The organism is Marcopretia estuarina LEGE 06307 (assembly GCF_056633115.1).
Window position 1 is genome coordinate 473,160 of the sequence record NZ_JBSJOY010000002.1, and the last position, 191,411, is coordinate 664,570.

Below are 191,411 nucleotides of genomic sequence, written 5' to 3' on the forward strand. Positions count from 1 at the left end.
GCCGATCTGGTGGCGGAGGTGCTGCCGGTCCAGGGGCTGGGGGAACGGCCGGTGAAGGGGATGGAGGCGCTGCCGATCTACACCCTCGGCCCGGCGGTGCGGCCTGCGGAAGTCGGCGGCTGATCTGCGCGGCCCCCCGCAAAAGCCCGGTCCCAGCGGAAGGGGGCCAGCAGTTCCGGCACCGCGGTGGAGCCCAGCAGAAGCGGCACCAGCAGCTCGGCGGTGATCGCGGCCAGCAGCACGCCGTTGCGGTAGTGGCCGGTGGCCAGCCACACCCCCTCGATCGGGCCGGCCCCCAGCAAAGGCGCCTCGTCCGGGGTGCCGGGCCGGAACCCCCACCAGCGCTCCATCGGCGGCCAGCCGGCGGCGGCCGGCAGCAGGGCGGCCAGGTTGTCCTCAAGCTGGCGCTGCCCCTGGGGGGTGAGCCCGTCCGCGAAGCCGGCCTGCGGCTCGGCGGTGGCCCCCACCACCACCAGGCCGTCGTCACGCGGCACCAGGTAGGTCCCGGGGCCGAACACCACCCGCCGCAGCGCCTGGCGCGGTCCCTGCAGCGACAGCATCTGCCCCTTGACTGGATGGACCGGAAGCGCGGGCAGCAGGTCGGCGCTCCAGGCGCCGCAGGCCAGCACCGCCTGCTGGCAGGCCAGGCGCCGCTCCTCCCCGTCGGCGCCCCGCAGTCGCACGCCGGTGAGGCGGCGATCGTGCAGCAGTTCCAGCACCTCGGCACCCTCCTCGAAGGCCACACCCCGCTCCACGCAGGCGCGCTCCAGGGCCCGCATCAGCTGGCGGCGGTTGTCGATCTGGCCGTCCTGGGCGAACAACAGGCCGGCCTGGAAGCTGGGTCCGATGCCGGGCACCTCCGCCTCCAGCCGCGTGCGATCGAGCGCTTCCCCCAGCGCGGCCGTTGGGTAGGTGTCGCGCTCACCGACGGAACGGAAGGGCACCACGATGCCGCAGGCACGCAGGCCGCAGCGCAGGCCGCTGTCGGCTTCGATCTGGGCCACCCAGGTCGGAATTTGCTCCAGGCTGGCCTGGCCGAGGGCGAGCAGCGGGCCGCTGAGCCCCTCGGCATGGGGGGCGAGCATGCCGGCGGCCACGAAGCCGGCCGCCTCGCTGCGCCGGCGGCTGAGCACCTTCACCGCCAGACCCCGACGGGCACATTGATGGGCGACGGCCAGGCCGATCAGGCCACCGCCGAGGATCAGGAGTGGGTCGCTGGCCGCTGCCGGCATGGCTGGGCGGGGAGATCGCACAGCTCTCTAGTGTTCCAGCCGGCGGCACAGCCAGGGCAGGCTCAGGCCCTGCAGGCTGAGGTTGAGGAACACCACCACGAAGATCAGTCCCTCCACCAGATCCTCCAGCCGGGGCAGCTCGGCGGGGGGGATGCCGGGCAGGGAGGGCAGGGCCTGGGTCACGCTGTAGCCCAGGGCGATCGGCACCGCCCCGCGCAGTCCGCACCAGGCGATCAACACGCCTGCCTGCCAGTCGAAGGGCGACCAGGGCTGAAACACCCACACGCTCAATGGCCGGGCCAGCAGCATCAGTCCGAGGGCCACCAGCGCTCCGGGCAGGGCGGCGCCAGGGAGGCTGCTGGCATCGATCAGCACACCGAACAGCAGAAACACCGTGATCTGCATGGTGGTGTTGAAGGGCTCCAGGCTGTGCTCGAGCAGTTCCGGCGTGATCAGCTTGTTCTCGTAGATGTTGTTGGCCAGAAACAGACCCGTCACGTAGGTGGCGATGAAGCCGGAGCCCTCCAGCAGGGTGGCGAAGCCGTAGGAAGCCAGGGCGATGGAGATGCCCACCACCAGGATCTGGTCCTTGCTGGTGATCAGGTGATTCAGCGCGTACTGGGCCAGATAGGTGAGAATCAGGCCCACCAGGATGCCGCTGCCCACGCTCTTGATATAGCCCTGGAGCTGATCCAGCAGGGCTCCACCTTCGCTGCCCCCCTGGCCGGTGAGCCCCACGATCAGAAACAGGAACAGGATCGCCGCGGGATCGTTCACCGACGACTCGAACTCCAGCAGTGAGCGCACCCGCACCGGAATGCGGTCCTGCACCACCCGCAGCACGCTGAGGGTGGCGCCGGCGTCGGTGGAGCCGAGGCAGGCTGCCACCAGCAGCGCCACGCTCAGGGGCATGGGTTGGCCCAGACCATGGAACACCGCCCAGATCAGGCCTCCGAGCAGCAGCGACGACACGGCCACGCCGCCCACCGCCAGCAGCACGCCGTAGCCCAGGAAGCCCCGGATGTGCTGGGTGTCGGAGTTGAGCCCGGCCACGAACAGCAGCATGCTCAGGGTCACGGTGTGCAGGGCCTCCACCGCCTGCACCGTCAGCAGTCCGGCGCTGGGCTGGATGGCGACCCCCAGCACCAGGATGCCGAGGATGGCAGGCACCCGCAGCTGCAGGGCCAGCCGGCTGGCCACCAGGGTGGCCAGGTAGGTCACGGCGATGGCGGCGAGCAGGCCATGCAGCGGAATCTGCAGGCCGGTGGCTATGGGCCCGGTTGCGGTCATGGGTGGTGGCCAGGGGTGGGGGTTGGGGGCAGCGGCTTGGGCAGCGCGGCGAACCAGTGGAACAGGAACGGGGAGAGCAGCAGCAGGCAGAGCAGGTTGGGCAGCACCACCAGGGCCTCCAGCAGTTCGGCCACCTGCCACAGTCCATCGCCGCTGCCGGGGGCCAGCAGCACCAGGGCGCCGCACCAGCAGCCGCGGAACAGTGGCCGCCAGCGCAGGCCTGTAAGAAACACCAGACAGCGCTCCGCCACGACGCTGGCGGTGAGGATGGTGCTGAAGGCGAACAGCACCAGCGCCAGGTGGCTGATCCAGAGTGAGCCGGGTCGTGCCCAGGTCATGGCGGCGTTCACCACGCTGAACGGATCGCCGCCGCTGCGGTAGGCGCCGCTGGCGATCACCAGCAGGCCGATTGCGCTGCAGACGGCGGTGTCCACCAGGTTTCCCAGCATGGCCACCGTGCCCTGGCGGAGCGGATCGGCGGGCCAGGCGGTGGCCTGCACGATGGCGGCGCTGCCGGTGCCGGCCTCATTGGAGAACACCGCCAGGCGAACGGCGGCACTCACCGTCACCGCCACGCTGCCGCCGGCGATGGCGCTGGGGGCGAGGGCTCCGTCCAGCACCTGTACGAGCACCTGCTTCAGCTGGTCGAGGTGGTCCAGCAGCAGCACCGCCATGGCCAGGCCGTAGCCCAGCACCATCAGCGGCACCAGCACCACGGCCACGCGGGCGACGCGTTTCAGTCCGCCACTGATCACCGCCGCTGTGGCCAGGGCCACCACCAGGCCGGTGAGCAGGGGCGGACTGCCCAGGTCGAGGGCCATCACCCGGGCCAGCTGGCGCACCTGCAGGCCGTTGGAGGAACCGAAGGCGGAGACCACGGTCATCGCTGCGAACACCGTCGCCAGCCAGCGCCAGCGCCGGTGCAGGCCGCGGCGGATCGTGAGCATCGGCCCCGCCAGCACGCTGCCATCGGCCAGGGGGCGGCGGAACTGGACGGCCAGAACCGTCTCCGCAAACTTGAGGGCCATGCCCACCAGCGACACCGCCCACAGCCAGGCCAGCACCCCGGGCCCGTCCAGGCTGATCCCCAGGGCCACGCCGGTGATGTTGCCGATCCCCACGGTGCCGCCCAGGGTCACCAGAAAGGCGCTCCAGCTGTCCAGCTCGCCCTCTGCAGCCCCAGGGGCGGGGCCGGGGTGGCGCAGGGCCCGCCAGAGCTGGCGCAGGCCGAAGGGAATCAGTCGCCAGGGCGCGAAGTTGAGCCCCAGGCAGAGGAATACCGCCACGAAGCACACCCAGTCCACCAGGAGGTCCCAGACAAACTGGTGGATCGTTGCAACCAGTTCCATAGGATCGGCCCTGATTGGCAGGCGATGGGCTCATGGTGGCTGATGGGACGGCACACGCTGAAGCAACCGGACCCTGGGAGGCCGTGATCGGCCTGGAAACCCACGTGCAGCTCGGCACCGCCAGCAAGATCTTCACGGCCGCCTCCACCAGCTTCGGCGACGACCCCAACACCCACATCGACCCGGTGGTGCTGGGCCTGCCGGGTACGCTGCCGGTGCTCAATGAGAAAGTGCTGGAGTATGCGGTGAAGGCGTCCCTGGCGCTCAATCTGCAGGTGGCCGAGCACAGCAAGTTCGACCGCAAGCAGTATTTCTATCCCGATCTGCCGAAGAACTACCAGATCTCCCAGTTCGATCAGCCGATCGCCGAAAACGGCTGGATCGAGGTGGAAGTGGCAGAGAAGGGCAAGGACACCTACCTGAAGACGATCGGCATCGAACGGCTCCACATGGAGGAAGACGCCGGCAAGCTCGTGCACGCCGGCAGCGACCGTCTGGCGGGCAGCACCCACTCCTTGGTGGATTACAACCGCGCCGGTGTGGCGCTGGCCGAGATCGTCAGCAAGCCCGATCTGCGCACCGGCCGGGAGGCGGCGGAGTACGCCTCCGAGATCCGCCGGATCATGCGCTATCTAGGCGTCAGCGACGGCAACATGCAGGAAGGTTCGCTGCGCTGCGACGTCAACATCTCCGTGCGCCGCGGGCCCGATGAACCGTTCGGCGTGAAGGTGGAGATCAAGAACATGAACTCCTTCTCCGCCATCCAGAAAGCCTGCGATTACGAGATCGCGCGCCAGATCAAGGCGATCGAGGCTGGTGAGCCGATCCACCAGGAAACGCGGCTGTGGGATGAGAGCAAGCAGCTCACCAAGAGCATGCGCAGCAAGGAGGGCAGCAGCGACTACCGCTACTTCCCCGAGCCCGATCTCGGCCCGATCGAGGTCACTCCGGCGCGGCGCGAGGCCTGGCGGGCCGAACTGCCCGAGCTGCCGGCCGCCAAGCGTCACCGCTACGCCGAGCAGCTGGGGCTGTCGATCTACGACGCCCGCGTGCTGACCGAAGAGCGGGGGATGGCCGAATACTTCGAAGCGGCGGTGGCGGCCGGCGCCGATCCCAAAGGCGTGGCCAACTGGGTCACCGGTGACATCGCCGCCTATGTGAATGCCAATCGCCTCTCGCTGGCAGAGCTGCCGCTCAAGCCGGAGCAGCTGGCTGAGATGGTTCAGCTGATCGAATCCGGGGTGATCAGCGGCAAGATTGCCAAGGAACTGTTGCCGGAGCTGCTGGAGAAGGGCGGCTCCACCAAGGCGATCGTGGCCGAACGGGGCCTCGGCATGATCAGTGACCCGGCGGCGATCACGGCGATCGTGGAGGAGCTGCTGGCGGCCCATCCCGAGGAAGTGGCTGCCTTCCGTGGCGGCAAGAACAAACTGCAGGGCTTCTTTGTGGGGCAGCTGATGAAGCGCACCGGCGGCAAGGCCGACCCCAAGCTCGCCAACCAGATCCTGATCGCCAAGCTGAACGGCTGAGGTCCGAGCCTGAACACTCGCTGAGTGTTTCGGGCCTGGACACTCCCTGGGTCCACCGCCAGAGGGGAAGAGTCTGCTGGGTCGCTGGGGCTGCTTGGCGCTGAGCCTTGAGCCTCGCTGGGCCTGCTGTTGTCCTGCTGAGCCTCTGGAGTTGGGGCCCAACGGCTCTTCTCGCCGCACAGCCAGTCGCGTCGGCTGTTCCTTCAGCTGTGCTGAGCGCTGGTGACTCATGGAGTCGCCGGTCAGGTGCCGTGGCGTGCCACCTCCGGTAGGAGGCCCCCCGCCACGACGCTGCATCACAGCTCGCCTCCCCTCTTGCTGGCTCGCCGTGGCCCGGCCTGAAGCAAAGCCTGAGAAAAAGGTTTGCAAAACCTGAGAGCACCATGTATGTTTGGTGTCGATTGGCACAGTCTTCCGGCCATTGCCCGACGGCAGCCCTCCTCAGGCGGCCCATGTCCTGAAAAATCCATGAGAGCGGGTCTCTCAGTTCACGCCTGAAGGCCAGCCGTCGACTCCACGGCGTTTCCGCCCTCAGGCGTGCAGCACCCGCCGGCCCTTTCACGAAAAGCATCATCTGATTAGTCATGCCTGCAGCTTCCGACATTCGTGCCAGCCACGATCAGCATTTCAGTAACTGGATCACCAACCCCGACACGCTGACCACTGCTCGCCCATCAGGCAACAGCATTACCGCAGGCATCCCTTGGGTTCACGTCGATTTTGACGGCTACGTAACCGGGCCGACTGAAACCACAACTGTGTCTCGCTATCAGACAACAAACAGCAACTACACGCTGGATCAGCGTCGCCAGGTGCTTGAGGCCCTCGACAGCGCTTACGCTCCGTTCAACGTCAGGTTCACGACGGACCCCAATCCATTCCCCGGCGCCGGACCCTATGCCGGGAGGCTGCTGGTTGGGGGAACCATGACCAGAAACGGCCTTGGCCTTTTTGGCGTGCCTGGAATTGCCCGGTCAAACTCATTCAGAAGCGCAATCAGCAACCCTATCGCCGCCGTTCAGTGGAACACAAACCCACGGAGCACAAACCTGCCGCTGACTGTTAGCACAGTGGGTTATTTCGCTGTTCACGAAATCGGCCACACGCTTGACTTTCGGCACAAAGGCCTGCTGGCTTCCAGCACGCAAGCAGCCGAGGAGTATTACGACGGGCACCTAACGGCGGCTGGTAATCGCTGGGTTCCATACATGGGGAAAGCCCCAGTCGGCGTGAATGTGTTTCCGCAGTGGAGCCAGGGCAGCTATTTCAGGAACGGTCGCGCCGCTTCAAACTCTGTCGATGAAGTGGCAGCCCTGACGGCCCGACTCGGCGCAAGGCCTGACGATTTCGCGGACACGATCACCGGCGCATTGCCCACTCGCAGTGTGGGTGACGGTCGGTTTGTATCTGGCACCATCGGCACCAGAAATGACGTGGACATTTTTAGGTTCCAATGGAACGGCGGGCCGCTCAGTCTTCGGGTTGATCCCGCTGGTGCTGTCGCTTCTTCCCCTCAAACGCAGATTGCCTTCGGCGCGACCGACGACGTAAGCGGCCTCAACTTACAGATGGACATTCTCAGCAGCAACGGCACCGTGGCGTTCACGTCATCGCCAACCAACAGCAAAGGCGCAGCTTTTACTGATCTAAACCTATCGGCTGGTACGTATTTTGTCCGCGTGGATGGTGTGGGGGAGGGCAGCTTCACCGGCGTCAATAGCACCGGCTTCGATGACTACGGATCTCTCGGCGGCTACACGCTGAGCGGACTGCTGTAATGAACGCCCGCCTCGCCCTCCAGACCATCGCTCAGCGTGCCTTAGCGCAACGTGATGCCGACCGCCTGCGGGTTGCCCAGGAACTTGATGCTGCTGACGAACTCAACCACGATGGCCCAAAGCTCATCATCCTGATCGCCAAGCTGAACGGCTGAGGTCCGAGCCTGAAGCCTCGTTGGGCCTGCTGTCCTGCTGAGCCTCTGGCGTTGGGGTCCAACGGCTCTTCTAGCCGCACAGCCAGTTGCGTCGGCTGTTCCTTCAGGCGTGCTGAGCGCGGGTGGCTGATGGAGTCGCCGGTCAGGTGCCGTGGCGTCCCACCTCCGGTAGGAGGGCCTCCCCCGCCACCACGCTGCATCACAGCGCGCCTCCCCTCTGGCTGGCTCGCCATGGTCCGGCCTGAAGCAACGCATGATGAAAGGGTTTGTAAAATCTGAGAAAACCATGTATGTTTCCTGGCGATTGGCCCACTCTTCCGGCCATTGCCCGACTGCAGCCCTCCTCAGGCGGCCCATGTCCTGAAAGATCCATGAGAGTGGGTCTCTCAGTTCACACCTGAAGGCCGGCCGTCGACTCCACGGCGCTTCCGCCCTCAGGGGTGCAGCACCCGCCGGCCCTTTCACGAATCTCCGCAGCGAACCCCACGTGACCACCGCTCGCCCCGGCCTCCCCGCCCCGTTTTCCCGCCCAACGGGGCAGCCGGTTGCCGTCAGCGCCGTTCTGGATGGCGCCGCTTCGTGTCTATTTGTGGTGTTCGCGATCAGCGCCCTCACGCTGTTCCTGCCGCTCGATCCCACCAATCCCACCTGGCAGCTGCGAGTGGTCGGCGGTGTGATCCAGGCCGCTCCCCTGGCTCTGGTGGGCTTTCTGCTGCTGCATGGGGCGGCCCATCTCGATCCGGAGCGCTCCCGCTACACGGTGCGATTGGCCACGGCGCGGCAGCGGGCCCTAGTGGCGGCCTTGGGCTTCGTCCTGCTGGTCCCGCTGCAGGCCACCGCTCTGTGGACACTGTTCACCGCAGATGCTGATCAGCTCGCCCAACGCAGGGCTAGCACCGAAGCCACGTTCGTGGCCCTGCGCAGCGCCGTCGGTGAGGCCACCACGCCCCAGGAGCTGCAGCGAGAGATGCGGGTGCTGCGGGGCCCGGCCATCAACGATCAGCAGCTGGATCAGCCGATCGCGGCCCTACGCACCCAGACCCTGCGCAATCTTGACCGCACCCAGGCGGTGATGGACCAGAAATTGCGTGGCCCCGATCAGAAGGGGATCATCGAGCTGGTACAGAACGGCATCCGGATTGGCGTGTCCGGGCTGGCCTTTGCCTTTGCCTTCGCGCTAGGCGCGCTCCAGTGCCGTCCTGCGAGTGCACGGCGGTGCCGAAGCGTCATGGGCGTTTTTTCCCGCCCGCGTTCGCATGACCTCGTGCCGTCTCGCGTGCCGGCCTCCTCCGTCACCACCCGGCGTTAAGCGCTTCCAGCCTGCTGCGGCTCCAGCCAGTTTTCACAGGCGAGCAAGGGCTTAGCGCCTTTCGCCCGTCGCCTCCAGCCCGAGCGCCCGACCCAGCTGGCTCGCCAGGCTTTCGGCGCCTTGGCGGTTGTCGATCAGCACATCGGCAAGCGAGCGCTTGCGCTCCAGCGGCCACTGGGCAGCGATCCTGGCGTCGGCGTCGGCAGCCGTGGTGCCATCGCGCGCCAGCAGACGTGCCCGTTGTTCGGCTGGTTCACAGTCCACCAACCAGATTTCCGAGCAAAGCGACTCCAGGCCGGCCTCGAACAGGAGAGGGATCATCAGCACCACGGCCGGTTCCTCTGCAAGGCCCTCCAGCTCCTGGGTAAAGCGCTGGCGCACCAGCGGGTGCACCAATCCTTCCAGCCAACGGCGCTCCACTGGATCGCTGAACACCAGCCGACCGAGAGCCCGCCGATCGAGCGTCTCAGCGGGATCTGCTGCGGCACCTTCAGCACCTTCGGCACCGCCGTCTTCGCCCTGCCGCGGCACCAGCACCTGGGTGCCGAAGCGTGCCACCACGGCTTGGCTGCCGGCGGTTCCGGGAGCGAGCGCCTCCCTGGCGAAGAGGTCAGCATCAAGCACCGGCACTGCGAAGCGGGCCTGCAGCAACTGGGCCACGGTGCTCTTGCCCGTGGCGATGCCGCCGGTGAGGCCGATGCGGCGTTGGTGTGTGGCCATCAGGCTCGCCTCAAGTCGCAGGGTGACTGTGGAGCGCTGGTCTCACGCCGGCCCTCAACGGCTCGCTTCGGGGAACTCGAGCAGTCAGCTGACGCAGCATGTGCTTGAAGAGTTGAACGGTGAACCCACCGGCATCCTGTTGGCGGATAGCCATCGTTCCAGCGAGGCTGTAAACCAGCCAGCCCATCCTTACGCATTCGTGCCATCAGATTCATTGACTGTTTCGATCGTGAAATGCGCAGTGATGAGCTCAGTATTGAACTGCTCGATCGGACAATCCTTGATCGACGGCATTTTCTCTCCGGAAAGCACCCGGCACATCGCGCTTGAGTGCAGTTTCGACGGAATCACTCTAAAGCCAGCCACAATCAGGTGTCAACAGTTTTCGGTTTCGTTCAATCGCCACCTGAAAGCAATCTCAGGTCACCGGCTTTTTGTCGAAATAAATGACTATGGCTGAGGAGCAAGCTAGCGCCAAAGACCACTCAAGTTCATGCCAGTTCATGCCGGCCAGGGTGTGGCTGCATGCTTTTCTTCATGTGCTCAAGTGGTTTGACCAGGCCCCGCGCCCCCGGCTGGCCGCCTGCCGCCCCCGAAGATGGCAACAGCTCCAACAGGCGCCCCATGACCCGCATCCCCGCCCCCTGGCAGCCCGTGCCCGGCGGTCTCACCGCCCCCAGCGGGTTCCTGGCGGCCGGCAGCACGGCCGGGCTGAAGGCCTCCGGCAAGCCCGATCTCTCCCTGTTGCTGGCACCGGCAGGGGCGGTGTGCGCCGGCAGCTTCACCACCAACCGGGTGCGCGCTGCCTGCGTGGATCTCTGTGAGCAGCGGCTGGCGGCCAGCGGCGGCCGGGCCCGCGCCGTGCTCACCAATTCAGGCCAGGCCAACGCCTGCACCGGCGCGCGCGGCCTGGCCGACAGCCTCACCGCCACCGCCGCCCTCGCCGCCCGGCTGGAGCTGGCGCCGGAGCAGGTGCTGATCTGCTCCACCGGGGTGATCGGCGTGCCGATCCCGATGGACCCATTGATCGCGGGCCTCGATCCGCTGGTGGCGGCCCTCAGCCCCGAGGGGGGCGCCGCCGCCGCCACGGCGATCCTCACCACCGATCTGGTCGACAAGCAGATCGCCCTGGAGGCCAACCTGGGCGGGCGGCGCGTGCGCCTCGGCGGCATGGCCAAAGGCTCGGGGATGATCCACCCCGCCATGGCCACCATGCTGGGCTATCTCAGCTGCGATGCCGGCGTGCCGGCCGAGCTGTGGCGGGGCATGGTGCAGCGGGCGGTCGACCGCTCCTTCAACGCGATCACGGTGGATGGCGACACCAGCACCAACGACACGTACCTGGCCTTTGCCGCCGGTGAACCCCTGAGCCCCGAGCACTACGAGGCGCTGGAGGCCGGCCTCACGGCGGTGTCGCAGCACCTGGCCCGGGCGATCGCCCGCGACGGCGAAGGCGCCAGCTGCCTGATCGAGGTGCAGGTGGAAGGGGCCGCCAGCGAGGCCGGCGCCCGCGCCATCGCCCGCACCATCTGCGGCTCCTCGCTGGTGAAGTGCGCCATTCACGGCCGCGATCCGAACTGGGGCCGCATCGTGGCGGCGGCGGGCCGCGCCGACGTGCCCTTCGATCCCGAGTCCGTGGCGCTCTGGCTGGGGGCGCACCAACTGATGGCCGCTGGCCAGCCCCTGCCCTTCGATCGCCCGGCCGCCTCCCGCTACATGGCCGATCGCGCCGCCGGCGCCTATCTCGATGACGACACCGTGGCCATCCGGCTGGTGGTGGGCGACGGCCCCGGCCACGGCCTGGCCTGGGGCTGCGACCTTTCGGATCAATACGTGCGCATCAACGCCGACTACACCACCTGAATCCCGCTGGCACTAGCGGTTTGCGCGAATCTTGCCGGCATTAGATCGCTAAGGTCAGCGCACCGATTCCTGGCCCGATGGCGATTCAGCTGCGTGAATCCCGGATGCATGTCATCCGCTGGATTCTCACCACCGGCTGGCTGTTGATCATCGCCTCGCTGTTCTTCGACCCCTGGAGCGCCGCGCTCACCGATCCGGGCCACCCCTGGAGCCCGTTGCGTCTGAGTGAGGCCTGTGTGCCGGTGCAGGACCGCTGCCTGGGCGAGCAGCCTTATCCGCTCGGCACCACCCTCTTCTGGGGGGCGGTGGTGCCCTCGGGAATCTTCATCCTGCTGGTGTTCGGCCATGAGCTGTGGCGACGCATCTGCCCGCTCTCCTTCCTCTCCCAGATCCCTCGCGCCCTGGGCCTGCAGCGCCAGATCGCCAAGCTCAATCCCCGCACCGGCGAGCGGCGCCCCCAGCTGGCCAAGGTGCCCGCCGATTCCTGGCTGGCCCGCCACTACTCGAGCGTGCAGTTCGGCTGGCTGTTCGCGGGCCTCTGCGGCCGCATCCTTTTCTTCAATGCGGATCGCCTGGTGCTGGCCGCCTGGCTGCTGGGCACGATCGCAGTGGCGATGCTGGTGGGTTGGCTGTACGGCGGCAAGGCCTGGTGCCAGTACTTCTGCCCGATGGCGCCGGTGCAGAGCGTGTTCTCCGCCCCCTCCGGGCTGCTGGGCAGCAAGGCGCACCTGAGCGAGCAGCCGATCACCCAGTCGATGTGCCGCACCACGCTGCCCGATGGCAGCGAGCAGAGCGCCTGTGTGGCCTGCCAGCAACCCTGCATCGACATCGACGCCGAGCGCATGTACTGGGCGCGGATCACCACACCGGCCTTCGCCTTCGAGCGTTATGGCTATGTGGGGCTGGTGCTGGGCTACTTCCTCTATTACTACCTGTACGCCGGCAACTGGGAGTACTACTTCTCCGGGATCTGGGTCCGCCAGAGCGACCAGCTCGCCACCCTGCTCAGCCCCGGGCTGTTCCTGTTCGGCCAGGCCATCCCCATCCCCCGCCTGGTGGCGGTGCCCCTGGTGCTGGGGCTGTTCACCTGGCTGGGGGTGGTGGTGGGGCGCTGGATCGAAGCCGGTGCGCGCTCCCGCGAACGGCGCCTTGCCGCCCGCAGCGGTGCCATGCCACTGTCGCCGGAGCAGCTCCGCCACCGCATCTTTGTGGTGGCCACCTTTCTGGTGTTCAACTTCTTTTTTCTGTTTGCGGGTCGGCCGCTGCTGCGGCTGCTGCCGCCCTGGGTGCAATACCTCTTCGACGGCGCCCTGGTGGCCTTCAGCACGCTGTGGGTGTACAAGGCCTGGCGCCGCAACCCCGAGATCTACAGCCGCGAGAACCTGGCCAGCCGCTTCCGCAAGCAACTGGAGCGCCTCCAGCTCGATGTGGGCCGCTTCCTCGATGGCCGCACCCTCGGCGACCTCAACGCCCACGAGGTGTATGTGCTGGCCAAGGTGCTGCCGGGCTTCAGCAGCGAGAAACGCCACGAGGCCTACAAGGGCGTGGTGCGTGAGGCGCTTGAGGAGGGCTACGTGAGTGTGGCCACCAGCCTGGAGGTGCTGCAGCAGATGCGCCGCGAGCTCGGCATCTCCGATGAGGAGCACGAGCAGCTGCTCGAAGAGCTGGGGGTGGAGGATCCCACCCTGCTCGATCCCGCCAACCGCCGCAGCCTGGAGGATCAGGTGCGGCTCAGCGGCTACCGCAAGTCGCTCGATCGACTGATGCGGCTGCAGAGCCGTGCGCAGGAGCAGGGCGACACCAAGGCGATCCGCTCGCTGCGTCGCCGCTACGGCATCACCGCCGCGGAGGAGGAGGAGATTCTGGGCGGGCTGTCGCCGCAGGCCAGCGCCGCCCAGAAGGCTGAGGTGCTGCTGCAGCGCCTGCCGGAACTGATCGAGGCCTTCCGCGCCCTGCAGCAGCCGTCGCTGCCGGAGGCGCCGGTGGTGCGCGCCCTGCTCAGCGGGCACATCCGCCACCGGGAACAGCTGAGCCTGCGGGCGATCCTGTGGGCCCTGGCCACCCTGCAGCAGGATCCTGCCGTGCCCGCCCTGGTGGCAGATCTGCAGAAGCTCTCGCCATTGGTGCTGCTGGAGCTGCTGGAGCAGGAGCCGTGGCAGCAGCGCCTGCCGGCGGAGGTGCTGGCGGCACTCACCCAGCCGGGCACAGGCGCCAGCTGCTCGCTGGTGGTTCCCCTGCCGGTCACCCTGCACCACCTCGACACCCTGCTGCAGGACCGCAACCCGCTGATCCAGGCCTCCGCCCTGTTCCTGATCGCCCGGCTGGACGGCCCGAAGGGCCAGGCCCAGGCAGCGGCGCTGCGCGGTGGCGCGTCCGCCCCGCTGCTGGCAAACACGGCCGAGCGCCTGCTGGCCCAGGGCGATACGCCGTCCAGCCTCGAGGCCTGCCCTGAGCTCGAAAAGCGGGTGGTGCTGGCCACCTGCGAGGCGTTCCGCGGCCTCCACCTCGACACCATCAACGCCCTGGCGGAGGTCTCTGAGCTGCGCCGTTACAGCGCCGGCGCCCTGATCACCGAAACCGGCGACACCTGCCGCGAACTGCTGTTGCTGATCGAAGGCGAAGCCCTGGTGCACTACCGCGATGGCGACCCCAGCGCTGATGGCCCAGGCACCCGGCAGGAGCGCTTCCGGCCGGGCCAGATGCTCGATGAGCTCGAGGTGCTCACCCACAGCGCCACTGAGAACACGATCACGGCGGCGCAGGAGGGCACGCGCCTGCTGGCGGTGCCAGTGGATGGCTTCGATGCCCTGCTCGATCGCGATCAGGACTTCGCCAAGCGCGTGCTCGAACTCGAAACGCGTCAGCTGCAGCGCTTCATGGGCACCCTGCCTGCTGCGGTGGCCGGCTGAGCGCCGTCACCCCCCTGCAAGCACTGTGCCCACTGGATCAGCCGAACACATTCAGGAAGCGCTGGATGATCACCGCATTGCTGATGTCCACGAAGAAGCCCGATACCAGCGGCACCACGATGAACGCCCGCCGTGCGGCCCCATACTTCTGCGCCACCGCCGACATGTTCGCCATCGCCGTGGGTGTGGCCCCAAGTGAAATGCCGCCGAAACCGGCGCAGATCACGGCCGCTTCGTAATCGCGGCCCATCACACGGAACACCACGAACAGCGCGAACAGGAACGACACCACGAACTGGGCGGTGAGGATGGCGATGATCGGGCCCGCCAGCGAGGCGATGGTCCACAGCTGCAGGCTCATCAGCGACATTGTCAGGAAGATGCCCAGGGCGATGTCGGACACGATGGCCAGGGATCGTGCCGGCGCCAGCTCGCGCACCTTCACCAACCGCGGCACGGTGTTGGTGAGAAAGATCGCCGCGAACAGGCAGCACACGAACAGGGGCAGATTGCTGCCCACGGCCTGCAATCCCTCGAAGAGCAGTTCACCCAGGCCCAGGCTCATGTTGAGCCAGAAGAGGGTCCGCAGCAGCGTGAAGTAGGTGACCCGTTCGAGCGCGTTGCTCTCGGCGGCGGCGTCTTCCACCACGCAGGGAGTGGGCTGGAGCTTGTTGCGCTGGATCAGCAGCCGGGCGATCGGCCCGCCCATCAGCGAGGCGAGCACCAGGCCGAAGGTGGCGCAGGCCACGCCGATTTCCAACGCATTGCTGATGCCGTGCGTTTCCGCGAAGCGGGGAGCCCAGGCGATGGCGGTGCCGTGGCCGCCCAGCAGCGATACCGAGCCGCCCAGCACCCCCACCAGGGGATTCAGGCCCAGCACTGTGGCTACGCCGATGCCGGTGAGGTTCTGCAGCAGCATGAACACCACCGTGGTGGCGATCAGGATCAGCAGGGGTCGTCCGCCGGAGAGCAGGGTGCGGATGTCAGCGTTGAGGCCGATCGCCGCAAAGAAATAGAGCAGCAGAAAATCACGGGTGAGCAGGTTGAAACCGATCTCCAGCCCGGAAATCGCATGAACCACCGCCAGCAGCACACACACCAGCAGGCCACTGGTCACAGGCTCGGGAATGTTGAACTCCCTCAGAAAGGCCACCTTCCGGTTCAACCAGCGGCCGACCGCCAGCACCACGATGGCGATGTTGAACGTGGCGAAGCTCTCGAATTGCATGGCGGGTGGGGATCAGGGCAGGAGTGGCTCAGGCCGGCCGTCGCCTCAGTCGCATCCCTGCACGGAGATCCGGTAACTGAAACCCACGGCTGCGGGCCTGGTGCTGGAGCCCACCCGGAAGTTCATCAGGTTGGTGCGCTTGCCCGGCACCGCCTGAAACGGGCCGAACTTCCGGCCGGTACCCGGTTCAAAGGTGGGGGTTTCATTCACCACCTGCAGGCTGGTGCCATCGGTGAAGCGCATGAAGGCGGCCACCGGGAAGGTGGCCCGTTCGGTCGAGGCCGACGTGAAGAAGAACTGATAGCTACGGAAGGGCTGGTCCACGATGAAATCGGTGTTCCAGTTGGTGCGGCCCAGCAGCCGGTCGGGGCCGATCCGCTTGGACACCACCGGCTCGCCGCTGCCGCCGAGCGGCATCAGAAAGCGGCAGCGGGCCTCGGCGCTGGTGGTGCTGGCGGCGGCCACCATCAAGGCGGTGAGCAGGATCGGTGGGATCAGGCGCATCGAAACCATGGGAGAGCTCGCATCCAGGCAGCAGCATGGCAGTCTGCTGGAGATGCTCAGATCCCGGCACCTGAAGCGAGGAACCCGTGAACCGAGGGGAACCAGGAGCGAGGGCCACCTGCACAGGGGAACGCCTAGATCGTGGTGCTCGCTGCTCGTGACAGAGCCTGCGGCAAGACTCTTCAGCGAAGAGGCTCAGTGCAGACGTTCAGCGCGGAGCTTCAGTGCAGAGGCTCCACCCTTACTCGTCTCCGCCCCTACTCATCGCCTGCGGGTGTGAGAGCGATGGCCTCCTGCTGCTGGCGTTCCGTATGGAGCCAGAGGGCAATCATGCCCGCGATCGGGATGGCTAGAAACACCCCCAGCAGACCAGCGACCCGCTGACCGATGAAGAGCGAGAGAAAGAGCAGCACCGGATTGAGCTCCATCGCCCTGCCCATCACCCTGGGGCGCACGATGTTGTCCTGAATCTGGCCGAGCAGCAGCGAAGCGATCAAGGCCCGCAGGCCGATCTCTCCTCCCTGGGAGGCAAAGACCATCACCGAGACCAGCACGATGCCGAGGGTGGCCCCGATGCCGGGGATCACATCCAGAACCCCCACGATCACCGCCAGGATCAGGCTGTACTTCACACCCAGCAGGGGAAAAACCACAGCCGTCGAGACGGTCAGAAACACCATCAGCAGCAGCTGACCACGGATGAACCCCAGCACGCTCTGCAGAAAGGTGTGGGCAAAACGATCCCGGTGGGCTTCCGGAATCAGCCGCAGAAACCCTTTCCAGAGCTTCTCCCCATCGATCAACATGTAGAGGCTGATCACCGCACCGAAAATCCCGGTGAACACACCGGAGAACACGGTCTGCAGCAACCCCAGCCCCGTCAGCAATCCCTCCTGCAGCAGGGAGGTGATTCTGTCGAATCCATAGGCTTCGAGGTAGCCGTGCAGAGGCGTGAGATCCTGCTGCTTCATCCTGCTCTGCAGATCCAGCACCAGGCCCTGGCCCTGGTTCAGCACCTGCAGGCCAATGCCGGTGACGAAACCGATCAGGAGGAGCAGGGCGCTGAGAGAAACGATGGCAATCGCCCATCCCCGTGGCAGATAGCGGCTCAGCCAGGTCACCGGGATGTTGAGCAGCGCCGCCACGATGGCGGCAGCGGTGAACACCGCAATCGTGCCTGAGAAGTAGTCGAAGATCAGCACCGTGACGCCAACGCAGGCCACCAGCAGGAGATACCGCACGAGATTCGTGGTGCTGATCATTGGTGGCTCTCTGCCCTGGAGGCGAACAGGTTCAGGCCCAGGGCTTCCGAGAGAAAACGGGCCGTGAGCTGGCCGCGCACGCTGTTGCCCGCCTCATCGAGCGGTGGCGCGTAGGTGGCCAGGCCACCCTTGCCCGGTGCCACCGTGATCATGCCGCCGGCCACGCCGCTCTTGCCGGGCAGGCCGGTGGCGTAGAGCCAGTCGCCGGAGGTTTCGTAGAGCCCGGCGGTGACCATCACCGCCAGCACGTGCTGGCAATGGATGGCATCGATCACCTGCTCCCCTGTGATCGGCTGGCGCCCGCCGTTGGCCAGCGTGGCCGCCATCACGGCCAGGTCGGCACTGGTGACCCGCAGCGAGCATTGACGGGTGTAGAGATCGGTGGCCTCTTCCGGATCCCACCAGAGGCGCTGCTGAGCGCTCAGCAGGCTGGCGATGCCGGTATTGCGGCGGTTGGTGGCCAGCTCGGAGCTGTACACCTCTTCATCCACCTCCAGTGGCCGGCCGGCGAAGCGGGAGAAGCCGGCCTCGATGAAGGCCCACTTCTCCTCGGGCGTGGTGCCTGGCGCCAGGCTGGTGGCGGCGATGGCGCCGGCATTCACCATCGGATTGGAGAGCCCTTCGCTGCTCCGCTCCACCGCCAGCACCGAATTGAAGGGCAGCCCGGTGCTGTTCACCCCCAGTTTTTCGCGGGCTTCGTCTTCACCGATCGCCTGGCAGATGAGCGCGAACTGAAACGGCTTCGAGATGCTCTGGATGCTGAAGGAGGCGCGGGAATCGCCCGCTTCGATCAGCTGCCCGCCGCAGCCGGCCACGCAGATGCCGAACTGCTCGGCATCGGCGGCGGCCAGGGCGGGGATGTAATCGGCCACCTTGCCCTCTCGCACCGGCGCAAAGCGCTGATGCGCCTCCAGCACCAGTGCCTCCACCACCTCGGCGGAGGGCAGGTGGCCGGTGGAGATCCACTCGGAAACGGTGTGCATGGGTGAACGGCTGGTGGTGGGGCGGTGGCGACCGGCGCGTCAGGCCGCGTCCAGGTTCTGCTCCCAGACGAAGCTGGGCAGCCGGTGCAGGGCTTCCCGCTGGGCGCTGCTCCAGGTGTCGATCATGGCGGCCAGTTCCGGCGCCTCCGCCTCGAAGGTGACGCGATGGGCCACCGAGTGCTTGTTGCGGGGCACGATCGCCAGCTCAAACGGCGGGCCAACGGTGAGGTTGGAGCGGTGGGTGAGTACTTCCGAGATCAGGCAGAGCCGGGCGGCATCCTCCAGCGACAGATTGGTGGAGCCCACATTGTCGAGCGGCGGCTTGCCGTACTTCGATTCACCGATCTGGAGATAGGGGGTCTGCGGCGTGGCCATCACCGCATTCCCCTGGGGGTACACCATGAACAGGCCGTGGGGTTCGGTGCCGATCTGCCCGCCCAGGATGAAGGTGGCCTCGGCACTGGTGCCCGCCTGCTGCAGAGCGGCCCGGTGCTTCTCCTGCACCGCCACGCTCACCGCGCCGATGTAGTTGGCCGCTTCGAACAGGTAGTGGCAGGAACGCAGGTCCTCACCAGTGCTGGCTTGGCTAGCGATCTCCTGGTCAAGGTCGCGCTGGATGTGGTTCACCACCGCCTGAGTGGTGGCGAGATTGCCGGCGGCCAGCAGCACGAACAGCCGATCGGAGGCCGGCTGAAACACAACCATCTTGCTATAGCTGGAAATATAATCAACTCCGGCATTCGTGCGGGAATCAGAAGCAAAAACCAACCCTTTCTCCAGCCAGTAACCGATGCAATAGGTCACCTTGAATGGTCTGCAAGAGCAGCAAAACCCTAGCGTCGAGGGAGATGTGAGCCACAGGACATCGCCAAGATTCCGCCGCTGTGCTCAGCGATCCGCCCAGCCCACGGTCTGGCACCCAAACGGTCACCTGCCGGCCAGCCGTGGCGGCTCCGCACAGGCACGGGCAGGATGGGGGCCTTCCAACCGTGACCAATGACCCAGGCCGGTGCGCGTCGCAGGTCAAAGCGTCCCGCCAGGGGCGCCGACGCCGATTCCGCCGGCCGCTCCGGCGCACGAACTCCCGGCGCCCGCCCGCCGGCCCAGCCCCCTATTCCCGGCTGGACGCTGGCGCTGGTGGCGGGAGTTGCCTTCGGGCTCGGCTACGGCCTCACCGGGCGCCTGCTCGATCTCCGTCCCGATGGCACGGCCCGCCTCGGTGAGAGCTTTGAAGTGAGGCCCACCCCTGGCACCAGCCTGGAGAGCCTGCGCATGCGCTTCGGCACCCCCAGCGAGGGGGTCGAAGACCTGGGCCTGCTGGAGCAGGAGCAGCGCCGCCGCGAGGAACAGGAGAAGCGCGAGGCTGCGGCCCGGGCCACCCCGGCGCCCGCCGACCCGAAGGCCAGCACCCGCGAGGAGCCGGTGCCGGAAGCGCCGCTGTTGCCGGCCGAGCCGCCACCTCCTTCCGATTCGGTGATCACGCCCACTGAGCCGCCGGCGGCGGCGGATCCCAACGGCACAACGCCCTGATCTGCCACAGTTTCGCCAACCAACGGCCCCCGCATGAGCGCGCCCCAATCCATCGTTCAGGCCGCCATCAACAGGTTGGGTGCCCGGCTTGGCAGCAGCCTGGTGGAAACCGCCGCAGCCCTGGCTGTGCTTGCCCAGGAGGCGCCCGAGCGGCTGCGCCAGGAATGGAGCCTCTTCCTGGAAGAGGTGGAGGCGGAGGCGGAGCGGCTGGAAACCGATCCGGCGGCTGGGTCGGCGTCGGCATCAGGCGCTGCTTCCGGCGCCATGGACGCGCAGTCGGTGGCCACTGCCGCCTGGGGCACGCCCCAGGAGCAGATCGATGCCCTGCGGGCCCAGGTGGCGCGCCTGTCGCGCCGCCTTGAGGACCGGCCCTGATGGGGCGCCTGCTGCAAGGGTGGCGGGGCCTGTCCCGTTCGTTGCGCATCTGGCGCGGCGTGCTGCAGTTGTTGGCCGGGCTGTGGCTGGATGGCCGGGCCTGGTCGTACCGGGGTAAGGGGCCGCCGAGCGCGGAGCACCGGGCTGTGCGTCAGCGCCAGCGTGCCCGCTGGCTCACCAACGAGCTGCTCAGCCTGGGATCGGCCTTCATCAAGTTGGGCCAGCTGCTTTCGGCTCGCCCCGATGTGCTGCCCGCCGGCTGGGTGGAGGAGTTGGCGCACCTGCAAGACAGGGTGCCCGCTTTCCCCTTCGCCACCGTGCAGCGGCTGCTGGAGGAGGAACTGGGCGAGCGCTGCAACGAGATCATCGATCTGGCGGAGCTGCCGCTCGGCTCCGCCAGCCTGGCCCAGGTGCACCGCGCCAGCCTGCGCAGCGGTCGCCAGGTGGTGTTCAAGATCCAGCGGCCGGGGCTGGAGCGGCTGTTCCGGCTCGATCTGGAGGTGATGCAGCAGGTGGCGGCGGTGCTGCAGCGCCATCCCCGCTGGGGCCAGGGTCGCGATTGGGTCTCGATCGCTCAGGAATGCCGGCGCGTGTTACTGCGGGAACTCGACTTTCGCCTAGAAGCTGAACATGCCGCCCGCTTCCGCCAGCAGTTTCTGGATGATCCCGGCATCCGTATTCCGGCGGTGATCTGGGAACTGAGCACCCGCCGGGTGCTCTGCCTCGATTATCTCCCCGGCATCAAGATCAACGACCGCCCCGCCTTGGTGGAGGCGGGCATCGATCCTGCGGCGGTGGCGGAAAAGGGGGCGGCCAGTTATCTCCAGCAGCTGGTGCGTTTTGGCTTTTTCCACGCCGATCCCCATCCCGGCAACCTGGCGGTGGCCAGCGATGGCGCCCTCATCTATTACGACTTCGGCATGATGGGCCAGCTCTCCTCGCGCCTGCGCGGGCGGCTGGGCCGCATGGTGCGGGCCGCTGCCGCCCGCGACGCCGGCGCCCTCGTGGAAGAGATGCAGGGGGCGGGCGTCATCGCCGCCGGCATCGACGCCGGCCCGGTGCGGCGCCTGGTGCGGGTGATGCTCACCGAGGCGCTGACGCCGCCTTTCTCCGCCAATGTGCTGGAGAAGCTCTCCGGCGACCTCTACGACCTGGTGTATGGCCAGCCGTTCCGCCTGCCGGCGGAGCTGATCTTCGTGATGCGCGCCCTCTCCACCTTCGAAGGGGTCGGCCGCAGCCTCGACCCCACCTTTAGCCTGGTGGCCATTGCCCGCCCTTACCTCCTCCCCCTGATGACCTCCGGCGGCACTGGACCCAACGATTTCCTCGGCGAACTGGGCCGCCAGGCCGGCGAGCTCAGCAGCCGCGCGCTGGGTCTGCCCCGCCGCCTGGAAGACAGCCTTTCGCGTCTGGAGCAGGGAGATCTCCAGGTGCAGATGCGTGCCGGCGAAACCGACCGCATCTTGCGCCGCCTCGCCACCGCCCAGCAGGCGGCAGGTCAGTCGTTCTTGCTCGGAGGCCTGGCGGTGTCTGCGGCCTTGCTGGCCGCCAGCGCCAGGCCGGCCCTGGTGGCGGTGCCGTTGGTGGCGGCGTTGCCGGTCACGCTCAGTTGGCTGAAGCTGCAGGGCCGCCTGCGTCGCGATGGACGCCTGGAAAAACTTCCCGGCGCAGGCGGGTAGATGAACGGCGCAGCCGGTGATGCAGGTATCGGTGAAGATGCTTCAATCGGCACCCTGCTTTCTTGATCGTTCGGAAGGATTTGGGGCTCAGCGACAGAGCCGCTGCTCCTCTGTTCGAAGGGTCGATCTACGTTCCAGTTGGGGTTGAGCCTGTTTGCCGCACGTGGTGTTTGCCGCACTTGGTGGATGGGTTCATCTTTGGAGAAGGCCGGTTTCAAGTGAGTAACCATGAGTCGGAACGCTGTGTGTAGTTAGGCTCTTGCTTCCAGTCATGATGTTGTCAATTGCGCCTGGTGCATGGCCCGTTGACACTCAACATGACCATCGTGTTCACGTCTTGTGTCTTAGGCAAGGCATTGCAATCTCGATGTGTGGACCCTGTTGCTCCCAGCCGTTCTGCCGAATCCGATGAAGCGGAAGTCGTGACACAGCCAGGGCGAGGCCGAACATCCGGCTTGATCGTCCAGACGATTCAGACGCAGCTCCCTCTCTGTTCGCGCTCAGCCCCGGCCGCGCGGGCCCCGGTCTTCAGCGCCGGCGTAGATCGCCTGGCTGCCCAGTTCGTCTTCGATGCGCAGCAGGCGGTTGTATTTCGCCACGCGCTCGCTGCGGCTGAGTGAACCGGTCTTGATCTGGCCGGCACGGGTGGCCACCGCCAGGTCGGCGATGGTGGTGTCTTCGGTTTCGCCGCTGCGGTGGCTGATCACGCTGGTGTAACCCGCCCGACCCGCCAGGTCGATCGCCTGCAGGGTTTCGGTGAGCGAACCGATCTGGTTCACCTTGATCAGGATCGAATTGGCGATGCCCTGCTCAATGCCCCGCTGCAGGCGGGTGGTGTTGGTCACGAACAGGTCGTCGCCCACCAGCTGCACGCGCCCGCCCAGCCGTTGGGTGAGCAGGGCCCAGCCCTCCCAGTCGTCTTCGGCGAGGCCATCCTCGATCGACACGATCGGATAGCGGCTCACCAGTTTTTCGAGCTGATCCACCATCTCGGTGGCGCTGTAGCTGCCGCCGCCGAAGGCATAGAGCCCGTTCTTGTAGAACTCCGTGCTGGCCACATCCAGGGCCAGGGAAATCTGCTCACCCGGCTTGTAGCCGGCCTTCTCGATCGCCTGCACCAGCAGGGCGCCGGCGGCGTCGTTGCTTTCCAGATCCGGCGCGAAGCCACCTTCGTCGCCCACCGCCGTGGACAGCCCCTGGGCGCTCAGCAGGCCCTTGAGCGTGTGGAACACCTCAGCACCCATGCGCAGCGCCTCGCGGAAGCTGGGGGCACCGTGCGGCACCAGCATGAATTCCTGGAAATCCATGTTGTTGGCGGCGTGGGCACCGCCGTTGATCACGTTCATCAGCGGCACCGGCAGCAGCGTGGCCATCGGGCCACCCAGATAGCGGTAGAGCGGCAGGCCCACACCGTTGGCCGCCGCCCGTGCCACCGCCAGGCTCACGGCCAGCACCGCATTGGCCCCCAGGGCTGATTTGTTGTCACTGCCATCGAGTTCGGCCATGGCGCCATCCACCGTGACCTGCTCCAGGGCGCTCAACCCACAGAGCGCCGGTGCGATCTTCTCTTCGATGTTGGTGACGGCCTGCAGCACGCCCTTGCCGAAGTAGCGGCTGCCGCCATCACGCAGTTCATGGGCTTCATGGGCACCGGTGCTGGCCCCGCTGGGCACGATCGCGTGGCCCTCGGCGCCGCCTTCGAGCCGCACCTCCGCTTCCACGGTGGGGGTGCCGCGGGAATCGAGCACCTCACGGGCAACGATGGAGTCGATCACGAGGTCGAGGGTGTCGATCACGATGGCCTCGGGGCAAACGGGTACGCGTGCGGATCTTATGGGGCACCCCCTCCCCCCGCGGCGTGCTGGTTGGCACAGCACTGGCTCCTGGCTAGGTTCACCGCGCGGTGGCACACGGCCAGAATGGGGCGATCCCGCTCCCCGTTGATGCGTCTGCTGCACACCATGCTCCGGGTGGGCGATCTGGAGCGCTCCCTCGCCTTCTACACCGAGGTGCTGGGCATGCGACTGCTGCGCCGGCGTGAGTACCCCGCCGGCCGCTTCACCCTGGCCTTCGTGGGCTACGGCGACGAGAGCGACACCACGGCGCTCGAGCTCACCCACAACTGGGACACCAGCAGCTACGAGATCGGCACCGGCTACGGCCACATCGCCATCGGTGTCGAAGACATTTACGGCACCTGCGCCGCCATCGCCGGCAAAGGGGGCCGCGTTGTGCGCGAGCCGGGGCCGATGCAGCACGGCAGCACCGTGATCGCCTTCGTGGAGGACCCTGACGGCTACAAGGTGGAGCTGATCCAGCGGCCCGCTGCTGCGGGGGCCGATGCAGCCGCCTGAGCGTTACCCCGACACCGCTGCCGCCGCCGCCGCCTCGCCGCCGGCCAGCCTCACGGCCGACCCCGACCGCTTCAGCGAGGCGGCCTGGGAGCTGCTGCTGGCCGGCCAGGATCAGGCCCGCCGCTGGCGCCATAGCCAGCTGGATGTGGAACACCTGCTGCAGGTGCTCTTCCAGGACCCGCGCTATGCCCCCTGGATCGATCCGCTGCCGCTGGATGCCGATCGCCTGCTCGATCGCATCGAGGCTTTCTGCGCCGACCAGCCGGGTGCCGCCGGGGAGGAGCTGTTCGTCGGCGACGCCCTCGAGGATCTGCTGGAGGCGGCCGATCGACGCCGTGCCGGCTGGGGCTCCCGCCTGATCGACGTGCCCCATCTTCTGCTGGCCCTGCTGGATGAGCCCCGCATCGGCGGCAGCCTGCTGGCCGCTGAGGGCCTGAGCGAGGAACGCCTGCGGCGCCTCTTGCGGCCTGAAGCTGGCAGTGGAGCCCGCCGCCTGGCCGTCCCATCCGCAGGCGTGGCGGTCGCTGATGCCGCGTCTGCCCCCGCCGCAGCGGCTGAGGCAGAGCGGGAAGACGACGGGGAGGGAGAGGCTGACGACTGGATCGACGCCGCCCCCCCGGTGCCCTTCCCTTACCAGGGCGCCAGCCGCACTGGGGCTCAGGCTGCCCCTGCGGCCGCTCGCTCCGCTGCCCCCGCCGCTCCTCCGGCCACGCGCCCCATGGGCTCTGGCTCCGTCCGGGCGATCCCTGCGGCTGTCCCGGCCACCGGCCCGGCTCCCAGTGCAGCTCCCGAGGCCGACGGCGGTTCCGATGGCCTGCGGCTGGAGGTCGAGCCCTCTGCTCTCGAGCAGTACGGCCGCGACCTCACCGCCGCCGCCCGCGCCGGCCTGCTGGATCCGGTGATCGGCCGCGACACCGAAATCCGCCGCCTGATCCAGGTGCTCTCGCGCCGCGGCAAGAACAACCCGGTGCTGATCGGTGAGCCGGGCGTTGGCAAGACCGCCATCGCCGAGCTGCTGGCCCAGCGGATCGTGGCCGGCGAAGTGCCCGATTCGCTCAAGGGGATCCGCCTGATCGGCCTCGATCTCGGTGCCCTGATTGCCGGCGCCAAGTTCCGCGGGCAGTTCGAGGAACGGCTGCGCAGCGTGCTGGCGGAAGTGAGCGACCCCGATGCGGGCGTGGTGCTGTTCATCGACGAGCTGCACACCGTGGTGAGCACTGACCGCTCCAGCGCCGACGCCGGCAGCATCCTCAAACCAGCCCTCGCCCGCGGCGACCTGCGCTGCATCGGCGCCACCACTCCCGAGGACTACCGCCGCACGGTGGAGAAGGATCCGGCCCTCAACCGCCGCTTCCAGCAGGTGGTGATCCGGGAGCCCAACCTGGAAGTGAGCCTGCAGATCCTGCGCGGCCTGAAGGAGCGCTACGAGCTGCACCACGGCGTCACCATCACCGACGGCGCCCTGGTGGCGGCCACCCGTCTCGCCGATCGCTACATCGCCGATCGCTGCCTCCCGGACAAGGCGATCGACCTGATCGACGAGGCCGCCGCTCAGCTGCGCATGGAGGTCACCTCCAAGCCCCAGGTGGTGGAGATGGCCGAGGCTGAGCTGCGCCGCGTGGAGCTGGCCCTGCTTGCGGCCGAAGCCGCCCCGCTGGCCGAACGACTGCAGCGCCAGGAGGAGCGTCGCCTCGCCCTGGCCCGGCTGCAGGAGCTGCAGCACCGCTGGCAGGCGGAGCGGGAGCGGCTGGCCGAGCTGCGCGAGCTGCTCCAGCAGGACGAAGACCTGCGCCACGCCATCGCCGAAGCCGAGCGCGACGGTGATCTGGAGGAGGCGGCCCGTCTGCAGTACGACCAGCTCCACGGCGTGCAGCAGCGGCGCAACGCCCTCGAGGACGAGCTGCAGAGCGCCCAGCAGGGCGGGCTGGCTCTGCTGCGGGAGCAGGTGGAGGAGGGCGACATCGCCGATGTGGTGGCCCGCTGGACCGGCATCCCCATGCAGCGGCTGCTGGCCGGCGAACGCCAGAAGCTGCTGGAGCTGGAAGCACGGCTGGGGGAACGGGTGATCGGCCAGCCCGAGGCCGTCGCGGCCGTGGCGGCGGCGATCCGCCGTGCCCGGGCCGGCATGCAGGATCCGCGTCGGCCGGTGGGCTCCTTCCTGTTCCTCGGCCCCACCGGTGTCGGCAAGACGGAACTGGCCAAGGCGCTGGCGGCAGCGCTCTTCGATGAGGAGGAGGCGCTGGTGCGCCTCGATATGAGTGAGTTCATGGAGCGCAATGCCGTGGCTCGCCTGCTGGGGGCTCCGCCCGGCTATGTGGGCTACGAGGAGGGCGGCCAGCTCACCGAGGCGGTGCGGCGCCGGCCCTACGCCGTGTTGTTGCTGGATGAAGTGGAGAAGGCCCACCCTGAGGTGTTCAACCTGCTGCTGCAGGTGCTCGACGACGGGCGGCTCACCGATTCCCAGGGGCGCACCGTCGACTTCCGCAACACCGTGGTGGTGATGACCAGCAACCTGGCCAGCCGCGCCATCCTGGAGCGGGCCCGTGCCGGTGCCGCCGCTGGTGCCCCTGAGGCCTCGCCGCCGGATGTCCTGGCACTGGATGCCGCCCTCGATGCGGCTGTGGAGCGGGCGCTGGCCTCCCAGTTCCGGCCCGAATTCCTCAACCGCATCGATGAGGTGATCCGCTTCCGTCCGCTGGCTGCCACCGACCTGGAGCGCATCGTGCGCCTGCAGCTGGCTGATCTGGCCACCCTGCTGGCGGAGCAGCGCTTGCAGCTGCAGGTGGAGGACGGGGTGGTGGCCTGCCTGGCGCTCCAGGGCTATGAGCCGGAGTACGGCGCCCGGCCACTGCGGCGCCTGTTGCGGCGCAGCGTGGAGAATCCGCTGGCCACTGAGCTGCTGGCCGACCACTTCAGCGGCGCCTGGGGCGTGCGGGTGAGCCTGGCGGATGCGGCCGAGGGCGACCCGGCGGCCCGCTTTCGCTTCACGCCGCTGGATGGGGCCGGCAGTGACGTCCGGTAGGGTGTCTGTTTGCCGGTTCGTGCGATCGCACCGGTGCGCAGGCCACCGTGGAATCCCCTACCCGCTCCACCACCACCGAAACCTTGCCTGAGGCAGAGCCCACGCCGCCGGCAGGGGCGGCAGCCACGGGCTTTTTCCCCTCGCTGCTGGAAGAGCTGCGCAAGGTGGTCTGGCCCAGCCGCCAGCAACTGTTCAGCGAATCGGTGGCGGTGATCCTGATGGTGGGCCTGTCGGCTGCCTCGATCGCCGCGATCGATCGCCTCTTCGGCTGGCTGTCCTCCCAGATCTTCCGCTGATCCTCCCGCCCCGCATTCCCCACGCCGCCTCGTCGTCCTTTCCTCAACCTCGTGTCAGAAGCCGAACTCGCCCCTGCTGATCTCGCTGCCGTCGATCTCACCGACGCTGACGCCCTGAGCGCTGCGGCGGTCGACCTGGCAGCCGTCGACCCGGTAGCTGTCGATCCGGCAGCCGCCGCTGAAGCCGAGGCCAAGCCGCAGGTGGCCCGCTGGTACGCAGTGCAGGTGGCCTCCAGCTGCGAGAAGAAGGTCAAGGCCACCCTGGAGCAGCGGGCGATCACCCTGGGCGTCAGTAACCGCATCCTCGAGATCGAGATCCCGCAGACGCCTGCCATCAAGCTCAAGAAAGACGGCAGCCGTCAGTCCACCGAGGAGAAGGTGTTCCCCGGTTACGTGCTGGTGCGCATGGTGCTCGACGAAGACACGATGATGGCGGTGCGGAGCACCCCGAACGTGATCAACTTCGTGGGGGCCGAAGAGCGCCGCGCCACCGGCCGTGCCCGTGGCCACATCAAGCCCCGGCCCCTCACCCGGCCCGAGGTGGAGCGCATCTTCAAGCGCGCCGCTGAGAAGAAGCCACTGGTGAAGGTCGACATCACCGAGGGGGATCAGATCCTCGTGACCGCGGGTCCGTTCAAGGATTTCCAGGGCGAGGTGATCGAAGTGTCGGGAGAGCGCAGCAAGCTCAAGGCTCTGCTCTCGATCTTCGGCCGGGAAACCCCGGTGGAGCTCGAGTTCTCCCAGATCAGCAAGCAGAGCTGATCACCAGCGGCCGCCTCCCTGCGGAGGGTGGCCCTGGGTGTGTTCACCGCCTGCGGCGGACACACCACACCGCCGCTCCCCGCGAACGGCGATCCGCACACCTCCCCTCGGGGAGATCCTGTCCAGCCCACCGGGGCGTACGCCCCCATCTCCCGCGAGGGAGTTTCCGTTCCCCAGACCAGCCGATGGCCAAGAAAGTCGTAGCCGTGATCAAGCTGGCCCTCAATGCCGGCAAAGCCAACCCTGCTCCGCCCGTGGGCCCCGCCCTCGGTCAGCACGGCGTCAACATCATGGCGTTCTGCAAGGAGTACAACGCCCGCACCCAGGACAAAGCCGGGTATGTGATCCCGGTGGAGATCTCGGTCTTTGAAGACCGCAGCTTCACCTTCATCACCAAGACCCCGCCGGCGTCGGTGCTGATCTCCAAGGCTGCCGGGATTCCCAAAGGTGCCGCCACTTCCGCCAAGGGAGATGCCGGTGCCATCAGCCGCGCCCAGCTCGAGGAGATCGCCAAGACCAAGCTCCCCGACCTCAACACCAGCAGTGTCGAGGCGGCCATGCGCATCATCGAAGGCACCGCCCGCAACATGGGCGTCGCCGTCCGCGACTGAAGGCCCCCGGCCTGATGTCGCCACTGGCCGAGGCCCCTGCGCCGGATCCAGTTCCCTGCTCCTTTCCTTTTCACCCCACCCGGGGGAGACCCAGGGCCCGGGCCTCATGCGCCCGCCGGCTCCGTCGCCCGCACCCCAACTCCCACCATGCCGAACCCTTCCAAGCGTTACACCGCCCTGGCCGAAGCGGTCAAAGACCAGGCCTACGAGCCTCTCGAGGCCATCGAGCTCGTCAAGGCCAACGCCACCGCGAAATTCGACGAAACGATCGAGGCCCACGCCCGCCTCGGCATCGACCCCAAGTACACCGACCAGCAGCTCCGCACCACGGTCGCCCTGCCGAACGGCACGGGTCAGAGCATCCGCATTGCCGTGATCGCCCGTGGTGAGAAGGTCGCCGAAGCCAAGGCTGCCGGCGCCGACCTCGCCGGTGATGAGGATCTGGTCGAGTCGATCGCCGGCGGCCAGATCGACTTCGACCTGCTGATCGCCACCCCGGACATGATGCCCAAGGTGGCCAAGCTGGGCCGTGTGCTCGGTCCGCGCGGCTTGATGCCGAACCCCAAGGCCGGCACCGTGGCCACCGACCTCGCCGCCGCCATCAATGAATTCAAGGCCGGCAAACTGGAATTCCGTGCTGACCGCACCGGCATCGTGCACGTGCGCTTCGGCAAGGCCAGCTTCAGCACCGAGAAGCTGCTGGAGAACCTCAAGGCACTGCAGGAAGTGATCGACCGCCAGAAACCCAGCGGTGCCAAGGGTCGCTACTGGAAGAGCCTCTATCTCACCTCCACCATGGGTCCGTCGGTGCAGGTGGATGTCACCGTGCTGCAGGACATCAAGCGCGACAGCTGAGCTCCGACTGCTGAGCGCCGAGGGCCCGGAAGCGGGCAGGTCGCCGGTGTAGGGTGATCCACTGGCTTGTCCAGAGGGCACGCGCCCAACCCAAGACAGCAGGTGAGCGATCGAGCTTCCGGGAAACCTTCCGGGAGTCCGTTTGTTCATAAGTCCTGCCGAGGTGCTCGCGGAAGGTTTGGCACTCCGGTTCTCGGTGGTGCGAATCGTCAGGCGGCCTCGTCGCGCCCCCGTTTGAAACGGGAGCGGGTCCGTCACTCCAAACGCCCCAGCGGTGCTGGCCTTTGCGGGCCGCCACCTTCAAGGAGCGGCACTTTGAGTGAGGGGCTTCAGGGGCCGCGGGCCCGGCTTGTTCCCACCGATTCGTTCCACTCCTATGGGCCGCAAACTGGAGAGCAAGCAACAGATCGTCGAAGAGCTCAAAGGGCTCCTCGGTGCATCGGAAATGGCACTGGTCCTTGATTTCAAGGGCCTGTCGATCAAGGAGATGTCCGACCTGCGCACCCGCCTGCGGGCCAGCAACGGCATCTGCAAGGTGACCAAAAACACCTTGATGCGCCGAGCGATCGATGGAAACAGTGCCTGGTCGGAACTTGATTCCCTGCTCACCGGCACCAACGCGTTCGTCCTGATCAAGGGCGACGTCGGCACTGCCGTCAAGGCCGTTCAGTCCTTCCAGAAGGACACGAAGAAGTCGGAAGTGAAAGGAGGCCTTTTCGAAGGCAAGCTCCTTTCCCAGAACGACGTCAAGGCCATCGGTGAGCTGCCCTCCAAGGAGGTGCTGCTGGCGCAGATCGCAGGTGCGATCAACGCCGTGGCCACCAAGCTGGCTGTGGGCATCAACGAAGTTCCGTCCGGTCTTGCCCGAGCGCTCAAGCAGCACGCCGATTCCGGCGAAGGCTGACCGCCGACTGCGGCGATTCCTGGAGTCGTCGCTCCCCATTCACCCGATCTGTTGCTGAATCTCAACCATGTCCGCCACCACTGACTCCATCCTCGAGTCGCTCAAAACCCTCTCCCTGCTGGAAGCTTCCGAGCTCGTCAAGCAGATCGAAGAAGCCTTCGGCGTGTCCGCCGCCGCTTCCGCCGGCGCCGTGATGATGGCGGCTCCTGCTGCTGCCGCTGAGGCCGTCGAAGAGCAAACCGAATTCGATGCCGTGCTCGACGGCTTCGACGCTGCTTCCAAGATCAAGGTGCTCAAGGCCGTCCGTGAAGTCACGGGCCTCGGCCTCGGCGAAGCCAAGGCTCTCGTCGAAGCGGCTCCCAAGGCCATCAAGGAAGGCGTCTCCAAAGACGAAGCCGAAGCCATCAAGAAGGCCATCGAAGAAGTGGGCGGCAAGGTCACCGTCAAGTGATCTTCGGGGGTGGCCGTTCGGCTGCCCCACCCCGCTTGCTTCCGGCCTTTTCTCCCTGGCCCGATCGGCCTCAACGGCCCGGCTGGCCTTCGGGCTCCCTCCCGGGGTCCGCCTGCTTACCCATTTCATCTTGAAGCCAGCCCCCGAGGCTGGCTTTTTTGTGGCCGTGATCTGCTGGCCCCCTCGGCTGGAGCGGCTTGCTTGGCCTGCCGTCCTGAAGCAGCTTGGCCTCCCCAGCCGCCGCGGAACCGTCAAGACAAAAAAAAGCCCCGCCGAAGGCAGGGCTTTAGAGGTGGGACGTTTCAGGGAGTCTGTCCTTGTTTCGACCCTTGAAGGTCGTCCCTCACCCCTCACACCCCCGAACGTTAACGCTGCTGAAAAGGGGGGAGTGGGGGAATGGGTCGCTGGTTCAACTGTCACCGCGGCTGTTGCTGCTCCTTTCGTGGCCGCCCCATCCCCTCGGTGTTCACTCCTCGAACGGCACCACCTGCAGGGCGATCGGTCCCTCGGTTTCTTCGTAGGAGGGCCTGCTGTCGTCCCTGCGGCCCAGCAGTGGGCGTTGGCGGCCGGCCACGAGCGAGCCCCTTGCCTGAGCCGCCCGTGCCAGCAGGTCCTCCAGCGGCGTGCCGTTGGCGAAATACACGTGGCTGAGGGTCTGGTTGCCGAAGGCGCGGCGGTTGAGCTGCCAGTCGGGCTCCAGGGTGATGGCCACAAAGGCGTCCCGATCGCGCAGCGGCACGGTGCCGCGCCCCACGACCAGGGTGGTGGTTTCCGTGGGGCTCATCGCCTGCAGCTGAAGCTCCTGGCCCACCTGCCGCAGCCGCAGGCGGTAGCGGCTGGCCAGATCCTGATCGGCGACCCGCAGCGAGTAGCCGTTGCTGTCGAGATAACGGCTGCAGATGCCGGTGAAATCGAAGCGGTTCAGGGAGGGATCCACCAGGCCATCCGGCCGCTGTTCCCAGCACAGCGGCCGGGGTGCCAGTTGCTCGAGCACCAGCAGCGACCAGTCGGCCGAGCCCACCGGCTTGGCCAGCACCGCAAAGCGGGAGGCATCCACAGGCACGCTGTTGAACACGCCCTGGGCCAGGGCCACGGAACTGTTCACGGCAGGGGCGGCGGCCATCGCCAGACCGAGTCCCGCCAGGGCCAGGTAAGTTCGCTTCATGATCGTGTGCGTCCTGGCCCGAGGGGGATCCAATGTTTACCGAACTTTTCGCCTGACGCCCAGTGGGTGCTGAGCCGGTGCGGGTGGTGGCAGCGGCCTGTGATGGGGCCTGCAGTGGCAACCCGGGCCCAGGGGGCTGGGGGGCACTGCTGCGCTTCGAAGACGGCAGCATGATCGAACTGGGGGGCGCGGATCCGGCCACCACGAACAACCGCATGGAACTGACGGCGGCCCTGGCGGTGCTGGAGCGCCTGCGCGAGCTGCCACGCCACCCGGATCTGCGGCTGCGCACCGACAGCCGCTACCTCATCGATGGCCTGCAGCGCTGGATGGCTGGCTGGAAGCGCAAGGGCTGGCGCACCGCCTCGGGCAGCCCGGTGCTCAACAAAGACCTCTGGGAAGCGCTGGATCGGGCCCGGCTGTCGGATGTGCCGCTCGTGCACGTGCGCGGCCACAGCGGCGACCCCGACAACGACCGCTGCGACGTGATCGCCGTGGCCTTTTCCCGCGGCGGCAGACCTGCCCTGGCCGGGAGCGCTGCCGCAGGCGCCGCTCCTCTTGTTGCTTCTGTTCCTCCACCGGCCACCTCTGCAGCCGCGTCCGGTGACCCCCTTGCTGCCGGCACCCCTGCTGACGACCCTGCGCCACCGGCACTGACCGCCTTGCTCAGCCGCCTGGAACTGGCGGACCGGTTGGCGGACGGCGGGTTTACCCTCTCGGCAGCCGAGCTGGCCCAGCTGGTGGATCTTCCCCTCGCCCGTTTGGCCGAGCGTCCCGGCGACTGGGTCTGGCGCGATTGGCACGTCCGCTCGCTCGACCAATGTCGCTGGCGCCTGGAGCGTCGTTGATGGAACCCCCCATGGCATCGGCCCCGCCCCTGTCCAGCACCGAAGCGCTCTACCGGCGCTGGGTCGGTCCGTTGCTCGCCCGCGATGACGGGGCCGACGCCGAACAGCTCACCCAGCTCACTCTCACCGCCTTGGGGCTGGCCTCCAGACGCCGGCACTGGCCACTGGTGTCGGGCAGCCTGGCGGGCCTGGGGGCGGAATTGCAGCGGCCGGATCTCCGCCTCGAGCAGACCCTGTTCGGTTGCCGCTTCGCCAATCCGCTGGGCCTGGCGGCCGGCTTTGACAAGAACGCGGTGGCGGCTGGCATCTGGCACCTGTTCGGCTTCGGTTTCGCCGAGCTCGGCACGATCACCTGGCACGGCCAGCCCGGCAATCCGCGGCCCCGCCTGTTCCGCCTCTCGCAGGAGCGGGCCGCCCTCAACCGGATGGGTTTCAACAACAACGGCGCTGTGGCCGCCAAACGCACCCTGGAAGAGCAGCACCTGCCGCCGGCCGGGCAACGTCCGGCCGTGCTTGGCCTCAACCTGGGCAAATCCAGGATCACCTCGCTGGAGCGCGCCCCCGACGACTACGCCTCCACGCTGGAGCTGCTGGCCCCGCTGGCCGATTACGCGGTGATCAACGTGAGCTCTCCCAACACCCCGGGGCTGCGGGACCTGCAGGACGCCACCCAGCTGCGACGGCTGGTGGAGCGGTTGCGCCGCCTGCCAGGTTGCCCGCCCCTGCTGGTGAAGATCGCTCCTGATCTGGAAGACGACGCCATCGACACGATCGCGCGGTTGGCTTATCAGGAGGGGCTGGCTGGCGTGATCGCCGTGAACACCAGCTTGAACCGTCTGGGCCTGGAGAAGCGCCGCCTCGCGCAGACCGGACGCACCCTGGAGGAGGAGGCCGGTGGCCTGAGTGGCGCCCCGCTGCGTGGCCGTGCGCTGGAGGTGCTGCGCCGGCTGCGGGCCACGGCTGGACCAGCCTTGCCACTGGTGGGGGTGGGTGGCATCGACTCGCCTGAATCCGCCTGGGAGCGCATCACGGCGGGGGCGTCGTTGATTCAGCTGTACACCGGTTGGATCTACGCCGGGCCTGCACTTGTGCCAACCATCCTTGAAGGCCTCCAGCAGCAACTCGACCGCCACGGCTGCCGCCATATCGGCGAAGCGGTGGGCAGCGGTTTGCCTTACCTGAGCGCCTAGCGAGCGATTCGGTGCATCGGCGGAAGTCTGCCGATACGATTCGCGCATCTTTTCGTCGCCGATCTTGGTTCTCGCTGGCTTGCAAGAACGGCTGCGGCCTCTGACGGCCCGTCTGTTCCCTCCCCGCCTCCTGCTGGTGCTGGAAGACGAGCAAGTCACCTTGATGCTTTTGAAGGGAGCCACCTACCCGCCCACAGGCACTTTGCTGCGCACTGTGCCGTTGCCACGCGGCACCTGCAGCGGTGGCCAACCTCAGCAGAAAGCGGCCCTTGGGGACCTGATCGGTGATCTGGTGGTGGAGCTCAACTTGATGGGAGCGGAGGTGGTGGCGGCCTTGCCCGCCGCTGCCTGCACGCTCCGGGTGGTGGAGTGGCCCTATGACGACTGGCCTGAGCAGCCCGACCTGGCGCTGCGGGAGTTGAACCCGGATCTGGGGCTCCCATTCCCAATGAGCCAGACCTACATCACTCTTGGGCCTCTCCCCTTGCGGGATCCATCCCGCCCCCCCCACCTCGCTGGTGGCCATCGGCCAGCGCGCCATGATCCAGGCCTGGGTGGAGGTGTTCTCCATTGCCGCCTTGGATCTTGTGTGCCTTGAGCCCGCCCAGGTTGTGACGCTGCGGGCGTTGGATCCTCTGATTGCTGCGGCTCCTGCCGGCGAACTGATGGTGTTGCTCGAGCTCCGTGGGGACAGTGCCGATCTGTTGCTGGTTCGTGATGGCATCCCCGAATTCAGCCGGCGGGTCACGGCAGGCGCCATGTCGATCGAGAGGGAGCTGCGTACCTGCCTGGCGTTCTGGCAGCGCCGGGATCCGAGCATGACGTCCGTGCGGGTGCTGGTTTACGGCCCCGCTCAAGATTGCGCGAAGGTTTCCGATACGCTCTCGCCGACACCGTCGTGGAGCGTGGAAATCGTCGACCCCCTGCAGCAAAGGTGGCTGAGCATTGTCGGCACCGAGAACGATCCTGATCCTTCTGCTGCCGACGCGGTCGGTGGAGCGTCCCTGGTGCGGATGTGCGGCCTGGCTGCCGGAGACCTGTCCCGATGAGCGCCTCCTTACCCCCCGTTGACCTGCTGCGCGAACGCCGGGTTGAACTGGGCCTGCCAGCGGATGGGCCACCACCTCTTGACGCTCGGCGCCTACTGCTGATCGGCGCCGCCGTCGGTGGTGGCCTGGTGGTGGCGATGCTGGCCGTTTCGCTGCTGCTGCGGATTCAGCAGCAGATGATCTCTCAGGAATTGGAGCGTCTGGCACCGGTGCGGGGGCAGGTGGCCCAGCTGGAGCAGGAACTGGCCGCCGAGAAGGCCGCCAATGACAAAACCCGCGCCAGCAACGCGTCCCTGGCCGGCGGACTGATCACACTGCGCTCCGGTTCGGCGCTGATGACGGATGTGAGCCAGCGCACCCCTCGCGGCCTGCAGCTGACCCAACTCACGGTGGAGAAGCAGGCCCTCTTGATCAAAGGCCGCAGCGCTGATCCGGGTGCCTTTGAGCGCATCAATGCTCTGGTGCTCCAACTCCAGGGCTCACCCCTGCTGGATCCGAGCCAGATCACCCTGGCCAGAGCAAGCCGGCCCTCAGCTGGAGGGTCAGGGTCGAGCCCAGAGGCCAATCTGGTGGCCTTCGAAATTTCTGCGGGCTTCCGCGCTACGGCCGAATCACTCAACCAGCGCCTGGCCTTGCTGCAGAGCCTCGGCGCTGAAGGCCTCGCCTTGCGGCTGCAGAAGCTCCGCCGTGAGGGAGTGCTGCCATGACGAACCTCCAGGAAGGCATCAAACCGCCATCCCCTGCCTTGCGGATAGGACTGCTGGCGGGTCTCCCGATCGCCGCCGGTGCCGTGCTCTCAGGACTGGTGTTCTTCGGCGGGGTCTGGCAGCCCTGGAGCAGCCTGCGCCAAAACCAGGTCCAGCTTGATGAATTGCGCGAGATGGAGCGCCGTCTTCCCCTGCTGCGCGTTCAGCGGCTGCGCCAGATCGAGGACACCGAAAAAATCCGCAAGCAGCAGAGCAACCTGTTGCAGCTCATCGCCGGCAGCGGCGATTTCGATACCTTCATGGCGCAGCTCAACCGGGAAGCGAGTGCTTCCGGTATCCAGCTGGATGTGTTTGAACCCGTTGCCCCGCCTGCCGCACCGGCGGCTGCCGAGGGCGCCCCTCCCGCATCGGGCCAACCTGCCCAAGGAAAGGCTGCCGCCGACCAAAATGCTCCGCCGCCCCCGCCCCAGGACCCATTGGAAGCCAGTGGCCTGGTGAAAGCGACGACCCTGCTCAGTGCCCGCGGGCGTTATCCCAACCTGCTTGATTTCCTGCGCCGGTTGGAGCGTCTGGGGCTGCTGGTTGTGCAGAGCGATCTGAACGTGGCGCTTCGAGAGGCAAGTGCCCCTGCTGGCGCTAATTCACCTCCACTTGCTGATCTCAAGCTCAATCTCTCTCTCTATCGAGAGGGAGATCCAGCGCCCAAGCCGCCTAAGCCGCCCAAGCCCGCTCAGCCCACGACGCCCTGATTTCCCCATTCATGCCCATCGCGTCGCACACGTTCACTTCTACACATAAGATCCCCCAACGATGAAATTTGCGGAGAACCGGTCAGTGCGACGAGTTGGAAGTCTGGCTCTTTCGGCAGCCTTTCCAGTGCTGACCCTTTTGCCGGTTGCCGAAGCCATGGCAGCGCCCGCCCAGGTGGGCCCATTTCAGCCGGGGACTCCTGCCGCCGGAACGAACCCTCCCGCCAGCCAGTCCGGCTCAGTGGAGCTGAAGATCCGCCGCCTGCCCGATTCGGTGGAGTTTGTGATCGAAGGCACCGGTGCAGCTCCGCAGCTGCAGCAGTTCACCAACAACCGGGGCTGGGAGGGGCAAATCCTCCTCACCGGTCCAAACAGCCTGCGGCGTGGCCCCCAGAGGGTGAGCCTGCCGGATCTGGGCTTCGAGACGGTGAGCCTTGAAGGCGAAGGCACCCGCTTCTTCCTGCAGGTGTCTCCGAGTCGTGGGGGTTCCATGCCCCGCCCGGTGGTGAGCGCAGACGGCCGCAACCTGATCCTCACCTTCCCCGCTCCCCGCCAGAGTTCCACCCAGACCGGCCGGCTTGACCTCAATACACCGGGCCGGGTGGATCAGCCGCGCTTTGCGCCGCCGCTGCAACCCAGGGCGGTGGCACCGCCGGTGGGCGACATGGCCGTTGGCAGCATGCTCCTGCGCAACCGCAGCTTCGTGAATCTGCGGGGTCCGAGTGTGACCATGACGCTCCGCAATGCCCCGGCGAAAGACGCGCTGATGGCCGTGGCCCAAATGGGTGGTTATGGCTTCGTCTACGTTGACGACTCGCCTGCCCCTGGCGCGACCCCCGCTCCACCTGACACGGCCATCAACGCCAGGCGCGTGTCGATCGCCTTCCGTAATGAGGCCTATTCCAGAGCCGTTAACGCGATCCTGTTGGCCTCTGGTTTGCAGGGAAAGCTGGAAGGCAATCTGATCGTTGCTGGCCCCAGCGCGCTGAGCAAAACCTTCGGATCTCAGCTCTCCAAGGTCTACCGGCTGAATCAGGCGTCAGCCAACTCCGCTGCCGACTACCTGGCGAGCCTCGGGGCCACGATCAACAAGACGTTCACCACCACATCCACCTCCAGTGAGGTGGCTTCCACAGGCACACCGGCGAACAACACGGCCGCTTCCACCGCCACGACTGCCACCACCACGCAGATCAACTCCTTCGGCGCCAGCCAGGGGCCTTTGGTGGGGCTGATCGGCACCACCGACACCAGGCTCGGCACCATCACCCTGGTGGGGGAAAGCTCTCTGGTGGCGATCGCTGAGGCCTATCTCAAGCAGCTGGATCTGCGCCAGCGGCAGGTGGCCCTTGCGGTGCGCATCCTTGATATCAACCTGGAGAACTCCCAGGATATCGCCAACAGCTTTGCGTTCCGCTGGGGTAATAACTTCATCGTCAATGACAATGGCCAACTGCTGGGTGCATTCGGGTCGCGGCTCCCGCCCACGGCTGGTGATTTCCGGCGCGGTGTTCCTAGCGACCTGGCAGTTGAACTCACGCCTGCCCAAGGCACAACACCGGGACAAGTTCAGGTTGAGGGCAGTAACCTTCCAGGGCTGGTGGCCACTGGTGCGGCAGCATTGAATGGCGGTCGGTCGGTCGGCGCTGCCATAACCGATGGCTTCCGGCGGAATCCCGGCCAGAACTTCCCGCAAGACAACTTCTTCGACTTTATTCAGGCCCAGATCGTTTCGCGCAACACCAAGCTGATCGCAAGTCCCACGTTGATCCTGCAAGAAAATCCCTCCCGCCTGCGTGATGGCGGCCAAGGCGGGGGTGATAGCGGCAGCTCCAACCAGGGACTTGATGCCTACACGATCGATTCGCCCATTGCCCGCAGCCGTGCCAACGAATCAGTCGTGCGGGTGGGCACCAATGTGATCACCAATGTTGAGGTGGAGCAGCAGGAAAATGGTGGTACCCAATGCACGTTGGAACTCTCGACAGCTGGTCTGGTGCTGGGCGCCCGCGTCGAGAAAATCGATGACAACGGCTTTGTGACCTTCTCACTTTCCCCCAGTATTTCCGCCGTCACCGACTCGGTGCCGGGCCCACCCTCCTGCACCAGCGAAGTGAGCATTCTCAGCGTGCGGCGGCTGGACACCGGCGCTCTGCGGGTCCGCGACGGCCAGACCCTGATTCTCACCGGTGTGATTTCCGATGTGGACATCGCCGAGGTAACAAAATGGCCCATTCTTGGTGATCTTCCCTTGGTCGGTCAGTTCTTCCGCGGCTCCTCCAACCGACGAGAAAAGCGTGAGTTGGTGATTATGGTGACGCCGCGAATCATCTCCGACAATGACGGCGCCACCTTCGGCTATGGCTTCCAGCCCTCTACGCCGGAATCCCGCCAGTTCATGAGCAACCCGCAGTGAAACCGCAGCGGTGAGGGTTCAGAACGCCAGGGGGATGAACGCCTTGGCGGCCAACGGCAACAGGAACTGAACCACACCCATTGCCCCGCCCACAACCTGGCTGCCGAAGCCATTGCCTCCGTCTTTTCCTTGCCGCGGATCTTTTTTCAGCTTGGCGGAGGCCTCCAGCAACTGCTCGGACGTGGCCAGATCCCCGCTGGTGGCGTAGAGCTGAGCGGCATAGCTGAAATCGGCGGCGGCCTGCTCGGTCTTGGCTTGCTCTCCGCGCACGATTCCGCGTGCCACCCAGCTGATCGCCGCCTCCTGGTCGCGCTGAATGGCCGCGTCGAAGAAGCGTTCTGCCTCCGGCAGGCGCCCTGCTTTGGCCGCTGCGACGCCGGCATTGTGCAGCTCGGCGTGTCCCTGAAGGGCGGGATCGATGCCCCGGGCCCCCTGCCAGTGGGTGGTGGCCAGGCTGCCCGTGTCGACCTGGGCGCCACTGAGGTCGGCCTCCCGCAGGTCGGTGCCTTCCAGCGTGGCCCCCCGCAGATCGGCCCCCCTGAGCGAGGCCCCCTGGAGGCTGGTGAAGCTGAGATTCGCCCCGCCTAACTTGGCCCCATCCAGACGGGCACCACTCAGGTTGGCGCGCTGCAGCTGGGCGTTGCGCAGATCCGCGTCGCGCAGGTCTGCCCGCACCAGATCGGCGTCCTGCAGCTCGCAGCGCTTGCAGGAACGCGTGTCCAGCAGACGCACGACGGCATCAAATGAGGAGGCGCCGGCTGGGGGCATCAGCCCGAAGGCCGTCAGTGAACCCAGCAGCAGCACAGCCAGCCTTGGCTGGAGACCGCCCATCATCTGGTGCTTGCATGGATCCATGTGTTCTATCGAGCAGCACGGCTGACTGGACTGGAACGGGGCCGGATCCTGTCCCGGATGCTCATGCCTGTGAGCTCGAGGCGGCGGGCAAGGCTCCGAGCTGTTGCCGCAGCTGGCGCAGGCGCTTTCGGGAGGCCTGGCGCTGGTCTTGCGGCAGCGCTGGCCCGAACCGCTGCCGCAGGTAGGTGCAGGCCAGTTCATCGAGTGCGCAAGCGAGATCAGGACGCTGCTGTCCGGCTCGACGGCAGAAGCTGCCGAGGTCTTCACCGGGGCGTGGTTCGAGCCCCAGCAGCCGCAGACGCTGGAGACAGTGATCGAGCTCGCGTCGCAGGCCATCGGTGTCGCGCCGCCGCTGGCTCCAGTGCATCAAGGGCAGCACGAGGCCGAGGCAGAGGGCCAGTGCTGCCACCAGCAAGGCGCCCAGCCATTCATGCCGCTTGCCCAACAGCCGCTCAATCAGCGCCATCTGGTCCTGGCGATTGAAGCTCATCACCCACCCGGTCCAACGCAGATCGATGCCGCGCCACTGGAGCAGGGCCCAGCCCAGTGGGCTGAACTGGCGGGGGGTTTGCCCGGCAGAGATCGGCTGGCCGGCCGTGATTCGGAGCGGCGATACCCAGGCGGTGGGATCCACCAGGACCCAGCCCTGGTCTGCCAGCCAGACTTCGCTCCAGGCATGGGCATCGCTCTGACGCACATCCAGATAACCGCCGCCGCCCACCTGGGGCACCCAATCTCCCCCCTGGTAGCCGAGCACGATGCGGGCAGGCACGCCGGCGGCACGCATCAGGGCCGTGAAGCCGGAAGCGAAGTGCTCACAGAAGCCCGTCCGGGTGTCGAAGAGGAAGGCGTCCACCGGATCAGGGCCCGGCAGCAAGCCTGGCTGGGTGGTGTAGCGAAACGGCTGTGAGCGGAACCAGCGTTGGGCTACAGCGACCCGATCAGCAGGCGGAAGGGTGTCCTTCCACTCACGGCCGAGGGCCTGTAGGCGGGGGTTGATGCCGACCGGCAGCTCCAGGGCGGCTTCCCTGGGCGGCTGAAGCTTCCAGGCAGCGGGCGCACTCAGGTTGGTGAAGCCATAGGCGCGCCGTTCGATCGGTGGCCGGTTGTTGAGCAGCACGCCATCGGGGCTGATGCGCAGCTCCGGATCCAGCGGTTGGCCTTGGCCGCTCCAGGGGAGCACCGGCAGCAACATGGGCTCGGCTAGCCAGAACTGTTCGCGGCTGCCGGTGGGTGACTCGCCGGCAGTCTGTGGGAGCAAGGCATTGAGGTTGTCTTCGTTGGGCAGCCGTTGCCAGCGCTGGCCATCGAAGCTGTGCAGCGTGAGCACCCGCCAGTACCGGGACTCCGGTGGTGGCGGCTCTTCGTTCGTGAAGCTGATCCGGGCCGCTGGCGTGTCCACCGCCACCAGATCGGCGATGCTGCCGGTGTCGAGCTGATCGGAGAGGCCTGTGCGGGCGGTCTGTCCCATGGGCACCGTCCAGAGCGGCCCGACCCGCGGCACCAGCAGAAACAGCACCAGCACCAGCGGCAGGGCGGCGCCGAGCAGGCGCAGGCTGCGGGCCAGCAGGGTCCGCAGCTGCACAGCACTGCCGAGTTCCAGCGACAGCAGGCTGCTGAGCGCCAGCAGCGTGGTGAGCAGCTGGATCAGGCTGGGCCCCAGACCGGGCAGCAGGGCCGCCATCACCCCGGTGATCACCAGAATCAGCAGCGAGGCGCGGCGCAACTCGCTGCGGGAGTGCGCCTCGCGCAGCTTGAGGGCGGTGAGCGTGATCAGGCAGATCGCCCCCCAGCTCAGCGGCATGCCGGTGTCGATCGCTGGCAGCAAGGCGGCCAGTAGGCCGAGCGCCACCCATTGCAGCCGCCGTTGCCCGCTCACGGAAGCAGGGCCAGGGCCGCCAGGCACTGGTCGCGATGGCGGCTGCCGCTGCCCGGAGCGATCGTGGTGCCGCCCAGGATCAGGCCGTAGCTGTCACCGGCAGCACTGAGCGCCCAGATGCGGGCACTGAGGTGTTGGAGCGCCTGCTCCTTCGGCAAGTCCGGTTGGGGGCTAAGGAGGGGCTCCGACGGCGGGGAGCCGCCGAACACCTTGGAGTGGGCGCCCCGGCCCCGCGCCATGGATTTCCAGAACAGCCGGCTGACCCCTTCCTCGGCCCTGTGTGGCCGCAGATCGACCCAGTGGTCGTGGCCCAGGGCGCTGGGGCGGCCGCTTACGTTCAGCCGGTTCCCCTCTGCCTCAGCAAAGGTTTCGGCCACCGGCCCTTCGCGGCGGGCTGGGTAAACGAGCTGGGCGGTGGGCGGTTCCCACAGGCTCCAGCAGCGGAACAGACCGAGCGGAGCACTGGAGCTGATACGCAGTCGGCCGGGCCGTTGCAACCCCCGCTGCTGCGGTTGCCAGGGAATTGACAACTCGGACTGGCCCGGCTGGATCTCCTGATCGCGGCTCTGGGTGGTGCTGTCCTGCCGCAGCGCAGAGCCCAGGATGAAGCCGATGCGCAGCTGATCGCGATGACACTGGCTGCGCACGACCACCGGGTAGTTGATTGGGGCATCGGCGAATCCTGGCGGGGGATCGCTGCAGCTCAGTTCGAGGCCTTGCAGATTGAAGGCGGTGAGATGCATCGCCAGGAGGAAGAGTCCCAGCAGCAGATAAGACATCATCAGCGTGCCGTTGCTTTGCAGCTGGATGCCCACCACCTGCAGCAGCACGACGGCCATCAACCAAAGGGCGCCGAATCCAGTGGGCAGGATGTAGATGCTTCGGGCGCCAAGGCGCAGCTGGTGCCCGGCGTGAGGCCGGAACAGGCCATTGCGCTTCGCCTTGGGGACAGCTGGGTGGTCAGCGGAGACCATCGACGCCCGCCAGTAAGCGGTGGCTCCAACTGCCGGAGGCACAGGCACCGACACCGTTGGTGGCGATCGGCTCGCCGTTGTCCATGCGGTGTTCGCAGACGCTGGGAAGTACGGCCTGCACATCGGCGGGAATCACGAAATCGCGCCCCTCCAGCAACGACCACGCCCGGGCTGCCGCCAACAGCGACTGGGCGGCGCGCGGAGAGAGCGGCGAAGCACCGAAGCTGTCCTGGCGGCTGAGCTGCACCAGATCGAGCACATAAGCGAGCAGAGAAGGCTCGGCATGCTGGGCCGCCGCCTGCTGTTGCAGGGCGAGCAGATCGGCGGCGGTCAGCAGGGCCGGCAGCTGATCGGGCCGCATCGCCTGCCCGCTGAGCAGGGCCAACTCCGCTTCCCGCTCGGGGAATCCAAGGGTGAGCCGCATCAGGAAACGATCCAGCTGGGACTCCGGCAGCGGGGCGGTGCCGGTTTGATCGAGGCCGTTCTGGGTGGCGATCACGAAGAAGGGCGAGGGCAGCTCATGGCTGGTGCCATCAACGCTGACCCGGCCACTGGCCATTGCCTCCAACAGCGCACTCTGAGTGCGGGGGCTGGCCCGATTGATCTCATCGGCCAGTAGCACCTGGCTGAACAGGGGGCCAGGCTGGAAGCTGAAGTTGCCACTGCCCGTATCGAGCACACCGATGCCGGTGAGATCGGCAGGGAGCAGATCGCTGGTGAAGTGCACCCGCTTGAATTCCAGCCCAAGACAACGGGCAAGAGCTTCGGCGAGGGTGGTTTTGCCCATGCCGGGCAGATCTTCGATCAACAGGTGGCCGCGTGCCAGCAGGCAGGCCACGGCCAAGCGGATCTGCTGGTCTTTGCCGAGCAGGACCTTGCTGACATGCTGGACGACCCGTTGCGGCGACACAGACTGGACCGTCACCAGCAGTTCCACCTATCAGATTAAAGGATTCTGAGTCTGGGAGCAGGGGACGATGACCAGTACGCCGGGCAGCCACGAGCTGGAGCTCCGGCACGGCGGCAATCTCGAGGCGGCGGCCAGCCGCCTCGGTTGCCAGCCGCATCAGGTGCTCGATGCCAGCGCCTCACTGGTGCCGTTCGGCCCCCCCGCCTCCCTGCGGCGGGCGTTGCGGGTCTGCCTGCAGGGAGGTGCCGCCGGCACGGCCCTGCGGGACTACCCCGACCGCAGCTATTCCCGGCTGCGGTCGGCGATCGCTGCCCACCACGGCATCGACCCGGCGGCGGTGCTGCCTGGCAACGGGGCTGCTGAACTGTTCACCTGGGCGGCCCGGGAGGCGGCGGCGGCGGGCCCCAGCCTGCTGCCCGAGCCCGGCTTCGCCGATTACCGACGCGCCCTGGCTTGCTGGGACGGGGCCATCGAACCTCTGCCGCTACCGCCGCCATTCCCTTCAACGCAGCGACCGACAGGTCGCCGTGGCGCACAGCCGGCCTGGGCCTGTCCGGCTCCGTTCCCCGCCCCGGCCGGCCCCGGCGCGGCGCTGTGGATCACCAATCCCCACAACCCCTCGGGCCAGCTGTGGGACCGCCGTTCGCTCGAGCTGCTGCTTGACCGCTTCGCGCTGGTGATCGTGGATGAGGCCTTTCTGCCCTTGGTGCCCGATGGCGAGCGGCACTCGTTGGTGCCGCTGGTGGCAGACCATCCCCAGCTGGTTGTGATCCGCAGCCTCACCAAGCTGATGGCGATCGCCGGGCTTCGGCTCGGCTATGCGGTGGCAGCTCCAGCACGTTTACAGCGCTGGCAGGAGTGGCGGGATCCCTGGCCGGTGAACGGCCTGGCCGCTGCCGTCGGCCCGCTGGTGATCGCCGATCGGCGCTGGCAGCAACGCGTGCAGCGCTGGGTGGCACGGGAAGGCCCCTGGTTCCACCGTCAGCTGGACGGTCTGCCGGGCCTGAGCCCACAGGCCGCGGCGGCCAACTTCCTGCTGATCAGAAGCGACCGCCCCCTGCTGGAGCTGCGCGAGCGTCTGGAGAGCCGTCACCGCATTCTGCTGCGTGACTGCCGTTCGTTCGCGGGTCTGGGGGAGTGCTGGCTGCGCATCGGCCTGCAGGACCGCCGCGGTAACCGCCGCATCCTCAGGGCACTGCGTTGTGAGTGGCAGGAATGAGCGCCTCCAGCAGGTGGGCGAGTTGCCGGTCGGCATCGCGCACCGCCAGACGCTCCATGCCGCTGCGCAGCTCCAGGAGGGGATCGGCGGCCGGAGCACTGCCCCGCAGCCTTGGTCCGATCAGCCGCCAGAGCGTTCGGCCCAGGGCCGGATGCCCAGCAGCGTGCTGGTGCACGATCACGGCCGCGCCGGCGGCGGCGGCAGCTGCCGCATTGGCCTCCTGGTGCTGGTCGGCGGCCTGCGGGTAGGGCACCAGCAGGGCGGGTGTGCCGCAGACCGCCAGTTCGCTGAGGCTGCCAGCACCAGCCCGGCTGATGGCCAGGTCGGCGTGCTGCAGCAGCCCCGGCAGCTCATCGCTGAACGTGCGCTCCACCAGCGCTGGGTGCTGCAACACTCCCACCTCCGGGTCGTTGCTACCGGTGAGATGCACCACCCGACAACCGGCGTTGAGCAAGGACGGCAGCAGCGGTCGCACCATGCGATTCAGCCCCAGCGCCCCCTGGCTGCCTCCCATCACAAGCAGCAGCGGACCCTCCCCTGCCGGCACCCAGGGTGGTAGGGGCGTGGCCTCGAGAAAGGCGCGGCGCACGGGGGTGCCGGTGAGCAGCGGCGTGCTGCCAGGCAGGCGTTCCGCCGCCGCCGGCAGGCCGATCGCCACCCGGGTGCACCAGCGGCTGAGCAGACGGGTGACCCGCCCGGGGATCGCATTGGATTCGTGCAACACCACCGGAATGCCGCACCAACGGGCAGCCAGGATGGCGGGGGCGGCGATGTAGCCGCCAGTGCTGAACACCACCTGGGTGCGCTCGCGGCGGATCACCCGCCGCACCTCACGGCTGGAGGCGATCAAGCGCAGGAGCTGCCAAAGCTTGCAGAGCCCCCGCCCCTGCAGCCCACCGGCGTGCACGGTGTGCAGCGGATAGCGGCTTGGCACCAGATCCGTCTCCAGCCGATCGGGCACCCCGAGCCAACTCACGGTCCAGGAGGCCGGCAGGGCCTCAGCCACCGCCAGAGCAGGGAAGAGGTGTCCACCGGTGCCGCTGGCGGCGATCAACAGGTGGGTCATCAGCCTTCAAGGACGGGCGGGAGTGCCCTCTCCGGGCGCGCCTAACTTAAAAGCACCCCGACGACCGCCATATGCCCATGTCGTTGCACCGCCTGTCGCTGCCCTCTCTGTCGTTCACTCGCCGTTCGCTCCCGCGTCCGCACAGGTCACACGCCTTGCTCTCGGCCCTGATGTTGGCTGCCGCCTGCTGGGCGCCGACGGCGATGGCGGCCGCTCCCGGCACCGATCTGCTGCGCAGCTTGGAGACCGCCCTCAACAGCGGCTCCGCCGGCAGCGTGGCTGCCTTGCTCAAGGCCGGCGACGGCATCGATCCCGCTGATCTGGAAGCCCGTTACCGCAGCCTCCGCACGCGCTTCCCTGATGCCCGCTGGCAGATCACCCCGGGGGACAGCCTCAAGGACGGCCGCAGCACTGTGCGCATCAGTGTGAGCGGCACCAGCCAGGTGGGCGCCTTCCTCTATCGCCTGCAGGCGGAGCAGCTGCTGGCCCTCAGCATCCGGGATGGACGGCTCGATGGTCAGGAGCTGATTTCCGAGAACGCCACCCTGCGCAGCGGCAGCACTGACCTGCCAGTCAGTGTGCTGATCCCTGATGCGGTGCTCACCGGCCAGCGGTATGACGTGGACGTGGTGTTCGATGACCCGCTTGACGGGGCGGTGGCCGCCGGTGGCATTGCCGCCGTGAGCGAGGAGCAGATCCGCGCCTTCCAGAGCCCCGACCTTGAACTCACGGCGCTCGGTGGCGGTGGGGTATTCAAAGTGGTGCAGGCGCCCCAGCAGCCCGGCAGCCAGACCTGGGCCGTGCTGCTCGTGCATCCCGATGGCATCGTGAGCACCACCAAGCGGGTGCGGGTGGTGGGCAACCGGGACGCGCTCACGCCTTGAGCACGTCCGCCAGCCACATCCGGTCATCTTCGGTGGCTGCTGAGTGTGCGTTTAGACAGAGATCGGCGACAGCATGAGGGCGCCTGAGCACATGATCTTCCTGATGTCCTCCACCCGTTTGCAACGACTGTTGCTACCCCCCGTCGTCGCCACCCTGGCGGTGATCGTCCATCTGGCTGCCGGCCAGGCCCAGGCCGTTCCTGGCGACGGACCCGGCGCTGGTCGCAGGGCCTGGCTCGAGTCGGTCGAGAAGCTCACCCCTAGCCAGAAGCAGGAACTGTTCAGCTTCCAGCGCAGCCTGTCCCTGAAAACCCATGCCGAGCAGATTTCCATCCTGCAGAGCAGCGAGCGTTGCGTCAGCGCCGCGACCGACTTGGACGACTTGCAATCGTGCCGCCGCAAGGCGATGGCAAGCCGTCGCGCCCTGATGACCAAAAACCGCGATCAGGCGAAAGCCTTCAACCAAAAGCTCGGCCTTCCCATGCCGGAGCTGAACGGGGAAGACAAAGGCGGCCGCCGCGGCCGGGGCAGCAGGCAGGCGCTCTGATCTGAGCCAGCGTGGGGGCAGTAGCCGCCCCAGCCTTTCCTGCGTCGCCCCGGTGACCTGAGATCAGGCCTCGTCGAGGGCGGCCACGCCGGGCAGCACCTTGCCTTCCAGCAGTTCAAGGCTGGCGCCACCACCGGTGGAGATGTGGCTCATGCGCTCGGCCACGCCCACCTTCTCGACAGCCGCCACCGAATCACCGCCACCGATGATCGTGCAGCAGCCCTTGCCGCTCAGATCGGCCAGGGTGTGGGCGATGCCGTTGGTGCCGGCAGCGAACTTGTCGAACTCGAACACGCCCATGGGGCCATTCCAGATCACGGTCTTGCAGTCGGCCAGGGCCTCCTGGAAGGTCTTGATCGAATCGGGGCCGATGTCGAGGCCCATCCAGCCGTCGGGGATGGCGTCGATCGCGGTGGTCTGGCTGTTGGCGTCGGGGGAGAAGGCATCGGCCAGCACCACATCGGTGGGCAGCAGCAGCTGCACGCCCTTGGCGGCCGCCTTGGCCTCCAGCTCCTTGGCGAGCTCAAGTTTGTCGTCTTCCACCAGGCTCTTGCCCACCGCCAGGCCGCGTGCCTTGTAGAAGGTGAAGATCATGCCGCCGCCGATCAGCACCTTGTCGCACTTGTCGATCAGGGCTTCGAGCACGCCGATCTTGCTGCTCACCTTGGAGCCGCCCACGATCGCCGCCAGCGGCCGCTGAGGCTCATCGATGGCGCCCTGCAGGTACTGCAGTTCCTTCTCCATCAGGTGGCCGGCCACGCTGGGGCTCAGGTACTTGGTGACGCCTTCGGTGGAGGCGTGGGCCCTGTGGGCGGCGCCGAAGGCGTCGTTCACATAGACGTCTGCCAGGGCGGCCAGCTTTGCGGCGAAGGCGTCGTCGTTCTTCTCTTCCTCGGCGAAGAAACGCACGTTCTCCAGCAGCACCACATCGCCGTCGGCCATGGCGGCCACCTTGGCTTCGGCATCAGGGCCGATGCAGCTGTCGGTCTTGACCACCGGTTTGCCGAGCAGCTCGGCGAGGCGGGACGCCACCGGGGTGAGGCGCATCGTTTCGTTCACCTGGCCCTTGGGACGGCCGAAGTGGGCGGCCAGGATCACCCGGGCTCCCTTGGTGGTGAGGTCGTTGATCGTGGGCAGGGCGGCCCGGATGCGCGTGTCGTCGGTGATGGCGCCGTCACCGTCGAGTGGCACGTTGAAGTCGACCCTCACCAGAACGCGCTTGCCGCTCAGTTCATCGGCGGAGAGGCTGGCCAGGGAGCGCTTCGTCATGGATTCAAGATGTAAGGAAAGATGCGCGACATTAACCCGTGGCCCTGCCCGTGTTGAAGGGGGCGGTGGTCTCGGGCACAGCGGGCGCTAGGACAAGGTCAGCAACTTGCCTGCCCCTTCTGTCCCGTCGGGGATGTGACCGATGTTCTCCACCATCCTGTTCCCCATCGACCAGAGCCGTCAGACCATGGAGACGGCTGCCTTCACGCTGCGCCTGGCCCAGCAGCACAACGGGCGGCTGGTGGTGCTCTCTGTGGTGGAACCGGCGGGTGCCATGCACGATGCGGCCGCCGTTGCCAGCCTGCTGGAGCAGGCCCGCAGCCACTTCGAGCAGGCGGGGGTGGCCTGCGAAGTGATCGAGCGGGAAGGCAATCCCGCCTTCGTGATCGGCGACGTGGCCGATGAGATCAACGCCGATGTGATCGTGATGAGCACCCGGGGCCTCACGCTCGCAGCCGATGAGCCCAGCACCGCCGCCCGGGTGATCCAGTTGGCTCCCTGTCCGGTGCTGGTGGTGCCCTGATGCAGCCCGCCATTCAGTGGTATCCCGGCCACATCGCCAAGGCGGAGCGCCAGCTGAAGGCCCAGCTCGCCAAGGTGGATCTGGTGATCGAGGTGCGTGATGCCCGCATCCCCCGCGCTACCAGCCACCCGCGTCTGAAGCGCTGGATGGAGGGCAAGCACCGCCTGCTGGTGATCAACCGCCGCGACATGGTGAATGAAACGGCCCGCCTGTCGTGGGACCGCTGGCTGCGCGAGCAAGGCGAAGTGCCCTGGTGGTGTGACGCCAAGACCGGCACGGGCGTGAAGCAGCTGCAGGAGGCGGCGATCCGGGCGGGCGAGCAACTCAATGCCCGCCGCGCCGGCCGCGGCATGCGCCCGAGGCCGGTGCGGGCCCTGGTGCTCGGGTTCCCCAACGTGGGCAAGTCGGCGCTGATCAACCGGCTGGTGCGCCAGAAGGTGGTGGAGAGTGCCCGGCGGGCCGGGGTCACCCGCACGCTGCGCTGGGTGCGGCTGGGCCAGGCGCTGGATCTGCTCGATGCCCCCGGCGTGCTTCCTCCCCGCCTGGAAGACCAGCGCGCTGCCCTGCTGCTGGCCCTCTGCGACGACATCGGCCAGGCCGCCTACGACGGAGAGGGGGTGGCGGTGGCCTTCCTGCACCTGCTCGATGCGCTGGCCTCGGTGCCGGAGGCCGGGCTGCCGGCGCAGCTGCTGGAGAAGCGCTACGGCGTGGCACTGCCGCGGCGTCAGGGGCGGCGCCATGCCGATGGCGAGCACGACGACGCCTCGGACGGGGATCGCGAGCGTGATGGAGCTGGGGCCTTGGAGTCGTTGCCGGATGGGCTGGCCTGGTTGGAGGCCGCTGCCGCCCGCCACACCAGCGGCGACACCGCGCGCATGGCCCAGCGCCTGCTCGATGATTTCCGCCGCGCCGTGCTCGGCCCGATCGCCCTGGAGCGCCCGCCCCAGAAGCCCGCCGCCGCTGTGGAGGCATGAGCGCGTTCGGGGCAGGTGAAGGGGAGTTGATCACGCTCCACTACCCCCGGCCCCTGCCGATGCGGCTCGATCGCTGGCTGGTGGCCCAGCGGCCGGAGCAGAGCCGTGCCCGCATTCAGAAATTCATCGATGCCGGCCTGGTGCGGGTGAACGGCAGCCCGGGCCGCGCCAAGACACCGCTGCGGCCTGGAGATTGCGTGGAGCTGTGGATGCCGCCGCCGGAGCCGCTCCCCTACCTGATCCCGCAGCCGATCCCGCTCGACATCCTCTACGAGGACAGCCACCTGATCGTGCTCAACAAGCCTGCCGGGCTCACGGTGCACCCGGCGCCCGGCAACAAGGACGGCACCCTGGTGAACGGCCTGCTGCACCACTGCCCCGACCTGCCGGGCATCGGCGGCGAGCGGCGGCCAGGCATCGTGCACCGCCTCGACAAGGACACCACCGGCTGCATCGTGGTGGCGAAGAGTCAGCAGGCCCTGGTGAACCTGCAACGCCAGATCCAGCAGCGCGTGGCCTCCCGCGACTACCTGGGTGTGGTGCACGGGGCGCCCCAGGCGGAGTCCGGCACGATCGAGGCCGCCATCGGCCGCCACCCGATCGACCGCAAGAAGTACGCCGTGGTGGCCGACGACAAGGGCCGGCTGGCCCGCACCCACTGGCGCCTGATCGAGCGGCTGGGTGATTACTCCCTGCTGCGCTTCAAGCTCGACACCGGCCGCACCCACCAGATCCGTGTGCACGGCGCCCACATCGGCCACCCGATCGTGGGGGATGCCACCTACAGCCGCTGCCGGCGTCTGCCGATCGAGCTGCCGGGCCAGGCCCTGCATGCGGTGGCCCTGGGCCTCGACCACCCGATCAGCGGCGAGCGGCTGAGCTTCGAGGCGCCGCTGCCGCCCGCCTTCACGGCGCTGCTCGCGGTGCTGCGCCGCCGTCAGCCCGCGCACCAGGCCCAGCCGGCAGCCGCCGACGCCATCGGCACCGCCGCCTCCACCAGCCCCGCAGACCCGTTGCCCTAGCCGGGGTCTGTGCGGTCGTTGGCTGCCGCTGTCGCGTCAGCGGCACTCTGGCGCCGCCGCTCCCGCAGCGATTCGTCGCGCATCAGCTCGTACATGGTGTTGTGCTCAAACAGATCGGCCACGGCGATCGCCGTGCTCACGGCGAAGCCGATCGGCAGCAGCAGGGCGTAGTCCTTGCTGAGCTCGAAGGTGAGCAGGATCGCGGTGAGCGGCGTGCGGGTGAGGGCCCCCAGGAAGGCGCCGCCGCCGGCGAACAGCAGCGTGGACGGGGCGTAATCGAACAGCACCTGACACACCTGCTGCACCAATGTGCCCAGCGAGGCTCCCACCACCAGCGCCGGTGCCAGGAAGCCTCCGGGGGCGTCAGCCGCCACAGCCAGGGCAGTGCCGGCCGCCTGCACGATCAATGCCACCAGGGCATTCAGCGGCGTGCTCAGCCCGAGCAGGGCGCTGAAGCCGAGCCGATCGGGATTGTCGAAGCTGGGATTGAGCAGGGAGGAGGCCAGGCCGATCCCCAGGCCTACCAGACCCAGCTGCTGCCACAGCGACAGATGGAGGCGGAAGAACCCCCGACGCAGGCGCACGATGACCCGTTGGTAGAGCATCGCCAGCGCGCCGGCGGTCGCGCCCAGCAGCATCAGCAGGGGGATGTCCACCAGGCGGAAATCGGTGAGGCGCGAGGGGTCCTCGATCACCGGCAGCAGCTGCCGTAACCACAGCGGCCCGCTTTCATGGCCATCGAACAGCCGGGTCCAGGTGATCGTGGCGAAGATGGCGAAGGTGACGACGGCATTGCTGCGCACCGTGCTGCCTTTGAACATCTCCTCGAGCGTGTAGGCCAGGCCGCCGAGCGGCGCGTGAAAGATCGCCGCCAGGCCAGCGCCACTGCCGATCGCCACGGCCAGCCTGCGTTCCCGCGGTGGGGCCTGCAGGCCGTCGGCGGTGGCGCGGCCCACCACGGCGCCGATCTGGATAGAGGGGCCCTCCGGCCCCACCGGCAGGCCGCTGCCGATGGCGATGCCGCTGGCCAGCAGCTTGACGATCGCCAACCGCCAGGTCATCGGGATCGGCACCCCCTCCAGCCAGAGCATCACCTGAACGATTCCCGATCCCTTCGCCTCCGGCTCGAAGGCGCTGATCAGGCCACCGGCCACCGCGCCGCCCAGGCCGCCCATCAGCGGCAGCACGATCCAGCGGGGCAGCACGGCCGCCAGCTGCAGCCGCAGGCTGTTCAGCAGCTGGGTTTCGCCGCTGTACAACCGGATCGCCACGGCCACGCCGATGCCGATGGCGTTCACCAGCAGCAGCAGGCGCAGCAGGCGCCTGACGGCCTGGTGGCGCTCCGGGGCTGTCAGCGCCATCTCAGCTCAGGGCCGGCAGGCGTGGACTGGCCGCCACCAGCTGCCTGGTGATCGCCGCCTGGGGGGCTGCCAGCAGCTGATCGCCGGGCCCTTCCTCCACGATCCGGCCGCCGTCGAGCACGATCACCCGCTGGCAGAAGCCGCCGGCCAGGGCCAGGTCATGGGTGATGAAGATCAGCCCCAGCCCCAGCCGCTGCTGCAGGGCGCGCAGCAGGGCGAGCACCTCGGCCTGCACTTCTGCATCCAGCATGCTCACGCTCTCGTCGCAGAGCAGCACGCTCGGCTCCAGCACCAGCGCCCGGGCGATGGCCACGCGCTGCTGCTGGCCACCGGAGAGCTGCCGCGGCAGCCGGTTTTCGAAGGCCTCGGCCGGGCTCAGCCCCACCGCTTCCAGCCCTGCGCGGGCCCGGGCGCGTGCCTCCGGCCGGCTGGCCAGGCCATGGATGCGCAGCGGGTCGGCCACCGCTGCGCCCACCGTCATCACGGGGTTAAGGCAGGCCAAGGGATCCTGGAACACCATCTGCAGGCGCCGCCGCTGGCGGCGCAGCTCCGGCCCCCGCAGTTGCAGCAGGTCGCGGCCCTGCAGCCGCACGGCGCCGCCGCGCACGGGCGCCAACCCCATCAGGGCGCGGCAGAAGGTGCTCTTGCCGCAGCCTGAGGCCCCCACCACCCCCACCGTTTCGCCTTCACGCAGCTCCAGGCTCACCCCATCCACCGCCTTGAGCCAGCGCTGCCGGAAGGGGAGCGAGGGCAGCGGGTGCCAGGAGCGCAGTTCCTCCACCGCCAGCAGGGGTGGGCCGCTGGCCGGTGGGGGCGTGAGGCCGCCTTCGCGCCTTCGCGCCGCCGCCACCAGCCGCTGGGACAGGGGGGCCTGCGGCCGGGTGAGCAGGGTATGGGCGGGAGCCTCCTCCACCAGCCGCCCGGCTTCGAGCACGGCGATCCGGTCGCACCAGCGCCCGGCCATCGCCAGGTCGTGGCTGATCAGCAGCAGGGCGCTGCCGGTTTCGCGGCAGAGGCCCGTGAGTTCGGCCATCACCTGACCCGCCACCGCCACATCGAGGCTGGTGGTGGGTTCATCGGCGATCACCAGTGCCGGCTCCAGGGCCATCGCCAGCGCGATCGCCAGCCGCTGGCGCATGCCACCGCTGAATTCATGGGGATAGCTGCCGTAGCGCTCCGGGTTGATGCCCACCCGCTCCAGCAGCTCCTGGGCCCGGCGCCGCACCTGACGACGGCCCCAGAGCGGCCGGTGGGCGGTGAGCGTGTCGCCCAGGTGATCGCCGATGCGCAGCAGTGGGTTGAGCCGGGTCATCGGGTCCTGGAACACCAGGCCCACGGCTTCGCCCCGCAGGCGCTGCAGGGCGGCACGGCGCAGACGGCGCGGGTCCTGGCCGCACAGCAGCAGCTCGCCGCTGCATTGGCTTCCTGCCGGCAGCAGTTGCACCACGGCGCGGGCCACCGTGCTCTTGCCGCATCCGGAAGGCCCCACCAGCGCCAGACGGTCCCCAGGGTCGAGGCGCAGATCCAGGCCATCGAGGGTGGCAGGACCCTCCGGGGCGCCCGGGTAGCGCACCGTCAGCTGGTGGATCTGGAGCACTGGAGCGCTGGACCGGGAGCTGGCCATGGTGTGAGCGGATCGTGACCGGGCAGCGGGCCCAGCATGGGGGATCCGCGCCCGATCTGCTCATTCCGCGTGGCGCCTGCCTACGCTGAACGCCAGAGGAAACCTGTAGATGCTCGAAGCGGCGGCAGGAACCCGAATCGCCCCGATCGAGGTCAACGGACTCCCCGCTGTTCCTGACCGCTCGAAGGAGGCCGGGGCCGCTGGAGGCGCTCTTTCCCCTGCGGCCAGCACCACCCAGCGCCGCCTGCGCGACGCCGAGGCTTACGGCGTCGTCCTGCCCGACTGGCTGCGCACCTGCCTGGAGCGGGTGCGGACCAGCGACGACCAGCCCGGTGCCGCCGTGCCCCCCAGCCATGGCGAATCGCTGCTCGCCAACGCCTTCGATTTCGCCTTCCAGCTGCACGACGGCCAGGTGCGGGCCACCGGAGAGCCCTACATCATTCATCCGATCGCGGTGGCCGATCTGCTGCGCGACATCGGCGCCGGCCCCGGTGTGATTGCCGCCGGCTTCCTGCACGACGTGGTGGAGGACACGGAGGTGAGCCCGGAGGAGCTGGAAGCCCAGTTCGGCGCTGAGGTGCGGGCGCTGGTGGAAGGGGTCACCAAGCTGGGCGGCATTCATTTCACTGACCGCACCGAAGCCCAGGCGGAGAACCTGCGCCGCATGTTCCTGGCGATGGCCAGTGACATCCGGGTGGTGCTGGTGAAGCTGGCCGACCGGCTGCACAACATGCGCACGATCGGCGCCCTGCGGCCCGAGAAGCAGCAACGCATCGCCCGGGAAACCCGCGAGATCTATGCCCCGCTCGCCAATCGTCTCGGCATCGGGCGGTTCAAGTGGGAACTGGAAGATCTCGCCTTCAAGATCCTCGAACCTGCCGCCTATCAGGAGATCAAGGAGCAGGTGGCCAGCAAGCGCAGCGACCGCGAGGATCGCCTGGCGGTGACCGTGGCGCTGCTGCGCAAACGGCTGGCGGCGGTGGGGCTCACCAACTGCGATGTGAGTGGCCGGCCGAAGCATCTCTACGGCATCTGGAGCAAGATGCAGCTCCAGCAGAAGGCCTTCCACGAGATCTTCGACGTGGCGGCGCTGCGCATCCTCACGCCGAACCTGGAGAGCTGTTACCGCGCTCTGGCCGTGGTGCATGACACCTTCCGCCCGATTCCCGGCCGCTTCAAGGACTACATCGGCCTGCCCAAGCCCAATGGGTATCAGTCGTTGCACACGGCGGTGATCGGCCGGCACCGGCCCATTGAAGTGCAGATCCGCACCACAGAGATGCACCAGGTGGCGGAGTACGGCATCGCCGCCCACTGGAAATACAAGGAGGGCGGCTCACCTGCGGATGGCGGCACTACCGAACGCTTCAACTGGCTGCGGCAGCTCGTTGATTGGCAGCAGGACGGCGGCGGTGACGACAGCAGCGATTACCTCGCCTCGATCAAGGAGGACCTCTTCGATGAGGAGGTGTTCGTGTTCACACCGCATGGGGATGTGGTGGGGCTGCGCAAGGGCGCCACGGCGGTTGATTTTGCTTTCCGTATTCACTCGGAAGTGGGTAATCACTGCCAGGGCGTACGCATCAACGACCGCCTCTGCCCCCTCGCCACCCAGCTGAGAAATGGCGACTTCGTGCAGATCATCACGGCGAAATCTGCCCACCCGAGCCTCGACTGGCTCAACTTCGTGGCCACACCCACGGCCCGCAATCGCATCCGCCAGTGGTACAAGCGCAGCCACCGCGATGAGAACATCCTGCGCGGCCGCGATCTGCTGGAGCGGGAGCTGGGCCGCGACGGCTTCGAGGCGCTGCTGAGCGGCGAGGCGATGGCCAAGGTGGCTCGCCGCTGCAACCTGGTGGGCACTGAAGACCTGCTGGCGGCGCTCGGCTTCGGCGGCGTCACCCTGCATCAGGTGGTGAACCGCCTGCGCGAGGAGATTCGCCTCGCCACCGAAGCGGCGGCACCGGCGCTCACCAATGAGCAGGTGGCCGCCGCCGTTTCGGCTGGCCGGCCGGAAGCGCCCGTGGCGTCACCCGCCTCGGGCAGCCCGATTCTGGGGGTGGAAGGGCTGGAATACCGGCTTGGTGGCTGCTGCGGCCCACTGCCTGGGGAGCCGATCGTGGGTGCGGTGGCGCTGGGCAACCACGGCATCACGATTCACCGGCAGGACTGCGGCAATGTGGCCCAGGTGCCGGTGGAGCGGCGTCTGCCGGTGCGCTGGAACCCGATCGGTGAAGCGCAGCAGCGGCGCTATCCGGTGCGGCTGCGCATCGAGGTGCTCGATCGGGTCGGGGTGCTGAAGGACATCCTCACCCGCCTGGCTGATCACCGCATCAACGTGAGCGATGCGCGGGTACGCACCAGCGTGGGCAAACCGGCCACGATCGATCTGAAGGTGGAATTCGTGAGCGCCGCCCAGATGGGCACCACCATGGATCAGATCCGCTCGATGGCGGATGTGCTGGATCTCTGCCGCACCGGCAACGGCTGACCACACCTGCCAGTTGACGCAGTTTCTTTCTCAGGTCTTCAGCAGCGGCTTGACGGCATAAATCACCCGGTCGGCGTAGCCAAGATGGGCGTAGAGGCGGTGGGCTCGTTCGTTCTGTGCCAGCACGGCGATCCCCGACACTTCACAACCCTTCGCCTGGAAGTAGCTTTCGACCGCGGCCATCAGCTGCGTGGCCACCCCCTGGCCACGAAAATCTTCGGACACAAACAACTCAAGAACTTCGCCCTCCCGCTGCACCGTGTTGCCGATGGCTTCGTAATAGGGCGGGGCTTTCACGATTCCTGCCACCATTCCCGCTGGCTGATCACCACTCACGGCCACCAGGATCACACCGTCCCCGCCGGCAACGCGCTTCTGCAGATCCTGCGAATAGGCCTCTCCATAGCCATCCGGGCAGATGATCCGCTGCGTTGGATCGAGGGGCATGAGCGATTGCTGCAGCCCCGTGATGTAGTGGGCGATCAGGTGCAGTTCTTCGCTGCGGATGGGCCGGATTTCAAGGGGGGGCTTCATGGGGATCGGCGCAGCCGCGGCTTCGGGGATGGTGCGCCACACACGGTGAGGCTCTCTCCGGCTGCGCGATTCTGCAGCAGCTGTACCGGGCGTCCCGGCGGCAGACCACTCGTTGCGCTACGCGCAGTTTCGCCTGCTGCCCATGTCCGCCAGCCCCAATCCCCTGCTCGCCTTGCCCTTCGAGCCCTCGATCGAGGCGCTCGGTGAGGCCTACTGGGATGTGGTGGAGGCGGCCGCCTTCCCCCAGAGCCGCCTGCGCTTTCGCAACGATCCGCTGCTGCTGCAGCTCGGGGTGGATCCGGCCGCGGTGAGCGACGCGGATCTGGAGGCGGCCTACGGGCGCTTCGAAGGGCGCACGCCGCTGCTGGCCCTGCGCTACCACGGCTATCAGTTCGGCACCTACAACCCGTTTCTCGGCGATGGGCGCGGCTTCCTCTACGGCCAGCTGCGCGATCGCCACGGTGCCCTGCAGGACCTCGGCACCAAGGGGTCTGGCACCACGCCCTGGAGCCGTGGCGGGGATGGCCGCCTCACGCTCAAGGGCGGCGTGCGCGAGGTGATCGCCTCCGAAGCCCTGCACCGCCTCGGTGTCACCACCAGCCGCACACTCAGCCTGGTGGAAACGGGCGAGGGGCTGTGGCGCGGCGATGAGCCCTCCCCCACCCGCAGTGCGGTGATGGTGCGCGTGGCCCGCACCCACCTGCGCTTCGGCACCTGCGAGCGGCTGCTGCACCTGCGCCAGCCCGGCCAGCTCGAACGGTTGTTGCGTCATGTGGTGGCCGTGTGCTACCCCCACATCGCCGCCGCCCATCCCCCCGCTGCCGATGGCAGCGCCCTGGCGGCCCTGCTGGCGTTCTACGGCGAACTGGTGGAGCGGGTGGCGCGCCTGGCGGCCGAATGGATGGCGGCCGGCTTCATCCATGGCGTGCTCAACACCGACAACATGTCGTTGATGGGCGAAAGCTTCGATTACGGCCCCTTCGCTTTCCTGGAAACCTGGGATCCGGGCTTCACCGCCGCCTACTTCGACCACAGCGGCCTGTACGCCTACGGCCAGCAGCCGCTGATCTGCCACCAGAACCTGCGCCTGCTGCAGGAGCCCCTGGTGATGCTGCTGCCGCGCGCCGAGCTGGAAGCGCGGCTGGAGCGGTTCGTGCCCACCTACGACCACCACTACCTGATGCGCCGCCTTGGTTTTGATGCCGGCGCCGTGGCGGCGGTGGTCGATCGCGGCGGCGATCTGGTTGACCCGGTGCCGCTGGCCCTGCAGCTGCTGGCCGCCTGGCCGGTGGCCTACGGCAGCTTCTTCGCCGCCCTCGCCGACCGCATCGCCAGTGGCGGCCTGCCGGAAGAAGCCGAAGCCCTGGCGCCGTTCGTGCCTGGGGCCCCTGCGCCACCGCCCGATCGCTGGGCCGCCTGGCGGGAGGCCTGGTGGGGCTGGTCGTCAGCGCTGCCTCCGGAGCAGCAGCAGGGCATTGCCGCCACCCTGCGGCGCTGGAATCTGCCGGTCACGCCGGTGCGGGGCGAGATCGAGCGCCTCTGGCAGGCGATTGACACGGCGGACGACTGGGACCCCCTCCAGCAGTGGCTGGATGCCTGTGTGGCCTCTGCTGGCGTCCCCTGACCTCAGGCGTCTTCGGGTGTTTGGCGCTACAGCTGCCCCAGCGGGGCTCTGTCTGAATTCAGTCACCGGTTTCCGTCTCGATGCCTCGCCATGACCTCCGAACAGGCCGCCCAGCTGATCGACGACACCCTCGACCTCGTGCATCAACGGCTCCAGACGCTCGAAGCTGACCGCCAGGGCCGCGAACACAGGGCGCTGGCCGCCGAATTCCGTGAGTGGCGCCAGCCCAGTGGCGGCCACATCGACCTGATGCTCTGCCCCGGCTTCAGCCGCGGCTGACCGCCGGGCTCCGCCGCAGCCGAGACTGGAGCGTCCGTCGCCGCCGGGGCCGGTTGGATTGGGACGACACCATCGCTGCGATCGCCACGGCCGTGGCACCGGGCCTGGGGAGTGTGGCGATCGTCAGGATGTCCGGCCCGGCGGCGGAGTCGATCGGCCGCACCCTGTTCCGCGCCCCGGGGCAGCAGGTCTGGGACAGCCACCGCGTGCTCTATGGCCATGTGGTGGACCCGGCCAGCGGCGAACGGGTGGATGAGGCTCTGCTGCTGCTGATGAAGGCACCGCGCAGCTTCACCCGCGAGGACGTGGTGGAACTGCACTGCCACGGCGGCCTGATCGCCGTGCAGCGCGTGCTGGCGCTGGTGCTGGCCCACGGCTGCCGCCGTGCCTCCGCCGGTGAATTCAGCCAGCGGGCCTTTCTGAACGGTCGCCTCGATCTCACCCGCGCCGAGGCGATCGGCGACCTGATCGCCGCCCGCAGCCAACGGGCCGCCCAGCTGGCGATGGCGGGCCTCGATGGCGGCCTGCAGCGCCGCATCACCGCCTTGCGGGAGCAGCTGCTCGACCAGCTGGCCGAGCTGGAGGCACGGGTGGATTTCGAGGAGAACCTGCCGCCGCTCGATGCCGTCGCCGTGGTGGCGGCGCTCACGGAGGTGCGCCAGGCGCTCGAGGCTCTGGTGGCCGAGGCGCGCCAGGGGGAGTTGCTGCGTGACGGGCTGCGGGTGGCGATCGTGGGACGCCCCAACGTGGGCAAGTCGAGCCTGCTTAACCGGCTCAGCCGCCGGGAGCGCGCGATCGTGACCGACACCCCCGGCACCACCCGCGACCTGCTCGAAAGCGAGCTGGTGCTGGAGGGTGTGCCGCTCACCCTGCTCGACACGGCCGGCATTCGCCCCACCAGCGATGCGGTGGAACGCCTCGGCATCGCGCGCAGCCGTGCCGCCCTGGCCGCCGCCGATGCGGTGCTGCTGCTGTTCGATCTCACCACCGGCTGGAGCGACGACGACCAGGAGCTGCGCGACCTGGTGCCGGACGGTGCGGTGCTGCTGCTGGTGGGCAACAAGGCCGATGCCGCCGGCCTCGCCACCGGTGCGGTGGCCCCTACCGGCCCCGGCTGTCCGCTCGAGGTGGCGATCAGCGCCCGCACCGGCGAGGGCTGCGATGTGCTCGTGGAGACGCTGCTGCAGCGCTGTGGGGCCACCGAGCTGCAGGGCCTGCAGGTGGCGCTCAATGGCCGTCAGCGCGAGCTGGCCGCCGCCGCTGCCGCTGCCCTCGGCCGCAGCCTGGAGGCCGCCGCGGCCCAGCTGCCCTGGGATTTCTGGACGATCGATCTGCGCGCCGCCGTACGCAGCCTCGGTGAGATCACCGGCGAGGAGGTGAGCGAAGCCGTGCTCGATCGGGTGTTCGCGCGCTTCTGCATCGGCAAATGAAACGGGGCGGAGCACAGCAAAGAGGGCTGAGCACAATGGCCTCACGGCGTGGAGCTGTGCGGTGATCGATCCCAGGGCTCAGCTTCCGTTGGAGCAGCGCCAGGCCATCGGCGCCGCCGCTCTGGCGGCCCTGCTCACGGTGGCCCGCTGCAATGGCGCGCCCACGGCCAAGGCCCTTGCCGCCATCCGCGGCGTGCGTGATCACCTGCTGCAGATCGACTGCGACCTGGAGGCGCTGGCACCGATCAGCCCCGACCAGCTGGCCGAACGGGTGCAGGCCGTCACTGCCGATCCTCAGTGGCGCGAGCGCATCCTGCGTGGCATGACCCTGGTGGCCCTGCTCGACGGTGCCCCCTCCCCGGCGCAGCAGCAGCTGCTGGAGCAGGCGGCGGCAGCCCTGGCGGTGGACCCGGCGCCGGTGCGCACCTTCGGCCAGGTGATGGAGCAGCGGCTGGCCATGGTGCGTCTCGACATCGCCCGGCGCGGCTTCATCGCGTCGGCGGCGCGGGCCACCCTGGAGCAGGAGGGGCTGCGCGGTGCCCTGGGGGTGGCGCGGGTGTTGCTGCGGCAGGAGGACACCGCCATGGCGGAGCGTTACCGGGCCCTGCGCCACTACCCCGCCGGCAGCTTCGGCCTGGCCTATGCCGCCTTCATCGACCGCAACGGCTTCGGGTTCCCCGGAGAGCTGGGCGGCCCGCCGCCGCCGGTGATGCACCACGACTGCTGCCACGTGCTGGGCGGTTACGGCACCACCGCCGCCGAGGAGGGGGCTGTGCTCGGCTTCCAGGCGGGCTTCGAGCGGGTGGACCCGTTCTATGTGCTGATGTTCGGGCTGGCGGAATTCGAGCTGGGCATCGGCACGACCCCGTTCATCCCGGGTGAGCGTGATGCGCTCGATGTGGAGCGCCTGTTCGCCGGCATGGCACACGGCGCCCAGGTGTCGGTGGATCTGATCGCCGCCATCGACCCCTGGGACCACTTCGCCGACCCGCTGGAGCTGGTGCGCCAGCGCTTCAACGTGCTGCCCCGCGGCCGGGAGCCCGAATGGCCGGCGTCGATCACGCGCTGAGCTGTCCTGCCTGCCGCTGCCTGCGGCTCCCTTCCTCCGCCTCCCCCCGCCTTTCCCCGGTGACACAGCCGCCCCTACTGCCTTTCAGCCCTGCTCTTGAACAGCAGCTGCGTGGCTGGCTGTCGGAGGATCTCGGCCGCGGCGATCTCACCGCCCCGGCCCTGACCGGTGCCTGGGGCCGAGCCCACTGGATCGCCAAGGCCGATGGGGTGTTCTGCGGCGGTGTGCTGGTGGAGCCCCTGTTCCGGCTGCTGGATGCGGGGGTGGTGGTGCGCGATCGGCTGGCGGAGGGGACGCCGGTGCGGGCCGGGCAAGCGTTGCTGGAGCTGGAGGGGGCAGCGCCGGCCCTGGTGGCGGGGGAACGCACGGCCCTCAACCTGGCCATGCGCCTGAGCGGCATCGCCACCGCCACCGCCCGGCTGGTGGCTGCGCTGGCGGGCAGCGGCGTGGCCCTGGCCGACACCCGCAAGACCACGCCCGGCCTGCGGCTGCTGGAGAAGTACGCCGTGCGCTGCGGCGGCGGTTTGAACCACCGCTTCGGCCTCGATGACGCGGCCATGCTCAAGGAGAACCACCTGGCCTGGAGCGGCGGGGTGGGGCCGGCGATCGCGGCGGTGCGGGCGGCGGCGCCCTGGCCGGCGCGGGTGATCGTTGAGGCGGAAACCGCCGCCGAGGCCGAAGCCGCAGTGCGTGCCGGCGCCGATGCGGTGCTGCTCGATGAATTCGCCCCGCCGGCCCTGCAGGCGTTGGTGCCGCAGCTGCGGGCTCTGGCGGCAGCGCAGGGGCGGGCGGTGGTGCTGGAAGCGTCGGGGGTGCAACCTGAACAGCTGCGGGCCTATGCCGCCACCGGCATCGATCTGATCTCCACCAGTGCGCCGGTCACCCGCAGCCGCTGGCTGGATCTGAGCATGCGCTACCTCCCGAGCGACGGCTGAGCGTGGCCACCACCCGGGCCTGGCGTCATGGACCTGGCGTTGTGGATTTATGGCGTTGGTTCCAGGCTTATGGCGCGCCTGGCCCGGTGGCAGCAGAGTGATGCCGGGTTATCGATGCCGTGAGCCATGCCGTTCTGCCGCTTCTCGAGCCCGAGCCTTCGGCTCACCTCGGTGGTCCTTGCGTTGCTGGCGGCCGTGATGCCGGCCGCAGCGGCTCGTGCCGAGGGGGTGCTGCAGCGGGTGGCCGTCACCGGTGAGCTGGTGGTGGGGAGCGAACCCCTGTTACCCCCCCTCAGCTTCCGAGACAGCAGTGGCCAGCCCGTCGGCTATGGGGTGGAGGTGGTGCGCCGGGTCCAGGCAGAGCTGTCCGCGGCGCTGGGGCGGCCGATCACTGTGCGGTTTGAGCCGGTGAGCGATCCCGCCGAGCTGGTGCGCCGGGTGGGCAAGGGAGAACTGGCTCTCGCCTGCGGCGTGCCCTTCTCCTGGGCCCGCGATGCCCAGGTGGATTACACCCTGCCGATCGGGCTCTCCGGCATCCGCGTGCTGGCCCCGGCGGGCCGGATCGATGGCTCAGCAGCCTCACTGCTGGGCCGCCGCATCGGTGCCGTGCCGGGTTCCCTCGGTGAGGCGGTGTTGAAGGGCATCCAGCCCAAGGCACGCGCTGTTCCCTTCGCCGGGCTGGGGGAGGCGGTGGCCGCGCTGCAGGCCGGCCAGCTGGACGGCGTGATGGGGGACACCACCCTGCTGATCGGCAAGGTCAGCAGCCTCGGTGCCACCGGCCTGGTGGTCACGCCGGAGCTCCCTTATGAGCGCTACGCGGTGGGTTGCGTGGTGCCTGAAAACGATTCCGCCTTCCGCGACCTCACCAACCTGGCGATCGCCCGACTGCTGCAGGGCTATGTGGACGGCGATCCCGAGGCAGTGGCCAGCGTGGACCGCTGGGTGGGTCCGAAGGGGATGCTGGGGGTGCCGTCTGAGCGCATTCGCACCTATTTCGAAACGGTGTTGCTGAATTACGAGGCGATCCGTCCCCAGGGTCCAGCGGCAGCGTCTTCCGCCCCGTCTGCGCCCTGAGTCACCCCGCCCCACGCCCTCGCCCTCCGCTTCTTCCGTTCTCCAGGTTTCACTTCCGATGGCTTTCCTTCCGCGTCCCAGGCAGTTCGGCTTTCTGTTGTTCCTGGCGATCCTGCCGCTGATCCCGGCCGCCGAAGCGCTGGCGGCCGCTGGCGCCGCCAGCCCGAGCCACGACGGCCCTGAACCGGACAGCCTCAGCGTGGAGGCCCGACTGCGCCGCATCGCCGGGGCGGTTCGCGAGTTGGAAACCGGCCCGGACCATGGCCAGGATCAGGCTGTCGATGGCCAGGAGCCGGCAGCAACCAAGGCCATCCCCGACGACGTGCTGGCCTACGTGTTTGTGAACGGGCCGCGGGTCGGTTGGCGCAATGGCGGCTTCTCTAACGGTGGCTTCCGCAATGGCGGCTTCTGGAACGGCGGCTTCCGCAATGGAGGTGGCTGGCCTAACGGTGGCTTCGGCAATGGGGGGTTCCGCAATGGCGGCGGCTTCCGCAACTTCTGGTGAGCCGTTGACCTCCCCCGCGTTCGGTCCCCTGCGGCTGCTGGTGGTGCAGCCCACCCCGTTCTGCAACCTCGACTGCGACTACTGCTACCTGCCCAGCCGCGACGACCGCAGCCAGCTGCCGCTGGAGCTGCTGGAGCGCACGCTGGAGCGGGTGCTGGACAGCCCCTTAGCCACCGACGACTTCACCCTGCTGTGGCATGCCGGTGAGCCGCTCACCATGCCGATCGCCTTCTACGACGAGGCCACCGCGCTGATCCGCTCCGTACTGGCCCGCCGGGACGGTCCGCCGCTGCAGATCGCGCAGTCGTTGCAGACCAACGCCATGACGATCGACGCCGCCTGGTGCGATTGCTTCGAGCGCAATGACATCCACGTGGGCGTGAGCCTGGATGGCCCTGCCTTCCTGCACGACGCCCACCGCCGCACCCGCACCGGCCTGCCCAGCCATGCCGCCAGCCTGCGGGGCATCGGCTGGCTGCAGCGCCGCGGCATCCCCTTCCAGGTGATCGCCGTGCTCACCGACGACGCCCTCGATCACGCCGACACCCTGTTCGACTTCTTCCACGGCCAGGGCATCGACAACCTGGCCTTCAACATGGAGGAAACCGAGGGAGAGAATCTCAGCTCCACCCTGTCCCGCCCCCGCTCGGAGGCGCGCTACCAGGCGTTTCTTGAGCGTTTCTGGGAGCGGCTGCGGGCCGAGCCCGGCGCCCTGCGCCTGAGGGAGTTCGATGAGATCGCCGGCCTCGCCTGCGGCGATCAGCGGCTGGCGCGCACTGACATGAACCACCCGTTCGCGATCGTGAACGTGGATGCGCGCGGCAACTTCTCCACCTTTGACCCCGAGCTGCTGTCGGTGGCCACCGCCGCCTACGGCGATTTCGCCTTCGGCAACGTGATCACCGACAGCCTGGAATCCGTGGTGGAGAGCGTCAAGTTCCAGCAGGTGTACAGCGAGATCCGCTCCGGCGTGGAGCGCTGCCGGGCCGAGTGCGAGTACTTCGGCCTCTGCGGCGGCGGCGCCGGCAGCAACAAGTACTGGGAGCGCGGCACCTTCGACTGCAGCGAGACCCAGGCCTGCCGCTACCGCATCAAGCTCAGCGCCGATGTGGTGATGGCGGGCCTGGAGCGGGAACTGGAGCTCACCAGCTGAGCGGAGGCTTCAACCGCCCACCGGCGGAGCGGAGCCTTCAGCCCTCATAGGGCCAGAACTCCGGCTCGTCGAGCATGGGCCGCTCCAGCGGCAGCACGTGGAAGCGGCGACGGATCTCCAGCAGGGGCTCGCTGGCGAGGGCGAGGTGATCGAGCCGGCTGAAATCACCGCTGCAGGCGGCGCCCCGGCGCCAGGCTTCCGCCAGCAACTCGGGCGCGCCCGGCAGATCGAGGGCTCCCCGTTTGCCGTTGAGGCCGTTGTAGGGCTCGCCGTCGCCGCCGTAGGGCACGAACTGGCTGTCGTTGCCGTGCACGAACAGACCCACCTCATGGATGAGGAAGTTGGCGAGCGAGGCCATCCAGTTGGCGTCGTCGTTGCGGAGCGCCAGCTTGAAGGCGCCCAGGGCGATCTCGCCCGGCCCCGTCGGCTCGTAGCCGGTGATGACGTGGTTCATGTCATGACTCACGTAGTAGGCGGGGTTCGGGGTGTTCCGGGCCGGCAGGGGCAGGCCGTTGCGCGCGTAGAACTGCACGAAGGCCCAGCCGAGGCTGCCGTGGGGGCAGTCGCGCAGCCCCTGCACCTGGGCGAAGAAGGCGTCGCCGGGAGCGCCGCCCTGATCCTTGCCAGGCTGCTTGCTGGGATCCGCCATCAGGGCGCCGTGGCGGGCGGACAGCTCGGGCATGAAGGCGGCGTAGCAACGCACGAAGCTGGCGGTGGCTTCCGCGGCGGTGCGGTGGAAGAGGTCCTGCACGAGGCGCAGCTCAACGCCGTGGATGCCGATCGCATCGCTGAAGGCCTCCAGCCGCTGCAGCTGGGCGGCGCTGCGGGGATGGCGGCAAAGCTCCAGCATCAACGCCAGCTGCAGGAAGCGGCGGCGGCTGTCGTCGTCTGGCAGCCGGGCCGCCAGCTCCTCGGGCGGCAGTGGGGCGACGGCCGTGAGTTCGTCTGGGGTGAGCCCGAGCAGGTGCACCGCCAGGCTGCTGAGCAGCCGCGCCTGCTCGCTGGTGGCGCCGCCCTCCACGGCGACCAGATCGCGCAGCCCGCCCACCAAGGTGCGTGCCAGCGGGGGAGGGAAGGGTTGCAGCATCGACGGTGGGGCCGCACCCCGCCATTCAAGCGCTGCCCGCCGCTGACGGTCCGCCCTCCGCCGCCGTGATCCGCTCCAGTTGCAGGGCATCGGTGCAGCCGTCGTGGCCCTGGTCGTAGCGGCTGGAGCAGAAGGTGCCCCGCCAGCCCGGCGGCAGCTCGGCCAGCAGCGACACGGCGTAGGGATGGCGCCGTGCCACCCGTTCGATCGTGTGGGCGGGGTAGAGGCGCACCGCGTGGCGGCTGACGCGGCAGAGCTCGCTCAGGGCCAGGCGGTGCCAGGCCAGATCGAAGGCGTCACTGCTGGAGAGGCCGCCATCGCGCAGGGGGGCATAGGCGAAGAGCAGATGGCCGCTGAGCACCAGATCGAAGCTTTGGTCCGGGAAGGGCAGCTCCGGCAGGGAGGCGTTGCGGTAGTGCTGCGGATGATGGCGGCGATCCTCCAGAAAGGCCTGCAGCGCCTGCATGTGCTGCTCGCGGCAGGCCTCCAGATCGAAATCGGGCCGCAGCGCGGCACTGCTGCGCAGGCCTGCCATGGTGCGCTCCAGATCGGCCAGGGCCTGGCGTTCGAGCTCCTCTTCCGGCAGGGCGTAGAGGGGATCCACCGCCACCATCTCCCCCACCAGGCCCCTCAACCGCGCCGAGAGCGAACCGGGCCCGCCGGGGCAGTCGAGCACGCGGGCGTCGCGCCACTGCTCCAGGTCTCCTTCGAGGTTGAACATCGCCAGGGCCTGCTCACCCAGACGCCCGTAGAACACCACGGAGGCAAGTTGCATGCGGTTTTGAGGCGGTGGGGGGTTGTGGTGAACGGGGCGTTCACCTGCTCCGCCAGCGGGTTCCGCCATCCTGGCGGGCCACCCATGGCGTGGGCAGCCCCTTAGCGCTGCTCGCTCTATTTGTGCATGCTTCCAGAACCTGCCCGGCGGGTTGCCATCGGTCCAGAGGGGATGATCAGGGTGCCTCCCCCCTGCCGGGAGCGTCCTGCTTCCGTACCCGCTGCCCATGCTTCGCCTCGCCCAAGCCCTCGACAGCCAGCTGCGCGCGGCGATGCAGCGGGCCTTCCCCGTGGAAGCCATGGGCGAGGAGATCTCAACGATGTTCGGGGCAGGGGGCCTGCGGCTGGATCCGCAGCTGGCGCCGGCCACCAAGCCCGAATTCGGTGATTTTCAGGCAAACGGTGCTCTTTCCCTCGCCAAGCCGCTCCGCCAGGCGCCGCGGGCCATTGCCACGGCGATCGTTGAGCAGCTGGCGGCCGATCCGGCCTTCACCGCGCTCTGCCTGGAACCGCAGATCGCCGGCCCCGGCTTCATCAACCTGACCCTGCGGCCGGAGCGGCTGGCCGCGGAGGTGGCAGGGCGGCTGAGGGATCCGCGCCTGGGGGTGCCCACGGTGGCCGAGCAGAGCGGTAACGGGGCGCCGGCGCCGGTGGTGGTGGATTTCTCCAGCCCCAACATCGCCAAGGAGATGCACGTGGGGCACCTGCGCTCCACGATCATCGGCGACGCGTTGGCGCGGGTGCTGGAGTTTCGCGGCCATCCGGTGCTGCGGCTCAACCATGTGGGCGACTGGGGCACCCAGTTCGGCATGCTGATCACCCATCTCAAGCAGGAGGCGCCCGAGGCGCTTATCACCGCCGACGCGGTGGATCTGGGCGATCTGGTGGCCTTCTACCGCCAGGCCAAGGCCCGCTTCGACAGCGAAGAAGCCTTCCAGACCACCTCGCGTGAGGAGGTGGTGAAGCTGCAGAGCGGCGATCCGATCAGCCGCCGCGCCTGGCAGTTGCTGTGTGATCAGTCGCGCCGGGAATTCCAGCGCCTCTACGACGCCCTCGACATCCGCCTCGATGAGCGCGGCGAATCCTTCTACAACCCCTATCTGGAGGCGGTGGTGGCGGATCTGGCCACCACCGGACTGCTGGTGAGCGATGGCGGCGCCCAGTGCGTGTTCCTTGAAGCGGAGGACGGCAGCGCCAGCAAGGCTCCGCCGGTGATCGTGCGCAAGAGCGACGGTGGCTTCAACTACGCCACCACCGATCTGGCCGCCATCCGCTACCGCTTTGCCGCGCCCCCAGCAGGCGATGGGGCCCGGCGGGTGATCTACGTCACCGATGCGGGCCAGGCCAGCCATTTCGCCGGGGTGTTCCAGGTGGCCCGCCGCGCCGGTTGGATCCCCGAGGACGGGCGGCTGGAGCACGTGCCCTTCGGGTTGGTGCAGGGGGAAGACGGCAAGAAGCTCAAGACCCGCGCCGGTGACACGGTGCGACTCAAGGAGTTGCTGGAGGAGGCGGTGGAGCGCTGCGAGGCCGACCTGCGCCGTCGGCTGGCGGAGGAGGAACGCCAGGAAGAGGAGGACTTCATCACCGAGGTGGCCACCACCGTGGGCCTGGCGGCAGTGAAGTACGCCGACCTCAGCACCAACCGGATCACCAACTACCAGTTCAGCTTCGATCGCATGCTGGCCCTCAGCGGCAACACCGCCCCCTATCTGCTCTATGCGGTGGTGCGCATCGCCGGCATCGCCCGCAAGGGAGGCGCCGGGGCGGATGCGGCTGCCGGTGTCGCAGATTCACCGTTGCCGGAGATGCTCAGTTTCAGCGAGCCGCAGGAGTGGGCGCTGGTGCGGGAGCTGCTCAAGTTCGACGGCGTGATCGCCGAAGTGGAGGAGGAACTGCTGCCGAACCGGCTGTGCAGTTATCTGTTCGAACTGAGCCAGATGTTCAACCGCTTCTACGATCAGGTGCCGGTGCTCAAGGCCGAGGAACCGGCGCGGAGTTCGCGGCTGGCGCTCTGCCGCCTCACGGCGGCCACCTTGAAGCTGGGGCTTGGCCTGCTCGGTATTCCCACCCTGGAGCGGATGTGAACGGCTATTGGGCTCTGGCCAGGTAATCCTCCTGGAGGATGTACATGCGCTTCACATCGCGGTAGCGGCCTTCGATGAAAAACTCGCCCACCAGGTGGCCTTCCTCCGCGAAGCCGCAGTCTTGATAGAGGTGCAGGGCCTTGGCGTTGTCGACGGCCACGGAGAGGTAGATCTTGTGCAGATTCAAGATGGTGAAGGAATAATCAAGCGCTTTGTGAATGCAGAAGCGGGCGAAGCCTTTGCCTTGATGGTGTGGCGCGATGATGATCTGAAATTCAGCGCGCCGGTGGATGTAGTCGATCTCGATCAGTTCCACCAGCCCGATCAATTCCTTTTCCCTGGTTTCCACCACGAAGCGCCGCTCTGCGTTGTCGTGAATGTGCCGGCTGTAGAGCTCTTCGAGCTCATCAAAGGATTCATAGGGCTCCTCGAACCAGTAAGCCATCACGCTTCTGTTGTTCACCTGGTCGTGAATGAATCTCAGGTCGCCGCGTTCAAGGGCCCGCAGAACCAGATCGGTTGTTGTCACCAGAACCTCCTCCCTATCCAGGATTCGATTCTGCTTCAGAACGCCAGGTTGAGCCGGCTGTGTGTTCCATCGGCGGCAGGGTCATGCCTGGCCGCCGCTGCCTCAGGGGCGGCGTCTGGAGCCTCTTTAGGCTGCTGCTGGTGGATGCTCCCCGTCGCCGTGAGGCCGCTTCTGTGACCAGCCCCAGCCCCGGCGAGCGCCCGGCCGTTTCCACCTGCCCGTTGGCACGCCCGGAGGTGGAAACGCTCACGGCCTACAGCGCGCCGCTGGAGGGGCGCCGCGGTCTGCTGCGGCTGGATTTCAACGAGAACACCGTGGGGCCCAGCCCGAAAGTGGTGGCGGCGGTGCGCGCCATTCCGCCCGATCACTACGCGATCTACCCCGAATACGACGGCCTGCGGGAGGCGGTGATCACCGCGCTGGTCGACGAATCTGTCACCGGCCCCGGCCCCGGCCCCGGCTCAGACTCCGACACCGAAAGCCTTCCCGGCTCCGGCACCCTCACACCCGCCCATATCGGCCTGTTCAACGGGGTGGATGAGGCGTTGCACGCCGTGTTCCACGCCTACGGCGCCGCCGGCGAACGGCTGCTCACCACCAGCCCCACCTTCGGCTACTACACCCCCTGCGCCCGCATGCAGGGAATGGAGATCGAAGCGATCCCGTACCGGCTGCCCGGTTTCGCCTTCCCGTTCGAGGAGATCAAGGCGGCTCTCGCCGCCACAGCCCCGCGGCTGCTGCTGATCTGCAATCCCAACAACCCCACCGGCACCCGGCTGGCGCCGCAGCGGATCCTGGAGCTGGCGGCCGCTGCCCCCGGCACGTTGGTGGTGGTCGATGAGCTCTACGAGGCCTTCACCGGCGACAGCGTGCTGCCACTGCTGCTGAGCGGGAATGGAGCGCCCTCCCCAGGAGTGTCCACAGCAGCAGGCACCGACCCCTTCGCGGCCTACCCGAACCTGCTGGTGCTGCGCTCGCTGGCGAAAACGGCCGGGCTCGCCGGGCTGCGCTTTGGGTTTGCGGTGGGGGCACCGGCCCTGGTGGACCGGGTGAGCCGGGTCAGCGGCCCCTACGACGTCAACAGCTTTGCTGTGACCGCCGCCCATGCGGCGCTGGCTGATCAGGCCTACACCGACGCTTATGTGGCCGAGGTGCTGCGGGCGCGGGCCTGGTTGCTGGAGCAGCTGGTGGCCGCCGGGGTGCGCCATCACGCCGCCGGTGGCAACTACCTGTTGCTCTGGCCGCGGCGGCCAGCGGCCGTGGTGGAGTCCGAACTGCGAGCGGCGGGCATCCTGGTGCGCTCGATGGCCGGCAAGCCCCTGATCGATGGCGCGCTGCGGGTGAGCCTGGGCACCACCGAGCAGATGGAGCAGTTCTGGACGGCGTACCGGCGCATCGAAGGGCTGGCCTGAGGGCTGCCGGCGTGTGTCTGTGGGCTTGGGCCTGCCACGCCGGCCCGGCGTTCAGGGCGCCTTGGCGGCGGCCGGTTCAAGCACGGTGATCGGCTTGCCCTTCTCTCCCGCGTACACCATCACGATCTCGGCCGGTTCGCTGCCGTTGTTGGTGCCGTAGTGGGGCTGATTCACCATCTCGATGATCCCGTCCCCCGCCTTGAGCTGCAACCTGGCCCCCGCCTCGCTGATCACCAGCAACTGGCCGCGGATCAACATGCCGGCGTTGATCACCGGATGGTGGTGCATCGGCAGCTTCACCCCCGGCGGAATGGTGATGTGCAGCACGGTGATTTCCGGTTCGCCCTTGGGATAGGCGGGCAGCCGCGTGCCGTTCCAGGCTTCGCCGGCTTTCACCAGGGTGCGCACCTTCACGGCCGCCGGTTCCCCATCGGCGAGGGCGGGCGGCACGGGCAGCAGCAGGCTGCCGCCCAGCAGCAGCAGCGCCAGCCACGGCCGACAGCCGCTCAGCGGACGCTTGTTCTGAACCTGCAGGGCCATCGGGGCGGCGGGCATCTCTCGCTGGGCAGTCTGGGGGCTGGTTCGCTGGCGTGCAGGCCCGCCCATGCCCCGCCCATCCCCATAGCCTGCCCTTGCTCTGCTCCCGTTGCGGCCGCTGTGGATTTCACCGCCGATCTCCCCGTTGTGCAGATCCGGCGAACGGTGATGCGCCGGGCCCTGCTTTCCACGGCGATCCCGCCGCGGGTGGCCCTGGCGATGGGCCAGGAGCCGCTGTTGCTGCGCTACACGATCGGTCTGTTCGGCTATGGCCTGATCGGTTGTGCGGTGACCGATGCCGAGAGCTGCCTCCAGCGGCTGGCGCAGCAGCCACACGGGCTGCTGGTGTGCTCCGACAGCCTGGAGCGCGGTGACGTGCTCAGCCTCACCGCCACCGCCAAGGAGCGCTACCCCGCCTTGAAGGTGATCGTGATCAGCACGGGGCCCTGCCCCGAGCCGGCACTGGTGCGGGCTGCCTGGATCGATGGGCTGGTGGCGGAATGCGACATGACCTTCCACAGCGGGGCGCTGCAGGCGGCGGTGCTGGCGGCGCTGGGCGGCTGCCACTTCCGCAGCGCCTCGATGCGGAATCAACCGATGCCGGAGCCGATCAGCGAACTCAGCCCGCGGGATTACCAGATCCTGGAGGGCCTCGCCGATGGGCTCACCGACCGGGAGATCGCCGAGCGGCTGATGATCAGCCCGAACACGGCGAAGTCGTACACCAAGCGTCTGCTGCAGAACATGGGGGCGCGCAACCGTCTGCAGGCCCTGGTGATCGCGCTGCGGCAGGGGCTGATCCGGCTGCGCTGATCGCTGCAGCCCGCACGGTTGCCGTGGCGCCCACCCTCAGCGGAGCCGCCAACCACCCTCCGATGGGGGTCGCCCCGGCGGGGACATCCGGCGTAGGACCGTTGCAGCGATTTGTTTTGCGCGATGTCCAGCGTCGATCCACTCACAGGTATGGGCTTCAACTACGCCGAGGCGCTGCAGAAGAACTTCCTTTTTTATGAGGCGCAGCGCTCCGGCGACCTTGACGAAGCCAGAAAGCGGATCGACTGGCGCGGTGACTCCGGCCTGCGCGACGGCGCCGACGGGGTGTACTTCGGTGGGCAAACCGCCGCCAACCTCCAGGCCGGGCTGACGCTGAATCTCACCGGCGGGTATCACGATGCCGGCGATCACTCCAAGTTCAGCCTGCCGCTCGCTTCCACCCTGGCCACCCTCTCCTGGGGCGGGATCGAGTTCTCCGATGGCTATGCCCTCTCGGGGCAAACCGACGAACTGCTCGATGCGGTGCGTTGGGGCACGGATTACCTGCTCAAGGCCCACGCCGTTGATGCAGCGGGAGCCACGCGGTTCTTCGTGGCGCAGGTGGGCAATGTGGCGGCCGACCACGCCTTGTGGAGCTCGCCGGAGAGCCAGACCATTGCCCGTCCGGCCATGGCGGTGACACCGAGCAAGCCCGGCTCCGATGTGGCGGCCGGCTCGGCCGCAGCGCTGGCTTCCGCCTCGGTGCTGTTCCGCCAGAACGGCGAAGCCGCCTATGCGGATGTGCTGCTGACCCGCGCCATTTCGCTGTACGACTTCGCCGATCGTTACCGGGGCCGCTACTCCGATTCGATTCCGGAGGTGCGCAATTACTACAACTCCTGGAGTGGGTTCAACGATGAGCTGGCCTATGGCGCGGCCTGGCTGTCGCGGGCGGTCACGGCGGCGGGCGGCAGTGGCACGGCCTACCGCGACAAGGCCCTGTCGATCTACACCAGCAACATCGGCGGCCTCTCGCGGGGCTGGACCGGCAACTGGGACGACGCGTCTTATGCCACGGCGGTGATTCTGGCGGAGGACACGGGCTCGACCCGCGTGCAGCAGGACGTGGAGCTCTGGTTGAACAACTGGGTGAACGGCGGCAACGGCGTGACGATCAGTGCCGGCGGCCTGCGCCATATCAGCCAGTGGGGCTCGCTGCGCTATGCCGCCAACACGGCCTTCCTGGCGGATGTGTACGCCGACAACGTGCGCGACCCAGGTGGGGCCTTCAGCCGGCTGTCTCAGGGGACGGTGGATTACATCCTTGGTGCCAATCCGCGCCGGTCGAGCTATCTGGTGGGCTTTGGGGCCAATGCACCCCGGCAGCCCCACCACCGGGCCGCCTCGGGCGTGGGCTGGGATGGATTCCGCAACGGCCTGCCCAACGCCCACATTCTCTACGGCGCCCTGGTGGGTGGCCCTACCAGTTCCGACGACTTCTCCTATCAGGACCGCCGCGACGACTTCGTCGCCAATGAGGTGGCGATCGACTACAACGCTGGCCTGGCCGGTGCCTTCGCCCGCAGCGTGGAGCGTCGCGGCGGGCAGGCGCTCACCGATGCCCAGCTCGATGCTCTGCCGGGCATTTCCGTGCGAACCAGCGGCGGCGGAACGCCGGTGCCACCCACCCCAACACCCACACCAACCCCCACACCTACCCCGACGCCCACGCCCACGCCCACTCCCACTCCAACCCCAACTCCAACCCCGACACCCACTCCAACTCCAACTCCAACTCCAACTCCCACTCCAACTCCAACTCCAACTCCCACTCCAACGCCAACACCCACGCCCGTCCCCGGCGCTCCCTTGCCTCAGACCCTCAATGGCATTCCGCTCACCTCCAACCCGAACCTGGCGGTGTCCGTGGGCGGATCGATCTGGACGGGTGGCATGACGGTGCAACTCACGCTCACCAACACCGGCACGGTGCCGTTGAACAGCTGGAACTTCAGCTTCGAGAGCCCGCACCGTCCCACCAGCACACCCTGGGGGGTGCGGATCAGCAGCACGGCGCTGGCGGGCGGCCTGTTTCGCCACACCGTGACCGGTGATGCCTGGGCCAGCACGATTCAGCCGGGCCGCAGCGTGAACGTGGGCTTCAACGCCAGCCAGGGAAGGCCCCTGGGCAACAGTGGCGCGCTCACGGCGACGGCGCTGTTCGGTGATGGTGGCCGGCTTGGCTTCAGCAGTGTCAACCCCAGTTTCAAGACAGGCGGTGCCGCCGCCGATGTGATCAGCACCAGCGCCGCTGTTGATGCGCTCACCGGCCTGGCTGGCGCGGACACGTTCCGCCTCACCAGCCTGCGCGATTCGTTGCTGAACGCCAGTGATCAGATCACAGATCTGGCCATCGGCAGCGATCGCATCGATGGCCCCCGGGAGGTGTCGGCCGCCGATCTGCGTGAGCTTGGCAGCGTTGCTGACCTCAGCGCCACGGCACTGGCGGCGGTGCTGACCCCCACAGCGTTCGCCGCCAACGGAGCCGCCACCTTCAGCCTTGGCGCCAGCGGCGGCAGCCGCACCTTCCTGGCGCTCAATGATGGGCTGGCTGGCTTCCAATCCGCCAACGACGCCATCGTGGAGATCACCGGCTTCACCGGATCGCTCACGGCCCTGGCGATCGTGTGATCGGCGCGGTCAGAGGTGTCGTGGCGCCTTTGCGGCTGCTCGGCGTAGTTTGTGAAACACACACTTCACAGAACTTCTCCGGTGCCCCCAGCCGCCAAGACTGCTCTGATCACAGGCATCACCGGCCAGGATGGCTCGTACCTCACCGAGCTGCTGCTGGAGAAGGGCTACGCAGTGCACGGCATCAAGCGCCGCGCCAGCAGCTTCAATACGGCGCGCATCGATCATCTTTATCAGGATCCCCATGAAGAGAATCCGCGGCTCACGCTGCACTACGGCGATTTAACCGATAGCACGAATCTGATCCGGATCATCCAACAGGTGCAGCCGGATGAGATTTATAACCTTGGCGCCCAGAGCCATGTGGCGGTGAGCTTTGAGGCGCCGGAGTACACCGCCAACAGCGATGCCATGGGCACGCTGCGCATCCTGGAAGCGGTGCGGATGCTGGGGCTCACACCGAAAACCCGCATCTACCAGGCCAGCACCAGCGAGCTCTACGGGCTGGTGCAGGAGATACCGCAGAAGGAAACCACACCCTTCTATCCGCGCAGCCCCTATGGGGTGGCGAAGCTCTATGCCTATTGGATCACGGTGAACTACCGCGAGGCCTACGGCATGTATGCCTGCAATGGGATTCTGTTCAACCACGAGTCGCCACGGCGGGGTGAAACGTTTGTGACGCGCAAGATCACGCGCGGCCTGGCACGGATCAACGAAGGGCTGGAGGATTGCCTCTACATGGGCAACATCGATTCGCTGCGTGATTGGGGCCACGCCAGGGATTATGTGGAGATGCAATGGCGGATGCTGCAGCAGGAGGGCCCGCCGGAGGATTTCGTGATTGCCACGGGCCGGCAGGAAACGGTGCGGCACTTCATCGAGTTGGCGGCGTTGGAGCTGGGCTGGGGGGCGATTCAGTGGGAGGGCACGGGCACTGAGGAGATCGGCAAGCGCAGCAGCGGCGAAGTGGTGGTGCGGATCGACCCGCGCTATTTCCGGCCGGCGGAGGTGGAAACGCTGCTGGGGGATCCCACCAAGGCACGCGAGAAGCTGGGCTGGACGCCCACCACCACCTTGGAGCAACTGGTGGCCGAGATGGTGGCAGCCGATAAGGAGGAGGCGCGCAAGGAGGCGATCCTGCGGCTGAAGGGCTTCAAGGTGGTGGGCTCGATGGAGAACCCGCCCACCAACCCGGCGGCGACGGCGGCGGCCGGAGGCAAGGGGTGATGGCGCGCTTACCAGAGCAGGTTGCAGGGAAAGGCCCTGAGAGCTGGATCAACGCTCAACAGGGTGAGGGCCTCCAGCTCGGCCTGGGCGGCCAGCAAGCGATCAAAGGGATCGCGATGGGCCATCCCGTAGCTGCCCGCCCGCAGGCCATGGCGCAGCTCGATCGGCAACAGGTCGAACCCCTGGGCGGCCAACATGGCGGGCAGCTGCTCGAGCAGGGGAGTGGCGGCAGGAAGCTTGCCCAAGCGCACCTTGGTGGCGATCTCCCAGCCGGAAGCCGCACTCACCAGCACCCGTGCCGTGTCATCGGCAATGGCGGCATGGGCTGCTGGAGAGAGACGATCGGGTTCAGCCAGCCACCAGAGCAGGGCGTGGGTGTCGAGCAGCAAAGCAGTGCTCACAGGAGGGGGTCTTCCAGAGCGGCGAGCTCCTCCTCCGGCAGCGGTTCGAGCAGCACCTCCGGCGGAGGCAGGGTGATGATCCCGCGCAACACGCCGGGATTGCGCTTGGGTGTGGGCTGCTCCAGAGGCACAAGCCGCGCCCAGGGGCGTCCGCCTTTGGCCAGCACGATGGTTTCACCAGCATGGGCGGCATCGATCAGCCGGGAGAAGTGGGTTTTGGCCTCGTGCACGTTCACGATCCGCGTGAAAGGCGTGTGCATGGCGACAAGGGGCGGCTGCCAACCAATCAACCTTAGTCCACTGGTGGACCAAGTGGGAGGTCAAGCCCGTGGCCGCAGGCCTGGAGTGCAGCTCTTGAACAGGTTGTTCAAGCCATGACCACCACCTCCACCACACCCTTGATCACCCCAGCCGACCGCTTCTTCGTGGCGGGGCATCGGGGGATGGCGGGCGGCGCGATCGTGCGGGCACTGCAGCGCAGCGGCTATGGGGATGAAGCCCAGGGCGGCGCCCTGCTCACCGCCGGCCGCGAGGAGCTCGATCTGCTCGATGGCGCGGCGGTGGCGGCCTGGTTTGCGGCGCATCAGCCCACGGTGGTGGTGCTGGCGGCCGCAAAGGTGGGCGGCATTGCGGCGAACAGCAGCTATCCGGCTGATTTCCTGCTCGACAACCTCAAGATCCAGATCAATGTGATCGAAAACGCCTGGCGCAGCGGCGTGCGGCGGCTGCTGTTCCTGGGCAGCAGCTGCATCTACCCGAAGTTCGCCGCGCAGCCGATCCGGGAAGAGGCGCTGCTCACTGGAGCCCTGGAGCCCACCAATGCGTGGTATGCGATCGCCAAGATCGCCGGCATCAAGCTGTGTGCGGCGCTGCGGCTCCAGCACGGCTTCGATGCGATCAGCCTGATGCCCACCAATCTGTATGGGCCTGGCGACAACTACCACCCCACCCACAGCCATGTGCTGCCGGCCTTGATCCGGCGGTTTCATGAGGCGGCCCAGGCCAAGGCACCGAGCGTGACCTGCTGGGGGACCGGCACACCGCTGCGGGAATTCCTGCATGTGGATGATCTAGGCGAGGCGTGTGTGTTCGCGCTGGAGCGCTGGCAGCCGGGGCCTGAAGAGCTGCAGTTTCTGAATGTGGGCACGGGCGTGGATCTCACGATCCGCGAGCTGGCGGAAGCGGTGGCCGCGGCCACCGGCTTTGCCGGCAGCCTGGAGTGGGACAGCACCAGGCCCGACGGCACCCCGAAAAAGCAGCTGGATGTGAGCCGCCTGGCGGCCCTGGGCTGGCGTGCCCGCATCCCGTTGGCCGAGGGGCTGGCGGGCACGGTGGCCGACTTCGCCAGCAGTGGCAGCGCGAGGCTTTAGCTCCCATCCAGGTGACTGCGCCGGATGGGTGTGCCTTTATGGGGTGGAGCAGGTTCACTGGAGCCTGGTGGAGGCGGCCATGGCGATTGTGAGCATTACCACCGATAGGCCCACAATCGGCGCGCGTGTGTAAGGTGCGGCCAGGAGGATTGGATGTAATGATTCTGGATCTTTTCACTAGCAGAAATCAGATCTGCCACGTGATGAATGTGGAAACTGCAACCATGATCTGTTGCGAGTTCAGTGGTGTTTGGGTTGGCCGAAGCCGGGGTTGAATTCCTTTGATTTCATGCTTAGGCTGCGGCTGCGTGAGCTTGCTGGCCATGGCTTCAAGGGATGATGCGTAAAGGAATTATCTTGGCCGGTGGCAGCGGCACGCGTCTGCATCCGATCACCCAGGCGGTGAGCAAACAGTTGCTGCCGGTGTATGACAAGCCAATGGTGTATTACCCGTTGAGCACGTTAATGCTGGCGGGAATTCGCGATGTGCTGGTGATCACCACGCCGGTGGATCAGCCGTCGTTCGAGCGGTTGCTGGGCGATGGCAGCACCTGGGGGATGGCCATTCGTTATGCGGTGCAGCCGAGCCCGGATGGGTTGGCCCAGGCGTTTTTGATCGGTGCCAGATTTCTGGATGGGGCACCGGTGGCGCTGGTGCTGGGGGACAACCTGTTCCACGGTCACGACCTCAGCGTGCAGTTGCAGGCCTGTAGTGGCGGCGGTGTGGGGGCCACGGTGTTCGCCTACCCCGTGCGTGATCCAGAGCGCTACGGGGTGGTGGAGTTCGATGCGCAGGGCCGGGTGCTGAGCCTGGAGGAAAAGCCGAAGCGTGCGAAGTCGCGCTATGCGGTCACGGGGCTGTATTTCTATGACAACACCGTGGTGGAGCGGGCCGAGCGGGTGCAGCCCTCGGCGCGGGGTGAGCTGGAGATCACCGATCTGAACCGGCAGTATCTGGAGGAGGGGCTGCTGAGGGTGGAGCTGATGGGCCGTGGTATGGCCTGGCTGGATACGGGCACCTGCGATTCGTTGCACGAGGCCACCAGCTACATCCGCACCTTGGAGCACCGGCAGGGTTTGAAGGTGGGCTGTCCGGAGGAGGTGGCGTGGCGGCAGGGCTGGATCAGCGGCGAGCAGCTGGAGCGGCTGGCCCTGCCGCTGAAGAAAAGCGGCTACGGCAGCTACCTGCTGTCGCTGCTGCGGGAGGGAAGCGATGCAGGTTGAGCAGCTCAGCACGGCCAGCGGCGCGGTGATGCAGGGGCCGCTGCTGATCACGCCGCAGGTGTTTGGCGATGAGCGGGGCTTCTTTTTCGAGAGCTGGAACCAGCGCCGCTTTGATGCAGCGGTGGGTACGCCCACCACCTTTGTTCAGGACAACCACTCCCGCTCCAGCTGTGGCGTGCTCCGAGGGCTGCACTACCAGCTGGAACCTGAGCCCCAGGGGAAACTGGTGCGTTGCACCAGCGGCACCATCTTTGATGTGGCGGTCGACATGCGCCGCCCCTCGCCCACGTTCGGCCAGTGGGTGGCTGCCGAGCTGAGTGCCGGCAACCAGCAGCAGCTGTGGGTGCCGGTGGGTTTTGCCCACGGTTTCCTCACCCTCAGCGACACAGCCGAGGTGCTGTACAAGGCGAGCGGCTTCTGGAGCAAGGCCTGCGAGCGCTCGCTGCGCTGGGACGATCCAGAAGTGGCGATCGCTTGGCCGCTGGCGCCGCTGGGGACCAGCGAGCCGGTGCTGGCCGTGAAGGATGCCGTCGCTCCCACGCTGGTGCAGGCGCTGGCCGCCGGGGAGGTGTTCGCGTGAAAGTGCTGCTCACCGGCGCTGCCGGCCAGCTGGGCCAGGCCCTGCGCCAGCAGGTGCCCGAGGGGGTGGAGTTGATCGCCAGCAGCCGCAGTGGCGGCGAGGGCGTGATGGCGCTGGATCTCGCGGATGCCCAGGCCTGCCGCGCGGCGGTGCGGTCACACCGTCCCGACTGGGTGCTCAATGGCGGCGCCTACACGGCGGTGGACAAGGCCGAAAGCGAGCCGGAGCTGGCCCTGGCCGTGAACGGCGCCGCGCCGCGCGCCTTTGCCGAGGCGCTGCTGGAAAGCGGCGGATGCTTGTTGCAGGTGAGCACTGATTTTGTGTTCAACGGCCAGCAGGGCAGTCCGTATCGCACGGAGCAGCAGCGTGCGCCGCTGGGGGTCTACGGCTGCAGCAAGGCCGCCGGCGAGGAGGCGGTGGAAGACGTGCTGGGCGGTAGCGGCAAGGGCGTGATCCTGCGCACCAGTTGGGTGATGGGGCCGGTGGGCAGGAACTTTGCGCTCACGATGCTGCGGCTGCACCGGGAGAAGCAGCAGATCGGTGTGGTGGCGGATCAGGTGGGCTGCCCCACCAGCACGCTCACCCTGGCGGCGGCATGCTGGCGGCTGATGGAGCAGGCCGGCTCATCACCAGCCAGGCCTTTGCCGCTGATCCTGCACTGGAGCGAGGCCGGTGCCGCCAGCTGGTACGACGTGGCCGTGGCGGTGGGCGAGCTGGGCGTGGAGCTGGGGCTCCTGGAGCGAATGGCCGCTGTGAACCCGCTCACCACAGCCGATTACCCCACCCCGGCGCAACGCCCCAGCTATTCGCTGCTGGAAACCTCCAGCACCCGCCAGGTGCTTGCCCTGCCTGCGCTGCACTGGCGTCAGGCGCTGCGTCAGCTGCTGGAGGCCGTGGCGTGATCGCCACCATTAGGCTAGCTGGATCAGCTAGCCACCACCGCTATGGATGCCATCTGGACCCTCCAGGACGCCAAGAACCGCTTCAGCGCGGTGGTGGATGCGGCCGCCCTGGGCCAACCACAAAAGGTGACGCGCCGTGGCAAGTGGGTGTGTGTGGTGCTGTCGGCCGACGACTACCAGCGGCTGCAGCGCCTCGACGTGGCCAACGCGCCATCGCTGTCCGAACTGTTGCTGCAGATGCCGCAAGACGACGAAGGCTTCGAGCGGATGCCCCTGACGCCGAGGGACTTCCCGTGTTCTTGATCGACACGATGGTGCTCTCCGAGCTGCGGCTGCGCCAGCGTGATCCGGGTGTGGTGGCCTGGATCGGCAGGCAGCGGCAGGAGGATTGTTTTCTGAGTGTGGTGAGCATCGGCGAGATCGAACGGAGCATTGCCCGCAGGCGCACAACCGATGCCGGATTTGCGCTGCAGTTGGCGGGATGGCTAGACCAGTTGCTGCGGCTGTATGGCGATCGGCTGTTGCCTGTGGACGTGGGGGTGGCGCGTCGCTGGGGGCAGCTCTCCGCCGAGATCGGCCACGACGGCGCCGACCTGCTGATCGCTGCAACGGCGCTGGAGCGGGGCCTCACGGTGGTGACACGCAATCTGCGGCACTTCACAGCAACCGGGGTGGCGACCCTCAATCCCTGGCAAGCGGAGCTGGAATCGTGACCAGTGCAGCAAACCCTGGCCTTCACCAGGGCGGCGCTGGATCCGGATAACGAGCCACTCTGTACACCCTGAGCAGTGCAGCCCCAATCCGATAGCCACCAGTTTTGTACATCTGTACTACATCATCACTTGACCGCTTCGCCCATGTCTGCAACCAGCCCACCCGACGTTCCCGCCCTGCTCGCCGGCCGCCGCCGCATCCTGGTAACCGGCGGCGCCGGCTTTATCGGCGGGGCGGTGGTGCGCCGGCTGCTGCGCGAAAGCGAGGCGCTGGTGTTCAACCTCGACAAATGCGGCTACGCCAGCGATCTCACCAGCATCGAGGGGGTACTGGCGGAGCTCGGCCCTCGGGCCCTCAGCCCCGATGGGCAGAGCCGCCACCAGTTGCTGCGGGTGGATCTCACCAATGCGGCGGCCACGGAGGCGGCGGTGCGCCAGTCCGATCCCGATCTGGTGATGCATCTGGCGGCCGAGAGCCATGTCGACCGCTCGATCGAGGGCCCGGCGGCCTTCATCGAGAGCAATGTGACGGGCACGTTCAACCTGCTGCAGGCGGTGCGCGCCCACTGGGAAGGCCTGCCGGCCGAGCGGCAGGCGGCCTTCCGCTTCCATCACATCAGCACCGATGAGGTGTTCGGCTCGCTGGGGCCCACGGGGCGCTTCTCGGAAACCACCCCCTACGACCCGCGCAGCCCCTACTCGGCCAGCAAAGCGGCCAGCGACCACCTGGTGAACGCCTGGCACCACACCTACGGCCTGCCGGTGGTGCTCACCAACTGCTCCAACAACTACGGCCCCTGGCAGTTCCCCGAGAAGCTCATCCCGGTGGTGATCCTCAAGGCGGCGGCCGGTGAGCCGATCCCGCTCTATGGCGACGGCCAGAACGTGCGCGATTGGCTGTATGTGGAGGATCACGTGGATGCCCTGCTGCTGGCGGCCTGCGGGGGCGAGCTTGGCCGCAGCTACTGCGTGGGAGGCCATGGAGAGCGCACCAACAAGATGGTGGTGGAGGCCATCTGCTCCGCCCTCGATGGGCTCCTGCCCGCCGGCGCACCCCACAGCCGCCTGATCACTCCGGTCACAGACCGCCCCGGCCACGACCGCCGCTACGCCATCGATCCGGGCCGTATCAGCAACGCGCTGGGCTGGCAGCCGCGCCACAGCTTTGAGGAGGGGCTGGCTGCGACGGTGCGCTGGTACTTGGAGCACCAGGGCTGGTGTACGCAGGTGCGGAAGCAGGGCGGCTATGGCGGCGGCCGGTTGGGGGTGCTGGCGGGCAACCCGAGCTGATGATTCATCGCCATCATGCGGCGGATCAAGGAGTCAATTGCCTCCTGAATACCAATCCACTTCAGTGGAACCACCGAACTGCCAGCCACGCACCAACTTGCTCCTAGCTATTCCTCTTCCACCACACTTCCTGTAAGAAGCGTTCCGCTCTCGAATGGTTATGTCTTGCCATAAGTAGCATCGTGGTCTGGGGCGATTGTCAGGAGACGCAAGAAATCACCATCTCTGTGAGCGGTAGCGCGGCGCGATCTGCTGATCCGCAGTGAATAAACAGCATCGATACCCTCGGGAGGTTTGACGCTCGTGATCTTTTCCCACTTCAGCCCCCGATCGCGATACAGCTGATTCCAGGTCAACTTTCGGATCTTGTTCACAGTGTCCAGTGCTGCATGACGCTCACTTTTCTGCAGCGTCAGCAGCTGCTTCTGAAACACCGGGTTGTTGAGATCAAGCCTGATCGTCGCGTCAGGCGTCGCCATGGCCGAGACGCTTCAGGGTTTCGGACAGCTCAAGGTCAGTCGGCTCATGGCTGGCCGACCATGCTATTGCAGCTTGCAAGTCAGCCGCGGCGGACACCTCATGCAACCAGCGCTCGTTATCAGGAATCACGATCGCCGTGCGAACGATCCACTCTCCCGGCCCCGTTTCCTCCACGAGCACATGACGGCCGGCGTACCGCTTGCCCAAGGAAATTTGACCATTGCTGCCAACAAGCTTGAGCGCAGCTGAACGGTCAGTGACTGCCATCACGCTTTTCCCATGGATCCCGTGCACTAAATCTTAGCATTTGTGCGGCACTAACGGCAGTGCAGCGAAGATAGCCAGCCGCCCAGTTCCCGTGGCCGTGGTGAGCCCAGCGCGACCCTTCCGCTTCCATCACATCAGCACCGACGAAGTGTTCGGCTCGCTGGGGCCCAGGGGGCGCTTCTTGGAAACCACCCCCTACGACCCGCGCAGCCCCTATTCGGCCAGCAAAGCGGCCAGCGACCACCTGGTGAACGCCTGGCACCACACCTAGGGCCCCGGCAGTTCCCCGAGAAGCTGATCCCGGTGGTGATCCTCAAGGCGGCGGCCGGTGAGCCGATCCCGCTGTATGGCGATGGGGCCAATGTGCGTGATTGGCTGTATGTGGAGGATCACGTGGATGCGCTGCTGCTAGCGGCGAATTGTGGGAGGTGGGTGGCAGCTATTGCGTGGGAGGCCATGGAGAGCGCACCAACAAGCAGGTGGTGGAGGCGATCTGCAGCCTGTTGGATGAGTTGAAGCCCATAGGAGCTCCCCACAGCCGCCTGATTACGTCGGTTGCGGATCGGCCTGGACATGACCGGCGCTATGCGATCGATCCGGCGCGGATCAGCGGCGAACTGGGCTGGCAGCCGCGACACAACTTTGCAGAGCGCCTGGCAACAACGGTGCGCTGGTTTCTGGAGCAGCATGACTGGTGCAGCCGGGCGCGGCAGCGGACGGGCTATGGCGGAGGGAGGCTTGGGGTAATGGCAGGTTGAGCCGAAGTGTGATTCAGGGTTCCCTTGAGCGGCATGGCCAATCAACTAGAACTAACAGTTTGAGCCAGCACTACCCATGTTTCCCCTGCTGTTCCAATGCTCGCAAGAGTTGCATCCCAGCGTGCGGGCAGCCCCAACTCAGCACGAACATCAACTACTGGTTCTCAAGCCTGTTCTAGAGTGCACCGGGCCTAATCAAGCTGGTTCTGCTGGCTGCGGCAGCGGTGAATTGGGCTGCGGAGACTCCCCAAAGCCCCCGCTGATGCCCTATATCTCTTTGAGGACTCAGAACTGAAAGCGTTGAACCAGTTCCTCCATTGCGTGCGCTTGTCACGGCACTACGAGGTGTAAACAAGTTTAGATGGCACAGATCTATAGACTGGCCATTCTGTCGAAGCATGCCAATCATTGCAGCATGGCCACTGGATTGGGGGCCAACTAGTGATTGATTGAATTGGTTCCGCAGCCCCAAGCTCTCATGGAACACCCCGCCCAATCAATTTTCTACGCCCCATGGTTTTGGATTCGCTCTCTGAGAATCGCTGGTCAGTCAGCGTTGGTGATCCATGTCAACTTCCGGATGTGCGAATGAATGGGTAGTATATTGCCGAATGCGAGGGCATGAGCCAAGTGTTGCCAGGTATTGAATTGGTCATTAATTTGTCATTCATAGGCAAGAGGGATATGTTGCGCCGGCATTGATCGACGTGCTATAAAAGTAGCTTAATTGGCTTTTGCGCCTTATGCGTACGATCAAAATAGCACCTATGGGCAATATTGGAAATCAAATGTTTCAGTACATGTTTGCCAGGATGCTTCAATTTCGAGTAACTCAATCTATTGTCAGAGGGTATCACATGCCGATGTGGGGGCTAAGCTCGTTATGCGAAGATGAATTGCCTATTAATGTACTAACGATTCGTGGTGGGCATCAAATAGATTGCGATGCTCTCATCGCTCACCTTGAAGCTGGTTCAGACCGGTCACTTGACTATGGAGGATACGGGCAAAGATTGGAATACTATGGGCCTTCAGACCTTATGGCATCTTTCTTTGCGCCTAGTATTTCTCCTAATGCACCGGCATTTGGTCCAGAATACTTAGTAATTAGTGTGCGTGGCAACGAAGTTCTTAAGGCAACACATCCGGACTATATGCCAGTTCCTATTTCATTTTATCATCACATAATTGAAGACACGAAATTGCGACCGGTCTTCATGGGCCAGCTAGGGGAGTCACCCTATCTTCGCAGGCTTAACGAACTGTTCCCATCAGCACTATTTCTCTATAGTCGTGGACCTGCCGACGACTTTGAAATAATCAGATGCTCTACAAATATCATTATTTCGGTGTCCACTTTTTCATGGCTGGGCGCATGGCTTTCGCCAAGGGTGAAGACAATCTATTTCCCTGTTCTAGGCTTTTTGAACCCAAGACAGCGGCCAGACATTGACCTTGTGCCAAAGTTTGATGATAGATATCAATTCTATCAGTTTCCAACCCGGCACTGGAAGGCTACGGCAGCAGACTTTGACTATGTAATGTCAAGTCCAGCCGACTTCTCGCCAATCCGATTTTAATGGCCTTATACTCGACCTCTGTTCTATGGGCCAATCTTGTTTCACATGTCAAAGAAAAGTTTGATTACCATGGCGCAGTTAATGATTATCTCCAATAAGGGCTTTGCTTCAATATTCAGATAGCGTGTTTGCAGGATTTGTTAGAGTGAAGCAGCTCGTCGCCTCAACACCATGTAGATTGGCTTTGTATCACGCCTTCTGAGAGTTGTATTCGGCGCATCAGTGTCATAGTCGCGTGAGATTTGATGCACTCTGCGCAACAGGGGATAGAGCACAGGGCTGAGTTCGGGTCTGTTGCAGGGCCTTTTCGAAGCATCAAGATGTGGTTGGGGCGGTGAACTTAGGCACTATCCATGCACGAACCCAAGCCCATTTCACTTGCATGGGCATCGGTTGTCATCCTTTTCATGCTCAGAGCCATCAGCTTCATCCTCGGAAACAGAAGTCTACTGAGATCCAAGGGAAGTAATGGTTGAATACACCTTCCTATTGGCAACGCTTGAATTGTATCCGTGATAACCTGGCGGCTTTAGGCATCCATGGATGTACTTTGATTAGATCTAAGATGCAAGCTAAACTATGGGGCAGGCTCAGGACTGCATATTCAGACTTGCAAGATCTTCTGGGTAGATCAACGTGGCATAATCTCTAATTTCCAGAGCATGAGAAACTCTGGAATTGGCAAGATTCTCGGTGATGGAGTAAATAAAGTTGGAGGGCATTGGCAAAAACTGGTCATATTGGCTAGAGCTAAGAACTTCAAGTGGATCAAAGATATCTCCATTCATTAACAATTCAATGGTCGCTAGGATTTCTTGAGTGCCTTGAACAACTTCGCTACCCAAATCAATCTTTATATAGGAGTCTTCGTTGTTATTCGGGATTGGGCTGCCTCCTTGGTTTAGTATTTGCCAGCAGCTCTTGATTTCTTCAATAAGTGTCAAGTCTAACTTGCTCTCAAGCATCGCAAAGTCGTATTCAAGGACATCACTCACTTGAAAGTGCTCGGATATAGTTTCTCGAGATTTTAACTTATTCATGTTTGCTTTGATTCTTGAAGCTGGAAAATTCTTGAGATGAAGCATGATCAAGGCGATGCAGTCTACATGCTCAAAATCTAGATGCCTATATTGAATGTTATGGATTCCGGCTGATACTCCAATGTACTTTCGTGGAATTAGAGGTTTTCCCCACCTCAGTGAACCTTCAAGGTGATGTCTGCTTCCAAATTCAAAGTCTTCGTCAGATTCATGTAAGTTGTTTAGCCAATATGATGGTATGAGTTTTGTTCCACTCAAATCTCTTAGGGTATCCAGAAAGCAGCATTCCAGTTTGGTCGGAGACACAAGTCGGATCACTCTCTCGTCAGAGTCTGCAAAAAGAGTGTATTTTGTGGATTGGCGTAGTGCTTCATGGAGCCCACCAAATCGTGGATGCCAGTGTATATCATTATGAGGGCCTGAAAAGCGAAATACTAAAACATCAGTTGAGCATTGCTTAAGAAGCCTAATGTATTCAATCTCGTCTGAGCAGTTGTCAGCAATGATTAGACTGTCTATTCCTGCAACCCGTGAATGATGCTCAATCCATTGCAGTAAGTTCTTGGAATCATTTTTGATTTTCAGAATAATCCTAAGCGTGCTATTGCATCTTGCGATCTTGTCGGTTACTATGGATTGATCGGTCGCCCAGTCGTAAATTGGCATGATGACCTCCAGTGTATGATAGGTTTACAGCCTATCATGCTCCTAGAGGCACTTTCTCGTCTTTGACCATGACAACACGGGCCAGCATCCCTCTTTTTTCAAGGCGTTATTTCTGACTTGGTAAAACCCTGAAGGACTTTTCTTCCAAGAGGGTGATTCAGGTAAGGCCGTTAACGCAGATTTATTTTGATGAAACCTATTGATTCGCTTCTCCTTGTCCCAGGTTCCACGCTGGCGGCTATTCCGCTATTCCGGAATACATAAATTCAATTGACTTGGGTTCGGGTTTCACAAGTGTGTTGCGAAGTGAATGTGGTTCCTTGAGGTGAGCGACTTACAGGCTTGTGGGTAATTGATGCTTGGAGGCAATTACCACTTCAGTAAGATCGCCTATGATGCCTCTTGAGAGATCGTTGTTCTTGACAAGAACGGTAGCTAAATTAGTGTGACTGGCTATATGGTGGCAAATGTCATAGCCCCAGTCGATCGAAACTAGAGATCCGGTGTTGTCAATGGGATTTCCGTGAAACTCAGGAGTTTCAATATGGCAAGCCAAATTGTTCTCATCAAGGAAAGCTCGTCGCCTTGTTGGATGATATCCTCTGACCAGCGGTACTGTCATAATTAGTGAACCACCCGGATTTAATGTGCGCTCTATTTCTCGAATCGCCTTGCCGGGATTAAAGATATGCTCGAACACGTCCTGCAATATAACTATATCAAATCGGCATGCCGGGAATGTTTGTTCTTCAATATTCTCGCACTGATATTCCTTGCAGGGCATTTTTGACCGCACGACTGTACCAGGTGGGTGAGCCTTGTCATAGTGTGTGGCAGTATAGTCCTGGCATTCGCTGGCTAGTCGCTTAGAGACTATGTCCCACCCTGGGGAAGACTCATGGATTGATTTTAATCGCCAGTCAGGGTGAAGCTTGTTCAGTTCGTGAAATAAAGCGCGATGCCTAGGAAATGAACCACAAGCTTTGCACTCTGCTGTGTTTCGATAGTACGGTCCAGAAATGATAAAGCCCTCGCTGCTTTCGCATGCTGGGCATACTCCACTAATCGAGAAGGGGTAAGATGCTTCTGGCAAAATGGGAGCGTTCGATGTAACTGCCATGTCTTCGAAACTAGTCATCCGGCCAAAGTCTGCTAAAGGGTGATAATGAATAGACAGCTAATTGTGATTAAATATACGTTTATGCCATTTCGAAGCTCGCAAGGCTACTGAATCAAGTCGTGGATCGGCTGAACAGAGTGAAAAGGCTAGCTCATGGATTCGTTTGGCTTCGGCTCCAAGTTCAATTGGATAAGCCAGGTTAGCGTTAACTACACTTTTAGAGTGTCTCCTGTGGTAATTTAAAACCTTTGGAGTGAATGCAACGGACCCTTTGGCGGCTAGATTGAGATAGATAGACCAATCACCTGATAGCCTGTATGACAAAGCTTCATCCCAGGGCAAGGTTCTCATTGCTTCCAGATTCAATATACAGGCGCTTGCATTGGGAATCACATTTGTAACCCCTAGTGCATTCACAATAAAATCAATCCCCCCGAGGACAAACTCTTCGCGGAAAATAGATCCGCTGACCTCTTCGATTGATGAATGATATTCAGAATATGGCGATCCAATCATGCCATATCCATTGACCATCCAGCTCTCGCAGAAGCAAATTACTGGGTAAAACGTCCTATACTTGATGGCAAGATCCACTGCTTCTGTCAAAAAGATGGGCTCGGCATAGTCGTCAGCTTCGGCGATCCAGATATAGTCTCCGTGGGCCATTTCAGCGCCTATTTTCCATTGATTAGAAACGCTGCCAGAATTTCTTTTATTCACTGCGATGCGATACGGGATTCCGCAATTGGATAGATTGCTTTTTGCTAAGTCAGCACTGCCATCACTTGAGCAATCGTCAAGAAAAATAATTTCCTTAATAGGATATCTTTGGTTGATAACCGATTGTAGTCGTCCTCCTAAGTAGTGCTTGTAATTGTAGTTCGGTACGATGGCGGTCACGCTAATTGGATCACTAACTTTTGAAATCGAAAGGCCAGGATTTCTCTGATTTCCATGTCGAAGTAGATTGTTCAAGTAGCGAACATAGGCAAAGTGCTCCCTTGCATACTGGTGATTGGCTTCAAAATTACCCCCGGCTTCCATGTGTTCTTTTAGCTCAAGAACGGCTGAGAGCATTGCCTGCTCATCCAAGTAGGGCACCAATCGGCCCTTGTGGCCCCCCTCGATTAGCTCTACAAAACCCCCGGCGCCCTCAAATCCGATCACTGGCAGCCCGGCATCAAATGCTTCCATGACCACGCTCGGCAATGGGTCTTCGCGGCTGGTGAGTAGAAAAATGTCCGAGCTTAGGTAATACTCAAAGGGTTGTTTGACCTCGCCGGTCAATATAATATTCTTGCTAAGGCCAAGTGTATCGATGTCTCCACGCACATAGCTTTCAATGCCGGGATCAATACGCCCTGCCCAGATCATGTAACTGGAGGTGTCCCGATTCACGAGTTGCATCGCCAGCCGCACAAAAATGTCAATCCCCTTGCGGAAGTCACCGTGGCCGCATCCCATGAGCACCAGCGCGTGCTCTGGAATCCCCAGTTCGGCGCGAAGCTTCTTTCGCACCTGCACTTTGTTCTGGTACTCCGGGTTGAAGTTGATCCCTTGTGGTAACACACGGCTGTTGGTGAGCGGCAGTGCAAACTCGTTCTTTACTTTCTCTCGAACATACTCCGTTGAAAACACCACATCATCAGACTTTTCAGCTAGCTCGTAGAGTGCTTCTTCCAGGTGATAAGACTTGATCAAGCTGGGTAGCTCGTGAATCAGGTTGGTCACACGGATCCCCTCGCCCATCAGAAAGCCCGTGTAGCGGCCGCTCACCGTGGTGTTGAGGATCGCCCTGTCGTAGCCACGGGCTTTGAGGCCTCTGATCAGCCGCTCCAGCTGCTGGTGATCCCCATGCAAATCTTCGCTGAGAATGGTGGTAGTAGCTACGCGGCGATAGCTGTCGGCTAGCGGTCCACCTTCCAGTAGCACCACGTGCACCTTGTTCTTCATCTTTTTGGTGAGATTGATCACCATGCTCAGCAGGTTGATCTGCGCTCCAAAGGGATGGGCATCATGTCCGAAAACAATCAGGTTGTAGTGATCGCTCTCCACCGTCACTCCCATCGGTAAGCCGTGCTTGTAGTGCGTGAAGGGCTCCATCCATTCGGCTTGCACTATTGCGGTTTGGGTGGCGCGCAGCATGGCGTGCCCAAAGTGTTGATCGGGTTCCAGAGTGCAGCCTTCTGCCCATTCATTCCAGGCATTTATAAACACCAGGCTTTCGCTATGGGAATTCTCGGGATCCCGATAAGCCTTGTCGATGATGGTGGCCAGCCACATCTTGTATAAGTCAGTGGTGAAGTTCACATACACGTGGCCATTTTCCATGCGCCGTGCCGTGTTGTCCCAAGCCAGCATGCAGCTGCGGTAGAGCAGGTAGGGCTCTTGAGGGCGATTCATTGCACACTCAGCGAAGAAGCTGTAGTCGCGCAATACACCTTTGAATTCTGGATCAGTCCCTAGCGCCTCCTTGTCCTCATCCGTTAAGTCGCGGCAGTAGGTGAGGCCCTCATGCTTATTCCATACGCAGTGCGGTGGAAACTCCACCGCAGCGTCAAAGCCAAGTGGCAAGGGGTTATCGAAGGCAAAGCTCTGAACGGCGCATAGGTGTAGCTCGCCGATGCCACACTCGCGTGCAAACTCGCGCCAATCGTGCACAGTGGCGAGCGGGTCTTCCAGTTTCTGCGGGCAGTACACCAGCAGCACTGGCTTTCCGTCTATCCGGATGTACTGCTCATGCTTAAGGACGGATTCAGTATCGCGAATAAAGGCCTTGGTGCCCTCCAGGCTCTGATTGGCCTCGATCAGCACCTCGCCAGACATCCCGTCCCAGCTGCGGGTCCAGGTTTCATTCACCCAGCAGATGCAGAACGGGAAGGGATCCGTCTCCCCGGCCATCAGCATCTCCAGGGGCTTCTCCAACAGCTTCTTGCCGTTGAACCAGTAGTAGTAGAAGCAGAAGCCATCGAGGCCATAGCGCCGCGCCAGCTCAAACTGCTTGTCCATCGTGGCCGGTACCCGCAGGTCGTAGAAGCCCATCGGTCCGGGCCGCCTCGGTTGCCAGTGCCCAGGGAAGAAGGGCTTGGCGCGCGAAACGTTGTTCCACTCGGTGAAGCCCTCCCCCCACCACTCATCGTTCTCCGGGATCGGATGGAACTGGGGTAGGTAAAATGCCAGCTTCTTCACCGTGATCGGCTTTCGAGCCAGGATCTCCACCGTTGATTCGTTTGCCGTTACCTCCGGCTGCGCGGCTGATTCCGCTGGATGGCTCGGCTCCTCCCTCGGGGGGGCCTCCTGAGTGCGCAGGGCCGCTTCACTCCGGCTTCGCAACGCCTGGATGAACTCCTTCTCGCCTTCACTGAGCCCTGGAAAGAGGGGCGACTCAACCACCAGATCACATTCCGCCATGGCGGTGCGAGGTGCTTGGCTTTCCACGGCCAACCAGGCTTTGAGGATGTGCGGCCACACTTCCGTCGGATGGCAGATCCGAAAGGCATCCACGATTCGCTGCGCTCTGGCCAGCTCGGTCTGCTCAATCAGCTGTTTCACCTCCCCCACCCAGAGGCTCAGGTCACTGGGTTGATCGAGAAGCTTGGCGCTGGCAGCAGTCATGAGAGGGAGCTCTTGTGGAGCATGAATGAACGAACCGTGGCTGTTGGCTGAGTGGGGCCTCAGCGGTTGGACTTACTCACCCACTACCCCTGGTCAATCGGATCTCGGCAAAGTTCTCCTACTGAGGCTAATTACCACAGCCCAGCTGCAAATGAGGTCCATCCGCGAGGCATTCCTGGGCTGAATCGGGAAGCCGTGCAGACCTGCGGCTCTCTCCCACCCTCGCTGGCAATCAGGAGCGGGTGTGGCGGGGCCTGCATTAAGGCGAAGGCACTAGGGGTTTAGCCTAGGTGGGCTTGGCGGTCTGGGCACGGCGGCACCACTGACAGATCATTCAGCACCGCCAGCAGCCGGCGCTGATCGTGGGGGTTGCTGGCCCGCACCTGGGGCTCTCCGTGAATGGTGAGCACCAGCCAGGGCGTTGTTTTTGGTTCAGAACGTACATCCACCACAGTCAGGCCGGGCTGGAGCCTCACTTGCCTGGGCTCATCCCAACCTTCCAGATGGAACAGCACGGCAGGCTCGGCTTCCATGACCCCCTCCTCCGGGAGATACAGCTGCAGCCTCACGCCTTCCGTCTTGTGCCCATCCCCCACCAGCTGAATCACAAGCCGGCTCGGCGATTCCAGCCAGCCATCGGCATGCAGCCCGCTGGAGCTGGCCAGAACCCGCATCTCCGGCCGTTCCCAGCCCGGTAGAGCCGGCAGGCTGGGCGCCGTGGGCTGGGGCGGCAGCTGTTGGCAGCTGTTCAACTGCTGCCATTGAGGCCGGGCCCGCAGTAGCCCCACCGCCAGCTCCCCAGCCGCTCCTTCCAGTTGGCCTGCTAGCACCACCGCCGGCCCACCCTCCTCGGGCAGTTGCCCCAGCAGCCAGAGCCCCAGGTCACCCCATTCCAGTGGCAGGCCCAGCACATCCGCCTGCGGGCTCTCCCCAAGCGCCACCACCCCATAACCCCGCTCCTGCCCTTCACGGATCGCCTCCACGCTGGGCTGCAGCAGCACCGCCACCGGCCGGCCCAGCAGTGCCCGATCCGCCGCTAGCAGCCAAGGGTGCCCTGCGGGCGGCTGTTGCGTGTCGAGCAGGTGCTGCCAGCGTTCGCGCAGCTGCTCCAGGTTGCGCCGCTGGTGTGCTTTCAGGCCCTGGGCCATATCCCGCGAGTGACTCAGACCCTCCAAATGCAGGATCCGAGCCTGTGGCTGCACCCATACCGATTGCCCCGCCTGTCGTGCCCGCAGGCACAGGTCGCTGTCTTCCGCGTAGGCAGGGCAGTAGCGCCGATCAAAGCCAGCCAGCTCCTGCCAGAGCTGGCGTCGAATGGCGAGGGCGCAGCCGCTCACATAGTCACAGCTGCGCGCATAGGCCAGAGCAAAGCAGTGCTCAAGGGGAAAACCTCGGCCGTGGTTCCATACCTGCCCATCAGCCCACACGATGCCACCTACCTCCTGAGGGAGCCCATCGGCGCCCCAGGCGGCAGCCCCCACCACTCCCGCCTCGGAATGGCGCGCAAACGTGTCCCACAGACGATCCAGACAGTGATCGCCCACCAGCACATCGTTGTTGAGCAGCAGCAAAACCTCTCCTCGCGCCAGCGCGGCCGCGCCGTTGCACGTGTCTAGGAAGCCCTGGTTGTGCTCGCTGCGCCAGATCCGCAGCCACGGCAGCTGCCGGCCCAGCTGGGTGGTGGCATCACTGGAGGCATCATCGGCAACAATCACTTCAAAACTGGTGCCATTGGCCATGGCCACCAGGCTGCGCAGCGCGTTCAGGGTGATTGGCCAGTGGTTGTGCACGGGGATCAACACCGTGACCTGTGGCACCGCGCTGCTCTCGGGGGCCACCAGCAGCGCCGGCGCCGGCAGCGCCTCCAGCCCCCGTAGCGCCAGCCCGTAATAGAGCAGGCGAAAGGCACCCTCCGGGTCGTGCCGCAGGCAACGCTGCACATCCGCCCAGCCCGGCCCGCCCGGCAGCAGCGCCGCCATGTCGAGATCCGCAAGGGCGGCCAGATCACCCATGCCGGCGATCGCCTCAGAGCCTTCCCCCAGGCAGTGGGTCCAGTGGCGCAACAGTGGCAGCCAGGCCAGCGGGTCGCGGGGCATGGGCGGCGCCTCAGCGCTCGGCTTCGATCACCAGCACTCCGGGCAGATCGGAACCCAGCACGCCATGCTTCCAGCTGGTGATGTGGTGCATGCGCGCTTCGGAGAAGCCCGCTTCCTGCAGTTGATCCAGCACGTCCCAGGCGGGGATGCGATACACCAGCGAGCCCGTGTGCGGCCGCACCGGATCACCATGAAACTCCTGCTCCGTGAGATGTTCCGGCTCTCCGGTGCTCGGGTTGTGACGCGCCTTCACGATCGCCTCCCGCTGTCCGAACGCCAGCGGGCAGGTGGCCACCAACCGCCCGCCCGGTCGCAGCACCCGGGCGATCTCGCGATAGGCCGAATCCAGATCCGCCACATGCTCGAACAACTCGTTGCACAGCACCAGATCGAAGCTGGCATCCGCGAAGGTGAGCGCACTCAGATCCTGATGGGGAATCTCAGAGAAGGCCTGCTCCGAATGTTCCAGATACTCGCTGCAGACCAGCCGCCCTTCTCCCAGATGGCGCCGCAGCCACAACGCAAAGCCCGAAAGCGCTTCCGCCAGGTACACGTCTTGCTGGGCCAGGCTGCCCAGTGTTCCGTAGGCCTGCTCCAGCACCCGCAGCACGGCCCGATTCCGGCTCAGCAGCCCATTGGCGATCAGTGATTCCCGGTAGTTGCTTCCCTGGATCTGGATCGCCTCCGGTGCGATGTGCTCGCCCGTGAGCGGCTCCAAGAGGCCCAGAGCCTGCGTGACCGCGATGCAATCCTTCAGCAGGCTTCCCTGTTGCAACAGGGCCGGCAGCTCTGGCCGGAAGTCGTCGAAGCTGCTGTAGCTGCGGAGCACATCGTGCAACGCCAGAACCCCCTCACTGGGCATGAGCTGCGGGCGGGTTTCGGCTTGCACCAAGGCGTCTCCCCATTGTTCGGGTCAGCCTAGGCAGGTGCCTCCATCCCCGCCAGCCTGGCTGCTGGCCCCTAGGGTTTTCAGCATGCTTGAGCTCGAGCACTTGCTCCACCGCCTCGACCAGGCGGTTGCCGCCGCCCAGGCTGGCCAGGGCAACGCACAGCCAAGCGAGCTGCCAGCTGATCAGCACCCCGATCCGCTCAGTGAGCTCTGTGAACAGTTGGCGGATGTTCTGCTCGGGCAGGGCCTCACCGCCGCCGCCGCCCGCTGGCGCACCTGGGCCCTGCTGCCACCGCCTGCACCCCAGCTTGCTGCGGCCATCGCCGAGGTCCGCCAGGAGCTGTTGCGCTCTGCGCCTGAAACGGATGGGCAGCTGCCGGTCGATCCCGTGGCGGCGGCCCACCAGGTGCTGGCGTTGCAGCTCGCGTTACCCGCCGCCGCCCAGGTGGCGGCCTGGGCTCGGGCCCTGCTGGCGGCAGGCGATGGTGCCGCCGCCGTGGAGTTGTTGCAGCGGCAGGCCGTGGCCAGCGGCCTCAACCCGGATCACTGCAACGCCATGGCCTCCGCCTTGCTGCAGTTGGAGCAGTGGTGGGAAGCCGAGCGCTGGCTCTGCACCAGCCTCAGCAAGCAGCGCAACCAGCCGCGGCCCTGGTTCCTGCTGGCCCGTCTGTTGCTGCAGCAGGGCGTGCTCGATGAGGCCTTTGAGGCCGTGCAGCAGGGCCTTGCCCGTGATCCCACCAGCGATTGGGGCCGTAACCTGCGCGCCCGCATCCTGCTGGCCGGAGGCAGCTGGCGCAGCTACGACCTGCTCACAGCCGACCCCCAGGGGCTGCCGAGCGATCCAGCGCTTCGGCAGGATCTGCAAGACAACGCCCAGCGCCACCGCTTGAGCCACCGCACGGCGGCGGACGCACCGACGACCGACCTGCCCCTGAGTGAGCGGCTGCGGTTGCGGCACCTGTTCTCGCGTGATGGCTTGGTGGTGGTGTTGCACGGCCATCCCACCGGTGCCCTGCACTGGTGCCTGGCCCAGGAACTGCTGCCCGATGGCCTTGAGGTGCAGCCGGTGGCAAGCCGTGAACCTCTGTTGATGGCGGAGGCACTGGCAACGGCGGGGCTTCGTTGCCGCAGCGAACAATCCTCCCCTCTGCTGCGCCAGCTGGCTGCCGACGCAAACCAAGCCGTGGCACTGCTGGTGATCCAGCGGCCCAGCGGCAGCAGGTTCCCCACAGCCCTGGGCCTCCTGTGGCCGAAGGTGGCCCATCTGCTCACACCCGTGGGGCTGGTGGAGCCGCCGGGCTTCAGCGCTGTGGCCTCCCTGGGCGGCTGGCAGCTACTCGCTTCAAGCCAGTTATGACTGAATCTATACGAGCGTGGAGCCTGCCGAGCACATGCTTTTGATTCTCAAGTGCATTCCTTAATACCATTTCCGGATCAAGAAAGTTGTAAGCGATACAGCTATCGGCATGAGCGCATGGCGTAGGATGTACCTATCGAGTTGGTCCGTTACTAGCCATGTCCTTCATTGCGCCCCCTGCCTCAGATATCTTTGGCACAAGGCCACTTGATGAGGAAGGAGAGGGACTACTCCCTTTGGAACCAGTGGATCCAGGCACTATTGCTGATTTCTCAGGGGAGCGAACCCAGGTTGACGGAACCAACGGCCCTGTTGAAGTTGGTGGTGTTGGCGCCACTTGGGCAACCACGCCGGCTCCCGCCGGCGAAACGAATGAAATTCTTCTGACGGGCGCGAGCAATACCCTCATCCTGGGTGCTGGCTCCACCAATGTTCAGGTTCTTGGCAGCGGCAACATTGTTGAAGCTCGGCAGGAAGTTGGTGTGATTGATAGCCCCAAGGTGATCAGCCTTGGTGATTTTGGTGGCGGCAACGACTCCAACGACCCCAGTGTCACGGTCGATCTGACCAGCACCACTGCCGGCAACGAAATCGGTTCGACAACCTCCGTCCTTGACGCGGCTGGTGGTGGCCAGCTGGGCACCGACTTCCAGAACTACGCCCACGGCGGCACCGGCAACGACACCATCTACGGCGGTAGCGGCTCCGACTTCATCCGCGGCGGCTCCGGTGATGACCAGCTCTACGGCTTCGGCGGCAACGATCTCATCCGCGGTGGTTCCGGGTCTGACTTCGTCAGCTTTGGTGTCGATGGCAACGACACCCTCTACTACACCTCCGATCAGCTCGGCGGCGGCGACGTCGACACCATCAGCGACTTCACCTTTAGCGACGACAGGCTGGCCTTCGACGCCGCAGCTGTTGGTGGCCCCAACAACTTCAGCGCCTTCTCTGGCTTCGGCACCTCCACCCTTGCGGTCAGCGTCGACGGCAACACCACTCAGGTGGTGGCTGGCAACGGCTATGTCTGGGATCAGGACGACATTCTCTTCGTGGTTTGATAGCCGAATCAGCCGGTTTGCGGCCCTTTGGTTAGCCCTCCCTCAGCCCGCTGGTTTTCGCTTGAGATCCGCGCAGCTGCACCCACCTTTGGCTTGCCGCTGCAGCTCAGCTTCAACCTGAACGACGGCAGCAAGGCTCAGCATCACGTGCGTCTTGCCGAGTCTTCTTGTTGGGGGATGGTGGTGCTTCCGTTGGCGGATCAGCCGCTCGCGGTCCAGGCCGTCTTGCCGGATCGGCCCGGCTCACCGCTTCAGGTGTCCTGGCGCCCCATCACTCCGCGGCTGGCGGGCCTCGCCATGGCCCGCCAGCTCTGTGCCGAGGATCCGGCCACCCTCTTTCACGATGGCCTTGAACTCCATCGCCAGCTGGAGCCCCTGCCTCCCAGCCAGGCGCTCACCCGCCTCTGGCAGCGCTACGCCTGCTGGCTCGTCGAGCGGCCCCGCCCCTTGCTGGCGCCGCATCCCCTGGAAGGCCGGCCCTTCGCCGATGGTCGCTTCCAGCCGCCTGCCGCTGAAGCCACCGTGGCCCGCCTTCGCACCCTCTGGCCGCTGCTGTTGCAACGGCTCAAGCCCGCTCCCACCGTGAGTGTGGTGCTGCCGCTCTTCGGCCAGGAGGCCGTCACCCTGCGCTGCCTCGAAAGCCTGGTGCAGGAGCAGCTGCGTCGGCCCGATCCACCGGCCAACCTCGAGATCCTCCTCCTCGACGACGCCTCCCCCGCCGGCTCCATCGATCAGCTGGTCGCCCTGGTGGCCGAACTCGACAGCAAGCACCTGCGCCTGCTGCGCCAGCCTGACAACCTCGGCTATCTGCGCACCTGCAACAGCGGCGCCGCCAACGCCACCGGCGAACTGCTCTGCTTTCTCAACAACGACACCGTTGTGACCACCGACTGGCTCACCGAACTGATCGGCAGCCTGGAAGGCTTTCCCGATGCTGGCCTGGTGGGCCCCATGCTGCTCTACCCCGATGGCCGCCTGCAGGAAGCCGGTGGCATCGTCTGGCGCGATGGCAGCGCCTGGAACTACGGCCGCGATGGCGATCCCACCGACCCTTCCTATGGCTTCTGCCGCGACGTCGACTACGTGTCCGGTGCCTGCCTGCTGATGCGCACCGAGCTGTTTCGCCGCATCGGCGGCTTCGACAGCCGCTATGCCCCCGCCTACTACGAGGACACCGACCTGGCCATGGCGGTGCGGGATCTCGGCTACCGCGTGCTCATGCAGCCCCTTGCCCGCGTGATCCACTACGAAGGCCTCTCCAGCGGCCGCGACCACGACAGTGGCCCCAAGCGCTTTCAGGAACGCAACGCCCGCCTGTTCCGCAGCAAGTGGGAGCGGCGCCTGCAGAGCCATGCCGAAAACGGCACGGCCGTCTGGCACGAACGCAACCGCGGCCGTGTGGGCCGCATCCTGGTGATGGAGGCCAGCCTGCCCACGCCCGACCGCGACGCCGGCTCCCTCTACATCCTTCACCTGCTCACCGATCTGCTCGCCCTCGGCTGGGATGTGAGCTTTCTCCCCACCGACAACCTGCTCTGGCAGCCCGACTACGGCACCCCACTCCAGCGGCTTGGTGTGGAAGTGCTGGTGCACCCCTGGGTGCCCTCCGTGAATCAGCTGCTCGAAGAGCGCGGCGATCACTATGAGGCGATCCTGATCGCCCGGCCCGAAGTGGCCGACCGCTGGCTGGAAGCCATCAAGACCCACGCCCCGCTCGCGCGCCTCCTCTACTACACCCACGATCTGCACCACCTGCGCATGGAGCGGCAGCTCGCCGTTCAGCCCGAGGCGATCAGTCGCGAGGCGATCGAGCGCATGCGCGCCTGCGAGAAGCGCATCCTCGACATCGTCGATGCCGTGCTCTACCTCAGCGAAGAGGAGCGCCGTCAGGCCGTGGAGCGGCTCAGCCCCCGTGCCGCCGGTTTCGTGCTGCCGCCCCGCGTGCGCCGTGAAGCCCTGCCCAGTTCCTTTCACGAGCGGCAGGGGGTGCTGTTTCTCGGTGGCTTTGGCCACCCCCCCAACGCCGATGCCGTGCTCTGGTACGTGCAGGAGGTGCTGCCCGCGTTGCGTCACCTGGCTGGTGATGCCGCCGTGCCCCATTTTCATGTGGTGGGTGCCAATCCCCCCGCCGCCATTCAGGCCCTCGGCGGTGAGGGTGTCACGGTGCATGGCTATGTGGCCGATCTGGGGCCCCTGCTCAGCCGCCTGAGGGTGTGCGTGGCGCCCCTGCGTTTTGGTGCCGGCGTGAAGGGCAAGATGCTCACCGCCATGGCGGCCGGCTTGCCGCTGGTGGCCACTGGCGTGGCGGCCGAGGGGCTGGGGTTGCGCCATGGCCTCACGGCCCTGCTGGCCGAGGATGCCGAAGCCTTCGCGCGTGATGTGCTGGCTCTGCATTCCTCCGCCGAGCTGTGGGAGCGCCAGGTGGAGGCAGCCACCGCCCACCTCGAAGCCGGCTGGGGCGCCGACGTGGTGCGCGAACACCTGGCGGACGCCTTGCGCGCTTTGGGCCTGCCTGTGGCTCCGGTGCCCAGGCCCCTGCCGGAGCAACACTGGCCGCTCCCTCTGGGCGCCGGTCCTGAAGGCCTGCTCAGCTTCTACAACCTCCGATGAACCCTGGCGCACAGGCGGGCGTATGGATCCCGCTCGATCAATTGCTCGCGCTGCCACTGCCGGCCGAGCCCCTCGCCTGCCTCTGGCGCGAGCTGCTGCGTGCCCTGCCCCCCGCTGCTGTTCGCGAACGCCAGGCCCTCGAGCAGGCCCTGCAGGCCCATGAGCTGCGCCGTGTGGAAGCTCTGTGCGAGGCCGGGGAGATCGAGGCCGGGCTCAGCCGGCTCGAGGCCCTCGCCGCTGGTCTCGATCCCACCGCCCTGGCGGCTCTGCTCCATCGCCTGATGCCCGGCCTGCATCGCCGGCTGGTGGAGCAGGCCGGGCCCTCCCCTGCCCCGGAGCTGGTGGCTGACCCACTGCGCGCCGAGCAGCTCTGGCAGGCCGACCGCTGGATGCGCCGCCTGGAATCCCTGCCCTGCGAAAAGGTCCATCGACAGGAGGTGATGGCCGAGCAGATCTGCCGCTATGCGGCACTCGCCTGGATGGTCCAGCCTGGTGCTGTTGCCAGCGCCCGGGCGATCACCCTGCTTCAGCGTCTGCTGCAGCTTTTGCCCCAGGCGCGTCAATGGGTGGTGCCGGCCATCCGCGAGCGTTTGCTTCAGGGCGTGCAGGCGCTGAACCATCCAGAGTCGCTCGCCGATCCCCAGCATCTCGGTGTGTTGCTGGAAGCCTGCGCGGCCATGGGAGCCGATCCAGAGCTGCCGGAGCCATCCAGGCAGGCCTTGGAGCTGGCCGTGTTCCGGGGCCGTGCCGCCCTCGATGTGTGGCAGAACCTGGAACGCCTCAGCGCCCCAGTGCCTTGACGGCCTGCTGCAGCTGCAGCAGCACACACCCCTGCAGCACGATCTCCAGCTGCTCGCTCGCTGCACCATCGCGCTCCGCCTGCATCAGCGCCAGCGCCGCCTGCTGGCGCAGCACCTGGCCCTGAAGGTCGGGGGTGAGGCTGCCCAGGTGCTCACGGGCCTGCTCGATCCATTGCTCTGCCGGCATCAGCTCCCCTCGCGGATCCTCCCCAGCATGCCCTCAGCTCCGAGGATGGTCCACTGGTCGCCGGGCTTGAGCTCCACCGCTGGTTGGTTCTCACGCAGGGCGGCGCAGCGCTCCGCAAAGGCCGCCAAACGGCCGGTGAGATCCGGGATAACCGCCAGCCGGGCATCCAGCCGGGCAGTGGCTCTGCGGTAGAGGGTCGCGTCCAGTTCCGTGATCTCCAGCAGCCGCTCCGCAGGCGCTGAGGTGGTGGGATCGACGTCGACGTCGATCCCATCGGTGGTGTTCATCCGCTGCGGATAGGCCAGATCCAGCGGGCAGCCGAGCTGCTCCAGCGCGTGCTCCAGCGCCACGATGGATTCGTCGTAGCGCTCCACCAGCCCCACGAACAGATCCTGCCGCTCCAGATCGATCAGCTCCGGCCGTGCCGCCCAGCCCTGCTGCAGCCGCCAGTTGTCTGGGTCTTGCGGGGAGAGATGGCGCGTCTGGAAGTTGGCCAGCAGCCCACGGCAGTAGTGCTCGATGTACTGCCGGAAGGACATGGCGGCGATGGTGCCCTGCAGATGAAGCTCAAAGCGGTAGGCCGAGGCGAGCCGGGCCAGTGGATCCCGCAGAAACGCCACCTTGAGGCGCGCCAATGCCCCTGGCGGCGGCAGCGTGATCAGGTGGGAGGTGATCAGCTGGGGGTGCGCAGGGGCCGTGGCGAAGTGATCGCGCACCCGTTCCCAGGCCAGCCGCTGGTTCGAAGCCTCCGATTCCACATAGGCCACGCTGCCCCGGCTGGCATGCTCCAGCGACCAGATGAACGTGGACCCGGCACACTTGAAGCCGTGCAGGTGAAGCACATCCGCCAGTGATCCGCTGGCTGTTCGATCAACTTGCTCGCAGATGCGGATCAGATCGGCACGCATCGCCGCCAACCAGGCAATCGGCTCAAGATGGAGTTCCTCCAGCCGGGCCAACAGCTTCAGCCCATCACGGGCCATCGCGGGGGCCTGTGGATCGCCCAGCGCCAGGCGGTGGATCCAGATGGCGCCACTCCGACAGCACTGTTCCTCATGAACAGAAACCCAATCAGGCTGCACGGGGTTCTGTTGCCTCAGCGCCTGGAAGATTCGCGCCCCCTCCAGCGCATGGGTGATGGCGGCGGCGCTATCGCTTTCACCGATCTCCAGCATGCGACTGTGCGCGGCCAGCCCCAACTCCAGGGACACATCGGCTGCTGGGGGTGATGGCATGGGAGCTGGGTGACCCGCCTCAGATTCAAGCTGGCCTCTCAGCAAGGAACGACACCAGATGGAGAGGCTGAGGTTTCAAGCGCTTCCCCAATCACATTGATCGAATCAAGGGTTTGGAGATGTCGTTGAGAGGATGGGCATGTGAAAACCTCCACCTTGAAGCATGCGAACTCGCGTAGCCTAATCTAGGGAAGGCAAACTTGATTGCACTCGAGTGGCGCAGATCGATGTGCTGATGGTGGCGGATGGCGAGCGGCTCTCGCTCGGCTGCATGGTCGCCGCGATTATCGCCAGGAAATCCTTTCCAGAGGCGCACTTCTCTTTCGCAGTGCCTTCGGATGTTCCGTTCAATCTCGGCTTGCCGGAAGGCACTCTGGAGGCTCTGGATGTGGATCTGGTGCCCTTCACCTTCGGGGATCTGCAGGTGGAGGGCAAGGGCTACCGAATCCTCAACAAAGTGAGGGCGCTGGCGGCCTTCGGGTCTCGCCCGGTGCTGCTGTGTGATTCAGACCTGTTCTTCCTACGCTCGATTCCAGCCGCTTATCTGATCGGCCGCACGGTGCCTTCAGCAACGCCTGAGCACGGTCGGCACGACTTCCCCTGGGAGCGCCTCTACGCCCACTTCAACCTCCTGCCTCCCTCGTTCCAGGTGCTCTGTGGCAGTGGCGAAGCCAGCCCGCCCTGGTTCAACGCCGGGCTGGTGCATGCCCCCAATGCCGCTGCCCTGGGGGCGGAGTGGGAGAGGATCTGCCTGGCCATCAATGCATTGCCCTGGGTGCCCGAACGCTGGCCCTATCTGGATCAGATCGCCTTGCCGCTGGCCATGGCCAGCCTCTCTCCAGCCTCTCGGCTCACCGAGGCAACGGTGCTTGACAGCCGCCTGAATCAAAACCTCTTCCATTGGATGGAGAATCAGAGCTATGTGACCAATGGATTTGGTGTGCATCACCATGGCCGCGTTTCATTGATTAAAAAGTATTTCCCATCACTTCTGATGTGGCTGCACGCAGACTACCCGCTGCTGGAGCAATTGCTGGAGCGTTACACCGTTTATGATGATCGTGGCGAATGAGGTGATCAGCGATCTGGCTGGAAGTTCTCCGGTGAAGATCGTTCTGGGAGTCTTTCCAGAGAGGGTCTTTCTTGGCGCAGAGATGGAGATTGGCGCTGGCAGTCCAGGCTGGTAACGCTCAGTTTCAGGTCACAGTTGTCTCTGCTGCAGCTCCTCGTTCCAGCGCGAGGGAAACCCAGCCATTGCTGCTGCGTGCCCTGCGTCCCACTCACAACGCCGTCCACAGCTCGAGCGCTTCCGCCAGCACTCCTTCCCGGCAGCGGCGCGCCAGCGCCGGATCGATCGGCTGGCTGGGTGCCACACCCACGTTGTGCGCCGGATAGCTGCGGCCTGCCGGCAGGCCCTCGCGCTCCAGATCGAGGAAGGCCAGGCAGCGGTGCAGCACCCGCTCGGGGTGGAGGGCCAGGTCTTCGAAACGCAGCACCAGCAGTTGAGACGCCGGCCATACCGCTTGCCAACGGCGTAGCTGCTCGGCGTAGAGGCTGCCGCTCAGCGCATTGGGCCGAAACCAGCCCATCGCTGCCCGTTCTGCCCTTCCCATCGCCTCCAGCCGGTCGGCTTCATCCGCCAGCAGGGCTCCGGCATCACCCGAGAGGCCGATCAGGCTGTGCATATGGCGCAGCCAGCTCAGTGCCCGATCCAGTGGTTCGCGCAGCAGCACGATCAGCCGCGCTTCCGGCACCAGGGCGCGCATCCGTTGCGGCGTTTCCGGGTTCTGCAGATAGTCAGGTGTGGCCTCCAGCCGCAGCAGCCCCGGGCTGCGCAGCGCCGGAAACTGGGCCCGGTACCAGGCCTCGCCCCGTTGCCAGTGGTTGTCGAAGAAGTGCAGTTCCTTGAGCGGATGCAGCCACACCCGTGGATGACCGGCCAGGTAGGCCGCCAGGGAGGTGGTGCCGCTCTTGGGAGCGCCGAGGATCAGCACCTCCGGCAGCCCACCGTCTGTTCCCGCTGCCAGGCGCCAGGCCGGCAGGCCCAGGCGGGCGGCCCGGCGGTTCAGGGCCATCGCTGCTTCCGGGTCGTCGTCCCGCAGCCAATGGGCCAACAGCGACAAGCCAAGGGAATGGGGGGGTGCCGCCTCGATCAGCTGGCGCAGCTGGGGCAACAGCTCCTGACGGGCGGAGGCGTCGATCTGCAGGTAATACAGGCCCCGCAGGCTGCTGGCGTCCGCCGGATCCAGCGCCAGCACCTGCAGGTAGGCGGCAGCCGCGGCCTCGGGTCGGCCCTCCATCCGTGCCGCCGCCGCCTGTTGGAGTCCTTTCGTTTTGGCCAGCAGCATGGTGGCGAGATTAGGCAGGCTGCCCCAGATCATCTGCCGCTGCGTCCTGCTGGATCCGTCGCAGGGCAGCCGCCACACGCACGGGATCGAGCAGGATCGGCTCTGTGATCGGCGCCTCGAACAGCAGCTGGCTGTACAGCCAGGGTGGCGTAGCCGGCTGCAGGCAGCGCACCAGCTTCAGGGCGCCCGCTGCCGCCAGGGCATGGCCGTAGGGAGGGGCGTAGCGCGGCTGATGCAGCTCCAGCACCTGGGTGCCCGGCCGTGCAAAGGCCAGGCCCGCCAACGCTGCTCCATGGGCGAGCACCAGCAGTTCGGCGTCGGCGATCAGGGCCGCCTGTTCCGCCAGCGGCAGCCCTTCCAGCACCGTGGGCTCCAGCGCCAACCCCTCCTGCTCCAGGTGGGCCAGCAGCTCCGCCTCCCCGAACACCGGTCGCCGGCCCGATGGGCCGCGCACCAGCCACAGCCGCCGGCCTGCCCCACGCCGGGGTCCCCGCTGCTCAGGTCGTAGGTAGCGGTGGCGCAGCCAGGCGCGGGCCTGCCGTGACGGCCAACCCAATGGGTGCAGCGCAGCGGGCACCAACAGCCGCTCTGCCTGCAGGTGGGGGTGTTCACGCGCATCGATCAGCCGCTCGGGCGGAATGCCGAGGTCGTCCACCAGGCAGCGGCGCACCCGCTCGCTGCTGCCGCCGTTGTGCCAGAGGTGCCAGGCGGCCGGCCACCCCCCCGCGCCAGCCAGCGCCAGGCCCAGGCGCGGCAGGCTGTCAAGCAGCCAGTGGTAGTGGATCTCGGCGGAGAGGTCCGCCACGGCCAGCACCGTGCCGGCCACCACCAGCGGCGCTCCGGCCGGCGGCGGCTCGGTGTTGCTGGGAGGGTTGGGGCAGGTGGGCCAGGGCTGGGGATAGCGGCGACACAGCTGCGGCAGCAGCGCGCCCGCGCCATCGGCCACACCGAGTCCGTGGGTGGTGCCCCAGGGGTTGCTGCTGGGTGGGCGCAACCAGGCGCGGCCGTGGTGGAGCTCATGCAGCTGGAAGCGTTCCTCCCGCCACCCCTGCTCCTGCAGGGTCTGGGCACAGGGGAGGCAGTCGGTGCCGCGGCAGGCCCCCGCTGGTGCTGGCGCCGCCAGGCCCCCGAAGCGGGCGGCATCCGCGCCATCGCTGGGCTGGGGGGGCAGGTGGGCCGCCAGCTGCTCCAGCGCCGCCGCACCCCACGGGTAGCGGGGGGCTGCCAGCCGCGCGATGGCCCGGGCCAGTTCGGCACCGGGTTGCAGCTCAAACACCTCCTGCAACCGCTGACGCGCCGTTTCGGCGTTTTCCGGCCAGCTGATCAGGGCCCAGCAGCGCAGCAGCTCCGCCAGTTCCTCCGCCAGCTCGGCCGCGCTGGACTGCGGCTGCAGCAACGCCTCGCACCAGGCCAGCACCCGGAGCCGCAGGCTGGCCAACGGGTCAGAGCCGGCGGGCAGGGTCTGCCACCAGCGGCTCAGTGCTTCCGGCTGCCACAGCGGGTCGCTGTCCTGCAATTCAGCCCTCAGCTGGCTGGCCAGGGCCTGCAGCCGGCGGCCTGTACGGCCGCGGCCGGAATGGGCAAGATCCTCCAGCACCTGCGCTTCCAGGGCGCACCAGGTGGGATCGCTCAGCCACTGTTCAGCGCTGATCTGGCGGCCGATGCGCGCACAGCTGCGTGCCGCGTTTTCGGCCAGGTGCAGCCAGGTGTGGGCGTCTCCGTGCGGGCGGCTGCCCCAGGCGGTACGCCACAGCTCCAGGGCCAGCTCAGGGTGTTGTTCCTGCCAGGCGTGCCAGCCCGCCCAGGCGCGGGTTCCAAACAGCAGCGCCGCGCGCCGGGCCCGCAGCGGATGGGCCGCAGGCAGGGCCTCCAGGCGCCGGTTCATCACCCACAGGAGCGCACGGGCCTGATCGGCCGCCTGCCGGCTGGCCGCGCCGCCATGCACCCGATAGCCGCAGAGCACTTCCTCCAGCCAGGCGCCGCGCTGGCCGTCGGCGGCCAGCCGCAACAGCAGGTCCACATCTTCGGCGTGCCGCAGCCCGGGATCAAAGCCGCCGCTGCTGGCCAGCAGCGAGCGTCGCAGCATCCAGGCGCTCGGCAGAACGGCCTTGTGCTCAAAGGCCGCTTCCAGCTCGCAGCCCGCTCGCTCTTGCCAGGGGCACACGTCATGAAGGGGCTGGCCTGAAGCATCCAGGCGCCGCCAACCGCAAAGCAGGTGCTGCAAACCGGGCTCGGCCTCGAAACGAGCCGCCTGATGGCTGAGCCGGGCGGGCAGGGCGATGTCGTCGGCATCGAGGAAGGCCACCAGCGGCGCCTGTGCATTGGCCCAGCCGATGTTGCGGGCCGAGGCCACGCCTCGCCCGGTCGCTAGGCGGATCAGCCGCACCGGCTGAACACCTCCGCGCGACCACGCGGCGATCAAGGCGGCCGAGTGGTCCGTGCTGCCGTCATCCACCGCCACCAGTTCCCAGTCGGCCAGCTCCTGGCCCCGCAGCGACGCCAGGCAGGCCGGGAGCCACCGTTCCGCATCGCGGAACGGAAGGATCACGGAAACGCGTGGCAACATATGGCGAAGCAAATGCAGGCTGAGGCTGGCTGATGGGTTTGCGTACGGCCTTGATCCGCATGCTCGGCGGGGAGAAAAGCTCTGCCGGCCCCAGCGGTTCATTCTCCCTGGATCAGCCTCCTGCCCCACCCCCCCATGCGCCGGCCAGCGCCGGTCCCGCCTCCCCGGAGCTGCAGTTTCGCTACGCCGAAGAGCTCAACGACCAAGGGCGGCCTGATCTCGCCGTTTCCCACTACCGGCAGGCCTATGTGATGTTGCGGGTGCTGGCCGGGCCTGCGGCAGCCCAGCTTGCCGGTTACACCCAGCTCGCCCTGCCGGATCGCACCTCCGGCCAGCCCATGCCGGGCCTGCCGCAACGTCCAGGCCAGCCTCTTGCTCCCCCCACGCCCAACCCCCTCGCGGCCCTGCGCCAGAAGCTCAGCAGCGCCAACGCCGCCGAGGTGGAGCAGGAAGTGCGCCAGCTGATTGTGGCGGGAGGCCGTGGTGCTGATTCCTTCAGCCTGCTGGGCATGTGCCACCTGCTGAAAAATCAGCCGGCGGAGGCGGAGCGCGCCTTCCGTGAAGCGCTCAAATACGACGGCAACCATTTCCGCAGCCTGGTGAATCTGGGCGGCGTGCTGCTGAAAACCGGCCGGATCGAGGAGGCTGTGCCGCTGCTGGAGAGCTCACTCCAGCACACGCGTCCCGGATCGCCTGAGTCGTTGGCGGCCCTCACCAACCTGGCCGTGGCCCAAACCCAGCTCGGCCGCCCGATCGATGCCGCCCAGTTGGTGCTGCGCATTTTTCGCATCAAGCCCGATCACCTCCAGCCCGACAAACTCGTGGTGGCGGCCAAGCATCTCGAGGAGATGGGCGACGACACGGCGGCCATCGACCTGCTTCAGCACCTCCGCACCCGCCTGCGCGAGCCCGACCTCAACCGCCGCCTGGCCGAGTTGCTCGAACGGCGGGGTGACTATCAGCAGGCGGCCCTGGTGTATCGGGAGCTCGCCGCCGGCACCGGTAGCCCATGAACACCCTGCTGCCGCCCCAGCTGCAGGATCTCGGCAACACACTCCCTCTGCCGGATCAGGCCACCGTGCGGTTCCTGGCCCGGCATGAACTGCTCAGCGCCTGGTGCCAGCGGCGTCTGCTTGAGGAGTTGGCCGCTGCCCCCTTGCCGCTGCAGGCGGATCCCGAGGCCGAGGACGACGACGAAGCCTTGCTGCTCGGCTACGCCCGCCGTTGTGGCCTCGACAACCTCGACGCCCTGCAGACCTGGCGCGAGGCCCGCGGGCTTTCGCTGGAAGAGCTGGAAGCCCTGGCCAGCTTCGACACCCGGGTGGCCCGTGCCAGCCAGTGGATCTGGAGCCAGGAGGTGCCTGGCCTCTTCCTGAAGCGCCGCGGTCAGCTTGATGAAGTGGTGCTCACCTTGGTGCGCGTGCGCGACCCCGACCTGGCCACTGAGCTCTTCTTTCAGCTGCAAGACGGGGAATGCTCCTTTCATGAGGTGGTGGAGCGCCACGCCGACGAAGCCGATCGGCTGCGGCGTGGGGTGGTGGGTCCCTTGCCGGTGAACCGGCTCAATCCGCTGTTGATGCGGGTGGTGCGCCGCTACAAACCCGGCGAACTGATTCCGCCGCTCGACATCGGCGGGGTGGTGCATCTGATCCGGGTGGAATCGCTCAAACCCGCTCAGCTCGACGACCGCCTCCGGGCCCAGCTCCTGGAGGAATGCCGCAGCCGCTGGCAGCGCGATCAACTCAAGAAGCTGCGTGAGCGGCTGATGCAGTTTTCCCCTTCCCTGGAGGACCAGCCCTGATGCGTTTTGACCAGCTTCTGCGCAACTCGGCACTCCTCGCCGACCTGCCTGACGACCTGATCAACCGGATGGCGGCCGAGGCCTCCATGCTTCAGCTGGGGGTGGGCCAGCCCTTCCAGCGGGCCGGTCAGCTGCCCCCCGGCGCCGCGCTGCTCGTGGAGGGGCGGCTGCGGCGGCTGCAGGTGCGGCTGGGGGAGCCACCCACCAGCCTCGGTCTGGTGGGCCCTGGCAGTTGGCTGGGCTGGACCTCCCTGTGGCGCGGTGAGCCGGAACTGGGCTTGGTGGCCTCTCAGCCCTGCGCCCTGCTGGTGCTGCCGGCGGCCCTGGCTGTCCGGCTGTTGCAGCAGGAGCCGCTCCTGCGCCAGGCCGTTGCCGGCCGGCCGTCGCTCGAAGAGCTCGCCAGCCTGATGGAGGTGTGGTGGCAGGCCCAGGGCCTGCGGCCCGAGCGGCCGCAGGCGCGGCTGGAGCAGTTGCTGGGTGAGGCCCTGCTGCTCGGCCCCAACGACCAGCTCCCTCCTGGCCACCTGGTGCTGTACAGCGGGCCGCGACAGCCGGCCGGGCTGCTGCCAGGGGATCGGCTCCAATCGGATTCGGAAGGCTGGCGCGGCGCGGTGAACCAACTGCCGCCCCGGGTGGTGGCCATCCCGGAAGCGGCCATCAACGCCCAGCTGCCCCAGGAGGGCAGTTCCGCCCTGGTCCCCCTGACCAACCGGGCGCCAATGCTGCCCGTCGATCCCCTTGAGCTGGGCTTCGTGGACACCCGTCCGCTGGGCGGCGACGCCCGCGGTGCCACCAATCCCTCTGCTGATCGGGTGGAGCAAGCCTTCCTCTGCATCCAGCAGCTCTGCCAGGCGCGGCAGGTGGTGCTGTCCAACGAGCAGCTGATGCGCAACCTGCGCGATGTGGAAGCACGGCTCGGTGCCCTGCGCTTGCCGCAGGTGGGGCTGCAGCTGGAAGCCCTCGGCTTCGATACCCGGCCGCTGCGGGCACGCGCCTGGGAGCTGGCCCGGCTGGAGCCGCCGGCGGTGATGGATTTCGACGGCCAGTTCGTGTTGCTGCTGCTGGCCGGCCGCGGCAGCGGCGTGCTGATCGGTGATCCCCGCCGCGGGCCGGTGCGGCTCAGCCTGGCCGAGCTGGAGAAGCGTTGCCCCGAAGGCCTCGATGTGCTGGTGGTGCGCGAGGGCAGGGCCGGCCGTGATGTGGTGGAAAAGGCTGGCCTGGGCTGGTTCCTCAGTGCCTTTTCCCGTTACCCGGGCATGGTTTCGATGGTGGTGTTCTCGGGCCTGGTTTACCAGGTGCTCGACATGGTGCTGCCGCTCAGTGTGCTGCTGCTGATCGATGTGGTGATCGGCCGCAACAATCCCACCCTGCTGGCGCCCATCCTCTTTGTCCTCGTCACCGCCACGCTGGTGAACGCCGTGATCGGCGGCGTGCGGGCCCTGGTCACCGCTGATCTCTCCGATCGGGTCGATGTTCGCCTGGGATCGTCGGTGGTGGAGCATCTGCTGCGCCTGCCTTTGCCTTATTTCGAGAGCCGCCAGGTGGGCGCCATTCTCTACAACGTGAACCAGCTGTATTCGATCCGCCGTTTCGTGGTGGATCAGGTGCTCGGCGTTGGCCTCGACCTGGTGCTCGGCCTGATCGTGCTGGTGATTCTCTTTTTCATCAGCCCCACCATCACCTACATCACCCTGGCGGTGGTGCCCGTGATGATCGGTCTCAATCTGATCGGCAGCCCGCTGATCAGCCGCAACCTCAAGATCAGCAACCGCTACATGGCGTCGGCCAACTCCTATCTGGTGGAGCTGCTCTCGGGCATGCGCACCGTGAAGAGCCAGAACTTCGAGGTGGAGGCCCGCTGGCGCTGGCTTGATCGCTACCGCCGCTACACCAATGCCCGCTACCGGCTCACGCGCCTCTCCACCCTGCTCAATCAGGCAGGCAAAACCGTCGGCAACGTCGCCGATGTTGTGCTGATGGGTGTGGCGGTCGTGATGATCCTGGCCAATAACCTCAGCCTTGGTGCACTTTTCGCGATCCGCATCCTCTCCAGTCGGTTGGTGAGCTCGTTGGTGCGGCTTGGTGGGCTCTGGCAGGGCATTCAGGAGTTGCAGATCTCCTTGGCCGCGATCAGTGAAGTGATGGAGAGCATGCCGGAGGCCGGCCCTGAAGACCAGCAGCAGCAACCGCTGCCTCCCCTGCGTGGCGACCTCCGCTTTGAGCAGGTGTCGTTCCGCTACGGCACCCGCACCCCCTACCTGCTCGATGGCCTTGACCTGAGCGTGAAGGCGGGCCAGTTCGTGGGCATCGTGGGCCTCAGCGGCAGCGGCAAGAGCACCCTGGTGCAGCTGATCGATCGCCTCTACCTGCCCCAGCAGGGCAAGGTGTTTCTCGATGGCATGGATGTGGGCAAGGTTCAGCTCGCCAGCCTGCGCACCCAGGTGGGCTACGTGCCCCAGGACGGCCTGCTGTTCGAGGGCACCGTGCTCGAAAACCTCTGCCTCAACAGCCCGGATGCCGACATGGAGGCTGTGGTGGCCGCCGCGAACGTTGCCGCCGCCCATGAGTTCATTTGCGCCCTGCCGAATGGCTATGCCACCCGGCTGGGCGAGCGTGGCGCCGGCGTGAGCGGTGGCCAGCGCCAGCGGCTCTGCCTGGCCCGCATGGTGTTGCAGAACCCCACACTGCTGATCCTCGATGAGGCCACCTCCGCCCTCGACGCCGAGACCGAGCGGCAGGTGTTCGCCAGGCTGCGGCAACGGTTCCAAGGCACCACCGTGCTGTTCATCACCCACAGGCTCACTACCCTGGGCGAGGCCGACCGCATCCTTTTCATGGACAGGGGCCAGATCATTGAGGATGGCCGCCACGACGACCTGATGCGCCTCGCTGGCTCCTACGCCACCCTCTATTACCAGCAGGTGGGGATTCCCTTCGATTCCAACCAGGGCAGCCAGGCCTGAACCCAACCCGCGCCCCCGCCATGCAGCCCAACAAGCCCCCCGCCGCGCCATCCCGCTCCTTGCTTGGCAGGCTGCGGCCCACCGCCCCCGTCCGGTCTCACAACCGGATGCTGGGCTCCATCGAAGACACCGGCTTTTCCAGCGAAGACATCCGCCTCGAAAGCCGGCCGGCCTCCTGGATGCCCGTGGCGATCGGCTCGGCCCTCTCCGTGCTGGTGCTGGCTCTGGTGGCCAGTGCGGTGTTCATCAAGGTTGACCGGGTTGTCACCGTGCCTGGCCGCCTCAAAACGCTGCGCTCCACCCAGGATGTGGCCTCCACGGAGCAGGGGGTGGTGAGCAAGGTGCTGGTGAAGGAAAACCAGCTGGTGCGGGCGGGCCAGCCCCTGGTGGTGCTCGATCCTGAAACCCTCACGGCTGAATCGGCCTCGTTGGTCGACAGGCAGGGATCCCTTCAGGCCAACGCCATCGCCGAGCTGCAGCGGCTGGAGGCCGCGATCGGCGAGGCCAATGCCCGCTTGGCCGGTGCCCAGGAGCAGCTCACCATTACCAACGAACAGCTCGCCCGCCTGCGTCCCCTGGCCCAAGAGGGCGGATACGGCCAGCTCAACGTCCTCGACACCGAAAAGAGCCGGGTGGAACTGGAATCCAGCATTCGCTCCACCCGCGCCGAGATCACCAGGCTCCAGGCCGAATCGGCACAGAAGGAAGCCTTGCTGGCCGGTGAGCTCGCTTCAACGCGCTCCAGTCTTGTGGCCACCCGCAACCGTCTCCGCCAGACGGTGCTCAAGGCGCCGCTCGACGGCACGGTGCTCGATCTCCAGGCCAAGCCCGGGTTGGTGGCCCGTGGCACCGAACCCCTGCTCAAGCTGGTGCCCAGCGACAACCTCCGGGCTGAGGTCGACCTGCCCGATGCTGACCTTGCCTTCGTGCGCCCCGGCCAGAGAGCCGAAGTCGAGTTCTCCGCCTACCCGCGTGACCGCTACGGCTGGTTGCCCGCCGAGGTCGTCTCCATCGGTACCGATGCGCTGCCGCCCGCCGAAAACAGCCCCGTGCAAACCCCACGCTTTCCAGCAAAGCTGCAGCTCAGCCGCCAATACCTCGAAGCCGATGGCCAGCGCTATTCGCTTCAGGCCGGCATGGCCCTCACCGCCCACCTCAAACTCGACAAAGTCAGCATTCTCGAACTCTTGTTTTCCAGCTTTGCCGGCGGTGCACGCGCCCTGCGCACCATCCGCTGACGTTGGCGCTGCGGGTGCTGCTGCTGCACCAGAATTTCCCTGGTCAGTTCCAGCATCTGGCGCCCGCCCTGGTGAACCGCGGCGACGACGTGGTGGCGGTGGGGCGCCGAACGGGCAGCTATCCGGCCCTGGCTGGCCGTCTGCGCTGGCTCGCCACGGGCGGCAACGTGCACAACGATCTGCGCCATGGCGATCCCGAGCGGCGCCTGCTGGCTCCCTGGCACCAGGCACGCCGGGTGGTGGACTGCCTCAAGCCCTTGGCCGCATCGGGATGGCGGCCCGATGTGGTGCTCGCGCATTGTTTCTGGGGCGATGCGCTTCTGCTCGACGACCTCTTCCCCGCTGCTCCCCTGGTGGCCCTGCTCGAACTCGACCTCAGTTCCCCCCAGGTGTGGGGCGGGGCGGCCTCGCCAGGCAGGCGGCAGCTGCAGCAGTGGGCTGATGCCCTGGCCATCCGCCGCATGGCGGTGGGGGTCACGGCCAGCCGCTTCCAGCGCGACAGCTATCCCTCCTGGCTGCACCCCCGCCTCCGGGTGATCCACGAAGGCGTGGACCTGCAGGCCTGTGCCCCCGATCCGCTCGCCCGCCTCCAGCTCCCCGGCGGCGTCAACCTCGGCCCCGAAGCGATGGTGCTCAGCTTTGCGGCCCGCAGCCTCGAACCCCTGCGGGGCCTCGATCGTTTGCTGGCCGTGCTGCCGGCCCTGCAACGCCGCCTGCCCCGCCTGCACGTGGTGCTGGCCGGTGCCTGCGACCGCGGTTGCTATGGAGCCGCACCCCCCGGCAGCGAGAGCTGGTTGGCCCATCTGCTGGCTCGCCTCGGCGACAGCATCGACCGCAGCCGCCTGCACACCCCCGGCCTGCTGCCCCGTTCCCAGCTCAGGTGCCTGTTCCAGATCAGCCGCTTGCACGTTTACCTCAGCCGCCCCTACGTGCCCAGCTGGAGCCTGCTGGAGGCGATGGCCTGCGGCGCTCCCGTTCTGGCCAGCCATGATGCGGGGGTGGAGGGTCTGGTGCTGGAGGGGGTGAACGGCCGGCTGCTGCCCGCCGACGATCCGCACGCCCTGCTCGACCTGCTCGTGCCCCTGCTGGAGCAGCCCGCTGCTGCTGCCGCGCTGCGGCTCGGCGCCCGCCGTCATGTGGCCGCCCACTTCGATCACCGCCGTTGCGTCAGCGCCCAGATCGAGCTGCTCGATGCGGTGGCCCGTGGCCAGGAGCTCCCCTCACCATGAGCACCCCGTCGGCGTCATGGACGGAGCTGCTGCGGCGCGCCCTGGCCGAGGCCGACTGGCCCGTGGCCGAAGGGGCCCTGCAGCGGCTGCTGTTGCTCACCCCCGAGGCGCCTGATCTGCTCGACCTGCTCGGCTACGTGCTGCTGATGCAAGGGCGCTTCGATGCCTGCGAAGCTGCCCTGGAGCGGGCCCTGGCCGCCGGCAGCCGCAGTTTCTGGACGCCCCACAAGCTCGGCGACGCCCATCGCGGCCGGCAGCGCCTGACGGCCGCGGCCGCGGCCTACGAGCAGGCTCTCGCCTGGGGCAGCGACAGCCCCCTCACCGTGCGCAACCTGCTGGAGGTGCTGGTGCCCCTCGATCCGGCGCGGGCGCTGCAGCGTCTGCAGCAATTGGCGAGCCAGCAGCAACCCGGCTGGCAGGAGGGCGCCTGCGCCGCCGCCAGCTCCGGCTTGGCCCCCGAACTGGCGGAGTGGCTCTGCGCCAATGGCGCCGCCGATCAGACGGTGCGGGCCCTGGTCTGCATGCGGCGCCTCAGCTGCCTGGACCTCGACAGCGCCATGCAGCTTCTGGGTGCCATCGACACCCCCTGGTCAGCTCCCCTGCGGCAGCGGCTCGAACGGTTGCAGTCGCCCCTGCCGCAGCCCGAGGGTCACTGAAGCCGGCGCAGCGGGTGATCGGGCGGCAGGGCCTTCACCAGCTCGGCCCGGCCCCCCCAGCGCAGCAGGCAGCCGATCCGTTCGGCCACCACGGCGGCGAGGGCCGCTGGATCGAGGGCCTGCCGCACCGCCCGCCGCCCCGCCGCGCCCAGCTGGGCCGCTTGGTCCGGATGCTCGGCCAGCCGCCGCAGGGCCGCCGCCGCCACCTCCAGATCCGGTTCGCCCCAGCACCAACCGGCCCGGTAGTCGCCCTCACTGCGTTGGATCGCCACCCGGCGGCAGGGCACCAGCACCGCACTTGCCGGGGGCATGAAGCAGAGATTGCCGCCATAGCCACTGGCCACCGTCGGGATGCCAGCGGCCATGGCTTCGGCCAACAGCAGTCCGAACCCCTCGGCTCGATGCAGGCTGAGCACCACGTCGGCTTGCGCGTAGAGCGCATCAAAGGCGCCCGCAGACAGGTGGTTGGTGATCAGCTGCAGGCGGGAATCGCCGGCGCAGCGCTCGACCAGTTGGGCGGTGGCCTCCGGAAACTGGCTGGCACTGGCGAGCTTGAGCACCAGCCGTGCCTCCAGCGCACCGCCTGCCGGGAACGCGGCGAGGAAGGCCTCGATCACGCCGTCGGGATTCTTGCGGCCGCGGGTGCTCCAGAAATCGAAGGCATAGAGCACGGTGAAGGGCTCCCCACCGCCACTGCGCCCGGCGCGCAACTGCGCCAGCCGGTCGGCGCGTTGCCAATCGATCAGATGCGGCAACGCCGTGACCGGCACCGGGCTGCGCTGGCCAAGGGCTGTAGCGCAGAAGGGCGAAGGGCACCAGAGCTGATCGAGGCCTGAGAAGCCCACCTCCCAGCCGTCGGGGAAGGCTTCCAGCTCCCACGCCCAGAAGCCGATCCGCAGCGGTGCCTCCAGCTGCAACCGCTCCGCCAGGCCATCGGTCTGCCGCAGCACATTGGGGTTGGTGTGCACCAGATCGATCGCAGCGGCGGCGGCTGGCCCCGCGGCGGCACCCTCAGCTCCATCGGCATGGGTCGCCAGGGGCAGGTGGCGCAGCTGCACCGTGAGCCCGGCGGCACGCAGGGCTCGCGCCGTGCACAGCGCACCCTCGCCCAGGCCGAACCCACCGCCGAGATGGCCCCACAGATTCACAACCAGGGGCGACACTGAGCTGTGGCAACCCATCCAGTGTGGCCTCCCCTTGGCTTCCACACCGCAGCACTGGTATTCCCTCGGCGAGCAGGCTCTCGAGCGGGAGCACTGGGCTGAGGCGGAAGCTGCACTGTGGGAATGCCTGGCGCTGCAACCGCGCCATGCCGCAGCCCTGCATCTGCTGGGCCGCCTGCGAGCGCGCCAGGGGCGGCGCCCGGAGGCCATTCGCCTGCAGCGAGAGAGCACCCGTTGCGATCCAGGCCTCGGCTGGAACGCCTTCGCTCTGGCGGAACTGCTGGAAGAGCAGAACGACTGGCCGGCTGCCGCCGGGGCCATGGCCGCGGCTGCGGCAGCCCTGCCGCACCAGCCCTGGATCGCTCGCCGCCGGCAACGGCTGGAGGGCCTCGCCGCTCTCGACGGCGAGACCCTCGCCGATGGGCTGGGCCCCGCCGCATACCGCTACTGGTGCCGGCAGCTGGAGCCGCCCTTGCCCCCCGTCGAGCCGGCTGATCCGCTGCCTGGTTGGCAGGTCTGCGTCGGTGCCGGTGCCCAGCTGCGGGCGGGGGCTCTGGGCTGGGTGGCGGCCGAACTGAAGCGCCGGCAGGACGCTGGTGAACGGCTCCCCGATGGCCTCTACGCCGACGAAGACCTGATCAGCCCAACCGGCGAGCGTTTTGGGCCCTGGTTCAAGCCGGGTTGGCAACCGGAGAGCTTCTGGAGCACCCCCTGGCTGGATGGGCTGAGCGTGTGGCGGCTCGACTGGCTGCAGCAGGCCGGCCTGTCACCACCGCCTGCCGCACCCGACGCTCTGTTCGCCTGGCAGTTGCAGGCCCTCGCCTGCCAGCCGCGCCTGGTTGCCCTGCCGCGGATCCTGGTGCACTGCCGTGCTGCCGCAGGCGGCCAGCCCTCCGCCAGGCCGGCGATCGCTCGCTCCAACCTGCTGCACCGCCACCTGCGCGAGCTGGGTGAGGCGGTCACGGCCGTCACGCCCCACGCGGTGGGGCCGCCGGGATCAGCACAGCCTGGCGGGGTGGCCGGTTTTCGTTTCACCTGGGCCCTGCCTTGCTCGCTACCGCTGGTGAGCGTGATCGTGCCCAGCCGCGATCGCCCCGATCTGCTGGCGGCTTGCCTCGATGGGGTTGACCGGGCGCAGACGCCCCGGCTGCGCCTTGAGGTGTGGGTGGTCGACAACGGTTCACGCCAGCAGGCCAGCGCCGAGCTGCAGCGCCGATGGCAGGAGCGGCCAGGTCTGCGCGCCGGTTGGCTGGATGGCGATGGCCCGTTCAACTGGAGCCTGCTCAACAACGGGGCAGCCCGCACCGCCCGTGGAGATCTGCTGCTGTTTCTCAACAACGACGTGCACCCTCTGCAGCACCGTGGGCACCACTCCGGCTGGCTCGAAAGCCTGGCGGCCCAGGCGCTGCGCCCGGTGGTGGGCTGCGCAGGCGCCCTGCTGCTCACGCCTGCAGGGCGCCTGCAGCACGCCGGGGTGCTGCCGGGGCTGGGCAGGGATGGCTGTGCCCACCCCTACCGCGATCTTCCTCCAGACCATCACGTGCACCGCTGCCGCAGTTCCTTTCTCACCACCTGGCCCGCCCTCACCGGCGCTTGCCTGATGGTGAGGCGGCCGCTGTTTCTTGAGGCGGGTGGATTCGATCCAGCCTTGCCGGTGGAAGGCAACGATGTGGACTTCTGCTTGCGGCTTGGAGCCTTCGGCCTGCGGCATGTGCTCACCCCGGAGGCGGTGCTTGTTCATGCCGAGGGGAGCAGCCGCCACAGCCGCGGCGACGACCGTGCGGCCCGCCATGCCGGCCTCACCGGTCTGCGGCAACGCTGGCCTGCAGCCATGGCCGGCCCAGGCCTGTGCTGGCCGGGCGCGAGCAGTGCACTGCACCACGATGGCCGCCCCCGCGAACTGCAGATCCCCGGCTGGGACTGACGTCTTGCCGGTTCAGCGGCTTCGCTGGGCTTCGTGGCGATGGAGAAACAGGCGGAACTGCTCCAGTTGCAGCTCGATTTCGTCCAGTGATGGGAGCCGTTGTCCCTGTGGCACCAGCGCTCGATCCGGCCAGAGCGACAAGGCCGCTTCCTGGCGTTCCCGCTGGGCGAGCTCAGCTTCCACCTCGCCCAGCGCCCGTTCAATGAGGCGGTGGTGGTGCTGATTCTCAGCCGGCTGCAGAGCCAGGGCGCGGCGAAGGCTGCCCATGGCGTGCTCAAGATCGCCTTGGTGCCGCAGCTGGCAACCGAGCTCAAACCAACCCCAGCAAAACGTGGGAGCCAGCTCCACACAGCGCTGCTGCGCGGCAATCGCTTCGGCGCAGCGCTGCAGCCGGGCGAGCGCCCGACCCTTGATGTGGTGGCTGAAGGCGAAATCCGGGCGTCCGAGCAGGGAGCGACCAATCAGCGCCAGGGCGCGCCGCTCGTCGCCAAGTTCCAGGGAGGCCTTCGCCAGCAGGTAAGTGATCTGCGCTTCCAGCGGTGTGCCCGCCTTCACATGCTGGAGCTGGGGCTGAAGCGCCTCAACCATCAATGGCCAATCGCCGCTGGCCTCCAGCTCGTGCCCCAGCCGCTGAATCATCCCGGCATCACCGGGAAACCGGCGCAGACTCTCCAGCAGTGTTTCCCTCCGCAAGGCGAGCCCCTGGTGGTGTGCTCCCATTGTCTGGCCTTGGCCAGCAGCCAACCACCGAAGAGCTGGCCGGGCAGCCGTGAGGCAAGGGCGGCAGGATGGAGCCTCGGGATCGGCGATGGCCACCAATCCATGGGTTTATCGCCCCAGACCAGCTCCTACGACGGCCATGGCGCCCTCTGGCTGTACGGCCTGCCCGGCAGCGGACTGATGTACAGCCAGGCGGCTGGGGCTCCTTCGCTGCAGGAGCTTGCCTGTCAGGAACCTGCGGCAGTGGGGGAGTCCACACGCATCTGGATCTGCTACGGGGAACTGGCGGACGGACTGGCGGACGTGGTGATGCGCTCTGACGGTCCCCAGGAGCTGGAGGCCGCACTTGATCAATGGCAGACAGATCTCTCCAGATCGGCGGCCCTGAAGCGGCGCTGGCGGGAACGGATCCAGTTGATCAACATCTGTGGCGATGGGGCAGCGCTGTTGGCCGCAGAACTGCCAGAGCTGGCCACTGGGCAACGCCGCGGAATCCTGGCGAGCGGGGTGTCGAGCGGCGCCATGGAATTGGCCACGCGTGCATTGCTGGAGGCCCGCCCGAGCCTGCTGAAGGCTTGGCTTGACGCCCAGCAATGGGCCGATGCCAGCGGCCACGCCGAGGGTGTCGACTGGCGCCGACCAATGCCATTGGCCCGGATCCTGTCAGCTCTGGAAGGCCAGGGGTTGAAGGCGAGCGCAGGACACCGCCAGCTGGAGGAGCGTTGTGAACAGCTTGAACGCTTCCTTGACCTGGAAAAGGAGCATGTGGGATTGCTGCAGGGCTATCTGCTGCAGATGGAGCGTGAACTTGATCACTTCCTGGCCAACCATGAGCGGACAGCAACCCTGGCGGAACAACTTCCGCAGCTGCTGGAGCGGGCTCGGCGCCTGATCGGAGTCAGCAGCTCCGCAGCACCCGGTGGTCATGGGCTCCATGGCTGAGGCCTAAGGCTCGCTGGTCAGCAGGCCGCTTGTCTGATCAAGCCGCCCACCCATGACGTCGCCTCCGCCCGTCTTCAGCGCAACACCAGAATCTGCGTGGCGTCGCTCAGGGGCGCCCCCAGGCTCACCGTGCGGCCCGGGCGCTGCACGGGGGTGCCGGGCATGGCATCAAGGAATGGCTTCACGCTGCCCTGGTCGCAACTGGCGGGGGTGGTGCCGCTCACGTATTGCACCGGGATCACGCGGCGTGGTTGCAGTTCGCGCACCACTTCAGCGGCTTCGGCGCCTGTGTACACCTTGGCGCCGCCGCCCACACCGATGATCAGCACATCGGGCTTGCCGAGCAGCACGCGGTCTTCCGGTTTCAGCGGTGCGGCCGTGCCGCCGAGGTGGGCGATCTCCAGTCCTCCCTGCTTCCAGCGCCACAGCGTGGCCATGCCGAAGCGGCGGCCGCCGAGGCGGTCGTGGGGGGCGGCGAAGCCTTCGATGCGCAGACCCGCCACCCGGTAGGAGCCCGGGCTGACCAGGAAGCGGCCGGTGGCCACCGGCGCCCCTTCATCCAGCAGGCGGCTGCTGGCCAGGATCACGTCGGCGCTCACCCTCGGTTCCGGCAGCCCGGCGGCGCAGCCCACCGCCTTGAACGGATTCAGCAGCACCGTGGCGCCACCGCCGCGGATCAGCAGGGCGCTGTGCCCGTAGCTAGTGATGCTCACTCCACCGGCGGCATGGCCGGCCGGTGGCATCGCCAGGGCCAGGGGCATCGCCAGGGTCAAGCCCCCCACCAGCAGCTGGGCAAGCAGGCGGCGCCGGGACGGGGCCGGTGCCGGGGAGTCGGACGCCATGGGCTGCTTTGCGCCCCGATGGCGCCGGATCTTGGCGGAACCTAGCAGCGCTGCCGGGGCGAGCCCTACCGGCTGGTTCCGCTCGTCGTGCTGGCGGCCTGCCGCAGGAAGTTGGCCAGCAGCTGATGGCCGCTCTGGGTGAGCACGCTCTCCGGGTGAAACTGCACCCCCTGCACGTGGCGGTACTGCCGGTGCCGCAGGCCCATGATCGTGCCGTCTTCCAGCCACGCGGTGATCTCCAGGCAGTCGGGCAGGCTCTCGCGCTCGGCGATCAGGCTGTGATAGCGGGTGGCCGTGAGCGGGTTGGGCAACCCCTCGAACACCCCCACCTCTGTATGCAGCACCGGTGAGGTTTTGCCGTGCATCAGCTCATGGGCGCGCACCACCTTGCCGCCGTACACCTGGGCCAGGCACTGGTGCCCCAGGCATACCCCAAGGATCGGGACCGTCGGCCCCAGCGCCGCCAGCACCTCCAGGCACACGCCCGCCTGATCCGGATCACCGGGGCCCGGCGAGATCAGGATCGCGGCCGGCTCCAGCTGGCGGATCTGCTCCAGCGTGAGCGCGTCGTTGCGCTCCACCCGCAGCTCGGCCGCCAGCGGGTGCTGCGCCGCCAGCTCGCCCAGGTACTGCACCAGGTTGAAGGTGAAGCTGTCGTAGTTGTCGAGAACGAGAAGCATCCCGGCTGCCGGACCTGCCGCCATTCAACCCACCCGCGCCAGGGAGCGGCGGTTTGGGCGGCTCAAATCCCCAGCCGCAGGAGCAGGGCCGGCACCAGCAGCAGCGCCGCGATCAGCACGGCAGCCAGGGCGGCCACCAGCACGGCGGCGGCTGCGCAATCCTTGGCGATCTTGGCCAGCGGGTGGAAGCGGCGCCCGATCGCCAGATCCACCACCGATTCGATCGCCGTATTCAGCAGTTCCAGCACCAGCACCGCCGCCACCGTGAGCACCAGCACTGCCAGGCGATCCAGGCTCAGCTGCAGCCATAGCCCCAGGCCGAACACCACCGCGCCGGTGATCACATGGATGCGGAAGTTGCGCTGGCTGACGAAGCCGTAGCCCAGCCCCTGCATCGCGTAGCGCAGGCTCAGCGGCAGATCGCCGGCCACCCTCCAGGCTCCGCCCCGGCGGCCGCGCCCCCGGCGAGGAGCTTCACTCGCCATCGGTTCGGTGGAGCGTGGCAGCAGCGTGGTCATGGGCGCCGCAACTCGGGCCTGCGTCGAACCTTACCGCTGGTTTCACTGGCACGCTCCCCCTGCCGGTCACGGCTCGCACACCGGGCCGGCGTCGCCGCTTCCTGCTGGCGCCGCCGCAGCGATGCCCTCCAGCAGCTGGTCCTGACGGGCGAGCATGGCCTCCAGGCGGGCGTCGTCGGGATGGTCCCAGCCCAGCAGGTGCAGCAGGCCGTGGCTGGCCAGCCAGGTGAGCTCCCGCGCCAGGCTCTGGCCCGCCGCCTCGGCCTGCCGCGCGGCCGTCTCCACCGAGATCACGATGTCGCCGAGTTCGAGCGGCTCGCTGTCCTCGTCGTCGTCGCCGGTCGGCAGCGGTGGCGCCTCCTCCTGGGCCGCGAAGGCCAGCACATCGGTGGGGCCCTCCTTCTGGCGCCAGTCGGCGTTCAGCTCCGCCATCGCCGCATCGTTCACCAGGGTGAGCCCGAGGCTGTAGGAGGACGCTGCCAGCTCGGGCGGCAGTTCGCCCTGCAGCTGCGCCAGCCACACGCTCAGAGCCCCATGCCACAGATCGGCCCCCGCCAGCGGATCGGCCAGATCCCCGGCGGCGGCCAGCAGATCGTCCGGCAGGTCGTCGTCGCTGGAGAAGGCGAGGTCGAGGTCGGGCGGGAGCGGCAGGTTGCCGTGGGCGGCTGGCAGCGTCATTGCGGCAGGGTGGGGCGGCCGAACCAGGCCAGCAGCAGCAGCAGGGAGCTGAGCCCCACGGCGGTGAGCCCGAAGTGCAGCAGGCTCTGACGCCCCTTGCGCACCATGTTGCGCATCGCCAGCTTCACGAAGCTCGGCGGTGGCACTGCGGGAGCGGCAGTGGTCGCGCCGGAGGCGTCCGGGGGGCTGCTCTCAGGCATCTGGGGATTGGCCATCAGGGGATCAACGGGGCTCAGGCGGCCTCATCGGCGGCGATCTCCACACCCTGGCGCAGCAGCGCCTGGATGAAGGGATCGAGATCGCCATCCATCACCCCCTGCACATCGGTGGTTTCCACGGCGGTGCGCAGATCCTTCACCATCTGGTACGGGTGGAACACGTAGTTGCGGATCTGGTTGCCCCAGGCCGCTTCCACGATGTCGCCGCGGATGTCGGCGATCTCCGACGCCCGCTGCTCCTGGGCGATCACCAGCAGCTTGGCCATCAGCAGCGCCATCGCCTTCTCCTTGTTCTGGAGCTGGGAGCGCTCCTGGGTGCAGCGCACCGCCAGGCCGGTGGGGATGTGCAGGATCCGAACGGCCGTCTCCACCTTGTTCACGTTCTGGCCGCCGGCGCCGCCCGAGCGGGAGGTGGTCACCTCCAGATCCTTGTCAGGGATGTCGAGCTTCACGTCTTCGTCCAGCTTCGGCATCACCTCCACCCCCGCGAAGCTGGTCTGGCGCTTGTCGTTGGCGTTGAAGGGCGAGATCCGCACCAGCCGGTGGGTGCCCTTCTCGTTGCGCAGGTAGCCGTAGGCGTAGCGGCCGTCGATCTCGATCGTGCAGCTCTTGATGCCCGCCTCCTCCCCTTCCGAGAGTTCGTCCACCGACACCTTCATGCCGTGGTCTTCGGCCCAGCGGGTGTACATGCGCATCAGCATCAGCGCCCAGTCCTGGGCATCGGTGCCGCCGGCGCCGGCGTTGATCGAGATCACGGCGCCTTCCTTGTCATAGGGGCCGCTCAGCAGCCGCTCCAGTTCCCAGCGGTCGAGGGCGCCCTTGAGGCTCTGCAGGCCGCCGTTGGCCTCGCCCAGCAGTTCCTCGTCGGGTTCCAGGTCGTAGAGCTCCAGCGTGGCGCGGGCGTCGTCGATCGCCGCCTGCCACTGCTGCAGTTGCTCCAGCTGCGCCTTCACCTCATCGAGCTGGCGCATCTGTTTCTGGGCCTGCTGCTGGTCGTCCCAGAAGCCGGGCTGGGAAGCCAGCTGCTCGAGGTCCTGCTGGCGCGCGTTCAGGGCCGGTACGTCAAAGACAGTCCTGGGCATGGCCCAGGCGGTCGGTGAGTTCGGAAAGATCGCGCTTGAAATCGGTGAGATCGAGCACCGGCGGGCCTGGGGCGTGGTGGATTCGACCGTATCAGCCGCGCCTGCTTGCCACGCCCGCGTCGGCGCTCCCCGACCGGGGCCGCTCCTAGGATCCAGCCAAAGCACCGGTCCAGCCTGATGGCGGTATCCCCCGCTCCCTCCTCCGCCAGCCCCAGCGTGGAGATCTACACCTGGCGGTTCTGCCCGTTCTGCATGCGCGCCAAGGCGCTGCTGGATCGCAAAGGGGTCGCCTACACCGAATACGGCATCGATGGCGATGACGCGGCCCGCGCCGCCATGGCCGACCGCGCCGATGGCCGCACCAGCCTGCCCCAGATCTTCATCGCCGATCGGGGCATCGGCGGCTGCGACGAGCTCCATGCCCTCGAACGCACCGGTCGCCTCGATCCCCTGCTGCAGGGAGCCTGAGGGGTGGGGGCCACAGCACGCACCCCGGCGCCCGCTTCCCAGCTCTTCGTCGTCGACCCCATCGAGCGGCTGCGGCCGGCTAAGGATTCCAGCGTCGCCCTGATGCAGGCCGCCCAGCGGGCCGGCCAGGAAGTGTGGGTCTGCACCATCGCCGAGCTGGCCGTGGAAGGCGAGCGGGCCGGCGCCGCTGGCCCCGGTTGCACGCCGCTGGTGCGCGCCCGCCCCGTCACCTTCGCCCCCATGCACCCTGACGGTGACGGCTGGCAGGTGCCCGATCCCTGGTTCAGCGCCGGGGAACCGCTCTGGCTGCCGCTTCATCACTTCCCGGTGGTGTGGATGCGCAAGGATCCCCCCGTCGATGAAGCCTTCCTCTACGCCACCCTGCTGCTGGAGCGGGCCGAGCACCAGGGCGTGCGCGTGCTCAACCGGCCCGCAGCCCTGCTGGCCTGGAATGAGAAGCTCGGCGCGCTGCGCTTCAGCCACCTGATGGCGCCCTCGCTGGTGAGTGCCGATGCCGAGCAGCTGGCCGCCTTCGCCGCCCTGCACCACGAGGTGGTGCTCAAGCCGCTGGGGGGCCGCGCCGGTCAGGGCGTGGTGCGCACCGCCGCCGCCGCACCGGGCCTGCGTGCCCTGCTGGAGCTGGTCACCCACCAGCAGACGCTGCCGGTGATGGTGCAGGCCTTCCTGCCGGCCGTCACCGCCGGCGACAAACGCATCCTGCTGGTGAACGGCGAGCCGCTGGGGGCGATAAACCGCCGGCCCCTGCCCGGCGAGTTCCGCAGCAATCTGGCGGTGGGCGGCGCCCCTGAACCCACGGCCCTCACCGCCGCCGAAACCGCCATCTGCTCCGAACTGGCGCCGGTGCTACAGGCGGAAGGCCTGTTCTTCGTGGGCATCGATGTGATCGACGGCCGCCTGAGCGAGATCAACGTGACCAGCCCCACGGGCATCCGCGAGATCGAACGGCTGGGCGGTGTGCCCGTGGCCGATCTCACCATGGAGCGGCTTCTGAAGGCCTGAGGCCTGGCCATCCGCCAGGGCCCGTCCACCAGAGGAGCCGTTGCTGCTGATTCGTGGATCGGGTTTAGTCTCTGGGTCCATCTTCGCGACCGGAACCATGACGTCCGACGCCAGCCTGGTCCCGGGTAGCGATTCCAATCAGGACACCGGATTCAGTAAGGAGCAGCGTCGCGCTGACCGCCTGATGACCGAAGGCATCGAGGACCTGGTTCAGCCCTTGTTCAAGGTGAATCAAGGCCTCGGCTGGCTGCGTCTGTTCGCCCTGCTGGTGCCTTCGCTCGCCTGTCTGTGGATGTACTGGCAGGAACCCAGGTTGCTTCTGGCCCTGCCCTGGCTGGTGGCGAGCACGCTGCTCTACGCCTTTGTGATGATCAGCACCCACGACATCAGCCACTCCACCCTGCTTGACCTCGGTGACATTGAACAGGCCGTGGGCTGCGCGCTGAGCTGGCCGATCGGCTGGCCCTATCGCACTTACCGCAATCTGCATCAGCTCCATCACCGTATGAATGGGATGGACCTGCGCGACCCGGAGCGGCGGGAACCGTCTGAGGAGGAGGAGGCCAGGGCCGGTGCGCTGCGGCGTCTCCACTTTCAGCACCCGTTCTGGATCAGCGTGCTCGTGTTCGGCGGCCTGCAATTGATTGTGTCGATGTTCTGGTTCGGCTGGAAACTGCGTGACAGCCATTCACGCCTTGTCGCCGGCATGGTCAACGACCTGATCGGCATCCTGGTGGTGCAAACCTGCATGTTCGCCTGGGCAATCAGCCAGGGCGAGGTGATCAAGCTGATCCTGATGCTGGTGGTGGTGGAGCGCCTCGTGGGCGGACTGATGCAGGTGCGCGGCATGATCGAGCACCACAGGCTCTGGCACGCCAATACCACCTATGAGCTCACTCAGCTGTACACCTCGCGCAACATTGCCGCCGGTCCGCTGGTGAACGTGCTGATGGGAGGCCTGCCGCATCACTCGCTGCATCACGCCTACCCGTCGATCCCCTACGACCGGCTACCCGAGGCCACGGCCATCGCAGAGAAGACACTGCTCAGCCATGGCAAGCCACCGCTGCCCAAGGTGGACAACTACATCGAGGGACTGGCCTTGCTGATGTGATGCCGTGCTTCACAACCCTGGCAGCAAGCGGGGCAGGAAGACCAGCACCAGTGGAATCCCGATGCGCTCGATGCCGATCCAATGGCCAAGCTGACTTGGTGGGTGGCTGATGGCTAAGCGCGCAGCGCTCGACCGACTCGCTCAGAGGCTGCTCGGCTTGCTCGGCGTCTGGGGGGTGTTTCCCGAAGCGAGTGAACTGGGGAGTTGGCTGCGCGCATGGTTGTAGCCAGCTTCAAAGATCTGGCTGTAACTCTTCCATTCCATGAAGGGGTAGTGCCCGATCTCAGGCCTCAGCACCACATCGGCAAGGTGTTCCTGTGACTGGGAAGCAGCGTGGGAGGCACACATCATGGCGTTGATGATGGTTTTGCCGAGGGATGGTCTGCGCCGCTGCCGGTTCACACCATATTGATTGGCGGAATCTGGCTCTACATCCAGCGAGATGGCGATGATCCTGCCATCGGTCAGGTGCCGGGCCGGAGCGATGGGAAGATTATTCAGGATTCCGCCATCCACATGCAGTTCGCCAGTGGCATCTTCAACGGGTGGAAAGATTCCCGGCACTGACATGCTGGCGATCACAGCCGTGGGAATGTCGCCAGCCGTCCAGGCTTGAAGTTGATTGGTGGAGAGATTGGTGGAGAAACACTGCAGCACCAACCAGCTGTCTTGAATCATCGAGCAACCGAAGAAGGCGGCGAGCTCACGCTGGGAATTGGACAACGAAAACAGGGAGTCGCGGGGAATGGTGATGGTGTAGGGCTTGGCGTCGATGATCACTCGCTCAAGGTGTCCGAGGATTTGCTGCGCGGTCAGCTCAAAGGCTGCCAAGGAGGAAACGAGCGCTCCAATGCTCACGCCCATGACCATGTCGATGTCGTCCACCGGAAGTTCCTGTAGGGCCGCGATCGCTCCAACATGAGCAAATCCCCTGGCACCACCACCGCCCAGTACCAGAATGTTCTGGAGGCGCAGCACCGTGCGGGCCAGCCGTTCCAAATGGCTTTGCTTGGCCGCTTTGATGTTGAGCACGAAGGCAAAACTCTTGTCGCTAAACCAGCCCTGCGTGCTGGGGCAATCCTGCTCCATGGGCCAGAGCCGCACCAGAATCGCCTCCGAATCCATACGGCTGGGTAGATCGGCATGGTCAACGGTGCCATCACTGAGAATCACCAGCCGGTCGATCAACTTCTGATTCCTCCAGCTCACTGCCAGCGGATCGTCCGTGATCAACACCTGAAGATCGCGCGCTTTGGTGGCTTCCGTCAGCTGGTGGTGAAGTTCAGCCTCGCTGCTGCAATGACGTGTGATAACAGGGTTTTCTAAGGTGATGGTTTTGCCTGCCTGGCTACGTAGATGGCTGGCCAGCTCCACAAGGACCTGGCGTGTGAGCAAGGACTCCGGGTGGACATTGTGAATCAGAATGGTATTGAGAGGAGATTGCCTTGGATCCCTGCCGATGGAGGCGGCTTCGGCCAGCGATGCCAACAGCTGAGTCTGAAAATCAGCCGATTGATGCAGCATCTGCTGGAGATCTTCCTTGCCGAACTGGAAGTACTTCAGATCGGTCAGCGCGATCGCAGAAGCGGATCGTGGCTGATCACAGAACAACCCGTATTCACCCACCAGATCCCCCTGCACCACTTTGCGGAAGCAGCAGGTGGTGTGCTCCAGTCCGCCGCTGAACAGGCCGAGAATTCCTGCTTCAATCACATAGGCGAAGTCGGCTGACTCCCCTTCTCGGAAGAGAAGATCGCCTTCTTTGATCGTGCCTGTCTGCGGGTTCAGAGCCTCGATGCAGCTGGACGGAATGCTTCTGAACATCCGGGAGTGTTTGAAGACCTTCTGCAGCCGCTCCCTCGTCGTCATCCCGTCTGTGCGGCACTGTTGAACTGCGTGTGATTATCCCTCTACCCCTGCAGGCTGCTACTGGCTGGCCTGCGTATGTGCGGGATCGCTGGATCCAGCGGCAGATTGAGTTGTTGTTGCAGGACACCCAGTTTCAGGGCCACTTCCTGCAGCTCCCGCTCCGGTTCCGAACCCCGCACCAGGCCCGCACCCGCCGTGAGTTCCAGCTGGTCACCGTGCAGGCGCCCGCTGCGGATGGCCACCCGCAGCTCAGCGTCGCCAGCGCTGTCGATCCAGCCGATCGGGGCGGCGTAGTGGCCTCGTTCGAACGGTTCCAGGCTGCGCAGCCAGGCCATCGCTTCCCGCCGGGGGAGCCCCGCCACCGCCGGTGTGGGGTGCAGCGCCGCCGCTAGGGCCAGCAACTGCTGGTCCCCGAGAGCTGCGGTGATGGGGGTGTGCAGATGCACCAGCTGGCCGTGCCGAGCCAGCCGCGGATGGCGCGGCCGCCGCGGCGATAGTCCGGCGCCGGCCAGCACCTCAGTGATCGCCTCCACCACCAGCTCGTGCTCGTGCCGGTCTTTGACGGATCGGCTGAGCTGGTCGGCCAGCGGCCCGCAGGGGGCGGTGCCGGCCAGGGCGTCGCTGCGCAGCTGGCCCTGGCGCACGGTCAGCAGCCGCTCCGGCGAGGCGCCGATCAGGGCTGCACCTTCCCGTTGCTGCCACAGGAAGCGACAGCTGCCGGGCTGATGGCGTCGCAGATGGGCCAGCAACTGGAGTGGATCCAGCGGGCGGTCGAGCTGCAACTGCTGCCGCACCGCCACCACCAGCTTGCGCAGCGCACCGCTCTCCACCAGTTCCAGGGCACGCGTCACCGCTTCGCGGTAGCCCGCTTCCCAGGGAGAACGGCTGGCGATGCCCGGGCCCCTGCCCAGGGGGAGCTCCGCCTCGTGATCCGTCGGCAGCTGTTCCAGACGGCGGGCCTGCTCCCAGAGCTCTTCGGCCATCGCTCGGGTGGTGACATCCCCGCCCAGATTGCGCTGCAACCTCAGCCAGCAATGGCGGCCCTGGCGGCTGAGTTGCCAGCGGGGCAGGACCGCCTCCACACCGGCTACACCATTGCCTTCCTGCAGCGGGCTGTCGAAGAAGGAGAAGGCCAGCAGCACCCGGGGCCGCGCCGCGGCGGGGCAGAACTGGGGCACCGTCACCAGCCGGCTCAGGCTCACGGCGCTGAACCGCTGGGCCATCTCGAAGCGGCGTGGACCGCTCAGAACAAGGCTGTTTGTGTGGCCCGTTGCCGCCAGGCAGAGCCCGGGGGCGCCATCCCAGAGGAAGCGGAAACGATGGCCATCTCCCAGGTGGGGGAGGAGCGCCAGCGGGTCCCGAGCGGGAATCGGCAGGGCCAGGCTGAGCACGCCCTCCTCCTCGAGCTGCCGTGCCCCAAGGGCGGCGGCTGCCAGCAGATCGGTGAAGGAAGGGGCGACCTGCACCAGGGGGAGGGCCGGGAGCGGCGGGCGGAAGCTGCTCAAATGTATGGGTCCTCTTCGGTCCGACGTCTCCGCTGCCCATGTCCGACCCCAAGGTCGTCGCAAGCCGTTACGCCTGCGCGGATCCCGCCCGTCGCCGGTTGTGGAAGGCAGCCATCAAGTGGCCGATGTATTCGGTGGCGGTGATGCCCGTGCTGCTGGCCGCTGGCTGGCTGGCCGGCCAGGGACAGGTTCCGCGCTGGGACCAGCTGCTGGGGTTCCTTGTAGCGGCTGTGCTCCTGCTCGGCTGGGAGAACCTGGCCAACGATGTCTTTGATGCCGATACCGGCGTGGACCGGCTCGGCAAGCCCCATTCAGTGGTGAACCTCACCGGCCGCCGCGACCAGGTGGCTGTGCTGGCCAATGGCTGCCTGGGGCTGGGTCTGGTCCTGATCGCCGTGGTGGCGGCCCGCAGCAGTCCGGCGGTGCTGGCGCTGGTGCTGGCCTGCTGCGGGCTCGGCTACGCCTACCAGGGGCCGCCGCTGCGGCTGGGTTACAGGGGGCTGGGGGAACCGCTGTGCTGGCTGGCCTTCGGGCCGCTGGCCACAGCCGCCGCCCTGCTGGCACTCGCCCCCGCCGCGACGGCCACAGCGATACCTTGGCGAACCGCCTTGCTGCTTGGCGGCGGGCCTGCCATTGCCACCACCCTGGTGCTGTTCTGCTCCCATTTCCACCAGGTGGCGGAAGACGCCGCCAATGGCAAGCACTCGCCGGTGGTGCGGCTCGGCACGGCACCTGCGGCGGCGCTGGTGCCCTGGTTCGTGGCCCTCACCCTGGCGCTGCAGTGGGCGCCGGTGCTGCTGGGTCGCTGGCCGCTCACGGCCTTGCTCGGTGTGGTGGGCCTGCCGCCGGCCCGCGCCTTGATCCAGCTGCTGCGGGAGCACCACGCCGCCCCTGAGCGGATCACCAGCAGCAAGTTCCTGGCGCTTCAGTTTCAAGCCCTCAACGGACTCGGCCTGGCCTGTGGACTGGCGGTGGGGCCATGGCTGAGCCGCTGGTGACGCTGACCTGGCGGCCCTTCCGGCTGCCGTTGGCGCGTCCGCTCGTCACGGCCCAGGGCGCCATGGCCGAAAAGCACGGCTGGTTGCTGCGGCTCCAGGCCGAAGGCCCGGGCAACTCCCGCATCGACGCCTCCGGCCATGGCAGCACCAGCTCCGGCCTGGCCGCCCCAGCCGGCCTTGGCTGGGGAGAAGCGGCGCCGCTGTGTTTCACCCCAGCCACCGCCCAGGAGCGCCAGCGCTCGCTGGCCGCGGCGATCAAGGACCTTGGCAGCGCTCTGCCCCGGCAGGAGCTGGAGGCGTCCCTGCCTTCCCTGCCGCCCGAGCTGGCTTTCGCACTCGGCCTGGCCCTGGCGGAAGCCGATGGGCTGCTGGGCGCGGCCGCCGGCGGCTGGCTGGCGGCGCCCCCTTCCGCCGTGCTCCTGCCGGCAGGGGAAGCGGCGGTGGCGGCGCTGGACGCGGCGCTCGATCGGCGAGCGGAGCCGCCGTTCACCTGCAAGTGGAAGGTGGCCGCCGCTGGCGATGAGGTCGAGCGTGAGCTGCTGGAGCAGTTGTTGGCGCGCCTGCCTGCCGGCAGCCGCCTGCGCCTGGATGCCAACGGCGGCTGGGACCGCGCCACGGCCTGGCAGTGGGCCGAGCGGCTGGCAGAGGATCCGCGCCTGGAATGGCTGGAGCAGCCCCTGGCTCCCGCTGACCTTCCCGGCCTCATGGAGCTGGCACGGCGGGTGCCGGTGGCGCTGGATGAGTCGCTGCAGCTCGATCCCGTCCTGCGCTGCCACTGGCCGGGCTGGCAGGTGCGGCGCCCTGCCGTGGAAGGGGATCCCCGGCAGCTGCTGGCGGCGTTGCAGCAGGGCGACGGCGGCGCCAATGCAGTGGTGCTGAGCACGGCCTTTGAAACGGGCATCGCGCAGCGGTTGGTGGGGCATCTGGCGGCGCTGCAGAGCCGGAGCGCCACCCCCGCCGCTCCCGGCCTGGCGCCCGGCTGGGCGCAGGCCTCAGCGTTGTGCACCGCCGATCCGGAAACCGTGTGGCAGGCGGCTGGCGCCGGCCAGCGGGCCGAGGAAGGCCATAGCTTGTGACGCCTGATCGGGCAGACGATGGCCCTCAGCATCGAAGTGCACGCCGAGGTGGCGCCTGAGCCGCAGGTGGCCCGGTTGCTGGCCGCCTGGCAGCGGGGGCAACTGGTGGGGTTGTGTGCGGCGGGGGAAGGGGAAGAGCTGGTGGCGGCCATGGCCGGCTGCCCGCCGCTGGCGGCGCCGGGGGTGGTGATCGGCAGCGGCGGCAGCCGTGGCGGGCGCCGCTGGTGCGTGCAGCCACTGGCCCATCTGCAGGCTTCGGCCCGCGCCACGGCCGCCTGGCTGCAGGCCTTGGGCCTCGATCCCGCCGCCTGCCTGCAGCTCAATCCGCTGCCGCTGCAGCACACGAGCGGCCTGATGCCGGTGCTGCGTGCCCGTCAGTGGGGCGGCCAGTGGCGTTGGTTGCCGCCGCAGCTGCTGCGCGCTCCGGCTGAGCTGCCGGAGGCGGTGCCGCTGCCGACGGATCGTCCGGTGCTGCTGTCGCTGGTGCCCACCCAGCTGCAGCGCCTGTTGGCGGATCCGGCAGGGCGGCGCTGGTTGCGGGGCCTGGCAGTGATCTGGACGGGTGGGGCTCCCCTGGCGCCGGACCTGGCCGCCTGGGCCCGGCGCGAGGAGATCCGCCTCTCCCCTTGCTATGGGGCCACCGAAACCGCCGCCATGGTCACGGCGCTGCCGCCGCAGCGCTTTCTGGCCGGCGATGGGGGCTGCGGCCACCCCCTCGACGATGTGACCCTGCGCCTGAACCCTGCCGATGGCGCGATCGAACTCCATTGCGGGCGGCTAAGCCCGGGCTGGCTGGCTGCCGACGGCAGCGGCCTGCGCCCGTTCGCTGAACCCGGCGGCGATGGCTGGTGGGCCAGTGGTGATGCCGGGCAGCTCACACCGGCCGGTCTGCAGGTGCTGGGCCGGCTCGACGGCGCCATCCACAGTGGCGGCGAAACTGTGTTTCCCGAGCAGGTGGAGCAGCGGCTGAAGCGGCTGGCCGCCGCCGCCGGCCTGCCACTGGCGGATCTGCTGTTGCTGCCGGTGCGGGATCCTCTCTGGGGGGAGCGGTTGGTGGCCCTGGTCCGCCCGCTGCCAATCGGAGCTGCTGCGCCGTTGCGCGAAGGCCTGATGGAGCTCGCCCGCCGCCTGCCGCCGGCCGAGCGGCCGCTGCACTGGTGGACCTGCACATCCCTGGCGCGCACCGCCACGGGCAAGTGGCAGCGGCCGCGCTGGCATGAATGGTTGCGGCAACAGCATGAAATCAACCCCGAACCCCGCTAAAGAGGGTGCGCGTTGACTGCCACCGATGGCTGACCTGACTGATTCCGAGATCGCCAACAAGAAACTGGTGGCAGGGCTGCTGGGGCTCTTTCTTGGTGCACTGGGCATTCACAAGTTCATGCTCGGTTACACCAAGGCCGGCATCATCATGCTGCTCGTCACTGTGCTCACCTGCGGGTTCGGCGGCTTCGTGATGGGTGTGATCGGCCTGATCGAAGGCATCATTTATCTCGCCGCCACCCCGCAGGATTTCAAGGCCACCTATATCGATGCCCAGAAGGAGTGGTTCTGATGGCGAAGCAACGCGCCGGCGCAGCACGTCGAGCCCTGCTGCTCATGGTGCTTGGTGTGGGAGGCGTGGCCAGCGTCAGCCTGGCTCCCGGGCTCGCGCTGGAACCGCTCCATCCCCTCACCCTGATCGCTTCCCTGCTGCCGCTCCAGCTGGCGGGGCTGCTGTGGGTCTTCGGCCGCTAGCCCGGAGCGGACTCCGCTGGTGGTGTTGCCGGCTCCACTGGCGCTGCAGAAGCTGATGACGCAGCCGGTGCTGAGGCCGCAAGCCACCGTTCGACCGCATCCGGCAGCGCCTGCCGTTGCCGGACCGTTGGATCGATCGCCACATGGCGCAGCCGGGCCCGCGCCACTTCACGCCCTTCAGAAGTGAAGCGATAGGCCACCTCGAAGCTCGATGCCTCCAGGCGCTGCGGCTCCAGCCTGATCCGCAGGGGGGCGCCGCAGACGAGAGGCCGCCGGTAGTCGGCGTCGCAGTGCACCACCGGCAGTGCGCGGGCGGGCGTGGCGGCGGGGGTCGGAAAGATCTCTGCGGCCGCAATGCCGAAGCGCTCCAGGCTTTCCTCCCAGGCTTCGTGGCACCAGCGCAGCAACTGGTGGAACTGCATCACGCCGGCGGCATCGGTGTCGCCGAAGCGCACCGTTCGCCGCAGCTCCAGCCAGTCGGCGGGATCCTGGCGGGTGCCGGGTTCCCCCACCTCCGGGTTGATCGCACCCTCCCCTGGCTGCATCACCTTCCTCCATCCTTCCCGCCGTCTGACCATCCTGGTGGGCCGCCCCACAAAGCCGGCGTGGTGGTCAAGCCACGCACGCCGCCGGAGTGGCGGACGAGGCCTGCAGCGCCGTGTCGTGCTTGCTTGTGGGCGGGAGATTTCCGCCGTTCATGACAGGTCTGTTGTCGGCTGTGGTCACCACGACTACGTTCCCCTCAGTGCGTTGTTTTTTCTTTTGGCCGCCGAGATCGCTTACGAGCCGCCCAGCATCAACAAGGCCTGGGCGGCGTTTGTGGCCCACATCCCCACCATCCTGCTGATCTGGGTGGCCACCATCGTCATCGCTGTGATCGGCTTTGTCGTATCGGTGATCTTTTCGTTGATCGGGATCGGTCTGGCCGGCGGCAATACCGATGCTGAAGCCGTGGGGTCGTTGGCCGTTTGGCTGGGCAATCTCTCCCAGGTGCCGTTCGCGATCCTCTCCAATCTGGTGGGGGTGCTGTTCGTGGCCGTGCCCGCCATGCATTACGACAGCGGCGAGAACATTTCCTCTCAGGTGGCCTTCCGCGCCCTGCTGCAGCGGCCCTTGCGTTACCTCCTCGCCGGTGCGTTGTTTTCGGTGGTGACCACCGTGGGCTTCCTGCTCTGCATCCTGCCCGGTATTGCCGTGGCCTTGGTGACGCCGGTGTTCGTGAACAGGATCTTCCTCAGTGATCAGCCGATCGTGGAGGCCTTCGTATCTTCGTTCCAGGCGGTGTATCGCTCACCGCGCGGTCGCACGTTTGCCGGCATCCAGCTGCTCACCTGGCTGGTCGTACTGATCGTTTCCGTCTGCACCTGTGGCCTCGGAGCTCTCGTGGCCGTGCCGGTGGGAACCTTCTACATCCAGAACTCGGCGTATCACCAGGGAGCCATCAGCTAGCTCCCCGGAAGCATCACGCCCATATCCGCTGAGGTGGAGTGGGCTACCCGCTTGGAAACGCAGGCAGACCGAGCCCGTAACTGAACAGCATCCGTGCGGCCCAGTAGAGCAGCAATGCCGAGGCGGCCAGCACCAGATGACGTCCGTTCAGAGCCCGGGGCACCAGTCGACCACTGCGCAACGCTGCCACCGACCACACCACCAGGGCGGCTGCGGCGAGCGGCCCGAAGCCGTGCAGCTGCACTGAGGTGGCCAGCTGGCCGTTGAGAGCGGCTGCCGTGGCACGGGTGAGGAAGCAGGTGGGGCAGGGAATTCCCGTGAGCGCCCGCAGCGGACAGGACAGTCCTGGCAGGCCGGCGTGCCAGCCCTTCAGCCAGAGATAGCCGGTGAGCAAGGCCGGGAGGGCAACGCCGCAGCGCCGCAACTGATCGAGCCAGCGCTGGCGCCGGCTCCGCTGTGGATCACGGCGGCGCGAAGCGCTCAGCGATCCACCGAGCCCATGATCACGTCGATGGAGCCGAGGATCGCCATGATGTCGGCCACCTTGGCCCCGGTGAGGATGTGGGGCAGGATCTGCAGGTTGTTGAAATCGGCGGCGCGGATCTTCCAGCGCCAGGGGGTGACGTCGTCGTTGCCCATGATGAACACGCCCAGCTCCCCTTTGCCGGATTCCAGCCGCGCGTAGAGCTCACCACCGGGGATCTTGAAGGTGGGGGCCACTTTCTTGGCGATGTACTGATAGTCGAAGCCGAAGGATTCACCCCCCTTGCCCTCGCTCATGCGCCTGGCCTCCAGGTTTTCGGTGGGGCCGCCGGGGATTCCCTTGCAGGCCTGCCGCAGGATCTTGAGGGATTGACGCATCTCCTCGATGCGCACCTGATAGCGCGCGTAGCAATCGCCTTCCGTGCGCCAGGCCACGTCCCAGTCGAAGTCGTCGTAGCACTCGTAGTGATCCACCTTGCGCAGATCCCAGGGCACGCCGGAGGCGCGCAGCATCGGGCCCGACAGGCTCCAGTTGATGGCCATCTCACGGCTGATCACGCCGAGGCCCTGGATCCGGCGCTTGAAGATCGGGTTGTTGGTGATCAGCTTTTCGTATTCATCGATCTTTGGGCCGAAATAATCGAGGAAATCGAGGCACTTCTCCAGCCAGCCGTAGGGAAGATCGGCAGCCACGCCTCCGATGCGGAAGTAGTTGTTGTTGATCAGCCGCTGGCCGGTGGCTGCTTCCCAGAGGTCGTAGATCATCTCCCGTTCGCGGAAGATGTAGAAGAAAGGGGTCTGGGCGCCCACATCCGCCAGGAACGGGCCCAGCCAGAGCAGGTGGTTGGCGATGCGGTTGAGCTCCAGCATCAGCACCCGGATGTAGCTGGCCCGCTTCGGCACCGGGATGTCGGCCAGCCGTTCCGGCGCGTTCACCGTGATCGCCTCGTTGAACATGCCGGCGGCATAGTCCCAGCGGCTCACGTAGGGCACGAACATCACGTTCGTGCGGTTCTCGGCGATCTTCTCCATGCCGCGATGGAGGTAGCCGATCACCGGCTCGCAGTCCACCACGTCCTCGCCGTCGAGGGTCACCACCAGCCGCAACACCCCGTGCATCGAGGGGTGGTGAGGCCCGAAGTTCACCACCATCGGCTCGGTGCGTGTTTCGAGCTGCGTCATGGCGCCGGGGCGGGCGAGCGATCCGCCGGATCTTAGGAAGGGATCGCCGCAACCAGGGCCTTTGCCGCCAGACGCCCCCTCCGGGTTCCACCATCTGCCGGTGCTCGCCGATGCCGTGCTGGCGGCCTTCAGCGACCTGCCTCCTGGCGCCACCGTGATCGATGCCACCGTGGGCGGTGGCGGCCACAGCGCCCTGCTGCTGGAGGCCCATCCCGACCTGCAGCTGATCGGTCTGGATCAGGACGCCACCGCCCTGGCCGCCGCCGCCACGCGGTTGGCCCCGTTCGGCGAGCGGGTGCGCCTGATCGCCACCAATTTCGCCGCCTACGCTCCCGCCGCTCCTGTGCACGGGGTGCTGGCCGATCTGGGCGTGAGCAGTCCCCAGCTGGATGTGGCGGAGCGCGGCTTCAGCTTCCGCGCCGATGGCCCCCTCGACATGCGCATGAACACCAGCGCCGGCGAGAGTGCCGCCGAGCTGCTCGACCGCCTCGATGAGAAGGACCTTGCGGATCTGATCTATGCCTACGGCGAGGAACGGCTCTCGCGGCGGATCGCCCGCCGCATCGTCGAGCAGCGCCCCTGGAGCCCCGCTGACCGAACGGGCGGCGGCACCAGCGCCCTTGCCTACCTGGTGGCCGGCTGCTACCCGCCAGCGGCCCGGCGCGGCCGCATTCACCCCGCCACCCGCACCTTCCAGGCCCTGCGCATCGCCGTCAACGATGAGCTCGGCGCCCTCGACCGCTTCCTGCAGCAGGCACCGCAGTGGTTGCTGCCGGGCGGCCTCCTGGCGGTGATCAGCTTCCATTCGCTCGAAGATCGCCGCGTCAAGACGGCCTTTCTGGGCGATGAACGCCTGGAGCGGCGCACGCGCAAGCCTCTGATCGCCACGGCGGCAGAGCAGGAGGCCAATCCCCGCAGCCGCTCCGCCAAGCTGCGGCTGGCGGCAAGGCGCTGATGGCTTCGCTCGATGCGTTGTGGTGGGTAGCGCTCACGCTGCAGCTGGTGGCCATTCCCGGCACCCTGTTGCCCGTGCTGCCGGGGCTGATCTTCCTGCCGCTCGGGGCCGGCCTGTGGGTGTGGGCGGCGGGCTGGAGCACCGCCTGGCCCACCCTGCTGCTGGCCTGCCTGATCCTGCTGCTGGGCTGGGGGGCCGACGCGCTCGGGGTGGTGCTGGGGGCGGCCCGTCTGCAGGCCACCCGCTGGGCCTACATCGGCGCCGGCCTCGGGCTGGTGGTGGGCTTGCTGGGGCTGCTGCCCGCCCTGCCGGTGGGCGGACCGCTGCTCGGTGCCCTGGTGGGGCCGCTGCTGGGGGCCACCCTCGGGGAGCTGGTGTCGGCGTCGTCGGCGCTGGGGCCGCTGGGGCTGGAGCGGCTGCGCCGTGCGTTGCTCGTGGGGCTGGCCGTGGTGGCCGGCATGTTGGTGAGCCGGGCGGCTCAGTTCCTGCTGGCGCTGCTGGGGGTGGCGGGCTTTGTGCTGCTCAGCACGGTGCTGGCGCCCTGAGCGCCTCCGTGTCCAGCGCGGTCACCGCGGCGGGCGCCTGGCGTAGCTCCGCCACCGCGGCGGCCACAGCGGCGATCGCCTGATCGATGTCGCCCGTGGTGGTGCCGCGGCCCAGCCCGAAGCGCACCGAGGCCGCTGCCGCGGCGCGGTCGAGCCCCAGGGCGGCGAGCACATGGGAGGGGCTGCCGGCACTGCAGGCCGAGCCGCCGCTCACCGTGAGCTGGCGCCGCAACAGGCTGTGCAGCCGGTTGCCATCGACACCGGCGATGCGCACGTTGAGGTTGTGAGCCAGGCGCTGCTCAAGGCTGCCGTTCACCGCCACGCCCTCGATCGCCAGCAGGCCGTGCAGCAGCCGCTGCCGCAGGGCGCCGAGCCGCTCCTCGCGCTCCTCCCGGTCAGCCAGGGCGAGCGTGGCGGCCTTGGCCATGCCCACGATCAGCGGCACCGGCAGGGTGCCGGCCCGCAGGCCCCCTTCCTGGCCGCCGCCGTGTTGCTGGGGGTTGAGCGTGAGTCCTTCGCCCACCACCAGCGCGCCGATGCCCTTCGGCCCGTAGAACTTGTGGGCGCTCATGCTGAGCAGATCGATGCCGAGGGCGTCGGGTTGCAGCGCCATGTGGCCGAAGGCCTGGGCGGCATCGCAATGAAACGCCACACCGCTGGCGCGGCAGAGCGAACCGATCGCCGCCAGCGGCTGCAGCACGCCGATTTCGTTGTTGGCGGCCATCACGCTCACCAGGATCGTGTCGTGGCGCAGCGCCGCCACCAGATCGCCCAGATCCAGCAGGCCATCGGCGCCCACCGGCAGCACGGTGAGAGCAAAGCCGCGCCGCTCCAGCTCGCGCATGGTGTCGAGCACCGCCTTGTGCTCCGTGGCCACCGTGATCAGGTGACGGCCCAGGTGCTGCCGCGCTTCCGCCAGCCCCTTGAGCGCCAGGTTGTTGGCTTCGGTGGCGCCGCTGGTGAACACGACGCGCTCGATCGACACCCCCAGCTGCGCCGCCAGCTGCTCCCGCGCCCGCTCCACCGCCGTGGCCGCCTCCAGCCCCGGCCGGTGCAGGCGGCTGGACGGATTGGCGAACAACTCGCTCCAGTAGGGCGCCATCGCTTCCACCACCGCCGGCTCGCAGGGGGTGGTGGCCTGGTAGTCCAGGTAGGGATGGGTCACGGGATCGCCTGGGGCTGGGAAGAAGGGTCGGGACGCTGCGGCGACCCCGCTTCCCTTGTAGCAGTGTCGCCGCACGATCACAGCGGCGTTGTGGCTTCGATGTGGGCGCGCTGGCCGGGAAGAAGCGTGGAGAATGGCGGCAGGCGCCAGATCCTTGGCTTGCTGTCCTGCCCCTGCGCTCTCCTGCTGATGCCTCGCTGCGCACTGGCCCTCAGCTCCATGGTCCTGGTGGTGGCCGCGGCCCATGGCCAGGGCGTGCCGGTGCTGATCCCTTCCCAGAACCGCCCGCCGGGCATGGCGCTGCTGGTGGAGCGTGTGGTGCCCGGGGGCGTGCAGGCGCTGGGGGTCTATGCCGTCACCGCTGATCCGGCTCGCCCCGGTCTGCTGCGCATCAAGGTGTGGGAGGAGCTGCCGAACGATGTCAAGGTGCGCAGCGAAACGATCGGCTGCTCCGTCACGGCGCCGATGCGGGTCACCAATGACGGCCGCCAGCTGATCCTGCGCCAGCTCAACCCCGGCGGGGTGATCACCAGCGTCAACCGCCGGGACCATCTCGTCTGGTGGGCCTCGTGCCACCCACAGCATGCGGGCCAGGACCCGGATGGGCTGCGTGCCGTGGCGCTGCAGCTGGGCTACAGCGGCAACCTGCAGGAACGGGAGCAACTGCTGCCCGCAGGATCGCTCTGAAGCCGGCCCGCAGCCGGGTTGGCGGCCCTGGATAGATTTCCGGCACCACCGGTGGGTCCATGAGCCAAGCCATCCCAGCAGCCGCACCCGACGGCGACGCCGCCCCGGACCACCCCTTTGCACAGGGTCTGGAGCCCACCGCCGCGGCCCATTCCGGCGAGGCCAGCGCCGCCACCCCTGTGGCCGCCCAGCCGCCGCGCCTGCTGCTCGTCGACGACGAGCCGGGGCTGCGCACCGCGGTGCAGGCCTACTTGCAGGACGAGGGCTTCGAAGTGGTCACCGCCTACGACGGCGAAGAAGGCTGGAAGGTGGCTCAGGAGATCGTGCCGGATGTGGTGCTCACCGACGTGATGATGCCCCGCCTCGATGGCTACGGCCTGCTCAGGCGCCTGCGGGGCGATGAGCGGCTGGGGGGCACGCCGGTGATCTTCCTCACCGCCAAGGGCATGACCGCCGACCGCATCGAGGGCTTCCAGGCGGGCGTCGACGATTACATCCCCAAGCCATTCGACCCTGACGAGCTGGTGGCCCGGGTGCGCAACATGGTGCGGCGCCAGGAGCGGCTGCTGGCCGAGGCCGCCCGCTACGCCGATGCCGACATCGGCCAGATGGCGCGCCAGATCACCGAGATCCGCTCGCTGCTGCAGGGGGGTGGCGGCAAGAAGGCGCCGACCGGCGTCAAGCTCGACTTCACGCCCCGCGAGGCGAGTGTGCTGCAGCTGGTGGCCGAAGGCCTGATGAACAAGGAGATCGCCCGCCGTCTGGAAACCTCGATCCGCAACGTCGAGAAGTACGTGAGCCGCCTGTTCACCAAGACCGGCACCACCAGCCGCACCGAACTGGTCCGCTACGCCCTCGAAAACAGCCTGGTGGAGTGAGATAGCCATCGGCCGCCACCACCCGGCTCCGGCTGCCGTCCGGCAGGCTGCGGCTCAACCACCAGCTGCCGCTCAAACACCGGCTGCCGCACAAACACCAGCTGACGCCTCGACCAGCTGCTCCTCCACCTCCATCCCCCTGAAGCCCGTGCCTGCAGGGTCGCTCAACCAGGGCTGGATCTACACCGACCGGGCCGGCAGCGCCGCTGCGGGCCAGAAGATCTCCGCCTTCTACGCCGCCCGCTACCGCCATTCCGATCAACAGGTGTGGCAGACGCGGCTGGAGGCCGGCGAGATCCACAGGAACGGCCAGCAGCTCCGGGCCGATGGCAGCCTCGCGCCGGGGGATCGACTGGCGTGGCATCGGCCCCCCTGGCACGAACCGCCGGTGCCGGATCAGTGGCAGGTCGTCCATGACGACGGCGACATCCTGGTGATCGACAAGCCCAGCGGCCTGCCGGTGCTGCCGGCCGGCGGCTTCCTGGAGCACACCGTGCTGCGTCTGATCGAGCGGCGACAGCGGGACGCGGCCGCCACTGCAATCACCGGCGTGCCCCGGCCCGTCCATCGGCTCGGCCGCTTCACCTCCGGGTTGCTGGTGCTGGCCCGCCAGCCGGCCACCCGCGCCTGGCTCAGCGCCCTGCTGCGCGAGAGCACCTCTGCCCCCGAGAGCGGCTGTCGCAAGCTCTACCGCGCACTCACGCAGGCAGGCCCCCTGCCGATCGCGGTGGGCGAGCGGCTGGAGATCCACACGCCGATCGGCCGCTGGCCCCATCCGCTGCTGGGCCAGGTGTGGGCGGCCGCCTCCGCTGCGGACTCTGCGGCGGCGCCCCTGCCGGCCTGGAGCGAGCTGCACCTGCTGCAGGTGCGCCCGCAGGCCCATCTGGTGGAGGTGGCGATCCGCAGCGGCCGCCCCCATCAGATCCGTATCCATGCCGCCAGCGTCGGCACGCCGCTGCTGGGCGATCCCCTCTACCTGCCCGGCGGCCAGGCCCGCCCCCAGGCCCGGCCGGGCCTGGGGGGCTACCAGCTGCACGCCCACCGGCTCGTGCTGCCCCGGCCCGAAGGCACCTGGCTGGAGCTGGAGGCGCCGCTGCCGCCAGCTCTGGAGCTCGCCCCGGCAGCTGGCGGCTGATGCTCAGTGGCCGGCGCTCAGTGGCCGGCCTCGAACCAGCGGGCCAGCACCGACACATCCTCTTCGGCGTGGCCGGCGGCGATGAGCGTGTCTTCCATGGCGGCCACCTGGGCGGTGAGCGGCAGCTCCAGCCCGGCGGCGGCCGCTTCCGCCAGGGCGATCGCCAGGTCTTTGCGGTGCAGGGCGAGCCGGAAGCCCAGCGGGTAGTGATTGCTGAGCATGTTGCCCGCCCGGTGGCGCAGGGCCCAGGAGCCGGCCGCACCCCCTTCGAGCGCGGCGCACACCTGTGCCATTGGCAGTCCAAGCCGTCGGCCCAGGGCAATCGCTTCGGCCACGGCGGCATAGCTGCCGGCCACCAGCACCTGGTTCACCGCCTTGGCCTGCTGGCCGGCGCCCACGGGGCCGAAGTGGCTGATCGAACTCCCCACCGCCTCCAGCAGTGGCCGTGCCCGCTCCAGCGCCGTCGCGCTGCCGCCCACCAGCACCGCCAGCCGGCCGGCGCGGGCCCCCTCGGTGCCGCCGGTCACCGGTGCATCGAGGTAGGTGATCCCATCGGCCTCCAGGCGGGTGGCGAGGGCGCGGCTGGTGGCGGGAGCAATCGTGGAAAAGTCGATCACCAAGGCGCCGGGGGTCAGGGCCGCCAGCGCTTGCTCCAGCAGCACCGCCTGCACGGCCCGGTCGTCACTGAGGCAGAGGCAGAGCACCGCAGCAGTGGCGGCAGCCTGCGGCACCGAGGCGGCCCGCTGGGCGCCGGCTGCCGCCAGCGGCAGCTCCCGCTCACGGCTGCGGTTGTGCACGGTGAGCGGGTGGCCCGCCTGCAGCAGCCGGGCCGCCATCGGCGCTCCCAGGGCGCCGAGGCCGATGAAGGCCACCGGCTCCCGCTTCGGCGTTGACGCCGCGGCCTCCGCGGCGGCCCTCATGCCCGCTCGAAGGCGATCAGGCGGGAGAAGTAGAAGGGCGCCTGATTGAGACTGCGGCGCAGCGGCTGGAAGCCGGCGGCGGCGGCGGCGGCCACGATGCCGTCTTCACGCAGGGTGTAGGCGCGGGTGGTCTTGCTGGGGCCGGGGAACAGCTGGCCGATCCCCTTGAGCAACGCCAGCAGAGGCGTGTAGGGGGCGAAGCTCACGATCAGCCGCCGCTCTGCCAGACCGGCCAGATGGCGCACCATCTCCTCGGCGGCGGCCTGGGGGTAGTGGATGAACACATCGAGGCACACCACCGTGTCGTAGAGGCCGCTGAGGCTCTCCAGATCGGAGGTGTGGAAGGTCAGCCGGGCGGGATCGATGCCGGCGGCGGCGGCGCGGCGACCAGCTTCCTGCACCATGGCGTCCGAGAGGTCGCTGGCCGAGATGCTGCCGGCCCCCAGGCCGGCCAGCGGCAGGCTGAGGCTGCCCACCCCGCAGCCGGCGTCGCAGAAGCTGCGCCCGGCCAGGTCGCCTTCCTCCTGCAGCCACGCCAGCACCTGATCCACCGTCTTCTGGTGGCCGATGCGGATGTTGCGCTGCACCTTGTTGACGTCGTCACTGTCGCTGTAGATGCGATTCCAGCGCTCGAAGCCGGTGCTGTTGAAGTAGTCGCGCACCTCCAGCTTCTCCGCTGCCTTCTCGCTGGTGGTGGGCGCCGCGTCGGTGTCCAGCAGCGGTTCGGCGGCCATGCGCTCAGGGGGTGTGGGTGGCCGGATCCTAAGGAGTGCGGGTGGCTTCGCCGGCACGGCACCAACGCAGCGGGTCCGCGTCGCCGCCGCTCCAGCGCAGGGCCTCCGCCAGCGGCTGACCCAGCAGCAGCTCCTGCACGGGGCGGTGATCACCCAGCACGCGCCGGGGCAGCACGGTGGCCGCGGCGATCGCAGCGCCCGGCGCCCGGCTCCAGCCCGCCAGCCGCACCACGCCCTCCAGCAGCGGCAGCGTCACCCCAGCCAGGGTGCCGTCCTCCAGCCGGCAACTGCCGTTCTCCACCAGCAGGCTGCGGCTGTCCCAACGGTGCCGCCCCTCCGGCAGCCCGTAGGGCGCCAGGGCATCACTCACCAGCACCACCTGCCGGGGCGCGAGCCGCTGCAGCAGCACCGCCTGCGACGGCGCCACATGCACCCCGTCGGCGATCAGGCCCATGGCCACGTCGCCGCGCAGCACCGCCGCCGCCACCGGCCCCGGCGCCCGGTGGTGCAGGCCGGGCATGGCGTTGAAGGCGTGGGTGAGCATGCCCACGCCCGCCTCGAAGGCGTGCTGCGCCTGCCGCTCACTGGCTTCGCTGTGGCCCAGGCTCACCACGATCCCCTGCGCACACAGGGCGGCGATCACCGCTTCGGCCCCGTCCAGCTCCGGCGCCAGCGTCATCAGGGCGATCTCGGATTCGAACCCCTCGATTCGCGCCTGCAGAGCCGCGAGGCTGGGCAGCGCCAGGTGCGCCTCCGGGTGGGCGCCCCGCCGCGCCTTCGCCAGGAACGGACCCTCCAGGTGCGCCCCCAGCAGCCGGGCCCGGCCAGGGGCGGGAAGAGCGCGGGCCGTCCGCAGCACCGCCAGGGCCTGGCGCAGCGGCGCCACGCCGCAGGTCACCAGGGTGGGGCTGATCGCCTCCACGCCATCGCGCCACAGCAGTTCCAGCAGCTCCAGCAGGCGGGGCAGATCCGCGTCGGTGAGCTCCGGAAAGGCCAGTCCCAGCCCGCCGTTGATCTGCAGGTCCACCCCGGCCGGGCTGAGCCAGTCGCCGTTCCAGTCGTCGCCTGCGGCGGCGCTGCCCGCCTCCAGTGGTTCAAGGCAGGCGATCGTTCCGGCCGTGTCCACGCCGACGCGCCAGCGCCCTGGGCTGCAGGGCGGCACGGCCTCCGGGAGGCGAACGTTGCTGAGCCAGCGCATCAACGTCAGCGGCGGGCCGCGGTCGGCGGGAGAATGCCATCCTCGCTGCCCTGCCCCCTGTGGTTGCTGTGTCTGCTTCCGCTGCTGCCGCCGGCCCTGGGCAGGCCGCCTGTCCCCGTGTGGCCGTGGTGATGGGCAGCGACTCCGACCTGCCCACGCTGCAGCCGGCGGTGGCCGTGCTGGAGCAGTTCGGGGTGGCGGTGGAGGTGCGCGTGCTCTCCGCCCATCGCACGCCGCTGGAGATGGTGGCCTTCGCTGAAGCCGCCGCCGGCCGGGGGCTCAAGGTGATCATTGCCGGCGCCGGCGGTGCCGCACACCTGCCCGGCATGGTGGCGGCGCTCACGCCTCTGCCGGTGATCGGCGTTCCGGTGCAGAGCCGGGCCCTGTCTGGGGTGGATTCACTCCATTCGATCGTGCAGATGCCGGCCGGCATCCCGGTGGCCACCGTGGCGATCGGTGGCGGCACCAATGCGGGCCTGCTGGCGGCACAGATCCTGGCCACCGCCGATGCCGAGCTGGCTGACCGTGTGCTCGCCCATCGCCGTGCTCTCCACGACCAGGTGACCACCAAGGACCGGCGTCTGCAGGAGCTGGGCAGTGCGGCCTACCTGCAGGGCATGGGGAGCTGATCGATGGCTGAACGCTTCACCATGCCGCTGCCGCTCTGGGTTCGCTTCGGGCTCACTCTGCCGCTGCTGGTGCTGAACATGTTCGTGCTGCGGCAGGTGCTGGTGCCGCTGGCGCCCTTCCCCTCCCTGTTCCTGGGCGCTGCCCTGATCGCCTTCCTGCTGGACATCCCCAGCCGCTGGCTCACGCAGCGCGGCATGCCGCGCGTGTTGGCGCTGCTCCTGGTGCTCGGGCTGGGGCTTGCCCTGCTGGTGCTGGCGAGCCTCTGGCTGCTGCCGCGGCTGGTGCAGCAGCTCGGCGATCTGCTCAATGCCCTGCCCGGCTGGCTGGTGCAGGGGCAGATGCTGCTGGATCAGACCCAGCTCTGGGCCGCCGCCCATGGCCTGCCCGCTGATTTCAGCGATTTCAGCAGCGAACTGCTCACCGGCTCCACCAAGTTCGCCAGCCAGCTCAGCCAGCGCCTGCTTGGGCTGCTCGGCGCCACGCTCAACCTCACGATCAACACCTTGATCGTGGTGGTGCTGGCTGTTTTTCTGCTGGTGGGCGGCGAGGCGATCCCACGCGGTCTGGCCCGCTGGCTGCCCTCCAGCTGGCGGGCGATGGTCCTGAACACCCTGGTCACCACCTTTCGCGGCTACTTCGGCGGCCAGGTGGTGCTGGCCCTGATCCTCAGCGTGGCGCAGATCGTGGTGTTCACCCTGCTGCAGATCCCCTACGGCGTGCTGTTTGCCGTGGCGATCGGCTTCACCACCTTGGTTCCCTATGCCAGCGCGCTGACGATCCTGCTGGTGAGCGGCCTGCTGGTGCTTGAAGACCCCCGCACAGGCGTGGAGGTGCTGGTGGCGGCCATCAGCGTGGGGCAGGTGGTGGATCAGGTGATTCAGCCCCGGCTGATGGGCCAGATCGTGGGTCTGCAGCCGGCCTGGCTGCTGCTCAGCCTGCCGGTGGGTGCCCGGGTGGGCAGCCTGCTGGGGCTCGGTGAATTGCTGGGCCTGCTGCTGGCGGTGCCGGTGGCGAGCTGCCTGAAAACCTTTCTCGATGAACTGGCCCGGCGGCTGGGGCTGCCGGAGCCCCAGCCGCTCACCCCCCCGCCTGCTTCGGTCGGAAGCCCGCTGCCGTAAGCGCTTCCAGCGCCGGCCCTACCTGATCGCCCTGCAGCTCGATCACCCCGTCCTTGAGGGTGCCGCCGGTGCCGGCACGGGCCTTGAGCTGCTTCAGCAGGGTGCGGGCGTCATCTTCCGGCAACTCCAGGCCGGTGATGGCGGTGACGGTCTTGCCGCCTTTGCCCGCCTTGGTGCGCTGCACCCGCACCCGTTGCTGGTTGCGGGGTGCGGCCGGGGACACCGGGCCCGCCGGCCGTGCCGTGCTCTCGGCGCGGCTGAATTCCTGCCAGCTTCCCTTGCCCATGGCGATCGTGGTGGCGACGCTTCCATCACAGCGCACCTGCCGGGCATGGACCTGCCTCCCCTCCGTCTGGAGATGCTTCGCCTCGATCTGGACACGCGCCAACCCCTGCCCTGCCCGCCGGCGGGGCTGACTCCCTCGCCGCCGCCTGACGCCGCCATCGGCGGTACCGGGCCGCCGGCGCCGGGCCAGGTGCGGGCCTTGCGCTTCGTGGTACCCGGGCAGGCGCCCTGCGTCCCGCCGGCCGGTTCCCCCAGCCAGCGTGCCCCGTCGACCTGGCCGCGGCTGACGCCGCCACCACCGCTTCCCCCCTGAGGTGGTCAGCAGCGCTGACGCCCGGGAGTGTGGCAGCGACTTCCGCTTCCTAGGCTGGCCCGATACCGCCCGGCACCGGTGACCAGCACCTTCCCCCCGCTCTCCCCTAATCCCGCCGACCTTCAGGTGTCCGTGCGGCCCACTCCCCAGGGGCGCTTCGGCCGTTTCGGCGGGCAATACGTGCCGGAAACGCTGATGCCCGCCCTGGCGGAGCTGGAGCAGGCGGCTGCGGAGGCCTGGGCCGATCCCGCCTTCACCAGCCGGCTCGACCACCTGCTGCGCACCTATGTGGGCCGCCCCACGCCGCTCTACGAAGCCGAGCGGCTCACCGCCCACTACGCCCGCCCGGAAGGCGGCCCGCGCCTCTGGCTGAAGCGCGAAGACCTCAACCACACCGGCGCCCACAAGATCAACAACGCCCTCGGCCAGGCCCTGCTGGCCCTGCGCATGGGCAAGAAGCGGGTCATCGCTGAAACCGGCGCCGGCCAGCACGGCGTCGCCACCGCCACCGTCTGCGCCCGCTTCGGCCTCGAGTGTGTGGTGTACATGGGCGCCGAAGACATGCGCCGCCAGGCGCTCAACGTGTTCCGCATGCGCCTGCTGGGCGCCACGGTGCAGCCGGTCACCGCCGGCACCGCCACCCTCAAGGACGCCACCAGCGAAGCCATCCGCGACTGGGTGACCAACGTGGAAACCACCCACTACATCCTCGGCTCGGTGGCCGGCCCGCACCCCTACCCGATGCTGGTGCGTGATTTCCATGCCGTGATCGGCCAGGAGGCCAAGCGCCAGTGCCAGGAGGCCTTCGGCCGTCTGCCCGATGTGCTGGTGGCCTGCGTGGGTGGTGGCTCCAACGCCATGGGCCTGTTCCACCCGTTCGTGGAAGACACCTCCGTGCGGCTGATCGGGGTGGAGGCAGCGGGTGAGGGCGTGGCCACAGGCCGCCATGCCGCCACGATCACCGAAGGGCGGATCGGCGTGCTGCATGGCGCCATGAGCTTGCTGCTGCAGGACGGCGAAGGGCAGGTGCAGGAGGCCCATTCGATCAGCGCCGGCCTGGATTACCCGGGCGTCGGCCCCGAGCACAGCTACCTGCGGGATGTGGGCCGGGCGGAGTATGCCGCCGTCACCGACGACGAGGCGCTCACTGCCCTGCGCCTGGTGTCTGAGCTCGAGGGCATCATCCCGGCGCTGGAAACCGCCCACGCCTTCGCCTGGCTGGAGCAGCTCTGCCCCAGCCTGGCGCCGGGCACCGAAGTGGTGGTGAACCTCTCCGGCCGCGGCGACAAGGACGTGAACACCGTGGCTGACCGGCTGGGGGATCAGCTGGCCGGCTGAGGCTCCCAGGGCAGCCGGGGCAGGTTGCTGAGCGCATCGCGCTGGCTGTCTGCCCAGATCCGGGCCATCTCGCCGAGCAGCTTGGAGCCCCGCTCCAGGCGCAGGTGCTGGGAGATGGCCAGCGAATTGCGCGGATAGAGCGCCACCTCGAACGGGGGCCCCACCGTGAGGTTGGAGCGCCGGGTGATCACCTGGGAAATCAGGCAGAGGCGGGTGGCATCCTCCAGCGACATCCCGTAGTCACCCACCACATCGAGGGGAGGCTTGCCGTATTTGCTCTCGCCGATCTGCAGGAACGGCGTTTCCGGCGTGGCCATGATCGCGTTGCCCTGGGCGTAGATCCGGTAGAGGCCGTGGTCGTTGCCGGCGATCTGGCCGCCAAGGATGAAGGTGGCCTCACCGCTCGCTCCCACCTGCTTGAGGGCGCTCTCGTTCTCGTTCTGCACCGCCACGCTCAGGCGGCCGATGTAGGCCGCCGCCTCGAACAGATGGCGGCAGCTGAGCAGGTCCGGTCCGGCGGTCCGGTCATCAGCTGCAGCGCTGGCCGGCGCCCCCACGGCCGCCGGAGTGGCGGCGGCGCTGAGGTCGCGACGGATCCAGTTGAGGATCGCCTGGGTGGTGGCCAGGTTGCCCGCCGCCAGAAGAACGAACAGCCGGTCAGGTGCCGGCTGGAACACGTGCAGCTTCCGGTAGCTGGAGATGTAGTCCACCCCCGCATTGGTGCGGGAGTCGGCGCACATCACCAGACCCTCCTTGAGCAGGAAACCGACGCAGTAAGTCATGGCGCCATGCTCTCAAGCCGCCGGCCGCTCAACTGAGCAACCGCTGCAGGCTGGCGGCCACCGAGCGCACCGCCGCCCGGGCGGTGGCGTAGGCCATCCGCATCGGCCCCACCAGGGCCACGTGCCCCTGGCTGCCGTCGCCGGTGCGGTAAGTGGCCTGCACGAGTGCGCAGTCCTGCAGGGCGGGATGGGGATTTTCGGCACCGATCCAGACGCCTTCGCTGGGTCTGCCGTCAGGTTGCAGCAGCAGATGGGGGTCTTCCTCCACCAGCTGCACCAGCGGCCGCAGCGTGGCGGTGCGGCTGAATTCCGGCTGCCCCAGCAATCCCCCCAGCCCGAGCGCGAGGGCGCCGTCGGCATCGCCCGGACGGGCCATGCGGTGGCTGCGGAGCGCCTCGCGCAGCAGCCAGCCGCTGCGCTGCAGCTGAGGCGGCAGGGCGTTCCAGGGGATTGGCTGGCCCGGATGCAGGCTGAGCTGATCCATCACCCAGCGCTCGAGCGGCAGCAGCTCGGGGGCCGCCGCCGGTGGCAGATGCAGGTTCAGGCAGCTGGTCATCACGGCGTTCTCCACCAGGAACACCAGCAGGCGGTCGCCGCTTGGCACCAGGCGCACGGCCTGAAGGGCGGAGCGATCGCCCTGGGGGCGTGTGATCAGGCTCAGCAGGCCGGTGAGATCAGCCAGCCGCCGCGCCAGATGCAGCAGCAGATCGTCGAGGGCAGCCCAGCGCAGGCTCAGCCCCAGCAGTTCCTGCTCCAGTTGCAGCGCTCCGGCACCGGGGGGTGGCAGCAGGCTGTCCACGTAAAGGCGGTAGCCGCGCTGGCTTGGAATACGCCCGGCGGAGGTGTGCGGCTGCACAAGCAGGCCCTGTTGCTCCAGCGCCCCCATGGCCGAACGCACCGTGGCAGGTGAGGTCTGGAAGCCGAAGCGTTGCACCAGGGTGCGGCTCCCCACGGGCTCGACCGTGTCCACGTAATGCTGCACCGTTGCCTGCAACACCTGCTGATGGCGGCGGCTGAGGTGAGGCAACGAGGGGCTAGTTAACGGATGGTGCGCGAACCGTAACCGATACCAACGACGCCGCTGGCCAACAGGAACACCATTTCGTCTGGGCCACAAGGCCGCTAGGCGTTGGTTCGGGCTTCATGGCTGATCGCTTGGATGGCAGCAGGCAGAAGCCAGTGAAGCGTTGGCAGCGGCCGCAGTCGACAGCGAATCCAACCTGACCCTTGAGGACACCAGCGTGCCCAGGAACGCGGAGACCACTCCGCCCACAGGCGCGGCCCCTGTTGCTCATGGAGCGGTGCGGCTGGAGCAGGCGATCACCCTCCACGATCTCCAGCGTCAGCACGTGCAAAAGCGGAGCGGGGTCCGAACCCGCCGGGTCGGCCAGTCCCTGCTTGTTGCGCAGCTCAGCACCATCACCGCCACAAACTGTGGAGCTGCTCCGGCGTCAGAGGCTGGAGCCGATCTGGGCCAGCCCGTCTTACCGCCGCAGCTCCGCTGACTGCGGTAAGGCGAGGACATGTACCGCGCCATCGGTCTGGTAGCGCTGCTCAGTAACGCGGCACCGACCGATCGACCTGGACGCTCCAGGCATCGATGCCCCCCTCCAGGTTCCAGACCCGCTCGAAACCCTGCTGCTCCATCAACCAGCAGCCGAACTGCCAGCTGCGCATGCCGGCATGGCAGAGCACCACTACCTCACGCTCGCGGTCGAGCAGCGCGTCGATCCGGCTGACCCATTCCGAGGAGCGGCTCAAGGGCAGATGGATCACTCTCTGCTGCAGCGCGGCCATGGCCAGCTCTGCCGGTTCCCGCACATCCACCAGCTGCAGATCGGCACCCTCGTTGAGCCGCTGCTGCAGCTCCCGTGCCTGCAGCGGGGCCGGGGTGGGGGTGGTTTGGCTTTCCTGGGGCATGGGTGCGGGCATGGGCGTGGTGGCTGGCCGGGTGTGCGTTGACGATGCACGGAGGCGGCTTCATGCATAAAGATGAGGCCATTCCTGCGCGCTACGCATGAAGATCCGCCCATTCCTGGCGGCGATCCTGGCCGTGGCCGTCACGCTGCTGCTGATCGGAGCGGCGGGCTGGGTGGTGCTCTGGCGCAGCAGCCCTCTCGCCCTGCAGCACCAACCCCTCACCCTGCCGCTGGCGGCTCGCTTCATCCCCCGGCAGGCCTCGCTGAGCCTGCACCTGCTGGTCCCGCCCGACCAGCTCGGGGCCTACGCCCGGGCCGTGGCGCCGCCCCGCCAACGCCGCCATGCCGCCGCCGCCCTTGAGCAGCTGCGGGACGGGGCCTTCGCCGCTGCCGGCCTCGACTACGCCGAGGAACTGGCCGGCTGGGTGGGGGAGGAGTCCAGTGTCGCGCTGCTCACCCCGGCGGGTGCGTCACAGCCGGCGGGCTGGTTGCTGGCCCTGCGCAGCCGTGAGTCGGAGGGGGCTCGGCGCTTTCTGCAGCGCTTCTGGCAGACCCGCAGCCTGGCCGGCAACGAGCTGCAGGTGAGCACCTATCGAGGCATGGGGCTGATCAGCGGCCGGGGCGCCCTGCTGGGCCAGAACGCCCTGCCCCTGGCCACCGCCTTGATCGACGACCGGCTGGTGCTGATCGCCTCGGGTCGGGGGGTGCTGGAGCAGGCGCTGGATGTCTCCCAGATCGACGAACTCAACCAGGCCGGCGACCCCCGCCTCGCCACCGCCGTGGCCACCCTCGGCCAGGGCGTGGCCCTGGTGGTGGCCCGCCCCGACAGCTTCACCCCTTGGCTGGCTGCTTCCCCTTTCGTCGCAGCACAGCAGGAGGTGCTCGGCCTGGTGGCAGCTCTGGCTCCCCGAGGCCGCACCCTCGACCTCAACGGCCGCCTTGAGCTGCGCCACGCCCCCGCAGCACTGTCGCTCACGCCCACGCCGGATCTGCTGGCGGGCCTGCAGGGTCCCTCGGACAGCCTGGCGATGATCCAGAACCCCGCCCTGCTCTCAGCTCCTGCTGCACCAGGAACAGCTGCCTCAGCGGCAGCCATCGCCGTCGCCCAGGCGATCCCTGAGGCCACCGCCTCCAGCCCGGATTCCGCCGGCTCCGATGGGGACGCCACGGACAGTGCCGCTGCCGATGGTGACGGAGACACCACCATCCCCAGCCCTGAAGCCACCAGCAGCGTCCCCGCCGACATTCCGGATGTCTGGTCGGAGCTGGTGGCACCTGTCCTCGCCCAAGCCCTCGCGAGCCTGCCGGGGGTGCTGCCCCCGCTGGTTGTTGCCCAGGATCCAGGCCCCCTGCTGTTGAGCCATAGCTCCCGCGGCTGGCTGCTGGCCACGGCTCCTGACAGCCCCGCCATCGCCTCGATCAGCGACGTGCTGGCGCGCAAAGGCCTGATCGCTGCTCCGCTGAGCCGCAATGGCAAAACGCTGCAGCTCTGGACCCAGCTGACCGCCGGCAATTCCCGCAGCCACCCCGACCAACTGGACGCCGCCATCGCCGGCGCCCGCCTCGACCAGCGCGGTGTGGCCTGGTGGAGTGAGGGCATCACCGCCCTCACCGGTCTGCTGGAGGGGGCCGCGCCGCCCAGCGAGAGGCTGGCCCAGCTTCAGGGCCTGGAGGATCAGGCCGCACCCCTGCAGTGGGCCATGGCCGCCCCGTCGGCCCGTGCGCTGCTGGCCCGCTGGGACCCCTGGCTGCTGCTCACCGGCCTGGCCGGCGAGCCGCTCGCTCCCACTGTGCAGGGGCTGGCCGTGAGCCTGGAGAGCGATCCTGCAGCCGCGGCCCCGGCACTGCGGCTGCATGGCCGCCTGGAGCTGGGCTGAGGCCATGGCCGCTGCGGAGCTGCTGCTACTGCGCCATGGGGTCGCGATCGATCGCCAGCTGGCGGCCGATCGCGGCCTGGACGACGAGGCACGGGCGCTCACCGCCGCCGGCCGACGGCGCACCGCCGCCGTGGTGCGCCGTCTCGTGACACTCGGACTGGCTGTGGATCCACTGCTCACCAGCCCGTTGCTGCGTGCGCACCAGACGGCGGAGCTGGCCCGCGAGGGCGGACTGGCTCTCCACCGCTTCGAGGTCTGCGCGGAGCTGGCCCCGGGTGGTGACCCAGCGCCGCTGCTGGAGCGCTGGTTCAGCGCCGGGGGCGAAGGCGCCGAGCGGCCCAGCCCCTGGCGGCGTCTGGCGCTGGTGGGGCATGAACCCGATCTCAGCGAGCTGGCCTGCCGGCTCTGCGGCGCCCCTCCCGGCGCCCTGCGCCTGCGCAAGGCCGGTGTGGTGGTCCTGGCGCTTCCCTGGCAGGCTCCGGTGCCTTCCGGTGGTTCCGGGGAGGCGCGCGGCTGGGAGGCTGCCCTGGGCCGCACGCGGCTCACCCTGCTGCTCTCCCCCCGCGCTCTGCTGGGGGAGGGCTGAGGCGCGGACGCCGCTGAAACGGGGCCCTGGTGGCCGGTCGGCGGTGTTACGGCGCGGCTGTCAGGAATGGATCTAGGTTTCGATCAACAGCGTGGAAGCTCGGCATGGCAACGGATGGGGCGCCGGCGGTCACGGATTTCTCAGCGGCCGGTGACTCCGCCACAACTCCAGCGGCCACCCCGGTGGCCAGCGAACCTGTCGCGGCCCAGCCGGCCATGCCGGCGTTCCGCCCCGGCCTTGAAGGGGTGCCGGCCACCCAGTCCGCCATCTGTGACATCGACGGCCGCAACGGCGTGCTCACCTACCGGGGCTACCCGGTGGAGCAGCTCGCCAACCACAGCAGCTTCCTGGAAACCGCCTACCTGCTGATCTGGGGTGAGTTGCCCACGGGCGAGCAGCTGCGGCGCTTCGAGTACGAGGTGCAGATGCACCGGCGGGTGAGCTTCCGCATCCGCGACATGATGAAGTGCTTCCCGGCCGACGGGCACCCCATGGACGCGCTGCAGTCGAGCGCAGCCTCACTGGGCCTGTTCTATTCGCGCCGCGCCCTCGACGACCCCCAGTACATCGAGGAGGCGGTGGTGCGGTTGATCGCCAAGATCCCCACGATGGTGGCGGCCTTCCAGCTGATCCGCAAAGGCCAGGACCCGATCCAGCCCCGCGACGATCTGTCCTACTCGGCCAATTTCCTGTACATGATCACCGAGCGGGTGCCTGACCCGATGGCGGCCCGCATCTTCGATGCCTGCCTGATCCTCCACGCCGAACACTCGCTCAACGCCAGCACCTTCAGTGCCCGCGTCACCGCCAGCACCCTCACCGATCCCTACGCGGTGGTGGCCTCGGCAGTGGGCACCCTGGCCGGCCCGCTGCATGGCGGCGCCAACGAAGACGTGCTCACCATGCTCGACCAGATCGGCAGCGAAGACCGGGTGGAGGCCTACCTGGAGCGGGCGGTGGCCGAGAAGCAGAAGATCATGGGTTTCGGCCACCGCGAATACCGCGTCAAGGATCCCCGTGCCGTGATCCTGCAGGAGCTGGCCGAGGAGCTGTTCGACCGCTTCGGCCACGACCACATGTACGACGTGGCCCGACGGCTCGAGAAAGCTGCTGAAAGCCGCCTCGGCGCCAAGGGGATCTATCCGAATGTGGATTTCTATTCCGGGCTCGTATACCGCAAGCTCGGCATCCCCCGTGACCTCTTCACGCCGATCTTCGCGATCGCGCGCGTGGCCGGCTGGCTGGCCCACTGGAAAGAGCAGCTCGGTGCCAACCGGATTTACCGGCCCACGCAGATCTACACGGGGGCGTCCGGCAAGACCTGGTTGCCCATCGACACCCGATCCAGCGGTGCGGGCGCTTAACTTGCCCTCGTCGGTTCGGTTTCGAGTTCGGACGCCGTGGAGATCATGACCACAGCCGCGACCCTGTCGCCTCCCCCGGTCCTCGAGGCGGCGGTGCCCCCCGGCATCGACCTGCAGAGCGGATTCACCACCATCCTGGAGGGCTTCGGCCTCAGCCCCGCCGCCGCCCATCTCATCTGGCTGCCCCTGCCGATGCTGCTGGTGCTGGTGGCCGCCGTGGTGGGCGTGCTGGTGAACGTGTGGCTGGAGCGCAAGATCTCCGCCGCCGTCCAGCAGCGCATCGGCCCGGAGTATGCCGGTGCCCTCGGGGTGCTGCAGCCCCTGGCCGATGGCCTCAAGCTGCTCTTCAAGGAAGACGTGATCCCGAAGCGGGCCGATGGCCTGCTGTTCACGCTCGGCCCCGTGCTGGTGCTGATCCCCGTGATCCTCTCCTGGCTGGTGGTTCCCTTCGGCCAGCACCTGGTGATCAGCGATGTGGGGGTGGGCATCTTCCTCTGGATCGCCCTCAGCAGCATCCAGCCGATCGGCCTGCTGATGAGCGGCTACTCCAGCAACAACAAGTATTCTCTGCTGGGCGGCCTGCGGGCGGCGGCCCAGTCGATCAGCTACGAGATCCCGCTCGCCCTGGCCGTGCTGGCCGTCGTGATGATGAGCAATTCGCTCAGCACCGTCGACATCGTCAATCAGCAGAGCGGCGCCGGCATCCTCAGCTGGAACATCTGGCGTCAGCCGGTCGGCTTCCTGATCTTCTGGATCTGTGCCCTGGCCGAATGCGAGCGCCTCCCCTTCGACTTGCCCGAGGCCGAAGAGGAGCTGGTGGCCGGCTACCAAACGGAGTACGCCGGCATGAAGTTCGCCCTCTTCTACCTGGGCAGCTACATCAACCTGGTGCTCTCCGCCCTGCTGGTGGCGGTGCTCTACCTGGGTGGCTGGGGCTTCCCCCTGCCGGTCGAATGGCTGGCCGGCGCCCTTGGCCAGTCGGTGGACGCTCCGCTGGTGCAGGTCATCACCGGGTCTGTCGGCATCGTGATGACCGTGCTGAAGGCCTACCTGCTGGTGTTCATCGCGATCCTGCTGCGCTGGACCCTGCCACGGGTGCGCATCGACCAGCTGCTGGATCTGGGCTGGAAGTTCCTGCTGCCCATCGCCCTGGTGAATCTGCTCGTCACCGCCGGGCTCAAACTGGCCTTTCCCGCCTTTTTCGGCGGTTGAGCCACGGGCCAGCCATCATGACCCCACCGGCCCTCAGGCCTTGATCCAGGCCCGCTGAGCCCACCGCTTTCCTCCTCCGTCCCTCCCCTCGAATTCCGCCACGCCCATGTTCGGTTTTCTCCAAAAGGTCGGCGACTACGCCAAGGACGCCGTCGGTGCCGCCAGCGCCATCACCCAGGGGCTTTCGGTCACCTTCGATCACCTGCGCCGCCGGCCGATCACGGTGCAGTACCCCTACGAAAAGCTGATCCCTTCGGAGCGCTACCGCGGCCGCATCCACTTCGAGTTCGACAAGTGCATCGCCTGCGAGGTGTGCGTGCGGGTCTGTCCGATCAATCTGCCGGTGGTGGATTGGGCGATGAACAAGCAAACGAAGAAGAAGGAGCTGCGCAATTACTCGATCGATTTCGGGGTGTGCATCTTCTGTGGCAACTGCGTGGAGTATTGCCCCACCAATTGCCTCTCGATGACCGAGGAGTACGAACTGGCGGCGTTTGATCGCCATAGCCTCAACTTCGACAACGTCGCCCTCGGTCGCCTGCCCACCAGCGTCACCAGCGACCCTGCCGTGGTGGCTCTGCGCGAGCTGGCCTATCTGCCCGCCGGCGAGCTCGATCCCCACACGGTGGATCCCGCCAGCCCCCGGGCCGGCAAACTGCCTGAACAGGTGCTGGCCGCGTCCAGCTCCACCACCACCGCCAGCGAGGAAGGGGTCTGATGACGATCGCCTCCACCACCCAGCTGATCTGCTTCGTGGCGCTCTCCATCACCTTGGTGCTGGGAGCCCTCGGGGTCGTGCTGCTGCCGAACATCGTCTATTCCGCCTTCCTGCTCTGCGGTGTCTTCCTCTCGGTGGCAGGTCTCTACCTGCTGCTGAACGCCAGCTTCGTGGCCGCCGCCCAGGTGCTCGTGTATGTGGGCGCAGTGAACGTGCTGATCCTGTTCGCGATCATGCTCGTGAACAAGAAGGAAGACCTCTCCGAGATCCCCCGTCTTGCCCTGCGGCGCCTGCTCTCCGGTGGCGTCTGCCTCGGCCTCTTCCTGCTGCTGCTCCGGGTCGATCTCACCACCCCCTGGGCCGTTCCAGGCCCGGCCTCCCTCGGTGAAGGCGCCACCATCCGTATCGGCGAGCATCTCTTCAGCGACTACCTGCTGCCCTTCGAGCTGGCTTCGGTGCTGTTGCTGATGTCGATGATCGGCGCCATCGTGCTGGCCCGCCGCGATGTGTTCGGCACCGACCTCACCACCGGCGAAGACGTCGATCAGGGCCTGATCGAGAAGGTTCGCCCTCCCCTGCTCCTCGATCCCCCCACCCCATCTCCCTCCGCTCTTCAGGAGACCCTCTGATGCCGATCGAAACACCCATCGATGTGCCGCTCCAGGCCTACCTGGTGCTTGCGGCCGTTCTCTTCTGCACGGGGGTGTGGGGCCTGATCAACAGCCGCAACGCCGTACGCGTGCTGATGAGCATCGAGCTGATGCTCAATGCCGTCAACATCAACCTGATGGCCTTCTCCAGCTACATCGATGGCCAGGAGATCCGCGGCCAGGTGTTCGCCATCTTCGTGATCACCGTGGCGGCCGCAGAGGCGGCGGTGGGGCTGGCCATCCTGCTCTCCCTCTACCGCAACCGCGAAACCGTCGACATGGAGCGCTTCAACCTGCTGCGCTGGTAGCGGCACGGTTCCGTCATGCAGCTCCAGCGGGTCTGGCTGATTGTTCGTGCCCACAGCCAGGCCGCCCAGCGTAAGGCCCGCATCTGCGCGGAGGATCTGCGCAACCAGGGCGTGCATGTGGCCGTGGCCGTCAGTGGTCTGGCCTCCAACCCCTTTCCGGGGCTCCTGGCCAGCGAACCGCTCCTGCCCGATCTCACCGTCGTTCTTGGCGGCGACGGCACGGTGCTGGGGGCGGCCCGCCATCTGGCGCCCCTGCAGGTGCCGATCCTGAGCTTCAACATCGGCGGCCACCTTGGCTTCCTCACCCACGAGCGCAAGCGGCTCGTGCTCAGCTCAGGCTCCAGTGAGGACAACCTCTGGCAGCGGCTGCGCGATGACCGCTTCGCCCTGGAGCGGCGCATGATGCTGGAGGGCCGGGTGGTGCGCAGTGACGGCAGCGTGGATGGCGAGCCGATCCACCGCGCCCTCAACGACTTCTACTTCCGCCCCAGCCTTGATGAGGTGTCGCCCACCTGTGTGCTGGAGCTGGAGATCGACGGCGAAGTGGTGGACCAGTTCCGCGGGGACGGCCTGATCATCGCCACCCCCACCGGCTCCACCGGCTACTCGATGGCGGCGGGCGGTCCGATCCTCCATCCCGGCATCGACGCGATCGTGGTCAACCCGATCTGCCCGATGAGCCTCTCCAGTCGGCCGATCGTGGTGCCACCCCGGGCGATGCTGGCGGTGTGGCCACTGGGGGAAACCAGTCGCCGGGTGAAGCTCTGGAAAGATGGCGCCCATGCCACCGTGCTCGAACCGGGTGACCGCTGCGTGGTGCAGCGCTCCAGCCACGACGCACTGATGGTGGTGCTCGATCAGAGCCCCTCCTACTACCGCACCCTCAGCCACAAGCTGCACTGGGCCGGTGACCTCACCGCTGCGGAGCCGTCGCCGAACTAGGCCGTCGCCCAACGGGTCTGTTGCGGCCCATGCTGGAGGGGTTAGCCCCGGAGAACGGCGTTGGCCCTGGAGATCGAGCGGCGCTTCCTGGTGCATGGCGACGGCTGGCGGCCGCAGGTGCGCTGGAGCCGCCCGCTGCGGCAGGGCTACCTCACGCGCGACGCCGCTGGTGTCACCGTGCGGGTGCGCCTCGGGGAAGACACCGCCACCGACCAGGCCCGGCTCACGATCAAGGCGGCCGCCGCCGGCATCGCCCGCCACGAGTTCGAGTATCCGATTCCCGCCACCGATGGGGAGGCGTTGCTGAACCTGGCGGCCCACCGCCTCGGCAAGACCCGCTATGGCCTCGATCTGCCGGGCGGCGACTGGGTACTCGATGTGTTCGAGGCCCCGAATGCGCCGTTGGTGCTGGCGGAAGTGGAGCTGGAGCGGGCCGATCAGCCCCTGGTGGTGCCGCCCTGGTGCGCCCTGGAGGTCACCGGCCGCCTGGAGCTCAGCAATGCCTCCCTGTCGATCACGCCGCTGTCGCAGTGGCCTGAGGACGAGCGCCGGGCCGTACTGGCGGCGATGGGCCTCAGAGCCCCGGCGACGGGGCCGGCAGATTGCAGCAGTTGAAGCCGTCCCGGCAGATCTTGCCGTTGTCCATCGCCCAGTTCAGCAGCGCCACCCGGTTCTTCGCGCCGGTTTTGGTGAAGATGTTGCTGACGTGATTGTCGACGGTGCGTTTGCTGATCATCAGCTGCTCGCCGATTTCCTGATTGGTGAGGCCGGTGGCCACCAGGCTGATGATCTCCAGCTCCCGTTCGGATAAGCCGGTTCGCGGCGCGCTGAGGTCGTCTCGAACGGACATCAACGCACTCCGCCTGACTGGACGCATCCTAGACAGCCCCTCCAACACCTCCCCACGGACGCCCACCGCCACGGTCACGGGGCTGCTGCCGGCTGGGGGGCCTGGATGGTGCCGCTCTTCACGCATGATGGGCGCTGGTTGTTTCCCGGTTGTCGTGCTGCTGCAGCGGGCCATCGCGCGTGGAGCGTTCGCGGTCACGGCGGAAGTGATGCCGCCCAGGGGCGGTGATCCGAGCCGCACCCTGGCGATGGCCAGGCTGCTGAAGGGGCGGGTGCACGCGGTCAATGTCACCGACGGGAGCCGTGCGGTGATGCGCATGAGCAGCCTGGCCCTCTGCCGCCTGCTGCTCGACGCAGGGCTCGAACCGGTGCTGCAGCTGGCCTGCCGGGATCGCAACCGCATTGCCCTGCAGGCAGAGCTGCTGGGCGCTCATGCGCTGGGAATCCGCAACCTGCTCTGCCTCACGGGCGACCCGGTGCGGGCCGGCGATCAGCCGAACGCCCGGCCGGTGAACGAGTTGGAGGCGGTGCGGCTGTTGCAGCAGGTGAGCGATTTCAATGCCGGCCGTGATCCGCTGGGAGGCTCGCTCCCTGATGGCCCTACCGCCTTGTTCGCCGGCGCCGCCGCCGATCCCCAGTCCCCCAGCTGGAGCGGCCTGCGCCGCCGCCTCAGCCGCAAGCAGGCTGCTGGCGCCAAGTTCCTCCAGACCCAGATGGTCATGGAGGCGAGCGTGTTGCGCCGCTTCTGCGAGGAGATCGCCGCGCCGCTGGGCCTGCCGGTGCTGGCGGGGGTGTTTCTGCTCAAATCCGCCCGCAACGCCGAATTCATCAACCGTGTGGTGCCCGGCGCCTCCATTCCCCAGCACGTGATCGAGCGTCTTGCGGCAGCGGCAGATCCGGCCAGTGAGGGGATCAGGATCGCAGCGGAGCAGGTTACGAGTTTCCGTGAGATCGCCCAGGGCGTGCACCTGATGGCTGTGAAGGCCGAAGAGCGGATCCCCAACATCCTCAGCCTCGCCGGCATCGAGGCGATCGATCCGCTCACGGCATGCCCATCCGCCTGACACTGGGGCAGGCGCATCCAGAGTTGTTCAGCCGCCGCGCTGGCTGGCGGTGAGATCGTTGCCCAGCAGATCAGCGAGGGCCTTTTGCTCGGGGGAGGGTAGAGCCACATCCTGGCGGCGTACATCGGTGATCAGCCAGTCGAGGGCGGCCTCTTGGAGGTCGAAATGGTCACCATTGCTGTCCACGCAATAACGGCCAAACACCAACTTTTCGGTGAGCCTGACTCCGGCCCCGATGCGGGAGTAATCGAAGATGATCGAGTTGTCGATCGTGGCGCCTTCGCAGATGTGGCAGCTGGGGCCGATCATGGCTGGGCCGATGATCGTGACCCCTGGTTCGATCCTGCTCATGCCGCCCACGTAAACGGGCCCCTGCACGTTGATCTTGTCCCAGTCGGCCGCTACGTTCAGGCCTGTGAACACGCCGGGCCGCACCTCGCGGCCAGGGATCGAAACCTTGCGAACCTTCCCCAGCAGCACGCTCCGGATCGCCTGCCAGTAATCCGGCACCTTGCCGATGTCCACCCACTCGAAATCCATGGGCAGCGCGTAGAAAGGTGCCCCTGCCGCCACCAGACGGGGAAACAGATCAGCGCCGATGTCGAAGGGCACGCCGGCGGGAACGTGGTCGAGCACCTGGGGCTCGAAGATATAAATGCCGGTATTGATCATGTCGCTGGCGGCCTCTTCCACCGAGGGCTTCTCCTGAAAGGAGAGCACTCGAGAGTTGTCGTCAGTGACCACGACACCGTAGCTGCTCACCTGATCTTTCGGTACCCGCTTGGTAATCAGGCTGGCGACCGCTCCTTTCTTCTTGTGCCGCCGCACCGCTTCGGTAAGGTCGAGGTCGATCAGGGCATCGCCGCAGAGCACCACGAAGGTGTCGTCGAAAAAGGTCTGAAAGGTCTGAATCTTCTTGATCCCGCCTGCAGAACCCATGGCTTCGCCAATCAGTTCGCCGTCGTCCTGAATGTGGCCTTCGAAGCTGTAGGCGATCTCCACGCCGAAGCGCTGCCCATCACGGAAATAGTTCTCGATCTCTGCCGCCAGGTGCGACACATTGACCATGATCTCGTTGAATCCATGCTCCCGGAGCAACTCCAGCAGGAATTCCATCACCGGCTTCTGCAGGATCGGAATCATCGGCTTGGGAATCGTGTGGGTGATGGGCCTCACCCGTGTTCCCTTGCCGGCTGCGAGGATCATCGCCTTCATGGGCGCCTTACTGCTCGGTTGGTTCTGCATGCACCCTAATTAAGGGCGTCAGGCTGCCAGTGCCGGCCTAGCCGGCAAGGGAGCTGGCACGGCCGGCCAGGAGCCTGTGGCGGTTGCGGCAGCGCTCTGACTGGGAAGCGGAAGCGTGCATTCGGCCTCGCGTGCGCGGCGCAGATGCAGCGGCCCGAACAGGCCCCCTTCCTGCCGCAGATCGATGCGTCCCTGTGAACAGAGGAACAACAGCGCCCAGAACACCCCCACCCGGTCGTGATCAAGATCGGGGGGCGCTGCGTCTTTCCAGGCCTCCACCAGCGCATCGAAGTTCACCCACTCCAGGGCCTCTGGCCATTGCTGCAGGAAGAAGCTCAGGGCGGCAGTGGTTTCAGGCAGTTTCTCCCGGTGGGCCAGGGCGCTCACCTGTTCGATCGCGTCGCGTTCGCTGTAGGGGCGGCTGCGCGGCTTGTGGCGCCGCGGGCCGCTATCGCTCTCCAGCCGCTCGGCGATGTCTTCCAGTTGGCGGATCAACTCGCCGAGGCTCACGGGCCGCTGCAGCGGCGGCGGTGCCACGGGCCTGCGCCAGAGTTGTCGCTCCGGCCGATGGGGCAGCTGGATCCCCAGCGACCAGCTGTCCTCGCCCGGATCCTCGCTCTCGCAAGGATCGGCGACCAGGGCAATGGGCGGAAAGGTCTGGCGTTCCAGCACTTCGGCCTTGAGGCCCACCAGCACTGACGCCGCCAGAAACGCCTCGCTGGTGGCGGCGAGATCCTGCTCATAGCTGCCGCCCTGGCCGGAGCTGAGGGCCACCAGACGTGGCACCTCGATGCGCTGACGCAGCTGATCGAGGAAACCGTCCACCACGGCGATCACATCGACATCCCAGGGGTCAAGGTCACCGCGCTCGGCGGCCTCCTGAAGCAGGCGGATCGCCAGCCTGGCGCCTGCGTTCGGCACAGTTCTCCCCGATCTGCCGGAAACGTACCCGGTCTGAGGCGACTCAGCCAGCGGCATCCGCTGACGCGGATCCCCCTGAACTTTCTCCGGCGGCCGGCAACAGGGCCAGCTGGGCGTCCACGGTGGCGCGGTAACGCTGCAGGTCGTCTTCCAGCTCGCGGATGCGCACCTGCTGGGCGTCAATTTCGCTGCGGTCCTGCATCAATTCCACTTTCTTCACCACGCCGATCCACACGGCGAACACCCAGGCGGCGGTGGCGCCGATGCCACCCACCACCAGCAGCAAGGCCGCCAGCGGCAGGGTGACCGCGGCTCCCGGCAGGAAGCGCACGGTGGTGGGATCGGTGTTCTCCAGCGTGAACATCACCGTGGCGAGGCCGAAACTGAAGATCAGCAGGAAATTCAGCTGTCGCATGGCGGGTGGTGGGTCGAGGCTCTGAATCGGGAGCGCATGGCTGGCAGGCCGGTGGCAGCCTCAGCGGAGCGATCCCGTCGACCAGTTTGCGGCACCTGAGCGGAATTGGGCGCAAGCCGTCGCACAGTGCTGGTGATGGTGCTGGGCAGCCGGCAGGATCTCGATTCGCTCAGCCCAGGGCGGGCGCATGGAGCAGGGGCGGCGCCAAGGCCAGCTGCTTGCCCACCGCCCCCCGGATCAGCCCCTTGGGCGTGGGGCCCACCACCTTGGTGAGGGCAACGTCCTCACGGGCCACGAGCGCTTCGATCGAGGCGCGGTAGCTGTCGGTGACGAGGCGAGGGTAAAGACCGATGCCGATGATCGGCACCAGCAGGCAGGAGATCACGTAGATCTCGCGCGGTTCGGCATCCACCAGGCGGGTGTGGGCCGCCAGCTCCACGTTCTCCTTGCCGAAGAAGATCTCGCGCAGCATCGAGAGCAGGTACACCGGAGTGAGGATCACCCCCACGGCCGCCAGGGCTGCCATCACGATGCGGAAGCTGAGCGCGTAGGCCTCACTGTTCACGAAGCCCACGAACACCATCAGTTCCGACACGAAGCCACTCATGCCAGGCAGGGCCAGGGACGCGAGCGAGCAGATCGTCCAGAGGGCGAACATCTTGCGCATCTTCTGGCCCACGCCGCCCATCTCATCGAGCTGAAGCGTGTGGGTGCGGTCGTAGGTGGCGCCCACCAGGAAGAAGAGGCTGGCACCGATCAGGCCGTGGCTCACCATCTGCAGCATGGCGCCGCTGGTGCCGAGGGCACTGAAGCTGCCGATGCCGATCAGCACGAAGCCCATGTGGCTGATCGAGCTGTAGGCGATCTTGCGCTTGAGGTTGCGCTGCGCGAAGGAGGTGAGTGCCGCATAAATGATGTTCACCACCCCCAACACCACCAGCAGCGGCGCGAACTGGGCGTGGGCCTCGGGCAGCAGCTGAACGTTGAAGCGCAGCAGGGCGTAGCCGCCCATCTTCAGCAGAATGCCGGCCAGCAGCATGTGCACCGGTGCTGTGGCCTCGCCGTGGGCGTCTGGCAGCCAAGTGTGCAGCGGCACGATCGGCAGCTTGACCCCGAAGGCGATCAGCAGGCCCGCGTAGGCCAGCATCTGGAAGCGGGTGCCGAACTCCTTCGCCGCGAGAGTGGTGAATTCGAAGCTGGGCGTGCCGCCGCCATAAAAGCCCATGGCCAGGGCGGCCAGCAGGATGAACACTGAGCCGCCAGCGGTGTAGAGGATGAACTTGGTGGCGGCGTACTGGCGCTTCTTGGCGCCCCAGATCGCCAGCAGCAGATAGACCGGCAGCAGCTCCAGCTCCCAGGCCAGGAAGAACAGGAGCATGTCCTGCACAGCAAACACGGCGATCTGGCCGCCATCCATGGCCAGGATCAGGAAGTAGAAGAGCCGCGGCTTGAAGGTGACCGGCCAGGCGGCCAGCACTGCCAGCGCGGTGATGAAGCTGGTGAGCAGGATCAGCGGCATCGACAGCCCGTCGGCGCCCACCGACCAGGCCAGCCCCAGATCAGGCAGCCATTCCACCCGTTCCACCAGCTGGAGCCCCGCCACCGAGGGGTCGTAGCCGTTCAGGTAGGCCCCGGCGGTGACCAGAAAGGTGAGCAGGGCAACGCCGAGGGCGTACCAGCGGATTGTCTTGCCGTCGCCTGGGTCGGGGATGAAGGGGATCAGCAGCGCGCCTCCGATCGGCATCAGGATCGAAACGCTCAGCCAGGGGAAGGCCCCGGTGGAGGCTGTGCCCAGGGCCGCAAGGGCCTCCGGAGCAACGGCAGGGTCAAGCGGCACTGGCCAGGGAATTCAGTTCTGGACGGAGTGTAGAAATGCTCAACTGCCCAGTACCGCCCAGATATGGGATGACACACAGAGCCCGCGCCGAGGCGCGCACGGAGCGGACTCAGAAGCTGCTGAACAGCAGCACCAGGGCGATCACGCCGCCGAACACGATCAGCGCATAGAACTGGGCGCGGCCGGTTTCGAAGTACTTGAGTCCTTCGCCGCTGCCCAGGGTCAGCAGGCCGGTGAGGTTCACCACCCCGTCCACCACCTTGGCGTCCACCTCCAGCACCTGACGCGCCAGCTTGCGGCTGCCTTTCACGAACAGGCGGTCGTTGATCGCATCCAGGTACCACTTGTTGGCCAGGAAGGCATTGATGGTGGGGAAGCGGGCGGCCACGGCGGTGGCCAGATCCAGCTTGTGCAGGGCGTAGGCCAGCACCGCGATGGTGATGCCGATCACGGAGATCGTCACCGAAGCGCCGGCCAGCGGCAGGAACTCGCCCCAGCTGAAGTGCTCGGCCATCTCGGCGGCCTCGCCGGGGTTGAGCAGGGCGGCGAAGCGGCTGTTCCAGGGCGTGCCGAGCAGGCCGATCAGCACCGAGGGAACTGCCAGCACCGCCAGTGGTGCGGCCATCTGCCAGCCCGATTCGTGCGGGTGGGAGGCGTGGGAGCCATGGCCCTCCTCATGGCTTTCCGGAGCCTTGCCGGCAGCCTGGAGCAGGGCACTGCGGACGCTGAGGTCACCGCCGCGGAAGCTGCCCTCGAAGGTGAGGAAGTAGAGCCGGAACATGTAGAAGGCGGTCATGCCGGCAGTCAGGAAGCCCACCGCCCAGAGCAGCGGGAAGGCGTTGAAGGCCTGGCCGAGGATTTCATCCTTGCTCCAGAAGCCCGCCAGCGGCGGAATGCCGCTGATCGCCACGCAGCCGATCAGAAAGGTGGTGGAGGTGACCGGCATGAAGCGGCGCAGCCCTCCCATCAGGCGCATGTCCTGGGCAAGCACCGGCTCATGGCCCACCACCTCTTCCATGGCATGGATCACCGAGCCGGAGCAGAGGAAGAGCATGGCCTTGAAGAAGGCGTGGGTGACGAGGTGGAACATGCCCGCCTCGGGAGCGCCGCAACCCATCGCCAGCATCATGTAACCCAGCTGTGACACGGTGCTGTAGGCCAGGCCCTTCTTGAGATCCATCTGGGTGAGGGCGATCGAGGCCCCCAGGAAGCAGGTGATCGTGCCGATCACGGCGATCACGGCCTGCACCAGCGGGAAGGGTTCGTAGACCGGCTGCAGCCTGGCCACCAGGAACACGCCGGCGGCCACCATGGTGGCGGCGTGGATCAGGGCGGAGATCGGGGTGGGACCCTCCATCGCATCGGGCAGCCACACGTGCAGGGGGAACTGGGCCGACTTGGCCATCGGGCCCATGAACACCAGCAGGCACAGCAGCACCGCCACGCCGTTGGAGAGCGAGCCTTCAGCCACGGCGGCGGAGAGGCCGGCGCCGATCTCCTCGAAGCCGAAACTGCCGGTGGCCCAGAACAGGCCGAGGATGCCGAGCAGCAGGCCGAAGTCGCCGACGCGGTTCACGATGAAGGCCTTCTGGGCGGCATGGGCGGCACCCTCGCGGTCGTACCAGAAGCCCACCAGCAGGTAGGAGCACATGCCCACCAGCTCCCAAAACACGTAGATCTCAAGCAGGTTGGGGCTGATCACCAGCCCCAGCATCGAGCTGCTGAACAGGGCGAGATAGGTGAAGAAGCGCACATAGCCCTTGTCGTGGGCCATGTAGCCATCGGAATACACCATCACCAGCAAGGCGATGGTGGTGACCAGCGACAGCATCACGGCGCCGAGGGCATCAACCCGGAACCCCATCTGCAGGTTGAAGGTGCCGGCGCTGGCCCAGTTGAAGAGCACTTCGGTGGCTGGCGCTCCGGCCAGCTGCTCCGCCAGCACGGCGTAACTCAGCACGGCTGCCGCCCCGATCAGGGTGATGAGCAGCAGGGCAACAGGCTTGCGCAGCCGGTTGACGGTGCGGTTGAAGCTGATCAGCCCGAGACCGGTGAGTGCCGCCCCCGCCAAGGGCAGAACGGGAATCAACCAGGCGATTTCAGCGGCCGATGTCATCCAGCTCCAGTTAGCGGCCCCGCGAGTGTAGGCAGCTTCCTGGGCACGGCCGGCCTGTGTGTGGGTGTGCGATCAGCCCAGCGTCCGTCCCAGGGGTCCGTTCAGAAAGGCGCTGGCCGCAGGCCCGATGTAGCTGTGGCTCCACCAGAACAGGCCGATGGCGATGGCGATCCCCAGCTGGGAAGGCCGCAGGAATTCTGTGAGTTCCAGCGTCTGGCGTCCGTCGATCACCGCCAGGAACGGCACCACGGAGGTGCGCGCCTTGAGCTGCTCGAAGGCCTCGCCGAAGCGCGCCCGCAGGCGTCGGTCGCCGTGCCAGACGGCAAACAGGTGGTGGGCGATCAATCCGGCGCAGGTGACCACCATGAAGCTGCTGCCGATCCAGAGCAGGTGGGTGGCGCACCAGAGGATCTGACCGACGGCCTGGGGGTGGCGGCTGATGCGGATGATCCCGGTTTCGTAGAGGCGCACCTGGGGCTGCAGCAGCGCGGGAATCTCCAGCAGGTTGTAGGTGGCGGGATACAGAAAGAAGAAGCTGATCGCTGTTCCCACCCAGATCACAGGGATGAGTCCGGGGGTGCCCTGCAGGGTCCAGAGCCGCACCCCGTCATAGCGATGGGCGAGGAAGTACCCCACCACCACCACAGCGGCCGGAATGCTCACAGCCGCGAACAGCAGGCGCCAGGCCCGGGCCCCGATGCGCTGCTCCCCCCACACGCGCAGGGCGGCCCCGCCGCTGTGCAGCACCGCAAAGGCCACCAGCAGGGCAACCATCACCAGGCTGGTGTGGTGGAGCGGGGAAAGCACGGGGCAGAAGCTGCAGCGGCGATTCTGCTTCGTCCGCCGCGGCATGGCGTGCAGGGCGGCCCGGGCTTTGCTCCTAAAGTTCCCCGTTCATGCCGGCGTCCAGCCCCGGGGTCGTTCCATGGCTGATCTGCCGTTCACCCTCGATCAGCTGCGCATCCTGCGGGCCATCGCCAGCGAAGGCAGCTTCAAGAAGGCTGCCGACAGCCTTTACGTCACCCAGCCGGCGGTGAGCCTGCAGATCCAGAACCTGGAGAAGCAGCTCGATGTGTCGCTCTTCGACCGGGGCGGCCGCAAGGCTCAGCTCACCGAGGCGGGTCATCTCCTGCTCAGCTACTGCGACCGCATCCTGGGCCAGTGCCAGGAGGCCTGCCGCGCCCTCGACGACCTGCACAATCTCAAGGGCGGTTCCCTGATCGTGGGCGCCAGCCAGACCACCGGCACCTACCTGATGCCGCGCATGATCGGCCTGTTCCGGCAGAAGTATCCCGACGTGTCGGTGCAGCTGCAGGTGCACAGCACCCGGCGCACCAGTTGGAGCGTGGCCAATGGCCAGGTGGATCTGGCGATCATCGGCGGTGAGCTGCCCGGCGAGCTCAACGACCTGCTTCAGGTGATTCCTTACGCCAGCGATGAACTGGCCCTGGTGCTGCCGGTGAACCATCCCCTGGCCCGCCTGCCGGAACTCCACAAGGACGACCTCTACCGGCTCAGCTTCGTCTGTCTTGATGCCCAGTCCACCACCCGCAAGATGGTGGACCAGCTGCTGGCCCGCTCCGGCCTGGAAGTGCAGCGGCTCAAGATCGAGATGGAGCTCAATTCCTTCGAGGCGATCAAGAACGCCGTGCAGTCGGGATTGGGTGCCGCCTTCCTGCCGGTGGTGTCGATCGAGCGGGAACTGGCGACCGGATCCCTGCACCGTCCCAACGTGACCGACCTGCTGGTGCGCCGCCAGCTGAAGCTGATCACCCATCCGGCCCGCTACTGCTCCAGGGCTTCGGAAGCCTTCCGCCGCGAGGTGCTGCCGGTGTTCGCCAGCCCCGACAGCCCCTTGCGGCAGACCCCCCGCACCAGCCCTCCGGCCGAAGCCGCCACCACGGTGCTTCAGCCCGCCCCGTGAGCCCGCCTGAGCGAGACCGAAGGTTCCCGCAGGCGGGGGCTCGGGATCAGACTCAGAACTGGTCGCCTTCCGGGGTGATGCCCACGGCGTCGTCGGCAGCGCCGGCAATGCCCCGGGTCTGAAACTTGTTGCCGCTGATGTCGGTCTGGTAGACGCAGCGGACGATCGGCTTGTCGCGGATCGAGCCGATGTAGGCGAAGGTGTTCATGCGCTGCTTGCACTGGCGCATCTGCTCGGAGGTGACGGCGCCCTCCTTCTGCAGCACGCTCCAGTTCTCGCGGCGGATCACACAGCCCGGCTGCAGCGTCGGCTGGGTCACGAAGCTGCTGCTTGGGTTCATGGTGGTGTAGAGCTCCACGTCCATCACGAAGGCGCTCGCACCCCACTGCTTGCAGAACTCGGGGTCGGGCACGGCCAGGTCGAGTTGCTGGCTGCTGGCGATGTTCCCCTGGTTGCCCACGGTGTTGCTGGAGAGCGCCGTGCCGATGCCGATGCCCACCACGAGCACCCCGGCCAGCACCGCGATCGTGGCCACGTTGAACACGAAGGGGCCGCCTCCGGGTTTGCCCCCACCCCCACCCGGTGTGGCACCACCGCCACCGCCGCCACCCCCGTTGCGGGTGGGGCGGGCGGCGCGGGAGCGGTCGCCGGGATCCCGCTCATCGGCGGCGTCGTAACGGGCGGCGTCGTAGCGGGAGCCGCGGCGGTCGTAGGCGTAGTCGGAGCTGGCGTAGTCCGACCCGGCGTAATCGGCGCTGGAGCGGCCGCGGCTGCCTCTGCCATCGCCTCTGGAGAAGGCGCTGCCATCACGGGAGCGGGTCATGTGGAAGCGGCACTGCGGGGCAGGCCCATGGAGTAGTTGAGAACCCGCGCGTCCGGGTTGTAGCGGAGTTCGCCCGCCTGCAGCAGCTGGCGGATCGTGCCCTCCAGCTCCGAACCGATGCGGCGCAGGTTGTATTCGGTGAGCTCGGCGCCGGCGAAACCGGCCACCAGATCACGGAAACGCTGCTGCACCTTCTGCAGCACGCCGGCGTCCCAGAGGAACTCGTTGTCCGGGTCGAGGTCGAGGGTCAGCTGGTGCGGGTCGGGGACCAGTTCACCCCCCTCGAGCCGTGCCGTGAACAGCCGCACATGACGGGTGGTGGACTTGAGCAGCAGGTCGTCGGCCATGGAACGGAGGCGAACGGACGGAGATGGGCCGCCGCAACTCTAGGAACCGCCGGTGCGTGCAGGGCCACGGCAGCCAGGCGCCCGACGTTGGCAGGGGGCATCCTTTTAGGTTGGCGTCTGGTTTTCGTCTTTGCATGCGCGTCGCCATTGCCGGAGCAGGACTCGCCGGCCTGTCCTGTGCCAAATACCTCTGCGATGCCGGCCACACGCCGGTGCTGCTCGAGGGGCGCAACGTGCTCGGCGGCAAGGTGGCGGCCTGGCAGGACGAAGACGGCGACTGGTATGAAACCGGCCTGCACATCTTCTTTGGGGCCTACCCCAACATGCTGCAGCTGTTCGCGGAGCTGGGCATCGAGGATCGCCTGCAGTGGAAGGATCACGCGATGATCTTCAACCAGAAGGAGGCGCCAGGCACCTACAGCCGTTTCGATTTCCCCGACCTTCCCGCCCCTCTCAACGGTGTTGCCGCCATCCTCGGCAACAACGACATGCTCACCTGGCCCGAGAAGATCGCCTTCGGGCTCGGCCTGGTGCCCGCCATGCTCCGCGGCCAGGACTACGTGGAGGAGTGCGACAAATACTCCTGGTCGGAATGGCTGCGCCTTCACAACATTCCTCAGCGGGTGAACGATGAAGTGTTCATCGCCATGAGCAAGGCGCTCAACTTCATCAATCCCGATGAAATCTCCTCAACGGTGATCCTCACGGCCCTCAACCGCTTCCTGCAGGAGAAGAACGGCTCGAAGATGGCCTTCCTCGACGGCAACCCCCCAGAGCGTCTCTGTGAGCCGATCGTGGCCTCGATCCGGGAGCGCGGTGGCGAGGTGCACCTCGACAGCCCCCTGCGCGAGATCCGCCTGGCCGCCGATGGCAGCGTGCGCAGCTTCCGGATCGGCGGCATCCAGGGCCAGCCCGGCCGTGAGGTGGAGGCGGAGGCCTACGTCAGCGCCCTGCCGGTGGATCCGCTCAAGCTCCTGCTGCCGGATCCCTGGCGCCAGCTGCCCTACTTCCAGAAGCTCGACGGGCTCAAGGGGGTGCCGGTGATCAACATTCATCTCTGGTTCGATCGAAAACTCACCGCGATCGACCATCTTCTGTTCAGTCGTTCGGACCTGCTCAGCGTCTACGCCGACATGAGCAACACCTGCCGCGAGTACGCCGACCCCGACCGCTCCATGCTCGAGCTGGTTTTCGCCCCTGCGGCGGAGTGGATCGGCCGCAGCGATGACGACATCGTGGCCGCCACCCTCGAGGAGCTGCGCCGCCTCTTCCCCGACCACTTCAACGGCGACGACCAGGCCAAGCTGCGCAAGGCCCGGGTGGTCAAAACCCCCCTCTCCGTCTACAAGACGGTGCCCGGCTGCCAGCAGCTGCGGCCCTCGCAGCAATCGCCGATCGCCAACTTCTTCCTGGCCGGCGACTACACGATGCAGCGCTATCTGGCTTCGATGGAAGGGGCAGTGCTGAGCGGCAAGCTGTGCGCCGAGGCGGTCAGCCGGCAGGCGTCCGCGCTGGTGCAGCCGGTGGCGGTGTGAGCGTGCTGGCCGCTTCACCCACCGCCGCTTCCCTCCGCTCCGGCCTGAACCTGGAGCACGCCTACGAGGCCTGCCGCCAGGAAACCGCCCAGTGGGCCAAGACCTTCTATCTCGGCACCCTGCTGATGCCCCCCGCCAAGCGGCGGGCCATCTGGGCGATCTACGTGTGGTGCCGCCGCACCGACGAACTGATGGACAGCCCCCAGGCGCAGCGGCTGCCCACAGACCAACTCGCCGAGCGGCTCGATCGCTGGGAAGCCCGCACCCGCCGGCTGTTTGCCGGCGAGGTGCACGATGCGCTCGATCTGGCCATGGTGGACACCATCCAGCGCTATCCCCAGCCGCTCCAGCCCTACCTCGACATGATCGAGGGGCAGCGCATGGACTTGGTCTGCCATCGCTACGCCAGCTTCGATGAACTGCAGCTCTATTGCTATCGGGTGGCTGGCACCGTGGGCCTGATGACCCAGGAAGTGATGGGGCTTGATCCGGCCTACACCACGGCCCCCTGGAGCGAACGGCCCGACACCTCCGAAGCGGCGGTGGCCCTTGGCATCGCCAACCAGCTCACCAATATCCTGCGCGATGTGGGCGAAGACCGCAGCCGTGGCCGCATCTATCTGCCGCAGGAAGATCTGCAGCGCTTCAACTACTCGGAATCCGACCTGATGGCGGGGCTGCTCAATGAAAACTGGCGGGCCCTGATGGCCTTTCAGTTGCAACGCGCCCGCTACTGGTTCGGCCGTTCGGAGGCGGGGGTGCGCTGGCTGGCGGCCGATGCCCGCTGGCCGGTGTGGGCCTCGCTGCGGCTGTATCGCGGCATTCTCACAGTGATCGAGCAACTCAACTACGACGTTTTCAACCACCGGGCCTACGTTCCCAAGCCCTTCAAGCTGCTTGACCTGCCGCTCTCCTACGTGATCTCCCAGGCCCGCTGAACCTCTGCAGTGGCCCCGGCCTCCGCCTGCAGCCAGTCCAGCAGGATCGGATTCACCCGTTCGGGCGCTTCGTCATGAGGGCAGTGCCCCAACCCCGGCAGCACCTTGAGTTCCTGCACGCAGGGGAAGAGGCGCGCCCAGCATTCGGCTTCGGCTGGCGCTTCCCACGGATCCTCTGCTCCCCACAGCATGCGCACCGGCACGGTGAGCTCGGCAAGCAGCTCAGGTGCCAGGTGGTCGTCGAACAGGTTGACGAAGCCGCGGAAGCTCTCGGGCGCTCCGGCATCGGTACTGGGCCGGTGCAGCAGCTCCACCAGGGCGTCGTCGATGTTGGCGCCGCTGGGGTAAGCCCGCTCCAGCACCTGACGGATGAAGGCGGGCCGGGCCAGGGCGCGGAACAGGGGAGCCACCAGCCAGCGCTGCCGCACCAGCTGCTTCACCAGGGGACGGCTCCAGCGCTCCAGCAGCGGCAGTTCCGCCACGCGCTTTTCATCCAACGTGCGCTGGGCGCAGTCGATCAGGATCACCTGGGCCAGCGGAACGCCTCGGGCCACCAGCAGCTGGGCCGCCCTTAGGGCCACCACGCCGCCGATGGAGTTGCCCACCAGATGCATGCGGGCGGAGGGAGCGTGCTGCAGGGCCACCTGCTGCACGAAATCCGCCACCTGCTCGGCCCACAGATCGAAGCAGTAGCGCACCGCTCCGGGCTGCTCGGCTTCATCGGCCAGGCGGGAGCGCGGCTTGTCGCTGGCGCCGAATCCGAGCAGATCGATGGCGCACACCGAGAAGCGGCTGGCGATCACCGGCAGGTTGTGGCGCCAGTGGCCCAGGCTCGCGCCGAACCCGTGGATCAGCACCACACGTTGAAGCCCCGCCGGTTCGGGGCCGGCAAGGCAGCGGTAGCGGATGATGTGACCCTGCCAGGTCCAGGAGGAGGAGGCAGGGCTGGGCGCGGTGGAAGCCAGCGGGTGGGTCAAGGCAGCATCGCCGCCGACCGGCGGAACGGGGTGCTGGCTCAGACCGTGGTGGCTGTCTGGTTGGCCAGCAGGGATTTCAGTTTGGCGAGCTCACCAGCCCAACGCGGATCGGGGGCGCCTTCGGTGATGGTGTCACTGTGCACCACCTTGTTGACGGCCTTGCGGGCCGCCACGGGAGCGGCACCGCCGGCGGCGGGCCGGCGATCGCCGGTGCCGGGGCGGCTGTCACGGCGCTCGGAGCGCTCGATGCGCAGGCTGTTGCCGCCGAAGTCGTGGCCGTTGAGCTGCTCGATCACGGTGTCGGCCAGTTTCTCATCCTCGACATTGGCGAAACCGAAACCACGGCAGGCACCCGTTTCCCTGTCCTGAACGGTCTTGAAGCGCACGCCCTCGGCGATGGAAGTGAACAGAGCATCGAGCTCGGCGGCATCGAAAGTCTGCGGCAGATTGCCGACGTAGAGACGAACACTCATGGGAGGAGGGGGGAGAGAAGGGAGGTGGCGGCCTGCGCCATCGGGTGAACGCACCGGCGAAACGCAGGGCAGCGCATGAGGCGCCAAAGAGCGATCGGGGAGGTGTTTCTGACGTTCAGGAACTGGACGTCAACCGTTGCCGTTCGGGCTTCGATGAAGCGATGGAAGATGCCTGTACACAGAGCAGTCAATCACGGCGCCGGTCCAGCCAGCCAGCGACGCGCCGCCGCCAGGGCCTCCTCGCTGCTCTCCAGGCGGCCGAAGGCGCGCTCGATTGTCAGGTGGGCCAGCAGTTCGCCCAGCCGCCGTGACGGGGCCAGCCCCAGCCGCTGCTGCAGTTCCGTGCCGTCGAGCGGGGGCCTGGGATGAAAGAGAGGATCGCCCGGATCACGCCAGCGGGGCAGCCACTCCCGCGCAAACGGCAGCGGCAGCATGAGCAGCAGGGCGGGCAGGTCGTCCTCCAGGTCGCGGTGAAAGTGCACCTGCTCCCGTTCCGAGCCGAACGGGGCGGCGGGATCCCGCACCCCGCCGGGCCCCTCCAGCTGCGCCCGCCAGCTCCGCAGCAGTCCGCAGCGCCGCTGCAGCGCCCGGCTGGCATGCAGCCGCCCCCAGCTGGCGGCGTCGAGCAGCGTGGCCAGGCGTGCCAGGGGCAGGGCCACGCGGGCTTCGTCTTCGCTCAGGCCCCTGGCTGCGGCCGCCGCCAGGGTGAGCTGTCGCAATGCGGCACCGGCGGCTTCATTGCCGGCTGCACCGCCTTCCACAGCGTCCGGCTGGCGCCAGGCGTCCAGCAGGCCGATCGTCAGCACCCGGGCCAGCCCTTCGCCGCCGCCGGCGCACGCCGCCAGCTTCTCCAGCTCCACCCGCACGCGCTCCACGGCCACTTGGTCGATCCGGCGGCTGTGGTGCTGGATCCAGGCTGCGCTGGTGGCGTCGAGGTGAAAGCCCAGTTCCGCGGCCAGTCGCTCACCTCGCAGCAGTCGCAGCGGGTCGTCCAGCAGGTTCGCTTCGCTCACGGCCCGGATCAGTCCCGCCGCCAGATCGGTCAGGCCGCCGCTCGGGTCGAGCAGCTGGCTGCTCGCCGCCAAGGGCAAGGCCAGGGCGTTGAGACAGAAGTCGCGGCGCAGCAGATCGGTGGCCAGGTCCGTGCCGGCCTGGCGGGCCAGATCCACGCTCCAGCCCCGGATCACCAGCCGGGCGATCGAGCGCTCCTGATCCAGCACCACGCAGCGACCACCGTGCTCCCGGCTCAGCCGCTCGCCCAGGGCAATGGCCTCCACCGGCACCACCAGATCGAGGTCGGGCCGCTCCCCCAGCCGCCCGAGCAGGCCATCGCGCACGGCGCCTCCCACCAGGGCGGTGCCCGCAGGGAAGGCCGCCGGAGGCACCGGCCAGCGTTCCATGGCCAGGTGGCGGCGCAGCAGAGCCGTGGCGGCGGCCAGATCCAGAGGCACGCTGGCCTGGCCCGCCAGAATGGCTGCATTCGGAGACCACTCAGGCATGTGCATCTGCGTGGATTGCCACTGGGTGGACCGCTGCCAGGCCTATCACGCGGTGGAGCGCCAGCACGGCGTCGAGCATCTCGCCGTTGCCCCCGACTTTCGCCCGGTGGATCCACGCATCCATGTGCAGGTGATGGATCTGCCGGAGAACCGCGTGGGCGTGGAATGGGACGTGCGGTCCTGCGCCAGCTTCCAGGCTGAACCGGGCCGCTGGCAACGGCTGCGTCCTCTGGCGGCGGTCCCGCGGTGATGGACGCTCCTGCCTGGGGCCTGGCCCTGCACAGCAGCAGCGAGGTGCTGGGAGTGGCGCTCCAGTCGCTGCTGGAGCCGGAGACGCCGCCCTTGATCCACACCTTCCCGCTGGGGCGCCGGCTCTCCAACGATCTGCTCGCCTGCGTGGAGGAGGTATTGCCAGCCTGCCGCTGGCCGCAGCTGGCACGGCTGGCGGTGGCCACCGGGCCCGGTGGCTTCACTGGCACCCGGCTCACCGTGGTGATGGCCCGCACGCTGGCCCAGCAGCTGGCTCTGCCCCTTGATGGTGTGAGCAGTTTCCTGCTGGTGGCGCGGCGCCTCTGGCAGGACGGAGAGCCGCTGACGGCCGCCGATCCGTTCTGGCTGCTGCACGAGCTGCCGCGCCGAGGTGTGGTGGCGGGTGCCTACGTGCTCGATGCAGGGGCTCCAGGGGGGGTGGTGGAGCGCCAGCCGCCGCGTCTGTTCGCCGACGCCGATGCCGTGCCTCCTGGCCCACGGCTGCCGGCGGTGGTGGAAGCCAGAGCCGATGTGGCCCAGTTGCTCGCCTTCAGCAAGGCGGCGGCGTTGGCCGGCGGGCCGGCCCCCTGGAGCACGGTGCTGCCGATCTACCCCACCAGCCCCGTGGGGGGAGAGGGTTGATGCGCCGCCTGGTGCTGCTGACGTTGCTGACGGCGGGCAGCTTCTGGCTGGGACGTTCCCTGCTGGTGCCGCCGGCTTCGCCGCCCCAGCTCATCCTTGTGCTGGGCGGTGACGTGAAGCGCGAGAAGGTGGCCGGGCGCTTGGCGACTCAATACCGTCTGCCGGTGGTGGTCAGCGGCGGCAGCAACCCGGAATACGCCCGCTGGCTGTTCGATCAGGAAGGCCTGCGGCAGCAGCAATACCGGCTGGATTACCGCGCCCATGACACGCTTTCCAACTTCACCACCGTGGTGGATGATCTGCGCCGTGGCGGCATCCGTCACGTGCTGCTGGTCACCAGCAGTGATCACATGGACCGGGCCCTGCTGGTCGGCCGGGTGGTGGCCGGCAGCCGCGGCATCCAGCTGACGCCCGTGGCGGTGTCCTGCGGGGTGCACTGCCATCCTGAGAGCCTCCCCAAGCGCTGGGGCGACGGCCTGCGGGCCGTGGTGTGGGTGCTCAGCGGGCGGGATCTGAAGAACTGGGCGCAAGCGCAGCACGCTCAGACCCGGGCCTGATCAGGCCCTCATTCAGCAAGGCATTGATCTGGTCCTGGCAGGCCTGGGTGGTCGCCAGGAGGTCTTCGCGACGGCGCGAGGCGGGCGGCGGGATCGGCTGGCCGATACGGATGTGGATCGGCACCAGGCGTGGCCAGGTACGGCCTGCGCCCATGGCCCGGTGGCTGTTGACGATCGCCACCGGTAGCAGCGGCACGCCGGCCCGTGCCGCCAGCAGAGCAGCGCCCGCCTGCGGCTGGTTGACGCGGCCGTCCAGCTGCCGGGTGCCATCGATGAACACTCCGGTGGCCCAGCCCTGGGCCAGCCGTGCTGTGGCGACCCGAATGGCTTCGCGGTCGCTGGCCCCCCGCTGCACCGGGTAGGCCCCGCAGGCGCGAATGATCGGGCCCAGCAGGGGGACCCTGAACAGCTCTGCTTTTGCCATGAAGGCCACGGGTCGGCCCAAGGCGTGGCCCAGCAACGGCGGGTCGAAGTGGGAGCCGTGGTTGGCCACCACCACCAGTGCACCCTCCGTGGGCACATTTCGATTGCCGCTGGTGCGCCCACGGAACAGGATCCGGTAGAGCGGGAACACCAGCAAATAGCTGATCAGCCGGTAGGTAAGGCTGGGGCGTGGATTCAACAGCGCCAGCGGATCGGAGGAATCCAGCCCTTTGGATTCGCTCAAAGCGCCAGGTCGGCCGCCGCGCCGATCTGGGCGGTGGCGAGGCCGGGGACTGCCCGGCGCAGCAGGCCGCTCAGCACGTTGCCCGGCCCGACCTCCACCACGGTTTCGATCGCTAGCCGCGGGAACTGGTCCATGGTTTCGCGCCAGCGCACCCCCGTGACCATCTGCTCGCTCAGGCGCTCCTTGAGCAGGGCGCCGTCAGTGGCCGGGGTGGGATCGGTGTTGCTGAGCACCGGAATGGCCGCATTGGCGAATGGGACCTGCTCCAGGAGCTGGCGAAAGGCGGCTGCGGCTTCTGCCATGAAGGGGGAATGGAAGGCCCCCGACACAGCCAAGGGGATCGCCCGCTTGCAGTTGATTCTCTGGCACAGGGCCTGAACCGCCTCGGTGCTGCCGGAGAGCACCACTTGGGAGGCGCTGTTGTCGTTGGCGATCACCACCCCTTCGCTGGCGGCGATCCGTTCGTCCAGCTCCTCCCGGTTGAAGCCGATCACGGCGGTCATCGACCCGCCACCAGCGGCGGCCATCAGCTCGCTTCGCTGCCGCATCAGGGCCAGGCCTGCCTCAAGGTCGAAGACACCAGCGGCGTAGAGCGCCACCAGCTCCCCAAGGCTGTGTCCGGCCACAAGATGGGCGCAGCGGCCCATCCCCTTGAGCGCATCGACCAGCAGGCTTTCCAGCACGAACAGGGCCGGCTGGCTGTTGCGGGTGTCGTTCAGGTCGGCCGGTGCGGTGGGATCACTGAGCGGTTCACCGGCGCAGATCGCCAGCAGATCCCTGCCCAGGAGATCCGAAGCAGAAGCAAACCGCTCGCGCGCTCCGGGCAGGTCGAGCAGATCACCCACCATTCCCAGCTTCTGCGATCCCTGGCCGGGAAACACCCAGGCAATGCCCATCCTGTTCGTCTTGAACGGAATCTGAGATTACGGCGACGCCCTGGCCAGCCCCCTCAGCCGCCGGGTCCACGCCAGCGGAGCAGCGCCGCTCCCCAGCTCAGCCCGGCGCCGAAGCCACTGCTGGCGATCAGGTGGCCAGGCTGGATGCGGCCATCATGTACCGCTTCATCGAGCATCAGCGGGATCGTGGCGGCAGAGGTGTTGCCGTAGGCCGCCAGGTTGCTGAGCACCCGCTGGTTGGGAATGGCGAAACGCTGGGCCACCGCATCGAGGATGCGCTGGTTGGCCTGATGCAGCAGCAGCCAGTCGAGCTCGGCCGCGGTGGTGCCAGTGGCGGCGAGCAGCTCCTGCAGCACGGCCGGCACTTCCTTGACGGCGAACTTGTACACCTCCTGGCCGTTCATGTGGATCGGCGCGAAGCCTCCGCGCTGGGCCGTGTGGCCGTCGAGCAGCGCCTGCCGCTCCTCCCGCTGCGCCAGGGTCAGGCAGGCGGCGCGGCGGCCGTCAGAACGCATGCGGAAGCCCAGCAGGCCATCCCGCTCGCCTTCACAGGCCTCCACGGCGATGGCGGCGGCGGCGTCGCCGAACAGCACGCAGGTGCGCCGGTCGTCCCAGTCGACCCAGCGGCTGAGCTGGTCGGCCCCGATCACCAGCACCTTGCGCGCGCTACCGGCGCGGATGTATTGGGCTGCGGTGATCAGGGCGAAGAGAAAGCCGCTGCAGGCGGCTGTGAGATCGAAGGCCACGGCGTTGGTGGCCCCCAGCCCCGCCTGCACCCGCGGCGCGGTGCCGAACAGATCGTCCGGGCTGGAGGTGGCCAGCAGGATCAGATCCACCGTCTCCGCCGACCAGCCGGCGTGATCAAGGGCGTTGCGGGCGGCGGCTGTGGCCATCGACGTCACCGTTTCCGTGGGCCCGGCCACACGGCGCGCAGCGATGCCGGTGCGGCTGCGGATCCACTCATCGTTGGTGTCGACGCGAAGGCTCAGCGCGTCGTTGCTGACGATCAGAGCGGGGAGCGAACTGCCGCATCCCACGAGCGCCATGCCTGCGCCCATCCGGCCAAGCGCCACCGACTCACCCACGGTTCGGCTCAGTCAACCACAGGCAGGAACGGAGCTCTCCTCGCTGCTGAGCTTGTGCAGATCTTCCATCACCCCATGGCTGGCGGCCAGGTGCGCCAGCCGCAGTGCGCTGACCACCGAAAGGGCCTTGCTGCTGCCGTGGCCGATCACGCAGACCCCATTGACGCCGAGCAGCAGGGCGCCGCCGTGCTCGGCATGGTCGAGGCGCTTCTTGATCCGCACCAGGTTGCTGCGCAGGAAGGCGGAGCCCACCTTGCCGCGCCTGCCCCGGGGCAGTTCGGCCCGCAGCACATCGAGCAGCACGCTGCCCACCGACTCCAGGAACTTGAGCAGCACGTTGCCGGTGTAGCCGTCGCAGACCACCACATCGAAGCTGCCGGAGAGGACGTCGCGGCCTTCGCAGTTGCCGGCGAAGCGCAGCCGCTGCTCGGCGGCGAGCAGGGCGTAGGCCTTGATGGTGAGCTCGTTGCCCTTGCAGGCCTCCTCGCCGATGTTCAGCAGGCCGATGCGGGGCTGGGGGATGCCGAGCACGTCGCGGCTGTAGATGCTGCCCAGCAGGGCGAACTGCTGCAGGTACACCGGCTTGCAGTCCATGTTGGCGCCCACGTCGAGCACAAGCACCTGTCGGCCCGGGTCCTTGGTGGGGAAGAGGGCGCCGATGGCGGGGCGGTCGATGCCCTTGAGCCGTCCGAGCCGGAAGATCGCCGAGGCCATCACGGCACCGGAGTTGCCGGCGGAGTACACCGCCGCCGCCTCACCGCTCTTGACCAGGTCCATGGCCATGTTGATGCTGGCGTCGCGCTTGCGGCGCACCACCGTGGCTTCCTCGTCCATGCCCACCGAAGGGCCGCTGGCGACCAGTTGCAGCAGCCCGGCCTGCAGGCTCTCGCGCAGGTCGTCTTCCAGGTTCAGGGCGGCCGCGGCCTGCTGCACCGCCGCGGCTTCGGCCACGAAGCGGATCTTCACCGGCAGGCAGCGCACGGCGGCCAGGCAGCCCTCGAGGATCGGGCCGGGGGCATGGTCTCCCCCCATGCCGTCGACGGCCATCCAGATGCGGTCACGGTCGCGGATCGGAGCGGACCCATCGCCACCGGTCTGCAGGCGCCGGCGGGGGTAGCTCATCAGCGGCTGCAGCACTGTGCCGGCAACCGATCCCGCCATGGTGCCGGCGGAGGAGGCCACCGAACCTGCCGCCGAGGCCATCGAGCCGGCCACCGAGGCGGCGGCGGAAGCAGCGGAGGCGGCAGTGCTGGCTGAGGAGGTGGCCGTGTCAACCAGGCTGGTGACCGTCGCATTGCGGCGATACCAGACCACCAGCCGGCGGATCGCGCGGCTGGGTTTGGCGCGGCGTTGTCTCAGTTCTGAATCAGAGTCCTTCGGAGGCAACGGCTTCCACGATGCGCTGGAACAGGTAACCCGTACCCCGTGCGGTGAGGATCAGCTCGGGGTTGGCTGGATCATCTTCCAGTTTGGAACGCAGCCGTGAGATGTGGACATCCACCACCCGGGTGTCCACGTGACGCTCGGGGGTATAGCCCCAGACCTCCTTGAGAATCTCGCCGCGGCTGAAGGGCTCACCCGAACGGCTGACCAGCAGCTCCAGCAGGCTGAACTCCATGCCGGTGAGGCGGATGCGCTCTTCGCCCCGGTACACCTGGCGCTTGTTGGTGTCGATGCGCAGCTCGTTGACCTGGATCACGCCGGAGTTGGGGATGCCTACCACCTGCTCCTTCTCCACCCGGCGCAGCACGCAGCGGATGCGGGCCTCCAGCTCCTTCGGGCTGAAGGGCTTCACCACGTAGTCGTCGGCACCGAGCTCCAGACCGGTGATGCGGTCGGCCACATCGCCCAGAGCGGTGAGCATCACGATCGGCACATCGGATTCCTTACGGAGCTCCTGGCAGACGCCATAGCCGTCGAGCTTGGGCATCATCACGTCGAGCACCACCAGATCCGGGCTGGAATGGCGGAAGGCCTCAAGCGCCTCCACGCCGTCACAGGCGGTGACGACGTCGTAGCCGATCATCGTGAGGCGGGTTTCGAGAATCCTGCGGATGCTCGCCTCGTCGTCAACGACCAGGATGGTTTCCTTGGCGGAGGAGGAAGCCGTCATGGTTGCGCCGGCCTGGGTACACAAGTCCTGACCACTGAACTGGTCGGAGGGGCGGCAAATTCACCCAACGCCACCATTCTTCACACACCGCCGTGGCCCGATCCGCACCGCTGTTCATCTGCCAGGCCTGTGGAGCTCAGACCCGCCAGTTCTTCGGCCGCTGCCATGGCTGCGGTGCCTGGAACACGCTGGTGGAACAGAGCGGCCCCGCCGCTGATGGCCGCCGCCGCCGCGCCGCCCCTGAGGGCGCGCCTGCCCGTACCGGTGCGGGCGAGAAGGCGGCCCTGGCCCCAGGGCGTCCCCGGCGCTCGGAATCGATCCTGATGGCGGTGGAGCGGCCGCTCCAGCGGTTGCCCAGCGGCTTCGCCGAGTTCGATCGGGTGCTGGGCGGCGGGCTGGTGCCCGGGGCGCTGGTGCTGGTGGGGGGCGATCCCGGCATCGGCAAATCCACCCTGCTGCTGCAGAGCGCCCAGGCGCTGGCCGCCATCACCTCGGTGCTCTACGTGAGCGCCGAGGAGTCGGCGCAGCAGGTTCGCCTGCGCTGGAGCCGGCTCGCCCCGCCAGATGCCGGCGCTGCGGAGCAGCCGGTTGGGGCCGATGGGGCCGTGCCGGCGGGTGCCGGGCTGCAGCTGCTGGCGGAAACCGATCTGGAGCTGGTGCTGCAGGAGCTTGAGGCGCTGCGGCCGGCGGTGGCGATCATCGACAGCATCCAGGCCCTGCATGACGACCAGCTCAGCAGCGCGCCGGGATCGGTCGCCCAGGTGCGCGAATGCGCCGGTGCCCTGCAACGGCTGGCCAAGCGCCAGGACACCGCCCTGCTGCTGGTGGGGCATGTCACCAAGGAGGGGATGCTGGCAGGGCCCAAGGTGCTCGAACACCTCGTCGATGCGGTGCTCACCTTCGAGGGCGACCGCTTCGCCAGCCACCGGCTGCTGCGGGCGGTGAAGAACCGCTTCGGTGCCACGCACGAACTGGGCCTGTTCGAGATGCGCGACCGGGGGCTGGCGGAAGTCACCAATCCCAGCGAGCTGTTCCTCGGTCATGACGGCCCTGCCGCCGGCACCGCCACGATCGTGGCCTGTGAAGGCACCCGCTCGCTGGTGGTCGAGCTGCAGGCCCTGGTGAGCACCACCAGCTATGCCAGCCCACGCCGCACGGCCACCGGCATCGGCATCAACCGGCTGCATCAGATCCTGGCCGTGCTTGAAAAGCACATGGGGCTGCCCCTCTCCCGCTTCGATTGCTACCTGGCGGTGGCCGGTGGCCTCGACGTGGAGGAGCCGGCGGCCGATCTCGGCGTGGCCGCGGCGGTGGTGGCCAGCTACCGCGATCTGACCCTGCCGGCCGGCACGGTGCTGGTAGGGGAGCTGGGGCTGGGGGGGCAGCTGCGGCCGGTGGGCCAGCTGGAGCTGCGCCTCCAGGAGGCGGCGCGGCTGGGGTTCCGCCGGGCGGTGGTGCCGCGCGGCAGCGGCCTCGGGGCGATCGCCGCCGGGCTTGATCTCCAGCTGCTGGAAGCCGCCACTGTGGCGGAGGCCCTGGTGGCCGGGCTGGGGTTTGACCCTGCTGCCGACTGAGCCGGGCCGGCGGCTCCACCCTGCCCCGGCCAGGCCACACCCCGCCCCGGGCAACGCCCTGCCCAGGCGCCCCGACGAGGCTCAGAAGTAGACGTCGACGTTGCCGCGCCCGCTGGTCTTGAGCCAGTTCTGGGCTTCGATGTAGTTGTTCGGCGCCATGCGGATCGCCTTGGTCCAGTAGTCGGCGGCGCGGGAGAAGCAGCGGTCCGACTCATCGGTGTCGCCCCGTTCTTCCGCCAGGGAGCCGAGGTGGTGGTGAATCACCGCGATGTTGTTGAGGGCCTGCGGCATGTGCTGGTTGAGATCCAGCGCCTGCTCGTAGAACTCCAGCGCCTTCTGATGATCGCCGTTGCTGGTGAACACCAGCGCCATGTTGTAGAGGATGAAGGCCTTGTCGTTGGGGTCGTCCTCCAGCTTCAGGGCTTCCTCGTAGTTCTCCAGCGCTTCGGCATATTCGCCATCGCCCTGGGCGCTCATGCCGTCGCGGTAGTACGCGAAAGCCTCCTTCGCCCGCCGGTTGGTGGGAATCACCTTGAGGATCAGGTCCGCCATGACCGTGAAACTCTTGTCGATGAAGTTGTCGTTGCGTTGGCTGCGGGGCACGGGAACGGTCTGGTTTGTGGACCCATCCTGACGCCTGCGCGGCGAGCCAGCTTCTGCCGGTGGCCATCCCTAGCCTGAAACCCAGCTGCCGATCCCAGTGGTTCAGGTTTCCCCCGGCCCCGCCGTCTCACCGCTTCCGGCTGCACCGTCGCCCCGTCCCTTGGTGCCGGTGCTGCTCGAGGTGGACGGCATGAAGTGCGGGGGGTGTGTGCGTGCCGTGGAGAAGCGCCTGCTGGCCGTGCCCGGTGTGCACCAGGCAAGCGTGAACCTGCTCACCCACACCGCCTGGGTGGGCCTGGCCGCTCCTGTCGAGGCCGCGCAGCCAGGCCTCGACACCCAGGTGGCGGCCCTGCTGGCCAGCCTGGAGGGGCTCGGCTTTGCGGCGCGCCTGCGTGATCAGTCGCTGCCGGCACCCACGGCGGCCGAGCTGGCCCAGCGCCATCGTTGGTGGCTGGAGTGGCGCCAGCTGATCGCGGCGCTGACGCTGCTGGTGGTGTCGGTGCTGGGCCATCTGGCGGAGGCGGGCAGCCTGCCGGCATCGCTGCTGGCGTCCCCGCTCGGAGCCCTGCTGGCGGCGCTCTGGTTCCACGCCCTCGTGGCCACCCTGGCCCTGGCGCTGCCGGGTCGTTCGATCCTGGTGCGCGGCGCCCTGAGCGCCTGGCACCGCATGCCCAGCATGGACACCCTGGTGGGCCTGGGCATGGGCAGCGCCTACCTCGCCAGCCTGGCGGCCCTGCTCTGGCCGGCGGCGGGCTGGCCCTGTTTTTTCAATGAGCCGGTGATGCTGCTCGGCTTCGTGCTGCTGGGCCGCTTCCTGGAGGAACGGGCCCGCTTCCGCACCGGCCGGGCGCTGGAGCAGCTGGCCCAGCTCCAACCCGAAACGGCGCTGCTGCTGGTGGGCGATGGCCCCCCGCGAGAGGTGCGGGTGGGAGGGCTGCGGCCCGCTGATCGGTTGCAACTGCTGCCGGGCGACCGGGTGCCGGTGGATGGGGTGGTGCTGGAGGGCTGCTCGGCGGTGGATGTGTCGAGTCTCACCGGCGAACCCCTGCCGCTGGAGGCCCGCCCGGGCTGTGAGCTGGCGGCCGGCATGCTCAACCTGCAGGCGCCGCTGGTGCTGGAGGTGACCCGCGCCGGTGCGGAGACGGCCCTGGCCCGGATCATTGCGCTGGTCGAGCAGGCCCAGGCCCGCAAGGCGCCGATACAGCGCCTGGTGGACCGGGTGGCCGGCCGTTTCACCGTGCTGGTGCTTGTTCTCGCCCTGGCCACCTTCCTGTTCTGGTGGCTGTGGGGCACCCGCCTGTGGCCGGATGTGCTGATGGTGGCTCCGCTGCTGGGCCATGGCGCCGGGGCTGCTCACAGCTTCGGTGGGCACGGCCTTGGTGGTATGGGCATGGGAGGCTCCGGCCACGGGCTGGCGGGGGCCGCCGTCGAGACCCCGTTCAGCCTGGCCCTGCAGCTGGCGATTTCCGTGCTGGTGGTGGCCTGCCCCTGTGCGTTGGGCCTGGCCACCCCCACGGCGATCACAGTCGGCTCAGGGCTGGCGGCCCGGGCCGGTGTGCTGTTCCGGGGCGGCGATGCGATCGAGACCGCCGCGCGTCTGCAGGCGGTGCTGTTCGACAAGACCGGCACGCTCACCCTGGGCCGCCCCCTGGTGGTGGCGATCGAACTGTCCCCCACGGATCCAGCTCACCAGCTGGCGGGCGAGCTGGTCGACGCCGATGCCCTGATCCGTGTGGCGGCCAGCCTGGAGCAGCAGACCCGCCACCCGCTCGCCCATGCCCTGCTGCAGGAGGCGGAGCGCCGCCAGCTTCCTCTCTGGCCGGTGAGCACCTGCGTCACCTTCGCCGGGGCCGGGGTGGAGGGGGAACTGGAAGGGGTCAGCGGCCCTTGCCGGGTGGGTCGCCTCGACTGGCTGGAGCAGCGAGGGGTTGGTCTGGGCGCTCCGCTCCGCCAGCGGCTCACAGCACTGGAGGCCGACGGCGGCTCGGTGTTGGCCGTGGCGGTCGGCAGCCACCTGCTGGGCCTCGTGGCGGTGCACGACCAACCGCGCGCCGATGCGGTCGCCACCGTGCAGGAGCTCGGTGCCATGGGGCTGAACCTCGGCGTGCTCAGCGGTGACCGGCAGCCTGCCGTGCGGCGCCTCGGTGAACGGCTCGGCTTGCCGGACGACGCCCTTGCCTGGGAACTGCGCCCCGAGCAGAAGCTCGACCAGATCGTGCGCTGGCAGCAGTTGGGGCCGGTGGCGATGGTGGGCGATGGCATCAACGATGCGCCCGCTCTGGCGGCGGCCGATCTCGGCATCGCCGTGGGCACCGGCACCCAGATCGCTCAGGACACCGCCGATCTGGTGATCCTTGGCGACCGCTTGTCCTCGCTCGTGCTGGCGCTGCAGCTGGCGCGGCGCACGCTGGCCAAGGTGCGCCAGAATCTTTTCTGGGCCTTCGGCTACAACCTTGTGGTGCTGCCGATCGCCGCCGGCGCCCTGCTGCCAGGCTTCGGTGTGGTGCTCTCCCCACCCCTGGCGGCCCTGCTGATGGCGATGAGCTCGATCACCGTGGTGGTGAACGCGCTGCTGCTGCATGGTCCAGCCTGACCCCGATCGCCCCAGGGGGCGCTTTCTCGTGCTGGAGGGCATCGATGGCTGTGGCAAGACCACCCAGCTCGAACGCCTGCAGGCCTGGTTGCCCAGCAGCGGCCTGCTGGCGCCCGGGGCGGAGCTGGTGGTGTGCCGCGAGCCGGGAGGGACGCCGCTGGGCCAGGCGCTGCGGCAGCTGCTGCTGCATCCGCCGGAGGCGGCCAGCCCCTGCCCCACCGCGGAACTGCTGCTTTATGCGGCCGACCGCGCCCAGCACGTGGAGGCCCGCATCGCGCCCGCCCTGGCGGCGGGCCACTGGGTGATCAGCGACCGCTTTGCCGGCTCCACGGCCGCCTACCAGGGCTATGGCCGTGGCCTGGATCTCGCGTTGATCGGCCAGCTGGAGGCCATCGCCACCGCCGGCCTGACGGCCGACCTCACCCTCTGGCTGGACCTGCCCCTGCCGCTCTCACTGGAGCGTCGCGGCCACCGGCCCGCCGATCGGATCGAGTCGGCGGGACTGCCCTTCCTGCAGCGGGTGGCTGGAGGATTCGCCCAGCTGGCGGCGCAGCGGGGCTGGGCGCGGGTGGAGGCTGCCGCTGCTCCCGAACAGGTGGCGGAAGCGATTGCGGCGCTGCTGCGGTGCCGTTTCGCCGCTGCTGGTGGCTGCGATGGCTGATCTGTTCGCCGACCTGATCGGCCAGCCCCAGGCCGTGGCCCTGCTTGCCGCGTCGCTGCAGCGCCAGCGGCTGGCGCCGGCCTACCTGTTCAGCGGGCCGGATGGGGTGGGACGGCGCCTGGCGGCTCTGCGCTTCCTCGAGGGCGTCCTGGCCGGGATCGCTGGTTCAGCCCCGCTGCGACGCCGGCTGGAGGAGGGCAACCACCCGGATCTGCTCTGGGTGGAGCCCACCTACCAGCACCAGGGCCAGCTGATCCCCCGTTCGGAGGCGATCGCCCAGGGAGTGGCGAAGCGGTCGCTGCCCCAGCTGCGCCTGGAGCAGGTGCGGGCGATCAGCCGTTTCCTGGCCCGTCGGCCGCTGGAGGGCGACCACTGCCTTGTGGTGATCGAGGCGGTGGAGATGATGGCGGAGGGGGCGGCCAATGCCCTGCTCAAAACCCTGGAAGAGCCCGGCAACGGGCTGCTCGTGCTGCTGACCAGCGCTCCCGAGCGCCTGCTGAGCACGATTCGCTCCCGTTGCCAGCAGATCGTGTTCAGCCGGCTGGATCCGGCCTCCCTGCAGGCGGTGCTGCACCGCCGCGCCGATCTCTCACCCGTGGCGGAGGGGCCAGAGGCCGCCGGCCTGATCGCGCTGGCGGCCGGCTCGCCGGGGGCGTTGCTGCGCCACCGGGAGCAATGGCAGGCCCTGCCACCGGGGCTGGCGGAGCGGCTGCTGGAGCGGCCGGGCCAACCGCTGGAGGCGCTGGCCCTGGCCCGTGAGCTCACCGAAGCCCTGGATCTGGATCTTCAGCTGTGGCTGCTCGACTGGTGGCAACTGCAGAGCTGGCGCCGCGATCTCTGCCAGGCCGATCAGCAGCGGATCGAGCGCCTCCGGCGCCAGTTGCAGGGGGCTGTGCAACCCCGGCTGGCCTGGGAAGTGGCGCTGCTGGAGCTGGGCGGATCGCTGGTGTGAGCCTGGAGTTCCAGGGGGATCTGACCGCCACCTGCGCCACGCGCCCCTTGACGGACAACAGCGCGAAGCTCTGACAGGCGCCTGGGGAGTCGCTGAAGCAGCGCTCCGGGTGTGTCGGTGCCGCTTCAGCAGCAGATGGTCGGTGGAATCAGGCGGATTCGAGCGAGCGCAGCTGGTCGCGCGTGTCCTGCCGAAGCTCTCGCACCAGCCGCTCCTGCTGTTCCAGCTGGGGGCCAGTGGGCAGTTCCAGGCAGTAGCCGGCTCCGTAGACCGTTTTGATGAACCGGGGTTTGCGCGGTTCGGGTTCGAGCTTGGTGCGCAGGTGGCGCACGTGTACCCGGATGGTCTCGATGTCGTCGTCGGGCTCGTAGCCCCACACTTCCTTGAGGATGAGCGAGGGGGCCACGGTCTGACCGTGACGCTGGAGCAGGCAGTGGAGCAGTTCGAACTCCAGGTGGGTGAGCCGGACGGCTTGATCGAACCAGATGGCCTCGAACCGCTCGGGCACCAGGGTGAGAGGCCCGAAATTGAGAATCTCGTTGTGTTTTTCGGCCAGAGGGGCGCGATCGATGCGCCGCAGCAGTGCTTTCACCCGCACCAGCAGCTCTTCGAGATCGAAGGGCTTGGTCAGGTAGTCGTCGGCGCCGGAGTTGAAGCCGCTCACCTTGTCTTTGGTGCCGCCGAGCGCCGTGATCATCATGATCGGGATCCCGGCCGTGCGCTCATCGCGGCGCAGGCGCTGGCAGAGGGTGAGGCCATCCACCTTGGGCAGCATCAGATCGAGCAGGATCAGGTCGGGATGGGCCTGCAGGGCCAGGGCCTGGCCCTTGATGCCGTCTTCGGCGCATTCCACCTGGAAGCCGCCGTGCATCAGATGGGCAGCCACCAGCTCACGCATGTCCCTGTCGTCTTCGATCAGCAGGATGCAGGGCTTCATGGGCGGCGCAGGGCGGGTGACAGCGGCAATCCGTTGGATTCGAAGAGGCCGTATGAGCTGCTTTCGCAGAAGTATGGAACACGATCCTGGCAACCGCTCCACTGGAACGTGAACAACCGGCAGGCAGCGCTGCGGCAAGGCGAACAGGAACTCCCCGGGCAGGATTCGAACCTGCGACCAATCGGTTAACAGCCGACCGCTCTACCGCTGAGCTACCGAGGATGGCAACCCGGTGAACCTACCCCTCGGTCGCGCCGCCAGGCAAGAGGGAGACCCTGCCGCGAAGGCGCCGGCACAGTTCCGGCCCGTCCTGCCAGCGGCCCATGCGCCCGCTTTCCATCAGCACGGCCCCGTCGCAGCGCTCGAGTTCCTCCAGCCGATGGGTGATCCAGAGGGCGGTGAGGGGTCGCTCCTGCCGGTGGCAGAGGCGATGGATCAACTCCAGAACCTCCGTCTGGCTGATTGGATCGAGCAGGGCGGTGGGTTCGTCGAGCAGCAGCAGGTCGGCACCGCTGGCGAGGGCACCGGCGATGGCCACCCGCTGTTTCTGGCCGCCGCTGAGCGTGTGGATCGGCCGCCCTTCCAGGCCAGGTAAGCCGACCTGGGCCAGGGCTTCGGCCACCCGCCAGCGCCGCTCCTCACGGCTGAGGCCCTCCGCCAACGAGAGCTGGAGGTCGGTGCCGCAGCTGGGCAGCAAGAGTTGGTGGTCGGGGTTCTGGAACACCAGAGCCGGCGTGCGCTGGCGGTGAATCCGCCCTCGCTGCGGATCGAGCAGCCCGGCGATCAGCCGCAGCAGGGTGCTCTTGCCGCTGCCGTTGCCCCCCACGAGCATCCACAGCCCTGGACGGGGCACCTCGAGGTTGATGTGGTCAAGGGCGAGGCTGCCGTTGGGCCAGCGGAACCCCAGGTTCTCCACCACCAGCGGAGGATCAGGGGCGGAGAAACCGGCGCTGGCATGGGCCGGTGGCGAGCTGGTCAACTGTCGACGCTGAAGCCGGGACGTTTGGTGCCGGTGCCACCCGCGGCCGAACGTTCGTAGAGCTGAACGGCCACCAGCTCACTGCTCAGCAGGCTGACCCGTTTCTCCTCGGCTTTCTCGCAGCTGAGTTCGAGCACGCGCGGTTGACCGCTCTCCAGGACCGCCTTGATCTGGCCATACAGGGCCTGGGCGTCGGCCAGTTCCTTGCGCTGGACCGAGACGGGCATGGGGCTGAGCTTGAGCGAGAGCTCGACGACGTACACGGCGGTTTCGGTGAGGGCAGCCGCCACTCTGGCGAATGGCGCGGCGCTGCGGTTTCCGCTGAAGGGCCGGCCGGCTCCCGGTTGGCTCCGGTTTGGCTCGGGGCTGGATTCAGGGCTGCTTCCGGTGCGGTTCAGACGACCGGGGCGGCCGCAAGGCCTGGGGCTGACGGAGCCGGTGAGTGCAAGTACTCATTGCCCCCGGGCCAGGGCGGCGGAAGCCCCGGCCACCGGCTGATTTCCGTACAGTGCCCTTGTAAAGCTTCATGAAGCCTCTTCATCATGACGATTGCTGTAGGGCGCGCGCCTTCGGCTCGGGGATGGTTCGACGTCCTC

Annotated in this window: 185 protein-coding genes, 1 tRNA gene and 1 pseudogene (1 of these 187 only partly in view); 106 read left to right on the top strand and 81 right to left on the bottom strand. The window is 67.4% G+C overall.

The features are described 5' to 3' along the window. On the top strand, window positions 1-123 hold the 3' portion of the coding sequence (locus ACWJI3_RS06605; RefSeq protein ID WP_255100197.1) for an adenylate/guanylate cyclase domain-containing protein. 1,770 nt of this gene lie to the left of the window's left edge; 123 of the gene's 1,893 nt are visible here — the last part of the coding sequence; the start codon falls outside the window, past its left edge; its stop codon occupies window positions 121-123. Here ACWJI3_RS06605 and thiO read toward each other — a convergent pair. From thiO to ACWJI3_RS06620, 3 genes are read right to left on the bottom strand one after another with little or no spacing between them, the layout of a single operon-like run. After that, window positions 78-1,232 (bottom strand): glycine oxidase ThiO, encoded by a 1,155-nt coding sequence (thiO, locus tag ACWJI3_RS06610; protein WP_094512125.1) that lies wholly within the window; start codon window positions 1,230-1,232, stop codon window positions 78-80. The two genes, ACWJI3_RS06605 and thiO, sit on opposite strands and share 46 nt — an antisense overlap. A 27-nt stretch (window positions 1,233-1,259) precedes the next feature. After that, the gene (locus ACWJI3_RS06615) at window positions 1,260-2,522 is read right to left on the bottom strand and encodes a cation:proton antiporter domain-containing protein (protein WP_480203263.1); all 1,263 of its coding nucleotides are present in this window, start codon (window positions 2,520-2,522) and stop codon (window positions 1,260-1,262) included. Further along, window positions 2,519-3,871, bottom strand: a complete 1,353-nt coding sequence (locus tag ACWJI3_RS06620) for an alanine/glycine:cation symporter family protein (protein WP_480203264.1) — start codon at window positions 3,869-3,871, stop codon at window positions 2,519-2,521. The genes ACWJI3_RS06615 and ACWJI3_RS06620 overlap by 4 nt, the downstream gene beginning before the upstream one ends. Before the next feature lie 32 nt (window positions 3,872-3,903). Between ACWJI3_RS06620 and gatB the strand changes: the two genes are divergently transcribed. From gatB to ACWJI3_RS06640, 4 genes are all read left to right on the top strand, one after another. Next, window positions 3,904-5,400 carry an Asp-tRNA(Asn)/Glu-tRNA(Gln) amidotransferase subunit GatB gene (gene gatB / locus ACWJI3_RS06625; protein WP_094512113.1) on the top strand — a complete coding sequence of 499 codons (1,497 nt, stop codon included), beginning with the start codon at window positions 3,904-3,906 and terminating at the stop codon, window positions 5,398-5,400. A gap of 584 nt (window positions 5,401-5,984) precedes the next feature. Further along, the gene (locus ACWJI3_RS06630) at window positions 5,985-7,178 is read left to right on the top strand and encodes a hypothetical protein (RefSeq protein ID WP_480203265.1); all 1,194 of its coding nucleotides are present in this window, start codon (window positions 5,985-5,987) and stop codon (window positions 7,176-7,178) included. Next, a complete protein-coding gene (locus tag ACWJI3_RS06635; protein WP_158217452.1) occupies window positions 7,178-7,333 on the top strand; it encodes a hypothetical protein in 156 nt (51 codons plus the stop codon). Before ACWJI3_RS06630 ends, ACWJI3_RS06635 begins: the two co-directional genes overlap by 1 nt. Before the next feature lie 487 nt (window positions 7,334-7,820). Next, the gene (locus tag ACWJI3_RS06640) at window positions 7,821-8,642 is read left to right on the top strand and encodes an HpsJ family protein (protein ID WP_480203266.1); all 822 of its coding nucleotides are present in this window, start codon (window positions 7,821-7,823) and stop codon (window positions 8,640-8,642) included. 51 nt (window positions 8,643-8,693) lie between these two features. On the opposite strand, the gene coaE is transcribed toward ACWJI3_RS06640, so the two are convergent. After that, window positions 8,694-9,362 carry a dephospho-CoA kinase gene (gene coaE, locus ACWJI3_RS06645; protein WP_480203267.1) on the bottom strand — a complete coding sequence of 223 codons (669 nt, stop codon included), beginning with the start codon at window positions 9,360-9,362 and terminating at the stop codon, window positions 8,694-8,696. 100 nt (window positions 9,363-9,462) lie between these two features. Here coaE and ACWJI3_RS06650 point away from each other — a divergent pair, with 100 nt between their 5' ends. The 3 genes from ACWJI3_RS06650 (at window position 9,463) to ACWJI3_RS06660 (ending at window position 14,134) form a co-directional block, all read left to right on the top strand. Continuing rightward, the gene (locus ACWJI3_RS06650; protein WP_480203268.1) at window positions 9,463-9,822 is read left to right on the top strand and encodes a hypothetical protein; all 360 of its coding nucleotides are present in this window, start codon (window positions 9,463-9,465) and stop codon (window positions 9,820-9,822) included. A gap of 164 nt (window positions 9,823-9,986) precedes the next feature. Beyond that, on the top strand, window positions 9,987-11,225 hold the full coding sequence (gene argJ, locus ACWJI3_RS06655) for a bifunctional glutamate N-acetyltransferase/amino-acid acetyltransferase ArgJ (protein WP_480203269.1): 1,239 nt from the start codon (window positions 9,987-9,989) through the stop codon (window positions 11,223-11,225). 77 nt (window positions 11,226-11,302) lie between these two features. Next, a complete protein-coding gene (locus tag ACWJI3_RS06660) occupies window positions 11,303-14,134 on the top strand; it encodes a cyclic nucleotide-binding domain-containing protein (RefSeq protein ID WP_480203270.1) in 2,832 nt (943 codons plus the stop codon). Window positions 14,135-14,171: 37 nt separating this feature from the next. On the opposite strand, the gene gltS is transcribed toward ACWJI3_RS06660, so the two are convergent. The 5 genes from gltS to ACWJI3_RS06685 all read right to left on the bottom strand — a co-directional run bounded on the left by gltS (window position 14,172) and on the right by ACWJI3_RS06685 (window position 18,816). Continuing rightward, on the bottom strand, window positions 14,172-15,362 hold the full coding sequence (gene gltS, locus ACWJI3_RS06665) for a sodium/glutamate symporter (protein WP_094512090.1): 1,191 nt from the start codon (window positions 15,360-15,362) through the stop codon (window positions 14,172-14,174). Window positions 15,363-15,407: 45 nt separating this feature from the next. Continuing rightward, a complete protein-coding gene (locus tag ACWJI3_RS06670; protein WP_255100689.1) occupies window positions 15,408-15,866 on the bottom strand; it encodes a hypothetical protein in 459 nt (152 codons plus the stop codon). 257 nt (window positions 15,867-16,123) lie between these two features. Then, window positions 16,124-17,128, bottom strand: a complete 1,005-nt coding sequence (locus tag ACWJI3_RS06675; RefSeq protein ID WP_255100188.1) for an AI-2E family transporter — start codon at window positions 17,126-17,128, stop codon at window positions 16,124-16,126. Next, window positions 17,125-18,111: a glutaminase A gene (glsA, locus tag ACWJI3_RS06680; RefSeq protein WP_255100187.1), complete on the bottom strand. Its 987-nt coding sequence runs from the start codon at window positions 18,109-18,111 to the stop codon at window positions 17,125-17,127. The genes ACWJI3_RS06675 and glsA overlap by 4 nt, the downstream gene beginning before the upstream one ends. 39 nt (window positions 18,112-18,150) lie before the next feature. After that, window positions 18,151-18,816 carry a proteasome-type protease gene (locus ACWJI3_RS06685; RefSeq protein WP_255100186.1) on the bottom strand — a complete coding sequence of 222 codons (666 nt, stop codon included), beginning with the start codon at window positions 18,814-18,816 and terminating at the stop codon, window positions 18,151-18,153. 291 nt (window positions 18,817-19,107) lie between these two features. Here ACWJI3_RS06685 and ACWJI3_RS06690 point away from each other — a divergent pair, with 291 nt between their 5' ends. From ACWJI3_RS06690 to ACWJI3_RS06700, 3 genes are read left to right on the top strand one after another with little or no spacing between them, the layout of a single operon-like run. Further along, a complete protein-coding gene (locus ACWJI3_RS06690; protein WP_480203271.1) occupies window positions 19,108-19,641 on the top strand; it encodes a hypothetical protein in 534 nt (177 codons plus the stop codon). Between the two features lie 33 nt (window positions 19,642-19,674). After that, window positions 19,675-20,016, top strand: a complete 342-nt coding sequence (locus ACWJI3_RS06695; RefSeq protein WP_094512073.1) for a hypothetical protein — start codon at window positions 19,675-19,677, stop codon at window positions 20,014-20,016. Beyond that, window positions 20,016-21,695, top strand: coding sequence for an ABC1 kinase family protein (locus ACWJI3_RS06700; protein ID WP_255141338.1), 1,680 nt, complete (start codon window positions 20,016-20,018; stop codon window positions 21,693-21,695). The genes ACWJI3_RS06695 and ACWJI3_RS06700 overlap by 1 nt, the downstream gene beginning before the upstream one ends. 500 nt (window positions 21,696-22,195) lie before the next feature. Here ACWJI3_RS06700 and eno read toward each other — a convergent pair whose 3' ends face one another. Further along, complete coding sequence (gene eno, locus ACWJI3_RS06705; protein ID WP_094512066.1) at window positions 22,196-23,491, bottom strand: phosphopyruvate hydratase; 1,296 nt, start codon at window positions 23,489-23,491, stop codon at window positions 22,196-22,198. Window positions 23,492-23,638: 147 nt separating this feature from the next. Here eno and gloA point away from each other — a divergent pair, with 147 nt between their 5' ends. The 8 genes from gloA (at window position 23,639) to rplL (ending at window position 30,950) form a co-directional block, all read left to right on the top strand. Then, the gene (gene gloA, locus ACWJI3_RS06710; RefSeq protein WP_094512063.1) at window positions 23,639-24,049 is read left to right on the top strand and encodes a lactoylglutathione lyase; all 411 of its coding nucleotides are present in this window, start codon (window positions 23,639-23,641) and stop codon (window positions 24,047-24,049) included. Next, a complete protein-coding gene (locus tag ACWJI3_RS06715; protein WP_480203272.1) occupies window positions 24,036-27,071 on the top strand; it encodes an ATP-dependent Clp protease ATP-binding subunit in 3,036 nt (1,011 codons plus the stop codon). The genes gloA and ACWJI3_RS06715 overlap by 14 nt, the downstream gene beginning before the upstream one ends. Before the next feature lie 47 nt (window positions 27,072-27,118). Continuing rightward, window positions 27,119-27,367 carry a preprotein translocase subunit SecE gene (gene secE / locus ACWJI3_RS06720; protein ID WP_198948268.1) on the top strand — a complete coding sequence of 83 codons (249 nt, stop codon included), beginning with the start codon at window positions 27,119-27,121 and terminating at the stop codon, window positions 27,365-27,367. A 135-nt stretch (window positions 27,368-27,502) separates the two neighbouring features. Then, window positions 27,503-28,129 carry a transcription termination/antitermination protein NusG gene (nusG, locus tag ACWJI3_RS06725; protein ID WP_369803010.1) on the top strand — a complete coding sequence of 209 codons (627 nt, stop codon included), beginning with the start codon at window positions 27,503-27,505 and terminating at the stop codon, window positions 28,127-28,129. 185 nt (window positions 28,130-28,314) lie between these two features. Then, a complete protein-coding gene (gene rplK, locus ACWJI3_RS06730) occupies window positions 28,315-28,740 on the top strand; it encodes a 50S ribosomal protein L11 (RefSeq protein ID WP_094512052.1) in 426 nt (141 codons plus the stop codon). A gap of 147 nt (window positions 28,741-28,887) precedes the next feature. Next, entirely contained in the window at window positions 28,888-29,595 is a 708-nt protein-coding gene (gene rplA, locus ACWJI3_RS06735) for a 50S ribosomal protein L1 (RefSeq protein WP_094512049.1), read from the top strand. A 376-nt stretch (window positions 29,596-29,971) separates the two neighbouring features. Beyond that, window positions 29,972-30,499 (top strand): 50S ribosomal protein L10, encoded by a 528-nt coding sequence (gene rplJ, locus ACWJI3_RS06740; protein WP_094512046.1) that lies wholly within the window; start codon window positions 29,972-29,974, stop codon window positions 30,497-30,499. Window positions 30,500-30,566: 67 nt separating this feature from the next. Then, the gene (gene rplL / locus ACWJI3_RS06745; RefSeq protein WP_094512042.1) at window positions 30,567-30,950 is read left to right on the top strand and encodes a 50S ribosomal protein L7/L12; all 384 of its coding nucleotides are present in this window, start codon (window positions 30,567-30,569) and stop codon (window positions 30,948-30,950) included. A 466-nt stretch (window positions 30,951-31,416) separates the two neighbouring features. Here the strand turns inward: rplL and ACWJI3_RS06750 are convergent, their stop codons facing one another. Continuing rightward, the gene (locus ACWJI3_RS06750) at window positions 31,417-32,115 is read right to left on the bottom strand and encodes a DUF3747 domain-containing protein (protein ID WP_094512039.1); all 699 of its coding nucleotides are present in this window, start codon (window positions 32,113-32,115) and stop codon (window positions 31,417-31,419) included. 62 nt (window positions 32,116-32,177) lie between these two features. Between ACWJI3_RS06750 and ACWJI3_RS06755 the strand changes: the two genes are divergently transcribed. The 7 genes from ACWJI3_RS06755 to ACWJI3_RS06785 all read left to right on the top strand — a co-directional run bounded on the left by ACWJI3_RS06755 (window position 32,178) and on the right by ACWJI3_RS06785 (window position 39,074). Next, entirely contained in the window at window positions 32,178-32,963 is a 786-nt protein-coding gene (locus ACWJI3_RS06755) for a ribonuclease H family protein (RefSeq protein ID WP_480203273.1), read from the top strand. A gap of 11 nt (window positions 32,964-32,974) precedes the next feature. After that, window positions 32,975-34,153, top strand: a complete 1,179-nt coding sequence (locus tag ACWJI3_RS06760) for a quinone-dependent dihydroorotate dehydrogenase (protein WP_233132907.1) — start codon at window positions 32,975-32,977, stop codon at window positions 34,151-34,153. 64 nt (window positions 34,154-34,217) lie between these two features. Next, entirely contained in the window at window positions 34,218-34,751 is a 534-nt protein-coding gene (locus ACWJI3_RS06765; RefSeq protein WP_480203274.1) for a hypothetical protein, read from the top strand. Then, window positions 34,708-35,202, top strand: a complete 495-nt coding sequence (locus tag ACWJI3_RS06770) for a type IV pilus biogenesis protein PilM (protein ID WP_480203275.1) — start codon at window positions 34,708-34,710, stop codon at window positions 35,200-35,202. The genes ACWJI3_RS06765 and ACWJI3_RS06770 overlap by 44 nt, the downstream gene beginning before the upstream one ends. Beyond that, window positions 35,199-35,909 carry a PilN domain-containing protein gene (locus ACWJI3_RS06775; protein WP_480203276.1) on the top strand — a complete coding sequence of 237 codons (711 nt, stop codon included), beginning with the start codon at window positions 35,199-35,201 and terminating at the stop codon, window positions 35,907-35,909. The genes ACWJI3_RS06770 and ACWJI3_RS06775 overlap by 4 nt, the downstream gene beginning before the upstream one ends. Then, window positions 35,906-36,658 carry a hypothetical protein gene (locus ACWJI3_RS06780; protein ID WP_480203277.1) on the top strand — a complete coding sequence of 251 codons (753 nt, stop codon included), beginning with the start codon at window positions 35,906-35,908 and terminating at the stop codon, window positions 36,656-36,658. Before ACWJI3_RS06775 ends, ACWJI3_RS06780 begins: the two co-directional genes overlap by 4 nt. Before the next feature lie 601 nt (window positions 36,659-37,259). Then, a complete protein-coding gene (locus ACWJI3_RS06785; protein ID WP_480203278.1) occupies window positions 37,260-39,074 on the top strand; it encodes a type II secretion system protein GspD in 1,815 nt (604 codons plus the stop codon). A gap of 18 nt (window positions 39,075-39,092) precedes the next feature. Here the strand turns inward: ACWJI3_RS06785 and ACWJI3_RS06790 are convergent, their stop codons facing one another. From ACWJI3_RS06790 to ACWJI3_RS06805, 4 genes are all read right to left on the bottom strand, one after another. After that, a complete protein-coding gene (locus ACWJI3_RS06790; protein ID WP_480203279.1) occupies window positions 39,093-39,905 on the bottom strand; it encodes a pentapeptide repeat-containing protein in 813 nt (270 codons plus the stop codon). An 85-nt stretch (window positions 39,906-39,990) separates the two neighbouring features. Next, window positions 39,991-41,808: a transglutaminase TgpA family protein gene (locus ACWJI3_RS06795; RefSeq protein WP_480203280.1), complete on the bottom strand. Its 1,818-nt coding sequence runs from the start codon at window positions 41,806-41,808 to the stop codon at window positions 39,991-39,993. Next, window positions 41,805-42,782, bottom strand: coding sequence for a DUF58 domain-containing protein (locus ACWJI3_RS06800; protein WP_480203281.1), 978 nt, complete (start codon window positions 42,780-42,782; stop codon window positions 41,805-41,807). The genes ACWJI3_RS06795 and ACWJI3_RS06800 overlap by 4 nt, the downstream gene beginning before the upstream one ends. Then, complete coding sequence (locus ACWJI3_RS06805) at window positions 42,769-43,707, bottom strand: AAA family ATPase (protein ID WP_233132904.1); 939 nt, start codon at window positions 43,705-43,707, stop codon at window positions 42,769-42,771. The genes ACWJI3_RS06800 and ACWJI3_RS06805 overlap by 14 nt, the downstream gene beginning before the upstream one ends. 52 nt (window positions 43,708-43,759) lie before the next feature. Between ACWJI3_RS06805 and ACWJI3_RS06810 the strand changes: the two genes are divergently transcribed. Beyond that, on the top strand, window positions 43,760-44,911 hold the full coding sequence (locus ACWJI3_RS06810; protein WP_480203282.1) for a pyridoxal phosphate-dependent aminotransferase: 1,152 nt from the start codon (window positions 43,760-43,762) through the stop codon (window positions 44,909-44,911). Here ACWJI3_RS06810 and ACWJI3_RS06815 read toward each other — a convergent pair. Beyond that, window positions 44,880-45,977: a UDP-N-acetylglucosamine--N-acetylmuramyl-(pentapeptide) pyrophosphoryl-undecaprenol N-acetylglucosamine transferase gene (locus tag ACWJI3_RS06815; RefSeq protein WP_255100169.1), complete on the bottom strand. Its 1,098-nt coding sequence runs from the start codon at window positions 45,975-45,977 to the stop codon at window positions 44,880-44,882. The two genes, ACWJI3_RS06810 and ACWJI3_RS06815, sit on opposite strands and share 32 nt — an antisense overlap. A 203-nt stretch (window positions 45,978-46,180) precedes the next feature. Between ACWJI3_RS06815 and ACWJI3_RS06820 the strand changes: the two genes are divergently transcribed. Next, window positions 46,181-46,861: a hypothetical protein gene (locus ACWJI3_RS06820; RefSeq protein WP_233132903.1), complete on the top strand. Its 681-nt coding sequence runs from the start codon at window positions 46,181-46,183 to the stop codon at window positions 46,859-46,861. Window positions 46,862-46,952: 91 nt separating this feature from the next. Beyond that, window positions 46,953-47,408 (top strand): hypothetical protein, encoded by a 456-nt coding sequence (locus ACWJI3_RS06825; protein WP_480203283.1) that lies wholly within the window; start codon window positions 46,953-46,955, stop codon window positions 47,406-47,408. Window positions 47,409-47,471: 63 nt separating this feature from the next. Here the strand turns inward: ACWJI3_RS06825 and ACWJI3_RS06830 are convergent, their stop codons facing one another. Continuing rightward, window positions 47,472-48,677, bottom strand: coding sequence for a phosphoglycerate kinase (locus ACWJI3_RS06830; protein ID WP_094512008.1), 1,206 nt, complete (start codon window positions 48,675-48,677; stop codon window positions 47,472-47,474). Between the two features lie 142 nt (window positions 48,678-48,819). Between ACWJI3_RS06830 and ACWJI3_RS06835 the strand changes: the two genes are divergently transcribed. From ACWJI3_RS06835 to ACWJI3_RS06845, 3 genes are read left to right on the top strand one after another with little or no spacing between them, the layout of a single operon-like run. After that, complete coding sequence (locus tag ACWJI3_RS06835) at window positions 48,820-49,200, top strand: universal stress protein (RefSeq protein ID WP_480203284.1); 381 nt, start codon at window positions 48,820-48,822, stop codon at window positions 49,198-49,200. Further along, window positions 49,197-50,174: a ribosome biogenesis GTPase YlqF gene (ylqF, locus tag ACWJI3_RS06840; protein WP_255100687.1), complete on the top strand. Its 978-nt coding sequence runs from the start codon at window positions 49,197-49,199 to the stop codon at window positions 50,172-50,174. The genes ACWJI3_RS06835 and ylqF overlap by 4 nt, the downstream gene beginning before the upstream one ends. Further along, entirely contained in the window at window positions 50,171-51,196 is a 1,026-nt protein-coding gene (locus ACWJI3_RS06845; RefSeq protein WP_094512001.1) for an RluA family pseudouridine synthase, read from the top strand. Before ylqF ends, ACWJI3_RS06845 begins: the two co-directional genes overlap by 4 nt. Here the strand turns inward: ACWJI3_RS06845 and ACWJI3_RS06850 are convergent. Further along, window positions 51,193-52,557, bottom strand: a complete 1,365-nt coding sequence (locus ACWJI3_RS06850) for a ClC family H(+)/Cl(-) exchange transporter (RefSeq protein ID WP_480203285.1) — start codon at window positions 52,555-52,557, stop codon at window positions 51,193-51,195. The genes ACWJI3_RS06845 and ACWJI3_RS06850 overlap by 4 nt on opposite strands. A gap of 1 nt (window position 52,558) precedes the next feature. After that, complete coding sequence (locus ACWJI3_RS06855) at window positions 52,559-54,181, bottom strand: dipeptide ABC transporter ATP-binding protein (RefSeq protein ID WP_255141368.1); 1,623 nt, start codon at window positions 54,179-54,181, stop codon at window positions 52,559-52,561. A 109-nt stretch (window positions 54,182-54,290) separates the two neighbouring features. Here ACWJI3_RS06855 and ACWJI3_RS06860 point away from each other — a divergent pair, with 109 nt between their 5' ends. Further along, window positions 54,291-56,675, top strand: coding sequence for a RelA/SpoT family protein (locus ACWJI3_RS06860; RefSeq protein ID WP_255100162.1), 2,385 nt, complete (start codon window positions 54,291-54,293; stop codon window positions 56,673-56,675). 30 nt (window positions 56,676-56,705) lie between these two features. On the opposite strand, the gene ACWJI3_RS06865 is transcribed toward ACWJI3_RS06860, so the two are convergent. Next, window positions 56,706-57,209 carry a GNAT family N-acetyltransferase gene (locus tag ACWJI3_RS06865; RefSeq protein ID WP_480203286.1) on the bottom strand — a complete coding sequence of 168 codons (504 nt, stop codon included), beginning with the start codon at window positions 57,207-57,209 and terminating at the stop codon, window positions 56,706-56,708. Window positions 57,210-57,351: 142 nt separating this feature from the next. Here ACWJI3_RS06865 and ACWJI3_RS06870 point away from each other — a divergent pair, with 142 nt between their 5' ends. The 8 genes from ACWJI3_RS06870 to grrM all read left to right on the top strand — a co-directional run bounded on the left by ACWJI3_RS06870 (window position 57,352) and on the right by grrM (window position 65,278). Continuing rightward, window positions 57,352-58,833, top strand: coding sequence for a protein adenylyltransferase SelO (locus tag ACWJI3_RS06870; RefSeq protein WP_480203287.1), 1,482 nt, complete (start codon window positions 57,352-57,354; stop codon window positions 58,831-58,833). A 90-nt stretch (window positions 58,834-58,923) separates the two neighbouring features. Beyond that, window positions 58,924-59,112 (top strand): hypothetical protein, encoded by a 189-nt coding sequence (locus tag ACWJI3_RS06875; protein ID WP_094511969.1) that lies wholly within the window; start codon window positions 58,924-58,926, stop codon window positions 59,110-59,112. A 53-nt stretch (window positions 59,113-59,165) separates the two neighbouring features. After that, window positions 59,166-60,542 (top strand): tRNA uridine-5-carboxymethylaminomethyl(34) synthesis GTPase MnmE, encoded by a 1,377-nt coding sequence (gene mnmE, locus ACWJI3_RS06880; protein ID WP_480203288.1) that lies wholly within the window; start codon window positions 59,166-59,168, stop codon window positions 60,540-60,542. Between the two features lie 61 nt (window positions 60,543-60,603). Continuing rightward, window positions 60,604-61,611 carry a TerB family tellurite resistance protein gene (locus ACWJI3_RS06885; RefSeq protein ID WP_480203289.1) on the top strand — a complete coding sequence of 336 codons (1,008 nt, stop codon included), beginning with the start codon at window positions 60,604-60,606 and terminating at the stop codon, window positions 61,609-61,611. Then, window positions 61,587-62,546, top strand: coding sequence for a carboxylating nicotinate-nucleotide diphosphorylase (gene nadC, locus ACWJI3_RS06890; RefSeq protein WP_480203290.1), 960 nt, complete (start codon window positions 61,587-61,589; stop codon window positions 62,544-62,546). Before ACWJI3_RS06885 ends, nadC begins: the two co-directional genes overlap by 25 nt. 126 nt (window positions 62,547-62,672) lie before the next feature. Then, entirely contained in the window at window positions 62,673-63,620 is a 948-nt protein-coding gene (grrP, locus tag ACWJI3_RS06895; protein WP_480203291.1) for an extracellular substrate binding-like orphan protein GrrP, read from the top strand. A 58-nt stretch (window positions 63,621-63,678) separates the two neighbouring features. Beyond that, window positions 63,679-64,125 (top strand): GrrA/OscA1 family cyclophane-containing rSAM-modified RiPP, encoded by a 447-nt coding sequence (gene grrA / locus ACWJI3_RS06900; RefSeq protein ID WP_480203292.1) that lies wholly within the window; start codon window positions 63,679-63,681, stop codon window positions 64,123-64,125. A gap of 4 nt (window positions 64,126-64,129) precedes the next feature. After that, entirely contained in the window at window positions 64,130-65,278 is a 1,149-nt protein-coding gene (grrM, locus tag ACWJI3_RS06905) for a cyclophane-forming radical SAM/SPASM peptide maturase GrrM/OscB (protein WP_480203293.1), read from the top strand. 37 nt (window positions 65,279-65,315) lie between these two features. Here grrM and ACWJI3_RS06910 read toward each other — a convergent pair whose 3' ends face one another. Both ACWJI3_RS06910 and ACWJI3_RS06915 read right to left on the bottom strand, forming a co-directional pair. Beyond that, window positions 65,316-66,365 carry a hypothetical protein gene (locus tag ACWJI3_RS06910; RefSeq protein ID WP_480203294.1) on the bottom strand — a complete coding sequence of 350 codons (1,050 nt, stop codon included), beginning with the start codon at window positions 66,363-66,365 and terminating at the stop codon, window positions 65,316-65,318. A 25-nt stretch (window positions 66,366-66,390) separates the two neighbouring features. Continuing rightward, window positions 66,391-67,140 (bottom strand): class I SAM-dependent methyltransferase, encoded by a 750-nt coding sequence (locus ACWJI3_RS06915; protein WP_480203295.1) that lies wholly within the window; start codon window positions 67,138-67,140, stop codon window positions 66,391-66,393. A 226-nt stretch (window positions 67,141-67,366) separates the two neighbouring features. Here ACWJI3_RS06915 and argS point away from each other — a divergent pair, with 226 nt between their 5' ends. Further along, entirely contained in the window at window positions 67,367-69,223 is a 1,857-nt protein-coding gene (gene argS / locus ACWJI3_RS06920; protein ID WP_480203296.1) for an arginine--tRNA ligase, read from the top strand. A gap of 4 nt (window positions 69,224-69,227) precedes the next feature. On the opposite strand, the gene speG is transcribed toward argS, so the two are convergent. Next, entirely contained in the window at window positions 69,228-69,752 is a 525-nt protein-coding gene (speG, locus tag ACWJI3_RS06925) for a spermidine N1-acetyltransferase (RefSeq protein WP_198948267.1), read from the bottom strand. Between the two features lie 173 nt (window positions 69,753-69,925). Here speG and ACWJI3_RS06930 point away from each other — a divergent pair, with 173 nt between their 5' ends. After that, complete coding sequence (locus ACWJI3_RS06930; protein ID WP_480203373.1) at window positions 69,926-71,164, top strand: pyridoxal phosphate-dependent aminotransferase; 1,239 nt, start codon at window positions 69,926-69,928, stop codon at window positions 71,162-71,164. 51 nt (window positions 71,165-71,215) lie between these two features. On the opposite strand, the gene ACWJI3_RS06935 is transcribed toward ACWJI3_RS06930, so the two are convergent. Continuing rightward, window positions 71,216-71,719: a cupin domain-containing protein gene (locus tag ACWJI3_RS06935; protein WP_480203297.1), complete on the bottom strand. Its 504-nt coding sequence runs from the start codon at window positions 71,717-71,719 to the stop codon at window positions 71,216-71,218. A gap of 102 nt (window positions 71,720-71,821) precedes the next feature. Here ACWJI3_RS06935 and ACWJI3_RS06940 point away from each other — a divergent pair, with 102 nt between their 5' ends. From ACWJI3_RS06940 to gmd, 3 genes are all read left to right on the top strand, one after another. Beyond that, complete coding sequence (locus ACWJI3_RS06940; protein ID WP_255100146.1) at window positions 71,822-72,514, top strand: helix-turn-helix transcriptional regulator; 693 nt, start codon at window positions 71,822-71,824, stop codon at window positions 72,512-72,514. Window positions 72,515-72,637: 123 nt separating this feature from the next. After that, window positions 72,638-75,145: a glycoside hydrolase family 9 protein gene (locus ACWJI3_RS06945; RefSeq protein ID WP_480203298.1), complete on the top strand. Its 2,508-nt coding sequence runs from the start codon at window positions 72,638-72,640 to the stop codon at window positions 75,143-75,145. 81 nt (window positions 75,146-75,226) lie between these two features. Continuing rightward, complete coding sequence (gene gmd, locus ACWJI3_RS06950; RefSeq protein WP_480203299.1) at window positions 75,227-76,375, top strand: GDP-mannose 4,6-dehydratase; 1,149 nt, start codon at window positions 75,227-75,229, stop codon at window positions 76,373-76,375. Window positions 76,376-76,383: 8 nt separating this feature from the next. Here gmd and ACWJI3_RS06955 read toward each other — a convergent pair whose 3' ends face one another. Together ACWJI3_RS06955 and ACWJI3_RS06960 are read right to left on the bottom strand one after the other, a co-directional pair. Next, window positions 76,384-76,776, bottom strand: coding sequence for a type II toxin-antitoxin system VapC family toxin (locus ACWJI3_RS06955; RefSeq protein WP_255141390.1), 393 nt, complete (start codon window positions 76,774-76,776; stop codon window positions 76,384-76,386). Beyond that, the gene (locus tag ACWJI3_RS06960) at window positions 76,773-77,036 is read right to left on the bottom strand and encodes a type II toxin-antitoxin system Phd/YefM family antitoxin (RefSeq protein WP_480203300.1); all 264 of its coding nucleotides are present in this window, start codon (window positions 77,034-77,036) and stop codon (window positions 76,773-76,775) included. The genes ACWJI3_RS06955 and ACWJI3_RS06960 overlap by 4 nt, the downstream gene beginning before the upstream one ends. A 114-nt stretch (window positions 77,037-77,150) precedes the next feature. Here ACWJI3_RS06960 and ACWJI3_RS06965 point away from each other — a divergent pair, with 114 nt between their 5' ends. Further along, window positions 77,151-78,146, top strand: a complete 996-nt coding sequence (locus tag ACWJI3_RS06965) for a GDP-L-fucose synthase family protein (protein WP_480203301.1) — start codon at window positions 77,151-77,153, stop codon at window positions 78,144-78,146. 187 nt (window positions 78,147-78,333) lie between these two features. Here the strand turns inward: ACWJI3_RS06965 and ACWJI3_RS06970 are convergent, their stop codons facing one another. After that, the gene (locus ACWJI3_RS06970) at window positions 78,334-78,471 is read right to left on the bottom strand and encodes a hypothetical protein (RefSeq protein ID WP_480203302.1); all 138 of its coding nucleotides are present in this window, start codon (window positions 78,469-78,471) and stop codon (window positions 78,334-78,336) included. Between the two features lie 11 nt (window positions 78,472-78,482). On the opposite strand from ACWJI3_RS06970, the gene rfbA reads away from it, so the two are divergent. The 6 genes from rfbA to rfbB all read left to right on the top strand — a co-directional run bounded on the left by rfbA (window position 78,483) and on the right by rfbB (window position 82,855). Further along, on the top strand, window positions 78,483-79,370 hold the full coding sequence (rfbA, locus tag ACWJI3_RS06975) for a glucose-1-phosphate thymidylyltransferase RfbA (protein ID WP_480203303.1): 888 nt from the start codon (window positions 78,483-78,485) through the stop codon (window positions 79,368-79,370). Continuing rightward, a complete protein-coding gene (gene rfbC, locus ACWJI3_RS06980; RefSeq protein ID WP_480203304.1) occupies window positions 79,360-79,950 on the top strand; it encodes a dTDP-4-dehydrorhamnose 3,5-epimerase in 591 nt (196 codons plus the stop codon). The genes rfbA and rfbC overlap by 11 nt, the downstream gene beginning before the upstream one ends. Continuing rightward, complete coding sequence (gene rfbD / locus ACWJI3_RS06985; RefSeq protein ID WP_480203305.1) at window positions 79,947-80,852, top strand: dTDP-4-dehydrorhamnose reductase; 906 nt, start codon at window positions 79,947-79,949, stop codon at window positions 80,850-80,852. Before rfbC ends, rfbD begins: the two co-directional genes overlap by 4 nt. Window positions 80,853-80,894: 42 nt before the next feature. Continuing rightward, entirely contained in the window at window positions 80,895-81,155 is a 261-nt protein-coding gene (locus tag ACWJI3_RS06990; RefSeq protein WP_480203306.1) for a type II toxin-antitoxin system Phd/YefM family antitoxin, read from the top strand. Further along, window positions 81,146-81,565: a PIN domain-containing protein gene (locus tag ACWJI3_RS06995; protein WP_480203307.1), complete on the top strand. Its 420-nt coding sequence runs from the start codon at window positions 81,146-81,148 to the stop codon at window positions 81,563-81,565. Before ACWJI3_RS06990 ends, ACWJI3_RS06995 begins: the two co-directional genes overlap by 10 nt. A 144-nt stretch (window positions 81,566-81,709) precedes the next feature. Continuing rightward, on the top strand, window positions 81,710-82,855 hold the full coding sequence (rfbB, locus tag ACWJI3_RS07000) for a dTDP-glucose 4,6-dehydratase (protein ID WP_480203308.1): 1,146 nt from the start codon (window positions 81,710-81,712) through the stop codon (window positions 82,853-82,855). Between the two features lie 158 nt (window positions 82,856-83,013). Here the strand turns inward: rfbB and ACWJI3_RS07005 are convergent, their stop codons facing one another. Both ACWJI3_RS07005 and ACWJI3_RS07010 read right to left on the bottom strand, forming a co-directional pair. Further along, window positions 83,014-83,334 (bottom strand): hypothetical protein, encoded by a 321-nt coding sequence (locus ACWJI3_RS07005; RefSeq protein WP_480203309.1) that lies wholly within the window; start codon window positions 83,332-83,334, stop codon window positions 83,014-83,016. Then, window positions 83,321-83,602 carry a hypothetical protein gene (locus ACWJI3_RS07010; RefSeq protein WP_480203310.1) on the bottom strand — a complete coding sequence of 94 codons (282 nt, stop codon included), beginning with the start codon at window positions 83,600-83,602 and terminating at the stop codon, window positions 83,321-83,323. Before ACWJI3_RS07010 ends, ACWJI3_RS07005 begins: the two co-directional genes overlap by 14 nt. A 118-nt stretch (window positions 83,603-83,720) precedes the next feature. Here ACWJI3_RS07010 and ACWJI3_RS07015 point away from each other — a divergent pair. Further along, window positions 83,721-84,360: pseudogene (locus ACWJI3_RS07015) on the top strand (dTDP-glucose 4,6-dehydratase); the annotation flags it as partial. A gap of 743 nt (window positions 84,361-85,103) precedes the next feature. Continuing rightward, a complete protein-coding gene (locus tag ACWJI3_RS07020) occupies window positions 85,104-85,940 on the top strand; it encodes an O-fucosyltransferase family protein (RefSeq protein ID WP_480203311.1) in 837 nt (278 codons plus the stop codon). Between the two features lie 590 nt (window positions 85,941-86,530). Here the strand turns inward: ACWJI3_RS07020 and ACWJI3_RS07025 are convergent. The 5 genes from ACWJI3_RS07025 to ACWJI3_RS07045 all read right to left on the bottom strand — a co-directional run bounded on the left by ACWJI3_RS07025 (window position 86,531) and on the right by ACWJI3_RS07045 (window position 95,366). Then, window positions 86,531-87,646 carry a glycosyltransferase family protein gene (locus tag ACWJI3_RS07025; protein ID WP_480203312.1) on the bottom strand — a complete coding sequence of 372 codons (1,116 nt, stop codon included), beginning with the start codon at window positions 87,644-87,646 and terminating at the stop codon, window positions 86,531-86,533. 334 nt (window positions 87,647-87,980) lie between these two features. Next, window positions 87,981-88,784, bottom strand: a complete 804-nt coding sequence (locus ACWJI3_RS07030) for a class I SAM-dependent methyltransferase (RefSeq protein WP_480203313.1) — start codon at window positions 88,782-88,784, stop codon at window positions 87,981-87,983. A 39-nt stretch (window positions 88,785-88,823) separates the two neighbouring features. After that, window positions 88,824-92,381 carry a glycoside hydrolase family 99-like domain-containing protein gene (locus ACWJI3_RS07035; RefSeq protein ID WP_480203314.1) on the bottom strand — a complete coding sequence of 1,186 codons (3,558 nt, stop codon included), beginning with the start codon at window positions 92,379-92,381 and terminating at the stop codon, window positions 88,824-88,826. A 281-nt stretch (window positions 92,382-92,662) separates the two neighbouring features. Further along, a complete protein-coding gene (locus ACWJI3_RS07040) occupies window positions 92,663-94,477 on the bottom strand; it encodes a glycosyltransferase family 2 protein (protein ID WP_480203315.1) in 1,815 nt (604 codons plus the stop codon). A gap of 10 nt (window positions 94,478-94,487) precedes the next feature. Then, the gene (locus ACWJI3_RS07045) at window positions 94,488-95,366 is read right to left on the bottom strand and encodes a class I SAM-dependent methyltransferase (protein ID WP_480203374.1); all 879 of its coding nucleotides are present in this window, start codon (window positions 95,364-95,366) and stop codon (window positions 94,488-94,490) included. 85 nt (window positions 95,367-95,451) lie between these two features. On the opposite strand from ACWJI3_RS07045, the gene ACWJI3_RS07050 reads away from it, so the two are divergent. The 4 genes from ACWJI3_RS07050 to ACWJI3_RS07065 all read left to right on the top strand — a co-directional run bounded on the left by ACWJI3_RS07050 (window position 95,452) and on the right by ACWJI3_RS07065 (window position 101,194). Beyond that, the gene (locus ACWJI3_RS07050; protein WP_480203316.1) at window positions 95,452-96,723 is read left to right on the top strand and encodes a hypothetical protein; all 1,272 of its coding nucleotides are present in this window, start codon (window positions 95,452-95,454) and stop codon (window positions 96,721-96,723) included. Window positions 96,724-96,968: 245 nt separating this feature from the next. Then, window positions 96,969-97,784, top strand: coding sequence for a calcium-binding protein (locus ACWJI3_RS07055; protein ID WP_480203317.1), 816 nt, complete (start codon window positions 96,969-96,971; stop codon window positions 97,782-97,784). 255 nt (window positions 97,785-98,039) lie between these two features. After that, the gene (locus tag ACWJI3_RS07060; protein ID WP_480203318.1) at window positions 98,040-100,394 is read left to right on the top strand and encodes a glycosyltransferase; all 2,355 of its coding nucleotides are present in this window, start codon (window positions 98,040-98,042) and stop codon (window positions 100,392-100,394) included. Continuing rightward, window positions 100,391-101,194, top strand: coding sequence for a hypothetical protein (locus ACWJI3_RS07065; protein WP_480203319.1), 804 nt, complete (start codon window positions 100,391-100,393; stop codon window positions 101,192-101,194). The genes ACWJI3_RS07060 and ACWJI3_RS07065 overlap by 4 nt, the downstream gene beginning before the upstream one ends. Here the strand turns inward: ACWJI3_RS07065 and ACWJI3_RS07070 are convergent. Both ACWJI3_RS07070 and ACWJI3_RS07075 read right to left on the bottom strand, forming a co-directional pair. After that, window positions 101,175-101,381, bottom strand: a complete 207-nt coding sequence (locus tag ACWJI3_RS07070) for a hypothetical protein (RefSeq protein ID WP_255100120.1) — start codon at window positions 101,379-101,381, stop codon at window positions 101,175-101,177. The two genes, ACWJI3_RS07065 and ACWJI3_RS07070, sit on opposite strands and share 20 nt — an antisense overlap. Then, the gene (locus ACWJI3_RS07075; protein ID WP_480203320.1) at window positions 101,381-102,616 is read right to left on the bottom strand and encodes a sulfotransferase family protein; all 1,236 of its coding nucleotides are present in this window, start codon (window positions 102,614-102,616) and stop codon (window positions 101,381-101,383) included. The genes ACWJI3_RS07070 and ACWJI3_RS07075 overlap by 1 nt, the downstream gene beginning before the upstream one ends. A 214-nt stretch (window positions 102,617-102,830) precedes the next feature. On the opposite strand from ACWJI3_RS07075, the gene ACWJI3_RS07080 reads away from it, so the two are divergent. Beyond that, window positions 102,831-103,688 carry a hypothetical protein gene (locus tag ACWJI3_RS07080; RefSeq protein WP_480203321.1) on the top strand — a complete coding sequence of 286 codons (858 nt, stop codon included), beginning with the start codon at window positions 102,831-102,833 and terminating at the stop codon, window positions 103,686-103,688. 208 nt (window positions 103,689-103,896) lie between these two features. Here ACWJI3_RS07080 and ACWJI3_RS07085 read toward each other — a convergent pair whose 3' ends face one another. After that, window positions 103,897-104,997, bottom strand: coding sequence for a tetratricopeptide repeat-containing sulfotransferase family protein (locus ACWJI3_RS07085; protein WP_480203322.1), 1,101 nt, complete (start codon window positions 104,995-104,997; stop codon window positions 103,897-103,899). Then, a complete protein-coding gene (locus tag ACWJI3_RS07090; protein ID WP_480203323.1) occupies window positions 104,975-107,527 on the bottom strand; it encodes a glycosyltransferase in 2,553 nt (850 codons plus the stop codon). The genes ACWJI3_RS07085 and ACWJI3_RS07090 overlap by 23 nt, the downstream gene beginning before the upstream one ends. Before the next feature lie 35 nt (window positions 107,528-107,562). Here ACWJI3_RS07090 and ACWJI3_RS07095 point away from each other — a divergent pair, with 35 nt between their 5' ends. The 6 genes from ACWJI3_RS07095 (at window position 107,563) to ACWJI3_RS07120 (ending at window position 115,417) form a co-directional block, all read left to right on the top strand. After that, a complete protein-coding gene (locus tag ACWJI3_RS07095; protein WP_480203324.1) occupies window positions 107,563-108,543 on the top strand; it encodes a tetratricopeptide repeat protein in 981 nt (326 codons plus the stop codon). Next, window positions 108,540-109,331, top strand: coding sequence for a peptidylprolyl isomerase (locus ACWJI3_RS07100; RefSeq protein WP_094511830.1), 792 nt, complete (start codon window positions 108,540-108,542; stop codon window positions 109,329-109,331). The genes ACWJI3_RS07095 and ACWJI3_RS07100 overlap by 4 nt, the downstream gene beginning before the upstream one ends. Next, window positions 109,331-112,294 (top strand): ATP-binding cassette domain-containing protein, encoded by a 2,964-nt coding sequence (locus ACWJI3_RS07105; RefSeq protein ID WP_480203325.1) that lies wholly within the window; start codon window positions 109,331-109,333, stop codon window positions 112,292-112,294. Before ACWJI3_RS07100 ends, ACWJI3_RS07105 begins: the two co-directional genes overlap by 1 nt. A gap of 107 nt (window positions 112,295-112,401) precedes the next feature. Continuing rightward, on the top strand, window positions 112,402-113,532 hold the full coding sequence (locus tag ACWJI3_RS07110) for an HlyD family secretion protein (RefSeq protein ID WP_255100111.1): 1,131 nt from the start codon (window positions 112,402-112,404) through the stop codon (window positions 113,530-113,532). Between the two features lie 2 nt (window positions 113,533-113,534). Continuing rightward, window positions 113,535-114,761, top strand: a complete 1,227-nt coding sequence (locus ACWJI3_RS07115; protein WP_480203326.1) for a glycosyltransferase — start codon at window positions 113,535-113,537, stop codon at window positions 114,759-114,761. Beyond that, a complete protein-coding gene (locus tag ACWJI3_RS07120; protein WP_480203327.1) occupies window positions 114,758-115,417 on the top strand; it encodes a hypothetical protein in 660 nt (219 codons plus the stop codon). The genes ACWJI3_RS07115 and ACWJI3_RS07120 overlap by 4 nt, the downstream gene beginning before the upstream one ends. Here ACWJI3_RS07120 and ACWJI3_RS07125 read toward each other — a convergent pair. Beyond that, window positions 115,411-116,580, bottom strand: a complete 1,170-nt coding sequence (locus ACWJI3_RS07125; RefSeq protein ID WP_480203328.1) for a glycosyltransferase — start codon at window positions 116,578-116,580, stop codon at window positions 115,411-115,413. The genes ACWJI3_RS07120 and ACWJI3_RS07125 overlap by 7 nt on opposite strands. Before the next feature lie 34 nt (window positions 116,581-116,614). On the opposite strand from ACWJI3_RS07125, the gene ACWJI3_RS07130 reads away from it, so the two are divergent. Then, window positions 116,615-118,504, top strand: a complete 1,890-nt coding sequence (locus ACWJI3_RS07130; protein ID WP_480203329.1) for a glycosyltransferase — start codon at window positions 116,615-116,617, stop codon at window positions 118,502-118,504. A gap of 12 nt (window positions 118,505-118,516) precedes the next feature. Here the strand turns inward: ACWJI3_RS07130 and ACWJI3_RS07135 are convergent, their stop codons facing one another. Next, entirely contained in the window at window positions 118,517-119,197 is a 681-nt protein-coding gene (locus ACWJI3_RS07135; RefSeq protein WP_480203330.1) for a hypothetical protein, read from the bottom strand. A gap of 129 nt (window positions 119,198-119,326) precedes the next feature. On the opposite strand from ACWJI3_RS07135, the gene ACWJI3_RS07140 reads away from it, so the two are divergent. Beyond that, entirely contained in the window at window positions 119,327-120,166 is an 840-nt protein-coding gene (locus tag ACWJI3_RS07140; RefSeq protein WP_480203331.1) for a hypothetical protein, read from the top strand. 74 nt (window positions 120,167-120,240) lie between these two features. Here the strand turns inward: ACWJI3_RS07140 and ACWJI3_RS07145 are convergent, their stop codons facing one another. The 6 genes from ACWJI3_RS07145 to prfB form a co-directional block, all read right to left on the bottom strand. Continuing rightward, a complete protein-coding gene (locus ACWJI3_RS07145; protein ID WP_480203375.1) occupies window positions 120,241-120,927 on the bottom strand; it encodes an MBL fold metallo-hydrolase in 687 nt (228 codons plus the stop codon). Between the two features lie 146 nt (window positions 120,928-121,073). Beyond that, window positions 121,074-121,688: an anthranilate synthase component II gene (locus ACWJI3_RS07150; RefSeq protein WP_094511813.1), complete on the bottom strand. Its 615-nt coding sequence runs from the start codon at window positions 121,686-121,688 to the stop codon at window positions 121,074-121,076. A 62-nt stretch (window positions 121,689-121,750) separates the two neighbouring features. After that, window positions 121,751-122,173, bottom strand: coding sequence for a diacylglycerol kinase family protein (locus ACWJI3_RS07155; protein ID WP_480203376.1), 423 nt, complete (start codon window positions 122,171-122,173; stop codon window positions 121,751-121,753). 99 nt (window positions 122,174-122,272) lie between these two features. Beyond that, complete coding sequence (ybeY, locus tag ACWJI3_RS07160; protein ID WP_480203332.1) at window positions 122,273-122,884, bottom strand: rRNA maturation RNase YbeY; 612 nt, start codon at window positions 122,882-122,884, stop codon at window positions 122,273-122,275. Then, window positions 122,881-123,084: a DUF3285 domain-containing protein gene (locus ACWJI3_RS07165; protein WP_094512370.1), complete on the bottom strand. Its 204-nt coding sequence runs from the start codon at window positions 123,082-123,084 to the stop codon at window positions 122,881-122,883. Before ACWJI3_RS07165 ends, ybeY begins: the two co-directional genes overlap by 4 nt. Before the next feature lie 32 nt (window positions 123,085-123,116). Continuing rightward, window positions 123,117-124,242 (bottom strand): peptide chain release factor 2 gene (prfB, locus tag ACWJI3_RS07170; RefSeq protein ID WP_144036962.1). Its coding sequence is split into 2 segments (ribosomal slippage): window positions 123,117-124,166 and window positions 124,168-124,242, totalling 1,125 coding nucleotides; the frame shifts between segments, so codons are not numbered across the junction. A 119-nt stretch (window positions 124,243-124,361) separates the two neighbouring features. Between prfB and grxC the strand changes: the two genes are divergently transcribed. The 3 genes from grxC to ACWJI3_RS07185 all read left to right on the top strand — a co-directional run bounded on the left by grxC (window position 124,362) and on the right by ACWJI3_RS07185 (window position 126,786). Beyond that, entirely contained in the window at window positions 124,362-124,652 is a 291-nt protein-coding gene (gene grxC / locus ACWJI3_RS07175) for a glutaredoxin 3 (RefSeq protein WP_255141083.1), read from the top strand. Between the two features lie 3 nt (window positions 124,653-124,655). Continuing rightward, entirely contained in the window at window positions 124,656-125,672 is a 1,017-nt protein-coding gene (gene gshB, locus ACWJI3_RS07180) for a glutathione synthase (protein ID WP_480203333.1), read from the top strand. A 97-nt stretch (window positions 125,673-125,769) separates the two neighbouring features. Next, a complete protein-coding gene (locus tag ACWJI3_RS07185; RefSeq protein ID WP_255100100.1) occupies window positions 125,770-126,786 on the top strand; it encodes a fatty acid desaturase family protein in 1,017 nt (338 codons plus the stop codon). Between the two features lie 141 nt (window positions 126,787-126,927). Here the strand turns inward: ACWJI3_RS07185 and ACWJI3_RS07190 are convergent, their stop codons facing one another. Both ACWJI3_RS07190 and ACWJI3_RS07195 read right to left on the bottom strand, forming a co-directional pair. Continuing rightward, entirely contained in the window at window positions 126,928-128,655 is a 1,728-nt protein-coding gene (locus tag ACWJI3_RS07190; RefSeq protein WP_480203334.1) for a patatin-like phospholipase family protein, read from the bottom strand. Between the two features lie 41 nt (window positions 128,656-128,696). Then, entirely contained in the window at window positions 128,697-130,121 is a 1,425-nt protein-coding gene (locus tag ACWJI3_RS07195) for an isochorismate synthase (protein WP_094511797.1), read from the bottom strand. Between the two features lie 77 nt (window positions 130,122-130,198). Here ACWJI3_RS07195 and menA point away from each other — a divergent pair, with 77 nt between their 5' ends. Genes menA through ACWJI3_RS07220 form a run of 5 tightly spaced genes read left to right on the top strand, consistent with a single transcriptional unit; the run spans window position 130,199 to window position 133,971 of the window. Then, window positions 130,199-131,158, top strand: coding sequence for a 2-carboxy-1,4-naphthoquinone phytyltransferase (menA, locus tag ACWJI3_RS07200; protein WP_259729145.1), 960 nt, complete (start codon window positions 130,199-130,201; stop codon window positions 131,156-131,158). Then, window positions 131,140-132,234, top strand: coding sequence for an o-succinylbenzoate synthase (locus tag ACWJI3_RS07205; RefSeq protein ID WP_480203335.1), 1,095 nt, complete (start codon window positions 131,140-131,142; stop codon window positions 132,232-132,234). The genes menA and ACWJI3_RS07205 overlap by 19 nt, the downstream gene beginning before the upstream one ends. Before the next feature lie 18 nt (window positions 132,235-132,252). Further along, a complete protein-coding gene (locus ACWJI3_RS07210; protein WP_480203336.1) occupies window positions 132,253-133,497 on the top strand; it encodes an AMP-binding protein in 1,245 nt (414 codons plus the stop codon). A gap of 25 nt (window positions 133,498-133,522) precedes the next feature. After that, window positions 133,523-133,789 (top strand): TM2 domain-containing protein, encoded by a 267-nt coding sequence (locus ACWJI3_RS07215; RefSeq protein ID WP_094511789.1) that lies wholly within the window; start codon window positions 133,523-133,525, stop codon window positions 133,787-133,789. Then, complete coding sequence (locus ACWJI3_RS07220; protein WP_480203337.1) at window positions 133,789-133,971, top strand: hypothetical protein; 183 nt, start codon at window positions 133,789-133,791, stop codon at window positions 133,969-133,971. The genes ACWJI3_RS07215 and ACWJI3_RS07220 overlap by 1 nt, the downstream gene beginning before the upstream one ends. Here ACWJI3_RS07220 and ACWJI3_RS07225 read toward each other — a convergent pair. Then, a complete protein-coding gene (locus ACWJI3_RS07225; RefSeq protein WP_480203338.1) occupies window positions 133,968-134,516 on the bottom strand; it encodes an acyl-CoA thioesterase in 549 nt (182 codons plus the stop codon). The genes ACWJI3_RS07220 and ACWJI3_RS07225 overlap by 4 nt on opposite strands. Before the next feature lie 205 nt (window positions 134,517-134,721). On the opposite strand from ACWJI3_RS07225, the gene ACWJI3_RS07230 reads away from it, so the two are divergent. After that, entirely contained in the window at window positions 134,722-135,420 is a 699-nt protein-coding gene (locus ACWJI3_RS07230) for a hypothetical protein (protein WP_255100094.1), read from the top strand. Window positions 135,421-135,463: 43 nt separating this feature from the next. On the opposite strand, the gene ACWJI3_RS07235 is transcribed toward ACWJI3_RS07230, so the two are convergent. Both ACWJI3_RS07235 and ACWJI3_RS07240 read right to left on the bottom strand, forming a co-directional pair. Continuing rightward, window positions 135,464-135,844 carry a DUF2752 domain-containing protein gene (locus tag ACWJI3_RS07235; RefSeq protein WP_480203339.1) on the bottom strand — a complete coding sequence of 127 codons (381 nt, stop codon included), beginning with the start codon at window positions 135,842-135,844 and terminating at the stop codon, window positions 135,464-135,466. Between the two features lie 56 nt (window positions 135,845-135,900). Next, a complete protein-coding gene (locus ACWJI3_RS07240; RefSeq protein ID WP_094511771.1) occupies window positions 135,901-137,085 on the bottom strand; it encodes an NAD(P)H-quinone oxidoreductase subunit H in 1,185 nt (394 codons plus the stop codon). 61 nt (window positions 137,086-137,146) lie between these two features. Here ACWJI3_RS07240 and rsmH point away from each other — a divergent pair, with 61 nt between their 5' ends. Both rsmH and ACWJI3_RS07250 read left to right on the top strand, forming a co-directional pair. Beyond that, complete coding sequence (rsmH, locus tag ACWJI3_RS07245; protein WP_480203340.1) at window positions 137,147-138,040, top strand: 16S rRNA (cytosine(1402)-N(4))-methyltransferase RsmH; 894 nt, start codon at window positions 137,147-137,149, stop codon at window positions 138,038-138,040. Continuing rightward, on the top strand, window positions 138,040-138,585 hold the full coding sequence (locus tag ACWJI3_RS07250; protein ID WP_480203341.1) for a DUF456 family protein: 546 nt from the start codon (window positions 138,040-138,042) through the stop codon (window positions 138,583-138,585). Before rsmH ends, ACWJI3_RS07250 begins: the two co-directional genes overlap by 1 nt. Here the strand turns inward: ACWJI3_RS07250 and ACWJI3_RS07255 are convergent. Continuing rightward, entirely contained in the window at window positions 138,563-139,750 is a 1,188-nt protein-coding gene (locus ACWJI3_RS07255; protein WP_480203342.1) for a cysteine desulfurase family protein, read from the bottom strand. The genes ACWJI3_RS07250 and ACWJI3_RS07255 overlap by 23 nt on opposite strands. A gap of 189 nt (window positions 139,751-139,939) precedes the next feature. Between ACWJI3_RS07255 and ACWJI3_RS07260 the strand changes: the two genes are divergently transcribed. The 3 genes from ACWJI3_RS07260 to ACWJI3_RS07270 all read left to right on the top strand — a co-directional run bounded on the left by ACWJI3_RS07260 (window position 139,940) and on the right by ACWJI3_RS07270 (window position 142,450). Further along, on the top strand, window positions 139,940-140,437 hold the full coding sequence (locus tag ACWJI3_RS07260) for a hypothetical protein (protein ID WP_255141093.1): 498 nt from the start codon (window positions 139,940-139,942) through the stop codon (window positions 140,435-140,437). A 59-nt stretch (window positions 140,438-140,496) separates the two neighbouring features. Beyond that, the gene (locus ACWJI3_RS07265) at window positions 140,497-141,315 is read left to right on the top strand and encodes a response regulator transcription factor (protein WP_480203343.1); all 819 of its coding nucleotides are present in this window, start codon (window positions 140,497-140,499) and stop codon (window positions 141,313-141,315) included. 148 nt (window positions 141,316-141,463) lie between these two features. Further along, window positions 141,464-142,450, top strand: coding sequence for a pseudouridine synthase (locus ACWJI3_RS07270; protein WP_480203344.1), 987 nt, complete (start codon window positions 141,464-141,466; stop codon window positions 142,448-142,450). Window positions 142,451-142,467: 17 nt separating this feature from the next. Here ACWJI3_RS07270 and ACWJI3_RS07275 read toward each other — a convergent pair whose 3' ends face one another. From ACWJI3_RS07275 to ACWJI3_RS07285, 3 genes are read right to left on the bottom strand one after another with little or no spacing between them, the layout of a single operon-like run. After that, the gene (locus tag ACWJI3_RS07275) at window positions 142,468-143,370 is read right to left on the bottom strand and encodes an NAD(P)-dependent oxidoreductase (protein ID WP_480203345.1); all 903 of its coding nucleotides are present in this window, start codon (window positions 143,368-143,370) and stop codon (window positions 142,468-142,470) included. After that, a complete protein-coding gene (gene bchM / locus ACWJI3_RS07280) occupies window positions 143,367-144,104 on the bottom strand; it encodes a magnesium protoporphyrin IX methyltransferase (RefSeq protein WP_480203346.1) in 738 nt (245 codons plus the stop codon). The genes ACWJI3_RS07275 and bchM overlap by 4 nt, the downstream gene beginning before the upstream one ends. Before the next feature lie 28 nt (window positions 144,105-144,132). Continuing rightward, window positions 144,133-145,302: an N-acetylglucosamine-6-phosphate deacetylase gene (locus ACWJI3_RS07285; protein ID WP_480203347.1), complete on the bottom strand. Its 1,170-nt coding sequence runs from the start codon at window positions 145,300-145,302 to the stop codon at window positions 144,133-144,135. A gap of 131 nt (window positions 145,303-145,433) precedes the next feature. Between ACWJI3_RS07285 and purE the strand changes: the two genes are divergently transcribed. Both purE and ACWJI3_RS07295 read left to right on the top strand, forming a co-directional pair. Further along, window positions 145,434-145,931, top strand: coding sequence for a 5-(carboxyamino)imidazole ribonucleotide mutase (gene purE / locus ACWJI3_RS07290; protein ID WP_094512368.1), 498 nt, complete (start codon window positions 145,434-145,436; stop codon window positions 145,929-145,931). A gap of 3 nt (window positions 145,932-145,934) precedes the next feature. After that, window positions 145,935-147,050 (top strand): AI-2E family transporter, encoded by a 1,116-nt coding sequence (locus ACWJI3_RS07295; protein ID WP_198948263.1) that lies wholly within the window; start codon window positions 145,935-145,937, stop codon window positions 147,048-147,050. On the opposite strand, the gene ACWJI3_RS07300 is transcribed toward ACWJI3_RS07295, so the two are convergent. Continuing rightward, window positions 147,010-147,336 carry a translation initiation factor gene (locus tag ACWJI3_RS07300; RefSeq protein WP_094511722.1) on the bottom strand — a complete coding sequence of 109 codons (327 nt, stop codon included), beginning with the start codon at window positions 147,334-147,336 and terminating at the stop codon, window positions 147,010-147,012. The genes ACWJI3_RS07295 and ACWJI3_RS07300 overlap by 41 nt on opposite strands. A 45-nt stretch (window positions 147,337-147,381) precedes the next feature. Here ACWJI3_RS07300 and ACWJI3_RS07305 point away from each other — a divergent pair, with 45 nt between their 5' ends. Both ACWJI3_RS07305 and trpB read left to right on the top strand, forming a co-directional pair. Further along, window positions 147,382-147,648 (top strand): hypothetical protein, encoded by a 267-nt coding sequence (locus ACWJI3_RS07305; protein WP_480203348.1) that lies wholly within the window; start codon window positions 147,382-147,384, stop codon window positions 147,646-147,648. Window positions 147,649-147,726: 78 nt separating this feature from the next. Further along, window positions 147,727-148,986 (top strand): tryptophan synthase subunit beta, encoded by a 1,260-nt coding sequence (trpB, locus tag ACWJI3_RS07310; protein ID WP_480203349.1) that lies wholly within the window; start codon window positions 147,727-147,729, stop codon window positions 148,984-148,986. On the opposite strand, the gene ACWJI3_RS07315 is transcribed toward trpB, so the two are convergent. From ACWJI3_RS07315 to ACWJI3_RS07325, 3 genes are all read right to left on the bottom strand, one after another. Then, window positions 148,971-149,768 carry a proteasome-type protease gene (locus ACWJI3_RS07315; protein ID WP_094511708.1) on the bottom strand — a complete coding sequence of 266 codons (798 nt, stop codon included), beginning with the start codon at window positions 149,766-149,768 and terminating at the stop codon, window positions 148,971-148,973. The genes trpB and ACWJI3_RS07315 overlap by 16 nt on opposite strands. Window positions 149,769-149,796: 28 nt before the next feature. Next, window positions 149,797-150,795, bottom strand: a complete 999-nt coding sequence (locus tag ACWJI3_RS07320) for an HrcA family transcriptional regulator (protein WP_094511702.1) — start codon at window positions 150,793-150,795, stop codon at window positions 149,797-149,799. A gap of 527 nt (window positions 150,796-151,322) precedes the next feature. After that, window positions 151,323-151,700: a rhodanese-like domain-containing protein gene (locus ACWJI3_RS07325; RefSeq protein WP_233132892.1), complete on the bottom strand. Its 378-nt coding sequence runs from the start codon at window positions 151,698-151,700 to the stop codon at window positions 151,323-151,325. 85 nt (window positions 151,701-151,785) lie between these two features. Here ACWJI3_RS07325 and ACWJI3_RS07330 point away from each other — a divergent pair, with 85 nt between their 5' ends. The 9 genes from ACWJI3_RS07330 (at window position 151,786) to ACWJI3_RS07370 (ending at window position 159,959) form a co-directional block, all read left to right on the top strand. Further along, window positions 151,786-153,564, top strand: a complete 1,779-nt coding sequence (locus tag ACWJI3_RS07330) for a DUF3352 domain-containing protein (RefSeq protein WP_255100082.1) — start codon at window positions 151,786-151,788, stop codon at window positions 153,562-153,564. A 4-nt stretch (window positions 153,565-153,568) separates the two neighbouring features. After that, window positions 153,569-154,150: a SixA phosphatase family protein gene (locus ACWJI3_RS07335; protein WP_480203350.1), complete on the top strand. Its 582-nt coding sequence runs from the start codon at window positions 153,569-153,571 to the stop codon at window positions 154,148-154,150. Window positions 154,151-154,365: 215 nt separating this feature from the next. Beyond that, a complete protein-coding gene (locus ACWJI3_RS07340) occupies window positions 154,366-155,514 on the top strand; it encodes a citrate synthase (protein WP_094512362.1) in 1,149 nt (382 codons plus the stop codon). Window positions 155,515-155,607: 93 nt separating this feature from the next. Beyond that, window positions 155,608-156,726, top strand: a complete 1,119-nt coding sequence (nuoH, locus tag ACWJI3_RS07345) for an NADH-quinone oxidoreductase subunit NuoH (protein WP_198948273.1) — start codon at window positions 155,608-155,610, stop codon at window positions 156,724-156,726. Between the two features lie 106 nt (window positions 156,727-156,832). After that, window positions 156,833-157,444 carry an NAD(P)H-quinone oxidoreductase subunit I gene (gene ndhI, locus ACWJI3_RS07350; RefSeq protein ID WP_255100080.1) on the top strand — a complete coding sequence of 204 codons (612 nt, stop codon included), beginning with the start codon at window positions 156,833-156,835 and terminating at the stop codon, window positions 157,442-157,444. Then, window positions 157,444-158,073, top strand: coding sequence for an NADH-quinone oxidoreductase subunit J (locus ACWJI3_RS07355; protein WP_094511677.1), 630 nt, complete (start codon window positions 157,444-157,446; stop codon window positions 158,071-158,073). Before ndhI ends, ACWJI3_RS07355 begins: the two co-directional genes overlap by 1 nt. Next, complete coding sequence (gene nuoK, locus ACWJI3_RS07360) at window positions 158,073-158,402, top strand: NADH-quinone oxidoreductase subunit NuoK (protein WP_094511673.1); 330 nt, start codon at window positions 158,073-158,075, stop codon at window positions 158,400-158,402. Before ACWJI3_RS07355 ends, nuoK begins: the two co-directional genes overlap by 1 nt. Before the next feature lie 15 nt (window positions 158,403-158,417). Further along, a complete protein-coding gene (locus ACWJI3_RS07365; protein ID WP_094511669.1) occupies window positions 158,418-159,344 on the top strand; it encodes an NAD(+) kinase in 927 nt (308 codons plus the stop codon). A 60-nt stretch (window positions 159,345-159,404) separates the two neighbouring features. Continuing rightward, a complete protein-coding gene (locus ACWJI3_RS07370; RefSeq protein ID WP_255100079.1) occupies window positions 159,405-159,959 on the top strand; it encodes a CYTH domain-containing protein in 555 nt (184 codons plus the stop codon). Here the strand turns inward: ACWJI3_RS07370 and pedR are convergent. Beyond that, window positions 159,919-160,194: a photosynthetic electron transport-dependent transcriptional regulator PedR gene (gene pedR, locus ACWJI3_RS07375; RefSeq protein ID WP_094512353.1), complete on the bottom strand. Its 276-nt coding sequence runs from the start codon at window positions 160,192-160,194 to the stop codon at window positions 159,919-159,921. The two genes, ACWJI3_RS07370 and pedR, sit on opposite strands and share 41 nt — an antisense overlap. Window positions 160,195-160,321: 127 nt before the next feature. On the opposite strand from pedR, the gene ACWJI3_RS07380 reads away from it, so the two are divergent. Continuing rightward, entirely contained in the window at window positions 160,322-161,257 is a 936-nt protein-coding gene (locus ACWJI3_RS07380; RefSeq protein ID WP_094512349.1) for a methylenetetrahydrofolate reductase, read from the top strand. Between the two features lie 27 nt (window positions 161,258-161,284). On the opposite strand, the gene ACWJI3_RS07385 is transcribed toward ACWJI3_RS07380, so the two are convergent. The 6 genes from ACWJI3_RS07385 to ACWJI3_RS07410 form a co-directional block, all read right to left on the bottom strand. Further along, window positions 161,285-162,472 carry a nucleotidyltransferase family protein gene (locus ACWJI3_RS07385; protein WP_094511658.1) on the bottom strand — a complete coding sequence of 396 codons (1,188 nt, stop codon included), beginning with the start codon at window positions 162,470-162,472 and terminating at the stop codon, window positions 161,285-161,287. Window positions 162,473-162,520: 48 nt separating this feature from the next. Next, window positions 162,521-163,423 carry a segregation/condensation protein A gene (locus tag ACWJI3_RS07390; RefSeq protein ID WP_233132890.1) on the bottom strand — a complete coding sequence of 301 codons (903 nt, stop codon included), beginning with the start codon at window positions 163,421-163,423 and terminating at the stop codon, window positions 162,521-162,523. 43 nt (window positions 163,424-163,466) lie between these two features. Beyond that, the gene (locus tag ACWJI3_RS07395; protein WP_480203351.1) at window positions 163,467-163,838 is read right to left on the bottom strand and encodes a lipopolysaccharide assembly protein LapA domain-containing protein; all 372 of its coding nucleotides are present in this window, start codon (window positions 163,836-163,838) and stop codon (window positions 163,467-163,469) included. Window positions 163,839-164,007: 169 nt separating this feature from the next. After that, window positions 164,008-165,582, bottom strand: a complete 1,575-nt coding sequence (locus ACWJI3_RS07400) for an NAD(P)H-quinone oxidoreductase subunit 4 (RefSeq protein WP_480203377.1) — start codon at window positions 165,580-165,582, stop codon at window positions 164,008-164,010. A gap of 202 nt (window positions 165,583-165,784) precedes the next feature. Then, entirely contained in the window at window positions 165,785-167,791 is a 2,007-nt protein-coding gene (locus tag ACWJI3_RS07405; RefSeq protein WP_094511643.1) for an NAD(P)H-quinone oxidoreductase subunit 5, read from the bottom strand. Between the two features lie 72 nt (window positions 167,792-167,863). After that, entirely contained in the window at window positions 167,864-168,643 is a 780-nt protein-coding gene (locus tag ACWJI3_RS07410; protein WP_480203352.1) for an NnrU family protein, read from the bottom strand. A 73-nt stretch (window positions 168,644-168,716) separates the two neighbouring features. Between ACWJI3_RS07410 and ACWJI3_RS07415 the strand changes: the two genes are divergently transcribed. Then, complete coding sequence (locus ACWJI3_RS07415) at window positions 168,717-169,715, top strand: LysR family transcriptional regulator (protein WP_094511634.1); 999 nt, start codon at window positions 168,717-168,719, stop codon at window positions 169,713-169,715. A 52-nt stretch (window positions 169,716-169,767) separates the two neighbouring features. On the opposite strand, the gene ACWJI3_RS07420 is transcribed toward ACWJI3_RS07415, so the two are convergent. Further along, entirely contained in the window at window positions 169,768-170,538 is a 771-nt protein-coding gene (locus ACWJI3_RS07420) for a DUF3172 domain-containing protein (protein ID WP_255100075.1), read from the bottom strand. Then, on the bottom strand, window positions 170,535-170,885 hold the full coding sequence (locus tag ACWJI3_RS07425) for an NAD(P)H-quinone oxidoreductase subunit M (protein WP_094511629.1): 351 nt from the start codon (window positions 170,883-170,885) through the stop codon (window positions 170,535-170,537). Before ACWJI3_RS07425 ends, ACWJI3_RS07420 begins: the two co-directional genes overlap by 4 nt. A 134-nt stretch (window positions 170,886-171,019) precedes the next feature. Here ACWJI3_RS07425 and pds point away from each other — a divergent pair, with 134 nt between their 5' ends. Next, a complete protein-coding gene (pds, locus tag ACWJI3_RS07430) occupies window positions 171,020-172,420 on the top strand; it encodes a 15-cis-phytoene desaturase (RefSeq protein WP_480203353.1) in 1,401 nt (466 codons plus the stop codon). Beyond that, on the top strand, window positions 172,417-173,358 hold the full coding sequence (locus ACWJI3_RS07435; RefSeq protein WP_094512340.1) for a phytoene synthase: 942 nt from the start codon (window positions 172,417-172,419) through the stop codon (window positions 173,356-173,358). The genes pds and ACWJI3_RS07435 overlap by 4 nt, the downstream gene beginning before the upstream one ends. Here ACWJI3_RS07435 and ACWJI3_RS07440 read toward each other — a convergent pair. The 3 genes from ACWJI3_RS07440 to ACWJI3_RS07450 all read right to left on the bottom strand — a co-directional run bounded on the left by ACWJI3_RS07440 (window position 173,334) and on the right by ACWJI3_RS07450 (window position 176,259). After that, window positions 173,334-174,335 carry an alpha/beta fold hydrolase gene (locus ACWJI3_RS07440; protein WP_480203354.1) on the bottom strand — a complete coding sequence of 334 codons (1,002 nt, stop codon included), beginning with the start codon at window positions 174,333-174,335 and terminating at the stop codon, window positions 173,334-173,336. The two genes, ACWJI3_RS07435 and ACWJI3_RS07440, sit on opposite strands and share 25 nt — an antisense overlap. 38 nt (window positions 174,336-174,373) lie before the next feature. After that, window positions 174,374-174,808, bottom strand: coding sequence for an RNA recognition motif domain-containing protein (locus ACWJI3_RS07445; RefSeq protein WP_094511619.1), 435 nt, complete (start codon window positions 174,806-174,808; stop codon window positions 174,374-174,376). 191 nt (window positions 174,809-174,999) lie between these two features. Next, the gene (locus ACWJI3_RS07450) at window positions 175,000-176,259 is read right to left on the bottom strand and encodes a tRNA nucleotidyltransferase/poly(A) polymerase-related protein (protein ID WP_480203355.1); all 1,260 of its coding nucleotides are present in this window, start codon (window positions 176,257-176,259) and stop codon (window positions 175,000-175,002) included. 46 nt (window positions 176,260-176,305) lie between these two features. On the opposite strand from ACWJI3_RS07450, the gene ACWJI3_RS07455 reads away from it, so the two are divergent. The 3 genes from ACWJI3_RS07455 to ACWJI3_RS07465 are packed head-to-tail and all read left to right on the top strand — an operon-like array spanning window position 176,306 to window position 177,755. Beyond that, complete coding sequence (locus tag ACWJI3_RS07455; RefSeq protein WP_094511615.1) at window positions 176,306-176,557, top strand: Ycf34 family protein; 252 nt, start codon at window positions 176,306-176,308, stop codon at window positions 176,555-176,557. After that, entirely contained in the window at window positions 176,557-177,198 is a 642-nt protein-coding gene (gene tsaB / locus ACWJI3_RS07460) for a tRNA (adenosine(37)-N6)-threonylcarbamoyltransferase complex dimerization subunit type 1 TsaB (protein ID WP_255100071.1), read from the top strand. Before ACWJI3_RS07455 ends, tsaB begins: the two co-directional genes overlap by 1 nt. Next, complete coding sequence (locus ACWJI3_RS07465; protein ID WP_480203356.1) at window positions 177,198-177,755, top strand: YdcF family protein; 558 nt, start codon at window positions 177,198-177,200, stop codon at window positions 177,753-177,755. The genes tsaB and ACWJI3_RS07465 overlap by 1 nt, the downstream gene beginning before the upstream one ends. Here the strand turns inward: ACWJI3_RS07465 and ACWJI3_RS07470 are convergent. From ACWJI3_RS07470 to rpaB, 5 genes are read right to left on the bottom strand one after another with little or no spacing between them, the layout of a single operon-like run. Next, window positions 177,697-178,422, bottom strand: coding sequence for a lysophospholipid acyltransferase family protein (locus ACWJI3_RS07470; protein ID WP_094511609.1), 726 nt, complete (start codon window positions 178,420-178,422; stop codon window positions 177,697-177,699). The genes ACWJI3_RS07465 and ACWJI3_RS07470 overlap by 59 nt on opposite strands. Continuing rightward, window positions 178,419-179,318, bottom strand: a complete 900-nt coding sequence (gene fabD, locus ACWJI3_RS07475; protein WP_094511607.1) for an ACP S-malonyltransferase — start codon at window positions 179,316-179,318, stop codon at window positions 178,419-178,421. The genes ACWJI3_RS07470 and fabD overlap by 4 nt, the downstream gene beginning before the upstream one ends. A 53-nt stretch (window positions 179,319-179,371) precedes the next feature. Further along, the gene (locus ACWJI3_RS07480; protein WP_480203378.1) at window positions 179,372-180,364 is read right to left on the bottom strand and encodes a beta-ketoacyl-ACP synthase III; all 993 of its coding nucleotides are present in this window, start codon (window positions 180,362-180,364) and stop codon (window positions 179,372-179,374) included. A 51-nt stretch (window positions 180,365-180,415) separates the two neighbouring features. Beyond that, window positions 180,416-181,789, bottom strand: a complete 1,374-nt coding sequence (gene plsX / locus ACWJI3_RS07485) for a phosphate acyltransferase PlsX (RefSeq protein ID WP_094511603.1) — start codon at window positions 181,787-181,789, stop codon at window positions 180,416-180,418. Next, window positions 181,770-182,516 carry a response regulator transcription factor RpaB gene (gene rpaB / locus ACWJI3_RS07490; protein ID WP_094511601.1) on the bottom strand — a complete coding sequence of 249 codons (747 nt, stop codon included), beginning with the start codon at window positions 182,514-182,516 and terminating at the stop codon, window positions 181,770-181,772. The genes plsX and rpaB overlap by 20 nt, the downstream gene beginning before the upstream one ends. Window positions 182,517-182,608: 92 nt before the next feature. Here rpaB and radA point away from each other — a divergent pair, with 92 nt between their 5' ends. Beyond that, window positions 182,609-184,090, top strand: coding sequence for a DNA repair protein RadA (gene radA, locus ACWJI3_RS07495; RefSeq protein ID WP_255100068.1), 1,482 nt, complete (start codon window positions 182,609-182,611; stop codon window positions 184,088-184,090). A gap of 81 nt (window positions 184,091-184,171) precedes the next feature. Here radA and ACWJI3_RS07500 read toward each other — a convergent pair whose 3' ends face one another. After that, complete coding sequence (locus ACWJI3_RS07500) at window positions 184,172-184,693, bottom strand: photosystem I assembly protein Ycf3 (protein ID WP_094511597.1); 522 nt, start codon at window positions 184,691-184,693, stop codon at window positions 184,172-184,174. 160 nt (window positions 184,694-184,853) lie between these two features. Between ACWJI3_RS07500 and ACWJI3_RS07505 the strand changes: the two genes are divergently transcribed. The 3 genes from ACWJI3_RS07505 to ACWJI3_RS07515 are packed head-to-tail and all read left to right on the top strand — an operon-like array spanning window position 184,854 to window position 188,899. Continuing rightward, window positions 184,854-187,286, top strand: coding sequence for a heavy metal translocating P-type ATPase (locus ACWJI3_RS07505; RefSeq protein ID WP_480203379.1), 2,433 nt, complete (start codon window positions 184,854-184,856; stop codon window positions 187,284-187,286). Continuing rightward, complete coding sequence (tmk, locus tag ACWJI3_RS07510) at window positions 187,273-187,947, top strand: dTMP kinase (RefSeq protein ID WP_094511595.1); 675 nt, start codon at window positions 187,273-187,275, stop codon at window positions 187,945-187,947. Before ACWJI3_RS07505 ends, tmk begins: the two co-directional genes overlap by 14 nt. Then, on the top strand, window positions 187,940-188,899 hold the full coding sequence (locus ACWJI3_RS07515; RefSeq protein ID WP_255141111.1) for a DNA polymerase III subunit delta': 960 nt from the start codon (window positions 187,940-187,942) through the stop codon (window positions 188,897-188,899). The genes tmk and ACWJI3_RS07515 overlap by 8 nt, the downstream gene beginning before the upstream one ends. Window positions 188,900-189,047: 148 nt before the next feature. Here the strand turns inward: ACWJI3_RS07515 and ACWJI3_RS07520 are convergent, their stop codons facing one another. The 4 genes from ACWJI3_RS07520 to ACWJI3_RS07535 form a co-directional block, all read right to left on the bottom strand. After that, a complete protein-coding gene (locus ACWJI3_RS07520; protein ID WP_094511593.1) occupies window positions 189,048-189,836 on the bottom strand; it encodes a response regulator transcription factor in 789 nt (262 codons plus the stop codon). Between the two features lie 150 nt (window positions 189,837-189,986). Beyond that, window positions 189,987-190,058 (bottom strand) — tRNA-Asn (locus ACWJI3_RS07525). Window positions 190,059-190,074: 16 nt separating this feature from the next. After that, complete coding sequence (locus ACWJI3_RS07530; protein ID WP_094511591.1) at window positions 190,075-190,815, bottom strand: ABC transporter ATP-binding protein; 741 nt, start codon at window positions 190,813-190,815, stop codon at window positions 190,075-190,077. Next, complete coding sequence (locus tag ACWJI3_RS07535; protein ID WP_255100680.1) at window positions 190,812-191,078, bottom strand: UPF0367 protein family; 267 nt, start codon at window positions 191,076-191,078, stop codon at window positions 190,812-190,814. The genes ACWJI3_RS07530 and ACWJI3_RS07535 overlap by 4 nt, the downstream gene beginning before the upstream one ends. Window positions 191,079-191,411: the final 333 nt, after the last annotated feature.

Coding starts and splice junctions, on each gene's coding strand:
- thiO (WP_094512125.1), bottom strand. CDS start 1,232: ATGCCGGCAGCGGCCAGCGACCCACTCCTGATCCTCGGCGGTGGCCTG.
- ACWJI3_RS06615 (WP_480203263.1), bottom strand. CDS start 2,522: ATGACCGCAACCGGGCCCATAGCCACCGGCCTGCAGATTCCGCTGCAT.
- ACWJI3_RS06620 (WP_480203264.1), bottom strand. CDS start 3,871: ATGGAACTGGTTGCAACGATCCACCAGTTTGTCTGGGACCTCCTGGTG.
- gatB (WP_094512113.1), top strand. CDS start 3,904: ATGGTGGCTGATGGGACGGCACACGCTGAAGCAACCGGACCCTGGGAG.
- ACWJI3_RS06630 (WP_480203265.1), top strand. CDS start 5,985: ATGCCTGCAGCTTCCGACATTCGTGCCAGCCACGATCAGCATTTCAGT.
- ACWJI3_RS06635 (WP_158217452.1), top strand. CDS start 7,178: ATGAACGCCCGCCTCGCCCTCCAGACCATCGCTCAGCGTGCCTTAGCG.
- coaE (WP_480203267.1), bottom strand. CDS start 9,362: ATGGCCACACACCAACGCCGCATCGGCCTCACCGGCGGCATCGCCACG.
- argJ (WP_480203269.1), top strand. CDS start 9,987: ATGACCCGCATCCCCGCCCCCTGGCAGCCCGTGCCCGGCGGTCTCACC.
- ACWJI3_RS06660 (WP_480203270.1), top strand. CDS start 11,303: ATGGCGATTCAGCTGCGTGAATCCCGGATGCATGTCATCCGCTGGATT.
- gltS (WP_094512090.1), bottom strand. CDS start 15,362: ATGCAATTCGAGAGCTTCGCCACGTTCAACATCGCCATCGTGGTGCTG.
- ACWJI3_RS06670 (WP_255100689.1), bottom strand. CDS start 15,866: ATGCGCCTGATCCCACCGATCCTGCTCACCGCCTTGATGGTGGCCGCC.
- ACWJI3_RS06675 (WP_255100188.1), bottom strand. CDS start 17,128: ATGATCAGCACCACGAATCTCGTGCGGTATCTCCTGCTGGTGGCCTGC.
- glsA (WP_255100187.1), bottom strand. CDS start 18,111: ATGCACACCGTTTCCGAGTGGATCTCCACCGGCCACCTGCCCTCCGCC.
- ACWJI3_RS06685 (WP_255100186.1), bottom strand. CDS start 18,816: ATGGTTGTGTTTCAGCCGGCCTCCGATCGGCTGTTCGTGCTGCTGGCC.
- ACWJI3_RS06690 (WP_480203271.1), top strand. CDS start 19,108: ATGACCCAGGCCGGTGCGCGTCGCAGGTCAAAGCGTCCCGCCAGGGGC.
- ACWJI3_RS06695 (WP_094512073.1), top strand. CDS start 19,675: ATGAGCGCGCCCCAATCCATCGTTCAGGCCGCCATCAACAGGTTGGGT.
- ACWJI3_RS06700 (WP_255141338.1), top strand. CDS start 20,016: ATGGGGCGCCTGCTGCAAGGGTGGCGGGGCCTGTCCCGTTCGTTGCGC.
- gloA (WP_094512063.1), top strand. CDS start 23,639: ATGCGTCTGCTGCACACCATGCTCCGGGTGGGCGATCTGGAGCGCTCC.
- ACWJI3_RS06715 (WP_480203272.1), top strand. CDS start 24,036: ATGCAGCCGCCTGAGCGTTACCCCGACACCGCTGCCGCCGCCGCCGCC.
- rplK (WP_094512052.1), top strand. CDS start 28,315: ATGGCCAAGAAAGTCGTAGCCGTGATCAAGCTGGCCCTCAATGCCGGC.
- rplA (WP_094512049.1), top strand. CDS start 28,888: ATGCCGAACCCTTCCAAGCGTTACACCGCCCTGGCCGAAGCGGTCAAA.
- rplJ (WP_094512046.1), top strand. CDS start 29,972: ATGGGCCGCAAACTGGAGAGCAAGCAACAGATCGTCGAAGAGCTCAAA.
- rplL (WP_094512042.1), top strand. CDS start 30,567: ATGTCCGCCACCACTGACTCCATCCTCGAGTCGCTCAAAACCCTCTCC.
- ACWJI3_RS06750 (WP_094512039.1), bottom strand. CDS start 32,115: ATGAAGCGAACTTACCTGGCCCTGGCGGGACTCGGTCTGGCGATGGCC.
- ACWJI3_RS06760 (WP_233132907.1), top strand. CDS start 32,975: ATGGCATCGGCCCCGCCCCTGTCCAGCACCGAAGCGCTCTACCGGCGC.
- ACWJI3_RS06775 (WP_480203276.1), top strand. CDS start 35,199: ATGAGCGCCTCCTTACCCCCCGTTGACCTGCTGCGCGAACGCCGGGTT.
- ACWJI3_RS06780 (WP_480203277.1), top strand. CDS start 35,906: ATGACGAACCTCCAGGAAGGCATCAAACCGCCATCCCCTGCCTTGCGG.
- ACWJI3_RS06790 (WP_480203279.1), bottom strand. CDS start 39,905: ATGGGCGGTCTCCAGCCAAGGCTGGCTGTGCTGCTGCTGGGTTCACTG.
- ACWJI3_RS06800 (WP_480203281.1), bottom strand. CDS start 42,782: ATGGTCTCCGCTGACCACCCAGCTGTCCCCAAGGCGAAGCGCAATGGC.
- ACWJI3_RS06810 (WP_480203282.1), top strand. CDS start 43,760: ATGACCAGTACGCCGGGCAGCCACGAGCTGGAGCTCCGGCACGGCGGC.
- ACWJI3_RS06815 (WP_255100169.1), bottom strand. CDS start 45,977: ATGACCCACCTGTTGATCGCCGCCAGCGGCACCGGTGGACACCTCTTC.
- ACWJI3_RS06820 (WP_233132903.1), top strand. CDS start 46,181: ATGGCGGCCGCTCCCGGCACCGATCTGCTGCGCAGCTTGGAGACCGCC.
- ACWJI3_RS06825 (WP_480203283.1), top strand. CDS start 46,953: ATGATCTTCCTGATGTCCTCCACCCGTTTGCAACGACTGTTGCTACCC.
- ACWJI3_RS06830 (WP_094512008.1), bottom strand. CDS start 48,677: ATGACGAAGCGCTCCCTGGCCAGCCTCTCCGCCGATGAACTGAGCGGC.
- ACWJI3_RS06835 (WP_480203284.1), top strand. CDS start 48,820: ATGTTCTCCACCATCCTGTTCCCCATCGACCAGAGCCGTCAGACCATG.
- ACWJI3_RS06845 (WP_094512001.1), top strand. CDS start 50,171: ATGAGCGCGTTCGGGGCAGGTGAAGGGGAGTTGATCACGCTCCACTAC.
- ACWJI3_RS06850 (WP_480203285.1), bottom strand. CDS start 52,557: ATGGCGCTGACAGCCCCGGAGCGCCACCAGGCCGTCAGGCGCCTGCTG.
- ACWJI3_RS06855 (WP_255141368.1), bottom strand. CDS start 54,181: ATGGCCAGCTCCCGGTCCAGCGCTCCAGTGCTCCAGATCCACCAGCTG.
- ACWJI3_RS06860 (WP_255100162.1), top strand. CDS start 54,291: ATGCTCGAAGCGGCGGCAGGAACCCGAATCGCCCCGATCGAGGTCAAC.
- ACWJI3_RS06865 (WP_480203286.1), bottom strand. CDS start 57,209: ATGAAGCCCCCCCTTGAAATCCGGCCCATCCGCAGCGAAGAACTGCAC.
- ACWJI3_RS06870 (WP_480203287.1), top strand. CDS start 57,352: ATGTCCGCCAGCCCCAATCCCCTGCTCGCCTTGCCCTTCGAGCCCTCG.
- ACWJI3_RS06875 (WP_094511969.1), top strand. CDS start 58,924: ATGACCTCCGAACAGGCCGCCCAGCTGATCGACGACACCCTCGACCTC.
- nadC (WP_480203290.1), top strand. CDS start 61,587: ATGGCCGGCGTCGATCACGCGCTGAGCTGTCCTGCCTGCCGCTGCCTG.
- grrP (WP_480203291.1), top strand. CDS start 62,673: ATGCCGTTCTGCCGCTTCTCGAGCCCGAGCCTTCGGCTCACCTCGGTG.
- grrA (WP_480203292.1), top strand. CDS start 63,679: ATGGCTTTCCTTCCGCGTCCCAGGCAGTTCGGCTTTCTGTTGTTCCTG.
- ACWJI3_RS06910 (WP_480203294.1), bottom strand. CDS start 66,365: ATGCTGCAACCCTTCCCTCCCCCGCTGGCACGCACCTTGGTGGGCGGG.
- ACWJI3_RS06915 (WP_480203295.1), bottom strand. CDS start 67,140: ATGCAACTTGCCTCCGTGGTGTTCTACGGGCGTCTGGGTGAGCAGGCC.
- argS (WP_480203296.1), top strand. CDS start 67,367: ATGCTTCGCCTCGCCCAAGCCCTCGACAGCCAGCTGCGCGCGGCGATG.
- ACWJI3_RS06935 (WP_480203297.1), bottom strand. CDS start 71,719: ATGCCCGCCGCCCCGATGGCCCTGCAGGTTCAGAACAAGCGTCCGCTG.
- ACWJI3_RS06945 (WP_480203298.1), top strand. CDS start 72,638: ATGTCCAGCGTCGATCCACTCACAGGTATGGGCTTCAACTACGCCGAG.
- ACWJI3_RS06960 (WP_480203300.1), bottom strand. CDS start 77,036: ATGCACACGCCTTTCACGCGGATCGTGAACGTGCACGAGGCCAAAACC.
- ACWJI3_RS06965 (WP_480203301.1), top strand. CDS start 77,151: ATGACCACCACCTCCACCACACCCTTGATCACCCCAGCCGACCGCTTC.
- ACWJI3_RS06970 (WP_480203302.1), bottom strand. CDS start 78,471: ATGGCCAGCAAGCTCACGCAGCCGCAGCCTAAGCATGAAATCAAAGGA.
- rfbA (WP_480203303.1), top strand. CDS start 78,483: ATGATGCGTAAAGGAATTATCTTGGCCGGTGGCAGCGGCACGCGTCTG.
- rfbC (WP_480203304.1), top strand. CDS start 79,360: ATGCAGGTTGAGCAGCTCAGCACGGCCAGCGGCGCGGTGATGCAGGGG.
- ACWJI3_RS06990 (WP_480203306.1), top strand. CDS start 80,895: ATGGATGCCATCTGGACCCTCCAGGACGCCAAGAACCGCTTCAGCGCG.
- rfbB (WP_480203308.1), top strand. CDS start 81,710: ATGTCTGCAACCAGCCCACCCGACGTTCCCGCCCTGCTCGCCGGCCGC.
- ACWJI3_RS07005 (WP_480203309.1), bottom strand. CDS start 83,334: ATGGCGACGCCTGACGCGACGATCAGGCTTGATCTCAACAACCCGGTG.
- ACWJI3_RS07010 (WP_480203310.1), bottom strand. CDS start 83,602: ATGGCAGTCACTGACCGTTCAGCTGCGCTCAAGCTTGTTGGCAGCAAT.
- ACWJI3_RS07020 (WP_480203311.1), top strand. CDS start 85,104: ATGCGTACGATCAAAATAGCACCTATGGGCAATATTGGAAATCAAATG.
- ACWJI3_RS07025 (WP_480203312.1), bottom strand. CDS start 87,646: ATGCCAATTTACGACTGGGCGACCGATCAATCCATAGTAACCGACAAG.
- ACWJI3_RS07030 (WP_480203313.1), bottom strand. CDS start 88,784: ATGACTAGTTTCGAAGACATGGCAGTTACATCGAACGCTCCCATTTTG.
- ACWJI3_RS07035 (WP_480203314.1), bottom strand. CDS start 92,381: ATGACTGCTGCCAGCGCCAAGCTTCTCGATCAACCCAGTGACCTGAGC.
- ACWJI3_RS07040 (WP_480203315.1), bottom strand. CDS start 94,477: ATGCCCCGCGACCCGCTGGCCTGGCTGCCACTGTTGCGCCACTGGACC.
- ACWJI3_RS07050 (WP_480203316.1), top strand. CDS start 95,452: ATGCTTGAGCTCGAGCACTTGCTCCACCGCCTCGACCAGGCGGTTGCC.
- ACWJI3_RS07065 (WP_480203319.1), top strand. CDS start 100,391: ATGAACCCTGGCGCACAGGCGGGCGTATGGATCCCGCTCGATCAATTG.
- ACWJI3_RS07070 (WP_255100120.1), bottom strand. CDS start 101,381: ATGCCGGCAGAGCAATGGATCGAGCAGGCCCGTGAGCACCTGGGCAGC.
- ACWJI3_RS07075 (WP_480203320.1), bottom strand. CDS start 102,616: ATGCCATCACCCCCAGCAGCCGATGTGTCCCTGGAGTTGGGGCTGGCC.
- ACWJI3_RS07085 (WP_480203322.1), bottom strand. CDS start 104,997: ATGATCTGGGGCAGCCTGCCTAATCTCGCCACCATGCTGCTGGCCAAA.
- ACWJI3_RS07095 (WP_480203324.1), top strand. CDS start 107,563: ATGGGTTTGCGTACGGCCTTGATCCGCATGCTCGGCGGGGAGAAAAGC.
- ACWJI3_RS07100 (WP_094511830.1), top strand. CDS start 108,540: ATGAACACCCTGCTGCCGCCCCAGCTGCAGGATCTCGGCAACACACTC.
- ACWJI3_RS07105 (WP_480203325.1), top strand. CDS start 109,331: ATGCGTTTTGACCAGCTTCTGCGCAACTCGGCACTCCTCGCCGACCTG.
- ACWJI3_RS07110 (WP_255100111.1), top strand. CDS start 112,402: ATGCTGGGCTCCATCGAAGACACCGGCTTTTCCAGCGAAGACATCCGC.
- ACWJI3_RS07120 (WP_480203327.1), top strand. CDS start 114,758: ATGAGCACCCCGTCGGCGTCATGGACGGAGCTGCTGCGGCGCGCCCTG.
- ACWJI3_RS07140 (WP_480203331.1), top strand. CDS start 119,327: ATGGGTTTATCGCCCCAGACCAGCTCCTACGACGGCCATGGCGCCCTC.
- ACWJI3_RS07145 (WP_480203375.1), bottom strand. CDS start 120,927: ATGCCCCTGGCCCTGGCGATGCCACCGGCCGGCCATGCCGCCGGTGGA.
- ACWJI3_RS07150 (WP_094511813.1), bottom strand. CDS start 121,688: ATGCTTCTCGTTCTCGACAACTACGACAGCTTCACCTTCAACCTGGTG.
- ACWJI3_RS07155 (WP_480203376.1), bottom strand. CDS start 122,173: ATGGCGAGTGAAGCTCCTCGCCGGGGGCGCGGCCGCCGGGGCGGAGCC.
- ybeY (WP_480203332.1), bottom strand. CDS start 122,884: ATGACGCTGCCAGCCGCCCACGGCAACCTGCCGCTCCCGCCCGACCTC.
- ACWJI3_RS07165 (WP_094512370.1), bottom strand. CDS start 123,084: ATGCCTGAGAGCAGCCCCCCGGACGCCTCCGGCGCGACCACTGCCGCT.
- grxC (WP_255141083.1), top strand. CDS start 124,362: ATGGCGGTATCCCCCGCTCCCTCCTCCGCCAGCCCCAGCGTGGAGATC.
- ACWJI3_RS07185 (WP_255100100.1), top strand. CDS start 125,770: ATGACGTCCGACGCCAGCCTGGTCCCGGGTAGCGATTCCAATCAGGAC.
- ACWJI3_RS07190 (WP_480203334.1), bottom strand. CDS start 128,655: ATGACGACGAGGGAGCGGCTGCAGAAGGTCTTCAAACACTCCCGGATG.
- menA (WP_259729145.1), top strand. CDS start 130,199: ATGTCCGACCCCAAGGTCGTCGCAAGCCGTTACGCCTGCGCGGATCCC.
- ACWJI3_RS07205 (WP_480203335.1), top strand. CDS start 131,140: ATGGCTGAGCCGCTGGTGACGCTGACCTGGCGGCCCTTCCGGCTGCCG.
- ACWJI3_RS07210 (WP_480203336.1), top strand. CDS start 132,253: ATGGCCCTCAGCATCGAAGTGCACGCCGAGGTGGCGCCTGAGCCGCAG.
- ACWJI3_RS07215 (WP_094511789.1), top strand. CDS start 133,523: ATGGCTGACCTGACTGATTCCGAGATCGCCAACAAGAAACTGGTGGCA.
- ACWJI3_RS07220 (WP_480203337.1), top strand. CDS start 133,789: ATGGCGAAGCAACGCGCCGGCGCAGCACGTCGAGCCCTGCTGCTCATG.
- ACWJI3_RS07225 (WP_480203338.1), bottom strand. CDS start 134,516: ATGCAGCCAGGGGAGGGTGCGATCAACCCGGAGGTGGGGGAACCCGGC.
- ACWJI3_RS07240 (WP_094511771.1), bottom strand. CDS start 137,085: ATGACGCAGCTCGAAACACGCACCGAGCCGATGGTGGTGAACTTCGGG.
- ACWJI3_RS07250 (WP_480203341.1), top strand. CDS start 138,040: ATGGCTTCGCTCGATGCGTTGTGGTGGGTAGCGCTCACGCTGCAGCTG.
- ACWJI3_RS07260 (WP_255141093.1), top strand. CDS start 139,940: ATGCCTCGCTGCGCACTGGCCCTCAGCTCCATGGTCCTGGTGGTGGCC.
- ACWJI3_RS07265 (WP_480203343.1), top strand. CDS start 140,497: ATGAGCCAAGCCATCCCAGCAGCCGCACCCGACGGCGACGCCGCCCCG.
- ACWJI3_RS07275 (WP_480203345.1), bottom strand. CDS start 143,370: ATGAGGGCCGCCGCGGAGGCCGCGGCGTCAACGCCGAAGCGGGAGCCG.
- bchM (WP_480203346.1), bottom strand. CDS start 144,104: ATGGCCGCCGAACCGCTGCTGGACACCGACGCGGCGCCCACCACCAGC.
- ACWJI3_RS07285 (WP_480203347.1), bottom strand. CDS start 145,302: ATGCGCTGGCTCAGCAACGTTCGCCTCCCGGAGGCCGTGCCGCCCTGC.
- purE (WP_094512368.1), top strand. CDS start 145,434: ATGGGCAGCGACTCCGACCTGCCCACGCTGCAGCCGGCGGTGGCCGTG.
- ACWJI3_RS07295 (WP_198948263.1), top strand. CDS start 145,935: ATGGCTGAACGCTTCACCATGCCGCTGCCGCTCTGGGTTCGCTTCGGG.
- ACWJI3_RS07300 (WP_094511722.1), bottom strand. CDS start 147,336: ATGGGCAAGGGAAGCTGGCAGGAATTCAGCCGCGCCGAGAGCACGGCA.
- ACWJI3_RS07305 (WP_480203348.1), top strand. CDS start 147,382: ATGGACCTGCCTCCCCTCCGTCTGGAGATGCTTCGCCTCGATCTGGAC.
- ACWJI3_RS07315 (WP_094511708.1), bottom strand. CDS start 149,768: ATGACTTACTGCGTCGGTTTCCTGCTCAAGGAGGGTCTGGTGATGTGC.
- ACWJI3_RS07325 (WP_233132892.1), bottom strand. CDS start 151,700: ATGCCCGCACCCATGCCCCAGGAAAGCCAAACCACCCCCACCCCGGCC.
- ACWJI3_RS07330 (WP_255100082.1), top strand. CDS start 151,786: ATGAAGATCCGCCCATTCCTGGCGGCGATCCTGGCCGTGGCCGTCACG.
- ACWJI3_RS07335 (WP_480203350.1), top strand. CDS start 153,569: ATGGCCGCTGCGGAGCTGCTGCTACTGCGCCATGGGGTCGCGATCGAT.
- ACWJI3_RS07340 (WP_094512362.1), top strand. CDS start 154,366: ATGCCGGCGTTCCGCCCCGGCCTTGAAGGGGTGCCGGCCACCCAGTCC.
- ndhI (WP_255100080.1), top strand. CDS start 156,833: ATGTTCGGTTTTCTCCAAAAGGTCGGCGACTACGCCAAGGACGCCGTC.
- ACWJI3_RS07355 (WP_094511677.1), top strand. CDS start 157,444: ATGACGATCGCCTCCACCACCCAGCTGATCTGCTTCGTGGCGCTCTCC.
- nuoK (WP_094511673.1), top strand. CDS start 158,073: ATGCCGATCGAAACACCCATCGATGTGCCGCTCCAGGCCTACCTGGTG.
- ACWJI3_RS07365 (WP_094511669.1), top strand. CDS start 158,418: ATGCAGCTCCAGCGGGTCTGGCTGATTGTTCGTGCCCACAGCCAGGCC.
- pedR (WP_094512353.1), bottom strand. CDS start 160,194: ATGTCCGTTCGAGACGACCTCAGCGCGCCGCGAACCGGCTTATCCGAA.
- ACWJI3_RS07380 (WP_094512349.1), top strand. CDS start 160,322: ATGGGCGCTGGTTGTTTCCCGGTTGTCGTGCTGCTGCAGCGGGCCATC.
- ACWJI3_RS07385 (WP_094511658.1), bottom strand. CDS start 162,472: ATGAAGGCGATGATCCTCGCAGCCGGCAAGGGAACACGGGTGAGGCCC.
- ACWJI3_RS07395 (WP_480203351.1), bottom strand. CDS start 163,838: ATGCGACAGCTGAATTTCCTGCTGATCTTCAGTTTCGGCCTCGCCACG.
- ACWJI3_RS07400 (WP_480203377.1), bottom strand. CDS start 165,582: ATGCCGATCGGAGGCGCGCTGCTGATCCCCTTCATCCCCGACCCAGGC.
- ACWJI3_RS07405 (WP_094511643.1), bottom strand. CDS start 167,791: ATGACATCGGCCGCTGAAATCGCCTGGTTGATTCCCGTTCTGCCCTTG.
- ACWJI3_RS07410 (WP_480203352.1), bottom strand. CDS start 168,643: ATGCCGCGGCGGACGAAGCAGAATCGCCGCTGCAGCTTCTGCCCCGTG.
- ACWJI3_RS07415 (WP_094511634.1), top strand. CDS start 168,717: ATGGCTGATCTGCCGTTCACCCTCGATCAGCTGCGCATCCTGCGGGCC.
- ACWJI3_RS07420 (WP_255100075.1), bottom strand. CDS start 170,538: ATGACCCGCTCCCGTGATGGCAGCGCCTTCTCCAGAGGCGATGGCAGA.
- ACWJI3_RS07425 (WP_094511629.1), bottom strand. CDS start 170,885: ATGGCCGACGACCTGCTGCTCAAGTCCACCACCCGTCATGTGCGGCTG.
- pds (WP_480203353.1), top strand. CDS start 171,020: ATGCGCGTCGCCATTGCCGGAGCAGGACTCGCCGGCCTGTCCTGTGCC.
- ACWJI3_RS07445 (WP_094511619.1), bottom strand. CDS start 174,808: ATGAGTGTTCGTCTCTACGTCGGCAATCTGCCGCAGACTTTCGATGCC.
- ACWJI3_RS07455 (WP_094511615.1), top strand. CDS start 176,306: ATGTGCATCTGCGTGGATTGCCACTGGGTGGACCGCTGCCAGGCCTAT.
- tsaB (WP_255100071.1), top strand. CDS start 176,557: ATGGACGCTCCTGCCTGGGGCCTGGCCCTGCACAGCAGCAGCGAGGTG.
- ACWJI3_RS07465 (WP_480203356.1), top strand. CDS start 177,198: ATGCGCCGCCTGGTGCTGCTGACGTTGCTGACGGCGGGCAGCTTCTGG.
- fabD (WP_094511607.1), bottom strand. CDS start 179,318: ATGGGCATTGCCTGGGTGTTTCCCGGCCAGGGATCGCAGAAGCTGGGA.
- ACWJI3_RS07480 (WP_480203378.1), bottom strand. CDS start 180,364: ATGGCGCTCGTGGGATGCGGCAGTTCGCTCCCCGCTCTGATCGTCAGC.
- rpaB (WP_094511601.1), bottom strand. CDS start 182,516: ATGACGGCTTCCTCCTCCGCCAAGGAAACCATCCTGGTCGTTGACGAC.
- tmk (WP_094511595.1), top strand. CDS start 187,273: ATGGTCCAGCCTGACCCCGATCGCCCCAGGGGGCGCTTTCTCGTGCTG.
- ACWJI3_RS07515 (WP_255141111.1), top strand. CDS start 187,940: ATGGCTGATCTGTTCGCCGACCTGATCGGCCAGCCCCAGGCCGTGGCC.
- ACWJI3_RS07520 (WP_094511593.1), bottom strand. CDS start 189,836: ATGAAGCCCTGCATCCTGCTGATCGAAGACGACAGGGACATGCGTGAG.